Annotated in this window: 220 protein-coding genes, 2 tRNA genes, 1 other RNA gene and 3 pseudogenes (2 of these 226 only partly in view); 112 read left to right on the forward strand and 114 right to left on the reverse strand. The window is 68.4% G+C overall.

Annotated features, from left to right (window positions below; genetic code table 11):
- Together G6N19_RS15505 and G6N19_RS15510 are read right to left on the reverse strand one after the other, a co-directional pair.
- Positions 1–514, reverse strand: partial view of an acyl-CoA dehydrogenase family protein gene (locus G6N19_RS15505; RefSeq protein WP_013829872.1) — the 5' end (the start) only. 671 nt of this gene lie to the left of the window's left edge; the window shows 514 of its 1,185 coding nt (coding positions 1–514); it begins with the start codon at positions 512–514; its stop codon lies off the left edge, out of view.
- A 4-nt stretch (positions 515–518) separates the two neighbouring features.
- Positions 519–1,254: pseudogene (locus G6N19_RS15510) on the reverse strand (SDR family NAD(P)-dependent oxidoreductase).
- Positions 1,255–1,540: 286 nt separating this feature from the next.
- On the opposite strand from G6N19_RS15510, the gene G6N19_RS15515 reads away from it, so the two are divergent.
- The 6 genes from G6N19_RS15515 (at position 1,541) to rsrA (ending at position 4,724) form a co-directional block, all read left to right on the forward strand.
- Positions 1,541–2,284 carry a TetR/AcrR family transcriptional regulator gene (locus G6N19_RS15515; RefSeq protein ID WP_013829870.1) on the forward strand — a complete coding sequence of 248 codons (744 nt, stop codon included), beginning with the start codon at positions 1,541–1,543 and terminating at the stop codon, positions 2,282–2,284.
- Positions 2,285–2,374: 90 nt separating this feature from the next.
- Positions 2,375–2,548, forward strand: a complete 174-nt coding sequence (locus G6N19_RS15520) for a CsbD family protein (protein ID WP_013829869.1) — start codon at positions 2,375–2,377, stop codon at positions 2,546–2,548.
- Between the two features lie 107 nt (positions 2,549–2,655).
- Positions 2,656–2,973 carry an aminopeptidase gene (locus G6N19_RS15525; protein WP_193465258.1) on the forward strand — a complete coding sequence of 106 codons (318 nt, stop codon included), beginning with the start codon at positions 2,656–2,658 and terminating at the stop codon, positions 2,971–2,973.
- Between the two features lie 24 nt (positions 2,974–2,997).
- Positions 2,998–3,546, forward strand: a complete 549-nt coding sequence (locus G6N19_RS15530) for an anti-sigma factor antagonist (protein ID WP_232062409.1) — start codon at positions 2,998–3,000, stop codon at positions 3,544–3,546.
- Positions 3,547–3,783: 237 nt separating this feature from the next.
- Positions 3,784–4,431, forward strand: a complete 648-nt coding sequence (locus G6N19_RS15535) for a sigma-70 family RNA polymerase sigma factor (protein ID WP_193466414.1) — start codon at positions 3,784–3,786, stop codon at positions 4,429–4,431.
- Positions 4,428–4,724, forward strand: coding sequence for a mycothiol system anti-sigma-R factor (gene rsrA, locus G6N19_RS15540; RefSeq protein ID WP_013829865.1), 297 nt, complete (start codon positions 4,428–4,430; stop codon positions 4,722–4,724). Before G6N19_RS15535 ends, rsrA begins: the two co-directional genes overlap by 4 nt.
- Before the next feature lie 30 nt (positions 4,725–4,754).
- Here rsrA and G6N19_RS21835 read toward each other — a convergent pair whose 3' ends face one another.
- A complete protein-coding gene (locus tag G6N19_RS21835) occupies positions 4,755–4,829 on the reverse strand; it encodes a 50S ribosomal protein bL37 (protein WP_011728008.1) in 75 nt (24 codons plus the stop codon).
- A 122-nt stretch (positions 4,830–4,951) separates the two neighbouring features.
- Positions 4,952–5,353 carry a hypothetical protein gene (locus G6N19_RS15545; RefSeq protein WP_133054395.1) on the reverse strand — a complete coding sequence of 134 codons (402 nt, stop codon included), beginning with the start codon at positions 5,351–5,353 and terminating at the stop codon, positions 4,952–4,954.
- A 265-nt stretch (positions 5,354–5,618) separates the two neighbouring features.
- Between G6N19_RS15545 and G6N19_RS15550 the strand changes: the two genes are divergently transcribed.
- Together G6N19_RS15550 and G6N19_RS15555 are read left to right on the forward strand one after the other, a co-directional pair.
- Complete coding sequence (locus tag G6N19_RS15550; protein WP_085081772.1) at positions 5,619–5,834, forward strand: biotin/lipoyl-binding carrier protein; 216 nt, start codon at positions 5,619–5,621, stop codon at positions 5,832–5,834.
- 29 nt (positions 5,835–5,863) lie between these two features.
- Positions 5,864–7,345, forward strand: coding sequence for a sensor histidine kinase (locus G6N19_RS15555; protein WP_193465259.1), 1,482 nt, complete (start codon positions 5,864–5,866; stop codon positions 7,343–7,345).
- A 74-nt stretch (positions 7,346–7,419) separates the two neighbouring features.
- On the opposite strand, the gene G6N19_RS15560 is transcribed toward G6N19_RS15555, so the two are convergent.
- Positions 7,420–7,674 (reverse strand): WhiB family transcriptional regulator, encoded by a 255-nt coding sequence (locus G6N19_RS15560; RefSeq protein WP_013829861.1) that lies wholly within the window; start codon positions 7,672–7,674, stop codon positions 7,420–7,422.
- A 245-nt stretch (positions 7,675–7,919) separates the two neighbouring features.
- Positions 7,920–8,897 carry a diacylglycerol/lipid kinase family protein gene (locus G6N19_RS15565; protein WP_193465260.1) on the reverse strand — a complete coding sequence of 326 codons (978 nt, stop codon included), beginning with the start codon at positions 8,895–8,897 and terminating at the stop codon, positions 7,920–7,922.
- Between the two features lie 55 nt (positions 8,898–8,952).
- On the opposite strand from G6N19_RS15565, the gene G6N19_RS15570 reads away from it, so the two are divergent.
- Positions 8,953–9,357, forward strand: coding sequence for a hypothetical protein (locus tag G6N19_RS15570; RefSeq protein ID WP_049792910.1), 405 nt, complete (start codon positions 8,953–8,955; stop codon positions 9,355–9,357).
- On the opposite strand, the gene G6N19_RS15575 is transcribed toward G6N19_RS15570, so the two are convergent.
- Together G6N19_RS15575 and G6N19_RS15580 are read right to left on the reverse strand one after the other, a co-directional pair.
- Complete coding sequence (locus tag G6N19_RS15575) at positions 9,305–10,363, reverse strand: isochorismate synthase (protein ID WP_193466415.1); 1,059 nt, start codon at positions 10,361–10,363, stop codon at positions 9,305–9,307. The two genes, G6N19_RS15570 and G6N19_RS15575, sit on opposite strands and share 53 nt — an antisense overlap.
- A 53-nt stretch (positions 10,364–10,416) precedes the next feature.
- A complete protein-coding gene (locus G6N19_RS15580; protein ID WP_083035859.1) occupies positions 10,417–11,022 on the reverse strand; it encodes an acid phosphatase in 606 nt (201 codons plus the stop codon).
- Between the two features lie 79 nt (positions 11,023–11,101).
- Between G6N19_RS15580 and G6N19_RS15585 the strand changes: the two genes are divergently transcribed.
- Complete coding sequence (locus G6N19_RS15585) at positions 11,102–11,902, forward strand: ParA family protein (RefSeq protein ID WP_041320055.1); 801 nt, start codon at positions 11,102–11,104, stop codon at positions 11,900–11,902.
- A gap of 39 nt (positions 11,903–11,941) precedes the next feature.
- On the opposite strand, the gene G6N19_RS15590 is transcribed toward G6N19_RS15585, so the two are convergent.
- Both G6N19_RS15590 and G6N19_RS15595 read right to left on the reverse strand, forming a co-directional pair.
- On the reverse strand, positions 11,942–13,177 hold the full coding sequence (locus tag G6N19_RS15590; protein ID WP_193465261.1) for an Rv3212 family protein: 1,236 nt from the start codon (positions 13,175–13,177) through the stop codon (positions 11,942–11,944).
- A 15-nt stretch (positions 13,178–13,192) separates the two neighbouring features.
- On the reverse strand, positions 13,193–14,707 hold the full coding sequence (locus G6N19_RS15595; RefSeq protein ID WP_041320053.1) for a DEAD/DEAH box helicase: 1,515 nt from the start codon (positions 14,705–14,707) through the stop codon (positions 13,193–13,195).
- Positions 14,708–14,963: 256 nt separating this feature from the next.
- Here G6N19_RS15595 and G6N19_RS15600 point away from each other — a divergent pair, with 256 nt between their 5' ends.
- Together G6N19_RS15600 and G6N19_RS15605 are read left to right on the forward strand one after the other, a co-directional pair.
- Entirely contained in the window at positions 14,964–15,659 is a 696-nt protein-coding gene (locus G6N19_RS15600) for a ferritin-like fold-containing protein (RefSeq protein ID WP_041320051.1), read from the forward strand.
- A gap of 100 nt (positions 15,660–15,759) precedes the next feature.
- Positions 15,760–16,017 (forward strand): DUF3107 domain-containing protein, encoded by a 258-nt coding sequence (locus tag G6N19_RS15605; RefSeq protein ID WP_013829853.1) that lies wholly within the window; start codon positions 15,760–15,762, stop codon positions 16,015–16,017.
- A 15-nt stretch (positions 16,018–16,032) separates the two neighbouring features.
- On the opposite strand, the gene G6N19_RS15610 is transcribed toward G6N19_RS15605, so the two are convergent.
- Positions 16,033–16,719, reverse strand: a complete 687-nt coding sequence (locus G6N19_RS15610) for a TetR/AcrR family transcriptional regulator (protein WP_013829852.1) — start codon at positions 16,717–16,719, stop codon at positions 16,033–16,035.
- Between the two features lie 203 nt (positions 16,720–16,922).
- Here G6N19_RS15610 and G6N19_RS15615 point away from each other — a divergent pair, with 203 nt between their 5' ends.
- The 3 genes from G6N19_RS15615 to G6N19_RS15625 all read left to right on the forward strand — a co-directional run bounded on the left by G6N19_RS15615 (position 16,923) and on the right by G6N19_RS15625 (position 20,209).
- Positions 16,923–17,957 carry a DUF3152 domain-containing protein gene (locus G6N19_RS15615; RefSeq protein ID WP_013829851.1) on the forward strand — a complete coding sequence of 345 codons (1,035 nt, stop codon included), beginning with the start codon at positions 16,923–16,925 and terminating at the stop codon, positions 17,955–17,957.
- 110 nt (positions 17,958–18,067) lie between these two features.
- A complete protein-coding gene (gene moeZ, locus G6N19_RS15620; RefSeq protein WP_013829850.1) occupies positions 18,068–19,246 on the forward strand; it encodes an adenylyltransferase/sulfurtransferase MoeZ in 1,179 nt (392 codons plus the stop codon).
- A 108-nt stretch (positions 19,247–19,354) separates the two neighbouring features.
- Positions 19,355–20,209 carry a TIGR02569 family protein gene (locus G6N19_RS15625; RefSeq protein WP_013829849.1) on the forward strand — a complete coding sequence of 285 codons (855 nt, stop codon included), beginning with the start codon at positions 19,355–19,357 and terminating at the stop codon, positions 20,207–20,209.
- A gap of 14 nt (positions 20,210–20,223) precedes the next feature.
- Here G6N19_RS15625 and G6N19_RS15630 read toward each other — a convergent pair whose 3' ends face one another.
- Positions 20,224–20,520: an MGMT family protein gene (locus tag G6N19_RS15630; RefSeq protein WP_013829848.1), complete on the reverse strand. Its 297-nt coding sequence runs from the start codon at positions 20,518–20,520 to the stop codon at positions 20,224–20,226.
- A 10-nt stretch (positions 20,521–20,530) separates the two neighbouring features.
- Entirely contained in the window at positions 20,531–21,319 is a 789-nt protein-coding gene (locus tag G6N19_RS15635) for an alpha/beta fold hydrolase (protein ID WP_193465262.1), read from the reverse strand.
- Positions 21,320–21,376: 57 nt separating this feature from the next.
- Between G6N19_RS15635 and G6N19_RS15640 the strand changes: the two genes are divergently transcribed.
- Genes G6N19_RS15640 through nudC form a run of 4 tightly spaced genes read left to right on the forward strand, consistent with a single transcriptional unit; the run spans position 21,377 to position 29,936 of the window.
- Positions 21,377–24,511, forward strand: a complete 3,135-nt coding sequence (locus G6N19_RS15640; protein ID WP_013829846.1) for an ATP-dependent helicase — start codon at positions 21,377–21,379, stop codon at positions 24,509–24,511.
- Complete coding sequence (locus G6N19_RS15645; RefSeq protein WP_013829845.1) at positions 24,508–27,939, forward strand: ATP-dependent helicase; 3,432 nt, start codon at positions 24,508–24,510, stop codon at positions 27,937–27,939. Before G6N19_RS15640 ends, G6N19_RS15645 begins: the two co-directional genes overlap by 4 nt.
- Positions 27,940–27,948: 9 nt before the next feature.
- Positions 27,949–29,025 carry a potassium channel family protein gene (locus G6N19_RS15650; protein WP_013829844.1) on the forward strand — a complete coding sequence of 359 codons (1,077 nt, stop codon included), beginning with the start codon at positions 27,949–27,951 and terminating at the stop codon, positions 29,023–29,025.
- Positions 29,022–29,936 (forward strand): NAD(+) diphosphatase, encoded by a 915-nt coding sequence (gene nudC, locus G6N19_RS15655; RefSeq protein WP_013829843.1) that lies wholly within the window; start codon positions 29,022–29,024, stop codon positions 29,934–29,936. The genes G6N19_RS15650 and nudC overlap by 4 nt, the downstream gene beginning before the upstream one ends.
- Before the next feature lie 74 nt (positions 29,937–30,010).
- On the opposite strand, the gene G6N19_RS15660 is transcribed toward nudC, so the two are convergent.
- Positions 30,011–30,271: a mycoredoxin gene (locus G6N19_RS15660; protein ID WP_041318427.1), complete on the reverse strand. Its 261-nt coding sequence runs from the start codon at positions 30,269–30,271 to the stop codon at positions 30,011–30,013.
- Between the two features lie 75 nt (positions 30,272–30,346).
- Between G6N19_RS15660 and G6N19_RS15665 the strand changes: the two genes are divergently transcribed.
- The 3 genes from G6N19_RS15665 to G6N19_RS15670 all read left to right on the forward strand — a co-directional run bounded on the left by G6N19_RS15665 (position 30,347) and on the right by G6N19_RS15670 (position 33,058).
- On the forward strand, positions 30,347–32,479 hold the full coding sequence (locus tag G6N19_RS15665) for an ATP-dependent DNA helicase UvrD2 (protein ID WP_158019490.1): 2,133 nt from the start codon (positions 30,347–30,349) through the stop codon (positions 32,477–32,479).
- Between the two features lie 61 nt (positions 32,480–32,540).
- Positions 32,541–32,669 (forward strand): hypothetical protein, encoded by a 129-nt coding sequence (locus G6N19_RS21645; RefSeq protein ID WP_269473680.1) that lies wholly within the window; start codon positions 32,541–32,543, stop codon positions 32,667–32,669.
- Between the two features lie 122 nt (positions 32,670–32,791).
- The gene (locus G6N19_RS15670; protein WP_041318425.1) at positions 32,792–33,058 is read left to right on the forward strand and encodes a WhiB family transcriptional regulator; all 267 of its coding nucleotides are present in this window, start codon (positions 32,792–32,794) and stop codon (positions 33,056–33,058) included.
- A gap of 16 nt (positions 33,059–33,074) precedes the next feature.
- On the opposite strand, the gene G6N19_RS15675 is transcribed toward G6N19_RS15670, so the two are convergent.
- The 3 genes from G6N19_RS15675 to G6N19_RS15685 are packed head-to-tail and all read right to left on the reverse strand — an operon-like array spanning position 33,075 to position 35,662.
- Positions 33,075–34,436, reverse strand: a complete 1,362-nt coding sequence (locus G6N19_RS15675) for a macrolide-binding ATPase MABP-1 (RefSeq protein ID WP_041318422.1) — start codon at positions 34,434–34,436, stop codon at positions 33,075–33,077.
- Positions 34,437–34,493: 57 nt separating this feature from the next.
- On the reverse strand, positions 34,494–35,363 hold the full coding sequence (locus G6N19_RS15680) for a cyclodehydratase (protein ID WP_013829838.1): 870 nt from the start codon (positions 35,361–35,363) through the stop codon (positions 34,494–34,496).
- Positions 35,360–35,662: a hypothetical protein gene (locus G6N19_RS15685; protein WP_232062410.1), complete on the reverse strand. Its 303-nt coding sequence runs from the start codon at positions 35,660–35,662 to the stop codon at positions 35,360–35,362. Before G6N19_RS15685 ends, G6N19_RS15680 begins: the two co-directional genes overlap by 4 nt.
- Here G6N19_RS15685 and G6N19_RS15690 point away from each other — a divergent pair.
- Positions 35,661–36,521, forward strand: a complete 861-nt coding sequence (locus tag G6N19_RS15690; protein WP_013829837.1) for a lysophospholipid acyltransferase family protein — start codon at positions 35,661–35,663, stop codon at positions 36,519–36,521. The genes G6N19_RS15685 and G6N19_RS15690 overlap by 2 nt on opposite strands.
- Positions 36,522–36,530: 9 nt before the next feature.
- On the opposite strand, the gene G6N19_RS15695 is transcribed toward G6N19_RS15690, so the two are convergent.
- Positions 36,531–37,874 carry a zinc-dependent metalloprotease gene (locus tag G6N19_RS15695; protein ID WP_041318419.1) on the reverse strand — a complete coding sequence of 448 codons (1,344 nt, stop codon included), beginning with the start codon at positions 37,872–37,874 and terminating at the stop codon, positions 36,531–36,533.
- Between the two features lie 101 nt (positions 37,875–37,975).
- Between G6N19_RS15695 and G6N19_RS15700 the strand changes: the two genes are divergently transcribed.
- Positions 37,976–38,995 (forward strand): YlbL family protein, encoded by a 1,020-nt coding sequence (locus G6N19_RS15700; RefSeq protein ID WP_193465263.1) that lies wholly within the window; start codon positions 37,976–37,978, stop codon positions 38,993–38,995.
- A 55-nt stretch (positions 38,996–39,050) separates the two neighbouring features.
- The gene (locus tag G6N19_RS15705; protein ID WP_041318415.1) at positions 39,051–42,017 is read left to right on the forward strand and encodes a UPF0182 family protein; all 2,967 of its coding nucleotides are present in this window, start codon (positions 39,051–39,053) and stop codon (positions 42,015–42,017) included.
- A gap of 90 nt (positions 42,018–42,107) precedes the next feature.
- Here the strand turns inward: G6N19_RS15705 and G6N19_RS15710 are convergent, their stop codons facing one another.
- The 15 genes from G6N19_RS15710 to G6N19_RS15780 form a co-directional block, all read right to left on the reverse strand.
- Entirely contained in the window at positions 42,108–43,358 is a 1,251-nt protein-coding gene (locus G6N19_RS15710) for a TetR/AcrR family transcriptional regulator (RefSeq protein ID WP_232062411.1), read from the reverse strand.
- A gap of 13 nt (positions 43,359–43,371) precedes the next feature.
- Positions 43,372–44,181, reverse strand: a complete 810-nt coding sequence (locus tag G6N19_RS15715; protein ID WP_041318412.1) for an oxygenase MpaB family protein — start codon at positions 44,179–44,181, stop codon at positions 43,372–43,374.
- 2 nt (positions 44,182–44,183) lie between these two features.
- Complete coding sequence (locus G6N19_RS15720) at positions 44,184–45,101, reverse strand: oxygenase MpaB family protein (RefSeq protein WP_232062412.1); 918 nt, start codon at positions 45,099–45,101, stop codon at positions 44,184–44,186.
- A gap of 21 nt (positions 45,102–45,122) precedes the next feature.
- Positions 45,123–45,302 carry a hypothetical protein gene (locus G6N19_RS15725; protein ID WP_193465265.1) on the reverse strand — a complete coding sequence of 60 codons (180 nt, stop codon included), beginning with the start codon at positions 45,300–45,302 and terminating at the stop codon, positions 45,123–45,125.
- A gap of 72 nt (positions 45,303–45,374) precedes the next feature.
- On the reverse strand, positions 45,375–46,181 hold the full coding sequence (locus tag G6N19_RS15730; RefSeq protein ID WP_193465266.1) for a hypothetical protein: 807 nt from the start codon (positions 46,179–46,181) through the stop codon (positions 45,375–45,377).
- 16 nt (positions 46,182–46,197) lie between these two features.
- The gene (locus tag G6N19_RS15735) at positions 46,198–46,794 is read right to left on the reverse strand and encodes an Mce protein (RefSeq protein ID WP_193465267.1); all 597 of its coding nucleotides are present in this window, start codon (positions 46,792–46,794) and stop codon (positions 46,198–46,200) included.
- Between the two features lie 9 nt (positions 46,795–46,803).
- On the reverse strand, positions 46,804–48,075 hold the full coding sequence (locus G6N19_RS15740) for an MlaD family protein (protein WP_193465268.1): 1,272 nt from the start codon (positions 48,073–48,075) through the stop codon (positions 46,804–46,806).
- Positions 48,072–49,187: an MCE family protein gene (locus G6N19_RS15745; protein ID WP_013829826.1), complete on the reverse strand. Its 1,116-nt coding sequence runs from the start codon at positions 49,185–49,187 to the stop codon at positions 48,072–48,074. Before G6N19_RS15745 ends, G6N19_RS15740 begins: the two co-directional genes overlap by 4 nt.
- A complete protein-coding gene (locus tag G6N19_RS15750; RefSeq protein WP_193465269.1) occupies positions 49,184–50,320 on the reverse strand; it encodes an MCE family protein in 1,137 nt (378 codons plus the stop codon). The genes G6N19_RS15745 and G6N19_RS15750 overlap by 4 nt, the downstream gene beginning before the upstream one ends.
- Positions 50,317–51,351, reverse strand: a complete 1,035-nt coding sequence (locus tag G6N19_RS15755) for an MlaD family protein (protein WP_193465270.1) — start codon at positions 51,349–51,351, stop codon at positions 50,317–50,319. Before G6N19_RS15755 ends, G6N19_RS15750 begins: the two co-directional genes overlap by 4 nt.
- The gene (locus G6N19_RS15760) at positions 51,348–52,397 is read right to left on the reverse strand and encodes an MlaD family protein (RefSeq protein ID WP_232062413.1); all 1,050 of its coding nucleotides are present in this window, start codon (positions 52,395–52,397) and stop codon (positions 51,348–51,350) included. The genes G6N19_RS15755 and G6N19_RS15760 overlap by 4 nt, the downstream gene beginning before the upstream one ends.
- The gene (locus G6N19_RS15765) at positions 52,394–53,839 is read right to left on the reverse strand and encodes an MlaD family protein (RefSeq protein WP_193465271.1); all 1,446 of its coding nucleotides are present in this window, start codon (positions 53,837–53,839) and stop codon (positions 52,394–52,396) included. Before G6N19_RS15765 ends, G6N19_RS15760 begins: the two co-directional genes overlap by 4 nt.
- A 3-nt stretch (positions 53,840–53,842) precedes the next feature.
- Positions 53,843–54,703, reverse strand: coding sequence for an ABC transporter permease (locus G6N19_RS15770; protein WP_408632442.1), 861 nt, complete (start codon positions 54,701–54,703; stop codon positions 53,843–53,845).
- A gap of 3 nt (positions 54,704–54,706) precedes the next feature.
- The gene (locus G6N19_RS15775) at positions 54,707–55,594 is read right to left on the reverse strand and encodes an MlaE family ABC transporter permease (protein ID WP_408632443.1); all 888 of its coding nucleotides are present in this window, start codon (positions 55,592–55,594) and stop codon (positions 54,707–54,709) included.
- Between the two features lie 5 nt (positions 55,595–55,599).
- Positions 55,600–55,833 (reverse strand): hypothetical protein, encoded by a 234-nt coding sequence (locus G6N19_RS15780; RefSeq protein WP_408632444.1) that lies wholly within the window; start codon positions 55,831–55,833, stop codon positions 55,600–55,602.
- A gap of 429 nt (positions 55,834–56,262) precedes the next feature.
- Here G6N19_RS15780 and G6N19_RS15785 point away from each other — a divergent pair.
- Positions 56,263–56,339, forward strand: a tRNA-Met gene (locus tag G6N19_RS15785).
- Between the two features lie 220 nt (positions 56,340–56,559).
- Here G6N19_RS15785 and G6N19_RS15790 read toward each other — a convergent pair.
- The gene (locus tag G6N19_RS15790) at positions 56,560–56,724 is read right to left on the reverse strand and encodes a hypothetical protein (RefSeq protein ID WP_193465272.1); all 165 of its coding nucleotides are present in this window, start codon (positions 56,722–56,724) and stop codon (positions 56,560–56,562) included.
- 109 nt (positions 56,725–56,833) lie between these two features.
- Positions 56,834–58,018, reverse strand: coding sequence for a PucR family transcriptional regulator (locus G6N19_RS15795; RefSeq protein ID WP_193465273.1), 1,185 nt, complete (start codon positions 58,016–58,018; stop codon positions 56,834–56,836).
- Between the two features lie 236 nt (positions 58,019–58,254).
- Here G6N19_RS15795 and G6N19_RS15800 point away from each other — a divergent pair, with 236 nt between their 5' ends.
- The 3 genes from G6N19_RS15800 (at position 58,255) to G6N19_RS15810 (ending at position 59,603) form a co-directional block, all read left to right on the forward strand.
- Positions 58,255–58,821 (forward strand): HdeD family acid-resistance protein, encoded by a 567-nt coding sequence (locus G6N19_RS15800; RefSeq protein WP_193466421.1) that lies wholly within the window; start codon positions 58,255–58,257, stop codon positions 58,819–58,821.
- 122 nt (positions 58,822–58,943) lie between these two features.
- On the forward strand, positions 58,944–59,090 hold the full coding sequence (locus G6N19_RS15805; protein WP_193465274.1) for a hypothetical protein: 147 nt from the start codon (positions 58,944–58,946) through the stop codon (positions 59,088–59,090).
- Positions 59,091–59,159: 69 nt separating this feature from the next.
- Positions 59,160–59,603, forward strand: coding sequence for a hypothetical protein (locus G6N19_RS15810; RefSeq protein ID WP_193465275.1), 444 nt, complete (start codon positions 59,160–59,162; stop codon positions 59,601–59,603).
- A 119-nt stretch (positions 59,604–59,722) separates the two neighbouring features.
- On the opposite strand, the gene G6N19_RS15815 is transcribed toward G6N19_RS15810, so the two are convergent.
- The 5 genes from G6N19_RS15815 to G6N19_RS15835 all read right to left on the reverse strand — a co-directional run bounded on the left by G6N19_RS15815 (position 59,723) and on the right by G6N19_RS15835 (position 65,492).
- A complete protein-coding gene (locus G6N19_RS15815) occupies positions 59,723–61,129 on the reverse strand; it encodes a TIGR00366 family protein (RefSeq protein WP_193465276.1) in 1,407 nt (468 codons plus the stop codon).
- On the reverse strand, positions 61,126–61,728 hold the full coding sequence (locus G6N19_RS15820) for a TetR/AcrR family transcriptional regulator (protein WP_013829815.1): 603 nt from the start codon (positions 61,726–61,728) through the stop codon (positions 61,126–61,128). Before G6N19_RS15820 ends, G6N19_RS15815 begins: the two co-directional genes overlap by 4 nt.
- Positions 61,725–63,551 carry a flavin-containing monooxygenase gene (locus tag G6N19_RS15825; RefSeq protein ID WP_193465277.1) on the reverse strand — a complete coding sequence of 609 codons (1,827 nt, stop codon included), beginning with the start codon at positions 63,549–63,551 and terminating at the stop codon, positions 61,725–61,727. The genes G6N19_RS15820 and G6N19_RS15825 overlap by 4 nt, the downstream gene beginning before the upstream one ends.
- Positions 63,552–63,685: 134 nt before the next feature.
- Positions 63,686–64,417: a cutinase family protein gene (locus tag G6N19_RS15830; RefSeq protein ID WP_408632445.1), complete on the reverse strand. Its 732-nt coding sequence runs from the start codon at positions 64,415–64,417 to the stop codon at positions 63,686–63,688.
- A 100-nt stretch (positions 64,418–64,517) separates the two neighbouring features.
- On the reverse strand, positions 64,518–65,492 hold the full coding sequence (locus G6N19_RS15835; RefSeq protein ID WP_193465278.1) for an NADPH:quinone oxidoreductase family protein: 975 nt from the start codon (positions 65,490–65,492) through the stop codon (positions 64,518–64,520).
- Between the two features lie 177 nt (positions 65,493–65,669).
- On the opposite strand from G6N19_RS15835, the gene G6N19_RS15840 reads away from it, so the two are divergent.
- Together G6N19_RS15840 and G6N19_RS15845 are read left to right on the forward strand one after the other, a co-directional pair.
- Complete coding sequence (locus G6N19_RS15840) at positions 65,670–66,584, forward strand: alpha/beta fold hydrolase (protein ID WP_013829811.1); 915 nt, start codon at positions 65,670–65,672, stop codon at positions 66,582–66,584.
- 5 nt (positions 66,585–66,589) lie between these two features.
- Positions 66,590–67,588 carry a TIGR03617 family F420-dependent LLM class oxidoreductase gene (locus G6N19_RS15845; protein WP_193465279.1) on the forward strand — a complete coding sequence of 333 codons (999 nt, stop codon included), beginning with the start codon at positions 66,590–66,592 and terminating at the stop codon, positions 67,586–67,588.
- Here G6N19_RS15845 and G6N19_RS15850 read toward each other — a convergent pair.
- Together G6N19_RS15850 and G6N19_RS15855 are read right to left on the reverse strand one after the other, a co-directional pair.
- On the reverse strand, positions 67,585–68,703 hold the full coding sequence (locus tag G6N19_RS15850) for a hypothetical protein (RefSeq protein ID WP_193465280.1): 1,119 nt from the start codon (positions 68,701–68,703) through the stop codon (positions 67,585–67,587). The two genes, G6N19_RS15845 and G6N19_RS15850, sit on opposite strands and share 4 nt — an antisense overlap.
- Positions 68,703–69,842 (reverse strand): phosphotransferase family protein, encoded by a 1,140-nt coding sequence (locus G6N19_RS15855; protein ID WP_083035816.1) that lies wholly within the window; start codon positions 69,840–69,842, stop codon positions 68,703–68,705. Before G6N19_RS15855 ends, G6N19_RS15850 begins: the two co-directional genes overlap by 1 nt.
- A 52-nt stretch (positions 69,843–69,894) precedes the next feature.
- Here G6N19_RS15855 and G6N19_RS15860 point away from each other — a divergent pair, with 52 nt between their 5' ends.
- From G6N19_RS15860 to G6N19_RS15870, 3 genes are read left to right on the forward strand one after another with little or no spacing between them, the layout of a single operon-like run.
- A complete protein-coding gene (locus G6N19_RS15860) occupies positions 69,895–70,497 on the forward strand; it encodes a TetR/AcrR family transcriptional regulator (RefSeq protein ID WP_193465281.1) in 603 nt (200 codons plus the stop codon).
- A gap of 4 nt (positions 70,498–70,501) precedes the next feature.
- Complete coding sequence (locus G6N19_RS15865; RefSeq protein ID WP_109559343.1) at positions 70,502–71,197, forward strand: PIG-L deacetylase family protein; 696 nt, start codon at positions 70,502–70,504, stop codon at positions 71,195–71,197.
- Positions 71,194–72,186 (forward strand): Gfo/Idh/MocA family protein, encoded by a 993-nt coding sequence (locus G6N19_RS15870; protein ID WP_193465282.1) that lies wholly within the window; start codon positions 71,194–71,196, stop codon positions 72,184–72,186. Before G6N19_RS15865 ends, G6N19_RS15870 begins: the two co-directional genes overlap by 4 nt.
- 29 nt (positions 72,187–72,215) lie before the next feature.
- Here the strand turns inward: G6N19_RS15870 and G6N19_RS15875 are convergent, their stop codons facing one another.
- From G6N19_RS15875 to hisN, 28 genes are all read right to left on the reverse strand, one after another.
- A complete protein-coding gene (locus G6N19_RS15875; protein ID WP_193465283.1) occupies positions 72,216–72,704 on the reverse strand; it encodes a flavin reductase family protein in 489 nt (162 codons plus the stop codon).
- A 75-nt stretch (positions 72,705–72,779) separates the two neighbouring features.
- Positions 72,780–73,832: a fatty acid desaturase family protein gene (locus G6N19_RS15880; RefSeq protein WP_193465284.1), complete on the reverse strand. Its 1,053-nt coding sequence runs from the start codon at positions 73,830–73,832 to the stop codon at positions 72,780–72,782.
- A gap of 18 nt (positions 73,833–73,850) precedes the next feature.
- Positions 73,851–74,924 (reverse strand): ferredoxin reductase, encoded by a 1,074-nt coding sequence (locus G6N19_RS15885; RefSeq protein WP_193465285.1) that lies wholly within the window; start codon positions 74,922–74,924, stop codon positions 73,851–73,853.
- Positions 74,925–75,049: 125 nt separating this feature from the next.
- Positions 75,050–76,663, reverse strand: coding sequence for an NADH-quinone oxidoreductase subunit NuoN (gene nuoN, locus G6N19_RS15890; protein ID WP_193465286.1), 1,614 nt, complete (start codon positions 76,661–76,663; stop codon positions 75,050–75,052).
- Between the two features lie 2 nt (positions 76,664–76,665).
- Positions 76,666–78,288, reverse strand: a complete 1,623-nt coding sequence (locus tag G6N19_RS15895; protein WP_083035803.1) for an NADH-quinone oxidoreductase subunit M — start codon at positions 78,286–78,288, stop codon at positions 76,666–76,668.
- A gap of 2 nt (positions 78,289–78,290) precedes the next feature.
- Positions 78,291–80,228, reverse strand: a complete 1,938-nt coding sequence (gene nuoL, locus G6N19_RS15900; protein ID WP_193465287.1) for an NADH-quinone oxidoreductase subunit L — start codon at positions 80,226–80,228, stop codon at positions 78,291–78,293.
- Positions 80,229–80,243: 15 nt separating this feature from the next.
- Positions 80,244–80,543: an NADH-quinone oxidoreductase subunit NuoK gene (gene nuoK / locus G6N19_RS15905; RefSeq protein WP_013829798.1), complete on the reverse strand. Its 300-nt coding sequence runs from the start codon at positions 80,541–80,543 to the stop codon at positions 80,244–80,246.
- Complete coding sequence (locus G6N19_RS15910) at positions 80,540–81,385, reverse strand: NADH-quinone oxidoreductase subunit J (protein ID WP_193465288.1); 846 nt, start codon at positions 81,383–81,385, stop codon at positions 80,540–80,542. The genes nuoK and G6N19_RS15910 overlap by 4 nt, the downstream gene beginning before the upstream one ends.
- Positions 81,385–81,960, reverse strand: coding sequence for an NADH-quinone oxidoreductase subunit NuoI (gene nuoI, locus G6N19_RS15915; protein ID WP_408632446.1), 576 nt, complete (start codon positions 81,958–81,960; stop codon positions 81,385–81,387). The genes G6N19_RS15910 and nuoI overlap by 1 nt, the downstream gene beginning before the upstream one ends.
- Positions 81,947–83,173, reverse strand: a complete 1,227-nt coding sequence (gene nuoH / locus G6N19_RS15920; protein ID WP_013829795.1) for an NADH-quinone oxidoreductase subunit NuoH — start codon at positions 83,171–83,173, stop codon at positions 81,947–81,949. The genes nuoI and nuoH overlap by 14 nt, the downstream gene beginning before the upstream one ends.
- A complete protein-coding gene (locus G6N19_RS15925) occupies positions 83,170–85,581 on the reverse strand; it encodes an NADH-quinone oxidoreductase subunit G (protein WP_193465289.1) in 2,412 nt (803 codons plus the stop codon). Before G6N19_RS15925 ends, nuoH begins: the two co-directional genes overlap by 4 nt.
- On the reverse strand, positions 85,578–86,930 hold the full coding sequence (gene nuoF / locus G6N19_RS15930) for an NADH-quinone oxidoreductase subunit NuoF (RefSeq protein WP_013829793.1): 1,353 nt from the start codon (positions 86,928–86,930) through the stop codon (positions 85,578–85,580). The genes G6N19_RS15925 and nuoF overlap by 4 nt, the downstream gene beginning before the upstream one ends.
- Complete coding sequence (gene nuoE, locus G6N19_RS15935) at positions 86,927–87,700, reverse strand: NADH-quinone oxidoreductase subunit NuoE (RefSeq protein ID WP_083036097.1); 774 nt, start codon at positions 87,698–87,700, stop codon at positions 86,927–86,929. The genes nuoF and nuoE overlap by 4 nt, the downstream gene beginning before the upstream one ends.
- A gap of 56 nt (positions 87,701–87,756) precedes the next feature.
- Complete coding sequence (nuoD, locus tag G6N19_RS15940) at positions 87,757–89,070, reverse strand: NADH dehydrogenase (quinone) subunit D (protein WP_013829791.1); 1,314 nt, start codon at positions 89,068–89,070, stop codon at positions 87,757–87,759.
- A complete protein-coding gene (locus tag G6N19_RS15945) occupies positions 89,070–89,771 on the reverse strand; it encodes an NADH-quinone oxidoreductase subunit C (protein WP_083035788.1) in 702 nt (233 codons plus the stop codon). Before G6N19_RS15945 ends, nuoD begins: the two co-directional genes overlap by 1 nt.
- Positions 89,768–90,322 (reverse strand): NuoB/complex I 20 kDa subunit family protein, encoded by a 555-nt coding sequence (locus tag G6N19_RS15950; protein WP_013829789.1) that lies wholly within the window; start codon positions 90,320–90,322, stop codon positions 89,768–89,770. The genes G6N19_RS15945 and G6N19_RS15950 overlap by 4 nt, the downstream gene beginning before the upstream one ends.
- Before the next feature lie 22 nt (positions 90,323–90,344).
- Positions 90,345–90,722, reverse strand: coding sequence for an NADH-quinone oxidoreductase subunit A (locus G6N19_RS15955; RefSeq protein ID WP_013829788.1), 378 nt, complete (start codon positions 90,720–90,722; stop codon positions 90,345–90,347).
- Positions 90,723–91,090: 368 nt separating this feature from the next.
- Entirely contained in the window at positions 91,091–91,504 is a 414-nt protein-coding gene (locus G6N19_RS15960; RefSeq protein ID WP_083035786.1) for an Rv3143 family two-component system response regulator, read from the reverse strand.
- A gap of 88 nt (positions 91,505–91,592) precedes the next feature.
- Positions 91,593–92,957, reverse strand: a complete 1,365-nt coding sequence (locus tag G6N19_RS15965; RefSeq protein WP_193465290.1) for a phosphotransferase family protein — start codon at positions 92,955–92,957, stop codon at positions 91,593–91,595.
- Positions 92,954–94,195, reverse strand: a complete 1,242-nt coding sequence (locus G6N19_RS15970) for an acyl-CoA dehydrogenase family protein (protein WP_193465291.1) — start codon at positions 94,193–94,195, stop codon at positions 92,954–92,956. The genes G6N19_RS15965 and G6N19_RS15970 overlap by 4 nt, the downstream gene beginning before the upstream one ends.
- Before the next feature lie 16 nt (positions 94,196–94,211).
- Positions 94,212–94,826, reverse strand: coding sequence for a TetR/AcrR family transcriptional regulator (locus tag G6N19_RS15975; RefSeq protein ID WP_013829784.1), 615 nt, complete (start codon positions 94,824–94,826; stop codon positions 94,212–94,214).
- Between the two features lie 8 nt (positions 94,827–94,834).
- A complete protein-coding gene (locus tag G6N19_RS15980; protein ID WP_193465292.1) occupies positions 94,835–95,734 on the reverse strand; it encodes a hydroxymethylglutaryl-CoA lyase in 900 nt (299 codons plus the stop codon).
- Entirely contained in the window at positions 95,731–96,939 is a 1,209-nt protein-coding gene (locus G6N19_RS15985) for a CaiB/BaiF CoA transferase family protein (protein WP_013829782.1), read from the reverse strand. Before G6N19_RS15985 ends, G6N19_RS15980 begins: the two co-directional genes overlap by 4 nt.
- Positions 96,936–98,120 carry an alpha/beta hydrolase gene (locus tag G6N19_RS15990; RefSeq protein ID WP_013829781.1) on the reverse strand — a complete coding sequence of 395 codons (1,185 nt, stop codon included), beginning with the start codon at positions 98,118–98,120 and terminating at the stop codon, positions 96,936–96,938. The genes G6N19_RS15985 and G6N19_RS15990 overlap by 4 nt, the downstream gene beginning before the upstream one ends.
- On the reverse strand, positions 98,117–99,223 hold the full coding sequence (locus tag G6N19_RS15995) for a homogentisate 1,2-dioxygenase (RefSeq protein ID WP_041318393.1): 1,107 nt from the start codon (positions 99,221–99,223) through the stop codon (positions 98,117–98,119). Before G6N19_RS15995 ends, G6N19_RS15990 begins: the two co-directional genes overlap by 4 nt.
- A gap of 163 nt (positions 99,224–99,386) precedes the next feature.
- The gene (locus tag G6N19_RS16000) at positions 99,387–100,598 is read right to left on the reverse strand and encodes an acyl-CoA dehydrogenase family protein (protein WP_193465293.1); all 1,212 of its coding nucleotides are present in this window, start codon (positions 100,596–100,598) and stop codon (positions 99,387–99,389) included.
- Between the two features lie 38 nt (positions 100,599–100,636).
- Entirely contained in the window at positions 100,637–102,028 is a 1,392-nt protein-coding gene (locus G6N19_RS16005; RefSeq protein ID WP_013829778.1) for an acyl-CoA dehydrogenase family protein, read from the reverse strand.
- A 110-nt stretch (positions 102,029–102,138) separates the two neighbouring features.
- The gene (hisN, locus tag G6N19_RS16010; RefSeq protein WP_193465294.1) at positions 102,139–102,951 is read right to left on the reverse strand and encodes a histidinol-phosphatase; all 813 of its coding nucleotides are present in this window, start codon (positions 102,949–102,951) and stop codon (positions 102,139–102,141) included.
- 23 nt (positions 102,952–102,974) lie between these two features.
- On the opposite strand from hisN, the gene G6N19_RS16015 reads away from it, so the two are divergent.
- Positions 102,975–103,295: a hypothetical protein gene (locus G6N19_RS16015; protein ID WP_013829776.1), complete on the forward strand. Its 321-nt coding sequence runs from the start codon at positions 102,975–102,977 to the stop codon at positions 103,293–103,295.
- Between the two features lie 24 nt (positions 103,296–103,319).
- Here G6N19_RS16015 and G6N19_RS16020 read toward each other — a convergent pair whose 3' ends face one another.
- Positions 103,320–104,687 (reverse strand): FAD-dependent oxidoreductase, encoded by a 1,368-nt coding sequence (locus G6N19_RS16020; protein ID WP_193465295.1) that lies wholly within the window; start codon positions 104,685–104,687, stop codon positions 103,320–103,322.
- Between the two features lie 97 nt (positions 104,688–104,784).
- Here G6N19_RS16020 and prfB point away from each other — a divergent pair, with 97 nt between their 5' ends.
- The 8 genes from prfB to ssrA all read left to right on the forward strand — a co-directional run bounded on the left by prfB (position 104,785) and on the right by ssrA (position 110,793).
- Positions 104,785–105,900 carry a peptide chain release factor 2 gene (gene prfB, locus G6N19_RS16025; RefSeq protein WP_013829774.1) on the forward strand — a complete coding sequence of 372 codons (1,116 nt, stop codon included), beginning with the start codon at positions 104,785–104,787 and terminating at the stop codon, positions 105,898–105,900.
- Entirely contained in the window at positions 105,890–106,807 is a 918-nt protein-coding gene (locus G6N19_RS16030; protein ID WP_049792906.1) for a mechanosensitive ion channel family protein, read from the forward strand. Before prfB ends, G6N19_RS16030 begins: the two co-directional genes overlap by 11 nt.
- Positions 106,804–107,313, forward strand: a complete 510-nt coding sequence (locus G6N19_RS16035; protein WP_013829772.1) for a hypothetical protein — start codon at positions 106,804–106,806, stop codon at positions 107,311–107,313. The genes G6N19_RS16030 and G6N19_RS16035 overlap by 4 nt, the downstream gene beginning before the upstream one ends.
- A 51-nt stretch (positions 107,314–107,364) precedes the next feature.
- On the forward strand, positions 107,365–108,054 hold the full coding sequence (gene ftsE, locus G6N19_RS16040; protein WP_041318390.1) for a cell division ATP-binding protein FtsE: 690 nt from the start codon (positions 107,365–107,367) through the stop codon (positions 108,052–108,054).
- Between the two features lies 1 nt (position 108,055).
- On the forward strand, positions 108,056–108,949 hold the full coding sequence (gene ftsX, locus G6N19_RS16045) for a permease-like cell division protein FtsX (protein ID WP_013829770.1): 894 nt from the start codon (positions 108,056–108,058) through the stop codon (positions 108,947–108,949).
- Positions 108,950–108,952: 3 nt separating this feature from the next.
- A complete protein-coding gene (smpB, locus tag G6N19_RS16050; RefSeq protein ID WP_083035754.1) occupies positions 108,953–109,456 on the forward strand; it encodes an SsrA-binding protein SmpB in 504 nt (167 codons plus the stop codon).
- Between the two features lie 41 nt (positions 109,457–109,497).
- On the forward strand, positions 109,498–110,298 hold the full coding sequence (locus tag G6N19_RS16055) for a DMT family transporter (RefSeq protein WP_013829768.1): 801 nt from the start codon (positions 109,498–109,500) through the stop codon (positions 110,296–110,298).
- Between the two features lie 103 nt (positions 110,299–110,401).
- Positions 110,402–110,793: a transfer-messenger RNA gene (gene ssrA / locus G6N19_RS16060) on the forward strand.
- Positions 110,794–110,855: 62 nt separating this feature from the next.
- On the opposite strand, the gene G6N19_RS16065 is transcribed toward ssrA, so the two are convergent.
- Entirely contained in the window at positions 110,856–112,205 is a 1,350-nt protein-coding gene (locus tag G6N19_RS16065) for a PPE family protein (RefSeq protein WP_193465296.1), read from the reverse strand.
- A gap of 231 nt (positions 112,206–112,436) precedes the next feature.
- Here G6N19_RS16065 and G6N19_RS16070 point away from each other — a divergent pair, with 231 nt between their 5' ends.
- The gene (locus tag G6N19_RS16070; RefSeq protein ID WP_013829744.1) at positions 112,437–112,805 is read left to right on the forward strand and encodes a DUF488 domain-containing protein; all 369 of its coding nucleotides are present in this window, start codon (positions 112,437–112,439) and stop codon (positions 112,803–112,805) included.
- Positions 112,806–112,826: 21 nt separating this feature from the next.
- Here the strand turns inward: G6N19_RS16070 and G6N19_RS16075 are convergent, their stop codons facing one another.
- On the reverse strand, positions 112,827–113,360 hold the full coding sequence (locus tag G6N19_RS16075) for a hypothetical protein (RefSeq protein ID WP_193465297.1): 534 nt from the start codon (positions 113,358–113,360) through the stop codon (positions 112,827–112,829).
- Positions 113,361–113,503: 143 nt separating this feature from the next.
- Between G6N19_RS16075 and G6N19_RS16080 the strand changes: the two genes are divergently transcribed.
- From G6N19_RS16080 to G6N19_RS16105, 6 genes are all read left to right on the forward strand, one after another.
- Entirely contained in the window at positions 113,504–114,856 is a 1,353-nt protein-coding gene (locus G6N19_RS16080) for an MFS transporter (RefSeq protein ID WP_133054393.1), read from the forward strand.
- The gene (locus G6N19_RS16085) at positions 114,738–116,288 is read left to right on the forward strand and encodes a PucR family transcriptional regulator (protein ID WP_041318366.1); all 1,551 of its coding nucleotides are present in this window, start codon (positions 114,738–114,740) and stop codon (positions 116,286–116,288) included. Before G6N19_RS16080 ends, G6N19_RS16085 begins: the two co-directional genes overlap by 119 nt.
- 59 nt (positions 116,289–116,347) lie before the next feature.
- The gene (locus G6N19_RS16090; protein WP_083035741.1) at positions 116,348–117,604 is read left to right on the forward strand and encodes an NAD(P)/FAD-dependent oxidoreductase; all 1,257 of its coding nucleotides are present in this window, start codon (positions 116,348–116,350) and stop codon (positions 117,602–117,604) included.
- A gap of 46 nt (positions 117,605–117,650) precedes the next feature.
- On the forward strand, positions 117,651–118,100 hold the full coding sequence (locus G6N19_RS16095; RefSeq protein ID WP_013829739.1) for a GreA/GreB family elongation factor: 450 nt from the start codon (positions 117,651–117,653) through the stop codon (positions 118,098–118,100).
- A 73-nt stretch (positions 118,101–118,173) separates the two neighbouring features.
- Positions 118,174–118,246, forward strand: a tRNA-Ala gene (locus G6N19_RS16100).
- Positions 118,247–118,561: 315 nt separating this feature from the next.
- Entirely contained in the window at positions 118,562–118,915 is a 354-nt protein-coding gene (locus G6N19_RS16105) for a hypothetical protein (protein ID WP_049792902.1), read from the forward strand.
- A 160-nt stretch (positions 118,916–119,075) separates the two neighbouring features.
- Here the strand turns inward: G6N19_RS16105 and G6N19_RS16110 are convergent, their stop codons facing one another.
- Genes G6N19_RS16110 through G6N19_RS16125 form a run of 4 tightly spaced genes read right to left on the reverse strand, consistent with a single transcriptional unit; the run spans position 119,076 to position 122,972 of the window.
- Positions 119,076–120,044, reverse strand: coding sequence for a D-2-hydroxyacid dehydrogenase family protein (locus G6N19_RS16110; RefSeq protein WP_013829737.1), 969 nt, complete (start codon positions 120,042–120,044; stop codon positions 119,076–119,078).
- Complete coding sequence (locus tag G6N19_RS16115) at positions 120,044–121,312, reverse strand: amidohydrolase family protein (protein ID WP_013829736.1); 1,269 nt, start codon at positions 121,310–121,312, stop codon at positions 120,044–120,046. The genes G6N19_RS16110 and G6N19_RS16115 overlap by 1 nt, the downstream gene beginning before the upstream one ends.
- 37 nt (positions 121,313–121,349) lie before the next feature.
- A complete protein-coding gene (locus G6N19_RS16120; RefSeq protein WP_013829735.1) occupies positions 121,350–122,132 on the reverse strand; it encodes a class II aldolase/adducin family protein in 783 nt (260 codons plus the stop codon).
- 51 nt (positions 122,133–122,183) lie between these two features.
- Entirely contained in the window at positions 122,184–122,972 is a 789-nt protein-coding gene (locus G6N19_RS16125) for a FadR/GntR family transcriptional regulator (RefSeq protein ID WP_193465298.1), read from the reverse strand.
- Positions 122,973–123,076: 104 nt separating this feature from the next.
- Here G6N19_RS16125 and G6N19_RS16130 point away from each other — a divergent pair, with 104 nt between their 5' ends.
- Together G6N19_RS16130 and G6N19_RS16135 are read left to right on the forward strand one after the other, a co-directional pair.
- Complete coding sequence (locus G6N19_RS16130) at positions 123,077–123,979, forward strand: MBL fold metallo-hydrolase (protein WP_193465299.1); 903 nt, start codon at positions 123,077–123,079, stop codon at positions 123,977–123,979.
- Positions 123,976–125,244: a cytochrome P450 gene (locus G6N19_RS16135; protein WP_193465300.1), complete on the forward strand. Its 1,269-nt coding sequence runs from the start codon at positions 123,976–123,978 to the stop codon at positions 125,242–125,244. Before G6N19_RS16130 ends, G6N19_RS16135 begins: the two co-directional genes overlap by 4 nt.
- A gap of 9 nt (positions 125,245–125,253) precedes the next feature.
- Here the strand turns inward: G6N19_RS16135 and G6N19_RS16140 are convergent, their stop codons facing one another.
- From G6N19_RS16140 to G6N19_RS16155, 4 genes are all read right to left on the reverse strand, one after another.
- Positions 125,254–126,045 carry a L,D-transpeptidase gene (locus tag G6N19_RS16140; protein ID WP_041318360.1) on the reverse strand — a complete coding sequence of 264 codons (792 nt, stop codon included), beginning with the start codon at positions 126,043–126,045 and terminating at the stop codon, positions 125,254–125,256.
- 145 nt (positions 126,046–126,190) lie between these two features.
- Entirely contained in the window at positions 126,191–127,501 is a 1,311-nt protein-coding gene (locus tag G6N19_RS16145; protein WP_013829730.1) for a macrolide-binding ATPase MABP-1, read from the reverse strand.
- Between the two features lie 26 nt (positions 127,502–127,527).
- Positions 127,528–127,722 carry a YbdD/YjiX family protein gene (locus tag G6N19_RS16150; protein ID WP_013829729.1) on the reverse strand — a complete coding sequence of 65 codons (195 nt, stop codon included), beginning with the start codon at positions 127,720–127,722 and terminating at the stop codon, positions 127,528–127,530.
- Positions 127,698–129,965: a carbon starvation CstA family protein gene (locus tag G6N19_RS16155; protein WP_013829728.1), complete on the reverse strand. Its 2,268-nt coding sequence runs from the start codon at positions 129,963–129,965 to the stop codon at positions 127,698–127,700. The genes G6N19_RS16150 and G6N19_RS16155 overlap by 25 nt, the downstream gene beginning before the upstream one ends.
- 102 nt (positions 129,966–130,067) lie before the next feature.
- On the opposite strand from G6N19_RS16155, the gene G6N19_RS16160 reads away from it, so the two are divergent.
- The 4 genes from G6N19_RS16160 (at position 130,068) to G6N19_RS16175 (ending at position 135,495) form a co-directional block, all read left to right on the forward strand.
- Positions 130,068–130,826 carry an SDR family NAD(P)-dependent oxidoreductase gene (locus tag G6N19_RS16160; protein ID WP_013829727.1) on the forward strand — a complete coding sequence of 253 codons (759 nt, stop codon included), beginning with the start codon at positions 130,068–130,070 and terminating at the stop codon, positions 130,824–130,826.
- A 21-nt stretch (positions 130,827–130,847) separates the two neighbouring features.
- The gene (locus tag G6N19_RS16165) at positions 130,848–133,013 is read left to right on the forward strand and encodes an acyl-CoA dehydrogenase (RefSeq protein ID WP_193465301.1); all 2,166 of its coding nucleotides are present in this window, start codon (positions 130,848–130,850) and stop codon (positions 133,011–133,013) included.
- Positions 133,014–133,117: 104 nt separating this feature from the next.
- The gene (gene poxB / locus G6N19_RS16170; protein ID WP_193465302.1) at positions 133,118–134,854 is read left to right on the forward strand and encodes a ubiquinone-dependent pyruvate dehydrogenase; all 1,737 of its coding nucleotides are present in this window, start codon (positions 133,118–133,120) and stop codon (positions 134,852–134,854) included.
- Positions 134,855–135,024: 170 nt separating this feature from the next.
- Complete coding sequence (locus tag G6N19_RS16175) at positions 135,025–135,495, forward strand: 2-isopropylmalate synthase (protein ID WP_013829724.1); 471 nt, start codon at positions 135,025–135,027, stop codon at positions 135,493–135,495.
- 83 nt (positions 135,496–135,578) lie between these two features.
- Here the strand turns inward: G6N19_RS16175 and G6N19_RS16180 are convergent, their stop codons facing one another.
- Entirely contained in the window at positions 135,579–137,057 is a 1,479-nt protein-coding gene (locus tag G6N19_RS16180) for a cytochrome P450 (RefSeq protein WP_013829723.1), read from the reverse strand.
- Between the two features lie 131 nt (positions 137,058–137,188).
- Positions 137,189–138,664, reverse strand: a complete 1,476-nt coding sequence (locus G6N19_RS16185; RefSeq protein ID WP_013829722.1) for a cytochrome P450 — start codon at positions 138,662–138,664, stop codon at positions 137,189–137,191.
- 141 nt (positions 138,665–138,805) lie between these two features.
- Between G6N19_RS16185 and G6N19_RS16190 the strand changes: the two genes are divergently transcribed.
- The 6 genes from G6N19_RS16190 to nrdE all read left to right on the forward strand — a co-directional run bounded on the left by G6N19_RS16190 (position 138,806) and on the right by nrdE (position 144,225).
- A complete protein-coding gene (locus tag G6N19_RS16190; RefSeq protein WP_013829721.1) occupies positions 138,806–139,462 on the forward strand; it encodes a TetR/AcrR family transcriptional regulator in 657 nt (218 codons plus the stop codon).
- Positions 139,463–139,508: 46 nt separating this feature from the next.
- Entirely contained in the window at positions 139,509–140,381 is an 873-nt protein-coding gene (locus G6N19_RS16195; RefSeq protein ID WP_193465303.1) for an SDR family oxidoreductase, read from the forward strand.
- Positions 140,378–140,926 (forward strand): NAD(P)H-dependent oxidoreductase, encoded by a 549-nt coding sequence (locus G6N19_RS16200; RefSeq protein ID WP_013829719.1) that lies wholly within the window; start codon positions 140,378–140,380, stop codon positions 140,924–140,926. The genes G6N19_RS16195 and G6N19_RS16200 overlap by 4 nt, the downstream gene beginning before the upstream one ends.
- 398 nt (positions 140,927–141,324) lie before the next feature.
- Positions 141,325–141,564 (forward strand): redoxin NrdH, encoded by a 240-nt coding sequence (locus tag G6N19_RS16205; protein ID WP_013829718.1) that lies wholly within the window; start codon positions 141,325–141,327, stop codon positions 141,562–141,564.
- A 55-nt stretch (positions 141,565–141,619) separates the two neighbouring features.
- Entirely contained in the window at positions 141,620–142,087 is a 468-nt protein-coding gene (gene nrdI, locus G6N19_RS16210; RefSeq protein ID WP_013829717.1) for a class Ib ribonucleoside-diphosphate reductase assembly flavoprotein NrdI, read from the forward strand.
- Entirely contained in the window at positions 142,054–144,225 is a 2,172-nt protein-coding gene (gene nrdE / locus G6N19_RS16215; protein ID WP_041318353.1) for a class 1b ribonucleoside-diphosphate reductase subunit alpha, read from the forward strand. Before nrdI ends, nrdE begins: the two co-directional genes overlap by 34 nt.
- A gap of 28 nt (positions 144,226–144,253) precedes the next feature.
- On the opposite strand, the gene G6N19_RS16220 is transcribed toward nrdE, so the two are convergent.
- Complete coding sequence (locus G6N19_RS16220) at positions 144,254–144,754, reverse strand: hypothetical protein (protein WP_158019482.1); 501 nt, start codon at positions 144,752–144,754, stop codon at positions 144,254–144,256.
- A gap of 55 nt (positions 144,755–144,809) precedes the next feature.
- Entirely contained in the window at positions 144,810–145,196 is a 387-nt protein-coding gene (locus G6N19_RS16225) for a DUF5997 family protein (RefSeq protein ID WP_041318350.1), read from the reverse strand.
- A 29-nt stretch (positions 145,197–145,225) separates the two neighbouring features.
- On the opposite strand from G6N19_RS16225, the gene G6N19_RS16230 reads away from it, so the two are divergent.
- Positions 145,226–145,939 (forward strand): LysR substrate-binding domain-containing protein, encoded by a 714-nt coding sequence (locus tag G6N19_RS16230; protein WP_041318347.1) that lies wholly within the window; start codon positions 145,226–145,228, stop codon positions 145,937–145,939.
- A gap of 92 nt (positions 145,940–146,031) precedes the next feature.
- Here the strand turns inward: G6N19_RS16230 and G6N19_RS16235 are convergent, their stop codons facing one another.
- Positions 146,032–147,216, reverse strand: coding sequence for an NAD(P)/FAD-dependent oxidoreductase (locus G6N19_RS16235; RefSeq protein ID WP_013829712.1), 1,185 nt, complete (start codon positions 147,214–147,216; stop codon positions 146,032–146,034).
- A 119-nt stretch (positions 147,217–147,335) separates the two neighbouring features.
- Between G6N19_RS16235 and G6N19_RS16240 the strand changes: the two genes are divergently transcribed.
- From G6N19_RS16240 to G6N19_RS16260, 5 genes and pseudogenes are all read left to right on the forward strand, one after another.
- A complete protein-coding gene (locus G6N19_RS16240; protein ID WP_013829711.1) occupies positions 147,336–148,073 on the forward strand; it encodes a TetR/AcrR family transcriptional regulator in 738 nt (245 codons plus the stop codon).
- Positions 148,074–148,161: 88 nt separating this feature from the next.
- Complete coding sequence (locus G6N19_RS16245; RefSeq protein WP_193465304.1) at positions 148,162–149,691, forward strand: flavin-containing monooxygenase; 1,530 nt, start codon at positions 148,162–148,164, stop codon at positions 149,689–149,691.
- Between the two features lie 107 nt (positions 149,692–149,798).
- Positions 149,799–150,773, forward strand: coding sequence for a class 1b ribonucleoside-diphosphate reductase subunit beta (gene nrdF / locus G6N19_RS16250; protein ID WP_193465305.1), 975 nt, complete (start codon positions 149,799–149,801; stop codon positions 150,771–150,773).
- Between the two features lie 7 nt (positions 150,774–150,780).
- A pseudogene (locus G6N19_RS16255) lies at positions 150,781–151,976 on the forward strand (MFS transporter).
- A gap of 37 nt (positions 151,977–152,013) precedes the next feature.
- On the forward strand, positions 152,014–152,421 hold the full coding sequence (locus tag G6N19_RS16260; RefSeq protein WP_041318341.1) for a DoxX family protein: 408 nt from the start codon (positions 152,014–152,016) through the stop codon (positions 152,419–152,421).
- Between the two features lie 18 nt (positions 152,422–152,439).
- On the opposite strand, the gene G6N19_RS16265 is transcribed toward G6N19_RS16260, so the two are convergent.
- Positions 152,440–153,492 carry an NAD(P)-dependent alcohol dehydrogenase gene (locus G6N19_RS16265; RefSeq protein ID WP_013829706.1) on the reverse strand — a complete coding sequence of 351 codons (1,053 nt, stop codon included), beginning with the start codon at positions 153,490–153,492 and terminating at the stop codon, positions 152,440–152,442.
- Between the two features lie 152 nt (positions 153,493–153,644).
- Complete coding sequence (locus G6N19_RS16270) at positions 153,645–155,189, reverse strand: adenylate/guanylate cyclase domain-containing protein (RefSeq protein WP_193465306.1); 1,545 nt, start codon at positions 155,187–155,189, stop codon at positions 153,645–153,647.
- Between the two features lie 305 nt (positions 155,190–155,494).
- On the opposite strand from G6N19_RS16270, the gene G6N19_RS16275 reads away from it, so the two are divergent.
- Entirely contained in the window at positions 155,495–157,372 is a 1,878-nt protein-coding gene (locus G6N19_RS16275; RefSeq protein ID WP_193465307.1) for a hypothetical protein, read from the forward strand.
- On the opposite strand, the gene G6N19_RS16280 is transcribed toward G6N19_RS16275, so the two are convergent.
- A complete protein-coding gene (locus tag G6N19_RS16280) occupies positions 157,365–158,438 on the reverse strand; it encodes an iron-siderophore ABC transporter substrate-binding protein (protein WP_193466423.1) in 1,074 nt (357 codons plus the stop codon). The genes G6N19_RS16275 and G6N19_RS16280 overlap by 8 nt on opposite strands.
- Positions 158,439–158,579: 141 nt before the next feature.
- Here G6N19_RS16280 and ctaD point away from each other — a divergent pair, with 141 nt between their 5' ends.
- Both ctaD and serB read left to right on the forward strand, forming a co-directional pair.
- Positions 158,580–160,304 (forward strand): aa3-type cytochrome oxidase subunit I, encoded by a 1,725-nt coding sequence (gene ctaD, locus G6N19_RS16285; protein ID WP_041320019.1) that lies wholly within the window; start codon positions 158,580–158,582, stop codon positions 160,302–160,304.
- Positions 160,305–160,362: 58 nt separating this feature from the next.
- Positions 160,363–161,589, forward strand: a complete 1,227-nt coding sequence (gene serB, locus G6N19_RS16290; protein ID WP_013829699.1) for a phosphoserine phosphatase SerB — start codon at positions 160,363–160,365, stop codon at positions 161,587–161,589.
- Between the two features lie 9 nt (positions 161,590–161,598).
- Here serB and G6N19_RS16295 read toward each other — a convergent pair whose 3' ends face one another.
- Positions 161,599–162,981 carry a PE-PPE domain-containing protein gene (locus G6N19_RS16295; protein WP_083035691.1) on the reverse strand — a complete coding sequence of 461 codons (1,383 nt, stop codon included), beginning with the start codon at positions 162,979–162,981 and terminating at the stop codon, positions 161,599–161,601.
- 161 nt (positions 162,982–163,142) lie between these two features.
- Between G6N19_RS16295 and G6N19_RS16300 the strand changes: the two genes are divergently transcribed.
- The 9 genes from G6N19_RS16300 (at position 163,143) to G6N19_RS16340 (ending at position 172,252) form a co-directional block, all read left to right on the forward strand.
- A complete protein-coding gene (locus G6N19_RS16300; protein WP_013829697.1) occupies positions 163,143–163,997 on the forward strand; it encodes an ABC transporter ATP-binding protein in 855 nt (284 codons plus the stop codon).
- Positions 163,994–164,812: an NUDIX hydrolase gene (locus G6N19_RS16305; RefSeq protein WP_013829696.1), complete on the forward strand. Its 819-nt coding sequence runs from the start codon at positions 163,994–163,996 to the stop codon at positions 164,810–164,812. The genes G6N19_RS16300 and G6N19_RS16305 overlap by 4 nt, the downstream gene beginning before the upstream one ends.
- Positions 164,809–165,474 (forward strand): enoyl-CoA hydratase, encoded by a 666-nt coding sequence (locus G6N19_RS16310; protein ID WP_193465308.1) that lies wholly within the window; start codon positions 164,809–164,811, stop codon positions 165,472–165,474. Before G6N19_RS16305 ends, G6N19_RS16310 begins: the two co-directional genes overlap by 4 nt.
- 206 nt (positions 165,475–165,680) lie before the next feature.
- On the forward strand, positions 165,681–166,703 hold the full coding sequence (locus G6N19_RS16315; protein ID WP_083035689.1) for a histidine phosphatase family protein: 1,023 nt from the start codon (positions 165,681–165,683) through the stop codon (positions 166,701–166,703).
- Between the two features lie 105 nt (positions 166,704–166,808).
- Positions 166,809–167,921: a histidine phosphatase family protein gene (locus tag G6N19_RS16320; RefSeq protein ID WP_308214898.1), complete on the forward strand. Its 1,113-nt coding sequence runs from the start codon at positions 166,809–166,811 to the stop codon at positions 167,919–167,921.
- Between the two features lie 167 nt (positions 167,922–168,088).
- Complete coding sequence (locus G6N19_RS16325; RefSeq protein ID WP_165757160.1) at positions 168,089–169,156, forward strand: histidine phosphatase family protein; 1,068 nt, start codon at positions 168,089–168,091, stop codon at positions 169,154–169,156.
- 86 nt (positions 169,157–169,242) lie between these two features.
- Positions 169,243–170,214, forward strand: a complete 972-nt coding sequence (locus tag G6N19_RS16330) for a class I SAM-dependent methyltransferase (RefSeq protein WP_013829691.1) — start codon at positions 169,243–169,245, stop codon at positions 170,212–170,214.
- A 65-nt stretch (positions 170,215–170,279) separates the two neighbouring features.
- Positions 170,280–171,473 carry a THUMP-like domain-containing protein gene (locus G6N19_RS16335; protein WP_332101815.1) on the forward strand — a complete coding sequence of 398 codons (1,194 nt, stop codon included), beginning with the start codon at positions 170,280–170,282 and terminating at the stop codon, positions 171,471–171,473.
- Between the two features lie 77 nt (positions 171,474–171,550).
- A complete protein-coding gene (locus G6N19_RS16340) occupies positions 171,551–172,252 on the forward strand; it encodes an esterase (RefSeq protein ID WP_013829689.1) in 702 nt (233 codons plus the stop codon).
- Positions 172,253–172,259: 7 nt separating this feature from the next.
- Here G6N19_RS16340 and G6N19_RS16345 read toward each other — a convergent pair whose 3' ends face one another.
- Positions 172,260–173,534 carry a PQQ-binding-like beta-propeller repeat protein gene (locus tag G6N19_RS16345; RefSeq protein ID WP_013829688.1) on the reverse strand — a complete coding sequence of 425 codons (1,275 nt, stop codon included), beginning with the start codon at positions 173,532–173,534 and terminating at the stop codon, positions 172,260–172,262.
- A gap of 112 nt (positions 173,535–173,646) precedes the next feature.
- On the opposite strand from G6N19_RS16345, the gene G6N19_RS16350 reads away from it, so the two are divergent.
- The 3 genes from G6N19_RS16350 to G6N19_RS16360 all read left to right on the forward strand — a co-directional run bounded on the left by G6N19_RS16350 (position 173,647) and on the right by G6N19_RS16360 (position 177,870).
- A complete protein-coding gene (locus G6N19_RS16350; protein ID WP_013829687.1) occupies positions 173,647–174,384 on the forward strand; it encodes an acyltransferase in 738 nt (245 codons plus the stop codon).
- A gap of 400 nt (positions 174,385–174,784) precedes the next feature.
- Positions 174,785–175,825 (forward strand): ATP-grasp domain-containing protein, encoded by a 1,041-nt coding sequence (locus G6N19_RS16355; protein ID WP_232062710.1) that lies wholly within the window; start codon positions 174,785–174,787, stop codon positions 175,823–175,825.
- A 29-nt stretch (positions 175,826–175,854) separates the two neighbouring features.
- The gene (locus G6N19_RS16360; protein WP_041318329.1) at positions 175,855–177,870 is read left to right on the forward strand and encodes a hypothetical protein; all 2,016 of its coding nucleotides are present in this window, start codon (positions 175,855–175,857) and stop codon (positions 177,868–177,870) included.
- A gap of 17 nt (positions 177,871–177,887) precedes the next feature.
- Here G6N19_RS16360 and G6N19_RS16365 read toward each other — a convergent pair whose 3' ends face one another.
- The gene (locus G6N19_RS16365) at positions 177,888–178,865 is read right to left on the reverse strand and encodes an LLM class flavin-dependent oxidoreductase (protein ID WP_083035686.1); all 978 of its coding nucleotides are present in this window, start codon (positions 178,863–178,865) and stop codon (positions 177,888–177,890) included.
- Positions 178,866–178,919: 54 nt separating this feature from the next.
- On the opposite strand from G6N19_RS16365, the gene G6N19_RS16370 reads away from it, so the two are divergent.
- A complete protein-coding gene (locus tag G6N19_RS16370) occupies positions 178,920–179,918 on the forward strand; it encodes an alpha/beta hydrolase (protein ID WP_013829683.1) in 999 nt (332 codons plus the stop codon).
- Here G6N19_RS16370 and G6N19_RS16375 read toward each other — a convergent pair.
- The 4 genes from G6N19_RS16375 to G6N19_RS16390 all read right to left on the reverse strand — a co-directional run bounded on the left by G6N19_RS16375 (position 179,881) and on the right by G6N19_RS16390 (position 185,636).
- On the reverse strand, positions 179,881–181,959 hold the full coding sequence (locus G6N19_RS16375) for an MMPL family transporter (RefSeq protein ID WP_193465309.1): 2,079 nt from the start codon (positions 181,957–181,959) through the stop codon (positions 179,881–179,883). The two genes, G6N19_RS16370 and G6N19_RS16375, sit on opposite strands and share 38 nt — an antisense overlap.
- An 8-nt stretch (positions 181,960–181,967) precedes the next feature.
- Positions 181,968–183,212 carry a glycosyltransferase family 4 protein gene (locus G6N19_RS16380; protein ID WP_193465310.1) on the reverse strand — a complete coding sequence of 415 codons (1,245 nt, stop codon included), beginning with the start codon at positions 183,210–183,212 and terminating at the stop codon, positions 181,968–181,970.
- 100 nt (positions 183,213–183,312) lie between these two features.
- Entirely contained in the window at positions 183,313–184,842 is a 1,530-nt protein-coding gene (locus G6N19_RS16385; protein WP_013829680.1) for a 1,4-alpha-glucan branching protein domain-containing protein, read from the reverse strand.
- Positions 184,839–185,636, reverse strand: a complete 798-nt coding sequence (locus tag G6N19_RS16390; protein WP_049792901.1) for a class I SAM-dependent methyltransferase — start codon at positions 185,634–185,636, stop codon at positions 184,839–184,841. Before G6N19_RS16390 ends, G6N19_RS16385 begins: the two co-directional genes overlap by 4 nt.
- 197 nt (positions 185,637–185,833) lie before the next feature.
- Here G6N19_RS16390 and G6N19_RS16395 point away from each other — a divergent pair, with 197 nt between their 5' ends.
- The 10 genes and pseudogenes from G6N19_RS16395 to G6N19_RS16440 all read left to right on the forward strand — a co-directional run.
- A complete protein-coding gene (locus tag G6N19_RS16395) occupies positions 185,834–186,625 on the forward strand; it encodes an electron transfer flavoprotein subunit beta/FixA family protein (protein WP_013829678.1) in 792 nt (263 codons plus the stop codon).
- A 30-nt stretch (positions 186,626–186,655) separates the two neighbouring features.
- On the forward strand, positions 186,656–187,612 hold the full coding sequence (locus tag G6N19_RS16400; protein WP_013829677.1) for an electron transfer flavoprotein subunit alpha/FixB family protein: 957 nt from the start codon (positions 186,656–186,658) through the stop codon (positions 187,610–187,612).
- Between the two features lie 46 nt (positions 187,613–187,658).
- Entirely contained in the window at positions 187,659–190,433 is a 2,775-nt protein-coding gene (locus tag G6N19_RS16405; protein WP_193466425.1) for an AAA family ATPase, read from the forward strand.
- Positions 190,434–190,517: 84 nt separating this feature from the next.
- The gene (locus tag G6N19_RS16410; protein ID WP_193465311.1) at positions 190,518–191,261 is read left to right on the forward strand and encodes an SDR family oxidoreductase; all 744 of its coding nucleotides are present in this window, start codon (positions 190,518–190,520) and stop codon (positions 191,259–191,261) included.
- Positions 191,258–191,983, forward strand: coding sequence for an SDR family NAD(P)-dependent oxidoreductase (locus tag G6N19_RS16415; protein WP_193465312.1), 726 nt, complete (start codon positions 191,258–191,260; stop codon positions 191,981–191,983). The genes G6N19_RS16410 and G6N19_RS16415 overlap by 4 nt, the downstream gene beginning before the upstream one ends.
- A 76-nt stretch (positions 191,984–192,059) precedes the next feature.
- Positions 192,060–192,893, forward strand: coding sequence for a GNAT family N-acetyltransferase (locus G6N19_RS16420; RefSeq protein ID WP_193465313.1), 834 nt, complete (start codon positions 192,060–192,062; stop codon positions 192,891–192,893).
- Complete coding sequence (locus G6N19_RS16425) at positions 192,890–193,708, forward strand: lysophospholipid acyltransferase family protein (protein WP_193465314.1); 819 nt, start codon at positions 192,890–192,892, stop codon at positions 193,706–193,708. Before G6N19_RS16420 ends, G6N19_RS16425 begins: the two co-directional genes overlap by 4 nt.
- Before the next feature lie 59 nt (positions 193,709–193,767).
- Positions 193,768–194,967, forward strand: coding sequence for a cysteine desulfurase family protein (locus G6N19_RS16430; RefSeq protein WP_193465315.1), 1,200 nt, complete (start codon positions 193,768–193,770; stop codon positions 194,965–194,967).
- Positions 194,964–196,040, forward strand: a complete 1,077-nt coding sequence (gene mnmA / locus G6N19_RS16435; RefSeq protein WP_013829670.1) for a tRNA 2-thiouridine(34) synthase MnmA — start codon at positions 194,964–194,966, stop codon at positions 196,038–196,040. The genes G6N19_RS16430 and mnmA overlap by 4 nt, the downstream gene beginning before the upstream one ends.
- Positions 196,041–196,154: 114 nt before the next feature.
- A pseudogene (locus G6N19_RS16440) lies at positions 196,155–196,427 on the forward strand (type II toxin-antitoxin system RelE family toxin); the annotation flags it as partial.
- 8 nt (positions 196,428–196,435) lie between these two features.
- Here the strand turns inward: G6N19_RS16440 and G6N19_RS16445 are convergent.
- Complete coding sequence (locus tag G6N19_RS16445) at positions 196,436–197,065, reverse strand: sensor domain-containing protein (protein ID WP_049792900.1); 630 nt, start codon at positions 197,063–197,065, stop codon at positions 196,436–196,438.
- A 31-nt stretch (positions 197,066–197,096) separates the two neighbouring features.
- On the opposite strand from G6N19_RS16445, the gene G6N19_RS16450 reads away from it, so the two are divergent.
- Positions 197,097–198,101 carry a uroporphyrinogen decarboxylase/cobalamine-independent methonine synthase family protein gene (locus G6N19_RS16450; RefSeq protein WP_193465317.1) on the forward strand — a complete coding sequence of 335 codons (1,005 nt, stop codon included), beginning with the start codon at positions 197,097–197,099 and terminating at the stop codon, positions 198,099–198,101.
- Between the two features lie 30 nt (positions 198,102–198,131).
- Here the strand turns inward: G6N19_RS16450 and G6N19_RS16455 are convergent, their stop codons facing one another.
- Positions 198,132–198,527, reverse strand: coding sequence for an MmcQ/YjbR family DNA-binding protein (locus tag G6N19_RS16455; RefSeq protein WP_013829667.1), 396 nt, complete (start codon positions 198,525–198,527; stop codon positions 198,132–198,134).
- A gap of 33 nt (positions 198,528–198,560) precedes the next feature.
- On the opposite strand from G6N19_RS16455, the gene ligA reads away from it, so the two are divergent.
- Positions 198,561–200,642, forward strand: a complete 2,082-nt coding sequence (gene ligA / locus G6N19_RS16460; RefSeq protein ID WP_193465318.1) for an NAD-dependent DNA ligase LigA — start codon at positions 198,561–198,563, stop codon at positions 200,640–200,642.
- A gap of 49 nt (positions 200,643–200,691) precedes the next feature.
- On the opposite strand, the gene G6N19_RS16465 is transcribed toward ligA, so the two are convergent.
- A complete protein-coding gene (locus G6N19_RS16465; RefSeq protein WP_085975721.1) occupies positions 200,692–201,357 on the reverse strand; it encodes an ACT domain-containing protein in 666 nt (221 codons plus the stop codon).
- Positions 201,358–201,414: 57 nt separating this feature from the next.
- Here G6N19_RS16465 and gatC point away from each other — a divergent pair, with 57 nt between their 5' ends.
- The 5 genes from gatC to G6N19_RS16490 all read left to right on the forward strand — a co-directional run bounded on the left by gatC (position 201,415) and on the right by G6N19_RS16490 (position 205,005).
- Positions 201,415–201,714 (forward strand): Asp-tRNA(Asn)/Glu-tRNA(Gln) amidotransferase subunit GatC, encoded by a 300-nt coding sequence (gatC, locus tag G6N19_RS16470; RefSeq protein ID WP_013829664.1) that lies wholly within the window; start codon positions 201,415–201,417, stop codon positions 201,712–201,714.
- Positions 201,711–203,201 (forward strand): Asp-tRNA(Asn)/Glu-tRNA(Gln) amidotransferase subunit GatA, encoded by a 1,491-nt coding sequence (gatA, locus tag G6N19_RS16475; RefSeq protein WP_193465319.1) that lies wholly within the window; start codon positions 201,711–201,713, stop codon positions 203,199–203,201. The genes gatC and gatA overlap by 4 nt, the downstream gene beginning before the upstream one ends.
- A gap of 28 nt (positions 203,202–203,229) precedes the next feature.
- Positions 203,230–203,466, forward strand: coding sequence for an amphi-Trp domain-containing protein (locus tag G6N19_RS16480; RefSeq protein ID WP_049792899.1), 237 nt, complete (start codon positions 203,230–203,232; stop codon positions 203,464–203,466).
- 48 nt (positions 203,467–203,514) lie between these two features.
- Positions 203,515–204,546, forward strand: a complete 1,032-nt coding sequence (locus G6N19_RS16485) for an ATP-dependent 6-phosphofructokinase (RefSeq protein ID WP_013829661.1) — start codon at positions 203,515–203,517, stop codon at positions 204,544–204,546.
- A 105-nt stretch (positions 204,547–204,651) separates the two neighbouring features.
- On the forward strand, positions 204,652–205,005 hold the full coding sequence (locus G6N19_RS16490; RefSeq protein WP_013829660.1) for a hypothetical protein: 354 nt from the start codon (positions 204,652–204,654) through the stop codon (positions 205,003–205,005).
- A gap of 4 nt (positions 205,006–205,009) precedes the next feature.
- On the opposite strand, the gene G6N19_RS16495 is transcribed toward G6N19_RS16490, so the two are convergent.
- Complete coding sequence (locus tag G6N19_RS16495; protein ID WP_013829659.1) at positions 205,010–205,396, reverse strand: DUF2237 family protein; 387 nt, start codon at positions 205,394–205,396, stop codon at positions 205,010–205,012.
- A gap of 32 nt (positions 205,397–205,428) precedes the next feature.
- Between G6N19_RS16495 and tenA the strand changes: the two genes are divergently transcribed.
- Together tenA and gatB are read left to right on the forward strand one after the other, a co-directional pair.
- Positions 205,429–206,097 (forward strand): thiaminase II, encoded by a 669-nt coding sequence (gene tenA, locus G6N19_RS16500; RefSeq protein WP_013829658.1) that lies wholly within the window; start codon positions 205,429–205,431, stop codon positions 206,095–206,097.
- Positions 206,098–206,121: 24 nt separating this feature from the next.
- Complete coding sequence (gatB, locus tag G6N19_RS16505; RefSeq protein WP_013829657.1) at positions 206,122–207,624, forward strand: Asp-tRNA(Asn)/Glu-tRNA(Gln) amidotransferase subunit GatB; 1,503 nt, start codon at positions 206,122–206,124, stop codon at positions 207,622–207,624.
- Positions 207,625–207,875: 251 nt separating this feature from the next.
- Here gatB and G6N19_RS16510 read toward each other — a convergent pair whose 3' ends face one another.
- Positions 207,876–208,997: a PQQ-dependent sugar dehydrogenase gene (locus tag G6N19_RS16510; RefSeq protein ID WP_081465543.1), complete on the reverse strand. Its 1,122-nt coding sequence runs from the start codon at positions 208,995–208,997 to the stop codon at positions 207,876–207,878.
- A 147-nt stretch (positions 208,998–209,144) separates the two neighbouring features.
- On the opposite strand from G6N19_RS16510, the gene G6N19_RS16515 reads away from it, so the two are divergent.
- Positions 209,145–209,960: a DoxX family membrane protein gene (locus G6N19_RS16515; protein WP_041318320.1), complete on the forward strand. Its 816-nt coding sequence runs from the start codon at positions 209,145–209,147 to the stop codon at positions 209,958–209,960.
- A gap of 33 nt (positions 209,961–209,993) precedes the next feature.
- Here the strand turns inward: G6N19_RS16515 and G6N19_RS16520 are convergent, their stop codons facing one another.
- Positions 209,994–210,332, reverse strand: a complete 339-nt coding sequence (locus tag G6N19_RS16520; RefSeq protein ID WP_049793035.1) for a PH domain-containing protein — start codon at positions 210,330–210,332, stop codon at positions 209,994–209,996.
- Positions 210,333–210,496: 164 nt separating this feature from the next.
- Here G6N19_RS16520 and G6N19_RS16525 point away from each other — a divergent pair, with 164 nt between their 5' ends.
- From G6N19_RS16525 to ilvC, 5 genes are all read left to right on the forward strand, one after another.
- Positions 210,497–211,135, forward strand: a complete 639-nt coding sequence (locus tag G6N19_RS16525) for a TetR/AcrR family transcriptional regulator (protein ID WP_013829653.1) — start codon at positions 210,497–210,499, stop codon at positions 211,133–211,135.
- Positions 211,132–212,004 (forward strand): metal-dependent hydrolase, encoded by an 873-nt coding sequence (locus G6N19_RS16530; protein WP_049792898.1) that lies wholly within the window; start codon positions 211,132–211,134, stop codon positions 212,002–212,004. The genes G6N19_RS16525 and G6N19_RS16530 overlap by 4 nt, the downstream gene beginning before the upstream one ends.
- Positions 212,005–212,205: 201 nt before the next feature.
- Complete coding sequence (locus G6N19_RS16535; RefSeq protein ID WP_041318317.1) at positions 212,206–214,068, forward strand: acetolactate synthase large subunit; 1,863 nt, start codon at positions 212,206–212,208, stop codon at positions 214,066–214,068.
- On the forward strand, positions 214,068–214,580 hold the full coding sequence (gene ilvN / locus G6N19_RS16540; RefSeq protein WP_013829650.1) for an acetolactate synthase small subunit: 513 nt from the start codon (positions 214,068–214,070) through the stop codon (positions 214,578–214,580). Before G6N19_RS16535 ends, ilvN begins: the two co-directional genes overlap by 1 nt.
- Positions 214,581–214,643: 63 nt before the next feature.
- Complete coding sequence (ilvC, locus tag G6N19_RS16545; RefSeq protein WP_193374471.1) at positions 214,644–215,645, forward strand: ketol-acid reductoisomerase; 1,002 nt, start codon at positions 214,644–214,646, stop codon at positions 215,643–215,645.
- A 129-nt stretch (positions 215,646–215,774) separates the two neighbouring features.
- On the opposite strand, the gene G6N19_RS16550 is transcribed toward ilvC, so the two are convergent.
- On the reverse strand, positions 215,775–216,398 hold the full coding sequence (locus tag G6N19_RS16550) for a hypothetical protein (RefSeq protein ID WP_013829648.1): 624 nt from the start codon (positions 216,396–216,398) through the stop codon (positions 215,775–215,777).
- A gap of 334 nt (positions 216,399–216,732) precedes the next feature.
- Here G6N19_RS16550 and serA point away from each other — a divergent pair, with 334 nt between their 5' ends.
- Together serA and G6N19_RS16560 are read left to right on the forward strand one after the other, a co-directional pair.
- Entirely contained in the window at positions 216,733–218,319 is a 1,587-nt protein-coding gene (serA, locus tag G6N19_RS16555) for a phosphoglycerate dehydrogenase (protein WP_041318314.1), read from the forward strand.
- On the forward strand, positions 218,316–219,332 hold the full coding sequence (locus G6N19_RS16560) for a 3-isopropylmalate dehydrogenase (protein ID WP_013829646.1): 1,017 nt from the start codon (positions 218,316–218,318) through the stop codon (positions 219,330–219,332). Before serA ends, G6N19_RS16560 begins: the two co-directional genes overlap by 4 nt.
- A 45-nt stretch (positions 219,333–219,377) precedes the next feature.
- On the opposite strand, the gene pcaDC is transcribed toward G6N19_RS16560, so the two are convergent.
- The 9 genes from pcaDC to G6N19_RS16605 are packed head-to-tail and all read right to left on the reverse strand — an operon-like array spanning position 219,378 to position 226,912.
- On the reverse strand, positions 219,378–220,538 hold the full coding sequence (gene pcaDC, locus G6N19_RS16565) for a bifunctional 3-oxoadipate enol-lactonase/4-carboxymuconolactone decarboxylase PcaDC (RefSeq protein ID WP_013829645.1): 1,161 nt from the start codon (positions 220,536–220,538) through the stop codon (positions 219,378–219,380).
- On the reverse strand, positions 220,535–221,734 hold the full coding sequence (gene pcaB, locus G6N19_RS16570; RefSeq protein WP_041318311.1) for a 3-carboxy-cis,cis-muconate cycloisomerase: 1,200 nt from the start codon (positions 221,732–221,734) through the stop codon (positions 220,535–220,537). Before pcaB ends, pcaDC begins: the two co-directional genes overlap by 4 nt.
- Complete coding sequence (pcaG, locus tag G6N19_RS16575; protein ID WP_013829643.1) at positions 221,731–222,282, reverse strand: protocatechuate 3,4-dioxygenase subunit alpha; 552 nt, start codon at positions 222,280–222,282, stop codon at positions 221,731–221,733. The genes pcaB and pcaG overlap by 4 nt, the downstream gene beginning before the upstream one ends.
- A complete protein-coding gene (gene pcaH, locus G6N19_RS16580; RefSeq protein WP_041318308.1) occupies positions 222,279–223,025 on the reverse strand; it encodes a protocatechuate 3,4-dioxygenase subunit beta in 747 nt (248 codons plus the stop codon). The genes pcaG and pcaH overlap by 4 nt, the downstream gene beginning before the upstream one ends.
- A gap of 30 nt (positions 223,026–223,055) precedes the next feature.
- Positions 223,056–223,784 (reverse strand): class II aldolase/adducin family protein, encoded by a 729-nt coding sequence (locus G6N19_RS16585; RefSeq protein WP_049792897.1) that lies wholly within the window; start codon positions 223,782–223,784, stop codon positions 223,056–223,058.
- Positions 223,781–224,596, reverse strand: coding sequence for a 3-(cis-5,6-dihydroxycyclohexa-1,3-dien-1-yl)propanoate dehydrogenase (gene hcaB, locus G6N19_RS16590; protein ID WP_041318306.1), 816 nt, complete (start codon positions 224,594–224,596; stop codon positions 223,781–223,783). The genes G6N19_RS16585 and hcaB overlap by 4 nt, the downstream gene beginning before the upstream one ends.
- Complete coding sequence (locus G6N19_RS16595; protein WP_013829639.1) at positions 224,593–224,853, reverse strand: hypothetical protein; 261 nt, start codon at positions 224,851–224,853, stop codon at positions 224,593–224,595. The genes hcaB and G6N19_RS16595 overlap by 4 nt, the downstream gene beginning before the upstream one ends.
- Entirely contained in the window at positions 224,850–225,476 is a 627-nt protein-coding gene (locus tag G6N19_RS16600; protein WP_013829638.1) for a 3-phenylpropionate/cinnamic acid dioxygenase subunit beta, read from the reverse strand. Before G6N19_RS16600 ends, G6N19_RS16595 begins: the two co-directional genes overlap by 4 nt.
- A complete protein-coding gene (locus tag G6N19_RS16605; RefSeq protein ID WP_041318303.1) occupies positions 225,473–226,912 on the reverse strand; it encodes an aromatic ring-hydroxylating dioxygenase subunit alpha in 1,440 nt (479 codons plus the stop codon). The genes G6N19_RS16600 and G6N19_RS16605 overlap by 4 nt, the downstream gene beginning before the upstream one ends.
- A 123-nt stretch (positions 226,913–227,035) precedes the next feature.
- On the opposite strand from G6N19_RS16605, the gene G6N19_RS16610 reads away from it, so the two are divergent.
- Entirely contained in the window at positions 227,036–227,848 is an 813-nt protein-coding gene (locus G6N19_RS16610) for an IclR family transcriptional regulator (protein ID WP_041318300.1), read from the forward strand.
- 7 nt (positions 227,849–227,855) lie between these two features.
- On the opposite strand, the gene G6N19_RS16615 is transcribed toward G6N19_RS16610, so the two are convergent.
- Complete coding sequence (locus G6N19_RS16615) at positions 227,856–228,539, reverse strand: GntR family transcriptional regulator (protein WP_013829635.1); 684 nt, start codon at positions 228,537–228,539, stop codon at positions 227,856–227,858.
- On the reverse strand, positions 228,536–228,644 hold the 3' portion of the coding sequence (locus G6N19_RS16620) for a maleate cis-trans isomerase family protein (protein ID WP_013829634.1). It continues 611 nt past the right edge of the window; 109 of the gene's 720 nt are visible here — the last part of the coding sequence; its start codon lies off the right edge, out of view; the stop codon is at positions 228,536–228,538. Before G6N19_RS16620 ends, G6N19_RS16615 begins: the two co-directional genes overlap by 4 nt.

Genomic DNA, 228,644 nt, shown 5'->3' on the forward strand with positions numbered 1-228,644 from the left:
ACATCTTGCGGCCATTGAGTATCCAGTCGGAGCCGTCGCGCCTGGCGCGGGTCTTCATGGCGGCCGGATCGGAGCCGACGTCGGGTTCGGTCAGGCCGAAGCAGCCGATGAGCTCCCCGGTGGCCATGCCCGGCAGCCACCGCTGCTTCTGCTCCTCGGAACCGTTGTGGTGGATGGCGAACATCGCCAGCGAGCCCTGCACACTGACCAGCGAGCGGATACCGGAGTCGGCGGCCTCGAGTTCGACGCAGGCCAGCCCGTAATGCACCGCGGACGCGCCGCCGCAGCCGTAGCCGTGCAGGTGCATCCCGAGCAGGCCCAGCTTGCCGAACTCGCGGGCGAGTTCGCGGGCAGGCAGGTCGCCGATCTCGAACCATTCGCCGACGTGGGGCAGCACGTGCTCGGCGCAGAACTTCGCGACGGTGTCGCGCACCGCGATCTCGTCATCGGACAGCAGTGAATCCAGGCTCAGCGGGTCGAGCGCATCGAAGGCGGGGCTGCTGTCGGTCGCCATCAGCTCATCCTGCCATCGTCAGCCCCCCGGCTGACGCTGATCACCTGTCCGGTGATGAACGAGGCGGCATCCGAGGCGAAGAACAGCACCGGCGCGGCGACCTCCTCGGGGCGGGCCAGCCGCCGGAACGGGACCGCTTTGATCAGCGCCTCTTTCAGCTTCTCCGGTTGGGCATCGAAGAGCGGGGTGTCGGTGGGGCCGGGGCAGACGCAGTTGACGGTGATCTCGTGCCGCGCCATCTCGCGGGCCAGTGAGTTGGTCAGCGCGATGACGCCGCCCTTGGCGCCGGCATAGATCGTCTCCCCGGCGCTGCCGACCCGGCCGGCGTCGCTGGCCAGGTTCACGATGCGGCCACCGCCGCCGGCCTCGATCATCCCGGGCAGGAAAGCGCTGCACACGTGCACCGGGCCGAGGTAGTTGATCGCCACCACCTTTTCGGCGAATTCCGTGGTGGCGTTGAGGAACTGGTCGGTGCGATCCCAGCCGGCCGCGTTGACCACGACGGTGGGAACACCGACCTCGGCGTGGGTGCGATCGCGCAGTTCGTCCACCCGGGCGCGGTCGGCGATATCCACCGGCAGTGCCGTCATGAGGTCCGGATACGCCCTGGCGGTGGCCTCGGCGGCTGGCTGGTCGAGATCGGCGGCCACCACCCGGTCACCGTGGCCCGCGAACGCCAGAGCGATGGCCTTGCCGATGCCCGACCCGGCGCCGGTCACCAGCGCGATGGGGGTGCTCATGCGCGGGCTCCCGGCCTACGCATCGGGCGGTCAACGCCTCCATGTGAGGTTGCGTTCAGGCCGAATGAATAAGAATTCATTGGCGGTGAATGTATATTCGGATCGCGGGCGGTGTCAAGCGCGGACATCGACGAGCTATCACTCGCACGAGGAGCCTGCCGGCGAGGCCGATGCTTCCGGTGTCCCCGGCGCGCTTACGACGTAAACTAACGGTTGGTGCGCCACGTGGCTCCCCGACGATCGGCGCCGGAGTCGTTGCCGTTGTCGAGTGAAATGGGTGGTCTGAGTGGATGCCGACGACAGCGCTGCGCAGCGGCCCGGGGACGCTGCGGGAGCCGACATCGTCGATGGGATCCGGCCGCTGTCGCAGTTGAGCCGTGACGCGATTCTGGAGACGGCCATCGAGTTCATCGATCGTCAGGGCCTGTCGAAGTTGACCATGCGCCGGCTGGGGACGGCCTGCGGAGTCGAGGCGATGGCGCTCTACCGCTACGTCCACAGCAGGGGCGACCTGCTGACCGGCGTCGTCGACCACATCGTCGACCGGCTCTACGCCGACCAACTCGCCGCCCGGCGACAAGAGGACGGCTGGCAGGACTATCTGATGCGGCTCGCGCACGGCGTGCGCCAGATCGCCCTCGACCACCCGGAGGTTTTCCCCCTGGTGGCCACCCAGGCCCCGGAGGCGCCGTGGGTTCGTCCGCCGCTGCGCAGCCTGCGCTGGATGGAAAGCTTCCTCGACACGCTGATCTCCTACGGATTCGACGACGGCGCCGCCGTGGATGCCTACCGCTCCTACACCACGTTCCTGATCGGACACCTGTTGTTGGAGGTGTCTGCGCGCGGCGCGGAGCTGCACCCTGACGAGGCCCTCCTCGACGAGGGTGAACGTCCTGCGCGCGACCTGACGAGCTACCCGAACCTGCAGCGATTGCAGCCGATGTTGTCCGAAGATCACAGCGGCATCGAGTTCGAAGAGGCGCTGGAAGCCATGCTCGACCGGCTCGAACTGCTGCACTCCCGGGTCTGAGGCGCCCGCCCCAGCTACGGGTTTACGTTGTAAACACCGTGGGTATGTTGCGTGTCGCAATGTCGGCACGAGTGTGGGAGGAGCTTCACGATGGGACTGGCGGACAAGGCGAAGAACGCAGCGGAGGACGTCGCGGGCAAGGCCAAGGAGGCTGTCGGCAACGTCACCGGCAGTGACGACCTCCGGAACGAGGGCAAAGCCGACCAGGGCAAGTCCAGCCTGAAGAAGGCCGGCGAGAACATCAAGGACGCCTTCAAGGATTGAGCCGGAGAGAATGCGCGCCCCGCCCGACGGTGAATCCGGGCGGGGCGCGTCTCCCTCACGGTGGCGGCAGTGCCCTCATGGTGGCGGCAGAAGGCAGGGGAGCGGGGATGACGGCGGTGCGACGATTGCTCTGGCCGGTGGCGCTGATGGTCTTGCTCGCGGGCGCGATTGTGCTGTTGGCGCCGGTGTCGGTCGCCGATGGTGACGGCGGCTCGATCGGCTGCGGCAATGCCGTCGCCGCGGATTTCTCCGTCGCGCTGGACGCCAACGCCGAAAGCGTGGCCACCGCCGTGATCGCCGGCCAGGGTGGCCCGCACACCAACTACGTGGCCGGATGCCGGTCCTCGCTGTCGGCCCGGCGCGCCTGGGCCCTGGCGCTGGTGTCGATCGGGGCCATCGCCGCCGCGGTCGGGTTTACAACGTAAACAAACTGGCGTAACTTCATCCGCATGCTGTTCGGTTTACGCCGTAAACTCGGTCGCTGTTCGGCATGGCTCGGCTCGGTGGTCACACCGGGCGGGACGGCGAGTGACGGGGCCGGTGCGATCGCCACCGACACCGGTCTTCCCGTTCGGCTCGGCGAGGCGTTGACCTCGGTGGCGGCCCGTCCGGACATGGAACTTCGTGTCGTCCTGGAGCGCAGCGGTCCAGCGCTGGTGGTCGCCGCCAGTGGCAGCGTCGACGCCTCCAATGTGGAGGTCTGGCGGCGACTGGTTAACGAGGCCGCCGCCGTCACGCACGGCCCCGGGCCACTGGTCATCGACAGCAGCGGACTCGAGTTCATGGGCATCTGCGCGTTCGCCGTGCTGGTCGAGGAAGCGGCCCGGTGTCGCCGACGGGGTGTCAGCCTCCGGTTGGTGAGCAGCCAACCCCTCGTCGGCCGGGTCGTGAACGCAGCGGGGCTGCACAGCGAGTTGGCGTTCTGCGTGACCATCGACGAGGCGCTAGGCGACACACCGCGGGAAGATCCGGGACCGGTCCGCGGATCCAGCGCCTAGCGCCGGGTCGACCGGGGTCGTTCGCCGCGCGACTCACCGGGCCAGGTTACCGCCGGAAATAGCGTCGTGACCGACGCTGTTGAGCAAGGCAGCGTGCGGTCACTGCGCGTAGGCGTCGATCACAGTCCTAGGATCACAGAAGGAGTCCGGGTGGCAATGGCGATCGGTCTGCTGGAAATCGAGTCATCGGCTGGTCCGGTTGTGGGCACCGCGACAGAAGGGACTGCAGCGATCGAGATGGCTGACGGCGAAAGTGCGACCGAAACCGAGACGAAGGGTCCCGTTCGTTCCGACGAGACCGACGAGCAACTGACGGCGCGCTTCGAACGTGACGCGATCCCGATGCTCGATCAGCTCTACGGCGGTGCGCTGCGGATGACACGCAATCCGGCCGACGCCGAGGATCTGTTGCAGGAGACGATGGTCAAGGCCTACGCCGGGTTCCGGTCCTTCAGGGCCGGCACCAACCTCAAGGCCTGGCTGTACCGGATCCTGACCAACACCTACATCAACAGCTATCGCAAGAAGCAGCGCAAGCCGGCCGAGTACCCGACCGACGAGATCACCGACTGGCAACTGGCGGCGACCGCCGAGCACTCGTCGACGGGTCTACGCTCGGCTGAGGTCGAGGCATTGGAGTCGCTGCCGGACACCGAGATCAAGGACGCGCTGCAGCAGCTTCCCGAAGAATTCCGGATGGCGGTGTACTACGCCGACGTCGAAGGGTTCCCCTACAAGGAGATCGCCGAGATCATGGATACGCCGATCGGCACGGTGATGTCGCGGCTGCACCGCGGCAGGCGCCAGTTGCGCAGTCTGTTGGCCGACGTCGCACGCGACCGGGGGTTCATCCGTGGCGGCCAATCGGAGGAGGTGTCGTCGTGACCGAGCAAACCAGCGGATGCACCACGCCGGGACCCGACGGGCCGGCTGCCGACTGTTCCGAGGTCATCGCCGAGGTATGGACGTTGCTCGACGGCGAATGCACCGCCGAGACCAGGGCCAAGCTGCGCCGGCACCTCGAGGAATGCCCCGGCTGCCTGCGGCACTACGGGGTCGAGGAACGGATCAAGGCGCTAATCGCCCGCAAATGCAGTGGCGACCGGGCGCCGCGGCAACTCTACGAACGGGTCCGGCTGGAGATCAGCCGCACCACGATCATCCACCGCGAGGGCTGAGGGAGGGGCCGCGCCCGTCAGGACGACGTTTTAAGCGTTGGGGCGCTTGCCGTGGTTGGCCTTGCTGTGCTTGCGATCGCGCTTCTTGCGGCCACGCTTTGCCATGATCCACCCTCCTAGCAGGTATTCCGGCTGGAAAGTCTCTCACACGACCGGGTGTGACGCGGTGGCGGGGCTTGCACCCCGCCACCGCATCGGCCCGTCGGGCGCCCAACCGCGCCAGCGCCTCAGTGGAAGGTCCGCGCCCCCGCCAGGGTTTGTGGTACGGGTGCGACCGGCGCCGGCGGCGTCTCGAGTGCGGGCGCGCCGGGCACGGTGGCGCCGGGCGGGGTCAGCGAACTGACGTCGCTCGGCATGATCGAGCCGACCCCGGGCACCACGCGGTTCAACATGCCGTTGAGCGCCTGCAGGAAGGAGTTGGCGGCGTTCACGCCCGCCGATGAGCCTCCTACGGCCGGCCCGGGCAGCGCCGGGGCGCCGATCGGGGCCGGAATCGGCATCGGGTCATCGACCAGCGCCGGGGCGGCTTTGGCCGAAGCGACGCCGAATCCGAGCGTGGCCAGCGTCATCGCGCCGGCGCAGATCAGCGGCAAGCGGATCCGGGGGTTGGCAAATCGGTTCACAATCACAGGCGCTACTCCTCAAGTTCGACTTCGACTGTTGCCGCGTCACGGCGAATACGTCACGCGTTCGAAACACTCGAGTAACGGTGCTATGCAATTGTCACAGGAGAAACACGACACGATCACGGATCGAACTCTCTACGTCCTCTTAATTGTCTTGGAGTTCGCTTACCCGTGCGCCCCGGTCAGGTCAGGCCGGGGGTTGTGGTTCCATAAGACGAAGGATTTCGGGGACCAGGGAATCGTTGACTGGATGATGAACGAGGTGAAGATGGCCGAGGACGTTCGCGCGGAGATCGTGGCCAGCGTGCTCGAAGTCGTGGTCCACGAGGGCGAACAGATCAACGAGGGCGACACCGTGGTGTTGCTGGAGTCGATGAAGATGGAGATCCCGGTGCTGGCCGAGACCGCGGGCACCGTCAGCAAGGTCGCCGTGAAGGTCGGCGACGTCATCCAGGCCGGCGATCTCATCGCCGTGATCGGCTGATCGCAGCGTCCCGCGGCGCGTCGTGACCGATGTCCACTCTCGGTGACCTGCTTGCCGAACACACCGTCTTGCCGGGCAATGCGGTGGATCACCTGCACGCCGTGGTCGGGGAGTGGCAACTGCTGGCGGACCTGTCGTTCGCCGACTACTTGATGTGGGTGCGCCGCGACGCCGACGCCGCGCTGGTGTGTGTGGCGCAGTGCCGGCCCAACACCGCTCCCACGGTGCTGCTCAGCGACGCCGTCGGCACCGTGGCCGCCGCGGACTGGATGCCACTGGTGGCCGGGGCATTCGAGTCAGGCGCGATCGCGAGGGAAAGCATTGCGGGCCAACGCAATACGGAAGCCGTTCCGGTTCGGCACGACGACCGGGTGGTGGCGGTGCTGACCCACCAGACCGCGTTGCGGGCCGGGCGCGAATTCAGCCGGCTGGAGGCGGCCTACCTCGACTGCGCGGCTGATCTGGTGCACATGCTCTCCGAAGGCACCTTCCCCGACGTCGGTGACATCGCGGTGTCCCGCTCCAGCCCGCGCGTCGGTGACGGCTTCATCCGCCTCGGGGTCGACGGCACGGTCAGCTACGCCAGCCCGAACGCGGTGTCGGCGTATCACCGGATGGGCCTGGCCGCCGAGCTGGCCGGACACGACCTGGTGGCCGTCACCCGGCCGCTGATCTCGGACACGTTCGAGGCGCACGAGCTCGCCGAGCACATCGCCGACTCCCTGGCCGGCGGATCGAGCATGCGGTTCGAGGTCGACGCGGCCGGCGCGGTGGTGCTGCTGCGCACCCTGCCGTTGATCGTGCACGGCCGGCCGGCCGGGGCCGCCGTGCTGGTTCGCGACGTCACCGAGGTCAAGCGCCGGGACCGCGCACTGCTGTCCAAGGACGCCACGATCCGCGAGATACATCACCGGGTGAAGAACAACCTGCAGACCGTGGCGGCGCTGCTGCGGCTGCAGGCGCGCCGCACAATCAGCATCGAGGGGCGCGAGGCGCTACTGGAATCGGTGCGGCGGGTGTCGTCGATCGCGGTGGTGCACGAGGCGCTGTCGATGTCGGTCGACGAGGTGGTGAATCTCGACGAGGTGATCGACCGGATCCTGCCGATGATGAACGACGTCGCCAGTGTCGAGATCCCGATCCATGTCGCCCGGACCGGAACGCTCGGGGCGCTCGACGCCGACCGGGCGACCGCGCTGACCATGGTGATCACCGAACTGGTGCAGAACGCCATCGAGCACGCCTTCGACGCCGACGCCGATCGGCACGATGTGACGATCCGCGCCGAACGGTCGGCGCGCTGGCTGGACGTGGTGGTGCACGACGACGGCCACGGCCTGCCGGCCGGGTTCAGCCTGGAGACCGCCGACCGGCTCGGCCTGCAGATCGTCAACACCCTGGTCTCGGCGGAGCTCGATGGTTCACTGACCGCACGCGATGCTCCGGGGGGCGGGACCGAGATGGTGCTCCGCATTCCCGTCGGAAGCCGGCGGACCCGCCAAGCGCTGTGAGGCGCCGGGCGCGCCCGGCGCAAAACGACGCGGCCCCGACCAGGTCGGAGCCGCGTCGACGTTGTCTGCTCGGGTCAGACCCCGCTGCGCGCCCGGGTCCGAGCGTTGCGGCGCTTGAGCGCCCGCCGCTCGTCCTCGCTCATGCCGCCCCACACGCCGGCGTCCTGGCCGGTCTCCAGCGCCCAGGTAAGGCACTCGGTGACCACCGGACACCGGGTGCAGACCTGCTTAGCGGAAGCGATCTGAGCGAGCGCCGGCCCGCTGTTTCCCACCGGGAAGAACAGCTCCGGGTCCTCGTCGCGACAGACCGCCTTGTGGCGCCAATCCATAGCTCTCCAACTCCTCACTCTGGGCGCAGCACGGCGCGCAACGTTTGCTTCTCGACTGTTATAAGCGGCGGCAAGAAATGATTACGGCTTGCATCCGATCGCTCGATCGTTTCACAGCCTGGACAGATGTCAAGAGTTTGCGTTATCACGTGGCCAACGTCACGCTTGCGCGGGGCTGCTGACTGTCGGGCCGCCGACGTGTACTACAGTGGGTTCAACTGTGTGCTCATCGGCTGATGAACCTGCTATCTGCGCAGGTCAACAGCTCTTTTTAGCGGCGGCGCGACGACGTTGAGGGCGTCGGGCACCGCGCGGAACGTCATCTCACTTCGCAATCCGAGGTATTCGCCGTCGATCTGAGTGGCGATCGGTGTGTCGCCGGCGTCGACGCGCAGCGCGGTCACATCGTCGTCGCGGATGAGTTGTTTGGCGCGCAGCTTCGGCCGCTTCGACAACATCTGACGGACCAGTCGCAGGGTGGGCAGCACCTTCATGCTGGTGGTCGCGAACACCCCCATCCCGCCCTCGAACGTGGTGTCGGGATTGGTCCACACACACCGCTCGTCGGCGTAGGTCCACGGAGCGCAGTTCGAGATGAACACCAGGTGCACACCCGCGACCGGTGCAGCCCCGTCCAGTTGCAGCGTCAACGTCGGCGCGCGGCGGGTGGTGGCCAGCACGGCGGGCACCGCGGCGCGGACATAGCGCAGCGCGGTGACGGCGTGGCCCTTCTCACGTTCGGCTTCGACGGCGGCCACCACCTCACCGTCGACGCCCATGCCGGCGTTGAGCACCGACCACCGCTCGCCGCAGTCGATCAGTCCGATCCGACGCCAACTCGGTTGGCCGCCGGGGCCGTTGAGCAACCCGATCAGCTGGTTGGTGGCGACGGTCGGGTCGGCGGCGATCCCCAGCGAGCGGGCGAAGACGTTCGCCGAGCCGCCGGGCACCACCGCCACCGCGGGCAGGTGTTTCGGCGGCGCCGAACCGGGCGTCCCGAGTAGGCCGTTGACGACGCCGTGCACGGTGCCGTCGCCGCCGTGTGCGATGACCAGGTCGATCCCGTCGCGGGCGGCGGCCTGGCTGATCTCGATGGCGTGACCGCGGTAATCGGTGTGCACCACGCTCAGCTCGAGCCGGCTCTTGAGAGCGTGGGCCAACAGGTCACGGCCCGCCGGAGTCGTCGAGGTGGCATTGGGATTGACGATCAGCACGGCGCGCACGGGATATCAGTCTATGGGCATCCGGGGAGTGCGACCGGGTGGCTAGGCTGGCGACGTGAATGCCGTCGTCGACCCACCCCGCGCAGTGCTCGCTGCGGGCCTGATCGTTGCGGTGCAGGGCGTGGCCTCGCTGGTGGTCGCGGTGGTGCTGGTGTGGCGGGCGGTGGCCGGTGCCGATCAGCGGATGGCCAGCGGTTACGGCACCGCGGCGTGGTTCGCGCTGATGGGTGCCGCGGTGCTGGCCGCCGGTTGGGCGCTGCTGCGGGGCCGGCGGATCGGACGCGGCGTCGCGGTGTTCGCCAACCTGTCGCTGCTTCCGGTGGCCTGGTACATGGGGGTCGGCTCGCACCGGTGGGCTTACGGCGCGGTAGTCGGCATCGCCGCGGCGGCGGTGCTGGTGGCGCTGTTCAGCCCCGCGGCGCTGCGCTGGGCGGCGCAACGCCCAGCGCCGACAGGATAGTGCTGAACTTCGCCACGGTTTCGGCCAGTTCGTCATCGGGATCCGATCCGGCGACGATCCCGCCACCGGCGTGGGCCAATGCGGATCGTCGGTCGGCGGACAGTTGCGCGCAGCGGATCGACACCACCCACCGGCCGTCGCCGTTCGCGTCGCACCAGCCGGCCGCGCCGGCGTAGAAGCCGCGGTCGCCCTCCAGGTTTGCGATGAGATCGATCGCGGCCCCCGTCGGAACCCCGCCGACCGCCGCCGTGGGATGCAGTGCCAACGCCAAATCCAGCGCAGTGGTGGCGGTGTCGCGGAGCCGGCCGGTGATCGGGGTGTTCAGGTGCCAGACCGCGGCGGTGCCGGTCAGCCGTGGCTCCGGTGCGATGTCGAGTTCGCTGCACAGCGGCCCGAGTGCGGTACGCAACTGGTCGACGACCAGTTGATGCTCATGGCGGTTCTTGCCGGATTCGGCCAATGCGGCCCCGTTGGCGGCGTCGACGGCCGGGTCGGGGGAGCGCGGGGCCGAGCCCGCGAACGGCCGGCAGGTGATCCGGTCGCCGTCGCGGGCCACCAGCAACTCCGGGCTGGCACCCACGAGGACAGCCCCGGCATATGTGTCCCCGGCGGCGCTCAGGTCGACCAGATAGCCGTAGCCGCTCGGATCGGCGGCGGCCAACCGGCGCAGCACCGTGGCCGGGTGCAACGGCGCGTCGGCGGCCAGCCGCAGGCTGCGCGCCAACACCACTTTGCGCAGGACGCCGTCTGCTGCGTTCAACTCACCTAAGGCCCGGCGGATCCGGTCGCGGTGCTCGTCGGGCTCGGGCAGCTGCGCGGCGATACGCACCGCCGGCAGTGTCGCCGCGGGCCCGGCCGGCAGCGCCTTTGCGCGGCGCACCCGGCCCGGCACGAACAGCGCGGTGGCGGCATCCGGATGGAAGGGCAACGCGCCCACCACGATCGGCGCCTGGCCGGTGACCAGCGCGGTCCGTGCGGCGCCCAGATCGCAGAAGCCGGCGGCCATCCCGTCGGCCACCAGCGTCCCGGCCGGCCCGGACAGCACGAACGTCGGTGCCGTCAAAGCCCCGCGGCCTTCGGCCCGGTCAGCCCGAGGGCGGTGAGCTGGCGCACCCCGTGCTCGAATCCGCACACCGCGAGCGACGCCGCGGTCATGCCGAACCGCGCACCGTCGGCCAACGGCAGCTCGAGCCAGCGGGCGATCACCGCCCGGGAGAAGTGGCCGTGTCCGACGAACACCACATCGCGTGAGACCAGCAGTCGCAATGCCGCTGCGACCGCCCGGTCGGCGCGATCGCTGACCTGTGCCACCGACTCGCCTCCCGCGCTGCCGTGCGTCCAGACCAGCCAGTCCGATTCCGATTCCCTGATCTGCGCGGTGGTCAGCCCCTCATAGCGACCGTAGTCCCATTCGGCGAGGTCGTCGGAGACTTCGTCGACGTGCAGCCCGGCGAGCTCGGCGGTCAGTTGGGCGCGGCGGCGCGGGCTGCAGACCACGAACGGGTTGTCCAACCGCAGTTTCGCCAGCGTTGCGCGGGCGGCGACCGCCTCGCGCCGGCCGGTCTCGGTCAGCTCCAATTCGGTGCGCCCGGTGTGCCGTCCACTTTTCGACCACTCGGTTTCGCCGTGGCGCAACAGCAGCAGTCGGTGCTCCTCGATGCCCACGTCCGTCGATTCTGCCCGACGACGGACACCGACCAGCGTTTGGTGCTGCGGGGCCGCAAGCCGTGCCAGTATGGCCTGTGTGACGGGCATGCGAATCTTGGCGGTTGCCAACCAGAAGGGCGGCGTGGCCAAGACCACGACGGTGGCGTCGCTGGGCGCGGCGATGACAGAACTGGGCCGGCGGGTGCTGCTGGTCGACCTCGATCCGCAGGGCTGCCTGACCTTCTCCCTGGGGCACGATCCCGACAAGCTGCCGGTGTCGGTGCATGAGGTGCTGCTCGGTGAGGTGGAGCCCAACACGGCGCTGGTATCGACCGACGAGGGTATGACGTTGCTTCCGGCCAACATCGACCTGGCCGGCGCCGAGGCGATGCTGTTGATGCGGGCCGGCCGCGAGTACGCCCTGCAGCGGGCACTGGCCAAGCTGGACGGCGAGTTCGATGTGGCGGTCATCGACTGCCCGCCGTCGCTGGGGGTGCTCACTCTCAACGGGCTCACCGCGGCCGGCGAGGTGATTGTGCCGTTGCAGTGCGAGACGCTGGCCCATCGCGGTGTCGGCCAGTTCCTGCGTACCGTCGCCGACGTCCAGCAGATCACCAACCCGAAACTGCGTCTGCTCGGTGCGTTGCCCACGCTGTACGACTCGCGCACCACCCACAGCCGCGACGTGCTGCTCGACATCGCCGACCGGTACGGTCTGGCGGTCCTGGGTCCGCCGATCCCGCGCACCGTGCGTTTCGCCGAGGCCAGCGCGTCGGGCGCATCGGTTATCGCGGCCCGCAAGAACAAAGGGGCCCAGGCTTATCGGGAGCTGGCCGAAGCGCTGCTCAAGTACTGGAAGAACGGCAAGGCGCTGCCCACCTTCACTCCGGAGATCTAGCGCGTGCCAGCCTGCGTCCCTCGCGCGAGGCTGCGCCAATCAGCCCAGCGCGACCACGGTGTCGCCGCGCTGCTCCAGGACCATCGGGCCCGACACTGCCGGGAACACCGCCCTCACCCCGGCGGGGCGGCTGACCGGGATGACACGTTCGGCGGCGCCGGTGCGCTGGTTGAAGACGCCGACGCCACCGGTCACCGGGATCAGCAGACGGTCGGCCATCATCGCCGCCGGCCCCAATGGAACCGCGGCCCCCGCCGCCGGGATGGTGTAGCGATACGTGAGGGTTCCCGAGTCGAACACCATCACCGCATCGCCGGTCCACCAGCAGACCAACCCGGTGGGCCGCGACACCTGCAGCGCGGCGCTGGCGGGGCTGGGCTTTGCCGGCAGCATCGTCGTGGCGATCGTGGTGCCGGTCTGGTCGACCACTTCCACCCGCGGCTGCGGAGTGGGCAGATAGACCGCGGTGTTGGTGCCGGAGTCAGCGTCGGTCACCGTCAGCACCCGGGCCCCGGAATCGGCGGCCACCCCCGGTTGCGGGACATGCTGGGTCTCCGGTTCGTCTTCTTCCTTGCCGGCGCGCAGCAGCGTCAGCTGCAGATCGTCCTGCCCGGGGCAGGCCTCGAGCACCGAGACCGCCGACGAGGCCGCCGCCGCCGACACCAGCGTGCAGCCCTGGCCGCGGCCGCGTGCCGTCGGCTTCACGCGGGCGTCGATCTCGCCGTAGGACAGCACCCGGACCATGTCCGAGCGCCACAGTTCCAGCCGGGTGCTGCCGGCCGAGAGCACCGAGCTGCCCTCGGAGGTGACGTTCACGCTCCGGTCGGCGTAACTGGTCCGGGCCGGTCCTCGCCGGCCGGTCGCGGCGGTGACCGTGCTGACCTGGCCGCAGCCGCGGGAGTCGGGATACACCGCGACGGCATACCGGTAGATCCAGGACACGCCGCACAGGTCGACGTCGCGGGCATAGCTCCAGCGTTCTTCGCCGGTGGCCGGGTCACGCCCGGTCAGCTGCGGCCCCTCGCCGGTGATCACCGTGCCGGACACCATCACCGGAGCCCGGGTGACCGGGCTGGCCGCCGTCCACAGTTGGTTCAGGGCAGCCGGCACCATGGCGGCCGACTGCGGGGTGGTCGCTTCATCCAGCGCAGGCCGGCTGACGGTCGCGCGGGCGTCACTGGTCCACCAGATGATGACCCCGGCGACGACGACCACGACCGCGATCACCGCTGCGGCCAGCACATCGCCGGCGGTGCGGCGCTCCGGTCGCACCATCTCAGCTGATCCGGCTCAGTTGCCGTTCACCGCGGCGGCGGTCTTGCTCGGCCGCCGGCGACGGCGGCGGCGCGGCGCGCTCTGACCGTTGTCGTCCGAGGGTCCGGCTGTCCTGGCCTCACCGGGCTCACCGGTGCGGGCGGCCGGAGCCGAGGTGTCACCGCCGGCCGCCCGGCCGCCGCGGGTACGCCGCCGGGAGCGGGTGGTGTTGCGGGGCGCCCGCTGCCGGTCGGCCGAGCTCTCGCGGCGCTCGCCATCGCCGCCCTCGGACCGCTTGGCCGGCGACCGGCCCGCGTTGCCGATGGCGCCGGTGGCCTCGGTCGGGATGTTCAGCTCGGTGAACAGGTGCGGTGAGCTGGAGTAGGTCTCCGCCGGGTCCGGGCACTGCAGGTTCAGCGCCTTGTCGATCATCGACCAGCGGGCCAGTTCGTCCCAGTCGACCAGCGTGACCGCGACACCGGTCTTGCCGGCGCGGCCGGTGCGGCCGATGCGGTGCACGTAGGTCTTCTCGTCGTCGGGGCACTGGTAGTTGACGACGTGGGTGACGTCGTCGATGTCGATGCCGCGGGCGGCCACGTCGGTGGCAACCAGCACGTCGATGTCCCCGGTGCGGAACGCCTTCAGGGCCTTCTCGCGGGCCACCTGGTTGAGGTCGCCGTGCACCGCACCCACCTTGAACCCGCGCTCGCCGAGGTCGTCGGCCACCTTCTGCGCCGTCCGCTTGGTGCGGGTGAAGATCATTGTGGCGCCCCGGCCGCGGGCCTGCAGCACCCGGGCGACCAGCTCCGCCTTGTCCAGCGCGTGGGCCCGGTAGACGAACTGTTCGGTGGCGTCGTGGACCGCCGAGGAGTGTGGCGCCTCGGCGCGGATGTGGGTGGGCTGGTTCATGAAGCTGCGGGCCAGCGTGATGATGGGGCCGGGCATGGTCGCCGAGAACAGCATCGACTGCCGGTCATCGGGGATGCGGGCCAGGATGCGCTCGATGTCGGGCAGAAAGCCCAGGTCCAGCATCTCGTCGGCCTCGTCGAGCACCAGCACGGTCAGCCCGCCCAGCTGCAGATGGCCCTGCTGGGCCAGGTCGAGCAGCCGGCCCGGGGTGCCCACGACGACGTCCGCGCCGGCCTGCAGCGCCTCGATCTGCGGCTCGTAGGGCCGGCCCCCGTAGATGGCCTGCACCGACAGCGGACGGTCTCCGGCGGTCAGGTATTTCGCCGCGTCGGCCAGGTCGCCGGAGACCTGGATGCACAGCTCGCGGGTGGGCACCACGACCAGCGCCCGCGGGATGCCGGTCAGCGGCCGGTCGGTGCTGGTGCTGACCCGCTGCAGCAGCGGGACGCCGAAACCGTAGGTCTTGCCCATACCGGTGCGGGCCTGGCCGATCAGGTCGTCGCCGGCCAGGGCCAGCGGGAGCGTCAGCTCCTGGATCGCGAAAGCGCGTTCGATGCCGTCCTCGGCGAGGGCGCGGACGATCTCGTCGCGGACGCCCAGTTCGGCGAAGGTCGGTGGAGAGGTGGGTCGAGTGGTGGCGATAAGGGGGGTCATGCGCTGGCAGGTGCCTTTCGGAGTTGGCGCGGTATGAAAGTCGATCGCGGTGTGGTCGGGGCGCACACGCTGTGACGGTCGATACCTGACTTGCCAATCCGGGGGGCCCTGCACTCGCCGAGGAGGCGGGCCAACCGCGTGTACGCACATTGCGCGACAGCGCCGAATCGGCACTGCCTGCCGGTCATACTACCTGTTCGGGCCGGGCACCGGTCCAGTCCGGCGCAACGCCTACAGTGTGGTGATGAATTCGGTTCCCTCGACCGACGCCGAAGCCCAGTCTTCCCCGCCCCGACTGTCCGCCGATCATCCCGGTGTCAACGAGCTTTTCGCGGTACTGGCCTACGGCGAGGTGGCGGCGTTCTACCGGCTCACCGACGAGGCCCGCATGGCACCCGATCTGCGTGGCCGGATCTCGATGGCGGCGATGGCCGCCGCGGAGATGGGCCACTTCGAATTGCTGCGTCAAGCCCTCGACGCCCGCGGTGTCGACGTGGTGGAGGCGATGTCGAAATACGCCACCGCCCTGGACAATTACCACCGGCTGACCATGCCCAGCACCTGGCTGGAGGCACTGGTCAAGACCTATGTCGGTGACGCGATGGCCGCCGACTTCTATCTGCAGATCGCCAACGGCCTCCCCGACGAGGTGGCCGACGTGGTGCGCGCGGTGCTGGCCGAGACCAAGCACTCCCAGTTCGTCGTCGACGAGGTGCGGGGCGCGGTGACCGCCAGCGCCAAGCAGCGCAGCCGGCTGGCGCTGTGGTCGCGCCGGCTGCTCGGGGAGGCGATCACCCAGGCCCAGTACGTGTTGGCCGACCACGACGAACTCGTCGACCTGGTGGTCGCCGGTGCGGCCGGGCTGGCACACCTGGCCGGGTTCTTCGACCGCATCCAGCACACCCATGACGAGCGGATGCGCGAACTGGGCCTGGCGTAGCGGCCGGCGTATCGCCGAGGGCGAACGGCCGGTGCGCACCAACCGGGGGCCCGTCCACTAGCCTGCTTGACAACGCCCGACGCAAACGAAAGGGGCCGGCGTGGAGGTCAAGATCGGGGTCACCGACAGCTCGCGCGAACTGGTCATCAACAGCGCGCAGACGCCCGATGAAGTCGAGGAACTGGTGGTCGCCGCGTTGGGCAAGGGCACGGAATTGCTGGCCCTCACCGACGACAAGGGGCGCCGCTTTCTGGTGCAGGCCGCCAAGATCGCCTATGTGGAGATCGGGGCCGCCGACAGCCGGCGGGTCGGGTTCGGGATCGGCTCCGAAACCATTGCCCGGGCCAATTCCTCGTGACGAAGTCCGTTCTTCTCAACGAGTGAGCGGCACGTGTGACAGCCCACCCCAGGCGAACGCGACCGTCCCCTCGACCGCGTCTTCCTTGGAGATCGGACGGTCGCTGTCGAGCCAGTAGCGGGCGCAGTCCACACTGATCGCGACCAGCCCGACGGCGACCATGCGGGCGCGGTGCGGGTCGAGGCCGGAGTCGTGGCTGACCAGATCGAAGATCGCATCGATGCACGATTCGGTCGCGACCCGCACCTGGACCGCGACCTGCGGCTCGGCGACGTTGTCGTTCTCGAAGATCAGCCGGTAGCCCTGGCCGTCATGCTCGATGAAGTCGAAGAACGCCTGCACCGCCGACCGCAACCGCTGGCGGTTGTCGGTGGTGGTCCGCAGGGCCTGCCGCACACCGGAGACCAGGTTCTCCACGTGGCGGGCCAGCACCGCCAGGTACAGCTCCAGTTTCGAAGCGAAGTGCTGGTAGAGGATCGGTTTGCTGACGCCCGCCCGATCGGCGATCTCGTCCATACCGGCTGCGTGGTAGCCGCGGTCGACGAACACCTCACTGGCTGCGATCAGCAGCTGTCCGCGTCGCTCGTCGCGGGGCAGCCGGCTGCCCCGACGGCTGGTGGCCGCCGGCGCCTTGGCGGCCCCTGAGCCGCGGCCGGCCGACTTGCCGCCACCGCGCTCGGCCGTGTCGATCGGTTTGCTCATCGACTCCTCAATCCGGGTTCGGCCGGCCGGCAGGAATGAGCGCCCGACGGCCGGTGCGTGAGAGCGAGACTACGCGCTGCCCCCGTCAGATCTGCCAGCGACATCCACCAAGGCGGCGCCGGCCCGTTGCGGCACGGTTCGCGGCACCCCGACATGGCGCGGCGAAGAGTCCCAGCTCGCAGTGGTTGTGTCATTCTGGGACGGTGACCTACGACCCGGGGCAACGCGGCGGCGGTCGAGCCCCGGTACTTCGGGATCGTTTCCGCGAACCCCTGCGCGCGCAGCGCGATCCACTCGCCGCCGGCACCGGTCGGCTGCGGTCTGACCGCGACGTCCATCGGCAGTGGCGCAAGCAGACCTGGCTGGGCAGTTTCGTGTCCACCTACGGCTGGCGGGCCTACGCGCTGCCGGTCCTGATGGTGCTCACCGTGGTGGTGGTCTATCAGACCGTGACCGGCACCGGGGTACGCGCCCAGGACTCCGACGAGCCGGTGCAGGGCCCGCCGACGATCGGATCGGCCGGCACCTCGATCATCGGCGCGCCGCCGCGGGGGCTCACCGAATTCGACGTCAACCTGCCGACCGGGGTGTTGCCCGACGGTGGCCCGTTCACCGAGGCCGGCGCCATGACCTGGCATGTCGTTCCGGGCACCCAGCCGGTATTCGGCCGGGGCACCGAGAAGGTGTTCGCCTACACCATCGAGGTGGAGAACGGCATCGACACGACCGCGTTCGGCGGCGACGAGGCGTTCGCCCGGATGGTCGACCAGACGTTGCGCAACCCCAAGGGGTGGACGCACACCCCGCAGATCGGGTTCGTGCGGGTCGACGCGACCAGCGGCGTCGAACCCGACTTCCGGATCTCGCTGACCTCGCCGCTGACCGTCCGGGAAGGCTGCGGGTACGAGATTCCGCTGGAAGCGTCGTGCTACAACCCGTCCTACGGTGCGCGGTCGGAACCGCGGGTGTTCATCAACGAGGCCCGCTGGGTTCGCGGCGCGGTGCCGTTCCAGGGCGACATCGGCTCCTACCGGCAGTACCTGATCAACCACGAGGTCGGCCACGCCCTGGGCTATCAGCATCACGAGCCGTGCGAGCGGCAGGACGGCCTGGCGCCGGTGATGATGCAGCAGACGTTCGGCACCTCCAATGACGACGCGGCGAAGTTCGACCCGGACTGGGTCAAGCCCGACGGGAAGACCTGCCGGTTCAACCCGTGGCCGGCCCCCATCGCCTGAGCCGATCGGGTGATCGGGCCGCCGGACCCGGGAAGCTTCGTCGTGGGTTTGTCGTTGCCCCCACCAGCTGCTGTGATGGATGACGAAGACGACTTCGAGGAGATTGTGCGGTGTCGAGATCACTGCCGCCGCTGGTGGAGCCCGCCGGCGAGCTGACGCGCGATGAGGTGGAGCGCTACAGCCGGCACCTCATCATCCCGGACGTCGGCGTGCAGGGACAGAAACGGCTCAAGAACGCCCGCGTGCTGGTGATCGGTGCCGGGGGGCTGGGCGCACCGACGTTGCTGTATCTGGCGGCCGCCGGTGTCGGAACCATCGGGATCATCGACTTCGACGTCGTCGACGAATCCAACCTGCAGCGCCAGGTCATCCACGGGGTCGCCGACGTCGGCCGCGCCAAGGCCGAGAGCGCCCGCGACTCGATCAACGCGATCAACCCGCTGGTCGACGTCCGGTTGCACCAATTCCGGCTGGACGCGTCGAACGCCGTGCAGCTGTTCGAATCCTACGACCTGATCTTGGACGGCACCGACAACTTCGCCACCCGCTATCTGGTCAACGATGCCGCGGCGCTGGCGCACCGGCCCTATGTGTGGGGCTCGATCTTCCGCTTCGAGGGCCAGGTCTCGGTGTTCTGGGAGGACGCACCGGACGGTCGGGGACTCAATTACCGCGACCTGTACCCCGAGCCTCCGCCGCCGGGAATGGTGCCGTCCTGCGCCGAGGGCGGCGTGCTGGGGGTGCTGTGCGCGTCGGTCGGGTCCGTGATGGGCACCGAGGCGATCAAGTTGATCACCGGCATCGGGGAGTCGTTGCTGGGCCGGCTGCTGATCTATGACGCGCTGGAGATGAGCTACCGCACCATTCGGGTGCGCAAGGATCCGTCCACGCCCAAGATCACCGAGTTGATCGACTACGAGGCGTTCTGCGGGGTGGTCTCCGCGGATGCGGCCGAGGCGGCCGCCGGGTCCACCATCACCCCGGCCGAGCTGCGTGAGCTGCTGGACTCCGGGCAGCAACTGGAGCTGATCGACGTGCGTGAGCCGGCGGAGTGGGAGATCAACCACATCGAGGGCGCCCGGCTGGTACCGCAGTCGATGCTCAACACCGGCGAGGGGCTGGCGACGCTGCCGCAGGACCGGATTCCGGTGCTGTACTGCAAGACCGGCGTGCGTTCGGCGGCGGCCCTGGCCACCCTGAAGAAGGCCGGTTTCGCCAACGCGGTCCATCTGCAGGGTGGAATTGTGGCGTGGGCCAAGGCGATGCAGCCCGACATGGTGATGTACTGACCGGCGGTTCAGCGAGGCTCGACGCAGGAGAGGTGAAGCTGGGACCGCCGCATGGGCACAGCGGCGAGGCTCCCCGACGCCCTGACGCTGACAGCATAGAGTTGTCGCGTGACTGTCGAGCCGCCGCCCGAGCACGTGCTGGCGACTTTCGGCCTCCGCAGCATGGAGCCCACCCCGCTGGGTGCCGGGTGGGAGGACGGCTGGAAGTGCGGGGAAGTGGTGGTGTCGATGGTCGCCGACCATGCCAGGGCCGCCTGGTCGGCAAAGGTGCGCGAAACGCTGTTCGCCGACGGCATCCGACTGGCCCGGCCGGTGCGCTCCACCGACGGACGCTATGTGGTGTCTGGATGGCGGGCCGACACCTTCGTGGCGGGCAGTCCCGAGCCCCGTCACGACGAAGTGGTCTCGGCGGCGGTTCGGTTGCACGAGGCCACCGCCAAGTTGGAACGGCCGCGCTTCCTCACCCAGGCGCCGGTGGCGCCGTGGGCCGACGTCGATGTGTTCATCGCCGCCGATCGGGCGGCGTGGGAGGAGAAGCCGTTCGCCTCACTGCAGGCCGGCGCCCGGTTGGCTCCGGGTTCGGTGGACGGGCAGCGGTCCATCGACCTGATCAATCAGCTCGCCACGCTGCGCAAGCCCACCAAGGGGTCCAGTCAGTTGGTGCACGGCGACCTGTACGGCACGGTGCTGTTCTCCGGTGCCGCGGCGCCCGGCATCACCGACATCACGCCGTACTGGCGGCCGCCGTCCTGGGCCGCCGGAGTGGTGGTGGTAGACGCCCTGTCGTGGGGTGACGCCGATGACGGGCTGATCGAACGCTGGGATTCACTGCCCGAGTGGCCGCAGATGCTGTTGCGCGCGTTGATGTTCCGACTCGCCGTACATGCGCTGCACCCGCGCTCGACGGCCGAGGCGTTCCCGGGGCTGGCCCGCACTGCGGCACTGGTGCGCTTGGCGCTCTGACCCCGCAGGCGCCGTCAGAATCGGTGACGTGCGGCGCGCAGATCCACTCGTCCGTCGACGGCGGTCACCCCTTCGGCGCGAAGCCGTGCGAGTTGTTCGGTGCGCAGCTGGGTTGCCGGCCGCCCGGACGCCCTGATCACCCGATGCCACGGCAGGTCGGCGCCGTCGACCCGCAGGATCCAGCCGACGATGCGAGGGCTGGAAAGCCCTGCTGCGGAGGCGATGTCGCCGTAGGTGGCGACCCGGCCGGCCGGGATGCCGAGGATCAGCGCGCGCACCCGCTCGACCTGCTCGTCGGTCACGGTCGCCACCGGGGAACTCCTAGTTCCGGACCAACCGGTCGTGGATGACCGCTGCCACCTCGGCGGGCCGGGCCTGATCCACCATGTGGTTGCAATCAAGGTCCACGAGTTGGAATTTCGTGCAGAGCCGCGTCTGCAGGGCCTCGATGAGGCGCGCGTCCACATACGGTGGTGAGGTGCGGGTGGCGCGCAGCAGCGTCGTCGGCGTCGATCGGGGCAGCACGAGGGGGCGGGCCAGCTCGCTCCAGTACGACATCATCGCCGGCACGCTGATCCGCCAGCCGAACCGCCCGCCGGGCAGTGCCACCAGGTGCTCGGCGAGTTCGGCGTCGAGCAGCACCGGATCCACGTCCGACCACCCCCCGTTGGCCTTCTCGGCGCGGGCCTCGGCGGCGTCGGGATAGTCCGGGGACGCCAGCATCGCTGCGGCGATCTCGGCCATCCAGTGGCCGTCCAGGCCGATCGCCGGGTCGAGCAGCACCACCGAATGGACCAGGTCGGGGCGCGCCGCGGCCAGATGCAGCGCTATCGCTCCGCCGAAGGAATGCCCGACGACCACGACGGGGCCGCCGGCGCCGTCCTCGAGCAACCCGATCAGCGCCGCCACGTTGGCGTCGATAGTCCACGGGGCCGCCCACGACGAGTGCCCGTGGCCGATGAGATCCGGTGCGGCGACAGTGGTTTCAGGCAGTTGCCCGGCGACGTGTCGCCAGCGGGCCCCATGGCCGGTCAAGCCGTGCACGGCCAACAGCTGTATCGGGCCGGCCGGACCATAGCGGTGCACGTGCAGCCGATGATCGGAATTCACCCGTCGATGGTGCCAGCCCTCACCGGGATTGTCAGAGGGTAGTGGTGTCATGGCGTCATGACGCAGCACTGGGAGCCGTATGCCGGCGAGGTCGCCGCGGCGTTGGATCCGCTGCGGCGGGGAGTGCTGCAGGTGCGGGGCGGCCCGGGGACCGGGAAGACCAGCCTGCTGCTCGAGGTGGCTGCGGCTCATGTCGCCGCCGGCGCCGATGCGGATTCGCTGTTGTTGTTGACCGGATCGGGACGGCTTCCGGCGGCGGCCCGGGGTGCACTGACTGCGACGCTGCTGGCCGCGGGCGGCCCGGCGGCCACCCGGGCGATCAGGGAGCCACTAGTGCGCACCGTGCACGGCTACGCGTTCGCGGTGCTGCAGCGCGCCGCGCGACGGGCCGAGGCCGCCCCACCGCGGCTGGTCACCGGGGCCGAGCAGGACAGCGTCATCCGGGAACTGCTTGCCGGCGACGGCGCCCGCGCCTGGCCGTCGTCGTTGCACGCGGCGCTGGGCACCGACGGCTTCGCCACCGAACTGCGGGATCTGATGGCACGCTGCGCCGAACGCGGCGTCGACCCGGCCGAGCTGGTCCGGCTGGGCAAGCGGTACCGGCGCCCGGAGTGGACGGCCGCGGGCCGGTTCGCCCGACAGTACGAACAGGTGATGCTGCTTCGTGCCGCGGTGGGCACCGCGGCACCGCAGGCCACCACACCGGCGCTGGGCGCCGCGGAATTGGTGGGGGCCGCCCTGGAGGCCTTCGCCGCCGACCCCGGCCTGCTGGTCGAGGAACGCAGCCGGTTGCGGCTGCTGCTGGTCGACGACGCCCAGCTACTCGACCCGCAGGCCGCCCGGCTGGTGCGGGTACTCGCTGCCGGGGTGCAGCGCACCGTGATCGCCGGCGACCCCGACCAGGCGGTGTTCGGGTTCCGCGGCGCCGAACCGGCCGCGCTGCTCTCCGACGACCCAACGCCCGGTGGCGCACCCACCGTGCACTTGACGGCATCACACCGATGCGCCCCGGCGGTGATCCGCGCCGTCAACACCATCGCCGCGCGACTGCCCGGCCGCAGCGCCACCCGGCGCCTCGAGGCCGTGGGTCCCGACGCCGGGTCGGTCACTGTGCGCACCGCGGTCTCGGGCCATGCCGAGGCCGCTCTGATCGCCGACACGCTGCGGCGCGCCCACCTGGTCGACGGCGTGCCCTGGTCCCAGATGGCGGTGATCGTCCGGTCGGTGCCGCGCGCGGCGGCCCGACTGCCTCGCACGCTGACCGCCGCCGGTGTTCCGGTGGCCCTTCCCATCGCCGGCGGTCTGCTGGCCCAGCAGCCCGCGGTGGCAGCGCTGCTGACGGTGCTGCAATGCGCGGCCGAGGGTGTGGACGGTCCCCGCGCGCTGGCCCTGCTCACCGGCCCGATCGGGCGCGTGGACCCGATCTCGTTGCGGCAGCTGCAGCGGGTGCTGCGCCGCGGCGCCGCGGCCGACCCGGAATCCGATCCCGGTGACCGGTTGGTGGCGGTGCTGCGCGGTGAGGCCGGCCAGCTGCCGGTCGCCCACGCCCGCGCACTGCGCAGGGTGCGCGCGGTGTTGCAGGCCGCGGCGCGCAGCCACGCGGACGGCCGGGATCCGCACCACACGCTGTGGCAGGCCTGGAATCGGTCCGGGCTGCAACAACGTTGGCTGTCGGCCACACAGCGCGGCGGACCGGCCGGCGCCCAAGCAGGCCGGGATCTGGACGCGGTGACCGCGCTGTTCGATCTGACCGAGCACTATGTCGCACGCACGGCCGGCGCCACCCTGACCGGCCTCATCGAGCATGTCACCGCCATGCAGCTGGTGATGCCCCGCACCGAGGCCGCGGCGGGCGTCGAGGCGGTCGAGGTGCTGAGCGCGCATGCCGCACTCGGGCGCGAGTGGGATCTGGTGGTTATCGCCGGTGTCCAGGAAGGGCTGTGGCCCAACACCGTTCCGCGCGGTGGCGTGCTGGGGACCCAGCGCCTACTGGACAGCCTGCACGGTCTCGGTGACGAGGTCTCGGCCCGGGCGCCGCTGCTCGCCGAGGAGCGGCGGCTGCTGGTGGCGGCGATGGGCCGGGCACGGCATCGGTTGATGATCACCGCCGTCGACGGTGAGGGGGACGGCGGCGCGACCGAGGAACAGCTCCCCTCGGAGTTTCACGCCGAACTCGCGGCCTGCGCCACCCCCGACGGCGTGCCGGCACCGGCACCGCCGGTCGCGGCCCCGCCGGTGCTGTCGGCGGCCGGGGTGGTCGGGCGGCTTCGGGCGGCGGTCTGCGCTCCCGACGGTGTTGTCACTGACTCCGAACGTGCCGATGCCGCAACGCAATTGGCGCGGCTGGTACGTGCCGGGGTACCGGGTGCCGACCCGGCCGACTGGCACGGGACGGCGCCGGTGAGCACCGAGGAACCGCTGTGGCGTACCGAGGGTGGGCAGGTCGTCACGCTGTCGCCGTCGGCGCTGCAGAGCCTGCTGGACTGCCCGCTGCGCTGGCTGGCCGAACGGCACGGTGGAACCGACGGCCGTGACCTGCGCTCGACAATCGGGTCGCTGATGCACGCCTTGGTCGCCGAGTCCGCTGTGAGCCGAGAAGAGCTGCTGGCCGAGTTGGACCGGGCCTGGCGGCAACTGCCGTTCGAATCGCCGTGGCACTCGGCCAATGAGCAGGACCGGCACCGCGCCATGATCGAGACTTTCCTTGCCTGGCGGGCGCAGACCCGCGACGAACTCACCGAGGTCGGCACCGAGATCGCCTTCGACGGTGTGATCGACGCCGGTGAGGGGGTGCGGTTGCGCGGCCGGATCGACCGGATCGAACGCGATGCGGCCGGACGGCTGGTGGTCGTCGACGTCAAAACCGCCAAGACGCCGGTCAGCAAGGACGACGCGCAACAGCACGCACAGCTGGCCGTCTACCAGCTGGCAGTGGAAGCCGGCCTCGTCGGGCCCGACGAGCAGCCCGGTGGCGCGCGGCTGGTCTACCCGGCCAAGACCGCGGCCGGCGGCGCCACCGAGCGTGAGCAGGACCCGCTCACCCCCGAGTCCGGTCGCGACTGGCGGGAGCGCATCGCTGCGGCGGCCGCGGCGACCGCCGGTCCGCAGTTCACCGCCCGGGTCAACGACGGTTGCCGGCACTGCCCGATCCGGCCGATCTGTCCGGCCCACACCGGCGGGAGTGGCGCATGAAGGCCCGCTACGACCCCGCCGAGCTGGCAGCAGCGCTCGGGTTGCACCAGCCCACCGAGGAGCAGGCGGCGGTCATCGCCGCACCGCCGGGTCCGCTGGTGGTCATCGCCGGGGCCGGCGCCGGCAAGACCGAGACGATGGCCGCCCGGGTGGTGTGGCTGGTCGCCAACGGCTACGCCGATCCGGGCCAGGTGCTGGGGTTGACGTTCACCCGCAAGGCCGCCGGCCAACTGCTGCGCCGCGTCCGTTCCCGGCTGGCCCGGCTGGCCGGCACCGGCTTGTTGATCCCCGAGCCGGGCTTCGCCGGATCGGCCGGTGGTTCGGCAACGCCGACGGTGAGCACCTACCACGCGTTCGCCGGTGCGCTGCTGCGCGAGCACGGGCTGCTGCTCGGGATCGAACCCGATACCCGGCTGCTCACCGAGACCGGGCTGTGGCAGCTCGCGTTCGACGTGGTCAGTGGCTACCCGGGCGAGCTGCGCACCGACCGGGACCCGGCCGCGATCACCGCGATGGTGTTGCGCCTGGCCGGGCAGTTGGCCGAACACCTGGTGGACACCGATGCGCTGCGCGACACCCACCTGGAGTTGGAGCGGCTGGTCCACACCCTGCCGCCCGGACCGCGTCAGCGCGCCGACCCCAACCAGTCGCTGCTCAAGATGCTGGACACCCAGACCGAACGCGCCTCGCTGGTACCGCTGATCGACGCACTGCACCAGCGGATGCGGGCGGAGCGGGTGATGGACTTCGGTGCGCAGATGGCCACCGCCGCCAGGCTGGCGCGGGCCGGCGAGTCCGTCGGCGCGCAACTGCGCGCCACCTACCGGGTGGTGTTGCTCGACGAGTATCAGGACACCGGCCACGCTCAGCGCATCGCGCTGTCATCACTGTTCGGCGGCGGCGTCGATGACGGGCTGGCCCTGACGGCGGTGGGCGACCCGATTCAGTCGATCTACGGCTGGCGCGGCGCCTCGGCGACCAACCTGCCCCGATTCGCCACCGACTTCCCGCTCTCCGACGGCACCCCCGCCCCGACGTTGGAACTGCGGACCAGCTGGCGCAACCCGCCGGAGGTGCTGCACGTCGCCAATGAGATCTCCGCGGAGGCCCGGCGGCGTTCCGTCACCGTGCACACGTTGCGGCCGCGGCCGGACGCGCCCCCGGGCGGGGTGCGGCTGGCGCTGCTGGCCGACGTGGCCGCCGAACACCGGTGGGTGGCCGAGGCGCTGCAACAGCGCTACCGGCAAGCAGCGGCCGACGGCGTCGCTCCCCCCACCGCCGCGGTGCTGGTACGGCGGAACTCCGACGCCGCGCCGTTCGCCGAGGCGATCCGGGCCTGCGGCATCCCGGTCGAGGTGGTCGGGCTGGCCGGGCTGCTGTCGGTGCCGGAGGTCGCCGACGTGGTGGCGATGCTGCGGCTGGTGTCCGAGCCGACCGCCGGCGCCGCGGCGATGCGGGTGCTGACCGGTGCGCGGTGGCGGTTCGGTGCCGCCGACCTGGCCGCACTGTGGCGGCGGGCGGCCGAGCTGGCCCGCACCGATCGGGTGGCCGGGCCGTTCTCGGCCGCCGAGATCGCCGCGCAGGCCGGGCCCGATTCCGACACCGCGTGCCTGGCTGATGCTCTCGCCGACCCGGGCCCGGCGGAGCGCTATTCGGCCACCGGATACCGGCGCGTCACCGCGCTGGCCGAGGAGCTGACCGTGCTGCGCGGCCACCTGTGCCATCCGCTGCCCGACCTGGTCGCCGAAGTGCGCCGGGTGATGGGCCTGGATTGCGAGGTGCTCGCCGCGCCGCCGGTGACCGGAGTGTCGGGTACCGAACAGCTCGATGCGTTCGCCGACGTGGTGGCCGGCTACGTGGAAGGACGCGTGGGTCAGGCATCGCTGCCGGGCCTGCTGGCCTACCTGGATGCGGCCGCCGTGGTGGAGAACGGGTTGGCGCCGGCCGCACCCGCGGTGGCCGCCGACCGGGTCCAGATCCTGACGGTGCACGCCGCGAAGGGACTGGAATGGCAGGTGGTGGCGGTGCCGCACCTGGTGGCGCGGGTGTTTCCGTCGACCGCGTCGCGCCGCAGCTGGCTCTCGGATGCCGCCGAACTGCCGCCGCTGCTGCGCGGCGACCGCGCCGAGCCCGGCGGTTCAGCGAGGCTCGACGGAGGAGAGGTGAAGCTGGGACCGCCGCATCAACACCGCGGTTCAGCGAGGCTCGACGAAGGAGAGCCGAAGCTGGGACCGCCGCATGGGCCCGGCGATCACGGCGTCCCGGTGCTCGACACGGGCGCGGTCACGAATCGAAAGCAGCTGTCCGACACCATCTCCGAGCATCTGCGCCGGCTGGATCAGCGCCGTGTCGACGAAGAGCGTCGGCTGCTCTACGTCGCGGTCACCCGCGCCGAGGACACCCTGCTGGTCTCCGGTCACCACTGGGGCGCCGGTGAGACCAAGCCGCGCGGCCCGTCGGAGTTCCTGACCGAACTCAAGGCGGTGATCGACGATTCGGCGGCCGCCGGGACGCCTTGCGGGTCGATTGAGCAGTGGGCGGACGCGCCGGCCGGCGGCGAGCGAAACCCGCTGGGCGACAACGTCAGCGAAGGGAACTGGCCGGTCGATCCGCTGGCCGGCCGGCGGAGCGACGTCGAACGTGGCGCGGCGCTGGTCAGCGCGGCGCTCAGAGCCGACCCGGCGCCGGACGCTGAGCCCGTGAACGGATCGCGGGCCGGCTCGTGGTCTGCCGACGTCGATGCGCTGCTGGCCGAGCGGGCCCGCGTGGCTGCGCAACCGGCCCGGACGCTGCCCAGCCAGGTCTCGGTGAGCGGTCTGGTCGAGTTGAGCCGCGACCCCATCGGCGCAGCCCAGCGGCTGACCCGCCGGCTTCCCGCACGCCCGGACCCGCATGCATTGCTGGGCACCGCATTTCACGATTGGGTACAGCGGTTCTACGGTGCCGAGCGGCTCTTCGAGCTCGACGACCTGCCCGGTGCGGCCGACGCCGACACCGCCCGGGCCGACGCCGAAGAGCTGGCGGACCTGCAGGCGGCATTCCTGGATTCGCCGTGGGCGGCCCGCTCACCCGCCGCCGTCGAGGTGCCCTTCGAGATGACCTTCGGGCAGACCGTGGTGCGGGGCCGCATCGACGCGGTGTTCGCCGAGCCGGACGGCGGCGTCACCGTGGTGGACTGGAAGACCGGTGCGGTCCCCGACGGCCCCGAGGCGCGCCGTCACGCCGCCGTCCAGCTCGCCGTCTACCGGCTGGCCTGGGCCGCGCTGACCGACTGCCCGGAATCGCGGGTGCGGGCCGCCTTCCACTACGTGCGCACCGGGACCACCGTCGTCCCCGATGAGCTGCCCGACGCCGCCGAGCTGGCCGCACTGCTCACCGGTGCCGACCCGGATGGCTACAGTGGGTCCGTGCGTCAGGCTGACCGGTGACCGTTCGTCGTGGCGAGCGCTAGATGGCGTCGGCTGCGCGGCCTCGATGAACCGCTGACCGCCCAGCCCAGTTACGCGCTCGTCGGCCGCATGCACATGCCGCAGCGGCAATCCAGTCCGGGACGCACCGTCTACCGGCGCACCGCGATCGCGTTCGCGGCGCTGCTGGTGTCGACGCTGTTGGTCTACCTCGACCGCGACGGCTACCAGGATGTGCAGGGCGACCGGCTGAGTTTCCTGGACTGCCTCTACTACTCGGCGGTGACGTTGTCGACCACCGGGTACGGCGACATCACGCCCGTCACCGAATTCTCCCGGATGATCAACGTCCTGGTCATCACCCCGTTGCGGATCGCGTTCCTGATCCTGCTGGTCGGAACGACCGTGGAGGCGTTCACCGAGAATTCCCGGCAGGCATTCCGTATTCAGCGTTGGAGGAGAAGGGTGAAAGACCACACCATCGTCATCGGGTACGGCACCAAGGGCAAGACCGCCATCGCCGCGATGCGCGGCGACGACGAGTCGCCGCCCAAGGACATCGTCGTGGTGGACAACGACCAGGCCGTCCTCGACCAGGCCGAGGGCAAGGGGCTGGTGACGGTACGCGGCGACGGCACCAAGTCCGATGTGCTGCGCCTGGCCAGTGCCCAACGCGCGGCCGCGATCGTGGTGGCCACCGGCCGCGACGACACCGCGGCGCTGGTCACCTTGACCGCCCGCGAGATCGCCCCGGAGGCCACCATCGTGGCGGCCATCCGGGAAGCCGAGAACCAGCATCTGCTGGAACAGTCGGGTGCCAACTCGGTGGTGGTGTCCTCGGAGACGGCCGGCCGACTGCTCGGCATCGCCACCACCACGCCCAGCGTGGTGGAGATCATCGAGGATCTGCTCACCCCCGACGCCGGCTACGCCATCGCCGAGCGAGAAGTGGAGCAGCAGGAGGTCGGTGGCTCGGCGAAACATCTCAACGACATCGTGCTCGCCGTGGTCCGTGACGGGCAGCTGCTGCGGTTGGACGCACCGGAACTGGATGCGGTCGAGGCCGGCGACCGGCTGCTCTACGTGCGAACGGTGAACAACCCGTGAGCTTCCGGCTGCGCCAGATACCGCTGCTGTCGCGGGTCGGGGCCGACCGGGCCGACCAGTTGCGCACCGACACCGACGCCGCCGTCGCCGGTTGGCCGCACGCGGCGCTGCTGCGGGTCGATGCCCGCAACCAGGTGCTGGTCGCCGGCGGGCGCGTGGTGCTGCACGACACCACCGAACTGGGTCAGACCCCGCCGACGGACGCGGTGTTTCTGGGCCGTATCGAGGACGGCCGGCATGTCTGGGCGATCCGTGGCGCACTGCAGGCGCCGCCCGACGGCGACGTCTCGGTGCTCGACCTGCGGGTGACCGGCGACGTCTTCGACGACACCAGCGCCCAGCTGGTCTCCTCGGCGATCGCCCTGCTGAATTGGCATGAGAACGCCCGGTTCTCCGCTGTCGACGGCACACCGACCAAGCCGGTGCGCAGCGGGTGGGCGCGGGCCAACCCGATCACCGGCGCCGAGGAGTTCCCGCGCATCGACCCGGCGGTGATCTGTTTGGTGCACGACGGCGCCGACCGGGTGGTGCTCGCGCGGCAGCACAACTGGCCCGTGCGGATGTTCTCGCTGCTGGCCGGTTTCGTCGAAGCCGGCGAGTCGTTCGAGGCCTGTGTGGTCCGCGAGGTCCACGAGGAGGTCGGGCTGGCGGTGCGCGACGTGAGCTATCTGGGCAGCCAGCCCTGGCCGTTCCCGCGTTCGCTGATGGTCGGCTTCCACGCCGTCGCCGACCCGGGCCAGGAGTTCGTCTTCAGCGACGGCGAGATCACCGAGGCCGCGTGGTTCACCCGCGACGAGGTGCGCGCCGCGCTGTCGGCCGGGGCCTGGACGGGTGGCGCCGCGGACGCGAAACTGCTGCTGCCCGGCTCGATCTCGATCGCCCGGACCATCATCGAGTCCTGGGTCGACTGATCCCGCGCGAGCAGACACCAAAGCGCCCTGAAACGGTGCGATTAGGGGGCTTTGGTGTCTGCTCGCGCAATTAATCAGCTGCTGAGCCGATCCAGCTTCGCCTTGACCTCACGCCCGGTCGGATTCGTCATCGTCGAACCGTCGGCGAAGCGCAGCGTCGGAACCGTGCGGTTGCCGCCGTTGACCGACTCGACGAACTTGGCTGCCGTGGGGTCCTGCTCGATGTTGATCTCGTCGTAGCCGATCTCGAACTTCTCCAGGGCCTTCTTGAGCTGGCGGCAGTAACCGCACCATTGCGTCGTGTACATGATGAGCGGTGGATCGCTAACAGTCATAGCTCTTAAAGCTAGCGGCTGGCGATGCGGGCCGCTCGCGGCCCGGCGTCGGAGGCCCCTGTCAAGATGGACGCCATGGCTGACCCGAACGGAGTTCCGGCGGACGGGCTCATCGCCGGCCTGGACGACGAGCAGCGCGCCGCCGTGTTGGCTCCCCGCGGGCCGGTGTGCGTGCTGGCCGGTGCCGGAACCGGCAAGACCCGCACCATCACCCACCGGATCGCGCACCTGGTCGCGGCCGGTCACGTCGCACCGGGGCAGGTGCTGGCGGTGACGTTCACCCAGCGCGCCGCCGGGGAGATGCGGTCGCGGCTGCGCGCGCTGGGCTCGGCCGCGGGCGGTGAGGGCGGCGTTGGCAACGGCGTGGGGGCGGTTCAGGCGCTGACATTCCACGCCGCCGCGCGGCGCCAGCTGCGCTACTTCTGGCCGCGGGTGGTCGGCGAGACCGGTTGGGAACTGCTGGACCGCAAATTCGGGGTGGTCGCCCGGGCCGCCGGACATGCCGGACTGCGGCTGTCCAACGACGATGTCCGCGACATCGCGGGCGAGATCGAGTGGGCCAAGGCGTCGCTGATCGGGCCGGAGCAATACCCGGAGGCGGTGGCCGCCGCCGGCCGCGACACCCCGATCGACGCCGCGAAACTGGCCGATGTCTACGCCGGCTATGAAGCATTGAAAGCCCGCGGCGAAGTGGCGATGCTCGACTTCGACGACCTGCTGCTGCACACCGCCGCCGCCATCGAGAACGATGCGGCGGTGGCCGCCGAATTCCGGGACCGTTACCGCTGCTTCGTCGTCGACGAATACCAGGACGTCACCCCGCTGCAGCAACGGGTGCTCTCGGCCTGGCTGGGCGAGCGCGACGATCTGACCGTGGTCGGCGACGCCAATCAGACCATCTACTCGTTCACCGGCGCCTCGCCGCGCTACCTGCTCGACTTCACCCGCCGCTTCCCGGATGCCGCCCTGGTGCGCCTGGAGCGCGACTACCGGTCCACACCGGAGGTGGTGTCGCTGGCCAACCGGGTGATCGCCGCGGCCCGCGGGCGCGTTGCGGGCAGCAAACTCAAGCTGGTCGGCCAGCGCGAGCCCGGCCCGCTGCCGACGTTTCGGGAGCATCCCGACGAGGTCGCCGAGGCGACCGCGGTGGCCAAGTCGATCGCGAGGCTGATCGACGGCGGTGTCGCGCCGGCGGAGATCGCCGTGCTGTATCGGGTCAACGCGCAGTCCGAGGTGTATGAGGAGGCGCTGACCGAGGCCGGCATCGCCTACCAGGTTCGCGGGGGAGAGGGCTTCTTCCACCGGCAGGAGATCCGGCAGGCGCTGGTGGCCTTGCGGCGGACCGCCGAGCGCGGCGACGATACCGGCTCCGCGCTCCCGGAGACCGTGCGCCGGGTGCTCGAACCGCTGGGGTTGACGGCCGAGCCACCCAGTGGCGTCAGGGCGCGGGAGCGCTGGGAGGCCCTCGGTGCGCTGGCCGAACTGGTCGACGACGAAGTGGCGCAGCGCCCCGACCTGGATCTGCCCGGTCTGCTGGCCGAACTGCGGGTGCGTGCCGACTCGCGTCACCCGCCGACGGTGCAGGGCGTCACGCTGGCGTCGCTGCACGCCGCCAAGGGGCTGGAATGGGATGCGGTGTTCTTGGTGGGGCTCGTCGACGGCACCCTGCCGATCTCGCACGCCCTTGCCCACGGCCCCGACAGTGAGGCCGTCGAGGAGGAACGCCGGCTGCTCTACGTCGGCGTCACCCGCGCCCGGGTGCACCTGGCGTTGAGCTGGGCGCTGGCCCGCGCCCCCGGCGGGCGGGCCGGCCGCAAGCCGTCGCGGTTTCTGCACGGTATCGACGGCGCGGTGCCCCAACCCGATCCGCGGGCACCCGCGCGCCGCCGCGCCCGCGGGGCGCCGAAACATTGCCGGGTCTGCAACAAGGCGCTGGGCACCCCGGCGGCCATCATGCTGAGCCGGTGCGAGACGTGCGCGGCCGATGTCGACACCGAGTTGCTGGTGGCGCTCAAGGATTGGCGGCTGCGCACCGCCACCGAGCTCAAAGTGCCCGCCTACATCGTCTTCTCCGACAACACGCTCACCGCCATCGCCGAGATGCTGCCCGCCGACGAGGCCGCTCTGGTCGCGATCCCGGGCATCGGCGCGCGCAAGCTGGAGCAGTTCGGTTCCGACGTGCTCGAGCTGGTCCGCAACCGGAGCTGAGCCCCGCACCGGAGGTAATTCGGTTGTGAGTCTCGGCCCCGACCCGCTAACCTCGGACACCATGACCACGATCAGGGGCATGCGGGTACGCGCGGCCGGCGCGCGCCATGCCGCTGCCGAGGCGGCGGCACCGCGTATTCGCCATGCCGTCGCCGTAGTCGACGCGTCCGTGCCCCGGGGTACGCCCTAAGCGCCAGCCCCGCCCACCGCAGGCCACGGACCCGACCAGGATCCGTGGCCGTTGTCTTTTCCCGGCACACCGCCACCAGGCCCGGATCACGCCAGACGTACCGGAAAGCAGGTGACCAGCCGATGTCCACCACCACAGCACGCACTCGGAGACTGCCCGAGTTGCCCTGCAACCGCGACCCCGATCTGTGGTTCGCCGACAACCCGGCCGATCTGGAACGGGCCAAGGTGCTCTGCGGCGACTGCCCGATCCGGCGGCAGTGCCTGGCGCTGGCGTTGCAGCGCGGCGAACCGTGGGGGGTCTGGGGCGGCGAGATCCTCGACCGTGGGACCGTCATCGGCCGCAAACGCCCTCGCGGCCGGCCCCGCAAACAGCCCCTGGCGGCGTGAGGGGGCGGTGTGAGGGTCAGGCCGAGGGGCCGACCGTTGCGCCGCTGTCGGGGTCGGTGACGAAGCCCGGGACCAATTCCTCCGAGATCCGCTTGACCGGCACATGGGCGTCGAGCTGGCACATGATCGCCGTGGTCGACCCGAGCACCCGCATCGGCATCGCCAGCTTCGGCGGCAGGTCCAGCTGCCGGGCCGTCTTGAGTTGCTCGACGGGGCGTTCCAGCTGTTTGCCCGCCATCCGCATCAGCCACTTGCGGGTGTAATGGAAGACCTCGACCTCGACCGGCTCGACGTACTGGCGCAGCATCTCGTCGATCTCGCGCACCGAGACGTTCTGGCCCTTCTGGATGAAGCCGCCCTGGCGCATCACCGCGATGACCTGCTCGTAGTCATTGTCGCGGGCGTAGCGCACGGCCGCGCCCAGCTCCGGGGGGAAGCCGCCGGGCATCGGCGCCACCGCGCCGAAGTCGATCACGCCCATCCGGCCGTCCGGCAGCAGCATGAAGTTGCCGGGGTGGGCATCACCGTGGATCAGCTCGAGACGGCGCGCCGCGTCCCAGGTGAACTCCGCCAGCCGGGTGCCCATCAGGTCCCGCTGCTCGACGGTGCCGTTGCGGATGATCTCGGCCATGCCGATGCCGTCGATCCACTCCTGGATGACCGTCTTGGGGGCGCTGGCCACCACGTTGGGGATCAGGAAGTGGGGATGACCCGCGTAGGCCTTGGCGAAGACCCGCTGGTTGTCGGCCTCCAGCCGGTAGTCCAGCTCCATCTCGGTGCGTTCGATCAGTTCATCGATCACACCCTTGACATCCACCCCGGGAGCCAGCTGTTTGAAGATGCCGGTCAGCCGGCGGATGGTCTTCAGGTCGGCACGCAACGCCTCGTCGGCGCCGGGGTACTGGATCTTGACCGCCACCCGGCGGCCGTCGGCCCATACGCCACGATGCACCTGGCCGATGCTGGCCGAGGCGACCGGGGTGTCGTCGAAATCGCTGAACCGTTCCCGCCACTTGGTGCCTAGCTGGGCGTCGAGCACCCGGTGGACCTTGTCCGCCGGTAGCGGTGGCGCGTCCTTCTGCAGTTTGGTCAGCGCCTCCCGGTAGGGCTCGCCGAACTCCTCGGGGATGGCCGCCTCCATCACCGACAGTGCCTGGCCGACCTTCATGGCGCCGCCCTTGAGCTCACCCAGGACGGTGAACAACTGGTTGGCCGCCTTCTCCATGAGTTCGGCGGTGACCTCGTCCTTCGACTTGCCGGTCAGCCGCTTCCCGAACCCGAGTGCTGCCCGGCCGGCGAAGCCGACGGGCAGGCTGGCCAGCTTCGCATTGCGCGCCGCGCTCCCACGCTTGATTTCTGACACGTGTCCATCATCCATGATGTCGTTGTGGCGCTGGTCACCGCGTGTGAAATTGCCGCTGGGGGGCCACCACCGTCAACAACCGCACAGCGGGTGACGAGCCCAGCGCCGCGTCATGATCGACCCGGTCGCCAGGTCCATTTCCAGGGTGGCGTTGAGCGTCGGCGGGGGACCGAGGTCGCTGCCGGCCGCCGGCCCGCGCACCGCCGCGATCACCCGATCGACTTGGCTGAGCGCCAGCGCCACTGTCGCCAGCACCGTCGCGCGGTCGCTGTGCGCGACCGTGTCGCGCAACTGGGCGGCCACCGCCGGCCAGGAGGCGTCCCGGTCCCGCCGGTGCAGGTCTGCGCATCCCAGGCAGCTGGTCATGCCGGGAAGCACGAGCGGGCCGACCACGCCGGTGCCGTCGCGCACCCGCACCGCAAGGTGCGCCACCCGCTCGGCGTGCAGTTCACGCACCAGCCGAGGGTCGGCGACCAGATAGTCCGACAGCACCACCAGATCCGTACCGGCGGTGCTCACCGCGGCGTGCGGCTGGCTGCTGCGCCGAACCACGGCGCCCGAGCAGCGCAGCGACTCGACCAGCAGGTCCGAGAGCGGCCCGCGGCCGTGCACCCGCAGCGACGCCGTGCGGCGCGGTCGGCGCGGAGCGCTGTCTCGCACCGCGACACCGGCGCCGACCAGCGCGCTGAGCAGGTTGTCGAGCTCCGCGGTGTCCACCGTGCCGTGGCGGGCGGCCTCGAGCCGTAGCTCGGCCGCGGTGGCCGGGGTCTGCATCGTGCGCAGCACGGCGGCCAGCCCGGTCGCGGTCAGCCCGCGCGGTGGCTGCACGAGTACGGCCCGCCCGGGATCCCAGCCCACCTGCACCGCCCCGTCCGGTCGCAGCAGCACCGGCCGTGCCGGGTCGAGGGTGTAGGCGTGCGTCTGGGATTCGACCCTGGTCACGCCTCGAAGCCTGTCACGCCGGGCGGCGTCACCGCCTCCGGTTGTCCACAGCGGCGGAGACGATGCGTCGTGCGTGAGTCCAGGCAAGGCCGATGCCGAATAGTAGAGCCAGCAGCGTGCTCGAAGCGCGCCTGCCCGTCGGCGCGGGGTTCGTCGAGAGTCAATCGCTCCAACCGCGCCCAGGTGACCATGCGCAGGTGCTCGGGGCTGTTTCGATCCAAATCGTAGATATCGCCGGTGAATTCGGGCACCGCTTCGGGGCGGAGGGTGACCGAGTTCGTTCGGTAATGTGAGGACATGCACGTCCTTCGCGACATCGACGCGATCGTCAACCAGCCGCCCCGGGTGCAGGCCCTGCGGCGGGTGATGGCGGCGGTCGCCGATGCCGTCACACCCGCCGTCGAGGCGTATCGGCCCTACGTCGACGGTCTCGACAATCTTCCGCCGGACGGCCGATTTCTGTTGGTGGGCAACCACACCCAGGTCAGTGCGGAAGCCCTGCTGATTCCCTTCCATGTTCGGCGTGCGATCGGCAAACGGGTGCGTCCACTGACGGACCGGCAGTTCGGGCGGATGCGCGGGCCGGCCCGCGACCTGCTCGCCGCCGCCGGGGCGCTGGTCGGCGCACCCGAACCCGTTCGCGAGCTGATGCGGCGCAACGAGCCCATTCTGGTGTTCCCCGGTGGCGGTCGGGAGATCCCCAAGTTCAAGGGTGAGGAGTACACCCTGCGCTGGCAGGGGCGCGCCGGATTCGCCCGCCTCGCAGTCGAATCCCGCTATCCGATCGTGCCCGTCGGACTGGTCGGTGGCGACGACGTCTACCGCAGCCTGAGCAGTCGCGGCGGCACTTGGGAGCGCATCAGCACGGCGGTCTCTCGACGGCTATCCGGGCCCCCGGACATGGCCATACCGCTGCAGCACGGCATCGGCCCGACGCTCATCCCGCGACCGCAGCGGATGTACCTGCGTTTCGGTGCCCCCATCGACACCACCAAACCGGCCCGCATCTCGGTCGACAACTGGGTCGCCACCGTTCGGGAGAAATCGCAGCAGTCGCTGGAAGAGATCTTGGAAGACCTGCTCGCCGTCCGAGCCGACGACCCCTTCCGTCACCTCAATCCGTTGGCGTGGCGTGACGCAACCGCGCCACCGGCCTGACCCCGGGGGTCAGTCGTCGGTGTCGCCGCTCGCGTCGGCGTCGCGCTGGAACTCGGCGATGGCCTGGTCGATCGCGGAGTCGATGCCGCTGGTGTCTCCCCCGATGATCCGGTCGATGAACGCGGCCGGGTCGTCGAGATCGGCGGCCTCGGGCAGCAGATCGGGGTGCTGCCACACCTGGTCGCGGGCGTCGACCCCGACAGCCACGGTCAACCGCTCCCAGAGCACCGCGGCCTCGCTCAGCTTGCGGGGGCGCAATTCCAGGCCGACCAGGGTCGCGAAGGTCTGTTCGGCCGGACCGCCGGTGGCACGGCGGCGGCGCAGCATCTCCGACAGCGCCGCGGTGCCCGGAATCCGTTCGCCCAGCGCCGCCGTCACCACCGTGCGCACCCAACCCTCGATCAGGGCCAGCAGCGTCTCCAACCGCTCCAGGGCCGCCAGTTGCTCCGGTGTCGACTTGGGCTCGAACACCCCCTGGTTGAGCAGGTCGGCCATCGCCGACGGGTCGGACATCGCCGCCGGGTCGAATCCCTGCGCCAGCTCCTCGATTCCCCGGATGTCGATCTTCATGCCGCGGGCGTAGGCCTCCACCGCGCTGAGCAGCTGGTTGGCCAGCCACGGGACGTGGGTGAACAACCGGTGGTGGGCTGCCTCACGGGCGGCCAAAAACGTGACGATTTCACTGCGCGGCTGCTCGAGTCCGCCGGCCAGTTCCTCGATCGCCCCGGGCAGCAGCGCAGCCACGCCTTTGGGGCCCAACGGCAATCCGATATCAGTCGAGGTCAGCACCTCTCCGGACAACCGGCCCAGTGCCTGGCCCAACTGTGACCCGAACGCCAGCCCGCCCATCTGCGACATCACCGACAGCAGCGGGCCGGCCATGCTCTTGGCCTCCTCGGGCAGCGCCGAGGCCCACACCGATGAGACCTGCTCGGCCATCGGGTCACACAGTCGCTGCCAGGTCGCCATGGTGTGCTCCACCCAGTCCACGGGCGTCCAGGCGGCCGAGCCGGTGGTGCCGGCCGGCAACGACGTCGCGCCGTTGAGCCAGGTCTCGGCCAGGTGCACCGCGTCACCGATCGCGGTGGTGGTCGAGGCCGTCACGGGCGCGACCGAACCGATCGAGCGGGCGGCGACTTGGCGGGCCAGGTCGTAATTGACCGGTCCGGACGGCCGACCGCTGGTGGACACGGCGCCGCTGAACATCTGGCCGAGCTGGGTGAAGATCTGCCCCAGATCGGCGATGTTGAAACCGGCGCCCATTCCCCAGTCGCTCGGACCGGGATCTCGTCCCCCGGGCCGCTCGCGGTCGGGGTCGTCCCCGGAAGAGAAACCGAAGGGCAGATCAGCCATAGACACAACCGTACCGACCGGCGTCCGGCCACGGTGCGACACGCGGCACTCCGATGTGCGGCCCGAGGTCAGCTGGATCCGGGCCGTTTACCATACCCGGGGTGAACAGGCGGATTCTGACGCTGCTGGCGGCCCTGCTGCCGGTGGTCGTGTTCGGCGCACTGCTGACGGCGGTGACCGTGCCCTTCGTGTCGCTGGGGCCGGGCCCCACCTTCGACACCCTCGGGATGGTCGACGGCAAGCAGGTGGTCGACATCCAGGGCACCCCGACGCGGACCACGTCGGGGCATCTGAACATGACCACGGTGTCCCAGCGCGACGGGCTGACGCTGGGTGAGGCGCTGGCTCTGTGGCTGTCCGGGCGTGAACAGCTCATGCCGCGTGACCTGGTCTATCCGCCCGGCAAGTCCCGCGAGGAGGTCGACGAGGACAACGACGCCGAGTTCCGTACCTCCGAGCAGAGCGCCGAGTACGCCGCCCTCGGCTACCTGCGCTACCCGAGCGCGGTCACCCTTGCCGAGGTCCACGACCCCGGGCCGTCGGCCGGCGCGCTGCAGCGTGGTGACGCGGTGGACGCCGTCGACGGCGAACCCGTCTACACCGTCGAGCAGTTCACCAAGCGGTTGTCTGCCACCAAGCCGGGCGACACGGTGGCCATCGACTACCGGCGCAAGAACGCCGCCCCCGGCACGGCGCGGATTACGCTCGGAGAGAACAAAGACCGGCCCAACGGATTCCTCGGTGTGTCAGTGCTCGACGCGCCATGGGCCCCGTTCACCGTCGAGTTCAACCTCGCCAATATCGGCGGCCCGTCGGCGGGTCTGATGTTCTCGCTGGCCGTCGTCGACAAGCTCAGCACCGGCACGCTGGCCGGACAGAATTTCATCGCCGGCACCGGGGTCATCAAGCCCAACGGTCAGGTCGACTCGATCGGGGGGATCACCCACAAGATGATCGCGGCCCGCGAGGCCGGCGCGACGGTGTTTCTGGTCCCGGCCGAGAACTGCTACGAGGCCCGCTCGGACCCCAACGGGTTGCAGCTGATCAAGGTCGACAGCCTCGCCCAGGCCGTGGACGCGTTGCGCACTCTCACCGGTGGAGGTCAGCCGCCGTCTTGCTGAGGCCAGGTTGGCTACAGTGGGGCCGTCAGGACAACCGAGCTAGGGAGCGTGGCACGTGGGGATGCGGCCCACCGCGAGAATGCCGAAGTTGACCCCGCGCAGCCGGATCATGATCGGGAGTGCGCTCGCCGTCATCGTGTTGCTGCTGGTCGGGCCGCGGCTGATCGACGGCTACGTCGACTGGCTCTGGTTCGGGGAACTGGGCTACCGGTCCGTTTTCGTCACCACCTTGCTGACCCGGCTGATCGCCTTCGTGGTGGTCGGCCTTGTCGTCGGCGGGATCGTGTTCGCCGCCCTGGCGATGGCCTTCCGGGTCCGGCCGGTGTTCGTGCCCAGCAACGGCGCCAACGACCCGGTGGCGCGTTATCGCACCGCGGTGTTGTCGCGGCTGCGACTGGTCGCGTTCGGCATACCGACGGGGATCGGTCTGCTGGCCGGGATCGTCGCCCAGAGTTACTGGGTGCGTATCCAGTTGTTCCTGCATGGCGGTGACTTCGGGATCGCCGATCCGCAGTTCGGCAAGGACCTCGGCTTCTACGCTTTCGACCTGCCGTTCTACCGGCTGATCATCGGGCTGCTGCTGGTGACGTTCTTCCTCGCCGCCATCGCGAACCTGACGACGCACTACATCTTCGGTGGCATCAGGTTGTCCGGTCGTGCCGGGGCGCTGAGCCGGCCGGCGCGCATTCAGGTCGTCAGCCTGATCGGCACCCTGGTGTTGCTCAAGGCCGCCGCCTACTGGCTGGACCGCTACGAGTTGCTCAGCCATACCCGTACCGGCAAGCCGTTCACCGGCGCCGGCTACACCGACATCAATGCGGTGCTGCCCGCCAAGATGATCCTGCTGGCGATCGCGCTGATCTGTGCGATCGCGGTGTTCTCGGCGATCGTGCTGCGCGACTTGCAGATTCCGGCGATCGGTCTGGTGCTGCTGCTGCTGTCGTCGGTGGTCATCGGTGCGGGCTGGCCGTTGCTCGTGGAACAGTTCAGCGTCAAGCCCAACGCGGCGCAGAAGGAGAGCGAGTACATCTCCCGGTCGATCGCCGCTACCCGGCACGCCTACGGGCTGACCGAAGATGTGGTCACCTACCGCAACTACAGCGGCGACGCGCGTGCGACGGCCGCGCAGGTCGGCGCCGATGCCGCCACCACCTCCAACATCCGGTTGCTGGACCCGACCATCGTCAGTCCCGCCTTCACCCAGTTCCAGCAGGGCAAGAACTTCTACTTCTTCCCCGACCAGCTCACTATCGACCGCTATCGCGACAGCGAGGGCCAACTACGCGACTACGTCGTCGCCGCCCGGGAGCTCAACCCGGACCGGCTGATCGACAACCAGCGAGACTGGATCAACCGCCACACCGTCTATACCCACGGCAACGGGTTCATCGCCTCGCCGGCCAACACCGTGCGTGGGATCGCCAACGACCCCAATCAGAACGGCGGCTACCCGGAGTTCCTGGCCAACGTCGTCGGCGCCAACGGCACGGTGGTCTCGGCCGGTCCGGCCCGGCTCGACCAACCGCGCGTCTACTACGGCCCGGTGATCGCCGACACCGTCGCCGACTACGCGATCGTCGGGCGCAACGGTCCCGACCGCGAATACGACTACGAGACCAACACCGAGACCAAGAACTACACCTACACCGGTGAGGGCGGCGTCAACATCGGAAACTGGTTGGCGCGCAGCGTGTTCGCCGCCAAGTTCGCCGAGCGCAATTTCTTGTTCTCGTCGGTGATCGGCGCGGAGAGCAAGATCTTGTTCAACCGCGACCCGGCCGGCCGGGTGCAGGCGGTGGCACCGTGGCTGACCACCGATTCGACGGTGTACCCGGCGATCGTCAACAAGCGGCTGGTGTGGATCATCGACGGCTACACCACGTTGGACAACTATCCCTACTCGGAGCTGACGTCGCTGTCGTCGGCGACCATGGACTCCAAAGAGGTGGAGTTCAACCGGCTGCTGCCCGACCGGCGGGTGTCCTACATCCGCAACTCGGTGAAGGCGACCGTCGACGCCTATGACGGAACGGTGAACCTGTACGCCCAGGATGAGCAGGACCCGGTGCTGCAGGCCTGGATGAAGGTATTCCCCGGGACGGTCAAGCCCAAGGCGGAGATCTCGGCCGAACTCGCCGAACATCTGCGCTACCCCGAAGACCTGTTCAAGGTGCAGCGGATGCTGCTGGCCAAATACCACGTCAACGACCCGATCACGTTCTTCTCGACGTCGGACTTCTGGGACGTGCCGCTGGACCCCAACCCGACCGCCAGCAGTTTCCAGCCGCCGTACTACATCGTTGCGAAAAACCTTGTCAAGGAAGACGGTTCGGCGTCCTATCAGCTCACCAGCGCGATGAACCGGTTCAAGCGCGACTACCTGGCCGCCTACATCTCCGCCAGCTCCGACCCGGACACCTACGGCCAGATCACGGTGCTGACCATCCCCGGTCAGGTGAACGGGCCCAAGCTGGCCAACAACGCGATCACCACCGACACCGCGGTCAGTCAGGACCTCGGAGTGATCGGGCGCGACAACCAGAACCGCATCCGGTGGGGCAACCTGCTGACACTTCCGGTGGCCCAGGGCGGGCTGCTCTACGTCGAACCGGTCTACGCCTCGCCGGGCTCCAGCGACGCCGCGTCGTCGTACCCGCGGCTGATCCGGGTGGCGATGATGTACAACGACAAGATCGGCTATGGGCCGACGGTCTCCGACGCGCTGACGGGGCTATTCGGGCCCGGAGCCAGCGCGGCCGCGACCGACATCGCGCCCACCGACGGCGGCGCGCCGGCCGCCAAGCCGGAGGCGCCCAGCCCGCCCGCTGCCGCGGCGGTACCGACACCGCCACCGCCAGCCGGCAGCGTCGAGCTGTCGGCGGCGAAGGCCGCTGCGCTGCGTGAAATCGACGCCGCCATCGCGGCGCTACGCGACACCCAGCACAAGGGCGACTTCGCCGCCTACGGTGCGGCGCTGCAGCGCCTCGACGACGCCGTGGCCAAGTTCAACAGCACCAAGTAGCGCCTGCCTTTTGCGCGAGCGTGCGTGTCCCCGCTCCCACACGCGCGTGTCGGACCGTTTCCGCGCACGCTCGCAGCAGCCCTGACTCGCTCAGGCATCGAAGAGCACGGCGTGCATCAGGGTGCGCACGCACGCCTGCGGATAGGCGCGGTTGGCGCCCGGTGAGCCCGCCGAATCCGTTTCGGGCCGGTCATAGCGCACCAACCGGCCGATGTCGACGACCAGGCCCATCGCGGCGTGAACCAAAAACCGCGCGTGGGTGGCGGTCAGTTCGGGGCGCACGGCGGCGAGCAACCGGACCCAGGAGTCGATCGTCGACCGCTGCACGTTGCGCAGCGCCTGCTGATCGGCCGGGGTGAGATTGACCCGCTCGCTGTAGTAGATCGAGGCCAGCTCCGGGTTGGCGAACGAGGTGGCGACATAGGCGTCGACCAGTTGTGTCAGCGCGTCCCGGGGTTCGGGCCGGTCACTGTTGACCCGGGACAGTTCCGCGGAAAGCCGGTCCGAGGAGCGCCGCAGCGCCGTGCTGAGGATGTCGGCCTTGCCGGGGAAGTAGCGGTAGATCCCGGCGACGCGCACGCCGGCCACCGCTGCGATCTGCGCCATGGAGGTCTCGGCGTAGCCGTGCTGGTGGAACAGCATCATCGCGGCGTGCAGCAGCGCTTCGTAGGTCCCGGCGTCGGGGGTGAAGATCCGCCATGCGGGCGCGCCCGGCACGAAGTCGTCGGCCGTGGGCAACTCGGCGTTGAGCAAGGCCGACGATGCCCCGCTCAGCATGTCCTTGATGTCCTCTGCCGGGGCGCGCACGCGATGGTCGGCGATCCCGCCGGCGACGCTGAGCAGCCCGGCCGACAACATCCGCAGCTGCAACGACGTCGACGTGGGACGCCGCGCGGCCAGCGGCGCCTGCAGGCGGCGATTGACGAGCCGCAGCTGATCGACCAGCCGGGTCTCGTCCGCCTCGCGCAGGTAGCGTGACTGCCACCGGTAGAGGCCACCGGATTCCCGATTGCGCAAAGCGACGTCGATGAGGGCTTCTACCAGCTGATCCAGCGTCGCCTCGTCGGTGGCTTCGGCCGTCTGGTCGGTGGCCAGATCCGTGGCGTCGACCAACTGTTGGCTCAACGCCAGTACGGCGTCGCGGAACAGGTCGTACTTGCTTGCGTAGTGCCGGTACAGCGCCGGAGCCGAGATGCCCACCTCGCCGGCGATGGCCTCCAACCGGACCGAGTGATAACCGAGAGCGCTGAAGGCCTCGGCGGCGACTCGGGCGATCTGATCCTTGCGGTCCTTGGGACGCCGCCGGCCGGGGGACGCTACCGCAGAAAGATGTTGAGCCAACGGAAATGTCGTCTCACATCGACCGGGACGATGCGGAGCGCGGGGAGCGCGTGCCGTCCTCGCGGTCGCTGCGCAGCGCAGCGCGCGCCCGCGCATTCCAGTGGTGCCTGGGTGCCAGCGCCGACAGTCGAGCCACCTGGATGAACCGCCACAGCGACCGCCGGTCGGCGGCCGTTACGGTGACCCCGGTCAGCTCCCGGGCATGCGGATGTTGCAACGCGCGAATGGCGCGGTGGGGGACAGCCCGCATCCACCAGTCGGCGGGAGCGAAAATCTGTTCGCGGTACGGCTCGAAATGCGCACCGGCGAATAGTTCTGTCCGGCAGTGGTTCTCGAAGTACTCTACGAACTCCGGCCAGTTCGGCGGCATCGACCGGCTTGATATGCCGTACCTGCGGTACCAGACGCAGCACTCGCGATAGAGCTGCTCGTGTTCGTCCCGATCCAGCGGCCGGATGAATGTGTTGACCATGACAAACAGCGACTCTACGTAAGCGGCGTGCTGAAAATGGAAGGTATCGGGGTTCAGCGCATGATATTTCCGGCCGACGCTGTCAACGCCCTTGACGTGCTCGTGGGAGAACCGCATCTGGGGGCTCAGATCCACCCCGGTGTAGACGTAGTTGACCGCCTGGGTGACGGTGCGCTTCTTGTGCAGCCAGATGCGGTCACGCATCAGCGCGTGCTCGGTGATGCCTGCGGCGATGCCCGGATGCAGCATCAACAGGCAGACCGCCCTGGGCAACACGAACAGGTAACGCCGGTCGGCCAGGACATGCCAGAGCATGCTGCCCCGGTCCAGGTCTCCTACCCCAGGCGCCATGATCAGATCAGCGCCTTGCGTCGCCGGATCCGATAGCGGACGTCGCTCATCAGCACGGTGTAGTTGAACGTCCGGATGAATCGCGGTAGGAAACGGTTGACGAACGACACGAACAAGAACAGATTCTCGAACTGCCGTTGCTCGGTGGCCGACCACTCGACGCCGAGCAGTTCACGAAATCTCGGCGCCAGAAATCCCACCGTCAAGAACCGCAGCAGCGGTCCGAAGAGCGCCCGCAGCACCGGGTTGATCATCTTCAGGTTGATCAGCCGCATCAGGAATTCGCGGACGGTGTCGTCGAGTACCAGGGTCTGACATGTCGCGTTCCAGTAGGCGTCGAAGTCGGCGCGAGTGGCCGGCCACTGGTCTTCGGTGACCTGCAGCGTGGTGCCCAGTGGCCGTGCCTGCTGGTAGAAGTTCTCCGCCTCTTCCGGCGTCATCTTGCCGCGGAGCAGCTGGAAGGTGTCCTCGTAGAAGACGAACAGGCAGGCGGCGACCCACAGTTGCAGGTCGCGGTCGAAGGCGTTGTATTTGACCGGGCTGCTGTCGGTCGAGCGGACCTGCCGGTGTGCGACGTTGACGGCGTCGCGGTAGGCGGCGCGCTCGGAGTCGGTGCCCAGCAGCGCGACGGCCATGTACTGCGCGGTGGTACGCAGCCGCTTCCACGGATGCTCCATCAACGCCCCGGACTCCACCCGGCTCTCCACCACCCCGTAGCCCACACCCGGCATGCTCAACTGCATGACGACGTTCGCCGCGGATGCGGCCGCCGTCCAGAAGTCCAGGGCATCAGTGATATCGACGAGTTCTACGTCCCAGCGCGGCGTGTAGGTGTCGACGTGAATCCGGGTCTCGGCGGTGGCCGATTGCCGGTGTCGGGCCCGGTCTAGTTCGCGGTCGTCTTCGTGACAGGTCGACATGTCAGCGGTCCTTTCAAGCGGCTAGGGATGGGCGAAGTACTGCGGTAGTTGAGCGAGCAGCCAGATCAGGCCGACCGCCCCGACGAGTGCACCGCAGGCCAGCACCGTGAGTACGCCGGCGCGCAGCAGCCGGGCCTCCGGAGACGCCAGGATGCGTAGCATGCTGACGACCAGATCGATGAGCCGCACCAGAATCATCATGGCAGCGACCTCCGGTCCTGCGGCGACGGTGATCGTCGGATCATCGGTGTCCCTCTCCTATCACGTGTGACATCAGCTTCCACCGTATTCCGGCCGCAGTGAGGCCGACAGTGCGGCGAGCGGCACCCGAGCGACCACCGCGCCGCCGTCCATGGACCACACCAGTCGGTCCGCCGGACGCGGGTTCTCGCGGAGCATCGGGGCATCGGGCAGGTACAGGATCAGGTCCTCGGGTGAGAGCGCGAAGGCGCGGTAGTTGCCGGTATAGCCGGGCCGGCCGGGGCCGGGCTGGAACTCCTCGACGGTGAACGGGTAGGTGTTCGGGGCGTGCGGGGGTGCCGCGGCGTCCAGCGCTGCGGGCAGTACCGGCGCGGCAGCCGCTGAGATGACGGCCATCGGATCGATCCCCGGCTTGAACAGATCTGCCAGGGAAAGCCGGTGGCCCTTGTCCATATCGAAGACGAAGGTTCGATAGGCGTTGTTGGCTTGCATTCCAAACGGTTCCAGGCATTCGTGTACGACGAGCGACTGCACGGCACCGGGACCGGAGAAACTGTCGAAGTAGGCGATTGCGCTGCTGTCTCGCGCCGCCTGGGCACCCGAGTCCCGCCAGCCGGCCATCAGCCGGTGGTAGAACTCGCGCAGGACCGGTCCGGTCACGGATGCGTTCAGCTGCGGCTCGGGTAGGTCAAAGGCAATGTAGCGCTCAGCCTTTCGCGCCGACACAACCATGGTCGTGCAACGCTGGCCGTCCCAGGTCGCCTGCAGCTCGTCGCAGAAACTCGCTGCCGAACCGGCAGCAACCGGTGCGGAACCCACCACCGCGGCCACCGCGCCCGCCGCTATGGCCACGGTGGTGGCCCGGCTGGCGGTGGTCATATTGCCCTTCCGGTGATCACACGAGATCGACTTCACTGGCCAGCCAACGGCCGTCGACGAGTTCCATGGTCATCTGGATGCGGTTCCGGTCGATCCGCGGTTCGGAACGCACCGCGTTCGTGATGGATTGGTCCACGAACAGCAACACCTCGACCCGGGTTGCGGTGGCGGATTTGACCGCCGCGTCGATGACGATCCCCTTTCCGGAGGCCTTGTTGTCGATCAGGATCTGGCGCAACTGTTTGGCGCCCAGGCTGTAGGCCTCCTTGAATCCTCCGGTTGCTCCGTCGATCGCCCTGGCGTAATTGCCGTCGATGTCGGCGGTGTCCAGGGTGGTCAAGGTGACCGCGTAGTCCCTGGCCGCCCCCAGGGCGGCCTCGCCGGCGGCGGCGCGGGCATGCACCTGGTACAGCTGCCAACTCGTGTATCCCGAGTACGCCAGGGCCGCGATCAGCAGTGCGACGGTCAGCATCGCTGCCCTGCCATGCCGTCGCGCTGGTGCGGGCGTGGCGGGCTGATCATCGGCGGCGTCGTCGTTCGCCTCGGCGTGGGTGTCATCGTCGGCCTGCTCAGCGAGTTGGTCGAAGACGTCGGGATCGGCTGCGTTGGGCATCGGGCGTCCTCAGTTGGGAATCCAGGCGGGCAGCGCTGGTCCGCCGTCGGGGGTGGGCAAGGTGTAGGGCGGGTAGACCGGCGGCGGTTCCAGGGTCGCCAGTGGGTCGTGGCCGGGGGGCGGCCCGGCGGTGTCGTCCCCGGGTGGGCGTGGCGCGTTGCGGGCACCGCGAATCAGCAGCGACGGGTCATCATCGGGGCAGTAGGTGTAGCGGTACGGCGCGGGGAAATTCACCGCCGACGGCGGCTTGCGGGGTAGGCCGTAGTCGCAACGGTGCCGGGGATACAGGTCGGCGATCACCCAGATGCCGTCGTCGTGCACGGTGCCGGCCAGGCGATCCACCAGCGAGCCGTGATCGGGGCGCCACAGATTCTGCAGGGCCGGCGTCCGCAGGTAGAGGATCTGCGACAGGGTGGTCAAGTTGCCCAGCAGGGCGTAGACGTTCTCCCGGTTGTCGCCGATGAAACTGTCGACCTGGGCAAGTTCGGTGCTGCCGAGATCGACCAGGGTGCGGAAGCCGCCGTCCATCTTGTTGACGCCGCCGAGGATCTGTTGCAGGTCGTTGCTGGTGCCGCTCAGGCCCGGGGTGACATCACCGAAGGTGGTGAACGTGATTCGGGTGTTGCGCAGCATGCTGACGGTCTCGGGCAGGACGCCGGCCAGGGTCGAGGCCAACAGCACGGTGCCGTCCAGCAGCGCGGACAGTTTCTTGGCGCCGTCCGGGCCGACGCGGAGTTCGTCGAAGACGGCCGTCAGCTTGTCGGCGTCGACCTGGCCGAGGGCGCCGCGGCTGTCGTCGATGATCTGCGGCAGCGACACCGGCACGCTGGTCTGTTCCTGGCCGATCAGCGATCCGTTGCTCAGATAGGGTCCGTTGTCGTGCTCGGGGCGGAAGTCGAGGTATTGCTCACCGGCGACCGACAGCCCCGATACCCGCACCCGGGCGTCACGCGGAATGGGGCGGTCGGCGCGAATCGCGACGACGGCCTCGGCCCCCGCCGCGGTCAGCTGTACATCGGTGACTCGGCCGATCGGGATACCGCGCAAGGTGACGTCCTGGTTGACCAGCAGCCCGCCGGACTGGCCGAGCAGCACCCGCACCGAGATCGTCTGCTGCGCCGGGTTGATCCCGACGCCGAAGATGGTCACGTAGGCGGCCGCTACCACCGTGGTCAGCGCCAATCCGATGCCGGACAGCAGGATACGTCGCCGATAGCCGAACTGGACCAGCCAGACGGCGAGTCTGGCGATCAGGTCGAGGAGGTCGAGGAAGGGCCTCATCGCTGCGGTCCGTAGATCCGGGACAGCAGCATGTTCCATTCGTAGCGCAGGTCCCCGATCATCAGGTGCCAGTCGGTGCCGTCGGTCCAGTGGAATTCGGGGTCGCCCGGGTAGTTCTTGTCGGGCCAGGGCGCCAGCGTGATCTTGTTGATCTCTCCTTTGACGTGGGCGGCGGGGCCGTTGAAGGTCTTCATCAGGATGCCCAGGAATCGGTTGAACGACATCAGCGACAGCTCGGGATCGACCGCGATGTCGTTGAACACCCGCGCCAGCTTGTTGATATCGGCGCTCACGCTGCGGGTGTCGGTGCCTTGCAGCGACGGGAAGCGGGACAGCTGACGGGTGATCCGCGCACCGGTGTCGACCAGCTCGATCAAGTCGGAAGTGTTGTCGGAGATGACATTGAGGGCCGGGGCCAGCTGGGTCAGGGCGGCGTCGAAGGTGTCCTGGCGGGCCGACATCGCCGCTGCGAGCTCCGAGGATCTGCGCAGCGCCAGGTCCAACTGCTGCGACCGGGTGCTCATCCGGGAGAGCAGGGTCGCGGTCTGGTCCAACAACAGACCGAGCTTTTCACCGCGCCCGCCGACCGCCTTGCCCGCGCCGTTGAGCATGGACACCAGGTGGCGCACGGTTCCGCCGTTGACCAGCATCGCCATCGAGCTGATCAGCTCCTCGATGGTCGGCGCGTTGGCGGTCGACTCCAGCGGCAGGACGGCGCCGTTGTGCAGCAGGGGTGCGTCGTCGGGCCGGTCCTTGTCGGGCCAGATCTGGACGAAGATGTCACCCAGCGGGGTGGCCGAACGCAGTTCGGCGGTGCTGCCGGCGTACAACGGCACGGCCGATTTGATCCGCATCGTGATGTAGGCGCTGAAGTCTTGTGCCCGAATCGATTCGACCTCACCGATTTGCGCCCCGTACAACCGCACCTTCGCCTTCTCGGGAAGATTCAGTGCGTCGGAGAAGACCGCGGTGATGGTGTAGTAGGGCCCTCCGCCGCCGGGTGCCGGCAGCGCCACGCTCTGCAGGTCCAGGCCGCACCCGACCGTCAGCAGTGCGGTCGCGATCGCCAGCGCCGCGCGGGCGCCGCGTCTCCACCACGTCGGCCGCCTCACGGCTGCTCACCGATCCCGTCCTGCATCAGGTCGAGCATGCTGCCCAGACCGAAGTCCGGTCCGTAATCCTGCAGCGTCCCGGTCGCGCACGCCAGCTGCTTCAGGCCCATCAGGTTGCAGATCTCTTTACCGAACTGACTGTTGAACAGCGTCTTACCGAGTAGCAGGTGGGATCGCAGACTGCCCGCGTTGTCATCGATGACGTTGTAGAAGTTGTCGATGAACAACGGTCCGACATCGAGGATCTCGCGCAGGTCGCGTTCGTTGTCGGTCAGTGTCGTGGCGACCGTGCGGACCCCGGTGAACGCATCCCGCAGCCGTTGCTGGTTGCTTTCCAACAGCCGCGAGGTCTCGGCGAGCAGCCGATTGATCTTGGCTCCGGTGTTGCCGGCACCGAGGTTCTCCGCAGCCAGGATGTCGCTGAGCTGATGAATGTAGGAGCCGAATTCGCGTAGGGCGGCGTCGTTTCGCGACGCTGCCTCACTGAGTTCGGCGACGCCTGTGATGATCGCCTGGATGGCCTTCTTGCTGTGTGCGCCCTTGTCCGCCCCGACTTGCAGGGCCTGCGAGAGCCGGCCCAGCGTCGCCTTGAGATCCGGGCCGTTCCCGACGGTGATCTTGGACCCGAGCGCCACGAACTCGCCCAATGGGCCCTGGTTGTTCTCGTCGCCGCGCAACGCGCTGCCCAGCTTGTGCATCATCGCCAGCGTCCGTTCGAATTCCACCGGCGTGCGGGTGCGTTCCAGGCTCAGCACATCCCCGTTGCGCAGCTTGGGCCCGCCGGTGTAGGCGGGGGTGAGCTCGACGTGGCGGTCGGTGAGCACCGAGGACGAGACGGTGACGGCTTCGACGTCGGCGGGAATATCGACGCTCGCGTCGATCGCGAGTTTGACCTCGACGTAGCCGCCCTTGGGGGTGATGCTGGTGACCTTGCCGACGTCCATTCCGAGCACCGACACCCCGTTACCGGTGTAAAGGCCGACGGCGTCTTCGAATTGGGCGGTCACCCGGATTTTGTGCAGCGCTATTCGCGGCAGGTCCGGGACGAGTTGCGGGGCGACCGCGGCGCCGGTGACGGCCAGCACCAGCGCCGCGGCACCGGCGAGTAGGTACAGCTTGACGGCGCGGCTCATTGGCAGTCCTTGAAGTACTCGACCAGGTTGAACTGGCGGGCACGTCCGCTCAGCGCGCACATCCAGGAGTCGACGAAGATGCCGGCCGGCAAGAAGACATCGGCTGCGTTGCCGCTGCCGGTGGCGTTGGCGAAGTTGCGCAAGGCCACCGGGGTGGACTGCAGGAAGCTGCGCAGCAACGCGTCGTGGTCGGCGGTCATCTGCATGAATTCACTGAAGTCGCGGATCATCTGGTTGACGGCCGTCTCGTCGCCCAGGATCCCGTGGGCGCGATCGACCAGCAGGGTGGCGCTGGCGAACAGCTGTTGCACGGCCGCGCGCCGGGTGGCGATCTCGCGCAGCACATCGCGGCCCTGCAGGACCAGGGCGCCGAGGTTGGCCCGCTGATCGCGCAGCATGGTGGTCAGTGTTTCGGTGTTGGTCAGCAGCGTGCCGAGTTGCTCGCGGCGGTCGGCGATGATGTCGGCCATCGCCTGCAGGTTGGTCAGCGCCTGGGGCAGTTCCTCGGCGACCCCACCGAGGTTGGCGTTGAGCATGTTCAGTGAGTCGACGAACCGGTTGGCGTCCACCGGACCCAGGGTGCGTGTCGCCCCGGCGAGGGTGCGCTGCAGATCGTAGGGAACCTCGGTGTGCGCCAGGGAGATCGTGCGGTTCTCCAGCTGCCCGGTGCCCGCCGGTGACAGTTCCAGGTAGCGCGATCCCAGGATGGTGGTCAACTTGATCGCGGCGCGGGTGTCGGCGCCCAGTGGGATGCCGCGCTCGACGTTGAATCCGACGACGACGTGGTCACCGGCGAGCTTGACGCGTTCAACGGTGCCGACCTTGATGCCGGCGATGGTCACCACGGCGCCCGGGCGGATCTGGGCGGCCTGGGCGAATTCGCCGTCATAGCGGGTCTTCCCGATGCCCAGGCCGGAGTAGACGACGGTGGCCATCAGTACGGCGGCGATGACGACGATCGCGAACACGCCCATCCAGGGCCGGCTGAAGGACTCGATGGGGCGCTTGAGCGCGACGGGAATCAGGCTCATCGGCACGCCGCCGTGTGTTGGTGGGCGAGACCTTCGCCGGCGGTGGCGGCGCCGACGAACGACCGGAACCAGTGGAACAGACCGCGCCATAAGCCGAAGTCCAATTCGCAGGCGTAGACGTCGCTGTAAGTGCCGCTCTGGGTGACCCGGGCCAGCCCCTGCAGGACGTACGGCAGGTTCGCCGCCATGTAGGCGAACCGTTCGCGGCCGTCATTGACGCCGTAGTTGAGCAGACCGGGCTCACGCCCGACGAACTCTTCGAGATCCGGGGCGATGTTGTCGACGATGACCGACAACCGCGCCATGGTGGCATTGATCGAGCCCACCGAGTCGACCAGCGGTTCGCGGTGGTTCGCCAGCCGCACCATGGTGTCGCGCGACTGACGGATCATCTTCTCCATGTTGGTGCTCTGGTTGGCCAAATCGGTCATCAGCTGATCGAGGTTGGTGATGAGCGTGCTGAGCACTTCGTCGGGGCCGGCGAAGGTCTCGGCCAATTGCGAGGCTTGGGTGATCAGCGTCAGTATCGATGTCCGATTACCTTGCAGGGCAAGCACCGTCGCATTGCTGATGTTGTCGACCTGTTCGGGATCCAGCTCGGCGAACAGCGGCTCGAAGCCGTTGAGCATGTAGGAGACATCCAGCGACGGGTTGGTGCGTTCGAGCGGTATCTGGCCATGATCGGGCAGGATGTCGCGGTTGTCGCCGGGGCCTTGGGCCAGGCCGAGGTAGCGCTGCCCGATAATGCTCTGATAGGTGACCGAGGCAATCGTGTTCTGGTAGAGCTGCTGGCTGCGTTGCACCCGGAACGCCACCTTGGCGGCGGTGCCGGCCAGCTGCACCCGATCGACCCGCCCGACTCGTACGCCGGCGACGCGTACGTCGTCGCCCGGGGTCATTCCGGAGGCGTCGCTGAAGATCGCCGTGTAGGTGTAGGTCGGCCCGGCGATGTCGCGGCGCAAGGTGTTGTAGACCATCCAGGTGACGGTCAGCGCGAAAGTGGTGAAGATGGCCATGCCGATCACCGACTTGCGACGATTCCTCATCGGCCACCTTCCGTGGTCTGGGACAGCTGCACCGTGCTGCCGCGTAACAACGGGGCCAGCAGCAGCACCGTGGGGGTATCGGCGCGTCCGGTGATGCGGCTGATCTGTTGCTTCTCTTCGGGGCTGCCGACCAGTCCGACGTTGCCGCCGATGACCGCGCCCCGGGGGGCGGCGGGAACGTCGGCGGGTGCAGGGGTCGGTGGTCCCGGTGGCGGGGGGATGGGCGGCCCTTGTGGGTCGCCGGGCATCGAGTGCCGGGGCGGCGTGATGTTCGGGCGGTTCTCGGTCATCCCCGGGGTGGGGGAGACGCCCTGGGATTCCAGCGCGGGAAACAGGTCCGGTGCGGTGGGCGCCTCCGGGGCGGTGGCGCAGCTCGGCCCGGCCAGCTCGCCGTAGCGGGGGCAGTCGGCGCGGACGTAGGTGCGGCTGGGTGTCAGCGCGATCGCCGCCTTGACTCGCAGCAGGTTGTCTTCCGGGTCCCAGATGACGTCGTAGACCCGGTTGGCCAGGTTCTGCAGTTTCGTTGAGACACCGTGGAATTCGTCGGCGTGATCTGCGATGACCCCAAGCGGGGGAGTCAGCTGCGTGGTGATGGTGATCATCCGTTCGGCCTGGTTTTCCAGCGCGGCGGCCAGGGTGGTCGCGGTGTCATGCCCGCCGGTGAGCAGGCTGGACAGCTGCGGTCCCTTTTCGGCGATGGTCGTCATGGGTCGGATCGATCGGTCCAGCGCGTCGAACAACTCAGGTGAGACGCGGTGCAGGCCTTCGGCTGCGGCGGCCAGGGCCGACAGTGTGGTCGGGTCGGTGTCGTCGGTGGCGACCACGGAATTCAGTTGCGCGAGGATCTCGTTGAGATTGTGGCCGGTGTCGGTCAACTCCTGGCCCCGCCCGTGGGTGGCCGTGCCCAGGGCGGCGATCACGCCGACGGTGGTGTCGTCGGGTTTGCGGCCCAGCGGACTGACCAGTTGCCGCAGTTTGTTCAACACGTTTTGGAATAGCACGGTGGGCAGTGACTCGTCTTCGAACACGACCGAGCCGGAACGCAGGTGGTCTGTGCCGGTGCCGTTGTCGACCAACTGGATTGCCGACACCGCGAATAGGTTGGCCGGCACGACGCGCGCGGTCACGGTGTTGGGGATCTTGGCGGCATGTTCGGGTTTGAGCACCACGTGGACTTCGTTGGGCAGGCCGTGCGTGGAGGGGGTGATGTCGGCGACCGAACCGACCAGCAGTTCGTGATACTTCACATCGGAGCGGGGCGGCAGGCCGTCGCCGATGTTGGACAGCCGCACGTCGATCCGGACCAGGTTGTCCAGCCGGCCTTGGGATTTGGCGACCATCAACGTCGCGGTTGCGACGGCGACGATGATGAACACCACGCCGAGTGCGAACACCCGCAGGTTGGAGGGTCCGCGGGGGTCGGTGTCGAACGAGTTCGGCATGGGCTAACCCCCGAACCTGGCGCCGGTCTCGACGCCCCACAGCGCCATGGTCATGAACATGTTCACCACGACGACCGCGGTGACACTGGTGCGCATGGCGCGTCCGGCGGCGACACCGACGCCGGCCGGGCCGCCCGAGGCGACGAACCCGTAGTAGCTCTGGATGGTCGACGAGACGAACACGAAGACGGTGGCCTTGAACGTCGCGTACAGCACGTCGCGCCCGTTGACGAACAGCGAGAAGTAGTGCAGGTAAGAGCCGTTGGACTGGCCGGAGATCAGGATGACGGAGAACTGGCAGGACAGGTAGGCGATCCCCAGCGCCACCAGGAACAGCGGAACGACCGCGATGACCGAGGCGACCGCCCGGGTGGTGACCAGGAACGGAATGGGGTTGATCGCCATGGCTTCCAGCGAGTCGATCTCCTCGTTGATGCGCATCGCGCCGAGCTGGGCGGTGAACCGGCAGCCGGCCTGGGCGATGAACGCCATTCCGACCATGATCGGGGCGAGTTCGCGGGTGGTGGCGAACGAGGAGATCAGCCCGGTGGCCGGTCCCAGTCCGAGCAGGTCCAACACGTTGTAGCCCTCGACGGCGACCAGTGCGCCGGCGATCGCACCCAGCGCCAGCGCGACGGCGATGGTGCCGCCGCCCACCACGATCGACCCGTTGCCCCAGGCGATGTCCGAGAGCAACCGCAGCATCTCGCGCCGGTAGTGACGCAGCATCGCCGGTATGGAGGTCAGGGTGCGCCCGAAGAAGTGCACCAGGTGGCCGGCGCGGGCCACCGATAGGTAGGCGCCGGCCACCGACTCGGCGACCGGGCGCAAGCCTGGGAGCTGAAAGGCGCTGGGAATGACCATCTTCTACAGCGCCTGCCTCGGAAACAGGATCACGTAGAGCTGGCTCATCAAGACGTTGACGAACATCAGCAGCAGGATCGACTCGACGACCGCGGCATTCACGGAGTTGGCGACCCCGGCCGGGCCGCCGCGGCTGGCCAGGCCCTTCTGGCAGCTCACGATCGCCACGATGATCCCGAAGACGATGGATTTGGCGAACGCCAGCCACATGTCACCGACATCGGAGAATGACGAGAAGGTGGCGATGAACGAGCCCGCGGTCCCGTTCTGCAGGAACACGTTGAAGATGTAGCCGGCGACGTAGCCGACGAAAAACGTGATGCCGGTGAGCAGTACGCCGACCGTCATCAGGGCGGCCAGCCGCGGCACCACCAGGCGCCGCACCGGCGATACTCCCATGACCTCCATCGCCTGGATCTCCTCGCGCATGGTCCGCGACCCCAGGTCGGCGCAGACCGCGGATCCGACGGCCACGGCCAACAGCATCGCGGCGACCAGGGGGGCGGCTTGGCGGATGATGACCAGGCCGGTGGCCGCGCCGGCGAGCGAGGATGCCCCGACCTGCCCGGCCAGCACACTGAACTGGATCGAGAGCGTCACACCCACCGGGATGGTGACGAAAACGGTTGGCAGGAAGGCGGCGCCGGCCACAAACACGGTTTGGTCGATGAATTCACCGACGAGGAAGCGTCCGCGGAACAGGTCGACGAACAGGTACTGGATGGCTCGAACGCCCAGCACCACCTGGCTGCCGCCGGTGCCCAGTGACTCGATCGGATGGTTCTTCACGTACTGCAGGAGCCAGTCGACCACGGCCCGCAGACCGGGCCGGCCGGCCAGTTGTGCATCGGCGATTCGGATCAACCGACGCGTGGCGTCTGATGCGGTCATCGGGATCACTGCATGCAGACGTCGGAGAACAACAGCACCGGCCACGACACGATCGACCCGAGGAAGGACACCACCAGGGCCACACCTTGCATCTCGTGCAGGTGCGCGGTGTGGGTCAACGACCAGATCAGGCCGACGATCAGGTAGGGCGTGCCGACGATCAGGCCCAGGCCGATGAGTTCCCCGACACTCATCCGGTAGCTGAGCAGTCGACCTATGCCGTCGACGATTCCAGGCATCCGTCTCTCCCGACTCTTCGATGTCCCGTCCGTGCAGGGGGTGTGATGCAGGACGCACACGGCGCTGCGGGTGCAGCATGACACAGCAGGCGAGCGACGGGCAAGGAAAAAGTTAATTTTGGTTCCATCTTGTGCGGCATCAAGGCGATCTGCTGCTGCGGCGCGTGGGTTGAGCGGCTGGGTAGTCGCGGGGCGGGCCGGCAGCCGTGATAGCGCTGTTACCAGTGGTTATCGTCCGTTGCCGCCGTCAGGTCGGGGGAGTCGAAGAGGCTCCGGGGCAACCGCACCGGGCCGGCGCGGAGCCGGTAGTTGTTAATTTCGATTACGCACTATCTTCGGCTCGCCCCCGTCCTGGGCGCGGGCCGGCGGCCGACGGACGACGCCGATTTGGCGCCCGGCCCACTCGTTCGGTAACCTCGTAGACACCGACGCGGGGTGGAGCAGCTCGGTAGCTCGCTGGGCTCATAACCCAGAGGTCGCAGGTTCGAATCCTGTCCCCGCTACCAATGTTCGAAAGTTCGAACTTGGGTCCTGATAAGCAGGGCGCAAGTTCGAACTTTTCGACGTTATGGGGTTGGGAGATATCCTGAGCGCGGGCTTACTTTGCCGTTCTCAATGAGGTATTCCACCGACAGCAGGCCGGCGACTTGCCGGCCGGCGGGATCTGGATACCGGCCGGGGAAGCGGGCCCGGGGTCTGGCCGAATTGCTGCGATTGCTTCCGCAACTACCCGCCGAGATGGCGCCCGGCGATGCGTACTTCGTCGAAGCCCTGCGGACGCTGCTCGAAGGGTCGGTACAGGCCGGGAATCCCGATCATCTGCCATAAAAACGGCTTGGGCCACGGCGCGTGGTGACGGCGTTCGGCAGGCGCGGTTGCTGGTGGCTTCACTGATTTTGATCTTCATTGCGGGGCTGTGGGGTAGCAAGTGGCCGCTGGCCTGCCAGCTCCGTTTGGGTTCTCCGGACCCCAGCTACCGGCACCGCGCGGTAAGGGGCCTTCAAGTGCCCGCGCGTTTGACGACCTCGAAGGCCAGACACAGCTCGGCGAGATCGCGCGGCGTGCTCAAGGAACGGCCGGTGTGCTCCTCGATGCGACGCAACCGGTTTCGCACGGTGTTGGGGTGACAGATCAGGGCGTCCGCGGTCTCCGAGAGCGAGCCGTTGTGGTCGAGCCAGGCCACGAACGTCTCGCTCAAGGCGATTCGCTCCTCGTTGGGTAGCGCATTGAATGGGCCCAGGGTGATTTCGGCGAGCTTGCGGGTCACCTCCGGCGCGCTGACCGCAGCGATGCCGAGCACCGAATCGTCGAACACACAGACCCTGCGATCATGTTCGCCCGGCGCTTCCAGGGCCAGCCGGGCATAGCGCAGCGATCCCGCGGTGTCGGCGATGTCACTGAAGATCGGGCTGACACCGATATTCGTGGTTGCCAGGCGTTCCAACAGATCCACGATGCGGGACAGCGACGCGGTGGACGGCAGCTGGGCGATACCGATCTGGAGGTCGGGGAGCAGTCGCCACGCGGAGTAGACGTCCAGGCTGCGCAACTTCGCCGCGGGGCTGCGCAGCGCCTGCTGACCGATCTTTGGCAATCGCGCCGCGATAACGATGTAGGGGCCGCGCGCGGGCAGTCGCAGCAGCTGGGCGACTTCCCACACGCTGTACTGGCCGAGCGGCCGGCCTTGAAGCAGCGCTTCGGTCAGCGCGGATTGTTCGGTCGCATCGTCGATTGCGAGGTGCGTCGCGGTCTCGTGGTAGGCGGTGGTCATCGCCTCGGTGTAGCGGTCTTGTGCGTCCCAGAACCGTCCGGTCGCCGACAACAGGGTCGCTCGACTGATCTCCGGGCTGTCGGTGGCAAACAGCATCATCTGGTCCCAGACGGTGTGGCTGGCCACCCGGAAGGCGTCCATCACCGCGGGCCGGGGCACACCGGCTCCTGCCCGCTGCCGGCCGACCTCGGCGGCCGGTGACGTATCGAACGATGTGCGGTTCGCCAGCGCCAGGAACACGAAACGCATGTTGTCGATCGCCGCCTGGAATAGTTGCGCGTCGGAGACCACGTCGTTGTCCCGGTAGAAGGCGACCTCCCCGCGGACCCGGTCCACGACCTCGTGGCCAAGTTCGTCGATGCGGGATTCCAGCAGCGTCCCGAGCTTGTCGAGCGCGATATTGCCGTCGGCCATGCGGGCAGTGTAGGGCGCTGACCGCGGCGTTGTGCCGGCAGACAACCAACGTGCCCGCTGCGTGTTCTCGTATCCATGGCATCGCGACGGACCGGTTGGTAAAGTCGAATTGTGTCCGAATCTCTACGTCAATTGTCCGCATAACCGGACGATTCGGCCGGTAAAGAACACCATCATTTCATGAAAGGACTGCGGCTTTGAATGCAACCGCGTCGCCACTGGCGACACCCGGCACCATGGTGGCGACTCTCTGGCGAACAGCCCTCGCGTGGGGGGTGCTCGCGGTAGGCCTTGGCGCGGCGATGTTGATGTGGCCGACGATCACGGTGGTGACCGCTGCAGTCCTGTTCGGCGTCTACCTGTTGGTGTCCGGTGTCGCCCAGGTGATCTCCGCCTTCGGCCTCGACGTTTCGGTCGGGAGCCGAATCCTGCTCTTCGTCAGTGGCGTGCTGTCGGTGATCCTGGCGATTATGGCGTTCCGCCACTTCGGCGAAGGCCTTGGCGTCTGGCTACTGGCCACCTATATCGGCATCGGCTTCATCTTCCAGGGAACCGCGGAGATCGTGCTGGCCCTCAGCTACCGCGAGCTGCCCGGTACCGGTTGGCAGATCCTTTCCGGGGTGGTGGCCGTGGCGGCCGGTGTTGTCATGCTCGCCTGGCCGATCGACTCGATTGTCACGCTGGCCGTGGTCACCGGTGCGCTCCTGATTGTCATTGGCGTCATGCAGATCGTGAAGGCCCTTCAGTTCCGCGCCGACGCCAACGCGGTTGGGCGTGATCTGGGTATCGAATCGGCGCGTTGATACCTGTCGACTCCAGCACTGGAACAAGAGGAGGGACTGCCGGAATGGCAAATTATGACAAGGCTTTGCGAGTGGGACTGCTCTTGGGTGGGGCCGCTTTAATCGCGTTCGGCATACGGAGGGTGGGCGAGAAGACGCTGCTTGCCGAGGCCACGACCGGGCAGATCGAGGCCACCATCGCTGCGTTGGATCCGGCCACCCGCGCGGCGGTCATCGCACGACTGACCGCCGATGCCGCAGAGCTGGTCAAGGATCGCCTCGGGCACTGAGTCCTGGCGGTGTTCCAGCACCACCCACCGATACCCCCGAGATCCCAACGAAGAAAGAAGGAGATAGCAATGGCACTGTCTGACCAGCTCGCCAAGCTGAGCGCCCAAGCCAAGAGGCTGGAGGACTCTGCGGCTGCAGCCTCGTCCAAGAACAAGGAATGGCTGGCCCAGCGGGAGAGCGAAGTACGGGCGGCGTTGGACGAGACGAAGGCCGCGACCAAGGCCTCGGTCCAGGAGACCAAGGATGATGTTGCCGCGGGCTGGCACGACCTGCAGCAGTCGGTGTCCGACAGCGTCGCGTCACTCAAGGCCAAGGCGGACAAGCGCCGTGTTGAGCGCAAGGCCAAGCGGGCTGACCGGGCCGCCGACCATGCCGAGATCGACGCCGAGGACGCGGTCGCATTCGCCATCTACGCGCTCGAGGAGGCCGAATACTACGTTCTGGCCGCCGCGCAGGCGCGCCTCGACGCCGATGAGGCCGACGTCGAAGCGGCGGTCAAGTCGGCCGAGTAGCTAACCGGCAACATCGGGTATCACCTGCCGCGGGCCACCTTTCGATGATGGGCGGCCCGCGGCAGCTGTACCGAGTTCACGGCAGCGCGATCGTCATGATCAGCGGTGCGACCTTCAGCTCACACCACCCACGGCGCGACCAACGTCATCGCCCCCATCACCGCCAGCCCGATCACGAACGCCACCACCGTGAACCCCATCACCTGACGCACATTGAGCTTGGCGATGGCCAGCAGCGGCAGCAGCCAGAACGGCTGGATCATGTTCGCCACGCCCTCGCCGACGGCGACGGCCATGGAGATCAGCCCGAGATAGCCGGGTGAGTGCTGGCCGATCGCCAGTGCGGAGTCGACCGCGATCGGGCCCTGCACCGCCCAGTGGCCGCCGCCGGAGGGCACGAACAGGCTGATGATCACCGAACCCAGGAACGTCAGGAACGGCAGCGTGTACTGGGTGGCACCGTTGACCAGCAGCTGGGCCAGCACGGTCTGCAGCGGCGTGGCGCCCTCGGCGCCTTGGTATGCCAGCAGGCCGATCAGGCCACCGTAGAGCGGGTATTGCAGCAGCAGCGGGCCGGAGACCTTCGCCGCAGCGGTGAAGGCCCGGATGAAGCGGATCGGCGTGCCGTGCAGCAGGGCGGCGGTGATGGTGAACAGCATGATCATCGAGGCGATATTGAGCGCGAAGCCACTCATCACGAAATACGTCATGCCCGCGGCGAATACGAGCACGTTGAGGATCCACTGGTTTTCCAGCCATTCGGCGAACGTCCTGCTGGCCGGCGACTCCACGAGCGGATCGTCGTCGTCGAACACCGCGGCGTCCGGTGCCAGTCCCACGGACGGCTCCATCCGCCACACCGCGAGCGCGAGTACCGCCAGCACGATCAGCACCGACAGCCAGCTGTAGGGCTGGAAGATGGTGTGGCGCAATGGCACGCTGAATCCGACGGTCTTGTGGATCACGTTGATCGGGCTGCCGGGATCGGTGTTGGCCAGCGCGATCGACGATGACAGCCCCTGGGTCCAGACGATGAAGCCCATGAACGCCGCGGCGATCAGGTACCCGAAATGCGAGTCGGGGAACCGCCGTGCGACCTGGCGGGCGACCAGTGCACCGGCGACCAGCCCGAGTCCCCAGTTCAGCAGGGACAGCACGGCACTCACGGTGAAGCACAGCAGCGCGCCCTGCGTCTGGTTGCGCGGTGTCGCCGCGATGCGGACGGTGGCCCGTTTGAGCACCGGCGCCTCGGCCAGCGTGTAGCCGGTCACCAGGATCAGCACCATCTGGAAGGCGAACGTGAAGATGTTCTCCGGGCCCCATACCCCGCTGTACCAGGCGGTCACCATGCCGTCGGCCGATGCTCCGCGTACCAGCACGGCGACCAGGCCGGCGACGATGAGCGTGAGGATCACCGCGAACAGATACGGGTCGGGCATCAGGCGCTCGACGTAGCGCACACTCAGCCCGGTCAGCGACTGCACGACGCCCCGACGGTTGGCCTGCTGCGCCGAGCTCGTCGTCATCGCATGGTGGCGTGCAGGGCGTCGGTCATCGCCTCGATGGCGGCCTCGCGCTGCAGCGGCCAACCGTCGACCAACCACAGATGCATGAAGGAGTCGACCATGGTGTACATCATCGCGATGGCCAGCCGCAGCTGGTCCTCGGTGGCACCGGGCATGGCGTCGGCATCGATCCACTCGGTGACGTTGGCCTCCATGGTGGCCCGGTGCGCCGCGGCGAACTCCGGATCGGCTGCTCGCGCCTGGTGCAGTGCCGTGTAGAGCTGGGGCGCCGAGGTGTAGAAGTCGACCACCTTCTCGAAGAAGGCCCTGATCGAGGGCCGCCCCGATCGTCCGCCGCGCGGCGCGTCCTGCTGGGACCAGACGGTCATGCGGGTGTTGCGCAGCTCCCGCAGCACCGCCGCCTTGGAGTCGAAGTGCAGGTAGAACGTCGCCCGCCCGATGCCGGCGCGGCGCACGATGTCGTCGATGGTCACCGCGACGTAGCCGCGTTCGGCGAACGCCTCCAGCGCGGCGGTCATGATGTGCTCGCGGGTCATGATGCGGTGCCGGTCACGCATCGTGAGCTTGGTTGCGGCGTCGCCGGTCTCGATAGCAGTCATTCCAGCACCACCCCCTCCAACTGCCCTGTGGCGCGCCACTTCTCGAGCATGTCGAAGAAGTCGACGGGCTTGCCGCCGAAGTTGGTCGACAGCATGCCGTGCGGATTCTCCTTGTCGCCTTCGGAGCTGAGGTAACTCGGTGTGCACTCGGCGTAGAATGCCTTGGGCTTCTCCGAGGCTGCCTCCATCGCGGCCAGCCACTGGTCCTCGGCGGCCCGGGTGGCCTCGATGGTGTTCGCGCCGCGCTGCACGAACGTATCGACCAGATAGGCGAAATGCCGGGCCCGTTCCTCGGCGGTATGGGTGTAGTTGGGGGAGACCCCGGACTGGGTGTAGCCGAGGAAGAAGCAGTTCGGGAAGCCGTGGGTCTGCAGGCCGTGCAGCGTCCGCATACCCTTGGCCCACTTGTCGCTCAGCCGCACCTCGTCACGACCCACGATCTCGAAGCCGAGCCGGCGGGTGAACTCGGTGCCCACCTCGAAGCCGGTCGCGAACACCAGCGCGTCGAGCTCGTATTCGATCCCGTCGACGACGACGGCGGTCTCGGTGAATCGCTCGACGCCACGCCCGTCGGTGTCGACCAGGGTGACGTTGTCCCGGTTGAACGTATCGAGGTACTGGTCGTGGTAGCCGGGGCGTTTGCAGTTCAGCCGGTACCACGGCTTGAGCGCCTCGGCGGTCGTGCGGTCGTGGACGGTGTCGTCGATCCGCTTGCGCAGCCGTTCCATCGCCTCGTAGTCGGCGCGGAACAGGAAGTCGGCGATCTCCTGCGGCGTCATCTCCCGGCCGAGGCGCTGCGTTTCGCGGACCACCGCGGACTCGCTCAGCTCGAGCGCCTTCTGGGTCCAGCCGTCGTCGGTCAGGTCCAGGTCCATCTCCACACCGCAGGTGACGCGGGTGAAGTTCTCCATGCGTTCCCGCTGCCATCCGGGCTTCAGGCCGGCGGCCCACTGCGGATCGGTGGGCCGGTTGCCCCGCACCGAAACGGTGCTCGGGGTCCGCTGGAACACATAGAGCTGCTGGACCCACTCGCCCAGGTGCGGGATGCACTGCAACCCCGTCGAACCGGTGCCGATGACGCCGACACGCTTGTCGGTCAGTTTGGTGAGTCCACCGGATTCGTCGCCACCGGTGTAGCCGAAGTCCCAGCGGCTGGTGTGGAAGGTGTGTCCGCGGAACTCGTTGATGCCGGCAATGCCCGGCAGCTTCGGGCGGGTGAGCGACCCGGGCGAGACGGCGACCAGCGTCGCTGTGAAGGCGTCGCCGCGATCGGTGGTGATCTGCCAGTTCCTGGCGGTCTCGTTCCAGCGCAGGCCGGTGACCGTGGTGCCCAGCAGGGCGTTCTCGTACAGGCCGTAGTGCTTGGCGATGTTCTGCAGGTGCCCGCGGATCTCCGGGCCGTGCGCGTAGCGCTCGGTGGGAACGTAGTTCAGCTCTTCGAGCAACGGCAGATAGATGTAGGACTCGACGTCGCACTGCACGCCCGGATAACGGTTCCAGTACCAGGTACCGCCGAAATCGCCGGCGGTGTCGACCATCCGGATCTCGTCGATGCCGGCTTCCTGTAGCCGCGCTGCGGCGATCAGGCTTCCCAGGCCGGCGCCGATGATCGCCACCTGGACGTGATCGCGCACCGGGTCGCGTTCGACACGTTCGGTCCATGGGTCGTCGGCGTAGTGCGAGAAATCGGCTGTCACCTCGATGAACTGGTTGACCGCGTCGGGACGCATCCGCTTGTCGCGTTCGAGCGCGTACTTCGCGCGCACCCACTCCGGGTCGAAGTGTGCCGGCTTGGGTCCAGGGTGAGCAGCCGTAGCTGGCATGGTGTGTCGCACTCCTCGCCTCGAACATCTCGCTGGACTACATCTTGCTAGACGCAGTGTCCAGTCAGCAGACTAAGCGATATCTTGCCAGACGCGACGTATACAGTCTCGGCTCCCCGGCAGCCGGCGTCAGGTCAGAGTCGCTGCGCGGCGAACCGCGCCGCCTGGCCGACCATGCCGTTCGCCGGGTACATGGCATGGGCGATGTTCGGCGGCCCGCCGGGTGCGCCATTGCAGATGGTGTCGTCGGGAGCGCACAGTTCGATGGTCTTGGGCGCATACAGTGGGCCGATCGTGACCGGCGGTGCGCCGTAGCCGCGGAGAAAGTCTTCAGACGGCAGGCCGAGCAGGGCCACCGCGGCGACGTGATCGGCTACCTCCGGCGGCATCGGCGAGGGCACATAGCCCAGGAACTCCGTGGGGACCTCCTTGGGAACCGACGGCGAGGTGACGAAACCGGTGACGACGGCGCCCTGCGAGAAGCCGCCGAGCACCATCTTGGTGTGGGGGCAGCGCGCCGCGGTCGCCTGAATGTGGTCGGCCTCGTCGCGGATCCCGTCGACGACGGTCCGGGCGAAGTCGATACCGGCACCGAAATCGCCGCTGGCGGCGTAGTTGACCGGGTAGACCTCGACCGACCTGCCGCCGGCTTCGGCGCGTAACGCGTCGACGAACGCCTGCCCGACGCCGCCGACCCCGGGCGGCTCACCGGTTCCGCGGGCGAACACCACCTCCACGTCCGGGCACGGCTGCGCCGACGCCGCCGCAGCCGGGTGCAGCAGCATCGCCCCGATGGTCAGCAGCACCGCGCCGAGGCAGCGTGCCGCAGTACGTGGCCACTCGGCCTGATTACGAATGGTGTCCATCACTGTCCCCGCTGGCTTCTGTCGTCTGGGATCCCTGCCCGATGCGGGTACCCAGCTTCAGGCTGCGGGAAGCAGCGAATCATCCGGTCGGCGCGGCGCGTTACCCCCGCAGCCGCAACACGACCTTGCCGGCGGCGGTGCGATGCTCCAACGCTGCCAGCGCGTCAGCGGCATCCTCCAGGGCAAACACCTCCGGTTGTGGCGCCGACACCGTCCCCGAGGCCAACAGCTGCTCCAGGGTGTCCCATTGCCGCAGCAGCTCGCCGGGATGCGACATCACCCACGCCCCCCACCCGACGCCGACCACGTCGATGTTGTTCAGCAGCAGCCGGTTCACCTTCACCGTGGGAATCTCACCGCCGGTGAACCCCACCACCAGCAGTTTTCCGCCGGGCGCCAACGACCGCAGCGAGTCGGTGAACCGGTCACCGCCGACCGGGTCGAGTATCAGATCCACACCCTTGCCGCCGGTCAACTCGGCGACCGCGCCGCGGAATCCGTCGGCCAACACCGTGTCGGTGGCGCCGGCGGCCCGGGCCACCTCGGCCTTGGCCTCGGTGGAGACCACGGCGATCACCCGCGACGCCCCCAGCGGCCCCGCCAGCCGCAGCGTCGAGGTGCCGATGCCGCCGGCGGCGCCGTGCACCAGCACCGTGGCGCCCTGCGACAGCTTGCCGCGGGTGGTCAGCGCGAACAGCACCGTGAGGTCGTTGAACAGCAGTCCGGCGCCGGCCTCGAACGACACCACGTCAGGCAGCTTGAACACCTGCTCGGCGGGCAGGGCGATCACCTGCGCCATCGCGCCGTTGAGCATGGTCAGCGCGGCCACCCGGTCCCCGGCGCGCACATGCGCGCCCGCGGGGGCGCTGCGAACCACCCCGGCGGCCTCCCCGCCCGGCACGAACGGCAGCTCGGGTTTGTGCTGGTAGAGCCCGCGGGACTGCAGCACATCGGGGAAGGCCACTCCGGCGGCGTGCACGTCGATGATGACCATGTCGTCGCCGGACGGCTCGTCGAGATCGACCACCCGGGCGGCTGCCGGTCCGTCGAGCTGGGATATCTGTACCGCGCGCATGGGCGACCTCCGTATGTAGTGGCTGAGGAAAAACCTAAACCACCTCGGCGTAGACTCGCGATGCGGCAGCGTTGCCGCACTTTCGATGAGGTGGCGATGAGTGCTCTGAGTTCTTCGGGGTCCAGCAGGCGCCGAGGCGCCCGCACAATCCCGGCGGCGTTACCGCCCGCTCGCACCATGGCGGTCCGGGCCGCCGACGGAACCAAGCTCCACACCCAGGTGTTCGGCCCGGCAGACGGGTACCCGATCGTGCTGGCACACGGCATCACCTGCGCCATTCGGGTCTGGGGAAACCAGATCGCCGAGCTGGCCAAGGACTACCGGGTGATCGCCTATGACCATCGCGGCCACGGCAGCAGCGGGGTGCCCAAACGCGGTGGATACACCCTGACCCACCTGGCATCCGACCTGGACTCGGTGCTGGAGGCCACCCTGGCGCCCGGTGAGCGCGCCGTCATCGCCGGGCATTCGATGGGCGGCATCGCGATCAGTGCCTGGTCGGACCGCTATCGCCACCGGGTCGAGGAGCGCGCCGACGCGGTGGCATTGATCAACACCACCACCGGCAACCTGCTGGCCGAGGTCGACCTGTTTGCGGTGGCGCCGCCGCTGCAGCGGGCGCGCGTGCAGGCGGCGCGGCGGGCGCTGCTGACGTTCGGCAGTGTCCCGATCGTCGGTCCGGCGAACTTGGCGGTCCGGCGATTCGTGCACATGCTCGCCGTCGGCGGTGAAGCCGATCCTGCTGTCACGTCATTGATCTGCGACCTGTTCGCCCGCACCCCGCCGGTCGGCCGCGGCCACTGGGTGCGGACTCTCGTCGACTCACTCGGCTACTCGTCCTACCTCAGCCTGGACGGGCTGACCGTGCCCACCCTGGTTGTCGGCAGCACCCGTGACCGGCTGCTGCCGATGGTGGCGTCGCGGCGCATCGCCGACCTGGCGCCCAACCTCACGAAGTTCGTCGAGGTCGGCGGGGGACACTGCTCGATCCTCGAACACCCCACCGTGGTGAATCGCGAGCTTCGCGACCTGGCCGAGCTGGTCAGCGGATCGGCGGGCGGCATGACAACCGACCGCGGAATCATCTCCTGACGGCGTTGAAGGTCCTCACGGCGCTGAGCGGACTGACCGGCGTCGCCGACCAGGCCCGCGAGTTGCGCGACGCCGGGGTGAGCGGCGTCTTCACCTTCGAGGGCCCGCACGACGTGTTCGCGCCGCTGACGCTGGCGGCCGGTGTCGGCGGCCTGGACCTGATGACCAACGTCGCGATCGCGTTCCCGCGCAACCCGATCCACCTCGCGCACCAGGCCAATGACCACCAGCTACTCAGCGGCGGACGGTTCATCCTGGGGCTGGGCACCCAGGTGCGCGCGCAGATCGAGAAGCGGTTCGGTGCGGCCTTCGACCGTCCGGTGGACCGCATGGTCGAGCTGGTCGGCGCCCTTCGGGCGATCTTCGAATCCTGGAACACCGGCGCCCGCTTGGACTTTCGCGGTCACTACTACCGGCACACGTTGATGACGCCGACGTTCAGCCCGGGGCCGAACCCGTACGGCGCCCCGCCGATCTACGTCGGTGCCCTGGGACCGCGGCTGACCCGGGCGGCCGCCGAACATGCCGATGGACTGCTGGTGATGCCGTTCTCCACCAAGCGATTCCTGCACCAGAACACCATGGCCGCGGTCCGCGACGGGCTGGCACACGCGGGGCGCGCACGAGAAGACTTCGCGGTGGTGCCCGAAATCATCGTGGCCACCGGCGCCACCGACGCCGAGCGAGAGACCGCCGAAGCCGCCACCCGGATGCTGCTCGGTTTCTACGCGTCCACACCCGCGTACGCCCCGGTGCTGGCCGCCCACGGCTGGGAAGCGCTGCAACCCGAACTCAACGCGTTGTCGAAACAGGGGCAGTGGGCGCAGCTGGGGGCAGCGATCACCGACGAGATCCTGCACACCATCGCCGCATGCGGCACCCCGGCGCAGGTGGCCGCGCGCATCCGCGACCGAGTCGACGGCATCGCCCAGACGGTCTGCGTCTACCAGGCCGCGCCGATCGCCCCGGCGGTCGTCGGGGCGATCGTCAGCGAACTGAGCTAGGGCGCCATGGTGACCCAGTCGGGGAATCCCGTCGGGTCGTGGCGGCCCAGCACGCCGTGCTCGAAGAGTCCCCAGCCCTCCACCGGGGCGTTGGCGTCGCCCTCGCGGCACACCGCACGCCCGACATGGTCGATCATCCCGAAACTGGTGCGCGCGATGACCGCCGGATCGGTCATGTCGTAGGTCAGCCGCTCGCTGAACTTCTCACCCTTCCATTCCCCGTGCAGCCAGTCGCTGTCGCCGCCGTATCCGCCGCCGACGTGAATCGGCACCGGCAGTTTGGATTCCACCTCGAAGATCACCGGGGTGCCGTCCGGCCGGGTCGCCTCGATGGTGGCACCGGTCGCGATGCGGGTGCCGGAACGGTAGCGGGTGGTCACCCGCGGCCAGCCCAGCTGCTCGACGCGGCCATCACGCCAGATCCTGGTGCAGTCGTTGAGTGAGCGGAAACCGTCGGGCTCCTCCTGGATGATCATCACCACCGCGAAATCGTCGAACGCAATCGGCACATACAGCCACCACATGCCGTCGAACGGCGGGTCGGCGGGCCGGCCTGCCGGTTCGCGCTCGCCGACCGGGCGGATACCCCAGGACCGGTCGCGCGACCCGATCCACACCGACGGGTCGACGGTGATCTGCTCGCCGTCGATCACGATCTGCCCACTCCAGGAACCCAGCTGGGCGAAGCGCTGCGCATCCAGGGTCACCCGGTTACCGGACCGCAGGATGTGCGGCTGTTCCTGCACGGCGTCGAACAGGCCCTGCCAGCGCAGGTCGAGCGCGATGCCCTCGGTCTCCTCAAGGATCACTCGCAGCGAGCGCAGCGGATCGGTGACCTCGATGCGGTAGGCCCCGACGTGCTGGTTGAGCCGATCCTGATCGATGGCATCCGACAGGTGCACCGCGGTCTGGGTGTCGCCGCGCCGTACCAAGACGAACGCGTCCTTGACACCGAGGTTGGGGTAGTAGCCGCAGCCGGTGATCACGAAGATGTCCCCGGTGCGGTCATGGGCGTTCAGGTAGCAGCGATCGTAGAAGTTGCGATCCGAGGAACCCGGCCAGGCGATCGGTTGCGGCAGTTGGTGAACCGGGTATTCGTCGAGTGGTCCCAGCATCAGTTCTGTTCTCCGATCAGCTTTTTCAGCAACCCTGCGTGGTAGAAGAGGGATTCGGGGTCGTCGGGCCGTTCCATCTCGCCGAAGTGCACCCGGCGGGCTCCGGTGCGCATGAACACGATCGCCCACATCAAGCCGGCGTAGACGTAGAACCAGTGCAGGTCCCCCAGTTCGACGCCGGTGAGCCGCTGGTAGCTGGCCCGCACGTCGTCTTCGCGCAGCACCTGCGGCAGCCCCGGCAACCCGGCCAGCCCGGCGAGTTCCTCGAAGACCCGGTGAGCGAAGATCACCCACGACACATCCAGTTCGCGCGGCCCCAGCGCCACCATCTCCCAGTCCAGCACGGCGACCGGGCGGAAGTCGCGGTAGAGCACGTTGCCGATCCGGGAGTCGCCCCAGCACAGCACCGTCTCGCCGGCGGCGACGTCGGCCGGCCAGTGCGCCTCCAGCCAGGTGATGGTGCGCTCCAGCAGCGGAGAGCGCCCGATGTCGGGCACCGCGAACTCATACCAGTCGCGGATGTGGGTGAAGTGCCGTTGCAGCGCGGACTCGCCGGCGCGGTGCTCGTCGAGGAAGTCGAACGTCGTTGCCGCGTCCGGAATCGCGTGCAGCTGGGCCAGCACCTCGACGGTGGAGTCCTGCAGGGTCCGTTGCTGTTCGGCGGTCGCGTCGGCGAACCAGTTGCCGCCGAAGGTGTACGGCATGACGTCGGGTGGCACCTCGCCATCGACGCGGTCCATCAGAAAAAACGGCCGGCCCAGCACCTCGCCGGTGGTTTCGATCCAGCGGACCTTCGGCACCGGGACGCCGGTGAGCTCACCGACCCGACGCATGACCTCGAACTGGTGGTCCAGCCGGTAGGCCGGAAACACCGGGACGTCTTCGTCGGTGGGCGCCACCCGCATCACCCAGCGCTGCTCGAGCGGTGCACCCTTCGAGATCCAGCGGCCGGTGAGCATGATCGTCTCCGACGACATGCCGTTGGTGTCGACCCCGCTTTCGACGGTGATCTCCGGCGTGGCACCGCCGGGCAACTGGGTGGCGAGCCAGCGAGACATTACCGTGGGCAGGGTGGTGACATCACGGCTGGAACGTTGGATCCGGCCGACGTCGGTTTCCACAGTCGGTTGGTCGACCACGGCTTCGCCCCTCCGTTAAGCTTGAGCTAATTACGATACGACAGGTAGCGTTATGAAAGCAGAACCTTCAGCGGTTGACAAGGGGTCCGGCGCCGGACGGCCTCGCGATCCCCGTATTGACGCTGCCATATTGCAGGCTGCCGCGGAACTGGTTGTCGAAGTCGGATATTCGAATCTGAGCCTGGCGGCCGTCGCGGAGCGAGCCGGCACGACCAAGACCGCGCTGTACCGCCGGTGGCCCAGCAAGGCCGAACTGGTGCACGAGGCCGCGTTTTCGGTGCCACCGAGTGCGGTGACCACGCCGCCCGGCGACGTGTCAGGGGACCTCCGGGCGATGATGGCCGGTGCGCGCGACGCGTTCACCAACCCGGTGGTGCGGGCCGCGCTGCCCGGCCTGATCGGCGACATGGCCGGCAACGCGGAGTTGACCGCGCGCATCCTCGAACGCTTCACGGGCCTTTTCGAGGTGATGCGTCACTGGGTGGCCGATTCGGTGAGCCGCGGCGACGCCCGAGCCGACGTCGACCCCGACCGGCTGGTCGAATTGATCGGCGGTGCAACGCTGCTGGGCATGATGCTGCGGCCCGATGAGGATCTCGGTGACGACTGGGTGGAACGAACCGCCGCCATCGTCGCCCACGGCGTGATGGCATAAGACGATGTCGGCGTCGATGCAACCGCAGCCCTTTCCGGCCGAGTGGGCATCGCTGCTGGTGCTGGTGCCCCATCCCGACGATCCCGAGTACGGGATGGCCGCCGCCGTGGCCAAGTGGACCGCGGCGGGCAAGACCGTCCGCTACGCGCTGGCCTGCCGTGGCGAGGCCGGTATCGAGGGAATGCCACCGCAGCAGGCCGGGCCGCTCCGGGAGGCCGAGCAGCGGCGGGCGGCGGCTATCGTGGGTGTGCATCCGGAAGAGGGGGTCGACTTCTGGGACTTCCCCGACGGCGATATCCGTAACACGCCGGAGTTGCGCGCCAAGATCGCCGCGGTGATCACCGAGGTCCGCCCCGAGGTGGTGGTGAGCATCTACGGCGGCGCGCAGTTCGGCCCCAACGCCCCCAACCAACGCGACCACATCGAGTTCGCCGCCGCGGTCACCGACGTCTGGGACACCCTGGAGAAGCCGCCGCGCTGGCTGTTCCAGAACGGGCCTGACCCCACCCACCTCGAGGCCGTGGACGGCTACCTGGATGCTGCGGTAGACGCCCTGGCCGCGCACGAGGTGTATCTAGCTGTGCTCGATCCCGACACCCCGGTGCGCGAGCAGGCGCGCGCGGTGATCGACATGACGACACCGGCGCAGCATGGCGCGCGGGTGGCCGGGTTCAGTCTGCAACGGACCACGGCCCGATGAGCCGGCCGGTACTGCGGATCGGCGTGCTCGGCGCCGCGCGGATCACCCCGGTGGCGTTGCTGAAACCCGCTGCCGACAACCCCGAGGTGGTGGTGAGCGCGGTCGCGGCGCGTGACGCCGGGCGGGCGCGGGCGTTCGCCGCCAAGCACGGCATCGGTCGGGTCCACGACAGCTATGACGCGCTGATCGCCGACCCGGAGGTCGATGCGGTCTACAACCCGCTGCCCAACAACCTGCACGGGCGGTGGACGCGGGCGGCGCTGGCCGGCGGAAAGCACGTGCTGTGCGAAAAGCCGTTCACCGCCAATGCCGACGAGGCCCGCGAGATCGCGGCGGTCACGGCCAAGACCGACCGGGTCGTGATGGAGGCGTTCCACTACCGCTATCACCCGATGACATTGCGCATCGAGGAGATCATCGACTCGGGGGAGTTGGGAACGCTGCAGCGGGTGGAGGCCGCCCTGAGCTTCCCGCTGCCCCGGTTCTCCGACATCCGCTACGACCTCTCGCTGGCCGGCGGGGCGCTGATGGACGCCGGCTGTTACCCGGTGCACATGGTCCGCACCTTTGGCGGGGCGACGCCCGAAGTCGTCTCCGCGCAGGCGAAACTGCGCGACCGCCAGATCGACCGGGCCATGACCGCGCAGTTGCGGTTCCCGGCCGGGCATACCGGGGCGATTCGCTGCTCGCTGTGGTCGTCGAACCTGCTGCAGGTCAGCGCCCGCGTGATCGGTGATCGTGGCGAGCTGCGGGCGCTCAACCCGCTGATGCCGCAGTACTTTCACCGGTTGCGGGTCCGCTCGGAGCAGGGCGGGCGCGTCGAGCGGTTCGGCCACCGGGCGTCGTATGCCTATCAGCTCGATGCGTTCGCCGACGCCGTGCTGCGCGGCGTGCCGGTGCGGACCACGCCGGAGGACGCGATCGAGAACATGACCGTCATCGACGCGATCTACACCGCTGCCGGCCTTGCGGTGCGGCAACCCGGCTGAGCACGGAGCGACTTCCGGCTCGGGCTTCTTCAGGCGTCGTGGCCCGCTTCGATGTCGCCGACGTCGCAGAACGCCAGTAGGCCGCCGGTGCGCGGGGGTGCGTACCCGGCGATCGGTTCCAGCAGATAACCCAGGTGGTCGCCGAGTTCGATACGGCTCAGCGTCTTGCCGACGAACCATGCCGGCGCGTCGTCCAGGATCGGCATGCCGGCGGGGCCGCTGTGCCAGGAGCAGTGCTCGAATTTGTCGATGTCGTCCCCGGTTCGGCCGCCGAAAAGCCGGGCGAGCTCCATGTCACGGCGCGACAGGACATGAACGGCCAAATGGTCGGATCGGGCTGCGACCCTGAAGGTGTGGTTGCGTTCGGACATCCCGACCAGAAACCTCGGTGGCTGCAGGCTGGTTTGGGTGGCGAACCCGACCAGACAGCCCGAGGCATGACCGTCGGCCGCAGTGGTCACCACGAACATGGTGTAGTCCAGCATCGCGACCAGTCGCTGAAACGATTCGTCGTCCACCCGTCCATGATGTACCCGCTGGCGCCGGCGTGCCCGCGAACTGCCGCTCGGGCGCGCCTCGGTGGTGGATCGCGGCTAGGGAAACGCCAGCCGGAAGATGTTGAGCAGCACGGTGCCGAGTTGCCTGGGCAGCGAGCCGGTGTTGTACGGGATACCGTAACGCCGGCAGATGTCGCGCACTTCCGGCGCGAGCTCGGCGTAGCGGTGCGCGGGCAGGTCCGGGAACAGGTGGTGCTCGATCTGGTGGGACAAGTTGCCGGACAGGATGTGAAACAGCTTCCCGCCGTTCATGTTCGCGGTACCGAGGATCTGGCGGTAGTACCACATGCCGCGGGATTCGTCGCGGGCCTCCTCGATCGTGAAGACCCGGGCTCCGTCCGGGAAATGCCCACAGAACGTGATGGCGAAAGTCCACATGTTGCGGATCAGGTTCGCCGCCAGGTTGCCGGTCAACACGAACCGCCTCGATCGGCCGGCCAACAGCGGGAATGCGACGTAGTCCTTCAACACCTGACGGAAGACCTTGCGCACGATCACGCCCAGGGCTTCGCGTTTGTCGGTCATGGTGATCTCGTGGGGCATCCGCTCGATCTCCAGCTCGTAGCCCGCCAAACTGTATTGGAACAGCACGAAACCCAATAGCGCGTTGATCGGGTTGAGCAGTTTCAACCGATCCCAGGGCTGGTCTTTCTTCACCCGCAATACGGCGTAACCGATGTCGCGATCCAGGCCGATGATGTTGGTGTAGGTGTGGTGCAGGTAGTTGTGGGCGTAACGCCAGTGGTCGGACGGGCAGGCACTGTCCCACTCGAAGGTGGGGCCGTGCAGTGCCGGATCGCCCATCCAGTCGTACTGGCCGTGCATGACGTTGTGGCCGATCTCCCAGTTGTCGAGGATCTTCGACGCCGCGAGCATCGCGACGCCGCCCAGCCAGGCGGGTCGCCGGACGCCGGCGAACATCAGCACGCGACCGCCGACCTCCAGGGTGCGCTGTACCCGGACGATCCGGCGGATATAGGCGGCGTCCCGCTTGCCGAGGTCCGCCAGCTCCCGTGTCCTGATGGCGTCGAGTTCACGGCCCAGTGCATCGGCCTGGGCAGGGGTAAGCGTCAGCTCGGGTTGCGACATGGCTGCTCCTGCGGTGCTTTACAAGGCGAGTTCTACGTCGCCGACCGGAATCGACACGCAGATCTGGATGTCCTCGTCTGCAGCGTCCGAAAGCATCCCGGTGATCCGATTCTTCACCGTGCCAACGGTTTTTCGGCAGGTGCACGTCTTGCACAGACCCATCCGGCATCCGCTCGCCGGCTGCAGACCGGCGGATTCGGCCTGCAACAGCAGCGGCCGCCCGTCGTCGACCACCGTGACGTTGCTGCCGAGGAAGGTCACGCGGCCACCGGCCGGATCGGCGGCCGGCGCAAACCGCGGCGGCACGAAGTTCTCGGCGATCGCGTCGGCGCAGTGTTCTCGGACCGCCGCAACCAGCGCCGGCGGCCCGCAGACACACACCAGGTCGGGAGCCGGCATCGCCGCATTCAGGTGATCGGCCCCGAAGTGGCCTGTCAGATCGCCCGGCGCATTCGGCTCATGCGCGCGGGTGAACCCGTGCAGCACCCGCACGCCGGGCATGGCGGCAAGCTCATCGCGGTAGCAGGCCTCAGCGCAAGTGCGGGCATAGTGAACGAAGCTGATCTCGCCACCCGCGGCGACATGGCCTTCGGCCAGCAACGTGCGCAGCATCGACATCACCGGGGTGATGCCACTACCGCCGGAGATCAGCAGGATCCGCTGCGGCCGGACGGCCGGCAGCACGAAATCGCCACTGCCGCCGGTGAGCCCGACCACCAGACCCGGGCGGGCGTGATCGCGCAGGTAGCTCGAGACCAGTCCACCGTCGTGGAGGCCGACGGTCAGCTCGATGAGTCGCTGCCCCTCGGCATTGGCAGGCGAGTAACACCGAGTGTGGCGCCGCCCGTCGATGTCCACGGTGAGATTGAGGTGCTGCCCGGCTCGGAAGCCGGGAAACGCGGTGTTGGGCTGCAACGTCATGGTGACGCTGCGCGGCGTACTGCGATGCACCGCGATGACCTTCGCTCGCGCCTCGCCCGGCGACCAGGTCGGCGTTACCAGCTCGGTGTACCGGTCGATGCGGTGCGGCCAGGTCAGCACCTCGGCCAGGCTCGAGACCAGCGCACGGCGCTTGGAGACTTGTCTGGACATGGGGGAGGTCGATGCGCCTTTGACTGGAGATCAGCGGTCCATTTGCGTGGAGTATACGACGCGATGACCCACAGTCGGACGCCAGGGCTCGCGATGCTGGTTAGTTCAGTCCTGGTTGGTGAACGTCAGAATGCGAACTGGGTAGCGGCGTTCACCAGGTCGAGTAGCGGTTGCGGAAACACGCCCAGCACCACGGTGACCGCGGCACACAACGCGATCGCCGTCTTACTCCACACGCTGGGCTGCACCAGTTGCGGCGGGTTGTCGGGGGAGTCGGTGAAGAACATCAGCACGATCACCCGCACATAGAAGTAGGCGGCGACACCGCTGGCGATCACACCGATCACCACCAGCGGGACGGCGCCACTCTCGGCGGCCGCGGCGAACACAGCGAACTTGCTGATGAACCCACTGGTCAACGGGATGCCCGCAAACGCCAGCAGGAACATCGAAAACAGCAGTCCCACAATGGGATAACGCTGTCCTAATCCGGCCCATCGCGACATGTCGAGCTCTTCTTCACCGCCGGGCCCGCGGATCAGGTTCACGACGGCGAACGCGCCGACGGTGGAGAAGCTGTAGGCGGCCAGGTAGAACAGCGTCGATGAGACACCCGCCGGGATCGCCGCCAGCACACCGGTGAGCACGAAACCGACATGGGCGATCGAGGAGTAGGCCAGCATCCGCTTGATCTCGGTCTGGGTGATCGCCGCAATGGTGGCGACCACCATGGTCAGCACCGAGATCAGCCACAGCAGCGGGCGCCACTGGTCGTGCAGCGCCGGCAGTGCGACATAGACGATCCGCAGCATCGCCCCGAACGCGGCGACCTTGGTCGCGGCCGCCATGAAACCGGTGATCGGCGTCGGTGCGCCGACGTAGACGTCGGGGACCCAGGAGTGGAACGGCACCGCGCCGACCTTGAAGAACAGCCCCACCAACAGCAGTCCGGCGCCGATCAGCGCCAGCGGATCGTTGCTGTGCGAGAACAGCTGCTCGCCGATCTCGGACAACGTCAACGAGGCGGTGGTGCCGTAGAGCAGGGCGGCCCCGAACAAGAACAGCGCCGAGGAGAACGCGCCCAGCAGGAAGTACTTGAGTGCCGCCTCCTGCGACAGCAGCCGACGGTACCGGGCCAGCCCGCACAACAGATACAGCGGCAGCGAGAGCACCTCGAGGGCCACGAACATCGTCACCAGATCGTTGGCCGCCGGGAACACCATCATCCCGCCGATCGCCAGCATCGTCAGCGGGAACACCTCGGTCTGGATCATCCCGCTGCGGGCCGCGTCGAGTTCGGCGACGCTGCCCGGCACCGCCGAGGCCTGCGGGGTGAAGGAGTCCAGGCCTGCCTGCCCGCGGACGGCGAGCGACGCAGTGGGTGCGGTCGCGGCGCCGGGCCCCTCGGGAGCTCCCGCGCCGGTGTTGCGTTCGGCGATGAAGACGACGGCCATGATCCCGACCAGCAGCACGATGCCCTGCAGCACCAGCGCCGGCCGGTCGACGGCGACCGCGCCGAGCACCGTGATGTGGCCGTCGGCCGGCAGATCACGTCCCACGGCGACAAGGCTGATGAACGCTGCGGCCAATCCGCCGATGGCGAGCAGAACCTGCATCAGATAGCGCGCCCGTCGCGCCGCGAACGCCTCGAACAGCACGCCGGTGACCGCGGTGCCGAAGACGATCAGCAGCGGCAACAACAGGTCGTACTCGATGTGGGGTGTTGGCATGCCCGACATGGTCAGTGCGCCCCCTCAGCGGTCAGCGGTGCCGGGTCGGTCTCACCGATCGTGGTCAAGGTGTGCGCGACGCCCGGATTGATGATGTCGAGCACCGGTTTCGGGTAGAAGCCCAAGAACACCAGCAACGCGATCAACGGCGCGACGACGACGAGCTCGCGGGGTACCAGATCTCGGATGCGTTCGTTGCCCTCGGTGACCGGACCGGTCATCACCCGCTGATACAGCCACAACATGTAGATCGACGACAGCACCAGCGCGGTGCTGCCGACGGCCGCCGCCAGCCAGTACCGGTTGAAGGTGCCCACCAATACCAGGAATTCGCTGATGAACGGGGCCAGCCCGGGCAGCGACAGGGTCGCCATCGCCGCGACCATGAAGGTACCGGCCATCACCGGGGCCACCTTCTGCACGCCGCCGTAGTCGGCGATCGCCCGGGTGCCACCGCGCCGAGAGATCAGGAACCCGGCGATCAGGAACAGTGCCGCGGTCGACAACCCGTGGTTGAGCATGTACAGCGTGGAACCGCTCTGGCCCTGGCTGGTCATCACGAAGATGCCCAGGATGATGAAGCCGAAGTGCGAGATCGACGTGTAGGCGATCAGCCGCATGATGTCGCGCTGGCCGATCGCCACCATCGCCCCGTAGACCACCCCGATCACCGCCAACACGATGATCGCCGGACGGAAATACGTTGAGGCGTCGGGGAACAGCTGCAGACAGTAGCGCAGCATGCCGAAGGTCCCCACCTTGTCCATGACCGCCATCATCAGCACCGCGGTGGCTGGGGTGGATTCCACCGCGGCGTCGGGCAGCCACCGGTGCAGCGGCCACAGTGGCGCCTTGACCGCGAACGCGAACATGAACCCGGCGAACAGAAGTTTGAGCACGCCCGGATCCACCGTGGTGGTGGCGGACGAGAACAACGAGACCAGTTCGCGGAAATCGAAGGTGCCGCCCGACGTGCCCTCCCGGGCGCTCACCATGTACACGCCGATCACCGCGGCCAGCATGATCAGGCCGCCGAACAGGTTGTACAGCAGGAACTTCAATGCCGCTTGGGAACGCTTGGCGCCGTTGCCGAAGCCGCCGATCATGAAGTACATCGGGATCAGCATCGCCTCGAAGAAGACGTAGAACAGCAGTACGTCCAGCGAGACCAGCGAGATCAGCACCATCGCCTCGACGGCTAGGGTGAGTGCGGCGAAGGCGTGCGGCCCGCGGCCTGACGATCGCAAGCGCGGCGGAGCCTGCGGAGTCGGGCGCTGCGGGTCGTCAGCATCGGCACCGCGCTTACCCTCGCCGTCGTTCCAGCCGGCAAGCATCAGCAGCGGCACCAGCCCGGCAGTCAGCAACGCCAGCACCACCGCGATACCGTCGACACCGAGCGTGTAGCGCGCCCCGAAAGCCGGTATCCAGGCATGGGATTCGACGAACTGATACGGGGCGGCGACCGGGGTGGTGTCGAACTCGACGGTGATCACCACCGCTATCGCCAGCGTCACCAGGCTCACCAGCAGGCCGGTCAGCTTCGCCAGTCGCGCCGCTCCGGCCGGCAGCGCGATCACGGCGCCGGCACCGACCAGGGGCACCAACCAGAGCAGGCTCAGCCAGGGCAGGTTCATGTTCACAGTTGCACCGCCAGGACTACCGCGACGACCAGCACCGCGCCGGCCAGCATGGTCAGCGCATAGGAGCGCACGAACCCGGTCTGCAAGCGCCGCATCAAAAGCGATGCGAGCGCGACCAACCCGGCTCCGGTGTTGACCGAGCCGTCCACCACCCGGTCGTCGACGTCGACCAGGGCTTGCGCCAGTCGGTTACCCGGACGCATGAACACCTCCTCGTTGAAGGCATCGCCGTAGAGATACTGGCGGGCGGCCACCGTCAGGGGCGACACGTCGGTGGGCTCGGTGATGGGTATCGGCTTACGGCCGTACCTGCGGTAGGCCACCGCCACCCCGAGCAGCACGACCCCCAGCGTGATGGCACCGGTGAGCCAGGCCGGGATGAGATGCGCCGCTTCGTGGCCGGCCGCCGCGGCCCCGGTCACCACCGGTTCCAGCCAGTGCTCGAGGCGACCGCCGATGGCCAGCGCGGCTCCGGAGAACACGGCGCCGACGGCCAGCACGATCATCGGCCAGGTCATCACCCGCGGGGACTCGTGCGGATGTTGCAGCGCCCGTTCGTGGCTCACCTCGCTCTCGTCCGCCGCCCAGCGACGCTCACCGCCGAATGTCATCAGCATCACCCGGGTCATGTAGAACGCGGTGATCCCGGCACCCAGGATGGTCACCGCGCCCAAGATCCAGCCTCGCGTCCCGCCGGTTGCCAGCGCGGCCTCGATGATCGCGTCCTTTGACCAATAGCCGGCGAACGGCGGCACCCCGATGATCGCCAGATAGCACAGGCCGAACGTCACGAACGTCACCGGCATGAAGGCACGCAGCGCGCCGTAGCGGCGCATGTCCTGTTCGTCGTTCATCCCGTGCATCACCGACCCCGAGCCCAGGAACAGTCCGGCCTTGAAGAAACCGTGGGTGAGCAGGTGCATGATCGCGACGGCGTAGCCGGCCGGGCCGAGGCCCGCGGCCAGCACCATGTAGCCGATCTGGCTGACGGTGGAGGCGGCCAGCGCCCGCTTGATGTCGTCTTTGGCGCAGCCGATGATCGCACCGAACAGCAGCGTGATCGCACCGACCACCACGACCGCGAGGCGCGCGTCGGCGGACAGGTCGAACACCGGGCCGGACCGCACGATCAGGTACACCCCGGCGGTCACCATGGTGGCGGCGTGGATCAGCGCCGACACCGGGGTGGGGCCCTCCATCGCGTCGAACAACCAGGCCTGCAGCGGAACCTGCGCGGACTTGGCGCACGCGCCCAGCAACAGCAGCAACCCGATGGCGGTGGTCCACCCGCTGGACCCGGCCTCTTCGACCGCGCCGAACAGCCCGTCGAACGACAGCGTGCCGAAGCCGGCGAACATCACGAACATGGCCAGCGACAGCCCGATGTCGCCGACCCGGTTGGACACGAATGCCTTCTTGCCGGCCGCCGCCGCGACCGGCCGCGCGTACCAGAACCCGATCAGCAGGTAGGACGCCAGGCCGACACCTTCCCAGCCGACGTAGAGGCCCAAATAGTTGTCGGCGACGACCAGCAGCAGCATCGCGGCGACGAACAGGTTCAGGTAGGCGAAAAAGCGTCGCCGGTCGGGGTCGTGCTTCATGTAGCCGATCGAGTAGATGTGGATCAGCGCGCCGACCCCACTGATCAGCAACACGAAGCAGATCGACAGTTGATCGATCAGGATCCCGAAGTCGACCTGCAGCGCACCGACCGGCACCCAGCTGAACAGGTGGCTGTGAATCGCCCGGTCCTCGCCGCTGCGGCCCAGCATCTCGGCCAGCAACGCGAGCCCGATCCCGAACGTGGAGAGCACCGCGGCACAGGCCAGCAGGTGTCCCCAGCGGTCGGTCCGTCGCCCGCCGAGCAGCAGGATCAACGCGCCGGCCGCCGGCAGGGCCACCAGCAGCCAGCTCAGCTGGCTCAGATTCGTCATAGAGCTTCCCAACTCCTAGCCGCGCAGTAAGTTCGCGTCGTCGACCGACACGGATCGCCGGGCCCGGAAGATCGTCATGATGATGGCCAGGCCGATAACGACCTCGCAGGCGGCGACGACCATCGTGAAGAAGGCCACCATCTGGCCGTCGAGCGCCGAGTGCAGTCGGGCGAAGGTGACGAACGCCAGATTGGCGGCGTTGAGCATCAGCTCGACGCACATGAACATCACCAACGCGTTGCGCCGCAACATCACTCCGGTGGCGCCGAGGGTGAACAGCATCGCCGACAGGTAGAGATAGTTCTCCGGGTTCACTGGCCTGATTCCTCCCCGTTGCTCGCCGGAGCCATACGCCGCTCCGCAGCATCGTCGTCGGCGTGGGCCGCGTTGCCGGTGGCGCCGACCCAGCGGTGCTGCAAGGTGTCCGACACCGACAGCTCCGAGTAGGAGCCGTCGGGCAGTCGCGCGGCGATGTCCACGGCGTTGTGGCGGGCGTAGACGCCCGGCGTCGGCAGCGGGGTGGGGCGGTTGCCGGACCGGAAGCGCAGGATGGACAGCTCCCGCTGCGTCAGCCGCGGTTGCAGCCGCTCCCGATGCGTCAACACCATGGCCGCGACCACCGCGGTGATCAGCAGCGCACTGGTGAGTTCGAAGGCCCACAGGTAACGGGTGAAGATCAGCGCCGCCAGCCCCTCGACGTTGCCCTGGCCCACCATGCCGGAGTCGGCCGAGCCGCCGGTGGCCGGGGCGCCGATTCCGCGCAGGTGCATCGTCGCGCCGCCGATCCCGGCGATCAGCAGCACCCCGAAACCGATCCCGGCGAGGGTCGAGGCGATCCGCTGGCCGCGCAGCGTCTCCACCAGTGACTCGGCGGAGTCGACCCCGATCAGCATCATCACGAACAGGAACAGCATCATCACCGCGCCGGTGTAGACCACGATCTGCACCACGCCGAGGAACATCGCGTCCTGGACGAAGTAGAAAACGGCCAGCGAGAGCATCGTCATCGCCAGGAACAGTGCCGAATACACCGCTTTGGCGGCGGTGACGACCCCGACGGCGCCGACCAGGGCCAGGGCGCCGAGGACCCAGAAGGTCACCGCCTCCCCGGTGGAGGTGCGGACGACGATGTCGGAGGCAAGCAGTGCGGCGTCCATCAGGCTTTGCCCTGTTTCTTCCGGTCCAGCATGACGAACAGGTCCGGGTTCTCGTCGAGCCCATCCGGGCCGACCCTGCCCAGGTAGTAGTCCTTCTCGGTGGCGCCGGGCGGCATCGGGTGCGGCGGTGCGGTCATGTCGGGCTCCAGCGGCGCCAGCAGCTGGTGACGTTCCAAGATCAGGTCGGCTCGGTTGTCCGCGGCCATCTCGTAGTCGTTGGTCATGGTCAGCGCGCGCGTCGGGCAGGCTTCGATGCACAGTCCGCAGCCGATGCAGCGCAGATAGTTGATCTGGTAGACCCGGCCGTAGCGTTCGCCGGGCGAGAAGCGTTCGTCGTCGGTGTTGTCGGCGGCCTCCACGTAGATGGCATCGGCCGGGCATGCCCACGCGCACAGTTCGCAGCCGATGCACTTCTCCAACCCGTCCGGATGCCGGTTGAGCTGGTGGCGGCCGTGATAGCGCCGCGCCGTCGGCTTCTTCTGCTCCGGGTAGCCGTCATTGATCGGCCGCCTGAACATCGTTCGCCAGGTGACGCCGAACCCGGCGAGCGCGTCTCTGAGCTTAGCCATTGACATCCTCCTTGACCCGCGGTGAATTTCGCTGCGGCAGCGGTGGTGTCGGAAAAGAACCTTCGGATGCGACGACCGGCTCAGACGCGGGCTCGTCCGGCACGGTGTTCACCGCGCTGAAGCGGCGGTGCAACACCGCCAGCACCAGCAGCGTGGTGAGTGTGCTGATAGCGATCAGCACCGCCTCCCAGTGCTGGTAGCCCTCGTTGCCCAGGCTGCGCATCACCGCCGCGAGCAGCACCCACAGCAGCGCCACCGGGATCAGGATCTTCCAGCCCAGCGCCATGAACTGGTCGTATCGCAGCCGGGGCAGGGTGGCGCGCAGCCAGATGTACATGAAGATGAATCCCCACACCTTGGCGGTGAACCACAGCAGCGGCCACCATCCCTGGTTGGCGCCGGCCCACAGGTTCAGCGGGAACGGCGCGTGCCAGCCGCCGAAGAACAACGTGACGGCCAACGCCGAAACCGTGGTGATGTTGATGTATTCGGCCAGGAAGAACAGCGCGAACTTCAACGACGAGTACTCGGTGTGGAATCCGCCGACGAGCTCGCCCTCGGCTTCGGGCAGATCGAACGGCGCCCGGTTGGTCTCACCGACCATCGCGGTCAGATAGACCATGAACGACGGCAGCAGCAGGAACGCGAACCAGATCCGGTCCTGGGCGGCCACGATGCTCGAGGTGGACATCGTCCCGGCGTAGAGGAACACCGACGCGAACGACAATCCCATCGCGACTTCGTAGGAGATCACCTGCGCGGTGGAGCGGATGCCGCCCAACAGCGGGTACGGCGACCCGGACGACCAGCCGGCCAGGATGATGCCGTACACCCCGATCGAGGACATCGCCAAGATGAACAACACCGCGATCGGCAGGTCGGCCAGTTGCAGATCGGTGCGATGGCCCAAGATGCTGACCTCCGGGCCGAACGGGATCACCGCGAACGCGGTGATCGCCGGCACCGTCGAGATGACCGGAGCCATCACGTAGATCGCCCGGTCGACGCCGGCGGGGACGATGTCCTCCTTGAGGGCCAGCTTGATGCCGTCGGCAAGGCTCTGCAGCCAGCCCTTCGGTCCGACCCGGTTGGGGCCGGGCCGCATCTGCATGCGCGCCAGCACCTTTCGTTCGATGACGATGGCGAACAGCACTGTCAGTACCAGGAATGCGAAGACGGCCAGCACTTTGGCCAGCACCAGCCACCAGGGAGTGCTCATGATCTGCGTCCAATCCGTACCACCGCCCCGGGGCCGACCCCGAGATTGCGGTGCACCGCTGAGCCAGAGGAATTCATCGGCAGCCACACCACCCGGTCCGGCATCTCGGTGATGACCAGCGGCAGGGCGACCTCTCCGTGCTCGGTGCCGACCGTGATCTGATCGCCGGCCGCGACACCGATCTCGGTGGCGGTCGGCGCCGAGAGCCGCGCCACCGGTTTGCGGGCGGTACCGGCAAGGTTCGGCTCGCCGGCCTGCATCAGCCCGTTGTCGAGCAGCATGCGCCAGCTGGCCAGCACGGCTTCACCGGAGCCCGGCTGCCCGGGCCGGCCCGCCGCCACGTCGGGGGAGGCCACCCGTTCGCCGTTCCAGGCGCCCAACCGGGTCAGCTCCTCGCGCGCCGCCGCCACAGTGGGAAGCCCGAGGTCGACGCCCATCTCCTCGGCGAGCGCGTCGAGCACCCGCACGTCGGACAGGGTGCCGCGCTCATCCAGGGCGGCGCCGAACCGACGGGGCCGGCCCTCCCAGTTGAGGTAGGTGCCGGTCTTCTCGACCGCCGCCGCGATCGGCAGCACCACGTCGGCGCGTTCGGTGACCTCGCTGCGCCGCAACTCGATGCTCACCAGGAATCCGACCGAGTCCAGGGCGGCCACCGCCGCGGCCGGGTCGGCCAGGTCACCGGGTTCGATCCCGCCGACCAGCAGCGCCCCCAGTGTCCCGTCGGCGGCAGCCGCCAGGATGGCGTCGGTGTCACGCCCGGGCTGGGACGGCAGCTCGTCGGGGCCGTCGAGGCCCCAGGCCCGTGCCACCTCGGCCCGTGCGGATGCATCGCCGAGTGGGCGTCCGCCCGGCAGCAGGCCGGCCAGGGCGCCGCTGTCGAGCGCGCCGCGCTCCCCGGCGCGCCGCGGCACCCATGCCAGCCGCGCCCCGGTCGCCTCGGCCAGCCGAACCGCTGCGGACAGCGCGCCGGGCGAGCCCGCCAGCCGCTCGCCGACCAGCACCACCGCACCGGGTTGGCGCAGCTTTTCGTTGAGCTCGGCATGGCTGGAGCCGTCGAGGATGCCGTCCAGCGCCGCCGCCTCACCGCCCGGAGCGGTCGGCAGCAGGGTGCCGAACATCTTGGTCAGCGCGCGGTCGGCGAACGGCGCGACGGCGAACACGCCGGCGCCCTTCTTGCGGGCGGCCTTGCGCAACCGCAGGAAGATGATCGGCGACTCTTCCTCGGGCTCCAGGCCGACCAGCAGCACCGTGGCAGCGGTTTCCAGGTCGGCGTAGCTCACGCCGATTCCGCTGCCGGCCACCCGGGCGGCCAGGAACGCGGCTTCCTCGGCGGACAGGGTACGCGCCCGGAAGTCGATGTCGTCGCCGCGCAGCGCCACCCGGGTGAACTTGGCGTAACCGTAGGCGTCCTCGGCGGTCACCCGGCCGCCCACCAGTACGCCGGTGCGTTCGCGCGCCGCGGCCAGGCCGCGCGCCGCTACCGCCAGCGCATGCGGCCACGAGGTGGGGACTAGCTCGCCCCTGTCGTCGCGCACCAGCGGGGTGCTGATCCGGTCGGGCTGGACGGCGTAGGTGAACGCCCAGCGCCCTTTGTCGCAGTTCCACTCTTCGTTGACGTCCGGGTCGTCGCCGGCCATCCGCCGCATCACCTTGCCGCGGCGGTGGTCGGTGCGCTGGGCGCACCCGGACGCGCAGTGCTCGCAGACGCTGGGGGACGACACCAGGTCGAACGGGCGGGCCCGGAACCGGTATGAGGCACCCGTCAGTGCGCCCACCGGGCAGATCTGCACGGTATTGCCGGAGAAGTAGGAGTCGAACGGCGTCTCGGTGTAGATGGCGACCTGCTGCAGGGCGCCGCGGTCCATCATCTCGATGAACTTGTCCCCGGCGATCTCGTCGGCGAACCGGGTGCAGCGCGCACACAGGATGCAGCGATCGCGGTCCAGCAGCACCTGCGAGGAGATGTTGATCGGCTTGGGGTAGGTGCGTTTGGCCTCTTCGAAGCGGGTCTCGGTGCGGCCATGGGTCATCGCCTGGTTCTGCAGCGGGCATTCACCGCCCTTGTCGCAGGTCGGGCAGTCCAGCGGGTGGTTGATCAGCAGCAGTTCCATCACCAGGTGCTGGGCTCGATCGGCTTCGGCGGAGGTGTGTTGGGTGCGCACCACCATGCCCTCGGCCGCGGCAACCGCGCAGGAGGGCTGCGGCTTGCGCTGGCCCTCCACCTCGACCATGCACTGCCGGCACCAGGCGACCGGGTCCAGCAGCGGGTGATCGCAGAACCGTGGGATCTCGATGCCCAGTTGCTCGGCGGCCCGGATGATCAGGGTGCCCTTGGGCACGGTGACCTGCTGGTCGTCGATGGTGAAAGTCACCGACTCCGGGTTCGCCTGACGGTCTGGCCCGGTCATGCCGCACCGCCGTCGGATCCGTTAGGCACGAACATGCTCGCTTTCGGGTCGAACGGACAGCCCCCGTCAAGGTGGGCGATGTATTCGTCACGGAAGTACTCGATCGATGACTTCACCGGCATCGCAGCGCCATCCCCCAAGGCGCAGAAGGATTTTCCGAACAGCACGTCAGCGATATCCAGCAAGGTGTCGAGGTCTTCGGGTGTGCCGCGGCCGGTCTCCAGCCGCTCGTAGATCGGCACCAGCCAATAGGTGCCCTCCCGGCAGGGCGTGCACTTGCCGCAGGACTCGTGCTTGTAGAACTCCGACCAGCGCCGGGCCGCGCGCACCACGCAGGTGGTCTCATCAAAGATCTGTAATGCTTTGGTGCCCAACATCGAACCGGCTGACACCATACCCTCGTAGTCCAGCGGTATATCGAGATGTTGATCGGTCAGCAGCGGGGTCGACGACCCGCCGGGCGTCCAGAACTTCAGCCGGTTACCGTCGCGAATCCCGCCGGCGTACTCCAGCAGTTCGCGCAGCGTGATGCCGAGCGGAGCCTCGTACTGGCCGGGCCGATTCACGTGCCCGGACAGCGAATACAGCGTATAGCCGCGGGACTTCTCGGTGCCCATCGACCGGAACCAGTCCGCCCCGTTACGCAGAATCGACGGCACACTGGCAATGGATTCGACGTTGTTGACCACCGTGGGGGAGGCGTAGAGCCCGGCGACCGCCGGGAAGGGCGGGCGCAGCCGCGGCTGGCCCCGGTAGCCCTCCAGCGAGTCGATCAGTGCGGTCTCCTCGCCGCAGATGTAGGCGCCCGCCCCGGCGTGCACGGTGATGTCGAGGTCGAAGCCGGTGCCGCCGATGTCCGTCCCCAGCAGCCCCGCCGCGTACGCCTCGGCCACCGCGTTGTGCAGTCGGCGCAGGATCGGCAGTACCTCGCCGCGCACATAGATGAAGGCGTGGCGGGCGCGGATCGCGTGGCTGCAGATGATCATGCCCTCGATGAGCACGTGCGGCGTCGCCAGCAGCAGCGGGATGTCCTTGCAGGTACCGGGCTCGGATTCATCGGCGTTGACCAACAGATAGTGCGGTTTGGCGCCCGCGCCCTCGGTGCCCTGCGGCACGAACGACCACTTGGTCCCGGTGGAGAACCCGGCACCGCCGCGGCCGCGCAGCCCGGAATCCTTGACCAGCTCGATGACATCGTCGGGAGCCATGGCCAGCGCCCGCTGCATGCCCTGGTAGCCGCCGTGGCGACGATAGGTTTCCAGCGTCCAGGATTCGGGGTCGTCCCAGTAGCTGCTCAACACCGGGGTCAGCGGCGTCGCCGCGGTGGCGGAGCTGGATGGGGAAGTCACTGTCCGCTCCTGTCGGTGTCGGATTCCGGAGCGGCCATGCCGTGCTCGTGGGCGAATCGCAGCCCGGCCAGCGTCGGCCCGGCCGGGCCCCCCTGGCCGTCGTCGGGACGATCGTCAGCGAATCCGGCCAGCACCCGGGCGGTTTCGCGGAAACTGGTCAGCGGCAGCCCGCGGCTGGGCCGCACCTCGCCACCGGAGCGCAGCGCATCGGTCAGATCGCGCGCCGACTCCGGGGTCTGCTGGTCGAAGAACTCCCAGTTGACCATCACCACCGGGGCGCAGTCGCAGGCGGCGTTGCACTCGATGCGCTCCAGCGTGACCTTGCCGTCGGCGGTGGTCTGCGTGTCGTTGACGTCCAGATGCTCCTTGAGGGCGTCGAAAATGGCGTCGCCGCCCATCACCGCGCACAGCGTGTTGGTGCACACGCCCACCAGGTACTCGCCGGTCGGTTTGCGCCGGTACATCGAGTAGAACGAGGCGACGCCGGCGACGTCGGCGCCGGTCAGGCCGAGCACGTCGGCCACGAATGACAGGCCGGCCGGGGTGATGTAGGAGTCCTCGGCTTGGACCAGATGCAGCAGCGGCAGGATCGCCGAGCGTGGCTGCGGGTAGCGACCGATGATCTCCTTGGCGTCGGCCTCCAGACGCGCACGCACCTCATCGGAGTAGCTGCGCGGCGCATCGGGGTGGTTGAACTGGTTCGGTTCCTCCGGTGGCCGGCCCAGTTGCAGAAACACCCGGTTGCCGTCGGTGCCGGCGGTCGCCGGCATCAGCCGCCCGCGTCCGGTCTTGTTGACTTCTTTTCTTTCCAGGCCGCCCGTTTCGCTCACCGGTCCACCCCGCCCATCACCGGGTCGATGCTGGCGACCGCGGCAATCACGTCGGCGATGAGCGCACCTTCGCTCATCGCGGCGACCGCCTGCAGGTTGGTGAACGACGGGTCTCGGTAGTGCACCCGGTAGGGCCGGGTGCCGCCGTCGCTGACCATGTGCACCCCCAGCTCGCCGCGCGGCGACTCGACCGAGACGAACACCTGCCCGGGCGGCACCCACAGATCCTCGGTGACCCGCTTGAAGTGGTGGATCAGCCCTTCCATCGAGTGGCCCATGATCCAGCCGATGTGCTCGCGCGAGTTACCCTGCCCGTCCGGGCCTATCGTCAGGTCGCCCGGCCAGGCGATCTTGCGGTCTTCGATCATGACGGGATCGCCGTGCGACTTGACCAACTTTTCTACACACTGCTCGACGATTTTCAGCGACTCCTTGATCTCCGCGATACGGATCAGGTAGCGGCCGTAGGCATCACAGCCGTCATCGGTGATCACATCGAACTCGTAGTCCTGGTAGCCGCAGTAGGGTTCTTCGCGGCGGACGTCGTACGGCAGGCCGGTGGACCTCAGCACGGGGCCGGTGATGCCCAGCGCCATGCATCCGGTCAGATCCAGGTAGCCCACGCCTTTGGTGCGGGCCTTCCAGATGTAGTTATCGGTGAGCAGGTCCTCGATGTCCTTGAGCCGCTTGGGCATCAGCTTGAGGAAGTCGCGGATCTGCCCGATCGCCTCGTCGGGCAGGTCCACCGAGACCCCGCCGGGCCGGATGTACTGGTGGTTCATCCGCAGTCCGGTGATGGTCTCGAAGATGTCGAGCACCAGTTCGCGTTCCCGGAAGCCGAACAGCATCACCGACAGCGCGCCGAGTTCCATGCCGCCGGTCGCCAGCGCAACCAGATGCGAGGAGATCCGGTTGAGCTCCATCATCAGTACTCGGATCTGGCTGACACGCGGTGGGATCTCGTCGGTGACGTCGAGCAGCTTCTCCACGCCGAGGCAGTAGGCGACCTCGTTGAAGAACGGCGACAGATAGTCCATCCGGGTCACGAACGTGACGCCCTGGGTCCAGTAACGGCTCTCCAGGTTCTTCTCGATGCCGGTGTGCAGATAGCCGATGCCGCAACGGGCTTCGGTCACCGTCTCGCCGTCGAGTTCGAGGATCAGGCGCAGCACACCGTGCGTCGACGGATGCTGGGGGCCCATGTTGACGACGATGCGTTCGCCGGGGTCGGCGGCCCTGGCCGCTTCGACCACCTGGTCCCATTCCTGGCCGCCGACGTTCAGGACGGTCCGGGGTGTTTCGGTGCTCATCAGTTGTAAGCCCTCCGCTGGTCCGGCGGCGGTATATGCGCGCCCTTGTACTCGACCGGGATGCCGCCCAGCGGGTAGTCCTTGCGTTGCGGGTGGCCGTGCCAGTCGTCGGGCATCTCGATCCGGGTCAGCGCGGGGTGCCCGTCGAAGATGATCCCGAAGAAGTCATAGGTCTCGCGCTCGTGCCAGTCGGTGGTGGGATAGATCCCATACAGCGACGGGATGTGCGGATCCGCGTCCGGCGCAGCGACTTCCAGCCGGATCCGCCGTCCGTGGGTGATGGACCGCAGCGGGTAGACGGCGTGCAGCTCACGGTCGGTGTCGGCGGGGTAGTGCACGCCGGAGACCCCGAGGCTCAGTTCGAAGCGCAGGTCTGGCTCGTCGCGCAGCAGCTGGGCGACGGCCGGCAGCTGTGCCCGATGGACATACAGCGTCAGCTCGCCGCGGTAGACCACCACTTTCTCGACGGCATCGGCGAATTCGATCCCTTCGCGCTGCAGCACCGCGGTGAGGGTGTCCACGACTTCGTCGAAGTAGCCGCCGTAGGGACGCGGCGTCTCTCCCGGTAGCGCCGCCTCATTCACCAGACGTCCGTACCCGGACGTGTCGCCGGTGCCGGCCGCGCCGAACAGGCCGCGACGGACCTTGATCACATCCTCGGAGTCGGCCGGGCCTTCACCGTCGGCAGTGCCCTGGCTCACCGCAGCAACCCCCTCATCTGCCAGGTGGATGGGGCCGACAGGGCCGCCTCTTCGGTGGCAGTGATCACCTGCTCCCGGTTAGCGCCCAACGGCATATCGCGAATCTTCTCGTGCAGCTTGAGGATTGCGTACATCAGCATCTCCGGCCGCGGCGGGCAGCCGGGCAGGTAGATGTCGACCGGGACGACATGGTCCACCCCCTGCACGATCGCGTAGTTGTTGAACATCCCGCCCGACGATGCGCACACGCCCATCGACAGCACCCATTTCGGCTCGACCATCTGGTCGTAGATCTGCCGCAGCACCGGTGCCATCTTCTGGCTGACGCGGCCGGCCACGATCATCAGATCGGCCTGTCGCGGCGAGGCCCGGAACACCTCCATGCCGAACCGGGAGATGTCGTAGTCGGGCGCCATCGACGACATCATCTCGATCGCGCAACACGCCAGGCCGAAGGTGGCCGGCCACAGCGAGCCTTTGCGGAAATAACCGGCGAGGTCCTCCACGGTGGACAACAGGAGACCGCTCGGTAGTTGCTCTTCTAATCCCATCGATAAGCCCGCCTACTCCAAATCAATCCCAATTGAGGCCGCCGCGCCGCCAGACGTAGGCATACGCGACGAAGACGACGGCGGCGAAGAGCAACATTTCGATCAGGGCGAACACCCCGAGGCCGTCGAAGGCGACCGCCCAGGGATAGAGAAAAACGATCTCGATGTCGAAGACGATGAACAGCATCGCGGTCAGGTAGTACTTCACCGGGAAGCGCTGCCCGGGCGGGGCATGCGGTCCGCTGACCGGCTGGTCGGTGGGTTCGATGCCGCACTCGTAGGCCTCCAGCTTCGACCGGTTGTAGCGCGACGGGCCGGCCAGCGCCCCGGCGACCACGGAGAACACGGCAAAACCGGCGGCGAGCGCGGCGAGCGCGAGGATCGGCAGATACTGGTTCATGCTCAGTGACGTGGTTCCCTTCCGGGCGTCGTTTGTGAGTTCAGGCACAGCCTAGCCCGCGGCAACCGGGAGGTCGCGGAGAATCTGAAATTGTCGGCAACTGTGACCGGCGTCACCATCAGCGACCAACGGCCACAGGGCAATTCGCTTCTGAGGCTGCCCTAACCCGGCGGTTCAGCGAGGCTCGACGCAGGAGAGTCGAAGCTGGGACCGCCGTATGGGCCGGGCGGTTCAGCGAGGCTCGACGCAGGAGAGTCGAAGCTGGGACCGCCGTATGGGCCGGGCGGTTCAGCGAGGCTCGACGCAGGAGAGTCGAAGCTGGGACCGCCGTATGGGCCGGGCGGTTCAGCGAGGCTGGGACTGCCGTCTCAGCCCGGCGTCGGGGTACGCAGCAGCCCCAGCACCGCACGGCTCAGCGCCATCGGGTCCACCGGGTGCGGCAGCGCGCCGTCGGCGTGGGACCATCTCGCCAGCCATACGTCGTCTGCGCGGCCGGTCAGCACCACGATCGGCGGGCAGGGCGTGAGCTCATCCTTGAGCTGTTTGCAGATGCCCATCCCGCCGGCCGGGGTGGCCTCGCCGTCCAGGATGGCGAGGTCGATGCCGCCGGCGTCCATCTGCCGGATCACCACCGGTTCCGTCGCGACTTCGACATAGTTCAGCTCCGGTAGATCCGGGTGCAGGTGCTTGCCCAACGCGGTCATGACCCGCGCGCGGGTAGCGGCATCGTCGCTGTAGACCAGGATCCGCAGCGCTTGGGAGGAAGGCGTGGAGTCAGACACGTTGGGAATGCTACTGCTCGTATGGCGCCGATAGAGCGGGTTTGCGCGACGACCACCGAAGTGACTGTCGCGCAGTGACTCTAACGCTTCAACGATCGTAGCCGGGGTGGTCGATCGAGAGCCGGTGGCGCACCAGGGTATAGAGGCAGGCTTCGACCGCGTCGAATCTGTCGTCGAGGTCACCGGCCCGGATGGCGGCGGCCAGGCCGGCCTCGTCGGTGAAACCCAGTCCGGACAGGGCGTGCGTCGCGGCGCCGGCGGCGGTGTCGCGCAACTCCCGTTCGACGATGCGCAGCGCGTTGGCGGCGACCCTGGCGTGGAAGTTGACCTGGCCGTCGGTGGGCCCGCGGCCGCCGCGGTTCAGAAACGCCGCGTCGAGGAACTCGGCGACCGCGGTGACGAGCTCGGCGGCGGTCGGCCGCCGGCCGGTCGCGCCCGGTGTCAGCGGCCCGGCTTGTTCTTCCGGCGCCGAGGGGCGGGTATCGGCGGGCGCGCGAGCCAGCAGCCGCAGCAGATCCCATTCGGTTTCGGAGACCCGCCGGCCGATGGTCGCCAGCTCCACCGAGCGGGTCTGCCCGCTCAGGTGCCGTTCGGCCTGGTAGCGGCAGATGATTCCCCAGCGCAGCGTGCCCAGCACCAGCCACCAGTCGAACCGCCGGCGGTCGACCACCGTGCCGGAGGCGTGCTGGTAGGCGGTTAAAAACTCCTCGATGCCGCCCAGCCCGCCGGCGGCACGCTCGGGCGGGGCGCCGAAACGCCAGGCGCGTTGGCAGAACCAGGCCAGGTCCTCGCAGCCGTCGCCGAGATGCACCAGCTCCCAGTCCAGCACCGCCGCCAGGTCGGCACCATCGACGATCAGGTTGCCCATCCGGAAGTCGCCGTGCACCAGCTGGGGCTGCGCCGGCGGTGGACGGTGGGCGGCCAGCCACCGAAACGCCCACTCGAAGACGGCGGTGGTGTCGTGCATGGCGTCCAGCTGGGCGCGGCAGGCGGCGAGTTGGTCCTCGTCGCTCAGCGCCATATCGCCCGGATCGGCGCGATGGATGGCGGCCAGCGCCTGCGCGCATTGCCGCAACAGGGCGTCACGCCCGGGGTCATCGAGCTGACGTTCGATGCGTCGGACCACCGTCTCGCCCGCGATCTCATCGCAGATCAGGAACGGATTACCCAGTGCCGCTGGAGAATTATCGGCGATAAGGACGGTCGGTACCGGAGCTCCGGCGGTGCGCGCGGCGCGCTGGGCGTGGGCTTCCAGCTCCATGCTGGCGTGGACCTCATCGGGGGGGCCGGTACGCAGGATCAGCGCGCGGCGGCCCGAGCCGCCGACGGCGTCGAACGCCCAGGTGACCCGGCTGGCCCCGCCGGTCAGCGCGCGCAGGCCCTCGACGGTCACCGGGCCCAGTACCGGGGCCAGCACCGCCGAAAGCCGGTCGGCCAGTTGGTCGGCGGTCATCGGCGACGGTCGAATCCGAACAGTCGCTGCGCGACTCGTCGGATCTGGATCTCCTCGGCGCCTTCGGTGATCCGGTAGCGGCGGTGATGCCGGTAGATGTGCTCGAATGGTTCGTGGCGGGTGTATCCGATCCCGCCGAAGGTCTGGATGGCACGGTCGGCGGCCTCGCACACCAGTCGGTTGGCACGGTAGTTGGCCATCGACACCTTGTCGGAGACCTCCAGGTGGTGGTCGCGGTCGAGGTGCCAGGCCGCGTAGTTCACCAGCAGCCGAACCATCTGCGCCTCGGTCTGCAACTCGGCCAGCGGCCACTGGACAGCCTGGTTGACCGAGAGCGGCTTGCCGAACACCACGCGTTTGGTGGCGTATTCGGCAGCCCGGTCGATGCAGTACTGGGCGGCACCCAGACTGGAGGCCGCCTGGCGGATCCGGTTCTCGTGCAGGAAAGTCTGGGCGACCTCCAGGCCGCGGTCCACCTCGCCGAGCACCGCATCGGCGGGCACCCGCACGTCGGTGAGTTCGACCTCGCCGTGGTCGCTGGGCATGTTGAACGTCCACCAGTAGAACGGGATGCGGAATCCCGGCGTATCGGTGGGAACCAGGAAAGCGGTGATGCCACGCGCCGAGCCGGCCTCGCCCGAGGTGCGTGCGAAGATCAGGTCGTGGGTAGCGCGATGCACCCCGGTGTTGAACCGTTTGGCGCCGTTGATCACCCAACCGCCGTCGGCGGGTTCGGCGCGGGTCTCCAGCCAGGTCGCATCCGAGCCGTGGTCCGGTTCGGTCAGCCCGAACGCCATCGACCGCTCACCGGTGATCAGGGCCTCCGACCAATCGCGGCGCTGCTCATCGGTGCCGAACCGCTCCATCATGATGACCTGCGGAAAGTTGCCGACGATCGAGGACTCATCCTGCAGGTCGTTGTGCAAACCGAGCCCTTTGTGCGCCAAGTGCTCCCGGATCACCGCCATATCGACGTTGCTGCCGCCCCGGCCGCCCAACGACGACGGCAGCCCATAGCGCAGCCAGCCGGCGGCGTCGGCGCGGCGGCGCATCTCGGCCAGTAGGTCCTCCCAGTCCCGGTTCGGGATGCCGCCGTTCTCCACGTCGGTGCGGGCGAACTCCCGGCGGTGGTCGAAGTACTGCATGTTCGCGGCCTGCAGCGGCGCGATCTCGCGCTCGATGAAGTCGTCCATTTCGGCGAGCAGCGCCGGAAGGTGGTCGGGCAATGTGAAATCCATGGCAAGTCCTCCGTGTTCAGCGGCCGTACAGGGTCTTCCTCCAGATCGTCGACAGCGTCGCGATGGCATCGCTGTCGCTGATTCGCCAGCCCGGTCCGGAGGGGCCGACGAAGACGACGGTGAAGTTCTCGAACAGCAGCGCGATCGCCGCCGCGATGTGGTCGGGATCGAGGTCGAGGCCGTGTCCCTGTTGCTGGGCGCGCCGAACCGAGGCGGCGACGATCTCCATGCCGAACCGGCGGAATTCGTTCTGCAGCACCGCGAATCGTTGGCTGGTGGCCGCGAGCTGGGCGACGGCGATCATGATGCCGATGTTCTGCTTGAACATGGACCAGTAGGCGCCGACCACCGACGTGAAGAACTCGGTGTCCTGCGGGGAGTCGGGCAACCGCATCTTCAGCCGGGAAGGCTCGACGACGTCGGACAGGAATGACTCCGCCAGCGCGGCCAGCAGATCCTCTTTGTCCTGGAAGTAACGGTAGAGCACCGCTGTGGACTTGCCGGCCGCCGACGTGATGTCGGCAAGCGTGGTGCCGTGAAAGCCGCGCTCTGCGAACAGCTCCCGGGCGGCCTGCTCGATGGCCTGGCGCGTCTGGCGGCCCTTGGAGCTGAGCTCACGCTGGCTGGACATCGTGGTGGTCAGTTCCGTTTCCGGTCTCCGGCGGCCAGCAGCGCGCTGGGCAGGCCATGGCCGACGACCGAGCTGGCCACGCCTGCGGCGGCGATGGCGGCCTCGAGGTCGATGCCGGTGTCGATCCCGCAGTCGCCCAGCAGGTAGACCAGATCTTCGGTGGCGATGTTGCCGGTGGCGCCGGGCGCGAACGGGCAGCCCCCCAGGCCGCCGGCCGACGCGTCGAGCCGGGTGATGCCCGCCTGAACCGCAGCGTAGGCGCACGCCAGACCGGCGCCACGGGTGTTGTGGAAGTGCGCCCCCAGCGGTGTGGCGCCGACGATCGGCCGCACCGCGGCGAGCAGGTCGGTGACCCGACGCGGGGTGGCGGTGCCTATGGTGTCGGCGATCGCCAGCCGGTCGATGCCGACCGCGACCGCCGATTCGGCGATGTCGGTTACGCGCCGCGCCGGCGTCGGTCCGTCGAACGGGCAGTCCCACGCGGTGGCGATGATGACCTCGATGGACCCGCCGGCGTCATGGGCGATGCCGGCGATGTCGCCGATCGCCGCCGCGGCGTCGGCGGTCGGGCGGCCCACGTTGGCCGAACTGAACGAATCCGAGGCGCACACCACGTACTCGATCGAGGTCAGGCCCGCGGCGACTGCGCGGGCGGCGCCGCCCGGGCTGGCGACCAGTGCGGAGAACTCCAGGTCGGGGTAGCGCCACAGCTCGGCGGCGAGTTCGGCGGCATCAGCCAGTGCGGGGACCTTGGTGGGGGACACGAACGAGGTCACCTCTACCTCGCGCACTCCGGTCGCCGCGACCGCGGTGAGCAGTTCGAGCTTGGCGCGCAATGGGATCGGCTGCTCGATCTGCAGCCCGTCGCGCAGCGCCACCTCGCGAATCTCGACCTTGTCGGGTATCACAACACCCCCTCGGCGCGTAGGGCATCCAGTTCGGCGGCGGTCTTGCCCAACAGTTCGCCGTAGACCTCGTCGTTGTGTTGCCCCGGCCGAGCCGACCCGGCAGTACGGATCCGGCCCGGGGTGTCCGAGAGCACCGGAACGATGCCGGGGCCCAGCACCGTGCGCTCGGCGCCTTCGTCCCAGTGCTCGGCGAGCATGCCGCGGGCCCGCAGTTGCGGGTCGTTGACCACCTCGGCGACGGTGTTGATCGGCCCGGAGATCACCCCGGCGTCGCTCAGCGTCGCGATGATGTCGTCGGGCTTACGCTGTGCGGCCCATTCGCCGATGATCGCGTCCAGCTCGTCCTGATTGCGGCCGCGGGCCACGTGGTCGGCGAACCGCGGGTCGGTCGCCAGTTCGGACCGGCCCATCGCCTGACACAGCCGGGCGAACACACTGTCCTGGTTGGCGGCGATCACCACCCAGCTGCCGTCGGCCGACTGATAGATGTTCGACGGCGCTATGCCTTCCAGGCGGGTGCCGGACGGCCCGCGCACCACGCCGCCGACGTCGTAGTCGGGGATGGTGGATTCCTGGATGGCCAAGCAGGATTCGGTCAGGGCCACATCGACCACCTGGCCTTCGCCGGTGACCGTGCGCCGGTAGAGGGCGGCGAGTGCGCCTTGGGCGGCGAACATGCCGGCCAGGCTGTCGCCCAGTGAGAGCGCCAGCCGCGGCGGGGGACCACCCGGGAAGCCGTTCATGTGCCGCAGCCCGCTGGCTGCCTCGGCGACCGAGGCGTACCCGGCCTTGTGGGCGTCCGGCCCGGTCTGTCCGTAGCCGGAGACCCGCACCAGGATGATGCCGTTGTTGCGCTGACGCAGCACGTCGAATCCCAGCCCCCAGCGTTCCAGCGTGCCGGGCCGGAAGTTCTCCACGACGATGTCGGCGTTGTCGATCAGCTCCAGGAACAGCTCGCGCCCGCGGTCGGTGCGCAGGTCCAGCGTGACGGCCTTCTTGTTGCGGGCGTGCACGGTCCAGAAGAAGTGGCGCCCGTCGAGTTCGGCCTGCCCCCAGGTGCGCAGCGGGTCGGGCTTGCCGGGCAGCTCGACCTTGATGACCTCGGCGCCCATGTCGCCGAGCAGGCGCCCGGCGAACGGCCCGGAGATCAGCGTGCCGAGCTCGATGACCCGGATGCCGTCAAGTGCGCCTGCGGGTGTGGTCATGCCGACGAGCCTACGAAGTCATGCCGGCTCAGCCAATCGGTGACGATGTCCACCGCCCGGCGCAGCGCGTCGCGCTGGTCCGGGCCGGCGTAGTAGTGGTTGGCACCGGCGATTTCGTGGATCTCCTTGTCCGGGTGCCCGATGGCCTCGAACAGCCGGCGGGTGTGGCTGGGGGTGCAGGCGTCATCGGCGGAGTTCCCGATTACCAGCGCGGGCACCGCGATGTCACGGCCGCAGTCCAGGCCGTCACCGTTGGCGTCGTCGTAGCTCCACTGCGACAGCCAGCTGCGCAGCGTACAGAACCGCGCCAGACCGACCGGGCTCATGTTCACCACCTGCGGATCGCCCAGATAGCAGCTGCCCGGGGTGCGGTCGTTGGGGTCGACCGCCGGATCCAGCCAGCGCGGGTCGGCCATGGTGCCGTGCACCACGAACGCGAACTCGTCGTCGGGGCGGCCGCTGCTTTGAAGTTCGGCCAGCTTCGCCTTGACCCAGGCGGTGATCCGGCGGTTCCGCTCGATCTGGGCCTGGCGGTAGCGGTCCAGGAACTCCTCGGTGTACGGCGGCTGGTTGGGATTGTCCGGGTTGTAAAGATCCAGCTCCGGATCACGATTGGTGGGGTCGGATTCGTCGAGGATGGAGGCGTCGAGCCATTCGGTCATGGTGCCGTGCCGGCTGATGTGGGCGGCCAGCAGCATGATCCCGTCGGCGGGGGTCAAGCCGAGCTTGGTCAGGTCGGGGCCGTCGCCGGACGGGCTGGCGGTCACCGTCGGATGCTGTGCCTGCTGCTGGTAGAACAGCGACAGTGAGCCGCCGCCGCTCCAGCCGGCCAGCACCACCTTGGAATAGCCGAGCCGGTTCTTCGCGTCTTTGAGGCATTCGCCGAGATCCTCGACGACTTTCTCCATCAGCAGCGCCGAGTCGGTGCCGCGGAATCGGCTGTTGCAGTAAATGACGTGGTGGCCGGCGCGCGCCAGTGCGTTGACCATCGGCAGGTAGGCGCCACCGCCGATGGGGTGCATGAACACCAGCACGGTGTCGCTCGGGCTTTCTTTGGGGCGCAGCAGGTAACTCTCCAGCACCACCAGTTCGGCTACGCCGCCGTAAACGTCGCGGACGCCGGAATTATTCTGGTAGGCAATGAGATACGGGATGCGTTCGTAGTCGTGCTTGGCGGTCATGCGTGTTGTCCTAGGTCGGCGGCGAGAACTTGCGGTGACGGGGTCAGGCGGCGTCGGGTGTCGATGGCAATGACCTGCCAGTCGACACGCTGGTAGTCGTCGAATTTGCGCCGAGCGCGTTCGCGGGCCTTCTCCGGAGCGCCGTGGTGCACGCCCTGCGGTGCATGGCTGATCAGGCCCGGCGGCATCGGAATCCCGTAGAGCGACCCGCCGTGGAAGAAGGCGATCTCGTCGTAGTCGACGTTGCGGTGATACCAGGGGGTGCGTTCGGTGCCCGGTACACCCTCGGCGGGCTTGGGCAGGAAGTTCATCACGTACACCCCGGTGGCCTGCATGAACAGGTGCACCGTCGGGGGCAGGTGGAGGCTGTCGGAGGTGACGACGTTGTAATCGGCGATGTTGAAGGTGAACGCGAAATTGTCGCCGCGCCAGCCTTCCACATCGATCGGATTGTGTTGGTAGTACAGCGTTGTCGGGCCACCCTCATGGATCAGCCGGACTTCGTACTCGTCGCGTCCATCTCGGAAGGGGTCGGGGTCGATGGGGGCCGGCTCGGGGATGATCGCCTGCGACGGGTCGAACGGGAAGTGCCGGCCCAGCGGACCCGGCGGCGGCACCCGGAACTCGTCGGTGGCCTGAATCATCAGCAGCGTGGTCTCGGCGGCGGGCACCTGCCGCCAGGTGGTCGCCTTGGGCAGATAGACCCAGTCGCCGTCGCGGTAGTCCAGCGGTCCGAACTCGGTCTCCAGCCGTCCGGAGCCGGCGTGCACGAAGCACAGCAGGTCGCCGTCGACGTAGCGGACATGAAACGGCATCTCGGCGGGGCGCCGCGACAGCGAGATGGCGCAGTCGTCATTGTGGAACAACCGAAGCGGATGCCCCGCCGGGTCGGTGGCGTCGGCCGGTTCGAGCTGGGGGGCCAGCACGTCGACGGGCCGCAGCGGGCCCTCGGCGCGATAGGCGGTCGGATCATGGCGCCGGTACATGTTGGCGGTGCGGCCGGTGAAGCCGCCGCGGCCCAGTTCGTCGTCCTTCAGCCCGTCCAGATCAGCGTGGACCCGCTTGGGCGTGACGCCTTTGCGCAGGTGAACAAAGGATTCCATCGGCAGCCCCCGCATCGGTCACACAAAAGTAAAAGTGACATTACTTTTTATTCAGTGACCGAGCAAGGGCGGATCCACCTCCGTGAGGGTGCGTGTTCGTACGGCCCGACACGGTGTGTCGCTGTACAAACCCGCACCCTCGCGGGAGAAGGTGATCGGTGGGCTACTTCAGCTCAGACGATGACAGGCCCAGCAGGCGGCGGGCCACCACCAGCAGCTGGATCTGCTGGGTGCCCTCGAAGATGTCGAGGATCTTCGAGTCGCGGCTCCACTTCTCCAGCAGGGTCTGCTCGGAGTAGCCCACCGTGCCGGCCAGCTCGACGACCTTCAGCGTGATCTCGGTGGCCATCCGGCCGGCCTTTGCCTTGGCCATCGACGCCTCTTTGGAGTTCGGGATCGAGTTGTCGGCCTGCCAGGCTGCCCGCAGCGTCAGCAGGTTCGCCGATTCCCAGTCGGCCTCCATGCGCAAGAACTCCGCAGCGGCGGCGTGCTGGACGTGGGCGGGCTTGTCGTAGTCGATCTCCACCCCGGCCTTGATCAGGATGTTGCGCAGTTCCTCCAGCGCGGCACGGGCCACCCCGACGGCCATCGCCGCCACCACCGGTCGGGTGTTGTCGAAGGTCTCCATGACCCCCGAGAAGCTCTTCTCGGTGTTGATCTCCGGGCTGCCGAGCAGGTTTCTGACCGGAATTCGGGCATTGTCGAACCGGATCACCGCGGTGTCGGAACCCTTGATGCCGAGCTTGTGCTCGAGGCGCTCGACGATGACGCCGGGGTGCTCACGCGGCACGATGAACGACTTGATCGCCGCGCGGCCCTGGCTTTTGTCCAGCGTCGCCCAGACCACGATGTGGCTGGCCCGGGATCCGGCGGTCACGAAGATCTTCTCGCCGTTGAGCACGTACTCGTCACCATCCAGCTTGGCCGTGGTCGTCACCGCCGCCGAGTCCGAGCCGAAGCTGGGTTCGGTGATCGCCATCGCCGCCCACACCTTGCCGAGCCGCTTGAGCTGCTCGTCGGTGGCCACTCCGGAGATCGCCGCATTGCCCAGGCCCTGGTAGGGGATGGACAGCATCAACGCGACATCGCCCCAGCTCATCTCCAGCACCTGCAGCAGCGCCGCCATGTTGGCGCCGTTGCGGTTGCCGGCCGCCTCATCGCCGCTGCGGAAAGCCTCGGTGGCACTGGCCATCCCGGAGTTGTCCACCGAGGAGACGCCGTCGAACAGCGTCTCCAGGGTGTCCAGCTCCACCGGGTAGGCGTGCTCGGCCAAGTCGTATTTGCGCGAGATCGGGCGCAGCATTTCTGCGGCGCCGGCGTGCGTCATCTCGACGATCGCCTGCAACTTCTTGGGGAGTTCCAAATTGATTGCCATGACCAGTCTTTCGGATCGGTAGTCGACGAATGGGTGGGCTAGATGACCAGGACGCCTTCGGCGACACCGAGTGCGCGCAGGTCGCGGTACCACCGTTCGACCGGGTGCTCCTTGGTGTAACCGTGGCCGCCGAGCAGCTGCACGCCGTCGGAGCCGATCTGCATGCCCTTGTCGGCGGCGATCCGCTTGGCCAGCGCGGCCTCCCGGATGAACGGCAGCCCCTGTTCGGCACGGGCAGCGCCGCGCCAGGTGATCAGCCGCAGCCCGTCGAGTTCGATGGCGATGTTGGCGCACATGAACGCCACCGACTGACGGCGGGCGATCGGCTCGCCGAACGCCTCGCGCTCCTTGATGTAGGGCATCACGTAGTCGAGCACCGCGTGGCTGGTGCCGACCGCCAGCGCCGCCCAGCCCAACCGCGACAGCGCGATCGCCTCTGAATAGTCCTGGTCGCTGGCCTCGTCCTCGCCCAGCCGGGCGCTCAGCGGCACCGACACGTTCTTCAGCTCGATCTGGCCCAGCGCGGCGGCCCGCACACCCATGCTCGGGTCGGGCTTGACGCTCAGGCCGTTGGCGGACGACTCCACCAGGAACAGCGCCGGCTTGCCGTTGAGCTGGGCGCCGATGATGAACAGTTCGGCGTTGGCGGCCGCCGGCACCAGCGACTTGACGCCGTCGAGCCGGTAGCCGCTGGGGGTGCGCACCGCCGTCGTCTTCAGCGCGGTGGGGTCGAACAGCGGCTGTGGCTCGGCGATCGCCACGCAGGCCTGCGGCACGTTCTCACCGGCGAACTCCGGCAGGTAGGTGGCCTGCTGGCTCGCGCTGCCCCAATGGGTCAATGCCGCGGCCACGCCGCCCGGCGCCAGGATCGGCAGCGCCAAACCCATGTCGCCGTAGGCCAGCGCCTCGGCGACCAGCACATTGGTGACCGCAGAACGGTGCGCGGCGATGCCGTCGAAGTCCTCCGGGATGTTGATCGCGGTGATGCCCAACTCGGCGGCCTTGCCGATCAGCTCACGCGGGTAGTCGACGGCCTCGTCGGCGTCGTGGGCGGCCGGGCGCAGGATCTCCGCGGCGAACTCGCCGACCGTGTCGACGATCATCTGCTGCTCGTCGTCGGGAGTCAGATCGAAGTAGTCGGCGCCGCTGGCCTTGAGCCGCACCGGCGATTTGCCCAGGTTCTGCACCGCCTTGAACTGGCGGGTGGCCGCGCCGGCCGTCGAGAACACCGCCTTGACGCCGTAGTTCAGGCTGCGGTTGAGCGGGTCGCGCAGGTTGTGCCGGTCCAGGAAAGACTGGCTGACCAGCGGGGTGACCAGGGCCAGGGCGGCGGCGATCGGGGTGCGCTTCGGCTTGTCCAGTCCGATGGCACTCGATCGTCCGGACCGCTTGCTCTTCGAGCCGGGCGCGGCGGATGCAGTGTCAGTCATGTCAGAGCCTCACTGAAAAGGGAAGAATCGATAACACCACCTTACTCCGAAGTAAGATGACTCGACAGTAAGGTGTGACGAAGTCCTCAGTGGCCCCGGCGGGGCGCGGGCTATCCGGGGGTCAAGGCGGCCAGCACCTGCGCGTGCAGGGCAGGGTTGGCCGCCACGGCGCAGTTGCCGTGCGGTCCCGGGTTGCCCGACAGATCGGTGAACACCCCACCCGCCTCGCGCACCAGGATGTCGACGGCGGCCAGATCCCACACCGACACCGCGGGCTCGACGGCGACGTCCACAGCCCCCTCGGCGACCAGGCAGTACGCCCAGAAATCGCCGTAGGAGCGCGCCCGCCACACCGACTCGGTAAGACCCAGGAACTGCTCCCGCAGGCCGCGCGCCGCCCACAGGTTCAGCCCGGCGAACGTCAGGCTCGCCGAGTCCACATCGGTTACCGAGGACACCGATAGCCGTCGCTGCGGGCCGCCGGCCACCGACCCGAATGCGCCCTGGCCGCTCGTCGCCCACCACCGCCGTTGCAGCGCCGGAGCGCTGACGACGCCCAGGACCGGCACGCCGTCGGTGAGCAACGCGATCAGGGTGGCCCATATCGGCACCCCGCGCACGAAGTTCTTGGTGCCGTCGATCGGGTCGATGATCCATTGACGTCCCGCGAACGAAGCGCTGCCGCCGAACTCCTCGCCGAGGATCTCGTCGTCGGGGCGCTCGGCGGCGAGCACCTCGCGCAGCGCCGTCTCGGCCGCCTGATCGGCATCGGTCACCGGGGTGAGGTCCGGCTTGGTGTCGACGCGAAGGTCGAGCGCACCGAACCGCGCCAGGGTGATCGCATCCGCCCGGTCTGCCAGGGTCAGTGCCAGAGTCAGGTCGTCGTGGAGACGGGAGTCGAGATTGTCGTTGATCTGCGCCATGGCGAAAGTCCTACCATGAGCTGATGTGGGAGATCTGGGCGCTGCTGTTGCTGCTGGCGATCTTGGCGGTTTTCGTGGCGCCGCGGTTCTTCCGGCCGGGCCCCGGCAGCGAAGCGCAACAGGGGACCTTGCTGATCACCGGCGTCAGCCCCCGGCCTGACGCCGTCGGGATGCAGTACGTCACGATCACCGGCGTCATCACCGGACCCACGGTGGCCGAGCACGAGGTCTACCAGCGCCGCGCCGTCGACGTCGACAACTGGCCGACGGTGGGCGAGCTGCTGCCGGTGGTGTACTCGCCACGCAATCCCGACAACTGGAATCTGACCGAACCGGCCAGCTGATTCCGGCGAGGCGCCGCGGTCGGCTCAGCGGTGGCCGACCCGCAGCATCTCGGCGACGTCGACCAGCTTGATGCGGGGCCGGCCGTGCGGCTCACCGGTGGACCGCTCGTGGGCGTCGATCAGTTGCCAGTGCTCGTCGGTGACCAGCGCGGGCTGGCGCGACAGCAACCACTGCTGAAGCTGCACGTCGTAGTCGGCATCGACCTCGGGAAGCTCGGCGGCCGCGACCCGGGCGGCCAGGTCCGCGGCGAGGGTGTCGACGGTGGCCTGCGAGTCGCTCTTGTTCGAACCGATCACCCCCGACGGCCCGCGTTTGATCCACCCCACCACGTACTGATTGCGGGTGCCCTCGATACGGCCGTCGGTGTGCGGAATGGTGCAGCTGCGCTCGTCGAACGGCAGGCCCGCCGTGGGCACCCCGCGGTAGCCGACCGCCCGCACCACCAGGTCCACCGGCAGCACCTCGCGCTCCCCGGTGTCGCGGGCACTGACTCTGCCCGTCTCGTCGGTGACGAGCTCATTGCGGCCCAATACGATCTCCTGGACCCGGCCCTCGCCGCGAATCTCGATCGGCGACGTGCAGAACCGGAATACGATGCGGCGATTACCCGCATGCTGCTCGCGGCCGACGTAGCCACTGAGCACCTTGAAATTCGCCCTGGGATGCTTGGCTGCCGCTTCGACGTCGGCATCGGTGATCCCGGCCAGCTCTTCGGGAGCGATCACCACATCGACGTTCGTCAGACTCTTCATCTCGCCCAGTTCACGTAGTTCCGGACTGGTGAAGGTGGCCTGCAGTACGCCGCGCCGGCCGATGATCACCACCTCCTCGACACCGCGCGGGTCGAGCAACTCCAGCGCATGATCGGCGATGTCGGTGCCGCGCAGTTCTGCCGGATCACTGACCAGGATCCGGGCCACGTCCAGCGCCACATTGCCGTTGCCGATGACCACCGCGCGCTTACCGGTCAGGTCCGGCGTCACGTCCTTGAAGTGCGGGTGGCAGTTGTACCAGCCGACGAAGTCGACGGCCGCGACGCTGCCGGGCAGGTCTTCGCCCGGAATGCCCAGGTGCCGATCGGACTGGGCGCCCACGGCGTAGATCACCGCGTCGTAGCGTTCGGCGAGTTCCGCGGGCTGTACGTGCTCGCCGACGGTGATGTTGCCGAAGAACCGGAAGCGCGGATCGGCCGCCGTCTTCTCGAACTGCGCGCTGATCGATTTGATCTTCGGATGATCCGGCGCGACACCGGAGCGCACCAGACCCCATGGCGTGGGCAGCATGTCGATGCGGACGTCGACCTCACCGCCCGACGCCAGTTTGAGCAGGGATGCCGCGGCGAAATACCCGGATGGCCCAGAGCCGACGATCGCGACGTGGTAGGGCCGCATCCTCGAACCTTCTTTCCTGTCGGGAAAACATGCACGCAGGCGCGTATCCCCGATGCTAGAGGTCGACTCGCAACGGGCGCCGGTAACCTCGATAAACGTGGAACCCGACCGCCAGCCCGACATCGCCGCCCTGGAAGCCACCTTGACCACGGTGGAGCGGGTGCTAGACGTCGATGGCCTGCGCAGCCGCATCGACAAACTCGAACACGAGGCGTCCGACCCCAATCTCTGGGACGACCAGACCCGCGCCCAGCGGGTGACCAGTGAGCTGTCGCATGCTCAGGGCGAGTTGCGGCGGGTGGAGGGGCTGCGCAGCCGTCTCGATGATCTGCCGGTGCTCTACGAGCTGGCGGCCGAGGAGGAGGGCCAGGCCGCCGCGGACGCGCAGGCCGAGGCCGACGCCGAGCTGGTGTCGCTGCGGGCGGACATCGAGGCGATGGAGGTCCGCACACTGCTGTCCGGCGAGTACGACGAACGCGAGGCGTTGGTCACCATCCGCTCCGGAGCGGGCGGGGTGGATGCTGCCGACTGGGCCGAGATGCTGATGCGGATGTACATCCGGTGGGCCGAGCAGCACAACTACGGCGTCGAGGTGTTCGACACCTCCTACGCCGAAGAGGCCGGGATCAAGAGTGCGACCTTCGCCGTGCACGCCCCGTTCGCCTACGGCACGCTGTCGGTGGAGCAGGGTACCCACCGGCTGGTGCGGATCAGCCCGTTCGACAATCAGAGCCGCCGGCAGACGTCGTTCGCCGAGGTCGAGGTGCTGCCGGTGGTGGAGACCACCGACCACATCGACATTCCCGAAGGTGATGTCCGCGTCGACGTGTATCGCTCCAGCGGGCCGGGCGGGCAGTCGGTCAACACCACCGACTCCGCGGTCCGCCTGACCCACGTGCCCACCGGCATCGTCGTCACCTGCCAGAACGAGAAGTCGCAGCTGCAGAACAAGGTGGCTGCGATGCGGGTGCTGCAGGCAAAGCTGTTGGAACGCAAGCGTTCCGAGGAGCGCGCCGAGATGGATGCGCTCAAGGGCGACGGCGGCAGTTCGTGGGGCAACCAGATGCGGTCCTACGTGCTGCACCCCTACCAGATGGTCAAGGACCTGCGCACCGAATATGAGGTCGGCAACCCGGCCGCGGTGCTCGACGGCGACATCGATGGGTTCCTGGAGGCCGGAATCCGGTGGCGCAACTCCCCGGATGGCGACTGAACCGATGGTTTTGGCCTTCTCCCCGGGACAGCGCTGGCACGACGCGTGGAGCGGTGAGATCGGCCAGTGGGTCATCGACAAGGGGTTGCGGATCGTCCTGCTGCTGATCGGGGCGGTGCTGGCCTCGCGGTTCATCACCTGGGCGGCGCGCCGGGTCACCCGACGGCTGGAACTGGGCTTCCAGACCAGTGACGCGCTGGTGCGCTCGGAGGCATCCAAGCATCGCCAGGCGGTGGCCTCGGTGATCTCCTGGGTGTCGGTGGTGATGCTGTGCGTGGTGGTGGCCGTACAGATCACCGGGATACTCGACATCCCAATCGGATCGCTGGTGGGGCCGGCCGCGGTGATCGGCGGCGCGATCGGTTTCGGCGCCCAGAAACTGGTGCAGGACCTGCTCAGCGGATTTTTCATCATCACCGAGCGGCAGTACGGGTTCGGTGACCTGGTGCAGCTGAGCATGATCGGGGCGTCGGTGGAGGCGCTGGGCACCGTCGAGGACGTGACGCTGCGAGTGACCAAACTGCGCACCGCCGACGGCGAGGTGTTCACGGTGCCCAACGGCAATATCGTCCGGTCGCTGAACCTGTCCAAGGACTGGGCGCGCGCCGTCGTCGACATTCCGGTGCCCACCAGCGCCGACCTGAACCGGGTCAACGAGGTGCTGCACCAAGTCTGCGAGAACGCCATGGAGGCCGACGCGCCGCTGCGAGACCTGCTGTTGGACACGCCGTCGATCATGGGGGTGGAGAGCATCGAACTCGGTGTCGTCAATCTGCGGATGGTGGCTCGCACGCTGCCCGGCAAACAGTTCGAGGTGGGACGCCGGCTGCGCATCCAGGTGGTGCGGGCGCTCGCCTCGGCCGGTGTCGTCACGGCCGGTGAGGTGCAGCCGGTGGAGACGCCGTGACGGCCCGCCAGTCCGAACCGCAGGCCGCCCAGCCCGACGGCCGGCGATGGCGCTGGCCGGCGCAGCTGTTCAACGGCCGGGTCCGCACCTCCACCGTGCTGTTGATCATCGCGTTCGTGGCGGTGTGGTGGGTATACGACACCTACCGCCCGCAGCCGACGCCGCCGGCCGCCCCCCAGGTGGTGCCGCCCGGCTTCATCCCCGACCCGGCCTACACCTGGGTGCCGCGCACCAGGGTGCAGCAACCGACGACGACCGTCAGCGAGACCCCGGCGCCGACCACCGAGACGCCCAATCCGACCGAACCGCCCGGCGAACCGCCCACCCCGACGCCGGAACCCGGGTTCCCGTTCTGCCCGCCGCTGTGTCCGCCGCCGGCGCCGACCCCGCCGGAGCCACCCGGTCAGAGTCCGCCACCGGGATCACCGCCGGCTCCGGTGACGCCTGGCGTGCCCACGCCCTCGGCTTCGCCCGGGCCGGCGACCTCGCAGCCGGCGGCGCCCTAGCACGTGGCCTGACCGGGGACACCGCACCGCACGGCTACACTGCGTGCCGTGATGATCACGCTCGACCATGTCACCAAGCAGTACAAATCGTCGGCCCGTCCGGCACTGGACAATGTCAGCGTCAAGATCGACAAGGGTGAGTTCGTCTTCCTGATCGGACCGTCCGGTTCGGGCAAGTCGACGTTCATGCGGCTGCTGCTGGCCGAGGAGACCCCCACCAAGGGCGACATTCAGGTGTCGAAGTTCCACGTCAACAAACTGCCCGGGCGTCACATCCCGAGCCTGCGGCAGGTGCTCGGCTGTGTGTTCCAGGATTTCCGGCTGCTGCAACAGAAGACGGTGTTCGAGAATGTCGCGTTCGCGCTCGAGGTGATCGGCAAGAAGCCGGAGATGATCAACCGGGTGGTTCCCGAGGTGCTGGAGATGGTCGGGCTGTCCGGCAAGGCCAACCGACTGCCCGGCGAGCTGTCCGGCGGTGAGCAGCAGCGGGTGGCGATCGCCCGGGCGTTCGTCAACCGGCCGCTGGTGCTGCTGGCCGACGAGCCGACCGGCAACCTCGACCCGGAGACCAGTGAGGACATCATGGATCTGCTGGAGCGCATCAACCGAACCGGGACGACGGTGCTGATGGCGACCCACGACCACCACATCGTCGACTCGATGCGCCAGCGCGTCGTCGAGCTGTCACTGGGCCGGCTGGTCCGCGACGAACAGCGCGGTGTCTACGGGATGGATCGCTGACGTGCGCTTTGGGTTTCTCTTCAACGAGGTCCTGACCGGGCTGCGCCGCAACGTCACCATGACGGTCGCGATGATCCTGACCACGGCGATCTCGATCGGGCTGTTCGGCGGCGGCCTGCTGGTGGTGCGGTTGGCCGACCAGTCCCGCAACATCTACCTGGACCGGGTCGAATCGCAGGTGTTCTTGAACGCCGACGTCGCTGCCGACGACCCGAACTGCGAAGCGCAGGCCTGCAAGGCGCTGCGGGAGCGGATCGAGAACCGCGACGACGTGAAGTCGGTGCGCTATCTGAACTCCGACGACGCCTACGCCGACGCGATCCGCAAGTTCCCGGAGTTCAAGGATGTGGCGAGCAAGGACTCCTTCCCGGCGTCGTTCATCGTCAAGCTGGAAAACCCCGAGCAGAGCACGGATTTCGACGCCGCGATGACCGATCAGCCGGGTGTGCTCAGCGTGCTCAACCAGAAGAAGCTGATCGACCGGTTGTTCGCCGTTCTGGACGGGCTGTCCAGCGTGGCGTTCGCCATCGCCCTGGTGCAGGCGGTGGGGGCGGTGCTGCTGATCGCGAACATGGTTCAGGTCGCCGCCTACACCCGGCGTACCGAGGTGTCGATCATGCGTCTGGTGGGGGCCAGTCGCTGGTACACGCAGTTGCCGTTCCTGCTGGAGGCGGTGCTGGCTGCCACCGTGGGTGTGATCATCGCGGTAGTCGGATTGATCGTGGTCCGGGCGCTATTTCTCGACAACGCGCTCAGCCAGTTCTATCAAGCGCATCTGATCGCCCGTATCGACTACGCCGACATCCTCTACATCTCACCGATCCTGCTGTTGCTGGGAGCGGCGATGGCCGGGGCGACCGCGTACGTGACGCTGCGCCTGTACGTCCGGCGGTAGCCCGTGGCCAAGAAGCCGGGGGGCAAGGACGCCAAGAAGCAGGCCGCTAAACAGATCGTTGCCTCAAACCGCAAAGCGCGGCACAACTATTCGATTCTCGACGTGTACGAGGCCGGGGTGGTGTTGCTGGGAACCGAGGTGAAGAGTCTGCGGGCCGGCCAGGCTTCGCTGGTCGACGCGTTCGCCACCGTCGACGACGGTGAGGTGTGGCTGCGCAACATGCACATCCCGGAGTATCGGCACGGCAGCTGGACCAACCACGACCCGCGCCGCACCCGCAAACTGCTGTTGCACCGACGCCAGATCGACATGCTGATCGGCAAGATCCGTGACGGAAACCTCACGCTGGTGCCGCTGTCGGTGTACTTCTCCGAAGGCAAGGTGAAAGTCGAACTGGCGCTGGCGCGCGGTAAGCAGGCCCACGACAAGCGGCAGGACCTGGCCCGCCGCGACGCCCAGCGCGAGGTGACCCGGGCGCTGGGACGCCGCGCCAAGGGCATGACCTGATCGGCTCGGCGCTGGCGCTGGTAGCGGCGGCCGGCTTCGGGATGGGCGACTTCGTCGGCGGCCTCGCGTCGCGGCGGGTCTCACCGCTACGGGTGCTGCTGGTCTCCACCCCGCTGGCGTTGGTGGGACTGACGGCGACCGCGGTTGTGACCGGCGGACCGATCCATCCGGGCGCTGTCGGCTGGGGTGCGGCCTGCGGTCTGGCGCTGGGGGTGGCCAGTTGGTGGTTCTACGCGGCACTGAGATCCGGCCCCATCTCGGTGGTTTCGCCGCTGTCCGCTGTCGTGACAGCCGGGGTGCCGGTCACGGCCGGCCTGATCCGGGGTGAGCGACCCGGACTGGTCGCGAGCGTCGGCATCGTGCTGGCGCTGGTGGCGGTGGTCCTGGTGAGCCGGGAAGTCACCGACGAGGACGTAAGACCGCACCGGTTCACCCCGAAGGTGGCGTGGCTGACCATCGGCGCCGGAGTGGGATTCGGGCTGAACTTCGTGTTCATCGAGAAGGCGCCGGTGGAGTCCGTGTTGTGGCCGCTGATGTTTGCCCGGTTGGCAGCTACGGTGGTGGTCATCATCATCGCGGCCGCCGCCGGGGACCTGCGGCTACCGTCCGGAACGCCGATGAAGCTGTCGCTGACCGCCGGGATGATGGATGTCGGTGCGAACGTCGCCATGTTGCTGGCACTGCGGAATTCGTCGCTGTCGCTGGGTGGCATGCTGATTTCGCTGTTCCCGGTGGTCACCGTGCTGCTGGCCATCGCGGTGCTGCGCGAGCGGGTGCATCCTTGGCAGGTGGTCGGCATGGTGGCGGCTGTCGTCTCGGTGGCGATGATCACCGCCGGGTAGCGGGTCCCGGGACCTGGGAAGAAACTGTCGCGGCCTGTCGTTGTAGACCGGTACCATGGGTTATCTCGTCCAACCGGCGAGGTACCGCAGAGATCAAGGACAGGGGGCTGAAAGGTTTCGACTTCGCGCGTCGAATCAAGGGAAGCGTGCCGGTGCAGGCAGGAGACCACCGTAAGCGTCGCTGTAACCAAGTAAGCGCCAAGGTTGCACTTACTCCGGCTAAGGTCGCTCTCCAGAGCGACTTCGCCCTCGCTGCCTAAGCGACGGCGGGCCTGTCAGACCGGGACCTCCCTCGGCCCGGACCCTGGCATCGACTAGAGGGATCCACCGATACGTCCGGTCGCGGGATTTATCGGGACACCAACAGCGACTGGGATCGTCATCTCGGCTAGTTCGCGTGACCGGGAGATCCGAGTAGAGGCATAGCGAACTGCGCACGGAGAAGCCTTGAGGGAATGCCGTAGGACCCGGGTTCGATTCCCGGCAGCTCCACTTTTGAGGTAGCCGGCCAGAGTGACAAGCTCTGGCCGGCTTTCCTTCTCCGGGCCGAGCAGCGCTCAGTCCTGAACCTTCTCCTCGACACGATCCCAGGTCTCGGGCAGCAGCGGCAGCACCGGGCCGTCGCCGAACCCGTCGTCGCGCAACCGGACCAGTCCGATCGACCGGGCAGCGGCGCGCTCGGCGGTTCCGGTGAAGCCCAGGGGACCGGCGCCGGTTTCGGAGCTGCCGGTGGCCGGATCGACGGGCGGCGCTGCGAAGTCGGGGTCCATCACCATGGTGGCGTCGGCGTACTCCTTCATCGCCGCGCGCCGGCGCCTCCGCGACCGCAACGGCGCCCGCGCCGACGGCGCCTTGGCCGCGCTGACGGCCGAAAGGCCGGCGGCCGGTGCGGTGGCCTGGTCCCGGTCGATCAGGGTGGGGCCGAAATCCTCGGAGTAGTTGCCGCCTACCAGATAGCCGAGCAGCTCGGCGCCGCTCACCGGCATCGCCGGTGCGGTGGTGGCCGGGGCCGGCGCACCGGCCGACGTCCCCGCGGATCCGGCGATGCCGGGACCGATACCGACCGCGACCGCCACCGGGTGGTCGGTCGGGCGGGTTGCGACGATGTGCTGCGGGACGGGGGCGGGGGCGGGCTCCGGTGCGGGCTCCTCGACCACCGGTTCGGGCTCCACCTGCATGGCCGCGATGAAGTCGTTGATCGCCATGATCATCAGCGGCAGCACGATCGGTATCCGAACCGGGATCGTCACGATGAACAGAAACGTCGACCAGAAGACGATGTTCCAAAAGATGAACCAGAACCAGCGGTTGGCCTCTTCGACCGGATCCGTCGGCTCCTCGCCACCGCCGGGGTCGGTGGTACCGGTGTCGGAGGTCAGTATCGGCGGTGCCGGGTCGGTAGCCGGCATTGCTGCCAGCGCAGCGCCCGACACCGCGTCATAGGTCGCCATCACGGTGGCGGCCTGGACCCACATACGCACATAGTCGGCCTCGTTGACTGCGATCGGGATGGTGTTGATGCCGAAGAAATTCGTTGCGGTCAGGACGCCGTGGATGGTGTGGTTGAGGGCCAACTCCGCCAGCGTGGGCATGGTGGCCAGGGCGGTGCTGTAGGCGGCCGCGGCGACCTCGTGCTGGGCGGCGGCGCGGGCGCTGTCGGCGCTGGCCCGGGCCAGCCAGTTCAGGTACGGCGCGTGCGCCGCGACGTAGCTGTCGGCGCTCAGACCCTGCCAAGCCGCCGACCGGGCGGCGCCGAGCACGGTGACGAGCTCCGTTGCCACGGCAGAGTATTCGGCACTCAGCGCCGACCAGGCGCCCGCAGCGGTCAACAGCACGCCCGGGCCGGGCCCGTTGGCCAGCAGCGCGGAATGCACCTCCGGTGGCGCTGCGATCCAGATCGAGGGCATTGGCGGCTAACGTCGCGGCGCGACCAGCGAACCCATCCGGTCGCTGTCCGCGGGACGGCACCGCAGTCCGCGAACCGGGACTTGACACATGTTCTCAAGGTAGCATTGCCTAATCTAACTTTGGAACCCTGCGCCGAGCTTGGTGACCGACCGCACAGCTGCCCGAAAGTCTCCTCCGACGCAGGCCAGAGGCGCGTGGTTAAGAGCCGCTGACTGGCGATAACCTGGGGTATGGCCGCGAAAACCACCATCCGCGTGGCCCGCGTCTACGACGAACCCCGGGCCGAAGACGGGCAGCGGATACTCGTCGACCGAGTCTGGCCACGCGGATTCCGCAAGAATGACCCCCGCGTCGGGCGCTGGTTCAAAGACGCTGCGCCCTCTCGGGAACTGCGCAGCTGGTACGACCACCGGCCGGAGCGCTTCGATGAATTCGTCGCCCGCTACAAAGACGAACTGGCTTCCCCGCAGGGCGCGGCCGCACTCGAAGAATTGCGCGAGCTGACCCGCGGCGCGAAGACCGTCACGCTGGTGACCGCGACCCGCGATGTGGACGGCAGTCAAGCGGCGGTACTGGCCGAGCTGCTCGCGTCGCGGTGACGCCGGGCCCGAACCGGGGAGCTAGCCCCGGCCTGCGGTGGTGATCAGCATCCCGATCGGGATACTTACGATCAGCGCTGCGATGAACAGCCGGTAGGCGAGCAACACCCAGCCGCGTCGTGCGGGGCGTCGCACACCGTAGAGCAGCCACGCCAGCACGGCCAACAGCAGCGCGGAGCCGAGGTCGAACACCACGATGTGGTCGGTGACGACACCGAGCACGATCGCGGCTCCGGAGACGTTGAACGCCACCGCCGTGGCCACCGCCGCGGTCGGTGTCAGCGGTTCGGCCGCCAACACGGCCCGACCCGCCCCCAGCACCAATTGGCCGACGCCGAGCACCAGCACCAGGTAGGCGACCGCCCAGACGCCATGGCGGGTCGGGGAGGGCGCTGCGATCGCGGCGGCCAGCACGCCGCCGCCCACCACCGCAGCGGCGCCGGCCACGGCGAACGGTGTGAACGCGGCCCGCTGTTCCCACAGCTGCAGCAGCCCCGGCTGTTGCGAGGGGTGGTTCGGGCTCGTGGTACGGGCCGTGCCGGCGACGTCGTTCATCGCCAGTCCCCGTCACCGTCGCGGTAATTCGTCATGATCAGGCCTCCGGGCCTGAGATTACCGGGGCGGTGGCCATGGCCCGGCCCACAGCGCTCCCTCACGTGGCGTGCAGGCCTGGTTGGGCCGATGACTAAAGTTATCGGGTGCCTTCCGACTCTTCAGCTGCCCGGACGCGGCTGCCGCGAGAGGTCGGGGTATTGCTCGGCGCGAACTTCCTGATCGCGCTCGGCTACGGCGTGGTGTCGCCGGTATTGCCGGTTTATGCCCGGCATTTCGGCGTGAGCATCTCCGCGACGACCTTCCTCATCACCGCGTTCGCGCTGATGCGATTGTGCTTCGCGCCGGTGAGCGGGCTGCTGGTCCAGCGGATCGGGGAGCGCCGGGTCTATGTGACCGGGCTGTTGATCGTCTCGGTGTCCACCACCGCGTGTGCGTTCGTCCAGACTTACTGGCAGCTCTTGTTTTTCCGAGCGCTCGGCGGCGTCGGGTCGACGATGTTCTTCATCGCCGCCGTGGGCCTGATGATCCGGGTCAGTCCGGCGGATGCTCGGGGGCGGGTGGCCGGGATGTTCGCGACGGCGTTTCTGCTGGGCACCGTCGGCGGGCCGGTACTGGGCAGTCTGACAGCGGGTTTCGGTCTGAGTGCGCCGTTTTTGTTCTACGGTTCGGTGCTGTTGGTAGCGGCCACCGGCGTGTTCGTCAGCCTGCGCAATTCGCATCTGGCCGAACCGGCCGGCTCGACGGGGCCGACGGTGTCGGTACGGGCGGCGCTGGGCCATCGTGCCTACCGGTCGGCGCTGCTGTCGAACTTCGCCACCGGCTGGTCGGTGTTCGGTCTGCGAGTGGCGTTGGTGCCGCTGTTCATCACCGAAGTCCTGGAGCGCGGGCCCGCGGTCGCCGGTCTGGCGCTGGCCACGATCGGCATCGGCAACGTGTGCGCGGTGCTGCCCAGCGGCCACATGTCCGACCGGATCGGCCGACGCGGCCCGCTGATCATCGGGCTCGCGGTGGCCGGGGTCGCCACGATCTTGCTCGGCGCGAGCGGGTCGCTGGCGGTGTTCCTGATCGCCGCGTACCTGGCCGGGTTGGCCTCGGGCATGTACGGGGCGCCGCAGCAGGCAGTCATCGCCGACCTGGTCGGCAACCAGGCCCGGGCCGGGACCGCGGTGGCCGCCTACCAGATGATGGCCGATTTCGGGTCGATCGTGGGATCACTGGCGGTCGGGCAGATCGCCCAACGGCTGTCGTTCGAGTGGGGCTTCGCGATCAGCGGCGGCGTGCTGCTGGTCGCGGCCGTCGCCTGGGTGCTGGCGCCGGAGACGCGCGCGCGGGCCCCGATCGGCGAGATCACCGGTGCGACGTGGCTAGGCTCGGTTGATGGTGACGCTGGACCGGCTGGTCAACGTAGTGGGGAGCTACGGGGTTCGCCTGCGGTTCTGTTCCGTCCCGCGGACGACGACGCTGAGCAGCGTCGTGATGCACGAGGTGACCGGTGAGCGCACCGCCGTCGGCGATGTCCTGCTGGCTGTCGGCGCCCGCTCGGTAAAGGAGGCGGTGCGCTGGGCGGTGGCCGTCAAGGCCGTCGCCGTACTGGTGCGCGACGCCGAGGACAAGACCGCGTTCGCCGGCGAGGGCGAGTCGCTGGCGGTGCTGGTGGTGGATCCCGCGGTGTCCTGGAGCGAGCTGGCCGCGGTGGTCTACGGGTTGGTGCTCGAAGGCCGGGAAACCGAATCGGGTCGCGGCCCCACCGATCTGTTCGCGGTGGCCGACAGCCTCGCCGATGCCGTCGGCGGGGCGGTCACCGTCGAGGATCAGCTGGGTCGCGTGCTGGCCTACTCGCGCGGTCAGCGGCACGCCGATCCGGCGCGTTCGGCGACGATTCTGAACCGGCAGGAAGCCGAGCCGCTGCGGGAGTTGTTCGAGAAGCGGGGCGTCCTGGCGCATCTGGAAGGCCACGATGAACCGCTGTTCGTCGCCGCCGCCCCCGAGCACGGACTGACCGGCCGGATGGTGGCGGCGGTGCGGGTCGGCCGAGAGCTGCTGGGGGCGGTGTGGGTGGCCTGCCCCGCCCCGTTGAACGGCACCCGGCTGACGGCACTGGCCGACGGCGCCCGCACGGTGGCGCTGCACGTGTTGCGGTCGCGGGCCAGTGCGGATCTGGAACGCCAGGTCGAATCCGACTGGGTGAACCGGTTGCTGGACGGCCGGACCGACGCGGCCGAGGCCGCCGCCCTGGTCGCCAGGCTGGGTCTGCCGCAGGCGCCGCTGCGGGTGGTCGCCGTGCACACCCGGATCGCCACCCAACCGCACGCGGGCCTGTTGCTGGCGTTCGAGGCCGTCACCACCGGTTTCGGCTGGTCGCGGCCGGGCCGCAGTGCGCTGGCGGCCAACACCGTGTACACGGTGCTGCCCGCGCAGGATGCGGCGCAGGCCCGGCAATGGGTGCACGGACTGCGCTCGGTCCTGCCGCAACAGGCCAGCGTGCTGGCAGGGATCAGCGCCGTGGCAGGCGTGGCCGAGCTGCCCACGGCCCGCCGGGAGGCCGAGGAGTGCCTGGCGCTGCACGAAGCCGGGCCGCACGACATCGCGCCGCCGGCCTACGACGAGGCCTGGGACGAGATCGTGTTGCGACGGCTCTACACCGCGGCACGGTCCGGCCGGATACCGGCCCGCGGCCCCGTCGCCGAACTGCGTAACCACGACGCGGTGCACGGCACGCCCTACGTGGCCACGCTGCGGGCCTGGCTCGACGCCCAGGGCGATCTGGCGCGAGCCGCCGAGCGGCTGAGCGTGCATGAGAACACCATGCGGTACCGGCTGCGCAAGATGGCCGAGGTGACTCCGCTGGGTCTCGACGATGCCCGCGCCCGGCTCGCGGCGATGATCGAGCTGGCAGCCGGTGACCTGTCGGCTTTCGACAAACCCTGACGTCGTCGTTGTGCGAACCGGTTAAACCGCAGGTCGGGTGAGCGCCGCATCATGGACTAATGGGTGCCGACAACCGGATCGACGGCGCGCCACGGTCGGTGATCGTGGTGGGCGCCGGCATTGTCGGGTTGTCGACCGCGTGGTTCCTGCAGGAGCGCGGTGTCGAGGTCACGGTCGTCGACCGTGTCGGCGTCGCGGCCGGTTCCTCGTGGGCCAATGCCGGCTGGATTTCCCCGGCGCTGGCCATACCGCTCAACGAGCCCGCCAATCTGCGCTTCGGGCTGCGGTCGCTGTTCAGCCGGGCCGCGCCGCTGCAGGTTCCGCTCAACGCCGGGCCGGCGCTCTGGTCGTTTCTGGCGCGTTTCGCCGCCAACAGCCGGCCGTCGGCGTGGCGCCGCGCGGTGCGGGCCAACGCGCCGCTGAGCGCCGAGTGCATCGAGGCCTACGACGTACTGGTGGCCAACGGCGTCGACGCCCCGGTCACCGATGCCCCGATCACCGCGATCTTCCGCACCTCCGCCGACGCCGAGCGTCTGCTCGATGAGCTGCGGCGATTTTCTGAAGCAGGCCGGCCGGTGTTCTGCACCGAACTGACCGGTGCGGCGCTGCGCGAGCGCGTGCCGCTGGCGTCCTCGGCCGTCGCCGCTGCGGTGCAGATCGACGGCCAGCGGTTCCTCGACCCCGGCCGGTTCGTCACCGCGCTGGGTCGCGCGGTGGTCGAGCGCGGTGCCGCGCTGCACACCATGGACGTGACCGATGTGGCGCCGACGGGAGACGGCGCGGTGGTGACGGGCCGCGACGGTACGACGCTGACGGCGGCGGCCGCGGTGATCGCCAGCGGCGCCTGGCTGTCGCAGCTGACAACGCGCTGGATTCGGGTCCCGGTGCGGGCCGGCCGCGGCTACTCCTTCACGGTGCCGGTCGACGGGCCGGTCACCGGTCCGATCTACCTGCCGGATGCCCGGGTGGCCTGCACTCCGTTGAACGCCAAGCTGCGGGTCGCCGGGACCATGGAGTTCGGCGATCCGGACGCCCCGATAGTCCCTGCCCGCGTCGAGGCCATCGTCGCGGCAACACGCCCGCTGCTCGACGGCGTGCGCTGGGCGGAGCGCACCGATGTCTGGGTGGGCCCGCGTCCGGTCAGCCCGGACGGGCGCCCCTTGGTGGGGGAGGTGAGCCCGCGTACCGTCTACGTGGCGGGTGGCCACGGTATGTGGGGCCTGACGCACGGCCCGGTGACGGGCCGGCTGCTGGCGGAGCAGATCACCACCGGCAAGCAGTCCGCGGTATTGCGTGAACTCGATCCGTTGCGCTGAGCCCGGTAGTACTCCAAGCTGATTCCGTTCGTAAAGGAGATCGTCGATGACCGATTCGCAAGGTGTCTGGATGACACAGGAGACCAAGGACCGGCTGTTGGCCGAGTTGGCCGAGTTGTCCGAGCCACACATCGGTTCGGGCACCGCCGACATCAGCGAGCAACAGTCGCGCCAGGCGCGGATCCACCAGATCCACGACCTGTTGGCGGTCGCGGTCGTCGGCGAGGATCCGCCGGACGACGGGGTGGCCGAGCCGGGCATGGTGCTCACGGTCCGCTACGACGACGGCGACACCGAGACCTTCCTGCTGGGGGTTCGTGACGACGACCAGAGTGGGCTGGAGGTCTATTCCCCGCAGTCACCGCTCGGTAAGGCCATCACCGGCGCACGGCGCGGTGAGGAGCGCAGCTACCAGGTGCCCAGCGGTGCCAGCGTGACGGTCACCCTGCTCGACGCGGTGCCCTTCGGGCTGCATAAGACGCAGCACCCGGCCTGACCGGGTGGGTGATCGGCCAGGTGTTTTGAGCCTGGGCATGGCGGTGGTGTAGCTTCGATGAGCACGACATCGCGGGGCTATGGCGCAGCTGGTAGCGCACCACACTGGCAGTGTGGGGGTCAGGGGTTCGAGTCCCCTTAGCTCCACTCATTTGTTGAGTATTCTCTCCCGTCCGCGGTGACCGCACCAAAATGCGAAGCAGTTATCTGGGCCGACACCCAGCCAATGCGGCCGATCCGCATCGGTACGGTAACGGATTAAATTGGGCGGCCGGGCAACTTACACCGTTGTGATACGGTTCGTTTGCAGTCATCAGATTGCGTGTCCGGGGGGCTGGATACTAACAATCGGAGTTCACGTTGAAGAGCCTCGGGAGACCCGGTATCGCGTTATTCGCCGGTATTGGCTTGTGTGCAAGTGCACTTATCTTCAGTGCCAGTGCGGCGGCTGCGCCATCGTCAGTGGCGCCGTTGCCGGTGGGTGGTCCGGTGTGTGCGGGCGGCGTGGTCGCTCTCACCTCCGGCGAGGCGGCGCCGGTTGCCGGTGCGGCCGATGCGGCGGTGCTGGCCGGCGCGGGGGTGCCCTGTGGTCCTGCTGCGGCTGACCTGACGACTCTCGCGGGGCCCGTGCCGATGGGGCTTCCCGGTCCGGTGCCTCCGGTGCCGATCGCCCCGATCCCGGTGCTGCCGGGAGCGCCCCCGCCGGTGCCCTTCGTCGCACCGGGGCCGGCCGGCGCCGCCGCGGCGAGCCCTATCGCGGCCGCGGCGACCGAAGCTATCGGTGCCCCCATCGGACTGGCCGGCGGCACTAAATAGACGCATTTCGGTAAAGGGGCCTGCGACCGCCTGGTCGTAGGCCCCTTTCTGCCTACAAATATCGCGAATACCACCCGCGGAATATTTTGTCGAATTGTTATTACGAAGCGACTCATCTGTTACAGAATTATGTTGACCGTAGCTGAATAAAGAGTGTCTTTCAAATGGCCACAAGCCGTCGCGGAGTGCCCGCGCAGTAACCCGCGATGTCATCAACAATATCGCGGTAGAACAGGTCCATGCATTTCTCTGTGACATAACCCAGGTGCGGGGTGAGCACGGTGTTCTCCAGCGTCGTCAGGGGGTGTCCGGCCGGTAGCGGCTCCTGGGCGTAGACGTCGAGCCCTGCACCGCGAATCCGGTTCCCGCGTAGTGCCTCGATCAACGCCGCCTCGTCGATCAGCCCGCCGCGTGAGGTGTTGACCAGGATCGCGCTGGATTTCATCGCGGCGAGCTCGTCGCGGCCGATGACACCGCGGGTGGTCGCGGAGAGCACCAGGTGAATCGACACGACGTCGGCGGTCTCGAACAGGCTGCGCCGATCGAGCAGTTCGGCCTGCGCTTCGGCGGCGCGCTCCGCGGTCAGGTTCGGACTCCAGGCCACCACCCGCATACCGAAAGCGTGGCCCACCGCGGCGACCAGCCGGCCGATGCGGCCCAGCCCGACAAGTCCCAGCGTCGCCCCCGCGAGATCGGCGCCGACGGTCTGTTGCCAGTGGCCGGCACGCAGTGCCCGATCTTCCACGACCAGGTGGCGCTGCAGGGCGTGGATCAGCGCCCAGGTGAGTTCGACCGTCGGGGTGATGATGCCGCCGGTGCCACACACGGTGATCCCCAGCCGGTGGGCTGCCACGGTGTCGATAGCGGCGTTGAACGGCCCGGTGGTGACCAGCAGCCTCAGTGACGGCAGTCGGGCCAGCAGGTCGGCGCCGATGACGGTGCGCTCGCGCATCGCCACCACCACCTCGCGGTCGGCCAGCCGCGCGACGAGTTCGTCGCCGGGGGCGATGTGTTCGCGCAGTGCCAGCAGGTCGACGGGTCGCGGGATGGCCGACCAGTCCACGGTTTCGGCGATGCCCTGGTAGTCGTCGAGCACCGCGATTCGCAGCGGGGACGTGGTGGCGGCCATCAGAACGCGTCCGGGTCGCGCTGGACCGCTTCGGGAACCGGATGCTGATACAACCGAGAGGCGTTCTCCCAGGTCAACTTCCGGATCACGTCCGGGGCAAGATCGCCGATCTGCTCGTGGATGACCCGCTGGGTGTGCGGCCACGTCGAGTCGCAGTGCGGGTAGTCGGCTTCGAGCATGATGTGGTCGGTGCCGATGCGCTCATGCTGGCAGAACGACGACTGGTCTTCGACGGCACAGAACCAGAAGTTGCGCTGAAGCACTTCGGCGGGCGTCAGGGTCTCGCCGAGCGTCTTCCAGGTTCCGTACATCTCGTGATAGCTCAGCATGTGGTCGAGCCGGTCCAGCAGTCCGGCAACCCAGCCGATCCCGCCCTCGGACAGACAGATCTTCAGCTCGGGGAACCGGCTGGGCAGCCCGGAGTAGAGCCAATCGACCGCGGCGGAGATGGCGTAGGCGAAGAACAGCACGCCGGCGACATCGGGCGGTGCGTCGTCGGTGGTGGACGGCGCCGATCCGGACGATCCGATGTGCAGGTTGACCACGGTGCCGGTCTCGGCGCACGCGGCGATCATCGGATCCCAATGTCCGGAGTGGATGGTCGGCAACCCCAGCATGGCCGGGTTCTCGCTGAAAGTGACCGCGCGAAAACCTCTTCCGGCGTTCTCGTAGATCATGGCCGCCCCGAGCTCCGGGTCCAGCAGCCAGGGCAACTGGCAACCGATGATCCGGTCGGGGTACGAGCCGGCCCACACCTCGTGGTGCCAGTCGTTCCATGCCCGCACCGAGGCCAGCGCCAGCTCACCGTCATCGGTGGTCAGTTGTAGCCGCTGCCCGGCGAAACCGGGCAGGAATGACGGGAAGTTCAGTGAGGCGTAGACGCCGTTGAGGTCCATGTCCTTGACGCGTTCGTGGATGTCCCACGCGCCGCGGCGCATCTCGTCGAATCGGGCGGGCTCGAAACCGTACTCCGACACCGGCCGGCCGACGACGGCGTTGAATCCCACGTTGGGTAGTGACTGGCCGTCGTAGATCCAGGTCTGGCCGCCGTTCTCGGTCTCAACCACCTTGGGCGCCCGGTCGGCCAGTTTGCGCGGGACGCGGCCTTCGAAGGTGTCGGGCGGTTCGACGATGTGATCGTCGACCGAGATCACCGTGTAACGCCGTTGTGCGCGTGGCGGTTCCGGGAGGAAGGTCACGATGCGCTCGGCGCCGGCCTTGGCGGTGGTGAAGTTCGGGTCGGAGCTCAGTTCATCGATCGATTTCACTGACGGCCCTCTCGATTCCTTCTCAGTCCAGCACGTGTCAGTCCAGCACCTGGCGGTCGGCCTTGATGGTCATGCGCGCCGCTCCGGCCCAGTACACATCGGCGGCGCGCTCGATCAGCGATGCCCGCATGCCGGCCATGTCCGAACGCCTCATCGGTGAGGGCGTTCGGCCGGTCAGCATGACGTGGTAGGCCAGCTTGCAGACCCGTTCGATGGTCGCGGACCGATAGACCGCCTCGGCCAGGGTGCGTCCGGTGGCTACCACCCCGTGCGAAGCCAGGATCGCCAGATTCGCGCCGCCGATGCGCTCGACCAGCTCCGCAGCCCGGGCGGCGGAGTCGATTTCGCCGTCGTAGCTGTCGACGAAGCACAGGTCGTCGAGGAACAGCGACCCGGTCTGGTGGACGAGTTCGGGCGATGTCTGCAGCGAAGCCAGCAGGCTGACGTAGTACGGGTGGTTGTGGATCACCACGCGGGCGTCGGGACGGGCTCGGTGCAGTTCGGTGTGGATATGGATTGCCGGGGTGACATCCCAGCGGCCCGCGACGACACGAGCGTCCTCGTCCACGGTGCAGATATCGGACGCGGTCAGTTCGGCCCACCACAGGCCCCACGGGTTGACCAGCATCTCGGTCCGGCCGTCGGGCTGCCAGGTGATGTGGCCGGCCATGTTCTCCGCGAAGCCGATCTCGGCGAGGTGCCGGAACGCCACGGCCAGCGCCTGGGCATCGGTCAGCTCGACACCGATCGGCGGGACCACCGAGGGCGACCAGATCGCAGCGCCGCCGGGCCGGTGCTGCACGTCGACGGACTCCGTCATGAACAAATCATATGGAAATAAGGGCGGGGGTCAATGTGGCCGGCGGGCGGGTCAGGCGTCGTCGTCACGGATCGGGGACAGCCCGCGCGGACGGATCATGGCGGGATCGACCACACCCGACCGGCCCGGGTAGTGCTGGACATGCATCAGGTGCGCCGCGGCCAGGTCGCGGGCCCGCTGGGCATCGCCGACGTCGATCGCGTCGATCACCTGCCGATGGTCCTCCAGGACCGCGCGCCGTTCGGGCACCGGCACCGTCGAGTGATCGGTGACTTGGCTCGACCAGCTTTGCTCGTGGGCCGACCACAAGGTTTCGAGTGCACCCGCCATCACGAGCATGGTGGTGTTGCCGCAGTGCGTGACGAGCGCCTCGTGGTAGCGGCGACTGGCCGAGGTTGCCTGCGGCAAGTCGTCGACCGCGGCTACCGATTCCTCGTGCAATCGCCGCAGAATGGGCACCACCGTACTCTTGCGGTCCGGCCGCCCCGCGCACAGCGCGGCGCAGGCCGGTTCAACCTGTAGTAGTGCGGTCGCGACGTCGGCGAGGCTGACCTGCCGCGAGCCCAGCACCAGGCCCATGGTGTAGGCGACGTTTGCTGGCGTGGGGCGATGGATGACCGCGCCACCGCGTTTGCCGCGGCGCACGGTCAGCAGCCCCTCGGCCTCCAGGATGCGCATGGCCTCACGCAGCGACGGCTTGCTGATGGCGAATTCGACCAGGAGTTCGTCCTCTTTGGGGAGCACGCTGTCATCGGTGAGCTCCCCGGCGAGAATGCGTCGGCGGAGCTCCTCGGCGACCTGTTCGGCGAGCCGGCGAAAACGGACGGTAGGTGCTGCCACGGATCGAGTGTGCCAGACCGATCCGCATTCACCCGGTTCGACGAATCAGTGAATTCCAAATGATTTGTGGCATACGATCCCCCTGCGAGAAGGGGACCACGGGCGTGCAGCACTGGACTGTCGGCGACGTTGACATCCATGCGGTCCTGCAGGCGATCATCCCGATCCCGGCATCGCGACTGTTCGCAGCGGCACCCGAACGCTTCGCGGACGACTCGCTGACGGACTATTGCGACGCCTCGGGCAACATCCTGATGGCGATCCAGTCCTTCCTGATCGTGTCCGGGCAGGACCGCGTTCTCGTCGACACCTGCTTCGGTGACAGCTTCCTGCGGTCCCGGCAGATACCGGACCGCTTTGCCGAGTCCCTGGCCGCCACCGGATTTCGCCCCGACGACATCACCGCGGTGGTATGCACCCACCTGCACCGCGACCACGCCGGGGGCAACACGGTGCAGCGGGCAGGGCAGTGGGTGCCCGCGTTCGCAGGTGCCGACTACCTGGTGACCGCGGCCGAGCACGAGCACTGGTGTGACTTCACCGGGGAGGACCGGGTGGCACCGGAATGCGTTGCGCCGCTGCAACAATACGGCAGACTGCGGCTGATCGAGCCGGATCACCGGGTGACCGGCGACATCCGGCTGGTGCCGACCGCCGGACACACCCCGGGGCACGTGTCGGTGCGCATTGAGTCCGGCGGTTCAGCGAGGCTCGACGGAGGAGAGGTGAAGCTGGGACCGCCGCATGAGCGGGCCGGCGCTGTCGCCTACATCAGCGGCGACGTCATACATCACCCGGCGCAGATCGGCGATCCCGGAATCTGCGCGTTGCCCGACGCCGACCCGACCGCGGCTCGCGCCAGCCGACTCCAACTGCTGCGCCGTGTCGCCGACGAGCGGGCGCTGCTGCTCGGATCGCATTTCGCCGCCCCGTCCGGCGGCTACGTCAACAGCGCCGATGACCGACTGGCGTGGCAACCGCTGGTAGAGCGAGAGGGAGCACGATGACCGAGACACCGCACCTGCTGCCGGAGGGGTTCGACTTCACCGACCCCGCACTCATCGGGGAGCGGATCCCGCACGAGGAGTTCGCACTGCTGCGCAAAACCGAGCCGATCTGGTGGAACGCCCAGCCGTTCGGCGTCTCCGGCTACCCCGACGAGGGCTACTGGGTGGTGACCAAACACGCCGACGTACGGGCCGTGTCGCTGCAGGACGACGTGTTCTCCTCACACGAGAACACCTCGCTGATCCGGACGAACACCACCAGCAACCAAGACCTCCACGAGGCCAGCCGCGACAACATCATGCTGTTCCTCGACGGACCCAAGCACGCCAAGCTGCGCCGGATCGTCTCACGCGGATTCACCCCCCGTGTCGTTGCCGGCATGCGGGACTCACTCGACCGCCAGGCCCGCGAGATCGTCGCGGCCGCCGCCGAACACGACACCGGCGACTTCGTCACCGAGGTCGCCTCCCGCCTGCCGCTGGCGACCATCTGCGAGCTGATCGGTGTGCCGGCAGCTGAGCGCCAGCAGGTCTTCGACTGGAGCAATCGATTGGTGGGCGGCGGCAACGGCGATCCGCAGGCCGCCGCCGACGGGATGCAGGCCTCCGCTGAGCTGTTGGGCTACGCCTATCAGATGGCCGAAGACCGCAAGGCCCGCCCGCGCGACGACATCGCAACGGCCCTGGTCACCGCGACGATCGATGGAGAAGCGCTGACCGCGCTGGAGTTCGGCTACTACGTGATGATGCTGATGGTCGCCGGCAACGAGACCACCCGCAACGCCACCTCGCAGGGGATGGTGGCCTTCTTCGACCACCCCGACCAATGGCGGTTGTTCGTGGCAGAACGCCCGGCGACCATGGTCGACGAGGTGGTCCGGTGGGCCACGCCGGTGATCTCGTTTCAGCGCACCGCGTTGCGCGACGTCGAACTCGGTGGGGTGCACATCGCCAAGGGGCAGCGGGTCGGGATGTTCTACGGTTCGGCCAACTACGACGAAGAGGTGTTCGACGAGCCGTTCACTTTCGATATCCGGCGAAGCCCCAACCCGCATCTGGGATTCGGGGCGCCCGGCGCGCACTACTGCATCGGGGCGAATCTCGCCCGTATGCAGATCAACCTGATCTTCGGGGCGCTGGCGGACATCATGCCCGATATTCGCCGGCTGGACCGCGCCTCGCGATCCGTGCTGCCCTGGATCAACGGGATCGACGCGATGCCGGTGGAATTCGGTGGCGCTGCGATGTCTACGGGGTCGCGCTGACGCGCGGCGTCACTCCTTGATGATCACCGGGTCACCGATATTGACCCGGTCGAAGTACCATTCTGCGTCCGTCGGGCTCAGACCGATACAGCCGTGGCTGACGTTCTCCAGGCCCAGGGAGTGAAGCGCCCACGGCGCCGAGTGGACGTAGAGGCCCCGCCGGCTGATACGCACGGCCTGTTCGACGTCGAAGCGGTAACCTTCGGGGTCGTCGACCGGGATCCCGACGCTGCTGGAGTCCATCAGGACCTTCTTCTCCTTGGCCAGAACGGTGTAATGGCCTGTCGGCGTGGGGAATGCGGACTTGCCCATGGTGGCGGGCATCACCCCGTTCTCGCCCCAGTGCGGGCGGTGGTGCGGTGCCGGCAGCGGGTCGGCTTCTACGTCGTCGACGCTCACGGTGAAGGTGTGCGCCGCTACGCTGGCGACCCCGACCACCTTCGCTCCGGTGCTGAAGTCGGCGGAGAGCTTGCCCACCGACAGCGCCACGGTGCTGTGCGACGGCCAGTAACGGTCGGGGACCCAGTGGACTTCGGTGTCGTCGAACCACTCATAGGTGCCGGTCATGGGCGGGTCCGTCCGCACCGGGATGGCGCGTTCGGCGGCCCGGCGGTCGAGCACCGGCGCGGCGAATCTCACCACCACGGGGTGCGCCACGCCGACGACGGCACCCGACGTCGGTTGGATCGACGCGATGCCCGAGGGTTGGCTGGCGGCAGCCGAACTCGTCCCCGGTGGCATCACCACCGTTGTCAGAGCCACTCCCACCACCACGACTGCAGTGCGTACCGATGTCCACATCTCCGGCGTACCTTCCCGACCAAAACTACCGGTGTTTACGAGGTTGATCGTAGGTAGACCGCACCCCCGATCCCGGTCGCACATGCGCACGAACGGGTCAAGGCTTCATCAAGTTTTGGCCACGGCCGGGTGCGGGCGCGCGAGCCTAGCCGGCGAAACCGGGCAGCAGTTCCAGCGCGAGCGCCCGAACCGGTACGTGTGCGTCCAACTGGGCCAGGATGCCGGCCGTCGTACCGATGACCCGCCCCAGCATCGCCAGGTTGGGCGGCAGGTCCAGTTGGCGGGCGGTCTTGATCTGGTGAATCGACTGGTCCAGTTGCGCGGCGGCCAGCGTCTGCAGCCAGTCGCGGCTGAAGTGGAAGACCTCGGGCGCCATCGGCTCGACGTAGCGGCGCAGCATGTCGTCGACGTCCTCGATCGAGATCTGTTCGCCGGGCTGGATGAAGCCGGCCTTCTCCAACGTGGGCAGCAGCAGATCGTAGTTGGCCTGGCCGGCGAACCGCAGCGCCATGCCCAGCTCCACCGGGAGGCCGTCGGGCAGCGGCGCCACCGCGCCGAAGTCGATGACGCCCATCCGGCCGTCGGCCAGCAGCATGAAATTACCGGGGTGGGCGTCACCGTGCAGCATGCCGACCCGGGCCGGCGCGTCGCCGATCAACTCGACCAGCCGGGTGCCCAGCAGGTCGCGCTGCGCGGCGGTGCCGTCGGCGATGATCTGCGACATCGCGATGCCGTCGAGCCACTCCTGGATCACCACCTTGGGGGCGCTGGCCACCACGTGCGGCACCGCGAAATGCGGGTGCCCGGTGTAGGCCTTGGCGAATGCGCGCTGGTTGTCGGCCTCGCGCCGGTAGTCCAGTTCCATATCGGCGCGCTCGATGAGCTCGTCCACGATGCCCTGCACATCGGCCCCGGGCGCCAGCGGCTTGAGCACCCCGGTCAGCCGCCGCAGCGTCTTCAGGTCGGCGCGCAGCGCCTCGTCGGCGCCGGGATACTGGATCTTGACGGCCACCGGGCGGCCGTCGGCCCACACCGCCTGGTGCACCTGGCCGATGCTGGCCGCAGCGACCGGATCGTCGTCAAAGGAGCTGAACCGCTCCCGCCACCGCGTGCCCAGCTGGGCGTCGAGCACCCGGTGCACCCTGGCCGCAGGCAGCGGCGGGGCGTCCTTCTGCAACTTGGTCAGTGCCTCGCGGTAGGGCTCGCCGAACTCCGCGGGCACCGCCGCCTCCAGGACCGAGAGCACCTGGCCGACCTTCATGGCGCCACCCTTGAGCTCGCCGAGGACGGTGAACATCTGCTCGGCCGCCTGCTCCATGAGCTCGGCGGTCACCTCGTCCTTGGACCTGCCGGCCAGCCGTTTGCCCAACCCGAGCGCGGCCCGGCCGGCGAAGCTCAGCGGCAGGCCCACCAGCTTGGCATTGCGCGCCGCCCCCCTGCGGGTGATGTCAGCCACCTGTCGATCATGCCCGATGAATGGCCTCAGCAGCACCGTCCGCCGGGATCGGCGTCGTAACGCCGCCGCCAGTAGTCCCGCTCGGAGAGCACCGGTTCGCCCGGATGAGCCCGGCGGCGGTATTCCAGATAACGGCGGTAGTGGTTGTCACCGAGCAGGGTCGCCCAGTACCAGCCGAACCGGCGAGCCGCCCGGGCTAGCCGGCTTGCCGAGCGTCCCACTGCGCCTGTACCTTTCGCTCGACCGCCGACGGGACCAGTCCGGCCGGTGCGAACCGGCGCGACAGCACCGGCGGCGGCTCGGTGGTCGACACGGCACCGCGAATCGCCGTGAACGACACCAGCACCCCGGTCACGAACACCACCGCGACCAGGGTGGCGAACACGATCGACAGGCTGCCCTGGATGAAGGTGTTGCGAACGACATCGTGCAACTGCGCCGCGTCGACCGCCGATCCGAACGAGGTCGCACCGGCCCGCTCGGCGGCCCGGTAGGCGAAGTGCTGCGTCCAGTAGCCCACTCGCGGATCGGACGAGAAGATCTTCTGCCACGACGCCGTCATGGTGACCGTCAGGTCCCACAGCAGCGGAATGCCCGGTACCAGTGCCCATTTCAAGTCGGATCGGCGCCGGCTGCGCTTGATCACGATCACGGTCACCACGGTCAACGCGATCGCGGCCAGCAACTGGTTGGCGATGCCGAACAGCGGGTAGAGGGTGTTGATCCCGCCGAGCGGATCGGTCACCCCCATCAACAGAATCGAACCCCATCCGGCGACCACCGCCACGCTGCACGCCCACGCTCCGATTCGCCACCCCGGGTTGGCCAGCCGGTGCAACGGCCCGCCCAGGTTGCTCAACGCGTCGGAGAGCATGAAGCGGGCCACCCGGGTGCCGGCGTCGACGGTGGTCAAGATGAACAGCGCCTCGAACATGATCGCGAAGTGATACCAGAACGCCTTCAGGGCCGGCCCACCGAACACCTGTCCCAGCACCTCGGCCATGCCGAATGCCAGCGTGGGCGCCCCACCGGTGCGCGACACAATCGACTGTTCGCCGACGGCGGCGGCGGCCTCGGTGATCTGCTCACCGGTTACCGGTGACCCGCCCAGCCCGAGCCCGTTGACGTAGGCGGCGGCGGTTTCGGCGGTGCCGCCGGTCGCGGCGACCGGCGCGTTGAGGGCGAAGAACAGGTGCTGGTCCAGAATCGATGCGGTGATCAGCGCCATCACCGCCACGAACGACTCAGTGAGCATGCCGCCGTAGCCGATCAGCCGCATCTGGCTCTCTTTTTCCAGCAGCTTCGGGGTGGTGCCCGAGGCGATCAGCGAATGGAATCCCGACAGCGCCCCGCAGGCGATCGTGATGAACAGGAAGGGGAACAGCGACCCGGCGAACACCGGCCCGTCGCCGGTGTGGGCGAAGGTCGAGACGGCGGGAGCCGCCATCAGCGGCTGGGCGATCACGATACCGACGGCCAGCAGGGCGATGGTGCCGACCTTCATGAACGTCGACAGATAGTCGCGCGGCGCCAGCAGCAGCCACACCGGCAGCACCGAGGCGGCGAAACCGTAGCCGATGACACACCACGACAGCGCCAGCGGCGAGAGCGTGAACCAGGACGCTCCCCAGGATGTCTCGGCGACCCACCGGCCCGAGGCGACGGCTGCCAGCAGCGCGACCACGCCGATCAGGGAGACCTCCGAAACCCGGCCCGGACGCAGATAACGCAGATAGACGCCCATGAACAGCGCGATCGGGATCGTCATCGCGATGGAGAACACCCCCCACGGGCTGACCGCCAGCGCCCGCACCACGATCAGCGCCAGCACCGCGATCAGGATGACCATGATCACCAGCACCCCGATGATCGCGGCGGCGCCGCCGACCGCGCCGAGTTCCTCGCGGGCCATCTGCCCCAAGGAGCGGCCCCGTCGCCGCACCGAACACCACAGCACCAGGTAGTCCTGCACGCAGCCGGCGAACACCGCGCCGATCACGATCCAGATGGTGCCCGGCAGATAACCCATCTGGGTGGCCAACACCGGTCCGACCAGCGGACCCGCGCCGGCGATCGCGGCGAAGTGGTGGCCGAACAGCACCCGGCGATCGGTCGGCAGGTAGTCGGTGCCGTCTTCGAAGATCTCCGCGGGAGTGGCGTGCTCGTCGCGGGGCTTGACGACCTTGAGCTCGATAAGCCTTGCATAGCAACGGAACCCGATGATGTAGGTGCACAGCGCGGCGACCACGAACCACACCGCGTTCACCGACTCGCCGCGGACGAAGGCGATCAGTGCCCACGCCACCGCACCGGCGACGGCGAGCGCACCGAGCACCAGTTTCTGGCGCACCGAGATGGGGGAGCGGTCCACGACGGCGACCGGGGGCAGCGCGGCGTCGGTGTGCAGGTAGGTCACCGGACCGTCGCGTCGCTCGATCAGCTGCGGCGCGGTCGGTGCGGCCACGGGGTACCTCCTTGGGGCCTGCCGGATGCCCGAGTGGTAGCGGTTTCCGAGCGGAACGATAACTTGTTCCTGATACTCAAGTACTTGCTTAAGGGAGTTCGCATGGAGATCAGTGGCAAGAAGGTCGTCGTCGTCGGTGGCGCCTCGGGGATGGGTCGGGCAACCGCGGAGCTGCTCGCCGAAGGTGGCGCAGCAGTGGCGGTGCTCGACCGGGAGGGGTCGGAGGGCAAGGAGGTGGCGGCCGGTTTCGGGGGCGCCTTCCACCCGGTGGACATCACCGACTTCGCCGCCGCCGAGAAGACCCTGGCCGCAGCGGTCGAGGGCCTCGGTGGTCTGCACGTCATCGTCACCACCGCGGGCGGCGGCATCGCCAAGCGCACTTTGAGCAAGTCCGGGCCGCATGACCTGGAGTCGTTCCGCTCGGTGATCGACCTGAACCTGATCGCCACCTTCAACCTCAACCGGCTGGCCGCGGCGCAGATGAGCACCAACGAGCCCGAGGACGAGGAGCGCGGGGTCATCATCAACACCGCCTCGATCGCGGCGTTCGAGGGCCAGATCGGCCAGGTGGCCTACACCGCCGCCAAGGCCGGTGTCGCCGGCATGTGCCTGACCATGGCACGCGACCTCGGCTCGGTGGGCATCCGGGTGCTGGCGATCGCGCCGAGCCTGTTCGCCACCGGCCTGACCAAGGGCATCCCGGAGGAGTTCGCCAGTGCCCTGACCAAGGATGCCGCGTTCCCCAAGCGCCTCGGCCGGCCCGAGGAGTTCGCCAAGCTGGTCGCCGCCGTGGTCGACAACCCGATGCTCAACGGGCAGTGCCTGCGGTTGGACGCCGGGCAGCGGTTCGCCCCCAAGTAGTTACCGAACAGGAGACCTGCCATGGGCATCGCAGTAACCGACGACCACCGCGAACTGGCCGAGGTGGCCCGCGGATTCTTGACCGCGCAGCAGGCCCGCGCGGCGTCCCGTGCGCTGCTGGACGCCACCGAGGAGGGCCGGCCGCCGTTCTGGGGTGAGCTGGCATCGCTGGGCTGGCTGGGGCTGCATATCGCCGAGGAGCACGGCGGCTCGGGCTTCGGGCTGCCCGAATTGGTGGTGGTGGTCGAGGAACTGGGCCGTGCGGTGGCGCCGGGACCTTTCCTGCCGACGGTCATCGCCTCGGCGGTGATCGCCGCCGCCGGGACCCCCGAACAGCAGGCCCGGCTACTGCCCGGCCTGATCGACGGTTCGGTGACCGCCGGGGTGGGGATGGCCGGCGGCGTGGCCCTCGACGGCGGCGTGGCCTCCGGCGACGCCGGGATCGTGCTGGGCGCCGGGCTGGCCGATCTGCTGCTGCTGGCCGCCGGCGAGGACGTGCTGGTGCTCGAGCGAGATCGCGCCGGGGTCAACGTCGACGTACCCGGCAACCTCGACCCGACCCGGCGCTCCGGGCGGGTCACGCTGACCGGCGTCGGGATCAGCGCGGACGACACGCTGGCCGGTGGGCGTGAGTCGGCGCTGGCGCGGGCTCGGGTGCTGCTGGCCGCCGAAGCCGTCGGTGGGGCGGCCGACTGCACCGACTCGGCTGTCGAGTATGCCAAGGTGCGCGAACAGTTCGGCCGGACCATCGCGACCTTCCAGGCCATCAAGCACCACTGCGCCAACATGCTCGTCGGCGCGGAGTCGGCCACCGCGGCGGTGTGGGACGCCGCGCGCGCCGACGGTGAGGACGAGTACGCCTTCCGGCTGGCTGCCGCGGTCGCCGCCACCCTGGCGTTCCCCGCCTACGTGCGTAACGCAGAGCTGAACATCCAGGTGCACGGCGGCATCGGCTACACCTGGGAACACGACGCTCACCTGCAGTTGCGCCGGGCCCTGACGGTGCAGGCGCTGTTCGGCGGCGACGCACCGGCGCTGGCCGTGTTCGAGAGTGCCGCGGCCGGCATCACCAGGACCAACAGTCTGGATCTGCCGCCCGAAGCCGAGGAGCTGCGCACCCAGATCCACGCCGACGCGCTCGAGATCGCCGCGTTGAGCGGCGAGGAGCAGCTGGACCGGCTGATCGCGACCGGCTATGTGATGCCGCACTGGCCCAAGCCGTGGGGCCGAGCCGCCGACGCTGTCGAGCAACTGGTGATCGAGCAGGAGTTCAGCGCCGCCGGGGTGCAGCGACCCGACTACTCGATCACCGGCTGGGTGATCCTGACGCTGATCCAGCAGGGCACCGACTGGCAGATCGAGCGGTTCGTGGAGAAGGCGTTGCGCCAGGAGGAGATCTGGTGCCAGCTGTTCTCCGAGCCGGCTGCCGGCTCGGATGCGGCCGCGGTCAAGACCAAGGCGACCCGGGTCGATGGCGGCTGGAAGATCAACGGCCAGAAGGTGTGGACGTCCGGTGCGCACCTGTGCCGGCGTGGGCTGGCCACCGTTCGCACCGACTTCGACGTTCCCAAGCACGCCGGCATCACCATGGTGATCGTCGACATGGAGGCACCCGGTGTCGAGGTCCGGCCGCTGCGTCAGATCACCGGCGGTTCGGAGTTCAACGAGGTGTTCTTCAACGATGTCTTCGTGCCGGACGAGGACATCGTCGGCGAGGTCAACGAAGGCTGGAAGGTCGCCCGCGCGACGCTGGGCAACGAGCGGGTCAGCATCGGCGGTGGTGGTTCCTTCACCGCCGGCATCGACCAGAAGCTGATCGCGCTGACCCAGCAGCACCGGCAGTCGGTGGCCGACGCCGCGGTGCGGGTGGGCCGCTTCATCGCCGACGAGCACGCGTTGCGGCTGCTGAACCTGCGCCGGGTGGCGCGCAGCATCGCCGGCGCCGGGCCCGGACCGGAGGGCAACGTCACCAAGCTCAAGCTCGCCGAGCACATGGGCGACGGCGCGGCCATCGGGGCGGCGCTGCTGGGCCCGGACGTCGCACTCGACGACGGGCCGGGCGCGATGGCCGGCCGGATGGTGATGGGTGCGCGCGGCATCGCGATCGCCGGCGGCACCTCGGAGGTGACCCGTAACCAGATCGCCGAGCGCATTCTGGGGATGCCCCGCGACCCGCTGATCAAGTAGCGTCTCCTTCACCGCACTTTTTGCGCGAGCGTGCGCGTCCCCGGTCGACACGCCGAGGTCGGAACCGTTTTTGCGCACGCTCGCGCCGGGAAGGGGAGCGCGAAATGGCAACCGTCGCCGACCATGTCATCGCGACCCTCAAGCGCAGCGGCGTACAGCGGGTCTACGGGATACCCGGCGACAGCCTCAACGGCTTCACCGACGCGATCCGCCGGGCCGGCGACTTCGGCTGGGAACAGGTGCGTCACGAGGAGACCGCGGCCTTCGCCGCCGCCGCCGAGGCCGCGATGACCGGCCGCCTGGCGGTGTGCGCCGGCAGTTGCGGGCCCGGCAACCTGCACCTGATCAACGGCCTGTTCGACGCGCACCGCAGCCGGGTGCCGGTGTTGGCGATCGCCGCCCACATCCCGCTGGCCGAGATCGGCTCCGACTACTTCCAGGAAACCCACCCGCAGAACCTGTTTCGCGAGTGCAGTGTCTACTGCGAACTGGTCAGCACCCCCGAACAGGCGCCCCGCATCCTGGAGATGGCGATGCGCACCGCGGTCGAGGAGAACGGTGTCGCCGTCGTCGTCGTGCCGGGTGAGATCTTGTCCGACCGCGTCGACGCCACCGACTGGGGATCGCGACCGGTGACAGCCGCCGGGGTGGTGTGCCGCCCCGATGAACACGGTCTGGCCGCGGCGGCGGGCATGCTCAACGATGCCTCCCGGGTCACCATCCTGGCCGGGGCGGGTGTGGCCGGCGCCCACGGTCAGGTCATCGAACTCGCGGGCACACTGGCGGCCCCGATCGTGCATGCGTTGCGCGGCAAGGAGTACATCGAGTACGACAACCCCCACGACGTCGGTATGACGGGGCTGCTCGGCTTCGCATCCGGTTACAAGGCGATCGCCGAAGCCGATGTGCTGCTGATGCTCGGCACCGATTTCCCCTACCAGCAGTTCTATCCCGAGCGCGCGCGGATCATCCAGGTCGACATCCGGGGCCGAAATCTGGGCCGGCGCGCCCCAATCGATCTCGGACTCGTGGGCACGGTGGCCGACACCCTCGCCGCGTTGCGCCCGATGTTGACGGCCAAGGACGACCGCACCCATCTGGAGCGGTCGCTGAAGCACTATCGCAAGACCCGCAAGCGGCTGGACTCGTTGGCCTCCAATGATCGCGACCGGACTCCGATTCGCCCCGAATACGTTGCCGCGGTAGCGAATCAGCTAGCCACCGATGATGCCGTGTTCACCGTCGACGTCGGATCCCCGGTGGTGTGGGCGGCGCGCTACCTGACGATGAACGGGCGGCGACGGCTGATCGGGTCGTTCAACCACGGCACGATGGCGTGCGCGCTGCCGCACGCGATCGGCGCCCAGACCGTCGACCGGGAGCGTCAAGTCGTCGCCTTCGCCGGCGACGGCGGGCTGGCAATGCTGTTCGGCGAGTTGTTGACGCTGACGCAGAATCGGTTGCCGGTCAAGGTGATCGTGTTCAACAATTCGTCGCTGAACTTCGTCGAACTGGAGATGAAGGCCGCCGGGATCGTCAACTTCGGTACCGAGTTGCAGAACCCGGACTTCGGCGCCGTCGCGGCCGCGCTGGGCATGTTCGGGCGGCGGGTGGAGCGGCCCGGTGACCTGGAACCGGCCCTGAGCGCGGCGCTCGACCATGACGGGCCGGCCGTGATCGACGTCGTCACCGCCCGCCAGGAACTGTCGATCCCGCCGGCGATCACCGCCGAACAGGCCAAGGGGTTCTCGCTCTACGCGATCAGGACCATCCTCGCCGGTCGCGCCGACGAACTGCTCGACCTGGTGACCACCAACGTGGCCCGGCGCATCCTGGATTGACGCAAATAATCGCTTGCACACCGACCGGAGCGGGATTAACCTGGCTGAATCATGCGTCATCTACTTGTAGTAGCGGTCACCCGCAGCGGGGTCTGATCCAGACCGACCCCCGCTGTGGGTCGGAAGCTACTACCCGTCGGTCGCTCCCCTCGAGCAGAAGAGACCGAGACATGACCAACACCTCGTTTCAAGACCGATTCGACACCACCCGGTTGCCGCGTGAGCTGCGTGACGTGGCCGCACAGTTGACCTGGGACCACTTCGTGGCCACCTACGGGCGAGCCGCCGGACCGCTGCGGGTCGGTCGGTGGCGTTGTCTGGACCCCGACCGGCCCGCGGCACGGCTGGGGCCGCAGGGCCGGAGGTATCAGGCGACGATCGCCGTCGGCGAGCGGACTGGCACCTGCACCGCGGCGGCGCACGGGCCGCTGGCCGCGCTGACCACCATGCTCCACGACTGCGGAATCACCTTGGAAATTCTGGGTTTCCACCAGCTTCGGTGCGGCGACGAGACCGCCACGTTCATCCACGGCTCCAACGGCCGCACCACGGCGTGGGCGGTCGGCTTTTCCGTCGACGCCGGACGGTCCGCGGTGCAGGCGGTCACCACCTGCGCCAACCGGCTGCTGATGGCAGAGTGACCTGCGGGCGCGAGCGTGCCCGAAAACGGTGCGTCCCCCGGCGTGTTGGCCGGCGACGCGCACGCTCGCGGGAGAAGCACGGGCTAGAGCGGGCGCAGCACGATCGGCATGCCGTCCATCGGAATCGGCATGCCGCCGTAGTCCCAGCGCGTCCGGTAGCCGGGGTGGGGCAACTCCAACCGGTACCGGCGTAGCAACCGGTGCAGAATTGCCTTGACTTCGAGGCGGCCGAACGTCATCCCGATGCACTTGTGCGCCCCGCCGCCGAACGGATTGAACGCATACCGGTGCCGCTTGTGCTCATTACGCGGTTCGGTGAACCGTTCTGGGTCGAATTTCATTGGGTCCGTCCATAATTCGGGAAGACGGTGATTCACCCCGGGGTAGGCGATGACATTGGTGCCCTTGGGGATGTAGTAGCCCAGCAGGTCGGTGTCGCGGACCGTCTGGCGCATCGCCCACTGTACCGGCGTCACCAGGCGGATCGATTCGTCCATGACCAGATCGAGCGATTCCAGCTTCTCCAGCGATTCGATATCGAGCGGTCCGTCGCCCAAGCGATCCGATTCGTCGCGGCAGCGCTGCTGCCATTCCGGATTGCCCGCGAGGTTGTAGGCCATCGATGTGGCCGTCGACGTCGACGTGTCGTGGGCGGCCATCATCAAAAAGATCATGTGGTTGACGATGTCAGCGTCGGTGAACCGGTTGCCGTCCTCGTCCTCGGCGTAGCACAGCGCCGTGAGCAGGTCGTTGCCCTCCTTGCCGCGGTGCTCCCGGACCCGGGCGGTGAAGTAGCTCTCCAGCAGCTCACGCGCCTTGAGGCCACGCCACCAGGTGAAGGGCGGCACGCTGGTGCGGATCACTGCGTTGCCGGCGCGGGTCGTCGTGGTGAACGCCTTATTGACCTTTGTGACCAGCTCGCGATCGGTGCCGGGTTCGTGCCCCATGAACACCAGCGCGGCGATGTCGAGGGTGAGTTCCTTCATCGCGGGGTAGAGCAAAAAGCGCGGGTCGTTGCTGACCCAGTCGTTGGCGATCACCTGGGACGCGACCAAGTCGATCTGCTCGACGTAGCCGACGAGGCGGGGCCGTACGAACGCCTGCTGCATGATCCTGCGGTGGAACATGTGTTCCTCGAAATCCAGCAGCATCAAGCCGCGTTTGAAGAACGGCCCGATCACCGGGACCCAGCCCTGCTGCGAGTAGTCCTTGTCGCGGTTGGCGTAGATGACCTGCGTCGCATCGGGGCCCAGCGCCGCGACGGCGGGCAGCACGGGCGAATCCCCGAATAGCATCGGGCCGTGGGTGTGGTACATGCGCATCAGATAGTCCGGCCCGCCGCGCAGCATCTCGATCATGTGCCCGAGGATCGGTAGCCCGGCGTCGCCGAGGACCGGCTTGAGTCCACTGCCCGGGGGTGGCTCGGCGAGTTGCTTCTCGGGGAACTCCATGGTCAGCAGTCGCCTTTCCAGGGCCGCCATGCCCGGAAAGTTGTTGAACGACGGGGTGAACCGGCGTTTGGCCTGGTCGATCAGGTAGCGCGGGGTGCTGATCGTGGTCACGGACGCTCCTTTGGCAGGCCGGGTAAGCAGTGACGGACGTCACTTGATCCCTAATACTTGGGCCAAGTTTGACGCCTGTCAACCAGGCCTGGCGCAGGGTTCCGCGGTGCGCGCCGAGGGCGGTGAGTGAATCAGATCGGGCGCAACACGATCGGCATGCCGTCCATCGGCAGCGGCATGCCGGCGTAGTCCCACTTCGGTCGGTAGCCGGGCCGCGACAGCTCCAGCCGGTAGCGGCGCAGCAGCCGGTGCATGACGGTCTTGACTTCCAGCCGCCCATAAACCATCCCGATGCACTTGTGCGCTCCGCCGCCGAACGGTGCGAACGCATAGCGGTGCTTCTTGTGCTCCGAACGCGGCTCCAGGAACCGTTCGGGGTCGAACTGGCGCGGGTTGGTGTACAACTCGGGAAGCCAGTGGTTCATCCCCGGCCACAGCGTGACGTTCGTCCCGGCCGGAACGTAGTGCCCGAGCAACTCGGTGTCGCGCACGGCTTGGCGCATGTTGAACGGCAGCGGGGTGACCAGCCGCAGCGACTCGTCCATCACCAGGTCGAGGGTCTCCAGCTTTTCCAGCGCCTCGATGTCCAGCGGGCTGTCGCCGAGCCGCGCCGACTCTTCGCGCGCCCGTTCCTGCCATTCCGGGTTGGCCGCCAGGTGGTAGGCCATGGTGGTCAGGGTCGAGGTCGTGGTGTCGTGGGCGGCCATCATCAAGAAGATCATGTGGTTGACGATGTCGGCGTCGCTGAAGGTGTTGCCATCCTCGTCGGCGGTGTGGCACAACACCGTCAGCATGTCGGTGCCCTCGACGTTGCGGCGCTCGCGCACCCGCTGGGTGAAGTAGTCCTCGAGTACCTTGCGGCCCTGCAGACCGCGCCACCACTTGAACGGTGGCACCGACGTGCGGATGATCGCGCCGCCGGCCCGGGTGGTCTGCTCGAATGCGTGGTTGACCTTCGCCACGGTCTTCTGGTCGTCACGCAGGTCCATGCCCATGAACACCACCGAGGCCACATCCAGCGTCAATTCCTTGACCGCCGGGTAGAACAGGAATCGGGGGTCGTTGGTGGGCCATTTCGCCACCAGCGCGCTGGCGACCCGGTCCATGTCCTCGACGTAGCTGGCCAGCCGCGGGCGGGTGAACGCACCCTGCATGATCCGCTTGTGCGCCAAGTGCTCCTCGAAGTCCAGCAGCATCAGCCCGCGGTTGAAGAACGGGCCGATCACCGGGATCCACCCGGTGGTGGAGTAGTCCTTCTTGCGGTTGGCGAAGACGGTCTCGGTGGCGTCGGGACCCAGCGCGACGACCGAGGACAGGATCGGCGATTCGGCGAAGTACACCGGACCGTGCTTACGGTAGATGTGCATCGCAAAGTCCGGGCCGCCCCGGAACATCTCGACGATGTGGCCCAACACCGGCAGCCCGGAGTCGCCGACGATCGGCTTGAGCCCGCTACCGGCCGGGGGCTCCGCCAGCGTCTTTTGCTTCCAGTCCACGGTGAGCAGCCGCTTCTCGATGGCGCCCATCCCGGGGATGGTGTTCAGCGTCGGGGTGAACCGGCGCCGGGCCTGGTCGAGGAGATACTGCGGGGTGGTCATGGTGGTCATCGGATGACTACCTCTCGTTCGCGGACGTCAGGTGCGCAGCGGCTATGACGGTCTGTGGCGACCGTCACGTAACCACATCTTCAGATCAAAATTGACGGGTGTCAAGTTTGAATACGGCGCGGCGTGGTGCAAGGTGCAAGGGTGAGCACCCAGCACGACCCGGCCGGCCCGACTCCCGACGATCTGCCGCTGCGGCGGGGGGACAAGCAACGCCAGGCGATCGTGCAGGCAGTGCGGGAGTTACTGGAGGAAAAACCGTTCGCGGAGCTGTCCGTCAGCACCATCAGCGACCGGGCCGGGGTGGCACGGTCGGGCTTCTATTTCTACTTCGATTCCAAATACGCCGTACTGGCGCACATCCTCGCCGAGGCGAGCCAGGAGCTCGAAGAACTGACCCAGTACTTCGCGCCGCGCGGCGCCGAGGAATCGCCGGCGGCATTCGCCGAACGCATGGTGGGCAGCGCGGCGGCGGTCTTTGCCCACAACGATCCGGTGATGTCGGCGTGCAACATGGCACGCAACAGCGACGCCGAGATCCGGGAACTGCTCGACGCCCAGATCGACGCGGTGATCCACCAGATCGTCGGCGTGGTCAACGACGAGATCGCCGCGGGCACTGCGGATCCGATCAGCGAAGACATCCCCGCCCTGGTGCGGACACTGGCTGCCACCACGGGCTACATGCTGTCCGGGGACACCGCATTCCTGGGGACCGACGGTGACGTGGGGCGCGGGGTACGGGTGCTCGAGGCGCTGTGGCTCACCGCGCTGTGGGGCGGGGACGCAGCGCGGGGTTGAATCATCGGCCGCCGGTGCCGCGACCCGGACGGTAGGGTCTGCACCCATGACACGCGTGGCGCAGTACTACCGGGGCAAGCGGTGCTTCATCACCGGAGCGGCGAGCGGCATCGGCCGGGCCACCGCGTTACGGCTCGCCGAGGCCGGCGCCGAGCTGTATCTGACCGACCGCAACGCCGAAGGACTGGCCGAAACCGTCGCCGACGCGCGCGCCCTGGGAGCCCAGGTCCCCGAACACCGGGTGATCGACATCGCCGACTACGACGACGTCGCCGCGTTCGCCGCCGACATCCATTCCCGGCACGAGCCGATGGACGTCGTGATGAACATCGCGGGCGTGTCGGCCTGGGGGACCGTCGACCGGTTGACCCACGAGCAGTGGCGCAAGATGGTCGACATCAACCTGATGGGCCCCATCCACGTCATCGAGACGTTCCTGCCGCCGATGGTCGCCGCGGGCCGCGGCGGGCACCTGGTCAACGTTTCCTCGGCCGCCGGGCTGGTCGCGCTGCCCTGGCATGCCGCCTACAGCGCCAGCAAGTACGGGCTGCGCGGGGTATCGGAAGTGCTGCGCTTCGACCTGGCCCGACACCGCATCGGGGTGTCGGTGGTGGTGCCCGGTGCGGTCAAGACCGGGCTGGTCAACACCGTCGAGATCGCCGGCGTCGACCGCGAGGACCCGCAGGTGGAGAAATGGGTGGGCCGGTTCGCCGGCCACGCCGTGTCGCCGGAGAAGGCCGCGGAGAAGATCCTGGCCGGGGTGGCCCGCAACCGCTACCTGGTCTACACCTCCGGTGACATCCGGGCGCTGTATGCGTTCAAGCGGCTGGCCTGGCTGCCCTACAGCGCGGCGATGCGCCAGGCCAACCGGGTATTCAGCCGGGCCCTGCTGCCCTCGCAAAAATCCGTGACGAGGTGAGCCGCGAGATCACGGTATTGGCGTTGGTCGGCAGCCTGCGCACGGCATCGGTCAACCGCCAGATCGCGCAGTTGGCGGCCGAGGCCGCCCCGGCAGGTGTCCGCGTGGCGGTCTGCGAGGGACTTGGCGAGCTGCCGTTCTACAACGAGGACCTCGACACGCCAGCGACCGTGCCGGCGGGGGTGACCGCCCTCCGGGCGGCGGCCGCCGCCGCCGACGCGGCCCTGGTGGTCACCCCGGAGTACAACGGCACCATCCCCGGCGTGCTCAAGAACGCCATCGACTGGCTGTCGCGCCCGTTCGGCGACAGTGCGCTCAAGGGAAAGCCGCTGGCGGTGATCGGTGCGGCGCTGGGCCGGTATGGCGGAGTGTGGGCCCACGACGAGACCCGCAAGTCCTTCGGCCTCGCCGGGCCGCGAGTGGTCGATGAGATCAAGCTGTCGGTGCCGATAGGCATGCTGGAGGGAAAGCATCCCCGCGAGCACGCGCAGCTGGTGTCCGCCGTGCGTGATGTCGTAGCCAAACTGGCGGTCCAGGCGGGCTGAGCGCCACCGGCGAAGTCTTTGCTGAAACCGGACGCGGGTCCGGTGTCGGGGCGTGGTCGTCGGTGATCGGTGGTAGACCTGTCGCCATGGGGCAGCGCGGGAATTTTTGTGACGTGCGACACGCCGAGGCGGCAACGGCGACAGGCTTACAACCTGCGAATTTCAAGAATGTTGTTCGGAACATCTTGTATGGCTTCTCAAGGCGACCCACTAGGTGTAGTGTTTCAAGCACCGCCAGACCCCGGATCATCGGGCTGGCCGAACTGCGGCGAAGGGCATCGAATCACTGCCCGGAGCTGCGGTGGAGGCCGGAGATCCAAGGCCTTGGCGGCCCGCTGAAAGTAGTACCTGATCCGTCATCTGTTCGTTGCCGACGATTCGCTGAGGAGTCTGCGCCCATGAGCATCACCGTCTACACCAAGCCCGCATGCGTGCAGTGCAACGCCACCTACAAGGCGCTGGACAATCAAGGCATCGCCTACGAGGTCGTGGACATCAGCCTCGACTCCGATGCGCGGGACTACGTGATGGCGCTGGGTTACCTGCAGGCCCCGGTCGTCGTCGCCGGCGACGAGCACTGGTCGGGTTTCCGTCCGGACCGCATCAAGGCGCTGGCGCAGACCGCGCTGAGCGCGTAAGCGGCCGCCGCATCGGGTACGGGTGGAGTCTGACTGAGAGCTGAAGGGGGTCGCCGTGTCTGCGGATGTCGAGTGCAGCCTGGTGTATTTCTCCTCGGTGTCGGAGAACACCCACCGCTTCGTGCAGAAGCTGCAGCTGCCGGCCATCCGGATTCCGCTGCACGGGCGCATCGAGGTGGACCACCCCTACGTGCTGGTGCTGCCGACCTACGGCGGGGGCCGCGGCACACCCAACATCACCGATGACACCGCGGGTGGCTACGTACCCAAGCAGGTCATCGCCTTTTTGAACAACGAACACAATCGGAACCTGCTGCGCGGCGTGATCGCCGCCGGCAACACCAACTTCGGTGCGGAGTTCTGCTACGCGGGCGACGTGGTCGCCCGCAAGTGCGGGGTGCCGTACCTATACCGATTCGAATTGATGGGAACCGACGAGGACGTGAAAGCCGTCCGCGCGGGCTTAGCCGATTTCTGGAAGGACGAGGCATGCCACCTACCGCTGCAACTGCAGAGCAGGTAACAGCAACCACCCGCAGCGCTCCGGTGGGCGAGCTGGACTTCCACGCGCTCAACGCGATGCTCAACCTGTACGACAGCGACGGAAAGATCCAGTTCGACAAGGATGTGCTGGCGGCCCGTCAGTACTTCTTGGAGCACGTCAACCAGAACACGGTGTTCTTCCACAATCAGGACGAGAAGCTCGACTACCTGATCCAGAAGGACTACTACGAGCGCGAGGTGCTCGACCAGTACTCGCGCAACTTCGTCAAGTCGCTGCTGGATCGCGCCTACGCCAAGAAGTTCCGGTTCCCGACATTTTTGGGCGCGTTCAAGTACTACACCTCCTACACGCTGAAGACCTTCGACGGCAAGCGCTATCTGGAACGCTTCGAGGACCGGGTGTGCATGGTCGCGCTGACGCTGGCCGCCGGCGACACCAAGCTGGCGGAGCAACTGGTCGACGAGATCATCGACGGCCGTTTTCAACCCGCCACCCCGACGTTCCTGAACTCCGGTAAGAAGCAGCGCGGCGAGGCGGTCAGCTGCTTTTTGCTGCGCATCGAGGACAACATGGAGTCGATCGGCCGCTCGATCAACTCCGCGCTGCAGCTGTCCAAGCGTGGCGGCGGAGTGGCGTTGCTGCTGACCAACATTCGTGAACACGGCGCCCCGATCAAGAACATCGAGAATCAGTCCTCCGGGGTCATCCCGATCATGAAGCTGCTGGAGGACTCGTTCTCCTACGCCAACCAGCTCGGCGCCCGCCAGGGAGCCGGCGCGGTCTACCTGCACGCCCACCACCCCGACATCTACCGGTTCCTGGACACCAAGCGGGAGAACGCCGACGAGAAGATCCGGATCAAGACGCTGAGCCTGGGCGTGGTGATTCCCGACATCACCTTCGAGCTGGCCAAGAAGAACGAGGACATGTACCTGTTCTCGCCGTATGACGTCGAACGGGTCTACGGCGTCCCGTTCGCCGACATCTCGGTCAGCGAGAAGTACTACGAGATGGTCGACAACTCGGCCATCCGCAAGACCAAGATCAAGGCACGCGAGTTCTTCCAGACCGTGGCCGAGCTGCAGTTCGAGTCCGGTTACCCGTACGTGATGTTCGAAGATACGGTCAATCGAGCTAATCCCATTGCCGGCAAGATCACCCACTCGAACCTGTGCTCGGAGATCCTGCAGGTCTCTACTCCGTCGGAGTACAACGACGACTTGAGCTACGCCAAGGTGGGCAAGGACATCTCCTGCAACCTGGGCTCGCTCAACATCGCCAAGGCGATGGACTCCCCGGACTTCGGCCAGACCATCGAGGTCGCCATCCGGGCGCTGACCGCGGTGTCGGACCAGACCCACATCAACTCAGTGCCCTCGATCGAGCACGGCAACAACGAGTCGCACGCCATCGGGCTGGGCCAGATGAACCTGCACGGCTACCTGGCCCGAGAGAGCATCCACTACGGCTCCGAAGAGGGCATCGACTTCACCAACATCTACTTCTATACCGTGCTGTATCACGCGCTGCGGGCATCGAATCGTCTTGCGCTGGAACGAGGTAGGTCCTTCGTAGGTTTCGAGAAGTCCAAGTACGCGTCCGGGGAGTTCTTCGACAAGTACATCAACCAGGTGTGGGAGCCCAAGACCGTCAGGGTGCGGCAGCTCTTCGCCGACGCCGGTATCCGGATCCCGGAACAGAGCGACTGGCAGCGGCTGAAGGAATCGGTGGCCGCCCACGGGATCTACAACCAGAACCTGCAGGCGGTTCCGCCGACCGGGTCGATCTCCTACATCAACCACTCGACGTCGTCGATCCACCCGATCGTGTCGAAGATCGAGATCCGCAAGGAAGGCAAGATCGGCCGGGTCTACTACCCGGCGCCGTACATGACCAACGACAACCTGGAGTACTACTCCGACGCCTACGAGATCGGCTACGAGAAGATCATCGACACCTACGCCGCGGCCACCCAGCACGTGGACCAGGGGCTGAGCCTGACGCTGTTCTTCAAGGACACCGCCACCACCCGCGACGTGAACCGCGCGCAGATCTACGCCTGGCGCAAGGGAATCAAGACGCTGTACTACATCCGGCTACGGCAGATGGCACTGGAGGGCACTGAGGTGGAGGGCTGCGTCAGCTGCATGTTGTAGCGCCGCGGACGCGCGCCCTGACCCGACGTCAGCTGGCGTTGGCTGCGGATCCGGTGATCAGGTCCGTGTCGGGCAGCAGGATCGACGGCACCGCGATCGATCCTGCCGCCGGGGTGCGGAGCACGGTGAGCGTGCCCGTGCGTCGAATCGACCGGAGTCCCGAACGCGAGATCAGCATCGTCACCGCCGGTGTGTCGATCCGGATCGCGTGATCGTTGATGCCGGACGCCCACTGTGCCCCCGCCGCGAGTACCCGCCGGTTGGTCAGGTGCACCACGGCCAGCATGATTCCGATCGCCAGCGCCGTGTAGCCGATCAGCAGGATCCCGAACATCGTCAGGGCGGCCACCCAGTAATCGCCCTTGGCCTGAACCACGGTGACAACCGCCGCCGTGACCAACGCGATGGCCGTAACGCCGAGCCACACCTTCGTCGACTTCAAGCTCGACAGCGTTGCTCGGCGGGCATCACCCCGCTGTGCGGTCCATTCGATGGTCGTCTCGGGGATCGGGTGTACGTCTCGACTCAACTTGGCTCCTGGCTGCTGGCGGGGCGTCGCCCGCCGATCGGATGGGATCGCGCGGTCAGCTCTCGCCGGCGCGCTCCGCGCGCAACGCTTTCAAGCGCCGCTCTTCGCGAAGCACCGCCTGGTAGCTCTCCCGTTCGGCGACCAGCCACGGCGGGTTCTCCACGAGAAGCTGTTGGATCTGCTCGGTGGTGAGCGCGTTCTCGACGCCGCCCCGCGCCAGCGCCGCGATTGAGACGCCCAGCTTGGCCGCCACCAGATTCTTCGGGTGCGGTCCGTTCTTGCGAAGGTCCTTGAGCCACTGCGGCGGATCGGCCTGCAAGGCGGTGATCTCGTCGCGGGTGATCGGGTTCTGCTGGAACTCCGCCGGCGTGGCGGGCAGGTACACATCCAGCTTCTTCGCCGCGGTGGCGGGTTTCATGGACTGCGCGTTCGGCCTGCTCATTCCCATGACCTTATCGGTAGCCTGATGCGGTGACCCGGCCTTCCCTGACCCTCGGGTACGTCCCTGGTGGGACCCCGGCGAAGTGGGCTCGGATCTGGGCGCAGCGCCATCCCGACGTCCCGCTGCAGCTGCGCAGCGTGGCCGCGGCAGACGCGGTCGCAGCGGTGCGGGCCGGCGCCGTCGACGTGGCGTTGCTGCGGCCGCCGACCGACACCTCCGGGTTGGCCGTCATTCCGCTCTACGACGAGACGACCGTGGCCGTGGTGCCGACGGACCACGTGCTGTGCGCCGCCGACGAGATCACCGCCGCCGATCTGCGCGGCGAGCCGATCCTGCTCCCACTCGACGACGTGGTCGCCTGGGCGGAAGCACCCGGCGCCCCGCTCGATCACCGGCCCGAAACCACCAAGGATGCAATAGAACTCGTCGCCGCAGGACTGGGCGTGCTGATCGTTCCTCAATCCTTGGCTCGGCTCTATCACCGCAAGGACCTCACCTACCGCCCGATCACCGATGCGCCCACCTGCCCGGTGGCACTCGGCCTCCCCGAAGGCCGGCAGCCGCAGCTGACCGAAGAGTTCGTCGGTATCGTGCGGGGCCGCAAGCCCGGTTCCTCACGCGGCCAAGCGGAACCGCCGCCGAAACGTACCGCGCGGGAGAAGACCCTGGCCAAGCAGGCTGCGCGGGCCGCCGCGGGCAAAGTCGCCCGCAAACCGCGCCGCGCCGAGCGCGGTCGACGCTGACACGAGCCGGCTCCAGAGCCGCGAGAGTGAATCGGGCGACGCGGCAGCGGCGTGGCGCGTCGTGAGATTCCCACTCGGCACCGCAGAACGGCTCAGTGCTTGTGGTCCGGGCGACCCTCGGATTTGGCGTACAACCGGTTGAGCATCACCTCGCGGAAGCGCGCGTTGTCGAGCAGTTTGAGGCCGGCATTGGCCAGCGCGGGCCGACCTGCCAATTTGTGAAAGAACCGGCCGCGCTTGTACTCCCGGCCCCAGGCCGCTTGCATCCGCTGGGCGTAGTTGGTGAAGTCATCGGGCCCACCGTTGGTCAGCGCCGCGACGGCGCACTCACCGGCGGCCAACCCCGATTCCAGCGCCTTGGAGATCCCGGCGCCGGAGGTCGGCCGGCCCGCACCCAGCGAGTCGCCGACGAACAACACACCGGGACGCCACGGCGGCCACGCGGTGAAGCCCATCGGCAGCCGCCAGGCCCGCACCGTCTTGGACTTCTTCAGCTCGGTGATCGACGGCAGCTCCCACTCGCGCGGGAGGGTCTCCAGGAACTCGCCGAGGAAGTGCGTGGCGTTGATGGCCTGCCAGTTCTTATAACTGTTGACATAGCCCAGGCCGATGTTGACCCGCCCGTCGCCCAGTGGGAATACCCAGCCGTAGCCGGGCAGCTGGTCGCCTTCGAACACCAGCTTCATGTAGATGTCGAGTGAATCGACGTCGGGACGCACCGCCGGCATCTCGGCGCGGATCGCGATCGCGGAGTAGCCGTTGTAATCCGAGTCCAGTTTCAGTGCGCGTTTGATCGGTGAGTAGGCGCCGTCGGCGGCGATCACCGCGTCGGCCAGCACCTGCTCGCCGCTCTTGAGTAACACCCCGGTGACCCGGCCGGAATCGTCGAGAATCGGCGCGCTGGCCTCGGCCGATTGGCGGACTTCGGCGCCGGCGGACTCGGCGTGCTTGAGCAGCAGGGTGTCCAGCTCGGGCCGGCGCGCGACGTAGCCGTGGTCGGGCATTCCGGGGCGGCGCGGAAATGACAGTTCCCACTCGCTGGGGCTGAACACCTTCACCCGGTTGACCTGGTGGAACCTGTCGACCTGTTCGGCCAGCCCCATCTTCTGCAGATAGCTGACCGCGCGCGCGGTCAGCCCATCGCCGCAGGGCTTGTCACGGGGGAAATCGGCCTTGTCCACGATGACGACGCTCGCGCCGGCCTGACGGGCCTGCCAGGCCGCTGCCGATCCCGCCGGGCCGCCGCCGACGATGGCCAGGTCGAATCGTTGGGTCACTACATCTCGTCTCAAATATGCGCGTCATCGCGCCGCGGGAACTGTCTATCGATGCTAACGGACCAGGTCACCGCGCGGTCTCCCCAGGTCAGCCGCGGCAACGCGGTAAGGTGCTTGACGTGCGCGGAACGAGCAGGTCCAAGCCGGCCGACAACGGCGGGCAGAAGGTCGATGCGCGCAGTGAGCGGTGGCGCGAACACCGCAAGAAGGTCCGCGGCGAGATCGTCGAGGCCGCCTTCCGCGCGATCGACCGGCTCGGGCCCGATCTGAGCGTGCGGCAGATCGCCGAGGAAGCCGGCACGGCCAAGCCCAAGATCTACCGGCACTTCACCGACAAGGACGACCTGTTCGAGGCGGTCGGGACCCGGTTGCGCGACGATCTGTGGGCGGCGATCTTCGCCTCCATCGACGTCGCCACCAATTCGCTGCGCGAGATCGTGCAGCGCAGTGTCGACGAGTACGTCGCCCTGGTCGACGAGCACCCCAATGTGTTGCGGTTCTTCATCCAGGGACGGGTGCGCGCACAGTCCGAGTCGACGATGCGGACGCTCAACGAAGGCCGGACGATCACGCTCGCCATGGCCGAGATGTTTCGCAACGAACTGCGGGATCTCGACCTCAACGGCGGCACGCTGGAACTGGCGGCCTTCGCGGCGTTCGGTACGGCGACGTCGGCCACCGACTGGTGGCTGGGGCCGGAATTGGACAGCCCGCGGCGGATGCCCCGCGACACCTTCGTGGGCTACCTGACGACCATCATGATCAGCGTCGTCGAAGGCACCGCGGAGAGCCTCGGGATCGCGATGGACCCCGATCAGCCCATCCATGACGCTGTGCGACGCCGGCCGGTCGCCTGACCGTCGACCCGGGTGCGTTGACACCTACCCCTACCGTGGCGACACTGGAAAATACCCAGTACCGGCGTTCCCGGAAAAGTGGTGTGACATGTCCGTTGTCAAGCAGGAAGCCGATCGTCGGGCGCGTGAAGCCATCGGCGACAAGCCCGTGGAGACCCGTGCGCTGATCATCGGAACCGGATTCTCGGGCCTGGGCATGGCCATCGCGCTCCAGAAGCAGGGCGTGGGGTTCCTGATGCTGGAGAAAGCCGACGACATCGGCGGAACCTGGCGCGACAACACCTACCCCGGCTGCGCCTGCGACGTCCCGTCGCACCTGTACTCCTTCTCCTTCGAGCCGAAGGCGACCTGGAGCAAACTGTTCTCGCCGCAGCCCGAGATCCTGGATTACCTGCGGGGCGTCGCTGACAAGCACGGACTGCTCCGCCACATCCGGTTCGGTTCGCAGGTCGACCGGGCGCACTGGGACGACGACGAGTTCCGCTGGCATGTGTTCACCACCGCCGGCCAGGAGTTCGTCGCCCAGTTCTTGATCTCCGGGGCCGGAGCCCTGCATATCCCGCGGTTGCCCGACATCGACGGTATGGACGAATTCGCCGGGGCGGCTTTCCATTCCGCGCAGTGGGATCACGGCGTCGACCTGACCGGCAAGCGAGTCGCGGTGATCGGCACCGGTGCCAGCGCCATCCAGATCGTGCCCGAGCTGGTTCGCGATGACGCGAAAGTGGCCCAGGTGCAGCTGTACCAGCGCACCCCGCCGTGGGTGGTGCCGCGGCCCAACAGCCCGTTTCCCAAGGCGCTGCTGACCGCGTTCGCGACCGTCCCGGGCCTGCGGCGTGCGGTGCGCGCCGGGATCTACTGCTGGCTGGAGGGGCTGGGCTATGCCATGACCAGGCGGCCCGGCCTGTTGCGGGCGGTCGAGCTGGTCGGCCGCTGGAACATCCGCCGCAACGTCGGCGACGAGGAACTGCGCCGCAAGCTCACCCCGAGCTATCGGGCAGGCTGTAAACGAATCCTCTATGCGCCCAACTATTACCAGGCGGTCGCCAACCCGAAGGCGAAGCTGATCACCGAGCGCATCGAGAAGATCACCGCCGACGGCCTCGTCACCGCCGACGGCGTCGAGCACCCCTGTGACGTCATCGTCTACGCCACCGGCTTCCACGTCACCGACTCCTACACCTACGTCGACATCAAGGGACCGGGCGGCGAGGATCTGGTGGACCGCTGGAACACCGAAGGGGTGGTGGCGCATCGGGGCGTCGCGGTCGCCGACATGCCCAACCTGTTCTTCCTGCTGGGCCCCAACACCGGCCTGGGGCACACCTCGGTGGTGATCATGATCGAGTCGCAGATCCACTATGTCGCCGAAGCGATCGCGGCGGTGGACGCCGTCGGGGCGCAGGCGCTGGCGCCGACCCGCGCCGCCCAGGGACGTTTCAACGACGAGCTGCAGCAGCAGTTGGGCGGGTCGGTGTGGAACACCGGCGGCTGCCGCAGCTGGTACCTCGACGAGCACGGCGTCAACCGGACGCTGTGGAGCGGCATGACATGGCAATATCGCCGGGCCACCCGCAAGCTGCGCCCGGATGAGTACCGCTTCTCCGGGGCCGGCTGACGCGACACGCAGACACAACTTCTTGTGTTGCCACGGGTTGTCGGCCCCCAGGGGTAGTGTCAGTGGCCTATAGCGGCCTAGCTTTCCGAGGGTGAAATGGGGTTCTGGTGAGCGAAAAACTGAAGCTGATCGACCGGGTGTCAGCGATCAACTGGAACCGGGTGCAAGACGACAAGGACATCGAGGTCTGGGATCGCTTGACCGGAAACTTCTGGCTTCCTGAAAAGGTGCCGGTCTCCAACGACCTGCCCTCCTGGGGGACGCTCACCGACGAGGAGAAGCAGCTCACCATGCGGGTCTTCACCGGCCTGACGCTGCTGGACACCATCCAGGGCACCGTCGGTGCCGTCAGCCTGATCCCCGACGCGCTGACCCCGCACGAGGAAGCGGTCTACACCAACATCGCGTTCATGGAATCGGTGCACGCCAAGAGCTACAGCCAGATCTTCTCCACGCTGTGCTCGACCAATGAGATCGACGAGGCGTTCCGCTGGTCGGAGGAGAACGGCAACCTGCAGCGCAAGGCCGCCATCGTCATGCAGTACTACCGCGGCGACGAGCCGCTGAAACGCAAGGTGGCCTCCACGCTGCTGGAAAGCTTCCTGTTCTACTCCGGCTTCTACCTGCCGATGTACTGGTCGAGCCGGGGCAAGCTGACCAACACCGCCGACGTGATCCGGCTGATCATCCGCGACGAGGCGGTACACGGCTACTACATCGGCTACAAGTTCCAGCGGGGGCTGGCCATGCAGGACGAGGCCAAGCGCGCCGAGCTCAAGGACTACACCTACGAGCTGCTCTTCGAGCTCTACGACAACGAGGTCGAATACACCCAGGATCTCTACGACGGGGTGGGTTTGACCGAGGACGTCAAGAAGTTCTTGCGCTACAACGCCAACAAGGCGCTGATGAACCTCGGCTACGAGGCGCTGTTCCCGCGCGACGAGACCGACGTCAACCCGGCGATCCTGTCGGCGCTGAGCCCCAACGGCGACGAGAACCACGACTTCTTCTCCGGGTCGGGCTCGTCGTACGTGATCGGCAAGGCGGTCATCACCGAAGACGAGGACTGGGAGTTCTAGTCCGCTGGTGGCGAGGCGAAGGCAGTTCGTCAACCTGCTCCTGGCGACCTGGGTGTCGGTGATCTGCTTCTGGGCGTGGAACCTGGTCGGACCGCTCTCGACGCAGTACGCCACCCGGATGTCGTTGAGCTCCAACCAGCAGGCGCTGCTGGTGGCGACACCGATCCTGATCGGGGCGCTGGGCCGGATCGTCACCGGGCCGATGACCGACCGCTTCGGGGGCCGCACCATGTTCGTCGCGGTGTCGCTGACCTCGATCCCGCCGGTGCTCGTGGTCGGCTATGCGGCACACATCGGCTCGTATCCGCTGATGCTTGCCGCCGCGTTCTTCCTCGGAGTGGCCGGAACGGTGTTCGCCATCGGAATCCCGTTCGCCAACAACTGGTTTGCTCCGCAGCGCCGCGGCTTCGCCACCGGAGTGTTCGGCATGGGGATGGTCGGAACCGCGGTGTCGGCGTTCGTCACCCCGCGGTTGGTGGCGTCGGTCGGCCTGTTCGCCACCCACCTGATCGTCGCTGCGGCCCTGGCGATCTCGGTGCTGCTGTGCGTGGTGCTGATGCGCAACGGTCCGCGTTTCGTGCCCAACACCACCGCGGTGCTGCCGAAGCTCAAAGCGGCGGCCCGGTTGCGGATGACCTGGGAGATGTCGCTGCTCTACGGCCTGGTGTTCGGCGGGTTCGTGGCGTTCTCCAGCTACCTGCCCATCTACATCAAGGCGGTCTACCAGTTCTCGCAGGTCGGAGCGGGGGAGCGCACCGCGGCGTTCGCGCTGGCCGCCGTGCTGGCCCGGTTGCTCGGCGGGACACTGGCCGACCGCATCGCACCCAAGTATGTGGTGCTGGCCTCGCTGGCCGGTATCGCGGTGCAGACCCTGATCTCGGTGTTCAAGCCGCCGGCCGACATCTGGTCGGGCCTGACGTTCCTGCCGTTGGCGGTGGCGCTGGGCATCGGCACCGGCGGGGTGTTCGCCTGGGTGTCCCGCCGGGCCCCGGCCGGCTCGGTCGGTTCGGTGACCGGGATCGTCGCGGCGTTCGGGGGCTGGGCGGCTATTTCCCGCCGCTGGTGATGGGCGCGACCTACGACCCGGTTCGAAACAGTTACGCGGTGGGGTTGATGCTGCTGGTCGCCACCGCGGTGCTGCTGTTCATCTACACCGCGGTGTTCCTGCGCGCCCGCGAACCCACCGCCGCGACAACCGCTTAGCCTCACGGTAGTCACCTTCAACGTCAGGGGTTTCACGATGACGACAGACATCGATGGCACTACACGTCCCCGCACCTGGATGGCCGGAGCCGTGCTCACGGCGTTGCTCGGGTTGTTCTTCGCCTTCGACGCCATTCCCAAGATCCTCGGCGTGCCCTTCGCCCGCGAAGGCACTGAAGCGCTCGGTTTCTCCCCGGACAAGACCGCGGTCATCGGCTGGGTGCTGCTGGTGTGCCTGGCCGTCTTCTTGCTCCCTCGCACCGCGGTGCTGGGCGCCCTGGGCTTGACCGCCTACCTGGGTGGGGCCGTGACCATGAACCTGCACGCCGACAAGCCCCTGGCCGGTTTCGTGCTGTCCGGCGTGTACGTCGGCGTGCTGGTCTGGATCGCTCTCATCCTGCGCCGGCCGGAACTGCTACGGGTGCTGGGAGTTCGGCGCCGTTGACCGGTTCGGTCCTCGCGGCTAATTGTCGCGCAGCGACGCGGTGTCGATGACGAAGCGGTAGCGCACGTCCGAGGCCAACACCCGCTCGTAGGCGGTGTTGACGTACTCGGGTTCGATCACCTCGATCTCGGGCCGCACGCCGTGTTCGGCGCAGAAGTCCAGCATCTCCTGGGTCTCGGCGATCCCGCCGATCAGCGACCCGGACACACTGCGCCGCATCCGGACCAGCGGACCCGGCGGCACCGCCAGGGACTTCTCGGGCATGCCCAACTCGACCAGGGTGCCGTCGAGGGCGAGCAGGCCCAGGTAGGCGCCCAGGTCCAGGCTCGCCGAGACGGTGTTGAGGATGACGTCGAAGTTGCCGCGCAGTTTCTTGAACGTCTCCGGGTCGCTGGTGGCGTAATAGTGTTCGGCGCCCAACCGCAGCCCGTCCTCCATCTTCTTCAGGGATTGGGACAACACGGTCACCTCGGCGCCCATCGCGGTCCCCAGCTTCACGGCCATATGACCCAGGCCGCCCAGCCCGACGACCGCAATCCGGTTGCCCGGACCGACCTTCCAGTGGCGCAGCGGTGAGTAGGTGGTGACCCCGGCGCACAACAGCGGGGCAGCGGCGTCCAGCGGGATCTCATCGGGGATGCGCAGCACGTAGTTCTCGTCGACGACGATCGCGCCGCTGTAGCCGCCCTGGGTGGGCTGGCCGTCGCGGCCGACACCGGCATACGTGCCCACCATGCCGCCGCCGGTGCAGTACTGCTCGTGGCCGGCCTGACAGCTGGGGCATTCGCGGCAGGAGTCGACGAAGCAGCCGACGCCGACGCGGTCACCGACGGTGAACTTGGTCACCTGCGCGCCGACCGCGGTGACCACGCCGGCGATCTCATGACCCGGCACCAGGGGGTACTGCGGGCGGCCCCACTCGGCCTTGACGGTGTGGATGTCGGAGTGGCAGATGCCGGCAAACGCGATGTCGAAGGCGACGTCGTGCGGGCCGGGCTCGCGGCGGGTGATGGTGGTCTTGGTCAGCGGATCGGTCGGCGACGTGGCGGCGTAAGCGGAAACGGTGCTCATCGGGGATATCTCTCTTCGCAACTCGGCTTTTTTACATAGTCTAGCGAAGTAAATTGTGCGGTGGTCGTCCGCTTCTCGGTCCAAGTGCGATAGCGCCGCTTGTTTGCCCAGCGTGACGGCAGCGCCGGGGTCGTTACGTAATCCTCGACACATCAGGTGCGGCGGGTGGTCAGCGCGATGCGAGCGGCCGCGCGAAGGAGCCACGGTGTCTGCCGTGCCATCACGGCGACGGCACGGTCCGAGCGGCGCATCGAGGCCTGCGGGCCGGGGGTCGGCGTCGACGCGAGCTCAGCCTCGGCCGATCCGGCCGGCGGGCCGTTGCGATTGACCGCCAAAAGTTGCCAGTGGCCGGGAACGCCGCGGAGCTCGACGCTGCCGCGGTCCTCGAAGCCGGTGCCCGAACCGACGACCAGGTCGCGCACCGTGCGCGAGACCAGGATTTCGCCGGGGCCGGCCTGACCGACGATCCGCGCCGCGATGTGCACGGCCATGCCGGCGATGTCGTTGTCGATCAGTTCGCACTCACCGGTGTGGATGCCCGCCCGGATCTCGATGCCCAGCGTGTCGGCGTCGGACTGCAACGCCTCGGCGCAGCGGATCGCCTGCGTCGGGCCGTCGAACGTGGCGAGGTGACCGTCGCCGGTGCTCTTCACCACTGCGCCGCTGAATCGATCCGTGAGTTCGGCGGTGATTTCACCGAAGCGCTGCAACACCGCTCGCCACCGCTCGTCGCCGGTCACCGCGGCATGCTGCGTGGACGCGACGATGTCGGTGAACAAGACGGTGCGCAGGGCGCGATGAGACTGCGCCGGCGCCGCATGGCTGCCGGTGAGGAACTCCTCGACCTCCGTCAGGATCTTGTCCGGCTCGGTCAAAAAGGGGGCGTGGTCGATGCCCTCGACCTCCAAGTACCGCGCCCCGGGGATGTGGTCGGCGATATACCGGCCGCCCTGCACCGGAACCGCGTGGTCTTCGCGGGCATGGATGACCAGCGTCGGCACGGTGAGCGTCGGCAAGATCGGCCGCACGTCGATCAGATACGCCGCTTCAAAGGATGCCCGCGCCATTCCCGGGCTCGCACTCATGCGTTCGCACATCGCGAGCTGGCGTAGCGACCGGACCGACGGCGCACTGATGCTGGCGGTCTCACCGCTGCCCCACCCGGACCGCACCGTGCGGCCGGCTTGCTGGAAGCGGGCGAGTTGCTCGACCGACGGCGTGTAGTCCTCACCGAGGTCGGTAAGGAAGCGCGCCCGCAGCTCGGCCGGGTCGCGATCCAGGTCGTCCCACCCCTCGAAGCTCCAATACGCAACGGTGCCGGAAAGGATCAGCGCCCTCGTTCGCGTCGGCCATGTTGCCGCGAACATGATGGCGACCGGTCCACCGTCACTCAGACCGCACACCACGGCCTGTTCGAAGCCGACCGCATCCATGACCGCTTCGATCTCGGTCGCTCGTTCCTCCAGCGTGCGAACTTTCGGCACCGGGTCCGACAGCCCGACACCGGCCTTGTCGAACCAGGCGACGCGACAGAACGTTCCGAGCTGCTCCATGAACGCCTTGAATTGGGGGAGGGTCCAGGCCAACTCGATGTGGCTGACGAACGGCCCCACGACGACCAGCTCGATCGGCCCGTCACCGAATAGCTGATAGGCCAGGCTGAGGTCGCCACACTTGGCGTATGACGTTTCCGGCACGGAATGAGCGTACTGCCGCCGGGGTTTGCCGTCGCCGAAAACGGAGTGGCCCGATGCCAGCCGATGACACCGGCAACCACCGGGCCCCTGCCGGGAAACGTCAGCCGAAGGAAAGGCTTGCGATGCAGCAGGTTTCCGTGCCGCGAACCCGAGAAGACGGGTGCGTCAGCGGATGCGTGCGACTAATCGCTGTGAAGTTGAGCGGAAAGGCTGAGAGTTCGCTGCAATGTTGACGATGGCGCAATTTCCGATTGTCCGCTTGCAACTTGCAAAGCGATGTCGGTGCCACGCGTTACGGTGCGCCAATGGTTACTCGCCCCAAAGTTGATCGCCTCGTCCTCTACAAGCACGGGGTGGCCTTCGTCAGTCGCAGCGGCCCGGTCGACGGCGACTTCGAACTGACATTTCGTCGCGACGACATGAAGGACGTACTGAAGTCGCTGACTGTCCACGCCGCCGCGGGCGGTGCATCGGCGGGGGCCGTGTGCTTCGACACCCCGGCCGATCCACGCAACGAGTTGGCCGACCGCAACCTGCTGCTGGACCCCGGCGAGGCACTGGTCGACCTGCTCGACGCGCTGCGCGGCCGCGCCGTCGAGGTGCTCGCCGGCGAACAGACGCACCGCGGTGAGGTGATCGGCGTGGACGACCTCGCCGGTGAGCCGGCCCGGCGGCTGTTGGTGCTTCGGGCCGACGCCGGTGCGGTCAGCCTGGTCGACCTGACCGACGCCCGTCGCATCGAACTGCTGGAGACAACGTCCAAAGACGACCTGGAATACCTCATCGACCGGTCCCGCACCGCCACCGCCGGGCGCAACTGCGACGTCACGGTGCAGATCCGTGGCGCCGCCGAGGACGTGCGGGTGTCCTACATCGTCGCTGCGCCGATGTGGCGGGTGTCCTATCGGGCGATCCGCGACGGCGACGCGGTGACGCTGATCGCGACCGGCATCATCCACAACCCGATCGACGAGGATCTGACCGACGTCGCAGTGACTTTGACCACCGGCCAGCCGATCTCGTTCGACATCGATCTCTACCACGGCCGCCAGGTGCAGCGGGTGGTGGTGGAGGAGAGCGAGCGCATCGCGGCGCCCCGGCGCGCCCAGAGCGCCGTGGCCGCAGCGCCGCCCCTGGGTGCGGACGCCATGCTCACGGCCGGCGCCTACGACGCAGCCGCCGCTGACGTCGAAACCGCCGACCGCGGTGAGCATTTCGAGTACCGGCTGGGCGCGCCGCTGTCGCTGAAACGGGGCGGGGCGGCGATGGTGCCGTTGGCGGCGGCACCCGTCGATGCGGTGCGCCGAGAGTTGGTGTGGCGCGAGGACCGCGGACCCGCCCCCGACATCGTGCTGGCGTTCACCAACACCACCGGCCTGGTGCTCGAAGAGGGCCCGGCCGTCGTCTACGAGCAGGACGGCTACGCCGGGGAAGCCATGCTGGACTTCACCGCTCGCGGCGCCGACGTGCGCCTTGCCTTCGCCAAAGATCTCGCGGTGCGCTGCCGCAGCGAAACGGCCGTCCAGAACGTCACCACCCGGATCCGGCTGACGGCCGACGCCGTTGTCGAGGAGCAGCGCTGCGAGCGGTGGCATACCTTGAGCGCCGAGAACGACCACGACGACCCGGTCGACGTCGTCTTCGAGTTGGGGGCGTCCCCGGACCACACCGTGACCGCGCAGAATGGTGCCACCGAAGTCGGCCGAGATGGCTGGTGGCGCCGGTTCAGCGTCACGGTTGGCGGGCACCAGACAGCCGAGGCGACGGTGCTGGAGACCTGGCCGATCTGGTCGGAGATCGACTACGAGGACCTGGAACCGGGCCGGCTGGAGGACTGGCTGGCGAGCCGTTCCCTGGCCGGCGAGACGGTCGAGGCGCTCGGGCAGGTCTTGGCGCATCAGAACACCGCTCGCCGACTCGACGAGCAGTGCGACGAGTCCGAAGAGCAGCGCGACGCGCTCTACACCGCGCAGAGCCGCATCGCCGAACAGCTGCAGGTGCTCGGAACCGAGGGGGCCGAAGGGGAACTACGGGCCCGGCAGGTGCGCGAACTGAACGCCCTGCAGGACCGGATCAGCGGCCTGGACTCCGAGCTGCGCCGGCTCCGCGAGGACGCCGCCGCGGCCCGGCAACAGGCATCGGCCGAACTGCGGCGGCTGATCGGGGAGTGGCCGCTCAGTTGATGGGTGCATTCAACCAGCGCAGGTCGTCGACCACGCCGAGGGCGGCGATCGGTCCCTGCCCGGTCTGCCACACCTCGTTGTTGACCACGAACACCCGGCTGTCACGGTTGGCCGCCAGCCGGCGCCAGGACACGCTGTCGAACACCGCGGCGGCCCGGGCCTTGGCCGCCGGCGAGGCGAACGAGACGTAGACGATGTCACCGTCGGCCGCCGACAAGTCCGCCCGGCCGGCCAGGTCGGCGTCGCTCGCCGCGATCTCGACGTAGGGCTGGTCGGTGAACCGCTGTGACGGCGGCCGGTCCACACCGACGGCCTTGAGCACACTGGCAGCGAAGTTGGCCGCCCCGTACACCCGTACACCGGCGTCGGTGAGCGCAACGACCGAAGCCTGGAAGTGGGTGGCGTCGGCGGCCTCGCCGGTTTCAGCGGCGGCCCGGCCGAACTTGTCGAGCACCACGTCAGTCGCGCCGCTGCGCGCGGTGGCGGCGCCGACGCCACGCAGGTTGTCCTCCCACGCTGCGCCCGGTGCCCCGGTGAACACGGTCGGGGCGATCGACGCCAGCTCCGAATAGCCGGGCGTCAGGCCCTGGGCACCCAAGATCAGGTCTGGGTGCAGCGCGGCGATCGCGTCGATGTCCGGCGTGCTGCGGCTGCCCACTGCCGGCAGGCCGTGCATCACGGCGCCCAGGTATGACGGCTGGTTCTCCGAGTCATCCGGCAGCGCGGCGCCGACGACGCGGGACTGCAGTCCCAGGGCGCACAGCGCATCGAGCTGATCACCGGAGAGCACCACGATGCGTTCCGGCTCCTCGGGGACCTCGACGCCGGGTGGTTCCACGCCGGGCGCGTTATGAACGGAGCGCATCGCTGGTCCCGGATCCGCGCGGGCCGGCTCCGGCGCGCACGACTCATCGGGCCGGCGGTCGTTGCCGAGCACGCCGGCACCGGCGACCATGGTCGTGGTGGTGGACGTCGGGGCCGTCTCGGCGCTCTTGCCGGCGCACCCTGAGGCCGCGACCAGCAGCATGGCCAGTGCTGCCGCCGCCGCCCGCCGGTCCGCCCTCATCACGCGGTGACGGTAACACCGACCGGCGCCGCCCCGTCGGTGAGACGAATACGACGTTTTGTAGGAGGCCTATACCGGCGGGGTGACGCTCGGGGTTAGGATTCGACCCAAGTCCCCGGGATGCCCATGTTTGGAGGAATCTTGACCGCAGAAGCACCCCCGCGCGCAGAACTCGAGCCCAGTCGGCCGTTCCCGCCGCGGCTGGGCCCCAAGGGCAGCCTGCTGTACAAGATGGTCACGACCACCGATCACAAGCTGATCGGCATCATGTACTGCGTCGCCTGCATGGTCTTCTTCTTCATCGGCGGCCTGCTGGCGCTGCTGATGCGCACCGAGCTGGTGGCGCCGGGCCTGCAGTTCCTGTCCAACGAGCAGTTCAACCAGCTGTTCACCATGCACGGCACGATCATGCTGCTGTTCTATGCCACCCCGATCGTGTTCGGCTTCGCCAATCTGGTGCTGCCGTTGCAGATCGGGGCGCCGGATGTGGCCTTCCCGCGGCTCAACGCGTTCTCGTTCTGGCTGTTCGTGTTCGGCGCGACGATCGCGCTGGCCGGTTTCATCACCCCGGGCGGTGCGGCTGACTTCGGCTGGACCGGCTACACCCCGTTGAGCAACGCGGTGCACTCGCCGGGTGCCGGAGCCGACCTGTGGATCATGGGCCTGGCCGTCGCCGGTCTGGGCACCATCCTGGGCGGGGTCAACATGATCACCACCGTGGCCTGCATGCGGGCCCCCGGGATGACGATGTTCCGGATGCCGATCTTCACCTGGAACATCCTGGTCACCTCGATCATGGTGCTGATCGTCTTCCCGCTGCTGACCGCGGCGCTGCTGGGCCTGGCCGTCGACCGGCACCTGGGTGGGCATATCTATGACTCCGCCAACGGCGGCGAGTTGCTGTGGCAACACCTGTTCTGGTTCTTCGGCCATCCGGAGGTCTATATCATCGCGCTGCCGTTCTTCGGCATCGTCAGCGAAGTCATCCCGGTGTTCGCCCGCAAGCCGATCTTCGGGTACGTCACCCTGGTGTACGCGACGATGAGCATCGCCGGGCTGTCGACGGCGGTGTGGGCGCACCACATGTACGCCACCGGGGCCGTGCTGCTGCCGTTCTTCGCGCTGCTGACCCTGATGATCGCCATCCCGACCGGACTGAAGTTCTTCAACTGGATCGGCACTATGTGGCGGGGTCAGATGACGTTCGAGACGCCGATGCTGTTCTCGCTCGGCTTCATCGTCACCTTCCTGGCCGGTGGCCTGACCGGTGTGATGCTGGCCAGCCCGCCGATCGACTTCCACGTCAGCGACAGCTACTTCTTGATCGCGCACTTCCACTACGTGCTGTTCGGCACCATCGTGTTCGCCACGTTCGCCGGCATCTACTTCTGGTTCCCGAAGATGACCGGCCGGCTGCTCGACGAGCGGCTGGGCAGGCTGCACTTCTGGCTGACGTTCATCGGCTTCCACACCACGTTCTTGATCCAGCACTGGCTGGGCAACATGGGGATGCCGCGCCGCTACGCCGACTACCTGCCCACCGACGGGTTCCAGCCGTTCAACATCGTCTCCACCGTCGGGGCGTTCATCCTGGGTGCCTCGATGCTCGCCTTCACCTGGAACGTGTTCAAGAGCTGGCGTTACGGCGAGGTCGTCACCGTCGATGACCCGTGGGGCTACGGCAACTCGCTGGAGTGGGCGACCAGCTGCCCGCCGCCGCGGCACAACTTCACCGAACTGCCCCGAATCCGTTCGGAGCGGCCGGCATTCGAACTGCACTACCCGCACATGATCGATCGGCTCCGCGCCGAGGCGCACGTCGGCCGTCACCCGGGCGACGAGCTGTACGAGCCCACGCCGGTCTGATGCGCCCGCTGGGGGTGAGGCGGCGCCGGGTCCGGTCGGCCAGCCGCCGCGGGTGAGCGTGCCCAAGGTGCCGGTGTTGATCACCGTCACCGGCGTGGATCAGCCGGGCGTGACGTCAGCGCTCTTCGAGGTGCTCTCGCAGTACCCGGTCGAGCTGCTCAATGTCGAACAGGTCGTGGTCCGCGGCCGGCTGACGCTGGGTGTGCTGGTGTCGGCGCCATCGGAGGTGGCTGACGGAACGAGGTTGGCCGCCGAGGTCACCGCGGCCATCCACGGCGTCGGCCTGGATGTCACGATCCAACGCGGCGACGACGCCCCGATCATCGCCGTGCCGTCCACGCACCGGATCGTGGTGCTGGGACGGCCGGTAGGGCCCGCTGCGCTGGGAGCACTCGCCCGTGAGATCGCCGAGATCGATGCCAATATCGACATGATCCGGGGCGTCTCGGACTACCCGGTGACCGGCCTGGAACTGCGGGTATCGGTGCCGGTCGGCGCCGCGGGCCGGTTGCAGTCGGCGCTGAGCCAGGTCGCCGCGCAGCAGCGGGTCGACGTGGCATTCCAAGATGCCAGCCTGTCGCGCCGGACCAAACGGCTGATCGTCTTCGACGTCGACTCCACCCTGATCCAGGGCGAGGTCATCGAAATGCTCGCCGCCCGCGCCGGCGCCGGCGATGCGGTCGCGGCGATCACCGAGGCCGCGATGCGCGGCGAACTCGATTTCGCCGAGTCGCTGCATCACCGGGTGGCCACCCTGGCGGGCCTGCCCGCCGATGTCATCGACGAGGTGTCCGAGCAGATCGAGCTCACCCCGGGCGCACGCACCACGTTGCGCACGCTGCGCCGGCTCGGTTTCAAATGTGGGGTCGTCTCCGGTGGCTTCCGGCAGGTGATCGCACCCCTGGCCGACGAACTGAAGCTGGACTTCGTGGCCGCCAACGAGTTGGAGATCGTCGACGGCACACTCACCGGCCGGGTGATCGGGCCGGTGGTGGATCGGGCCGGCAAGGCCGATGCGCTGCGGGAGTTCGCCGAGAAGGCCGGCGTGCCGCTGGAGCAGACCGTCGCGGTCGGCGACGGCGCCAACGACATCGACATGCTGGCCGCCGCCGGGTTGGGTGTGGCGTTCAACGCCAAACCGGCGTTGCGCGAGGTCGCCGATGCCTCGTTGAGCTACCCGTATCTGGACACCGTGCTGTTCCTGTTGGGCGTCACCCGCGCCGAGATCGAGGCGGCCGACGCGCACGACGGCGTGTTGCGCCGCGTTGAGATCCCGCCCGCGTAGCCGACCGGCTCAGAACAACGCGCCGACGATGATCAGCGGCAGCAGCCCGAGGTCGGCGGCCAGCGGAATGCCGATGGCGTCGAGCAGGTTGCCGTCGGCGAGTTCGGCGGCGAAGATCTCGTAGTTGTACTCGGGCAGGGTGAACAACACTGCGCTGAGCATGTCCAGCGGCGGAATGCCGGTGTGCGGCGGGAAGGTCTCGAAGAGATCCTGCCAGGTGGTGGGAACCATGGACAGCACCGAGAATTGGCTGCCCGCAATGAACTCCGCCTCGTTGAGCAGTTGCTGGGCCCAAGCCGGCAGCGAGTAGACATAGTTGTCCGGGTCGGCCAACCGGGCGAAGAAGTCGGTGATCCCCTGTTGCACACCGTCGGCGAGCGCTTGCGGAACCTGTTGCAGCACATGTGCGTCCGGCAGGAAACCCAGTCCGGTGGGGACATCGGCAAAGCCTGGACTCCAGCCGTTCTCGATGTTGCCGTAGCCCAGGTTCACCAGCACCCGCAGTGCCGGCTGCAGCAGGTCCACCAGCGGGTCGCCGATGAACGGCAACAGCTGTAGCGGGGCCAGCAGGGGAAGTGTCTCCGCCGGGATCATGTAGTAGTCGGTCAGCACGTCCGGGCCCGAGACCGGCAGCAACACCGCGTCGGCGATCTGCTCGGGGGTGAGCCCCAGGTAGGTGCTGTGCTGGAAGAGGATCCCCATCACGGCGTTGAGCACCGACAGGAAGTTGATCGGGTACTGCGGGAAGGAGGCGAACCCGTCGTACTCGTGGGTGTAGACGTCGGCCGGGAACAGCGTCGTCGGTTGGGCGCCGCTGAACGTCAGGCCCAGGCTGGGGATGGTCGGATTCGTCCCGAGCGGCAGATCGAAGCGGGCCAGCATGCCGCCGTTGGGAACGGTCTCATCACCGAGCAGCACGAAGTGGACGTAGTCGCTCGGTACACCCTGGTCGGCCAGTTGCTGCATGAGCTGTGCGGACATCACCGCGCTTTGCGACCACCCGAACACCACCACCGGGTTGTCGGCATCGACGTGGCCACCGGCGATCTGTTCGAGGATCGCCGCTTCGAGGACCTCGTTGCCCTGTACCAGTGATCGGTCCAGGGTCTCGCCGAACGGGCCCAGGAACGGGTACAGCCCCTGGGGTGTGGTCAGGATCTCGGTGGTGCCGGTGAAGCCGTGCGGTGCCAGATACAACTCGTTGACGAGATCGGCGTAGGCCTGGCTCGGCGTCGAGATGCCGCTGGGCCCCAGGATCAGCGCCGTACCGCCGCCCAGCGAGGAGGCGAGCCGAACCGGCTGCAGCTCGGCGGCGGTCGCCGGCGGGGCGGGGGAGCTGAGCAGGCAGGCGCCGGTGAGGACGACCGCGACCGCGCCGGAACCACGAACCATGGGGGCCCCCTGAACGATAGCCGAGACATGAATATGTGCTTACTGTGATGCAAGTTACAACATCTCACGCCGCTTCCTGCCAAGCCGGCCTTTTGCGTGCTCCCGGGCCCATCGGCACCCCGGTCGGTCGCCGAGGGAGCCGGGTACGGCACCATAGGGCCGTGCCCGACACCGGACGCCCCGGCCCCCGCGCAGCGGCCGATCAAGACCTGTTGATCCACTTCGAGGGGATTTCGCTGCGCCGTGACGGCCGAACCATGGTGGGTCCGCTGGACTGGTCGGTCGAACTCGACGAACGCTGGGTGGTCATCGGGCCGAACGGGGCCGGCAAGACGTCGCTGCTGCGGATCGCCGCTGCCACCGAACATCCGTCCTCCGGCGTCGCCTTCGTGCTCGGTGAACAGCTCGGGCGGGTCGACACCACCGAGCTGCGCGCCCGGGTCGGGTTGAGCTCCGCGGCGCTGGCCCAGCGGATACCGGACAATGAAACGGTCCTCGACCTGGTCATCTCGGCGGGCTACGCGGTGCTGGGGCGGTGGCGGGAGCGTTACGACGCCGTCGACCACGACCGCGCGATCGACCTGCTGGAAAGTCTCGGCGCCGAGCACTTGGCCGACCGCACCTACGGCACGTTGAGCGAAGGTGAGCGCAAGCGGGTGCTGATCGCCCGCGCGCTGATGACCGATCCGGAGCTGCTGCTGCTCGACGAACCGGCGGCGGGCCTCGACCTGGGCGGTCGCGAGGAACTGGTCGCCCGGCTGGCGGATCTGGCCGCGGACCCCGACGCCCCGGCGATCGTGCTGGTCACCCATCACGTCGAGGAGATCCCGATCGGATTCAGCCACTGCCTGCTGCTGGCCGAAGGCCGCACCGTCGCCGCCGGCCTGCTCAGCGATGTGCTGACCGCCGAGAATCTGTCGGCCGCGTTCGGCCAGTCGATCTCCCTGGACGTCATCGACGGGCGGTACTTCGCCCGCCGGACCCGCAGCCGGGCGGCGCATCGGAGGCGCGCATGAGCGCTCCGCAGCCGCCGCCGCTGCCGACGCGACCAGCCGCCACGGTGATGTTGGTGCGCAACGGGGAGAGCGGGCGCGGACCCCTGGACGTGTTCTTGATGCGCCGCCATGCCGCGATGGAGTTCGCCGCGGGCGTGATGGTGTTTCCCGGCGGCGGGGTCGACGAGCGGGATCGCAGTGCCGAGGTCGCCTGGTTCGGGCCGGAGCCGGCCTGGTGGGCGCAGCGCTTCGGCGTCGAGATCGATTTGGCCGCGGCGCTGGTGTGCGCGGCGGTGCGGGAGACGTTCGAGGAATCCGGTGTGCTGTTCGCCGGACCCGCCGACGACTCGCGGCGCGTGGTCGCCGATGCGTCGGTGTACGCCGACGCCCGTCGCGCACTGTCCGTCGGCGAGTTGTCGTTCGCCGACTTCCTGCGCACCGAGAACCTGGTGCTGCACGCCGAGTTGTTGCGGCCGTGGGCGAACTGGGTGACACCGGAGGCCGAGCGCACCCGGCGCTACGACACCTACTTCTTCGTGGCAGCACTGCCGGTCGGGCAGCGCGCCGACGGTGAGAACACCGAGTCCGACCGAGCCGGCTGGCTCACCCCGGAAGCCGCGATCGAAGATTTCGCGGCCGGTCGCAGCTTCCTGCTGCCGCCGACCTGGACTCAACTCGATTCGCTGGCGGGCCGCAGCGTCGAGGATGTGCTGGCGCTGGAACGCGAGATCGTGGTGACGCAGCCGGGGCTGGCTCGTGTCGGCGACAACTGGCAGATCGAATTCTTCAACTCGGAGCGATACAACGCGGCGCGCGGCAAACGGTGGCCCGGATGAGCGAATTCGTTTCCGTCCACACCGCATCGGATGCCCCCGGGATTGCCACCCTGGTGCTGTCGCGGCCGCCGACCAACGCCTTGACCCGGCAGGTCTACCGGGAGATCACCGAGGCCGCCGTGGAGGTGTCGACCCGTGACGATATCGCCGCGGTGGTGTTGTTCGGCGGGCACGAGATCTTCTGTGCCGGCGACGACGTGCCCGAGCTGCGCACCCTGATCGCCGCCGAGACCGAGCAGTTCGGCCGCGTCCGCCATGAGGCCGTACAGGCCGTGGCGGCCATCGGCAAGCCGACGGTCGCGGCGGTCACCGGCTACGCGCTGGGCAGCGGCTTGGCGCTGGCACTGGCCGCGGACTGGCGGATCAGCGGCGACAACGCCAAGTTCGGCGCGACCGAGATTCTGGCCGGCCTCGTCCCCGAGGTGGCCGGGCTGGACCGGCTGGCCCACACCATCGGCGCGAGCCGCGCCAAGGAACTGGCGTACAGCGGACGGTTCTTCGATGCCGAAGAGGCGCTGGCGCTGGGCGTGGTCGAGGACATGGTGGCCCCCGATGGCGTCTATGACGCGGCGGTCAAATGGGCCGGACGCTTCGTCGACACCCCGTCGCAGGCATTGGCCGCGATCAAATCCGCGATCGACGGCCGCATCGGTCCGTCCTAGCCGCCGGAGCACCCGATGTGAGCTGGCTCACATCTAGTACGGGGCTGGGCGGCTGTGTGGCTCAAATTCCGGACCGGTTCGCCGGGCTCTTCACGCTTCGACGCTCACTGTGCGCCTTCGCGGAAAATGGTCTGCTTTCATGTTACTATCAGCCAACGTTTAAGTTGCGCGGACCCGTCCGCGGTGTCGCCGATAGGAAGACGTCAATGCAGCAAGGTGTCACCCGTCCCTGGATCGCCGGCGCCGTCGCGCTCGTCAGCGCGAGCGCCGTCGCGGCGGGTCCGGTGGTCAACCCGGTCGCGGTGCCGCTGACCATCCCCACCGCGGCCGAGATCCTGCTCGCCGCCCAGGACATCACGCTCGATCTGGTGCGCCACGGTGAGTCGGTGGACAACGCCGAGGACGTCCTGGGCACCATCCCGCCCGGCGCAGCACTGACGGCGCTCGGGCAGCAGCAGGCGGTCGACGTCGCACCCGGGATTCAGGCGGCGTTCCCGGACGGGATCGACGGCATCTACGCCTCGGAGTTTCTCCGTGCCCAGGACACCGCACAGCCGCTGGCGGACCTGCTGAACATGGACATCACCACGTTGGCCGGGCTCAACGAACTTCACGGCGGCTTTCTGGAAGGCGAGCCGCTCAACATCCTCACCCAGATCGGCTACATCTTCGCTCCGGTCATGTGGATCATGGGGCAGTACTGGATGCCGCAACTGGGGTCGACGATCGATGTCAACGGCGTGGTGTTCAACGACCGCGTCAGTGACGCGATCGAGGCCATCTACGGCAACACCATCGCCGACCCGGAGAGCCCGACGACGAGCGTGGCGTTCGCGCACGCCGGGACCATTGCGATCTGGACGCTGATGAACGTCAAGAACCCGGATCTGTGGCTGGTCATCAACGAGGGGATCAAGACCCTCAGTCCGTTGGCCAACGCCGCCCAGGTGGTCATCGAGGGCAACCCGACTGACGGCTGGACGCTGGTCAGCTGGGATGGCCACGAGGTGTCGGCGACCCCGGACCTGCTCACCGGCTTGTTCGTCGACTGGCGGGATCTGACCACGGCGCCGCAGATCGCTACCTGGCACATCCTGGAGGCGATCCAAGGCGGCGATCAAGCCGAGATCGCCGCCGCGCTGGAGACCGGGTTCGAACAGGTCGTCGCTGCTATCAGCGCGTTCCCGCAGGCAGTGGTCGACACCTTCACCGACGCCTTCGGCGGCTAGCTGCACCGTGCGGAAATTTCGAACCTCTTAAGCATTGACATAGGTAAATCGACGGGTTAACTTCAGCAACAGCATTGCGCTACGCGCCGGAGCGTAACGGATCTGATGGACTCGCTGAAGGAGAAGATCATCATGCGCCAAACCCGCCCGTGGATCACCGCCGGAGTCGCGCTCGTCGGCGCCGGCATGGTGGCCGCCGCCCCGGTCGTCCCGATCGCTGGACCGCTGCCGGACATCGCCGTGACCGACATCGAGCTGACCGCCGTCGACATGGTGCTCGACCTGGTGCGGCACGGCCAGTCCGAAGACAATGTGGAAGGCATCATCGGGACACTGCCCCCGGGGGCGCCGATCACGGCCGAAGGCGCCGAGCAGGCCGCCTTCCTCGCCGACCCCGACAACCCGCAGCACCTGGCCGACCCGGGCTTCTACGACGGGGTCTACGCCTCGGAGTTCATCCGAACCCAGCAGACCGCCGCCGACTGGCTGGCGGCAGCCGGTGCGCCGGACCACCCGCTGTCGATCCTGTCGGGGCTCAACGAACTCAACGCCGGGATCCTCGAGGGCACCTCGCAGGACAATCAGCTGATGGCGCTGCTGTACCTGGTGGGCCCGCTGTCGTGGATGTTCGGCCAGTACTGGGTGCCGCAGCTGGGCTCGACGATCGACCCCAACGGCATGGCGTTCCAGGACCGGTTCGGTGACGCCGTCGAGCAGATCTACAACAACGGCGCCACCGACGCCGACGGCGGCTTCAGCAGCGTGGCGTTCTCGCATGCCGCGTCGATCTCCACCTGGGTCATGATGAACGTCAAGAATCCGGACTTCGAGCTCTACTTCCAGTCGCTGCTGCAAGGCATTCTGCCCAACACCGGCCAGGTCGTGATCGAGGGCAACCCGACCGACGGCTGGACGCTGGTCAGCTGGAACGGAACCGAGGTGGCGGAGAACCCGGGCCTGCTCACCGGGCTGTTCGTGGACTTCCGCGACCTGATGGTCGCGCCGCAGATGGCCGGCTGGCACATCTGGGAGGCCATCCTGGGCGGCGACCCCGCCGACATCACCGCCGCGCTGCAGACCGGCTTCAACGATGTGTTAGCCGCGGTCACGGCGTTCCCGCAGGCGGTGATCGACACCATCACCGGAGCCATGGACGACACCGCCGGTAGCAGCGCAGCCGACGCGCTGGGCGACGCGCTGGCAGCCTTGGCGGGCTGAGGCACCCGAGAGTCCGGGCGCAGCGGTAACCCCGCTGCGCCCGGCTTCGTATCAGGACGGGCTGAACCGGAGCTGTCGAATTCGCCGAGAACAGGCATTGCTCAGCTGATCGCAACGTGAGTACCGTGAGAGCGGTCACATCGCTTCACTCCGGGGGGAGGCTGAGCATGCAGCGACTTATCAGCTATCGGTGGATCGGTGTGGGCATCGCATTGGCTGGTGCCGGGATCGTCACCGCGATACCGGTGGCGCCGCCGCCGTCCGCACGCGCCTTCGACATCGCGCTGGCCGCCGAGGACATCACGCTGGATCTGGTGCGGCACGGGCAATCGACCGACGATCTCAACAACATTCTCGGCACGCTGCCGCCCGGTGCTCACCTCACCGCGCTGGGCGAGCAGCAGGCGCACGACGTCGCCGCCGCCATCCAAAACGAGTTCCCCGGCGGTATCGCCGGCATCTACGCCTCAGAACTCGTCCGGACCCAGGAGTCCGCAGCCGCGCTGGCCCTGTTGCCGGGGATGCCGGATGTGCAGGTGCTCTCGGACCTCAACGAGATCCCCGCCGGGCTGTTCGAGGACCAGCCCCGCAATCTGATCACCGAAGCCTCCTTTTTCTTGCCGATGGCGTCGTGGATTCTGGGCAACCTCTTCGTCTCGGAGCCCGGCACCGCATACAACGGGGTGGTGTTCCAGGATCAGATCTCCAGCGCCGTCGACACGATCTACAACAACACCATTGCCGGCGATGGGCCGATGACCGACGTGGCATATTCCAGTGGCGGTGTTATCGCCATCTGGATTCTGATGAACGTCAAGAACCCGGATGTCTGGCCGATCATTCAGACGGTGCTCGAAAACGGCGGGCCGCCGCCCAACGGTGGCCAGGCCGTCCTCGAGGGCAACCCCACCGACGGTTGGACGCTGGTCAGCTGGGACGGCATAGCGGTGTCTGCGACCCCGGACCTGTTCACCGGGTTGTTCGTCGACTTCCGCGACCTGATCACCGCGCCGCAGATCGCGCTGTGGCACCTGTGGGAGGCCATCCAGGGCGGCGACTCGGCCGACATCACCGCCGCACTGCAGACCGGCTTCACCGACGTGGTCGCGGCGTTCACCGGGTTCCCACAGGCGGTGATCGACACCGTCACCGCAGCCATGGGCGACGCCACCGGCGGCAGCGCCGCGGACACCGGTGACGTCATCGGCGACGCGCTGGCGACCCTGGCGGGCTGAACCGCAGGCGGCGGGCCCCGGCGTGGCGGTGACCTCGCTGCGCCCGACTTCGCCGGTCCGGCAATCAGGCTTTAGGCTGACCGATCATGAGTACGGAACCGACGCCGAACCCGCACGCGACCGCCGAAGAGGTGGAGGCCGCCCGGCACGACAGCAAGCTCGCCCAGGTGCTCTACCACGACTGGGAAGCCGAGCAGTACGACGATAAGTGGTCGATCTCCTACGACGAGCGTTGCATCGACTACGCGCGCGGCCGCTTCGACGTGATCGTGCCCGCATCCGAGCGGTCGCGGCCGGAGCCGCTGTACGACCGGGCGCTGGAATTGGGTTGTGGCACCGGGTTCTTCCTGCTCAACCTGATGCAGTCCGGTGTGGCGCGGCGCGGATCGGTGACCGACCTGTCGCCGGGCATGGTCAAGGTCGCCACCCGCAACGGCAAGAACCTCGGCCTGGACGTCGACGGCCGAGTCGCCGACGCCGAGGGTATTCCCTACGAGGACAACACCTTCGACCTGGTGGTCGGCCACGCGGTGCTGCACCACATTCCCGACGTGGAGCTGTCGCTGCGCGAGGTGGTCCGGGTGCTCAAGCCCGGCGGCCGATTCGTCTTCGCCGGCGAGCCCACCACGGTCGGCAACTTCTACGCGCGCCGGCTGGCCGACCTGACCTGGAAGACCACGGTCGCCGCGATGAAGCTGCCCGGGATGGGCTCCTGGCGCCGGCCGCAGGAAGAACTCGACGAGAACTCGCGCGCGGCGGCCCTGGAATGGATCGTGGACCTGCACACCTTCGAACCGCGGGATTTGGAGCGGATGGCGGCCAATGCCGGAGCGGTGCAGGTGAGCACCGCCAGCGAAGAGTTCACCGCCGCCATGCTGGGCTGGCCGGTTCGAACCTTCGAGTCGACCGTCCCCCCGGGCAAGCTCGGCTGGGGCTGGGCGAGGTTCGCGTTCCGCAGCTGGACGACGCTGAGCTGGGTGGACGCCAACCTGCTGCGCCGGGTGGTGCCGAAGGGCTGGTTCTACAACGTGATGGTCACCGGGGTCAAACCGTCCTGAGTGCCGGCTTCTGCTTCGAAGCCGACGACGTCGGTTACCTCAGCTCGGCGGCCGGCAACGCCGACCTGGCCGAGGTCGCCGGGTTCGCGCTGACCGACGCCACCCGCGTCGCCGACACGGCCGCGCTGCGGTCCCGGTTCGGCGACCGCACCCCCGCCCTGGTCGAGACCACCCTGCTGCGCCGCCGGGCGGCGGCCAAGCTGGCCGAGCTGCCGGCGACGTCGCAGTGGCTGTTCAGTGACGAGGCGCTGCAGCAGGCCAGCGCCGCAGCGGTGGCGCGGCACCGGGCGCACCGGATCAACACCGCGGCGCCGGATGCCGTCGTGCACGACGTGACCTGCTCGATCGGCACCGAACTGGCAGCGCTGACCGAGCTGACCGATCGGGTGCTGGGCGGCGATCTCGATCCGGTGCGGCTGGCGATGGCGCGGCACAACCTCGGCGGTTCAGCGAGGCTCGACGGAGGAGGGGCGAAGCTGGGACCGCCGCATGGACTCGGCGGGATAGCCCTGGTTCGCGCCGACGCGCTGACGCCGGTCACCCGCGACGCGGTGGTGCTGGCCGACCCGGGCCGTCGCGGCGGCGGGCGCCGCCGCTTCGACCCGGCCGACTATCAGCCCGCCCTGGATCGATTGCTGGAGGTCTACGCCGGCCGGGACCTGGTTGTAAAGACTGCTCCCGGAATCGATTTCGACAAAATCAGGATGCTCGGGTTTCAGGGCGAAATCGAAGTCACCTCGTGGCGGGACTCGGTACGCGAGGCCTGCCTGTGGTCGCCCGGGCTGGCCGCGCCCGGCGTTCGTCGCCGCGCCACGATCCTGGACCGCGGCGAGCAGCTCACCGACGCCGACCCGGACGACTGCGACGTGCGGCCGGCGGGCCGCTGGATCATCGACCCGGACGGCGCGGTGGTGCGGGCCGGGCTGGTCCGCCAGTACGCAACCCGCCACGGGCTGTGGCAGCTCGATCCCGACATCGCCTACCTGTCCGGCGACCTGTTGCCGGATGGGATACGCGGATTCGAGGTGCTCGAGGAACTGCCCTACAGCGAGAAACGTCTTCGTCAGGCGCTGGTCGCACACGGCTGCGGCGCACTGGAGATCCTGGTGCGCGGCGTCCGTGACGTGCAAGCCGATCCCGATGGGCTACGGCGCCGGCTGCGGTTGCGCGGCCGGCTGCGGCTATCGGTCGTGATCACCCGGATCGGGTCGGGGACTGCGGCTCGGCCGATTGCGTTCGTCTGCCAGCCGTCCCGCTGACTGGCCCGGTAGGCTATCGACTTCGGGCCATTCCTGCTTGCCGCGGCAAGTCGACACAAAGCGAGACGAACCGAACAATGCGCATTCTGGTGGCCGCCCTATTGGCGGGCGGGGCGGTGGGCGGTTGGCTGGGCATGGCGAATATGCCGTCGGCGCTGGCGACCTCGTCCTGTGCCGAACTGGGCGGGTCGGTGGAGTCCGGGCAGCTGTGCCACGTCCACGCCTCGACCGCCAACTACACGCTGGACATGAAGTTTCCGATCGACTACCCCGATCAGCAGACGCTGACCGACTACCTGGTGCAGAACCGCGACGGGTTCCTGACGGTGGCCAAGTCGCCCGGCGGGCGCGACATGCCGTACGAGATGGACGCCATCTCCGAACAGCACCGTTCCGGCCAGCCGCCCAAGGGCACGCAGAGCGTCGTGCTGAAGATCTTCCAGGATCTCGGCGGCCCACAGCCTTCCACCTGGTATCAGTCCTTCAACTACGACCTGGCGGCGCGCAAGCCGATCACCTTCGACACGCTGTTCGCGCCGGGCAGCAAGCCGCTGGACACGATTTTTCCGGTGGTGCAACGAGACCTCGAGCGCCAGACCGGGGTGCCGGCGATCCTGATCTCCTCGGGTTCGGGGATGGACCCCGCGCACTACCAGAACTTCGCCATCACCAACGACGAGGTGATCTTCTACTTCGCGCCCGGCGAACTGCTGCCGATGAGCGCCGGCGCCACCTCGGTGAAGGTGCCGCGCACCGCGTTACCGGCGCTGGCGATCTGAGCGGCCGCTACACCGGGGCGAAGCTGAAGACCTGACCGGCACTGGTGGTAACCACCACCCGTTGGTCGCGGCCCACCGACACCCCGAGCGGGAAGCCGCGCGATTCGGGCAGCGGATAGCTGTTGACGCTGTGGCCGTCGTCGGGATCGAACACCAGCAGTGACAAGCCGGCCGGGCCGACGCTGGTGCCGGCGGCAACGGTGTACCCGACCTTTCCGGCCAGGCTCGACGACGACAGCGGCGTGACATCGTCACGGCGCCACACCTGCTCGGCGTAGTCACCGCGATCGGCGAAGGCGACCAGTTCGGTCTCCGGCCCGCCGCCCGCCACGATCAGCCCACCGGGGGTCACCGCCGGCGGTGTCTGGGCCAGGAACTTCAGCGGCACCGACCATTTCGCCTTGCCGTCGGCCGCGTTGATCGCCCACAGCCGCTGGTCGCGTCCGTTGATGTAGGCGGTGGCACCGTCGGCGGACAGCACCGGGCTGGCCAGCACCCCGGCGGCGACCGCATCGCTGGTCCACTCCTGGGTGAGCAATGGGGTGCCGCCCGGGTGGTACTTGATGCCCACCAGTCCGGACTCGTCGGCGCCCGGCTGCCACAGGCTCACCACCACGGTGTTGCTCGCCGCCGAGAAGGCGGGTGCGGCCGCGACCGGGCAGTCCGGCCGGGCGGCGTCGCAGTCCGACAGACCCCGGCGGAAGTCGGTGGGGTCAACGCCGTCCACCAGGTCCAGTGGCGTGCCGACGACGGCTCCGCGGTGGGCGTCGAACACCAACACCTGACCCAGGTGGGTCACCACCAGCAACAGACCGTCGCCGAGAATCCGCGGCGTCGAGGGCATCCCGATCACCGGGGCACGCCAGCGAATCCACTGGGTCGGCGGAAACGACAACATCGCCCCCGGCTGGCCGACGTAGACGTTGTCGAAGCCGTCGATGAGCGGACCGAAGAATCCGCCGCCCTGATGCAGCCGGGTGCACCAGCGCTGCCTGCCGTGCTCGGCGTTCTCCCACTGCATCAGCGAACAACCGTCCTCGGTCTGCGCGTTGAGCACCAGCCAGCCGTGAGCACCCACCGCGGGCCCGGCGCCCAACTCGCCCTTGACCGAGCGGGTCCAGTCCAGTTGCAGGTCGGTCGCCCCCGCGGTGGCGGTGTTGCTGCTGTTGGCGGCGTCGGCGTACTGGGCGGGCCAGCCCGCTGCCGGAGCAGCCTCCACCCACGAGTCGGTATTGGCGCAACCACCCAGCGCCGGTGTTGCCGCCGTCACCGCTGCCAGCATGGTCGCCAGGACACCACGTCGCCGCAACACAGTGGCAATCCCCAATCCCTGGTGAACGAGTCCAGGTGAGGGTAGCGCGTGAGCGGAACCACCTCGCGTAGGCTTTCCGGCCATGACGACCATGTGGGGTGCTCCGATCCACAAACGCTGGCGCGGTTCGCGCCTGCGGGATCCGCGTCAGGCCAAGTTCCTGACGCTGGCCTCGCTGCGCTGGGTGCTGGCCAACCGGGCCTACACGCCGTGGTATCTGGTGCGCTACTGGCGGTTGCTGAAGTTCAAGCTCGCCAACCCGCACATCATCACCCGCGGCATGGTCTTCCTCGGCAAGGGCGTGGAGATCCAGGCCACCCCGGAGATGTCGTACATGGAGATCGGCCGCTGGGTGCACATCGGCGACAAGAACACCATCCGCGCCCACGAAGGCTCGCTGCGCTTCGGTGACAAGGTGGTGCTGGGCCGCGACAACGTCATCAACACCTATCTGGACATCGAGCTCGGGGACTCGGTGCTGATGGCCGACTGGTGCTACGTCTGCGACTTCGACCACAAGATGGACGACATCAACGTGCCGATCAAGGACCAGGGCATCGTCAAGAGCCCGGTGCGGATCGGGCCGGACACCTGGATCGCCGCCAAGGTCACCATCCTGCGCGAGACCAGCATCGGCCGCGGCTGCGTGCTCGGTGCCCACGCGGTGGTCAAGGGTGTCATCCCGGACTACTCGATCGCGGTGGGAGCGCCGGCCAAGGTGGTCAAGAACCGCAAGCTGGCGTGGGAGACGTCGGCCGCCGAGCGGGCCGAGCTGGCCGCCGCGCTGGCCGACATCGAACGCAAGAAGGCGGCGCGCTGACGCTCGGCTGATCCGGCGGGATCGCCGGGATCGCCACCGTTTGGCGGCCGTCGGAGCTCGCCCGTGGTCGGCCGCGGAGCTCCGGGGCCCGCTGCCGGGGCGGGTGCGTACCCTCGCCCGGCAGGTACCGTGGATGCGAAAGCGCACGCAGCAAACCCGAAGTAATGGAGGGATTTTGCAGACTTCCGCGACGATCTCAGCTGAGCGGACCTCGGAAAAGCGCCGGAATCCGGACAAGGGCTATATCGCGTTACTCGGTTGGAGTTTGAACGCCATCGACGCGGTGGACCGTTTTGACCGGCGATACGTGGTCGTGGCGCCGGATTGGGCCGAAGAATACTGCCGACAACACGAGATTCCATATATCGCCTGGAATTTCGAGCGGCTCAATGAGCGATCGATGGAGATCGCCGAAACGCTCAAGGAGCGCGGCGTCGACGTGGCGATCCCGCTCTTCGAGGAGACCGTCGAATGGGCGGGGGCCATCAACTCCGTCCTGCTGGACAATCCGCGACTGCTCGGCCAAGCCATGCTGTTGCGAGATAAATCGCTGATGAAGCGCCGTGCTCAACTGGGCGGGATCCGGGTCGGCATCTTCGAGGAGGCCCACGACCGCGATGACGTCATCCGGTTCCTCAAGCGGGTCAACCAGACGTTGCTCAAACTCGACGGCGACCCCAATGATCCCATCCATTTCAAGGCCTTCGACAAGGCCGGCTGCCTCGGGCACCGGGTGATTCGCGCCCCCGACGACATCGACTCGATTCCGGACGAGGAGTTCCCGGCGCTGATGGAATCGCATCTCGACGGCTGGGAATTCGCCGTCGAAGCGTGGGTGCACAATGGAAAGATCCGCTTTCTCAACATTTCGGAATATGTCACGCTCGGCTATTCGGTGTTTGTGCCGGCATCGCCGGAATTGGAACGCTACCGTCCCCAGATCACCGCTCAGATCGAGAAATTGATCAAGACGTTCGACATCGATTTCGGCTTCGTCCACCCCGAGTACTTCGTGACCAGTGACGGGGAGATGTACTTCGGTGAGGTCGCCTACCGGCCGCCGGGCTTCAAGGTCTTCGAACTGTTGGAGCGCGTCTACGGGTTCAACGGCTACCAGGCCCTGGTGCTGACGTTCGACCCGAAGACCACCGAGGACGAACTCGAGCAGTTCTTCCCGCGCGAAATCGTCGACGCCGACGGGCACGCGGGCTGTTTCGGGGTGTATCCGCGCCGCCGCGTGGTCAGCACGCTCGCGATCCCCGAGGAGACCGAGGATCACCAATACTTCGAATCGCACGAACTCACCGCACCGCTCGAAGAGACTGTCACCAAGCGCACCGCATTCGGCACCCACTGGGGTCTGGTCTACTTCTTCGGTGAGGATCCGTATGAGATGCGGCGGTTGCTCAAGCGACAAGAAGAGCTCGACTTCTACGTCTGACGCGGCGGCACGCACGTGAGGAACCCGTTGTGACTGGGAATTCACCCGAGGGCCGGACGAACGGCGAGGCAGCGACCCTGCAAAGCCGCCTGAGCAGGCTCGACGACGCGACCAGGGCGCTGGCGGAGGCCGGCACGGTGGGCAAGCCCGAGCGACTGCGCCGCGTCCTGGATGGGCTTCGGCTGGTGCTGTTGCAACCGGGCGGTTACGCCGCGGTACGGGCCCGTAGCGCGGCCCTGGAGGAGGCCGGGGTGTTCCTCGGCACGGACTGGGCGTCGCCGCGCACCCTGCTGCCGGTGCTGACCACCGGTTCGTTGCGTAGTACCAACCCGGACACCGTGGTGCTGGAGGCGGTCAACGAACTGCGCCTGCTGGCGGTCGCCAACGACGAATACGTTCATCCGCTGATCACCGCGGAACAGGCGCGCCATCATCTCGCGCAGGTGTTGGCGATCAACCTGTCGCTGCTGCTGACCCCGCCGACCGAAGCGGAGCGCGAACTGCAGGGCCGGATGGCGGGGCTGACCCGGGGACTGTTCGGTTATCTGGTCGACGAGATCGGTTATGAGGGCGTGCTCGACCGGCTGGTCGACGAGATCTGGCGGATCCTGCGGCAGCGGCCCATCCAGGTCGACCAGATCAAGGCGATGATCACCCAGATCTCGATCGTGCGCGCCGATCCGGGCATCGACCTCGGCAGCGGTGCGGTGGGAACCGACCGGCTGATCACCAGCTTGTACGGCACCACCGACGGCTGCCGCGAGGACCCCGGGGTGCAGGTGTATCGCAGCCGGCTGGAATCGATGGACGAACCGACCCTGCAGTACGAGGCCGCCGGCTTCGCGCGGTCGATGCACGACACCGGGTTGGTGTCGCCCTACCACGCGGTGCTGCTGCGTTTCCTGCTGGAGAAGAGCGACTACCTGATCGCCGAGGCGCTGGGCCTGTCCAGCACCGGCCGCGACAGCCTGCTGTGCTTCCACGACCTGGTGCACAGCCTGATCTCGGGCGCCGTGCATGTCGAGACCGCGCAGTGCATCTACGGGCTGGCACTGCTGCTGGAACGCGGCATCCTCTACCAGCCGCCGGTCGCACCGTCGCTGTGGCGCCAACTGGCGCTGCCGATCTCCAAACAGTCCCGGCAGCGGCTCACCCAGGTGTTCGGGCCGGCGCAGGATCCGCACACCTGGCTGCTGGCCGGGACGTTGTCGATGCTCGGGCTGCCGCTGGGCGTCGGGCAGGGCGACAACCCGACCTGCCAAGCGGCGCGTGCCCTGTCGATGTGGTCCTACAACGATCCCGATTATCTGCTGCAGACCATCGCATGGGCGGCGCGCGACGACGAGATCGTCATGCACTTCGAGGGACAGTCGATCTCGTCGAGCGACAGCGGTGAGGGAGTGGCCCCGCATCTTCCCGTCGACCTCGACCCGGTGTCGTTGCTGGTGGTGCCGCACCTGGACCGCATCTATGCGGAGATGTTCCGGCGCTGCGTCGGTCGCGACGGCGACCCGCACCGGTGGGTCAACCCGGAGTTCCACGGCTGGTGGTCGGGGCGGGGCTTTCGCATCAACGTCGATGTCGAGACCGGCAATCTGGTTGACCTGGACGGGTTTCTGCGGCACTTCTACGCCGCTTACCACCCGTTCTACAACGGCAACCAACCGCTGATCCACCCGCAGCCGGCCGGCATCGCCGTGACCGACAGCTCCGCACGCTTCGTGGGATGGCATGCGATCACCGTGCTGCGGGTGAGCCTGGACCCCGAGGGCACCATGCGCGTCTACTTCTACAACCCCAACAACGACAGCGGACAGGACTGGGGCGACGGCGTGGTGGTGAGCACCGCCGGACATGGTGAACGCTTCGGCGAGGCGTCGCTGCCGTTCGACCAGTTCGCGTCGCGGCTCTACATCTTCCACTTCGATCCGCTGGAACCCGGCGAGCGGGCCGCCGTCACCCAGACCGAATTGGATCGGGTACTGGGATATATCCAGCGCAGCTGGGGTGCTGACCGGCTCGGGGTGGCTGCACCCCAGGCCTGAGGCTCAGGACTCAGATATCAGCGTTGCAGCTCGGGCAGCACCTGCTCGACCAGCAGCCGCAGGCTCTCCCATCCCTCCTCGAGCGGCAGGCCGCCGATCAGCGGATGCAGGGTCACCCCGGGGCGTCCGTCGCGGCACTGCGCGATGAGTTCCTCCGGTGTCAACACCTCCACCGTGCCGGCCGCGCGCAACTCGGCGACGGTACCCGCCGGACTTTCGTTGGGGCGCGGCACTTCCGGCACGGCCCAGGAGCTGTATTCACGTGCTTCGTAGAGGAAGAAGTCACCGCAGCGGGCCCACGTCCGGTCCGGATCGGTGCTCAGATGCGTGACGGTGTTGCCGTTCTGGGGGCTGAAGACGAACCCCTGCTTGCCGTTTCGCGCCAACTCGGCCTGATAGACCGCGTCGAGCTCGGGCATCGGCATCGGCGGTGAGAACGGCAATCCGAACCGGGCCGCGCGCCGGGCAGCCGCGACGCTCATGCCGCCGACGAACAACACCGGGTGCGGCCGGGTGTACGGCTTGGGTGTCACATCGATCAGTCGGCCGTTGAACGGGAACGGATCGTCGCCCCACGCTTGTAACAGCACCGCCAAGCACTCGTCCATCAGCCGTCCGCGTCGCCGGAAATCCTTTCCGACGGCATGGTATTCGGCTGGGCGATAGCCGACGCCGGTCACGTAACTGACGCGTCCGGTGGACAGCTGGTCGAGGACCGCGATGTCCTCGGCGAGGCGGACCGGGTCGTACAGCGGCACCAGCAGTGCTCCGACGCTGATCCGGATCCGCTGTGTGCAACCGGCGACGGCGGCGGCCATCAGCAGCGGGGAGGGCAACCAGCCGGTTGCCGCGAGGTGATGCTCTTCGCAGCCGACCGCGGTCACCCCGTGGGCATCGGCGTAGGACGCCATCTCCAGTGCCGCCCGGTAGCGCTGGGCGTGCCCGGCGCCGGGGATATTGGTCATGTTCAGGCGCAGGGCGCTCAATAGCGGCATGGGACGGACCGGTCACCTCCTCGGCGTTACGGTAGCGCACGACATGATCACTCAATGGATTGCGCCGCTGCCGACTTCGATCGCCGTTCGCCGGGCGGTGCGCTGATGGGCGGGCCCCCCGACCCGCAGGTGCTCGCGGCGTTGCTGGCCCTGCGCGAAGACGCGCCCGATGTGCCGCCGCCGGCGGTCGGCGACGTCATGACCCGCCGGCGCAACGCGGGCCACATGTTCAACCAGGTGCTGGCGTCGCGGCCGCCGATCACCGGCGTCGTGACGCAAGAGTTCTCGGTGGATCACGATGGCACCGCGATCGGGCTGCGCTGGTATCGGCGGACCGGCGCCGACCAGCCGGGCAGTGCGGCGCTTTACCTGCATGGCGGCGGGATGATCCTGGACTGGGAGCGCCTCGGTGGGCTCTATGACGCGGTGGTGCGTGGCTACGTCGCCGCCTCCGGAGTACCGATGCTGGTCGTCGATTACCGGGTCGCCCCGGAATTCCCGCATCCGGTGCCGTTACAGGACTGCTATGCGGCACTGCGTTGGCTGACCGGCCACGCCGACGAACTGGGCGTCGATGCGTCCCGGTTGGCCGTGATGGGCGACAGTGCCGGTGGGGGGCTGGCGACGGGGGTGTGCCTGCTGGCGCGCGACCGCGGCGGGCCGTCGATCGCCGCCCAGCTGCTGATCTACCCGATGCTCGACGACCGGACCGGTGATGGCGGCTCGGCCGACGGCGCGCTGCTGACATGGAGCTACGACGACAACGCGACCGGCTGGAGTGCACTGCTGGCCGGTGGGGCCGCGGACGGCTATGCCGCGCCGGCTCGCGCCGATGATCTGACCGGTCTGCCGCCGGCCTACCTCGACGTCGGCGGGCTGGACATCTTCGCGCGGGAGGACGTCAGATACGCACAGCGGTTGCTGGCCGCAGGAGTGCCCGTCGAGTTGCACGTGTACCCGGGCTGCCCGCACGCGTTCGATCTGCTGGCACCCGATACCGATGTGTCGCAACGGGTTATCGCGGACCGGGTGCGGTATCTGGCGTCTTTGTAGACGCTGCGGGCATCGACGGCCACCAGATGCGGTCGCCGATCAGGCTGAACAGCGCCGGGATGACCAGGGTGCGGACCACGAAGGTGTCCAGCAGGATGCCGACGCCCACGATGATGCCCAACTGGGTCAGCACGATCAGCGGCAGCACACCGAGCACGCAGAACACCGCGGCCAGCACGATTCCCGCGCTGGTGATCACCCCACCGGTGGCGGCGACCGCGGCCACCATGCCCTCGCGGGTGCCCTGTCCGGCGGTCTCCTCCCGGGCGCGGGTCACCAGGAAGATGGTGTAGTCGACACCGAGTGCGACCAGGAACAGAAACGCGAACAGCGGGGTGCCGTTGTCGAGCGCGGGGAAGCCGAACAGGTGAATACTGGCCCAGCCGCCCAGGCCCAGTGCGGCCAGCGCGCTGAGCACGGTCGCGGCGACCAGGACCGGTGGGGCGAGCGCGGCCCGCAGCAGTACGTAGAGCACCACCAGCACCACCGTCAGGATCGCCGGGATCAGCACCCGACGGTCGCGGTCGGCGGCGTCGCGGATGTCGAGCGCCTGGGCGTCGGCGCCGCCGACCAGTGCCCCGGGGTCGGCGGCGCGGACCGAATCCCGCAGCGCCGTAACGGTGTCGAATGCCCGGGCGGTGGACGGTGCGGCGTCGATCACCACCGACCACCGGGTCAAACCGGCCGGCGACAGCCCGGTGGGAGCCGCCGACGTCACCCCGGCCACCCTGGTGATGGCCTCTCGCAGCGGTGCGGTGCGGGCGGTGGAACCGATGACGACCGTGGGGTCCGAGGCGCCGCCGGGGAAATGCTCCGCCAGCGTCTGAAAGCCGGTCACCGAGTCGGCGCGAACCCGGAACTGCTCGGTCTGCGACAGGCCGATTCGGGTACCGAGCAGCCCGGTGGTCAAGACCGCCAGCGCCACCACCGCGACCGCGCAGACCGGGACCGGCCGGCGGCCCACCGCCTCGGCGATCCGCCGCCAGCTGGTGGTGGCCGGGCCGTCGCCGATGCGGGGAATGAACGGCCAGAAGACGTTGCGCCCGCACAACGCCAGCAGCGGGGGAAGCACGAGCAGCACGAACACCGCCGCCACCACCAGCCCGCAGGCCGCGCAGATCCCCAGGCTGCGGGTGCTGGGAATGCTCGCCGCGATCAGGGTCAGCAGCGCCAGTACCACGGTGGCGTTGCTGGCAACGATCGCCGGGCCGGCGGCACGCACCGCGGCGCGCAGCGCAACACGGTGATCGGGTGCCAGCCGCAGCTCTTCGCGATACCGGGAGATCAGCAACAGCGCGTAGTTGGTACCGGCGCCGAACACCAGCACGCTGGTGATCCCGGACGTCGAGCCGTCGAAGCTCACCCCCGCCGCCTCGGCGATCACCCCGCCCGCTACGGTGGCGACCCGATCGGCGAGCGCGACGGCCAGCAGCGGCAACAGCCACAGCACCGGTGAGCGGTAGGTGACGATCAACAGCACGGCGACCACCAGGGCGGTCACCGCCAGCAGTGTGACGTTGGCGCCGGAGAAGGCGTCGGCGATATCGGCGCCGAAGGCCGGACCACCGGTGACGTGGGCGGTGAGCTGACCGGGCAGTCCGTCGCTCACCGCCGACCGCAGCGCCTGCACCGCGTCGCGTAGCTCGAAGCCCGACAGCGAGCTGCTGAGTTGCACGGTGGCGATCGCGGCGTGGCCGTCGGCGGAGACCGGCACCGGGGCGGGCCCGCCGGGCAGCGCCTGCGGGACCCGCTGCATCCGGTCGCGGGCCTGTCCGACGGCCGCCAGGTCGGCCGGTGTCAGGGCTGAACCGTCTTGGCGGGTGGCAACAAGGATCGCGGCGGCCTGCTCGCCCTGCGGGAAGTCGTGCTGCGCCGCGGCGACGGCGGCGGACTCCGAGGAGCCGGGCAGCAGTTCCGGCGACGCGGTGGCGTCGGCGCTGTGACCGCCCACCGCCATCAGCGCGGCCGATGCCGTGAGGATGACCAGCGTCAGCAGCCACGAACCACGGTGCGTGACTCCGGCCGAGATGCGGTCCCACACGCCGAGGGTTACCTGTCGGGGAGCGCGTGCTCGATGATCGGTCGGCGCGGCTGCGGCTCGCGCTCGCGGCGTTTGGCGGCCAGGTACACCTGTGCGGTCTCGTCGGCGACGGTGTGCCAGTCGAAGTCGGCGCTGAGGCGGTCGCGGGCGGCCATGGCGCGCTGCTGGGCCGCGGCCGGGTCATCGAGCACCGCGCACACCGCCGCCGCCAGCGCGGGCACGTCGCGCGGCGGGCACGACATCCCGGTGTCGCCGTCGATGACGGCCTCACCCAGCCCGCCGACGTTCGATGCGACCAGCGGGGTCCCGGCGGCCGCGGCCTCGAGTGCGGCCAGGCCGAACGGCTCGTAGTGGCTGGGCAGCACGGCTGCGTCTGCCCGGTGCAGCATGGCCAGCAATTCGTCGTGGTCCAACCGCCCCACGAACCGGGTTGCCTTGAGTACCCGATGTTTCCGGGCGCACTCGGTCAGCCAGTCCTGCTGGGTGCCGTCACCGGCGACGGTCAGCGTGGTGCCCGGGTGGGCCCGGCGGATCCGCGGCAGCGCCTGGATCGCGTCGTGTACGCCCTTCTCGTATTCGAGCCGCCCGACGAACAGCAGTTCCGGTGGTCCGGTGCGCGGCTCGCGGCGGGCGAACGGCCACCGCGCGGCGTCGATCCCGTTGCGGATCACGGTGGTTTCGGCCAGCCCGGGTCCGAACAGGTCGGTGATCTCGTCGCGCATCGAGGCCGAACAGGTGATCAGCGAGTCGGATTCACGGACCAGCCACGATTCCACCGCGTGCACCTGACGGCTCAGCGGACCGGACACCCAGCCGGAGTGGCGCCCGGCCTCCGTAGCGTGGATCGTGGAAACCAATGGCACATCATAGAATTCCGCCAGCGCGATCGCGGGGTGGGCCACCAGCCAGTCGTGGGCATGCACCAGATCGGGTCGCCACAATGTCTGGCCGCCGTCGACCTTCAACGACAACCCGGCACGCACCATCGAGTGCCCCATTGCCAGGGTCCAGGCCATCATGTCGTCGCCGAAGGAGAACTCGTGCGGGTCCTGGGCCGCGGCGACGACCCGTACGCCCTCGCTGATCTCGTCCGACGAGGGGTGGGTGCTCGGGTCGGTGTCCGACGGGCGCCTGGCCAGCACGACGACGTCGTGCCCGGCGGCGGCCAGCGCGGTGGACAGGTGGTGGACGTGCCGGCCCAGCCCGCCGATCACGACCGGCGGGTATTCCCACGACACCATCAGGATCTTCACGTGGCTTGTCCTCGTCGTTGAGGTCGGCGCGAGCGTGCGCAAAACCGGTCGTCTCGCGGCGTGTCGGGCCGGGGACACGCACGCGCGCGCGGGAGGGGGGTCACCGTGGCAGCCTACGGGCATCCAGCGCGCCGAACAGACCGTCGGCCCGATTCCAGCCCTCGGCCAGCCGTTCGGCCGCGTCGCGGTGCCCGGATGCCAGCGCGTCGGCGATCTCCCGGGTGGCGTGGGCGTGCAACTGCGCGCGGTAGCGGGCGTACTCGGCGGCGGAGTCCTTGCTCACCATGAACGGCCAGTCGCTGGACACCGTCAGCAACGCCTCCCGCAGAATCTGGTCGGCGACGCGGTCGCGCGGACTCGGCCCCGACGGCGTGGCGGCAGCCGCCATGGCCTTGTCGACGGCGCCCAGCGCGGTCTCGACCACCTCGCTGTTGAGCTGCACCAGGTCGGCGACCTTCTCCCCGGACCACACCTGCCAGTCCTTGCCCGAGCCCCACGAGCTCGGCGGCAGCTCGACCGAGTCCCCGACGAACCCGGCGTCGATCGCGTCCGACAGTGTGCCGACGCGAATCCCGGCCTCCGGCAGCGCCCGCAACACCCGGGCCAGCCACTGCGGTCCCTCGTGCCACCAGTGGCCGAACAGCTCGGTGTCGAAGGCGGCGATCACATGGGCGGGCCGGCCGATTCGTTCCGATTCGTCCTGCAGCCGGGTGCGGACCACCTTGACGAAATCGGCGACGTGGGTGTCGACGGCGGCCTCGGCGCGCTGCGGGTCGTAGGGCGCCTTGTGTTCCGGTTCGACGTTGCGGCCGGTGACCCGTGACGGCTTCAGCCCGGTGCGATGGTCGTAGGTGTGGAAATCCCGGTAGGCGCCGTGGCCCGGATAGCCCGACTTGGGCGACCAGACCCGGTAGCTGACCTGCAGGTCGCGACCGAACGCGATCACTCCCGAGTCACCGACCGGTCGGCCCAGCGCGGTGTCGCCGTGCAGCGACGGCCCGTCGACCATGAAGTGCGTCACTCCGGCCGCCGCGTAACCGGCCTCCATGCCGGGGGCATAGGCGCACTCCGGCGCCCAGATCCCGGTGGGGCGCTGCGCCAGCCGCGCCCGGGTGTCGGCCAAGCCCTCCCGCAGCGCGAACTCCCGCAACCGCGGCGCCAGCAGCGGCTGGAACGGGTGGGCCAGCGGGCCGCCCAGCATCTCGACGGTGCCGGCCTGGGTCAGCTCGCGCAGCAAGGGGCTGGCGCCGTGGCGCCACAGCAGCGCGAAATCGTCGAGCGCCTGCTCGGCCTTGGCGCACTCGTGCCGGCCGAAGTCACGCAGATCCGGCAGCGTCGTGGCCTGGGTGGCGCGCAGCTGCCAGTTCGCCAGCCAATGGTGCATGCCGTCGAGGCAGTACGGGTCGTCGAGCTGGGCCGCGACCACCGGCGTCACCCCGAGGGTGAGCAGGTTGCGGCGGCCTTCGGCGGCCAGCGTCCGCAGCACCCGCATCAGCGGCAGGTAGGCCGCCGACCAGGACTGGTAGAGCCACTCCTCGCCGACCGGCCAGCGGCCGTGGTGGGCCAGCCAGGGTAGATGGGTGTGCAGAACCAGGGTGAACAGACCCGGCACCGAAGGCTTTTCGGTCACGGCCTCACCGCGATCGCGACCAGATCCAGGCTGTCATCGATCTCGCGTTCGGTGGCGCTGAGGATGTCGAAGTCTGCGCTGGTGACGCTGGCGACATCGGCCAGCAGCCCGGCCGGCCAGGGCGCGGCTGCGACGGCGCGCTCGATCTGGGCGTCGATGATCGAGCCGCCGTGCCGGGCGTCCATCTGCTGCAGCGCCGGCCCGTGAAACACACCGAACATCCCGTCCATCACGAACCCGCCGTCGACCAGCAGTTCGGTCAGCTCGGCGGCGTTGAGCTCGCGGGTGTGGAACGGATTAATCGGGGTGTCGCGACCGGGGGAGAAGGTGATCCGGTTGGGCGTCGAGATCATCAACAGCCCGCCGGGCCGCAGCACCCGCGCACATTCGGCGATGAACTGCGCCTGGTCCCACAGGTGCTCGATGACCTGAAAGTTGACGACGACGTCCACGGCGGCGTCGGGCAACGGCAACTCGGCGAGGTTGCCCTGCACCGCTTCCACCCGCGGGTACCGGGCGGTTACGTGCGCCACCGCCGCGTCGTCGTAGTCCAGTCCGATCACCCGCTTGGCCAGCCGCGCGATCAGGTCGGCGCCGTAGCCCTCGCCGCACCCGGCCTCGAGCACCTCGCGGCGGGTGCAACGCGGCGCCAGCTGCTCATAGACCACCTCGTGGCGGCGAAACCAGTAGTTCTCGATGTCGAGCCCGGGGATGGTGCGTTCGCCGGTCAACATCAACGTGGCGTCGCCGGACGGGGTGCCGGCAGGGTCCCCGGCGGGTTTCGTGGATTTCATCGCACAGGCAGGCTAACGCGAACGCCACGGTCCGCGAACCGGCTACCCCGCAGTGGCCCTATCACGACCCGCTACTCTGTACAGGCGAACCGCATTAAGTTACCCATGAGTAACTCATCTGTGCGGCTGCGTGAATCGTGACCCAAGTCTTGTGGCCCGCCGCCGCAGGACCCCTTCGAGGAGGACGAACCACACTCATGACGAACATCGTGGTCCTGATCAAACAGGTCCCAGACACCTGGTCGGAGCGCAAGCTCAGCGACGGTGACTTCACGCTGGACCGTGACGCCGCCGACGCCGTGCTGGACGAGATCAACGAGCGGGCCGTCGAAGAGGCGCTGCTGCTCCGCGAGAAGGAAGGCGCCGAAGGCACCGTGACCGTGCTGACCGCCGGCCCCGAGCGGGCCACCGAGGCGATCCGCAAGGCGCTGTCGATGGGGGCCGACAAGGCCGTGCACATCCTCGACGACGGCATGAAGGGCTCCGACGTCTTGCAGACCGCCTGGGCGCTGGCCCGGGCACTGGGTCAGATCGAAGGCACCGAGCTGGTCATCGCCGGCAACGAGTCCACCGATGGTGTCGGCGGCGCGGTTCCGGCGATCATCGCCGAGTACCTGGGACTGCCGCAGCTGACCCACCTGCGCAAGCTGACCGTCGCCGACGGCAAGGTCACCGGCGAGCGCGAGACCGACGACGGCGTGTTCACCCTGGAGGCCTCGCTGCCGGCGGTGGTGAGCGTCAACGAGAAGATCAACGAGCCGCGCTTCCCGTCCTTCAAGGGCATCATGGCCGCCAAGAAGAAGGAAGTCACCGTTTACACGCTGGCCGAGATCGGGGTAGAGCCCGACGAGGTCGGTGTCGCCAACGCCGGTTCCAAGGTCACCGCGACGACGCCGAAGCCGCCGAAGACCGCCGGTGAGAAGGTGACCGACGAGGGCGACGGCGGCACCAAGATCGCCGAGTACCTGGTTGCCCAGAAGCTGATCTAGCGACATCGAAGACTTAGAGGGAAGACAAACATGGCTGAAGTACTGGTGCTCGTTGAGCACGCCGACGGAGCGCTGAAGAAGGTCAGCTCCGAATTGATCACCGCCGCGCGGGTGCTCGGCGAACCGTCCGCGGTCGTGGTGGGCGCCCCCGGCGCCGCCGCGCCGCTGGTCGACGGACTGAAGGAAGCCGGCGCCGCCAAGATCTACGTCGCCGAATCCGACGTGGTGGAGGGCTACCTGGTCACCCCGACGGTCGACGTGCTGGCCGCGCTGACCGAGTCGGCCGCCCCGGCGGCGGTGCTGATCGCCGCCAACGCCGACGGCAAAGAGGTGGCCGGCCGGCTGGCCGCCCGGATCGGGTCCGGTCTGCTGGTCGACGTGGTCGAGGTCAAAGAAGGCGCCAAGGTGGTGCACTCCATCTTCGGTGGCGCCTACACTGTCGACGCCGAGCCCACCGGCGACACCCCGGTGATCACCGTGCGGGCGGGTGCCGTGGAGCCGGCGCCGGCCGCCGGAGCGGGCGAGCAGGTCACCGTGGAGGTGCCCGCCGCCGAGGAGAACGCCACCAAGGTCACCTCGCGGGAGCCCGCGGTGGCCGGCGACCGTCCGGAGCTCACCGAGGCGCCCATCGTGGTGGCCGGCGGTCGTGGCGTCGGCAGCGCGGAGAGCTTCTCGGTGGTCGAAGAGCTGGCCGACTCGCTCGGTGCCGCCGTGGGCGCCTCGCGTGCCGCGGTGGACTCGGGCTACTACCCGGGCCAGTTCCAGATCGGCCAGACCGGTAAGACCGTCTCGCCGCAGCTGTACATCGCGCTGGGCATCTCCGGCGCGATCCAGCACCGCGCCGGGATGCAGACCTCCAAGACCATCGTTGTGGTCAACAAGGACGAGGAAGCGCCGATCTTCGAGATCGCCGATTACGGCATCGTCGGGGACCTGTTCAAGGTCGCCCCGCAGTTGACCGAGGCGGTCAAGGCCCGCAAGGGTTAATTTCTACTGCGTGAGCAGACGCCAAAGCCCCCATTTCGAGGCCGGAATGGGGGCTTTCGCGTCTGCTCGGCGGGAGAACGGACTCACCGGCCGGGACGGCGAGCAGACGCAGCTTCGGGATCTGCTGGGCCGGGCCCGCGCCGGCGACAGCCAGGTGCTGGTGCTGCGGGGCGAGGCCGGTATCGGCAAGACCGCGATGCTGGACTATCTCGCCGAGAGCGCGACCGGGTTCGAGGTGATCGGCACCGCCGGCGTGGAGTCCGATATGGAGCTGGCCTTCGCCGGCCTGCAGCAGCTGTGTGCCCCGCTGATGCCGTGCGCCGGTGCGCTTCCCGAGCCGCAACGTGAGGCGCTGCAGATCGCCTTCGGGCTCAGTTCGGGTCCCGCCCCGGACCGCTTTCTGGTCGGACTCGCCGTGCTGGGTCTGCTGGCAGCCGCCGCAGGCGAGCGCCCGATACTGTGCCTGGTCGACGACGCCCAATGGCTGGACCGGGTGACGGCGCAGACACTGGGTTTCGTGGCCCGCCGCCTGGTCGCCGAACCGGTCGCGCTGGTGTTCGCGCTGCGTGAGCCGGTCGACGGGCTGACCGGGCTGCCAAAACTGGTGCTGCGGGGGCTCGGCGACGCCGACGCCCGCGAACTGCTGGCCTCCGCGGTCACCGGGCGCATCGATACGCAGGTGCGCGACCGCATTGTCGCCGAGACGCACGGTAACCCGCTGGCGCTGCTGGAGTTGCCCCGGGGGCTCTCCGCCGCCGAGTTGGCCGGCGGCTACCACCGGCCCGATGTCCAGCCGGTTGCCGGCCAGCTTGAACGGCACTTTCTGGCCCGGGTCCGGTCGCTGCCCGACGACACCCAGCGGTTGTTGCTGCTGGCCGCGGCCGAACCGGTGGGGGACCCGACCTTGCTGTTGGCCGCGGCGCGGCTGCTCGGTCTGCCGGCCGAGGCGTTGGCGCCGGCCGAGGCGGCCGGCCTTGCCGAGACCGGTCAGCGGGTGCGGTTCCGGCATCCGCTGGTGCGTTCGGCGGTCTACCGCGCCGCGGACCCGGCGCAGCGCCGGCAGGCCCATCGCGCGCTGGCCGACGCCACCGACGCGGCGCATGATCCCGACCGCCGTGCCTGGCACTGCGCGCACGCCGCGGCGGCCCCGGACGAATCGGTCGCGGCCGAACTGGAGCATTCCGCCGGGCGGGCCCAGCTTCGCGGTGGGACCGCCGCGGCGGCAGCGTTTCTGGCGCGGGCCACCGAGCTGACTCCCGACGCTGCCCGCCGCGGCGGCCGCGCCCTGGACGCGGCCGAGGCGATGCGGGCCGCCGCCGAGTTCGACGCGGCGGACGCCCTGCTCGACACCGCCGAGCTGGCGCCGCTGGACGCCTTGCAGCGTGCCAGGGCGGCGCGGACCCGCGCGATGTTGGAGTTCACCCGGGGCCGGGGCAGCGGAGATGCCCCCACCCTGAACCTGTCGGTACGGCAATTATTCGACGCCGCAGCGACTTTGGAGCGCCACGATACCGACATGGGCCAGGACGCGCTGCTGGAGGCGGTCAGCGCGGCGATGTACACCGGACGGCTGTTCGGTCAGGATGCGCGCCTTGCCACCGCGGTGTCGCTCGCGGATCGGGTGCGGGCGGATCCGGGCCGGGCGGCCGGTCTGCTGCTGCACGGCCTAATCATCCGAGTGCTGGACGGGTGCGCCGCCGCCGCGGCCCCGCTGCGCGCCGCGATCGCGGCGATCTCTCCGGAAGACTGGACGTGGCAAGCCTTTCCGATCGCCCACGAAGCGGTGCTGCACGAAATGTGGGACGACGAGTCCTGGCACCGGATCGCCACCGACGCGGTGCGGGTCGCCACCGATACCGGCGCGCTGGCGGTGCTGCCGATGGCGTTGACGACGTTGGCCGGGGTGCACGTGCAGGCCGGTGAATTCGCCTCGGCCCGGGCGTTGATCGCCGACGCCGGCACCCTGTCGGCCGCCGCCGGCCAGACCCCCGTGCGCTATCACGAACTGGCGCTGGCCGCCTGGATCGGCGACGAAGCCGAGGCGACCGGGCTGCTCGACGCGGCGGTGCGCTACGGGACGGCGCGCGGCGAGGGACGGGTGACCGCGCTGGCCGGCTATGCCGGCGCGGTGCTCAACAACGCGCTGGGGCGCTACCAGGCGGCGTACGAGATGCTCGCCCGGGCCGGCGAATACGAGGATCTGGGGCTCTACGGCTGGAATCTGGCCGAATTGGTGGAGGCCGCCGCGCGAACCGACCGGCACACCGTGGCCGCCGACGCGCTGCAGCAACTCGACGACCGGACCCGGGCCGCCGGAACCGACTGGGCGCTGGGGGTGCGGGCCCGGTCGGCGGCGCTGCTGCGTGACGGCGACGCCGCGGAAAGCCTTTACACCGAGGCGATCGAACGATTGGCGAGAACCCGGATCACCGTGCAGCTGGCGCGCACCCATCTGCTCTACGGGGAGTGGCTGCGCCGGGAGAACCGCCGCGGTGACGCCCGGACCCAACTGCGGCTCGCCCACGGCATGTTCAGCGGCTTCGGGGCCCGGGCGTTCGCGGCGCGCAGCTATCGCGAGCTGCAGGCGACCGGGGAGAAGGCCCGCAAGCAGCCGGTCGCCACCGGCGATGCGTTGACCGCGCAGGAAGAGCAGATCGCGGAGCTGGCCGGGGCGGGCCTGACCAACGCCGAGATCGGTGTGCAGCTGTTCATCAGCGCGCACACCGTGGAATGGCACCTGCGCAAGGTCTTCGCCAAGCTGGGCATCCGGTCGCGCCGGGAACTGCGCGACGCCCCGTGGCGGCGATCCGCGCCGGGGTGAGACTACGGACTTTCCAGGGTGCGGCCAGGCTCGGCGCGGTGCCAGTGTGGAAGGACCACAAGTCGGCCAAGGAGGTCTAGCGACATGAAAATCACCGTGACGGGCGCCAGCGGACAAATCGGCTCGAAGGTGGTCGCGCTGCTGGCCGCCGCCGGGCACGAGCCGGTGGCCGCCTCCCGCGACACCGGCGCCGACGTGCTCACCGGTCAGGGCCTGGCCGAGGCGCTCTCCGGCGCCGACGTGCTCGTCGACGTGGTCAACTCACCGGACTTCGACGACTACCCGGTCATGGACTTCTTCACCCGCTCAACGACCAACCAGGTCGCAGCGGCCCGCAAAGCCGATGTCAGCCACTACGTGGCGCTGTCCATCGTGGGCTGCGACGGGTTGCCCGACAGCGGCTACATGCGGGCCAAGGTCGCCCAGGAACGGATCATCACCGAATCCGGGCTGCCCTACACCATCGTGCGGGCCACCCAGTTCCACGAGTTCGCCGACGCGATCACCACATCACTGACCGTCGACGGTGTGGTGCGGGCCCCCGAGGGACTCATCCAGCCGATCGCCGGGGCTGAGGTGGCCGCCGCGGTGGCCAAAGCCGCGCAGGCGGCGCCGGTCGACGGGATCATCGACGTCGGCGGCCCGGAGAAGATGACCTTCGCCGAGCTGGCCGCCGCGGCGCTGACGCATCGCGGCGAAACCCTGCCGGTCGTCGTCGACCCGGCGGCCGTCTACTTCGGCACCAAGGTCGGCGACACCGGACTGGTCACCGGAGCGAACGCGACGCTGGCCCAGACCCGCCTCACGGATTGGCTGGCGACCCAGTGAACGAGCTGTCCGGCCAGACCGCGCTGGTGACCGGCGGGACCGCCGGCATCGGCCTGGAGTCCGCGCGGCTGCTGGCCCGCCACGGTGCCACGGTGATCATCACCGGCCGGTCCGCTGACCGCGGCGCCGCCGCCGTTGCCGAGATCGGGGCCGGTGTCCGGTTCGTGGCCGCCGACCTGTCCGACCTCGAATCGGTGAAAGCCCTTGCCCGGCAATGCGGCGAAGTCGACATCGTGGTCAACAACGCCGCCAGCTTCCCGGGTGCGCTCACCGTCGACCAGGACGTGTCGTCGTTCGAGTCGACATTCGACACCAACGTGCGCGGCGCCTACTTCCTGGTCGCGGCACTGGCGCCCGGCATGCTGCGGCGTGGTCACGGCAGCATCGTGAACGTCACCAGTATGGTCGCCTTCAAGGGTGTTCCGGGCGCGTCGAGCTACAGCGCCTCCAAGGCTGCGCTGGAATCGCTGACCCGCACCTGGGCAGCCGAATTCTCGCCGCACGGCGTGCGGGTGAACAGCGTCGCGCCCGGCCCCACCGCCACCGCCGGGGTGGCCGCCGAATGGGGTGACGTCAACGACGAACTGGGCAAGGCGCTTCCGCTGGGCCGCACGGCGCAGGCGGCCGAGATCGCCGAGGCCGTACTGTTCCTGGCCTCACCGAGGTCCAGCTTCATCACCGGGTCGACCTTGCACGCCGACGGCGGCGGTGCCGCCGCCTGATTTCGTCACCGAGCGTGCATCGACATGTCATGCGGTGATTGCCTGGGCGTCGCATCGCTGCGCGACTGTGCTCAGCGTGAGCACTGGTGCTGTACTCATCGCCCCCGAACCCACCACCACGACCGACACCCCGCGATACTCGCTGCTGGTCTCCACCGACCCCGCCCTGATCGAAGCCGCGCAGCGGCTGCGCTACGAGGTGTTCAGCACCGAGCCGGGATTCACCCTGCCCGCTGCCGCCGACGGCCTCGATGCCGACCGGTTCGACGAATACTGCGATCACCTGCTGGTGCGCGACGACAACTCCGGTGCGCTGGTCGGCTGCTATCGGATGCTGCCGCCGACCGGTGCCATCGCCGCCGGAGGACTTTACAGCGCAAGCGAATTCGATGTCTCCGCGCTGGACCCGCTGCGGCCGTCGCTGGTCGAGATGGGCCGGGCGGTGGTACGACCGGGGCATCGCAACGGCGCCGTCGTGCTGTTGATGTGGGCCGGAATCCTGGCCTACCTGGACCGCTACCAGTACGACTACGTCACCGGGTGCGTATCGGTGCCCGTCCACGGCGAGGGGGCGCCCGGCAGCCAGATCCGCGGTGTCCGCGACTTCGTGCGGCGCCGCCACGTCTCACCGCACCGGGTGAGGCCGTACCGGCCGGTGGTGATCGACGGCAAGAGCCTGGATGAGATCGCGCCGCCGGCCCGCCCGGCCATGCCCCCGTTGCTGCGCGGCTATCTTCGGCTGGGCGCGCGAATCTGCGGCGAACCGGCCCACGACCCCGACTTCGGTGTCGGGGACTTCCCGGCGCTGCTGTGCCGCAGCGAGGCCGATACCCGCTATCTGCACCGGCTGCGGTCGGTGTCTGCGGTGTCGTCAGTGCCTTCGATGGCCGACGGCACCGCGCAAGCGTGACCCCGGCCGTCGTGCACCCCTGGGCGCCCCGGGGATTTTGTACGCCGGCGTGTGTACGCGGCGGTGCGGCGCGGGTGTCCCCGGTGGTGGTGGCGCTGCGGCTGGCCCTGCTGGTGCTGCTGGTACCGCTGTTGCCGCTGTTTGCGGTGCCGCTGCCGGGCCGGGCGCGGTTCCAGCGCGGCTGCTGCCGGTTGGTGTTGCGCTGCTTTGGGGTGCGGGTGGTGACGACGGGCGGGCCGGTGCGCAATCTGCGCGGCATGCTGGTGGTCAGCACGCATGCATCCTGGCTGGACGTGTTCGTCGTCGGCGCGGTGTCGCCGGGAACGTTCGTGGCGCGCGCCGACCTGATCAGCTGGCCCGGGATCGGGGCGCTGGCCCGGCTGATGCGGGTCATTCCGATCGATCGGGACAGCCTGCTCGGGCTGCCGTCGGTGGTCGAGGCGGTCGCGGCCCGGCTGCGGGCCGGGCGCACCGTGGTGGCCTTCCCGGAGGGCACCACCTGGTGCGGCCGGGCCCACGGCCGGTTCTACCCGGCGATGTTCCAGGCCGCCGTCGACGCGTCGCGGCCGGTGCAGCCGCTGCGGGTCGGCTATCGCCATCCCGATGGGTCGCGCTCGACGTTGCCGGCCTTCGTCGGCGACGACACCCTGGTGGCCTCGATGGGGCGCCTGATCACCGCGCGGCGCACCGTCGCGCAGGTGCACGTCGCGTCGCTGCAGCTGCCGGGAAGCGATCGGCGCGAACTGGCCGCGCGTTGTCAGGCCGCGGTGGGGTGCCGGGCGCTGCCGAGCCGACCAGCCTGCATCTTCTGTTGAACCCGGCTGCTCGCCGTACCGCCGGGCCGGCCCGAGCTGCCCGGTATCCTGGGCGGGTCATGGTCTATCTGGATCACGCCGCCACCACCCCGATGCACCCCGAGGCCATCGAGGCGATGACGGCCGTGATGGGCACCGTCGGCAACGCCTCGTCGCTGCATTCCGCCGGCCGCGCTGCCAGACGCCGGATGGAGGAGTCCCGGGAGTCGATCGCCGCACGGCTGGGCGCACGACCGTCCGAGGTGGTATTCACCGCCGGTGGCACCGACGGCGACAACCTGGCGGTCAAGGGCATCTACTGGGCCCGCCGCGACGTCGACCCGCGCCGGCGCCGGATCATCACCACCGAGATCGAGCACCACGCGGTGCTCGATTCGGTCAGCTGGCTCGCCGACCACGAAGGCGCCGAGATCACCTGGCTGCCCACCGAGCCCGACGGTTCGGTGTCGCCGGCGGCGCTGCGTGAGGAACTGGATGCCGGCCACGCTGACGATGTGGCGCTGGTATCGGTGATGTGGGCCAACAACGAAGTCGGCACCGTGCTGCCGATCGCCGAACTGGCCGCGGTCGCCGCGGAGTTCGAGGTGCCGATGCACTCCGATGCGGTGCAGGCCGTCGGGCAGTTGCCGGTCGACTTCGCCGCCAGCGGACTGTCGGCGCTGAGCCTGACCGCCCACAAGTTCGGTGGACCATGCGGTGTCGGCGCGCTGCTGGTGCGCCGCGACGTGACGTGTGTTCCGCTGACACACGGCGGGGGACAGGAGCGCGATATTCGCTCCGGCACCCTCGATGTCGCGGGCGCGGTCGGCATGGCCACCGCGCTGCAGATCGCCGTCGGGTCACTGCAGGCCACCTCGGGCCGGGTCGCGGCGCTGCGCGACCGGCTCATCGACGGCGTGCTCGCCGCGATCGAGGACAGTTGCGTCAACGGCTCACGCACCGACCGGCTGCCGGGCAACGCGCACTTCACATTCGCCGACTGCGAAGGCGATTCCTTGCTGATGTTGTTGGACGCCAACGGCATCGAATGCTCCACCGGTTCGGCCTGCACCGCGGGGGTGGCACGGCCTTCGCATGTGCTGACCGCGATGGGCGCCGACCCGGTCGCCGCTCGTGGTTCGTTGCGACTGTCGTTGGGGCACACCAGCGTCGACGACGACGTCGATGCGGTGCTGGCGGTGCTTCCCGGCGCGGTGGAGCGGGCGCGCCACGCCATGCTGGCCGCCGCCGGGGCCGGCGCGATGAAGGTGGCCCGGTGAAGGTCGTAGCGGCCATGAGCGGCGGGGTGGACTCGTCGGTCGCGGCGGCCCGCATGGTCGACGCCGGACACGACGTGGTCGGCGTGCATCTGGCGCTGTCGCGCAATCCGGGCACGCTGCGCACCGGTTCGCGGGGGTGCTGCTCGCGGGAGGACTCCGACGACGCGCGACGGGTCGCCGACGTGCTGGGCATCCCGTTTTATGTGTGGGACTTCTCCGAGCAGTTCCAAGAAGAGGTGATCGACGACTTCGTCGAGTCCTACGCGCGCGGCGAGACCCCGAACCCGTGCGTGCGCTGCAACGAGAAGATCAAGTTCTCCGCGGTGGCCGCCCGGGCCCTGGCGCTCGGCTTCGACATGGTGGCCACCGGCCACTACGCCCGACTGGCCGACGGCCGGCTACGGCGGGCGGTCGACGCCGACAAGGACCAGTCCTACGTGCTGGCGGTGCTGACCGCCGAACAGCTGAGCCATGCGGCGTTCCCGGTCGGTGACACCCCCAAGCCGGCGATCCGCGCCGAAGCCGCCGAACGCGGGCTGGCGGTGGCGAGCAAACCCGACAGCCACGACATCTGCTTCATTCCGACCGGCGACACCCGCACCTTCCTGGGCAGCCACATCGGCGTCCGGCCCGGCGCCGTCGTCGACGCCGGTGGAGAGGTGCTGGCCGAACACGACGGCGTGCACGGCTTCACCATCGGCCAGCGCAAGGGCCTGGGCATCGCCGGCCCCGGCCCGGACGGCCGACCCCGCTACGTGACCGGCATCGACGCCGCCACCGCCACCGTCACCGTGGGAACCGTCGCCGACCTGGACGTGCTGGAGTTGACCGGCCGGGCGCCGGTGTTCACCTCGGGTGGGGCGTGGCACGGGCCCGTCGAGTGCGAGGTCCAGGTACGGGCCCACGGCGAGACCGTCGGCGCGGTCGCCGAACTGGTCGGCGAGGAACTACAGGTGCGGTTGCGTGAACCGCTGCGCGGTGTGGCCCGCGGCCAGACCCTGGCCTGCTACCGCCCGGACCCCGCCGGCGACGAGGTGATCGCCAGCGCCACGATCGCCGGCACCGGGGTGTAGCGGCGGCCCGCAGCGCCGAACGTGGGAGCGCCGGTAACCAGAAGTACCACGCGAGGCCGAAGGTTCCACCGTCAGCGGCGAGGCACTTCGGGAACAGTTCGGGCTGCCACCGCGGTGACCAGATCCGTCGGCCCATATCGCGTCGAAGTCGACGGACCCGCCCAGCATGACCTGCGGCGGCTCCCGCACAAGACTGCCGCCGCAATTGTGGAGTTCATCACCGGTGCGCTGGCTGATAACCCTGCTCGGCTCAGCAAGCCATTGCGTGCAGAACTGGCGAGATACCGAAGCGCTCGTCGTGGCGACTACCGAGTTTTGCTACGCATCGACGAAGACCGGCGGGTGGTCCCCGTTGTCAGGATCAAACACCGCGCCCACGCGTATCGCCCTCAGCCTCAACCGGGTATCCCGGCGGCCAGATTCGTCAGCACCAGATCGGCGATCGACTCCGAGAAGCCGCAGTGGGTGACCTCCAACAGCACCACCGACTTCAGCTGGTAGCCGCGACCGCAATCGCCGGCACGGGTGTGCAGGAACTGCTCGTCGGCCGTCTGATCGCCGACCAAACCCGGTCCGGCGGGGCTGTCGGCGCATTCGGCGACGGCCGCCACCACCGCGTCGAAGGCCCGCCGGGCCGACTCCGGGTCCGGGTAGGCCGCGGCAGCCTCGGAGATCAAGGCGCCCCGGGGCGGGTACTGGTAGGTGGTCTTGTGGAACTGCGTGTGCTCGGTGCCGAACACCGTGGTCTCGGCATAGATGAAGCGGCACGGTGGTGGCACGGTTGCGGCGAGCCCGTCGATGTCCACCGGGCCGGTGGAGTCCATGGTGGGAATGATCGTCAGCTCCTCGCCGGTGCCGGTGATGGCGCGCATCCGGGGGGTGTCGAGCATGAGCCTGCCGACGTGCACGGCGCCGTCGGGGACCAGCGGCGCGAGCGGCGGCAGAGCCGAACCGTCGATCAGCCGGGTGCAGCCCAGCACGACCGCGGCCGGGCCACAGATCAGGGCCCGCCGCCATGTTTTCACCGCTGAAAGGCTATCCCGATACGGTTGCCGGGTGAATGCCTTCGCCACCGCTATCGGCTCCTGGCCGGGCAGCTCCGCGCGGCAGGCGGCCGAGGTGGTCGTCGGCGAGCTGGGCGCAAGCCTGGCCCATCTGGTGGAGTTGCCGGCCCGCGGGGTGGGCGCCGACCTGATCGGCCGCTCCGGCGCGCTGCTGGTCGACATCGCCATCGACACCGCCCCGCGCGGCTACCGGCTGGCCGCGCGCCCCGGCGCGGTGACCCGGCGCGCGATCAGTCTGCTCGGCGAGGACACCGACGCCCTCGAAGAGGCCTGGGAGATCGGCGGCCTGCGCGGCAGCGGGCACCCGGTCAAGGTGCAGGCGCCCGGCCCACTCACGCTGGCCGCACAGCTGGAGTTGGGCAACGGGCACCGCGCCATCACCGACCCGGGGGCACTGCGGGATCTGGCCGGCTCACTGGGCGAGGGGCTGCGGGCGCACCGTGCTGAGCTGTGCCGCCGGCTCGACACCCAGGTGGTCGTGCAGCTCGACGAGCCGGCGCTGACCGCCGCGGTGACCGGACGTCTGGCCGGGGTCACCTCGCTGAGCCCGGTACCGGCGATCGATGAAGCGGTGGCCACCGCGCTGCTCGACGGCTGCGCCGATACGGTGGGCGGCGAGGTGATCGTGCACAGCTGTGCTGCAGAGCTGCCGTGGAATGTGCTGCAGTCCAGCAGGATTGTCGCGGTATCGCTGGACTGCACCACGACGCCGGTCGACTATGACGGGATCGGCGCGTTCATCGAATCCGGTCGCACCGTGGTGTTCGGGCTGATTCCCGCAGTGCAGCCGACACGACGCCCCGCCGTCGAAGAACTTGCGGCCGCCGCTGCCGCGATCACCGACCGGATCGGATTCGCCCGCTCGGTGCTGGCCGAACGGGTCGGCATCAGCCCGGTCTGCGGGCTGGCGGGCGCCAGCGCGCAGTGGGCGCGCACCGCGATCGGGCTGGTTCGGCAGGTGGGCGAGGCACTGGCGGGTGACCCCGAGGCGATATGACGTCCCTGCGACGGCGGGGAGTGTCGGAGGTCAGCCACCGTCCAGGAGTCGAATCAGCCGCGGCGCGGCGGTGAGCCGAAAGGACGCATCGACCAGCTCGCCGACTTCATCCCAATCCACCTGGGCCGCAGTGAAATCCAGACCAAGCCAACCGAACGGTCCCAGGTACATCGGATAGAAGAAGCGGCTGTCCTGCTCCAGCGCCCGACGCTCGGACTCGTCGACCTTGACCAGCAACGCGTGCGGGTAGGCCACCATCGCGCCGGTCGCCTTGGAGTTGCCGCCGTAGATCGTGAACATCTTCGGAGCGCAGAACACCGGGCGGCCGTGGGAGATCTTCTCGAACGCCTCGGGAAAGCCCAGCGCGATGCGGCGCAGCTCCGTCAGGCCGGGGTCGTCGTCGCGGTACATGATCGGGTGCGGCATGCCGCCAGGGTAGTCAGCCGATAGCCTGCCAGGGTGAGTCCAGAGGCCGACAGCGTGAGCCCCGATATCCGGCGGCAGTGGCATGACCTGGCTGAAGAGGTGCGCGAACACCAGTTCCGCTACTACATCAAGGACGCGCCGATCATCACCGACGGTGAGTTCGACGACCTGTTCAACCGGCTGCTCGCGCTGGAAGACCGGTACCCGGAACTGCGCACCGCCGACTCGCCCACCCAGCTGGTGGGCGGTGCGGGGTTCACCACCGATTTCACACCCGCTGAGCACCTGGAGCGGATGCTGTCGCTGGAAGACGTGTTCTCACCCGATGAGCTGACGGCCTGGGCGGGCCGGGTCGCCGGTGAGATCGGCGGTGACACCACCTATCTGTGCGAGCTCAAGGTGGACGGAGTGGCGCTGGGTCTGGTGTATCGCGGCGGCCGGTTGGTCAGCGGGGCCACCCGCGGCGACGGCCGGGTCGGTGAAGATGTGACGCTGAACGCGCGCACCATCGCCGACATTCCCGAGTTCCTCACCCCCGACGGCGAATTCCCGATCCCGGCGGTGCTGGAGGTGCGCGGTGAGGTGTACTTCCGGCTGGAGGACTTCGAAGCCCTCAACGCCGGACTGGTCGCCGAGGGGAAGCCACCGTTCGCCAACCCCCGCAACAGCGCGGCTGGCTCGCTGCGGCAGAAGAACCCGGCCGTCACCGCACGGCGCAACCTGCGGATGGTCTGCCACGGCCTCGGCTACAGCGAGGGATTCAACCCCGACACGCTGCACGAGGCCTACACCGCGATGAAGGCCTGGGGGCTGCCGGTCTCGGCGCACACCGCGCGGGTCGAAGGCATGGCCGCGGTGGCCGAACGCATCACCTACTGGGGCGAGCACCGCCACGACGTCGAACACGAAATCGACGGGGTGGTCGTCAAAGTCGACGACCGGGCGCTGCAGCGCCGGCTCGGCGCCACCTCCCGGGTGCCGCGCTGGGCGGTGGCCTACAAATACCCGCCCGAGGAGGCGCAGACCACGCTGGTCGACATCCGGGTCAGCGTCGGCCGCACCGGCCGCGTCACCCCGTTCGCCTACATGACCCCGGTCAAAGTCGCCGGCTCCACGGTGGGGTTGGCCACCTTGCACAACGCCTCGGAGGTCAAACGCAAAGGGGTGCTGATCGGCGACACGGTGATCATCCGCAAGGCCGGTGACGTGATCCCCGAGGTGCTCGGGCCGGTCGTCGATCTGCGCGATGGCAGCGAGCGTGAGTTCGTCATGCCGACCCAGTGCCCGGAGTGCGGAACCCTGCTGGCGCCGGCCAAAGAGGCCGACGTCGACATCCGGTGCCCCAACGCCCGATCCTGCCCGGCACAGCTGCGCGAGCGGGTCTTCCACGTCGCCGGCCGCGGCGCCTTCGATATCGAGGCGCTGGGCTACGAGGCGGCCACCGCGCTGCTGGGCGCCGGCGTCATCACCGACGAAGGCGACCTGTTCACCCTCACCGAAGACGACCTGCTGCGCACCGAGCTGTTCACCACCCAGAAGGGCGTGCTGTCCAAGAACGGCCGCCAACTGTTGACCAACCTCGACAAGGCCAAGTCCCAGCCGCTGTGGCGGGTGCTGGTGGCGTTGTCGATCCGCCACGTGGGCCCCACCGCGGCCCGGGCCCTGGCGACCGAATTCGGCAGCCTGGACGCGATCACCACGGCTTCCACCGAGCAGCTGGCGGCTGTCGAAGGTGTCGGGCCCACCATTGCCACCGCGGTCACCGAATGGTTCGACGTCGACTGGCACCGCGCGATCGTCGACAAGTGGCGGGCTGCCGGGGTGCGGATGGCCGATGAACGCGACGCGAGCATCCAGCGCACGCTGGAGGGCCTGAGCATCGTCGTGACCGGTTCGCTGGCCGGCTTCTCCCGCGATGAGGCCAAAGAGGCGATCATCGCGCGCGGCGGCCGGGCGGCCGGATCGGTGTCGAAGAAGACGGCCTACGTCGTCGCCGGTGACGCGCCGGGGTCGAAGTACGACAAGGCCGTCGAACTCGGCGTGCCGATCCTCGACGAGGCGGGATTCGTCAAGCTGCTGGCCGAAGGACCGGCGGACGACGAGCCGACGGATTAGCGGCGGCGGTCGCGAGCGCGGCGGAGCCGGGCGAAGTGGGCCGGCGCCATCAGCGCAGCAGCGTGGCCACGATCCCGGCGAGATAACCCAACCGCGCCACCTCGGCCGGCAGGAACGGCGGGCCGCCGGTGCGGCCCAGCACGATCGCGGTCTGCGGGTCCCCCAGCGGGGCGGCCAGTAGCGCGGTGTCCATCTCCCGCCACACCGCGGGCACCCAGTCGGCGGTGTTGTCCAAGACGGCGGCGCGCTCGAGCGGCAACCACGGCACCGCGCCGACTTCGGTCTCGGGAGTGCCGGGACTGCCCGCGAGCCGGCGGAACCCCGCGGCGGACCCGTCGCCGCGCAACACCGCGCACCAGCTGACCCGCAGCACCCGAGGTGCTGCGTCGGCCAGCTTCTGCAGCTTGGCCTGACGGTCACCGGCCACCGCGACGCGGTCGATGAGTTCGAGCTCGCGGTGCGCCTCCAGCAGCCCGGTGTGCGGGCGAACGCTGTGCACCCGGATGCCCTCCAGCCGCTCCGCGGCAGTGATCAGCACGTCGGGCATGGCTCCGGGTGGCAGCTCGACCACCAAGTCATCGATCGCCGATCCGGAACCCCGCTCGATGACGTCCAGCGACAAGATGTCGGCTCCCACCGAGCCCAGCGCGACGGCCAGCGAGCCGAGGCTGCCGGGGCGGTCGTCGAGTTCGACGCGCAGCAGATAGGAAGACACCGCAAAACTGTCCCACAGTGGCCGCACCGAAACTGACGCCGACTAGTCTTGCCAGTCGTGCCCCAGATCTCCCGTGACGACGTCGCCCATCTGGCCCGGTTGGCCCGGCTGGCGCTGACCGACGCCGAGTTGGACGGTTTTGCCGGCCAGCTCGACGCGATCCTGACCCATGTCAGCACGATTGCGGCCGTAGACGTCACCGGCGTCGAGGCCACCGACAACCCGCTCAAGGCTGTCAACGTGACCCGGCCCGACGAGATGGTGACCAGCCTGACCCAGCAACAGGCGCTCGCGGCCGCCCCGCGTGCGGAAGACGGCCGCTTCGCGGTCCCGCAGATCCTCGGGGAGAGCCAGTGAGTGAAGCGTTCCGCCTCATAAGGTCAGACGCGGCCACCCTGGCGGCGCGGATCGCCGCCGGTGAGGTGTCCTCGGTAGAGGTGACCCAGGCCCATCTGGACCAGATCGCGGCCACCGACGAGCGTTACGGTGCCTTCCTGCACGTCGGCGCCGAGGAAGCGCTGGCCGCCGCCGCAGCCGCCGACAAGGCCATCGCCGCCGGCGAGGCACCGTCGCCGCTGGCGGGGGTGCCGCTGGCCCTCAAGGACGTGTTCACCACCGTGGACGCGCCCACCACGTGCGGATCGAAGATCCTGGAAGGCTGGCGGCCGCCCTACGACGCGACCGTCACCGCTCGGCTGCGCGCGGCCGGTATCCCGATCCTGGGCAAGACCAACATGGACGAGTTCGCGATGGGCTCCTCCACGGAGAACTCCGCCTACGGCCCCACCCGCAACCCGTGGGACGTCGAGCGGGTGCCCGGCGGGTCCGGCGGCGGCAGCGCCGCGGCACTGGCGGCATTTCAGGCACCGCTGGCCATCGGCACCGACACCGGCGGCTCGATCCGCCAGCCGGCCGCGCTGACCGCCACCGTCGGTGTCAAACCCACCTACGGCACCGTGAGCCGCTACGGGCTGGTGGCGTGCGCGTCGTCGCTCGACCAGGGCGGGCCGTGCGCGCGCACCGTGGCCGACACCGCGCTGCTGCATGCCGTGATCGCCGGACACGACCCGCGCGATTCCACCTCGCTGGACGCAGCAGTGCCCGATGTCGTCGCCGCCGCGAACGCCGGCGCCGCCGGGGATCTGTCGGGCGTGCGGATCGGGGTGGTGCGCCAGCTGCACAGCGGGGAGGGCTACCAGCCCGGCGTGCTGGCGTCGTTCAACACCGCCGTCGAACAGTTGACCGCGCTGGGAGCCCAGATCTCCGAGGTGGACTGTCCGCACTTCGATTACGCACTGTCCGCCTACTACCTGATCCTGCCCTCGGAGGTGTCGTCCAACCTGGCGCGCTTCGATGCGATGCGCTTCGGGCTGCGGGTCGGCGACGACGGCACCCACAGCGCCGAGGAGGTGATGGCGCTGACCCGCGCCGCCGGCTTCGGTCCCGAGGTCAAGCGCCGCATCATGCTCGGCACCTACGCGCTGTCGGCGGGCTACTACGACGCCTACTACAACCAGGCGCAGAAGGTGCGCACCCTGATCGCCCGCGACCTTGACACGGCCTATGAGTCCGTCGACGTGCTGATCTCGCCCACCACCCCCAGCACGGCGTTCCGGCTCGGCGAGAAGGTCGACGACCCGTTGGCGATGTACCTGTTCGACCTGTGCACCCTGCCGCTGAACCTGGCCGGGCACTGCGGTATGTCGGTGCCGTCGGGGCTGTCCGGCGACGACGGGATGCCAGTGGGTCTGCAGATCATGGCGCCGGCGCTGGCCGATGACCGGCTCTACCGGGTGGGCGCGGCCTACGAGGCCGCTCGCGGCGTACTGCCGACGCCGATCTGAGGGCGACTTTCTTCCGTATCCTGGGAATATGGCTGAAGAAACGATTCACGAGGAAGAACGGATGATGACCCGGGCGGAGGCCGCGGCGGACCTGCGGCGCCTGGCCGATGAACTGGAAGCCGGGAAGATCTCCTACGGGGCCGACCGCAGCCTCGAGGTGCCCGAGGCACTGGAGCGCGAGATCGAGATCGAGCGCGAGGACAAGGGCACGAACATCAAATACCAGGTCGAATTCGAGTTGGAGTGGTCTGTTCCCAAGGTCTGATCCGGGCAATGGGAAAACCGGTGGCCGCCCACCGGGCAAGATGGGGGCATGCGGATCGGAGTCCTCACCGGTGGCGGTGACTGTCCCGGGCTGAACGCGGTGATCAGGGCGGTGGTACGCACCTGCGATTCGCGCTACGGCTCGTCGGTGGTCGGCTTTCAGGACGGCTGGCGCGGCCTGCTGGAGAACCGGCGCATCCAGCTGGCCAACGACGACCGCAACGATCGGCTGCTGGCCAAGGGCGGCACCATGCTTGGCACCGCCCGGGTAAACCCGGACAAGTTGCGTGCCGGCCTGGACCAGGTCAAGGCGACCCTCGACGACAACGGCATCGACGTGCTCATCCCGATCGGTGGGGAGGGCACCCTGACCGCGGCGCACTGGCTGTCGCAGGAGAACGTCCCGGTGGTCGGGGTACCCAAGACCATCGACAACGACATCGACTGCACCGACGTCACTTTCGGGCACGACACCGCGCTGGAGGTCGCCACCGAGGCCATCGACCGGTTGCATTCGACCGCCGAATCCCACCAGCGGGTCATGCTGGTCGAGGTGATGGGACGCCACGCCGGCTGGATCGCCTTGAACGCCGGCCTGGCCAGCGGCGCGCACATGACGCTGATCCCCGAGCAGCCGTTCGATGTCGAAGAGGTGTGCCGGCTGGTCAAGCAGCGCTTCCAGCACGGCTCGTCGCACTTCATCTGCGTCGTCGCCGAAGGGGCCAAACCCGCGGCCGGGTCGATGGAGCTGCGCTCCGGCGGGATCGACGAGTTCGGCCACGAGCGGTTCACCGGGGTTGCCGCCCAGCTGGCCGTCGAGATCGAGCGGCGCGTCAAAAAGGAAGTGCGCACCACCGTGCTGGGCCACGTGCAGCGGGGCGGCACCCCGACCGCTTACGACCGGGTGCTGGCAACCCGGTTCGGCGTCAACGCCGCCGACGCCGCCCACGCCGGCGAGTACGGGATGATGGTGTCGCTTCGCGGCCAGGAGATCGGGCGGGTGGCGCTGGCCGACGCGGTGCGCCAGCTCAAGGTGGTGCCGCAGAGCCGCTACGACGACGCGGCGGCGTTCTTCGGATAGCCGGTGTTTGTACACGACATATTGGGGCAATAGTCGCCTAGTGGTCGCCGGGTGTTCGGCGGACTACTGTTCGCTTGCCGGGTGGACGAAGGTTGGGGGGCCGGTATGGGAAAGCTGTCGCGGACGGCCACCGCGCTGGGGGCGCTGCCGATCGGGCTTGTCCTCGCCGCCCCGGCTCACGGTATCGGCGACGCGGTAAGCGATTACGTCGCCGATCACGGTGGGGAGGTCTGTGCGTTCATGGATGACCAGCCCAACCTGGCCGGGGTCAAAGGAGCGGTCAACCACATCCTGGCGACCAGCGGGTTGGCCGAGAACCAGACCGGACGGCTGCTGGCCGGCTCGGTGACCGCGGACTGTCCCGAATACGGCGGCCTGGTCGACGAATTCGTCCGGTATGTCCATCGCCGCCAGCAGCAGCAGCAGAACGGCGGTATCGGCGCCGTGCTCGGCAACTAACGGTTCACAGCTCGCCCAGGTCATCTGGCACGTCAACGGCGTAGCCGCGCAACACATCCAGCGGAACCACGTCGAGGGTGCGTTCATGGGTGGCGGCCAGCACCACCGGGGCCGCACAGCTGTCTCGGTGTGCCCGCAGCCAGTTCAGCGCGGTGACACACCAGCGGTCACCGGGGGTCAGTCCAGGGAATCGGTAGGCGGGCATCGGCGTGGACAGGTCGTTGCCGATCGAGCGCTGGTGCTCGAGGAACTCTGCTGTGACCACCGCGCAGATGGTGTGCAGTCCGATGTCCTCCGGCCCCGACGAGCAGCAGCCGTCGCGGTAGAAGCCGGTCACGGGGTCGCTGCCGCACGGCTCCAGCGGGCCGCCCAGTACGTTGCGCTCAGCCATGGCCAAACGGTACCGCCCGGTTAGCCTGAGGCATGGCAGACCGTATGCGCGACGTGCTCTGGGCCGATATCGCCGGGATCTACCGGCGAATCTGCGAACACCCCTTCATCACCGGGCTGACCGACGGGTCGCTGGGCCACGACCGATTCCGTTACTACATCGCCCAGGATGCCCACTACCTGCGGGCCTACGCCCGGGCACTCGCCGGTTGCGCGGCCAAGGCACCGGTCGAAGCGGAGCTGACGATGTTCGCCGAACATGCCGGTGTCGCGCTCGGCGCCGAGCGTGAGCTGCACACCGGGCTGCTCGCCGAACTGGGGATGGACACCGCCCAGGCCGCCGCACTGCCGATCACCCCGACGACGCAGGCCTACGCGAGCCACCTCGTTGCCGTCACCGCATCGGGTTCCTACGCCGAAGCCGTCGCCGCAGTGCTGCCCTGCTACTGGATCTACGCCCGGGTCGGCGAACATCTGCAGCGCCACGGATCACCGGTGCCACTGTTCCAGCGCTGGATCGACACCTATGCCGGCGAGGATTTCCAGGCCGTGGTCGACGCGGTGCTCGCCGTCACCGACGGTATCGGCGCGCAGGCGTCGCCGGCCACCGGGGAACTGATGCGGCGGCATTTCCACACCAGCGCGCGCTACGAGTGGATGTTCTTCGACGCCGCCTACCGGACGGAGGACTGGCCGGTGTGACCCGGTCACCTAGACTTTCCTCCCATGACCGCTGCTGTCGCCGACCTGCTCGACTACGACGACGTCATCGCCCGCTTCGACCCGGTGCTGGGCCTGGAGGTGCACGTCGAGTTGTCCACGGCCACCAAGATGTTCTGCGGCTGCTCGACGGCGTTCGGCGCCGAACCCAACACCCAGGTGTGTCCGGTCTGCCTCGGGCTGCCCGGATCGCTGCCGGTGCTCAACGCCGCCGGTGTGGAGTCGGCCATCCGGATCGGGCTGGCACTGGGCTGCGAGATCGCCTCCTGGTGCCGCTTCGCCCGCAAGAACTACTTCTATCCCGACCAGCCGAAGAACTACCAGATCTCACAGTACGACGAGCCGATCGCGTTCAACGGCTACCTGGATGTGCCGCTCGACGACGGCACGACCTGGCGGGTGGACATCGAGCGCGCCCACATGGAGGAGGACACCGGCAAGCTCACCCACGTGGGCAGTGACACCGGCCGCATCGAGGGTGCCAGCGAATCCCTGGTCGACTACAACCGGGCCGGTGTCCCACTGATCGAGATCGTCACCAAGCCGATCACCGGAGCCGGCGAGCGTGCCCCGCAGATCGCCCGGGCATACGTGACCGCGCTGCGGGATCTGCTGCGCTCGCTGGATGTCTCCGATGTGCGGATGGATCAGGGGTCGATGCGCTGCGACGCCAACGTCTCGTTGATGCCGCGCGGCGCAACCGAATTCGGAACGCGCACCGAGACCAAGAACGTCAACTCACTGAAGAGCGTCGAGGTGGCCGTCAGCTACGAGATGCGCCGACAGGGTGCGGTGCTCACCGGTGGCGGCACCGTCATCCAGGAGACCCGGCACTTCCATGAGGCCGGCTACACCAGCCCCGGACGGACCAAGGAGACCGCCGAGGACTACCGCTATTTCCCCGAGCCCGACCTGGAACCGGTGGCGCCGAGCGCCGACTGGGTTGAACGGCTGCGCAGCACCATTCCCGAGCTGCCGTGGCTGGCTCGCAAGAAGATTCAAGACGAATGGGGCATCTCCGATGAGGTGATGCGCGATCTGGTCAACGCCGGCGCGGTCGAACTGGTTGCCGCCACCGTGGCAGCCGGGGCATCCAGCGAGGCGGCTCGGGCCTGGTGGGGAAACTTCCTGGTGCAGAAGGCCAACGAGGCCGGCGTCGAACTCGACGCGCTGGCGATCAGCCCGAAGCAGGTCGCCGAGGTGGTGGCGCTGGTGGATTCGGGCAAGCTGTCCAACAAGCTGGCCCGCCAGGTGGTCGACGGGGTGCTGGCCGGTGAGGGCGAACCCGAGCAGGTGATGACCGACCGTGGCCTGGTCGTGGTGCGCGACGATTCGGTGATCCAAGCGGCGATCGACGAGGCGCTGGCTGCCAATCCCGATGTGGCCGACAAGATTCGGGGCGGGAAGGTGCAGGCGGCCGGTGCGATCGTGGGCGCGGTGATGAAAGCCACCAAGGGTCAGGCCGACGCCGCCCGGGTCCGGGAACTGGTGCTGGCGGCCTGCGGGTAAACGCCAGGTCTCAGCCGGAGGCGCCGCCGTTGATCTGCTGCGGCCGGCGGGCCGGCGGGTGGTTCCAGTGCTCGAAGATGAACTGCAGCCACCGAACGTCGATCAACATTGTGTCGTCATCCTTTTCCCTAGATGACTCCCAAGGTAAGCCGGATATTTAAGGCGGTCGGGCGGGGTCGGTAAAGCTTTTGTGAGAACCGGTCCGGCGGCGTCGACGACACTGATGGCCGTTCAGGTCAACGAATCGTTGCTCAGTCTTTGTCGTCGTTGGCGCGCGGGAAGCCGCCGCCCGACGGGAACAGCGGGAACACCACATCGTCGAGTTTCTCCGCGTCGCCGGCGGTCTTGTTCACCGTTGCGCCCCAGACGTTGCCGTCGGGCGACATCTCGACGGCCCAGACGTGGCCGTGGGTGTCTTGGCGCATGACCTCGGGTTCGCTGGTGACCGAACCGGTACCGGAGGCCAGGCGTACTGCGACGGTCTGCTTGGTGTTGATGAGGTTGACCAGCACGATCCCGTCCATCGCGGCGCAGCCGGCGACGCCGGGTTTGTCCGGCCACGTCCACACCGTCGAGACATGGGAGTCCTTGGTGATGCGCTGCAGGCGGTCGCCGCTGGGGCTGCGGTCGGTGACGTAGAGCGAGCCGTCGACATGGTCGATGCACAGCCCGCCGCCGGCGCCCAGCCCGCTCAGCGCGGTGGTGGGGGCGGCCTGCCCGATCGTGGTCGGCTGCTCGATGCGCAGCACCTTGCCCGCCGTCGAGCCCGGGTCGGCGGCCGCCGCCGGGTTCCCCGCATCCCCGGTCAGCACCACCAGCGTGGTGGGGCTGGTGAAGATCAGCGCGCCGGTGTTGCCGGTCGCGCCTTTGGGGATTCCGGTGAGGAGGTCCTTCGGCACGTCACCGTCGGCGATCCGGATCACCCGGTTGTCGGTGGGGGTACTGATGTAGGCGTACATCAGCCGGTCCTGCCGGTAGGTCGGCGACAGCACGATGTCCATCAGTCCGCCGTCACCGGCCGGGTCGACGCCGATGACGGTCTTCACCTTGGGCTCGGCGGTCAGCGAGACCTCCTTGACCGCGCCGGTCGTCCGCTCGGCGACCAGCGCCGACTTGCTGTCGGCGTGCATGATCAGGCCGCTGGTGCTCTCCAGGCAGCCCTGCATCACCCCGGGGGCCGGGCACTGCTTGGGAAACGGGTTGGCGGGCAGCGGCGGGGGCGGCGGAGGCGTCGTGGTGGGTGCCATGCCGCGGCGCGGCACCGTGGTGAACGGCTGCGATTGAGCGTCATCGAAGTGCGCGCAACCGGTCAGCACCAGCAATGCCACGCCCAGCACGACAGACACCCGGAGAACCGTCCTGCGTATCCGCATGCCCGACAGGGTACGGACACCGGGTCCCGTTTCGCCACGATGCCCGCCGCAGCGGCGCCTCGCCCCGGCTGCACCGGGCCGGAATCGATTCGCTAACGAAGCCGTTCAAATCCCCAATCGCGCCGGGGTTGCCCTTACCCTTGCAGGGTGAAGAGTCAAGGTGAGGGCTCACACTGGCGTCGGCCGGGTGATGCTGGCGACGCAGGCAAAGGACGTCCCAAGTCGGCGCGTCTGGTAGATCCGGAGGACGACATGCCATCGCCGACCTATACCGGTGATTTCGAGACTGCTGCGATCCCGCCCTACGACCCGACCGGTTCGCGCCCGCTCGGTGGTGACTACAACCCGCTGCCGTACGCCGAGCCGCAGGCCACCGCCGGGCGAGTGGTGGGTTCCGGCGGCGCTGACGCGGACACCGACGACCCGTTCCGGGTGGTGGACCGGCGCGGGACCCAGGATCTGGGCCTGCTGTTCCTGCGGCTGGGCCTGGGTGTGTCGTTGGTCGCCCACGGGCTGCGTCAGCTGTTCGGCTGGTGGGGCGGCCAGGGTCTGACCGGATTGAAGAGCTCGATCGCCGAGGCCGGCTACCAGCACGCCGACATCTTGACCTACGCCGCCGGGGGCGGCCAGATCGCCGCCGGCCTACTGCTGGTGCTCGGATTGTTCACCCCGCTGGCCGCTGCCGGCGCACTGGCCTACCTGATCAACGGTGTGCTCGCCGGTGTCTCGTCGCAGAGCCAGGGGCGCTTCGACTACTTCCTGCCGGACGGCCACGAGTACCACATCATGCTGATCGTGGTGGCGGTGGCGATCGTGCTGGTCGGACCGGGCCGCTACGGGCTCGACGGTGACCGCGGCTGGGCCCGGCGGCCCTTCATCGGGTCGGTTGCGGCATTGCTGCTCGGGATCGCCGGCGGCGTGGCGATGTGGGTGTTCCTCAACGGGGCGAACCCGCTCGCCTAGCTTTGCCGGCAGTAAGCCCCGGGCGGGCCGGCCTCACCGATACGGGTTGGGCACCCGCCCGCCGCTGGCCTCGGTGAGCAGTGGCAGCGTCGCGAAGCTGACCGCCGGCAGGCGCAGTCGCTCGCCGTTGCGCAGGTGAGCCCGCGCCCACGAGCCCCGGCTGAACCCGAGGCCGGCGATGTCATCCCAGCTCACCGAACGGCTTCCCCGCAGGGTTCGCACCGTGACCTGTTGGGCGTCGGCAACGGTCCGCCACCGCACGATCAGCGCCGAGAACAGTACCGGTAGCAGCAGAAGCGGCGCGGTCAACGGCCAGGTCATCACCGGGATCAGCAGGCCCAGGGTCAAGAAGCCGACCGCGAAGTGGGCCATCGGGGAGATGCGGATCACCAGCGGTGCGGGATCGTGTGATGCGGAGGGCACCCCCGCATGATGTCACCGTCGTTCCGCTCGGGTGCGGACGGGCGGACGAGGGGAGACGCCCAAGCCGTTAAAAAAATATTGACTACTTATTTTAAGTGGGTCATGATGGCTGCATGCCATCGACCAGACCCCGCCGGACGCAGGCGGAGCGCACCGCCGGGACCCGGCGTGCACTGCTGGACGCGACACTGGACGCGCTGGTGGAAGTGGGTTTCAAAGGGACCACCACCACCGAGGTGGCTCGTCGTGCCGGGGTGTCGGTAGGGGCGCTGCAGGGACATTTCCCCACCAAGGTCGGCCTGCTGACCGCCGCCATCGAGTTTTCCCTGAACCGCCGTATCGAGGAGTTCGAGGTGTTGATGGCGGGCCTGGATCCCGCTGCGGACAAGCTGGACGAGGCCTTTGACCTGTTGTGGTCGATGTATTCGGGCCCGACATTCGCCGCAACGCACGAACTGTGGGTGGCGGCTCGCACCGATCCGGACCTGGCGCCGGCGGTCATCGAAACCGATCGGCAGTTCGCCGAGGCGGTTGATCGGGTCTCCGCTCAACTGCTCGACCCGGGCGGCACCGCCGATGTCGCCACCTCGCACTCGCGAATCGGCCTGCAGATGGCGTTCGCGTTGATGAACGGCCTGGCGATGTCACGGTCGATCGACGGCTACGAACCGTTGGCGACCAACGACATCCTTGACACTTTCAAGGCGCTGGCCCGGCCGCTGGTGGACCCACAATCAGAGGAGACGCGATGACCACCAGAGGGAACGGGGAGAACGGCCGAGTCGCGCATCCAGCGGTGCAGCCGCGCCGCATCCGGTTCAACTATCCGGTGGCGGCGTTGCAGCGTCACTTCGTGCAGGGCGACCTGGTGATGAGCCACATGATCGCGCACCTGTCGGCGGTGTTCCCCGAGGGCGAGGACTTCTTCATTCGTTCGGTGCGTCACTATGCCGGCCAGATCACCGATCCGGTATTGAAGGATCAGGTCAAGGGGTTCATCGGCCAGGAGGTCACCCACGGCCGCGAGCACCGAGCACTCAATGAGCGGCTGCAGCAGATGGGCTACCCCACCCGCAGGATCGACCGACTCGTGCACCGCCGCCTGAAGGCGGCCGAGCGACGTTTCTCGCCGCTGACCTGCCTTTCCATCACCGCCGCACTCGAACACTTCACCGCGGTGTTCGCCGAGACCCTGCTCGCCGACGAGCAGGCCCAGGAGTTGCTCGGCACGACGGAGGTGCGGTCCATGCTGCTGTGGCATGCCGTCGAGGAATCCGAGCACCGCTCGGTGGCGTTCGATGTCTACCGCGCGGTCGGCGGTGATGAGACCCGGCGGATCCGGACGATGCGGGTCATCCGATTCAGCTTCCCCATCGCCGTCACGATGAACACCATCATCTCGCTGTTCTCCGACCGGGCGGCCTACCACCCGGTGCGTCTGGTCCGCAGCTTTGCCGCGCTGCGGCACTCACCGTTTTTGACCCGCGCGGTTTTTCGGCGGCTCGGCGACTACCTCCGGCCGGGATTCCACCCCGATGACCACGACAACACCGTGCTGCTGCAGCGCTGGGAGGCGGAGTTGTTCGGCGAACGCGGATCGCTGGTCGGTCACCTGCACTGAACCGTGGACCGGCCATTTGACCCTGGTCGGTCCAGCGACTACCGTCATCCGCTATGGACAACGGCATGCTCGTAGTAGCCCCCTGCGCGTTGGTTGTTGCCTGAGCTTTCAACCACCAACGCGCAACCCTCGTGCAGCAGCTGAGCTGGCGGGGGTTTTTTGTTGCCACCAGTCCAGAGCACCAGAGACAAAGAGGAAACCGTGAGCGCACCCACCACGCGACCGCCGGAGCGGCCGGCCGCAACTGACAGGCCGCAGCCGGCCAACGGGACCGCCGCCGGCCAAGCCAAACCGTCGGCCAAGAGTGTCCCCCCCGAGCAGATGACCGGTGCCCAGTCGGTGATCCGCTCCCTGGAAGAACTCGACGTCGACGTCATCTTCGGTATCCCCGGCGGCGCGGTGCTGCCGGTTTACGATCCGCTGTTCGACTCGAAGAAGCTACGCCACGTGCTGGTCCGCCATGAGCAGGGCGCCGGACACGCCGCCAGCGGTTACGCGCACGCCACCGGCCGGGTCGGAGTGTGCATGGCCACCTCCGGGCCCGGCGCCACCAACCTGGTCACGCCGCTGGCCGACGCGCAGATGGACTCCATCCCGGTGGTCGCCATCACGGGGCAGGTGGGTCGGCAGTTGATCGGCACCGACGCCTTCCAGGAGGCCGACATCTCCGGGATCACCATGCCGATCACCAAGCACAACTTTCTGGTTCGCAACGGCGACGACATCCCCCGGGTGATCGCCGAGGCGTTCCACATCGCGGCAAGCGGACGGCCCGGGGCAGTTCTCGTTGATATCCCTAAGGACGTGCTGCAGGGCCAGTGCACCTTCGCCTGGCCGCCGAAGCTGGACTTGCCGGGCTACAAACCCAACACCAAACCGCACAACCGACAGATCCGTGAGGCGGCCAAGCTGATCGCCGCGGCGCGCCGGCCGGTGCTCTACGTCGGCGGCGGCGTGATCCGCGGCGAAGCGTGTGAGGAGCTGGCCGAGCTGGCCGAGCTGACCGGTATCCCGGTGGTGACCACCCTGATGGCTCGCGGCGCCTTCCCGGACAGCCACCGCCAGCACTTGGGCATGCCCGGCATGCACGGCACCGTCGCGGCGGTTGCCGGACTGCAGCACTCGGATCTGCTGATCACCCTCGGTGCGCGGTTCGACGACCGGGTCACCGGCCAGCTGGACTCGTTCGCCCCCGAGGCCAAGGTGATCCACGCCGACATCGACCCGGCCGAGATCGGCAAGAACCGGCACGCAGACGTGCCTATCGTCGGCGATGTCAAGGCCGTCATCACCGAGCTGAGCGGTGCGCTGCGCCACGACGAGCTGTCGCTGGATCTCTCGGAATGGTGGGCCTATCTCGACGACCTGCGCTCGAGGTATCCGCTGAGCTACGGGCCGCAGAGCGACGGCAGTCTGTCCCCGGAGTACGTGATCGAGGCCCTGGGTCGTATCGCCGGACCCGACGCGGTGTATGTCGCCGGGGTCGGCCAGCACCAGATGTGGGCGGCGCAGTTCGTCCATTATGAGAAGCCGCGGACCTGGCTGAACTCCGGGGGACTGGGCACGATGGGTTTCGCCATCCCGGCGGCGATGGGCGCCAAGATGGGCCGCCCGGAGGCCGAGGTGTGGGCGATCGACGGCGACGGCTGTTTCCAGATGACCAACCAGGAACTGGCCACCTGCGCCATCGAGGGTGTGCCGATCAAGGTCGCGCTGATCAACAACGGCAACCTGGGCATGGTCCGCCAGTGGCAGACCCTGTTCTACGGGGAGCGGTACAGCCAGACCGACCTGGCAACCCACTCGCGTCGCATCCCCGATTTCGTGATGCTTGCCGAGGCGCTGGGCTGTGTCGGATTGCGTTGCGAGCGTGAAGAAGACGTTGAAGACGTGATCAATCAGGCGAGGGCGGTCACCGACCGGCCGGTGGTGATCGACTTCATCGTCGGCGCCGACGCACAAGTGTGGCCGATGGTGGCCGCCGGCACCAGTAACGACGAGATCCAGGCGGCGCGCGGTATTCGGCCGCTGTTCGACAACGAGGACAACGAGGGACACGTCTGATGAGCACCGACTGGAAGACGCACACGCTGTCGGTGCTGGTCGAGGACAAACCCGGTGTGCTCGCCCGGGTTGCGGCACTGTTCTCCCGGCGCGGCTTCAACATCAAGTCGCTGGCGGTCGGTGCCACCGAGACAAAGAACATGTCCCGGATGACGATCGTTGTCTCGGTGGAGGACACCCCGCTGGAGCAGATCACCAAGCAGTTGAACAAACTGGTCAACGTCATCAAGATCGTCGAGCAGGAGGACGACAACTCGGTCTCCCGCGAGATCGCGCTGATCAAAGTCCGCGCCGACGCCGGCACCCGGGGACAGATCGTCGAGGCGGTGAACCTGTTCCGCGCCAGGGTGATCGATGTTTCTCCGGAATCGTTGATCGTTGAGGCCACCGGCACCCCGGCCAAGTTCGAGGCGTTGCTGCGAGTGCTGGAACCCTATGGCATCCGTGAGATCGTCCAATCGGGTCTCGTATCGTTGTCGCGCGGTCCGCGCGGCATCGTCACGGCCAAATAGTCCCCAATCCAATTACTTCACCGAAGAACGAACAGAAAGAAGTGACACAAAGTGGCAGTTGAGATGTTCTACGACGACGACGCCGACCTGTCGATCATCCAGGGCCGCAAGGTCGGCGTGATCGGTTACGGCAGCCAGGGTCACGCGCACTCGCTGAGCCTGCGCGACTCCGGCGTGCAGGTGAAGGTGGGCCTCAAAGAGGGCTCGAAGTCGCGCCCCAAGGTCGCCGAGCAGGGCCTCGAGGTCGACACCCCCGCCGAGGTCGCCAAGTGGGCCGACGTAATCATGCTGCTGGCGCCCGACACCGCGCAGGCCGAGATCTTCACAACCGACATCGAGCCCAACTTGGTGGCGGGCGACGCGCTGTTCTTCGGCCACGGCCTGAACATCCACTTCGGTCTGATCAAGCCGGCCGCCGACATCATCGTCGGGATGGTCGCTCCCAAGGGGCCGGGCCACCTGGTGCGGCGCCAGTTCGTCGACGGCAAGGGTGTGCCCTCCTTGATCGCGGTCGCCCAGGATCCGCGCGGCGACGGCGAGGCGCTGGCACTGTCGTATGCCAAGGGCATCGGCGGCACCCGGGCCGGGGTCATCAAGACCACCTTCAAGGAAGAGACCGAGACCGACCTGTTCGGTGAGCAGGCTGTGCTGTGCGGCGGCACCGAGGAACTGGTCAAGGCCGGCTTCGAGGTGATGGTCGAGGCCGGCTACGCCCCGGAAATGGCCTACTTCGAGGTGCTGCACGAACTCAAGCTGATCGTGGACCTGATGTACGAGGGCGGTATCGCCCGGATGAACTACTCGGTTTCCGACACCGCGGAGTTCGGCGGGTACCTGTCCGGGCCGCGGGTGATCGACGCCGACACCAAGCAGCGGATGCGCGACATCCTCTCCGACATCCAGGACGGCACCTTTGTCAAGCGCCTGGTGGCCAACGTCGAGGGCGGCAACAAGGAGCTCGAGGGGCTGCGCAAGGCCAACGCCGAGCACCCGATCGAGGTCACCGGCAAGAAGCTGCGGGACCTGATGAGCTGGGTGGACCGTCCCATCACCGAGACCGCCTGACGAGCTGATATCGGCCCGAACGCTGTCCAACAAGCGGGTGGCCCGTGCCATGGCAGGGGCCACCCGCTTGTTGTCACGGGCTCGGCTGGACCTGAGGCCGCCCGCGTCGGGCTCTGCCGGCGCCGCCCTTTACAGACCGCCGAACAGGTCGTCGAGCAAGCCGGACAGATCCAGGCCGCCCAGGAGCTCCGACAGGTCGAAGTCGGCGAAGAAGTCGCCGAGGCCGGTGAAGATGCCCGACAGGTCGAAGTCGGCGAAGAAGTCGGTGATGCCGGTGAAGATGCCCGACAGGTCGAAGTCGGCGAAGAAGTCGGTGATGCCGGTGAAGATGCCCGACAGGTCGAAGTTGGCGAAGAAGTCGGTGATGCCGGTGAAGATGCCCGACAGGTCGAAGTTGGCGAAGAAGTCGGTGATGCCGGTGAAGATGCCCGACAGGTCGAAGTTGGCGAAGAAGTCGCCGAACATTTCGGACAGATTCAGGTTGGCGAAGAAGTCGCCGAAGATCTCCGACAGATTCAGGTTGCTGAAGAGGTCGCCCAGGATCTCCGACAGATCCAGGCTGCTCAGCAGGTTGCCCAAACTGTCGCCGAGCGAGCCGAGCGCACCCTCGAACGCGCCGCCGGCGTCGGCAGTGAGCTCGATGACCGGTGTCGGCACGCTCACGGGTACGACCACCACGGGTGTGGCGGCGATTGCGGTGGCGCCGATGATCGCGGCGCCCGCCAGGGCAAACGGACGAAGGGTGGCGTTCATGGCTGCTCCTCGGGACTGTGACCTGCATCATGGCTAGGACTGTTTGTTATGTTCACCACAGAGGAACTGAGATTACATTAAAGTGCAAACAAGTCCATACTTAATTGGAAATTAGCGGTGTCGCACGTTCGATGCCCGATACGTCCGCCAGCACGGAATTCGGTCGCCGGCGGAGTCGCTCCGGTCCAGGTGCGGTGCAGCCGCGGTCGATACGGCGTGGCGCCGGCCTCGGTGCAATCCCGGGGATCGACGGCAACAGCCCTTCCGCACAAAGCGGGAGGTGCCCGCCAGCGCCCGGCTACGCCGCTCCGGCGGCCATCGTTAGGCTGTTCGGGTGACTCTGCCCGTGGTACTGATCGCTGACAAGCTCGCCCAATCCACCGTCGCCGCACTCGGGGATCAGGTCGAGGTTCGCTGGGTCGATGGCCCCGACCGGGAGAAGCTGCTGGCCGCTGTACCGGAGGCGGACGCACTGCTGGTGCGCTCGGCGACCACAGTCGACGCCGAGGTGCTCGCGGCCGGCACCAAGCTCAAGATCGTGGCCCGCGCCGGGGTCGGCCTGGACAATGTCGACGTCGACGCCGCCACCGCACGCGGTGTGCTGGTCGTCAACGCCCCGACCTCGAATATCCACAGCGCCGCCGAGCATGCCATTGCGCTGATGCTCGCCGCCGCGCGGCAGATCCCGGCCGCCGACGCCTCGCTGCACGGCAGGGAATGGAAGCGCTCGTCGTTCTCTGGCACTGAGATCTTCGACCACACCGTCGGCGTGGTCGGCCTGGGCCGGATCGGCCAGCTGGTCGCTGCGCGCCTCGCCGCGTTCGGCGCCCACATCGTCGCCTACGACCCCTATGTGTCGGCCGCGCGCGCCGCCCAGTTGGGCATCGAGTTGCTGTCCCTGGACGAGTTGCTCGGTCGCGCCGATTTCATCTCGGTCCACCTGCCCAAGACCCCCGAGACCGCGGGCCTGATCGGCAAGGAGGCGCTGGCCAAGACCAAGCCGGGGGTGATCATCGTCAACGCTGCCCGCGGTGGGCTGATCGATGAGGCGGCGTTGGCCGATGCGATCACCAGTGGTCATGTGCGGGCCGCCGGGCTGGACGTGTTCGCCACCGAACCGTGCACCGACTCCCCGCTATTCGACCTGCCGCAGGTGGTGGTGACACCGCACCTGGGCGCCTCCACATCCCAGGCGCAAGACCGGGCTGGCACCGATGTCGCCAAGAGTGTGAAGCTGGCGCTGGCCGGCGAATTCGTGCCCGACGCGGTCAATGTGGGAGGCGGCGCTGTCAACGAGGAGGTCGCGCCCTGGCTGGACCTGGTGCGCAAGCTCGGGCTGCTGGCGGGTGCGCTCTCCGACGGCCTCCCGGTCTCGCTGAGTGTGCAGGTGCGCGGCGAGCTGGCATCCGAAGACGTTGGAATACTTAAACTTTCGGCGCTACGCGGGCTGTTCTCGGCGATCATCGAAGATCCGGTGACGTTCGTCAACGCGCCGGCGCTGGCCGCCGAGCGCGGAGTCGACGCCGAGATCGGCACGGCCACCGAAAGTCCCAACCACCGCAGCGTCGTCGAGCTCAAGGCAGTCACCGCCGACGGTGCGGCCGTGACGGTGGCCGGCACCCTCTCCGGCCCGCAGCTGGTGGAGAAGATCGTCCAGATCAACGGACGGCACTTCGACCTGCGCGCCGAGGGTGTCAACCTGATCATCAACTACTCCGACCAGCCCGGCGCGCTCGGCAAGATCGGCACCCTGCTGGGCTCCGCCGACATCAACATCCACGCCGCGCAACTGTCCGAAGACGCCGAAGGGCCGGCGGCGACGATCCTGCTGCGGGTGGACCGCCCGGTGCCGGCGGACGTGCAGTCGGCGATCACCGCCGCGGTGGGCGCCAACAAGTTCGAGGAGGTCGACCTGGCATGAGTGTCAAACTCGCGGTCATCCCGGGCGACGGCATCGGCCCGGAGGTCATCGCCGAAGCCGTCAAGGTGCTCGACGCGGTGCTGCCCGGCACCGAGAAGACGACCTACGATCTCGGGGCCAAGCGCTATCACGCCACCGGTGAGGTCTTGCCCGACTCGGTGCTCGAGGAGCTCGGCGCACACGATGTGATCCTGCTCGGCGCGATCGGCGACCCCTCGGTGCCCTCCGGGGTGCTGGAGCGCGGCCTGCTGCTCAAAGCACGTTTCGCGCTGGATCACCACGTCAATCTGCGTCCGGCCCGGCTCTATCCCGGGGTCAGCGGCCCGCTCGTCGGCAATCCGGAGATCGACCTGGTGGTGGTGCGCGAGGGCACCGAGGGGCCCTACGCCGGCACCGGTGGTTTCCTGCGGCGCGGCACCGAGCACGAGATCGCTTCCGAGGTCAGCGTCAACACCGCATATGGCGTGCGCCGCGTGGTGCACGATGCGTTCGGCCGGGCCCAGCGCCGACGCAAGCACCTGACGTTGTTGCACAAGACCAACGTGCTCAACTTCGCCGGGGACCTGTGGTGGCGCACGGTGCAGGAGATCGCTGCTGAATATCCCGATGTCGAGATCGCCTACTGCCACACCGACGCCGCGACCATCTATCTGGTCACCGATCCCGGCCGGTTCGATGTGATCGTCACCGACAACCTGTTCGGTGACATCGTCACCGACCTGGCGGCCGCGGTGTGCGGCGGTATCGGACTGGCGGCCAGCGGCAACATCGACGCCACCCGCACCAACCCGTCGATGTTCGAACCGGTGCATGGCAGCGCGCCGGACATCGCCGGTCAGGGCATCGCCGATCCGACCGCGGCGATCATGTCGGTGGCGTTGCTGCTGGCACACGTCGGCGAGGACACCGCAGCCGAGCGGGTCGACCAGGCCGTCGCCGAGCACCTGGCCACCCGAGGTGAGGCGAAGTTGTCCACGGCCGCGACCGGCGATCGGATCCTGGGCCTGCTCTGAGGCTGCGGCAGCGGCCCAGCCGCGATGGGACCGCCGCTCATCGGATCAGGGTGCGTCGCCGTCCGAACTCTCGTGGTCGGCGAGCACCCGCGCTGCGATGCGGAACGCCGCATTGGCATCGGGCACACCGCAATAGACGGCGGTCTGCAATAGCACCTCCTTGATCTCGTCGTCACTGAGACCGTTGCGGCGCGCTGCGCGCAGATGCATTGCCAACTCCTCATGGTGGCCGCGGGCCACCAGCGCGGTCAGCGTGACGATCGACCGGCTGCGTCGGTCGAGGCCGTCCCGGGTCCAGATGCTGCCCCACGCGTAGCGGGTGATCAGGTCCTGAAAGTCGGCGGTGAAGTCGGTGGTGCGCGCGATCGCCCGATCGACGTGGGCATCGCCGAGAACCTGTCGTCGCACGGCCATGCCCGAGGTGTAGACCGGGTCGCGCACCATCAGCTGGTCGAGAATCAGGTTGGCGGTGGCCTCGGGCGCCTCGAGTGGTGCTAGGTGACCAACGCCGTCGAGTGTCACCAGCCGGCCGTGCCGGGCGCCGGAAGCGATACGCCGCAGCGATTCCGGGGGAGTGGCGACATCTTCCGAGCCCGCAACGGCCAACACGGGCACCGTGATCTGAGCAAGTCGCGCGGTGACATCGAAATCGGCCAGGGCCTCGCACGCTTGCGCATACGATTCAGTGTCGGTGAGGCTCAGCGCCTCCGACAGCGCCGCGACCGCATCGGGCCGGCCGGCGGCGAAACCAGGGGCGAACCAGCGTTGCAGGGAAGACTCGATGACCGCGCCGGTGCCCGATGTGCGCACGGTGTCGGCGCGGTTGGCCCAATCCTCGGCCCGTCCGATGCTGGCGCCGGTGCACAGCAGCGTGGCGCTCGACAACCGCTCGGGGGCATCGAGCAGCAATTGCAGGCCGACTGCACCCGCGATGGAGACTCCGGCGTAGTGGAACGCAGTGTGCGGGCCGATCTCGTCGGCCAACGCAAGCACGCCGGTTGCCAGATCCGGTATCCCGAATCGCCCTGCCGGGCTATGGCCGTGGCCGGGAAGATCCCACGCGACGACGCGCACGTGCTCGGCGAGTCGTTCAGCGGCCGCGCCCCACAGCGCGCTTGCCGATGTGCCCAGTGATGGCCCCAGCAGCAGCAGATCCGCGTCCGGCGGTCCGCCGAAGTCGGTCCCGACCAGCCCTGGCACGCTCATGTCACTCCCGTCGTGTGGCGCGCGCGTTGCAGCACGACATCGATGAGATGGCCTGCCGCGCCGGTGTAGTCGCGCCGAGCCGTACGACCGGTCAACTCGGTCATGGACCGCTGCTCTGCGAGCAGATCACCGGCGGCGGCCAGATTCGCCGCGGCACGGTCGGTGTCGATCACCAGGCCGGCGAGCAGTTCGGCGGTCTGGGCTGCGGCCACGACGGTGTGACGGCTCAATGTTCGGAGAGTGGCCCATTCGGCATGCCAGCCGCCGTCGGAGCGCTCATCGACGCTGGCTGCCGACGCGACGTGCACGGCGGCACTCAGCGACGGCGCAACCAACGCGGCGCGCCGGATCAGGATGGACAACACCGGATTGCTCTTGTGCGGCATGGTAGATGAGCCGCCACCTCGGCCCTCCGCCAGTTCGCCGACCTCGGCCCTGCTGCCGATCGCGACATCGCCGGCGATGTGGCCCCAGGCGTCGCAACACGTCGCCAACGCGTCGCCCACACGGGTCAGAACGGACCGGGTGGTGTGCCACGGTGGGGTGTCGGTGAGATCAAGCGCGGCGGCCAGTCGCCCTGACAGTGTGACGGCGTCACCGGGGGAGTCGGCCAGCTCGGTGGCGGCCGCCAGCGTCCCCGCGGCGCCACCGGCCTGAACCGGAAGTGCCGGCAGTGCGGCTAACGAGTCGGCCGCGTCGAGAACCCCGCCAAGCCAATGTGCGACCTTCATGCCGATCGTCGTGGGCAACGCGGGCTGGGTCAGGGTGCGGGCGAGCATGGGGCTGTCGCGGTAGGTTTCGGCCAGCTCGGCCAACCTGCGCACCTGCGCGACGGTTTCGTCGTGGATTCGCTCCAGGGCATCGCGAAGACACAGCATCAGCGCGGTATCGACGACGTCCTGGCTGGTCAGGCCTCGGTGCAGCCAGCGTGCCGGTTCACCGCCGGTGCGGTCACGAAGCAGGGTCACCAGCCCGGGCACCGGGTTGCCGGTGGTCTCGGCCGCTACGGCCACCTCCTCGACGTCGGTTGCCGCGATCGTCGCGGTCAGATCGGCTCGTGCCGAGTCCGGCGCGATACCGGCGTCGACGAGCACACTGAGCCAAGCGTTTTCGACCCGTGCCATTGCGGTCAGAAACGCTGCGTCGCTGAAGATGTGCCCCGCCCGGTGGTCGCCGGGCCACAACAAGTCCGTCACGGTTGCCCCCGATAACGTAGGAACACCGTCTCGTCGGCGCCCTGCAGCCTGATGTCGAAACGGAAACCTTGCTCGTCGGGCACCGCGATGAGGGTATGGCGTCGATCGTCGGGCAGCGAGCTGAGCAGGCGGTCGGTCTGGAGTCGCTCGTCGGGCAGGTAGGCGCGGGTGAACAACCGGTTCAGCAGACCGCGTGCGAACACGGTGACCGCGATGAATGGTGTCAACCGTTGCCGTGCACCGGGTTTGATCGTCGTGAAGCTGTAATGACCGTGCGCGTCGGTCTCAGCGCGTCCCCAGCCGGTGAAGGCCCGGCCGTCCCGGCGAAGGGATCCGGTGGCCGTTGACACCGAGCCGTCGGTATCGGGCTGCCAGATCTCCAGCAGCGCATCGGGAACCGGCGCTCCGGCGCCGTCGGTGACGGTGCCGTGCAGGCGGATGGCATCGGGTGCGTCGGGGGAGACGAGTTCGTTGCCACGGTCGAACGGCAACGCGAACCCGAAGAACGGGCCGACGGTCTGTCCCGGAGTGGCGGTCAACCTGGTCACCGCGGCTCCTCGCACGGCGTTGCGGCCGGACCGGTGAGCACCACGTCCCACCGGTAGCCGGTGGCCCATTCGTGGCTGGTGATGTCGTGGTCGTAGCTTGCGACGAGCCGGTCGCGGGCCCGCTGATCGGTGATCGACTGGTAGATCGGGTCCAACGAGAACAGCGGGTCGCCCGGGAAGTACATCTGAGTGATCATCCGCTGGGTGAAATCACTGCCGAACACCGAGAAATGGATATGCGCGGGGCGCCACGCGTTGTGGTGGTTACGCCACGGGTAGGGGCCCGGTTTGATCGTCGTGAACCGGTAGCAGCCGTCGTCGTCGGTGAGGCAACGTCCCGCGCCGGTGAAATTGGGGTCCAACGGCGCCGGGTGCTGATCCCGCTGGTGAATGTAGCGGCCGCTGGCGTTGGCCTGCCAGATCTCGACGAGTTGCCGGCGCACCGGCCTGCCGTCGCCGTCAAGGATGCGACCGGTCACCACGATGCGCTCGCCGATCGGTTCGCCGGGATGCTGGGCCGTCAGATCGGCGTCGGCCGCATCGACATCGGAGTCGCCGAAGCAGGGCCCCCGCACCTCGACAGTCTCCGGATCGGTGAGGTGTAGGGGCCTGTTGGGGTGGCGAAGCCTGCTACTGCGATACGGCGGATAGTCCAGCCTCGGTTGGCTCTCCTGGGTACCTGCGGTCCGGTACTCGGCCTGGATCGCCGCGATCTCTGCGCTGATCTCCGCCTGGCCGGTCATAGCGTCACGGTATCGGTAGGCGCCATCGGTTCAGCCGGTTTCCACTCGGGCGATCTCATGGCGCCAGGCCGCGTCTGCGGTGAACGACGGGCCCAAATCGGGCAGGTCTGCCCAATCCGACTCGTCGATCGGTGTCAACGTGCCGCCCGCGGCGCGGATGCGCAGCGACATGGCCGCCAACTGGTCGAGGCTGATCGCTTGCAGGACGGCCTGGGGGACCGTGGCGGCGGCACTGGTGATGCCGTGGCCACGACAGATCACCACCGGCTTTCCCCGCATGGCGGCGACCATCTCCTTGCCCAGTTCCGCGCTGCGGATCAGCACGGCCCTCGGGTAGACCGGAACACCGTCACGGGCCAGCCATGCGCCCGGGATATCGAAGGCGCCGTAGATCGGTTCGATTGTGATACCGGCTAGATCAGCCGCCACGACGGCCGGCGGATGCAGGTGGGCCACCGCGCGGTGCTCGGGATGTGCCAGCAGCGTCTCGACGTGGATCGGCAACTCGTTGGGTACCCGGTAGCCGTCCAGTTCGCCTGTGGCCCCGGGTGTTCCGTCGAAGCGGATGAGGCGGATGTCGTCGGGCCGGGTGAATGCCACACCGTCGTCGGAGTGGCTGCGACACCGGATGAGCAGGTGATCTTCGTCGATTCGGGCACTGATGTGTCCGAGAATGCCGTCGACGAGGCCGCGTGATGCAGCCACTCGGCACGCTTGTGCGATCTCGGCCCGTAGCACCGTCAGGTCGGCTGCTGTCACGCGTTGTCCCCGGTGGGCGCTGCGGCTTTACCCATCCCGAACCCGCCGTCGGGGTGGATGCTTCCTGCGGTGATGCCGCGGGAGCGGTCCGATGCCAGGAACACAAAGCTCCAGGAGTGATCCTGCGGTGTGAGGGCGACATTGAGTGGGGTGCGTGCTGCCAGATCGCGGGCACGGTCGGGGGTGTCATCCAGCCGGATGTGGTCCAGCGACAGGTTGCGCAGGCCGCGCAGGTCGGTGTGCAGCGTTCCGCCCGGTGCAACGCCGTTGACGCGGATGTGCGGGGCGAGTTCGTGGGCGAGCGTGGTGACCAGGCCGCGGACCGCGAACTTCGAGGCGACGTAGAGCACGCCGCCGCGGCCCGGATAGAACGAGGACGTGGACTCGGTGAGAACGATCGAGGACCGCTCCTGGGCTCGCAGCGCCGGAAGGGCCGCCTTCACCGACTGCAGATGGCTCAACACGTTGGTCGTGAACATCTCGTCGAAGGCCGGCGCAAGCTCATCGGTCGATATCTCGGTGATTCCCTGGTAGAAGTCGAAGATCCCGACGCAGTTGACCAACGTGTCCAGCCCGCCGAAGGACGCGACGGCGGCGGCGACGGCACGCGCGTTGGCCTCGGCCGTTGTCGCATCTCCCTGTGTCACCGGCAGCCCCGGCAACTGCTCCTGCAGGGCAGCGCATTTGGCGGTATCGCGCTCCAGGACGGCGACCTGCGCTCCCTCTTCGAGATATGCGTCCACGACCGCTCGACCGATACCGGACCCAGCGCCGACGACCAGTGCCCGTTTGCCCTCGAGCCATCGTGTCACGGCAGTTCGGCTTCGTCGCACAGCAGCGGTTCGTGCATCTTTCCGACCATCGCCGCCAGGGTGTATTCGTTCTGCCACGTCAGTGCTTCGATCTCCAAGGCGTCGAGACTGATCCACTGCCCCGACTTCGGTGAGGCGACGAGCAGCCGCGAACCGTTGCGGGTGTCGACTCGGCGCAAGGTCACCTCGGTGAATTCATTGGCGATGGTGATGGTTTCGCCCACCGAGCAGTCGATGAGATCTTCGAGTTCACTCACAGGAACACCGCCAGATTCTGCATGCGAAGGACCGACTCGTCGAGATAGATCGTGCGGCGCGCCAGCTTCCACCCCTGACCGGTGAGACGCAGCAGATCCTCTCGACCGCAGGAGATCAGCGCGGCCTCGTTCACATCACCACGGCTGCGGAAGAGCAACTCGGCCGACTCCACGATCAGATGCGCGTCATCGTCGCAGGCGAAGGTGCGCACGTTGGTGATGTGATGGCGCAGCCGTGACGGCGGATCCTCGGTCCAGGCGTGTTCGGTCGCAAAGCGCGCGACGCGCCGGTTCAGCGAGTACTTGTTCTCGTCGAAGTGGGCCATGCCGGGCGAGGTGTCGAATCCGGCGCCCGAGGCCGTGGTCACCCGGACCGGTGCGAAGTAGTGGATGTCCTCGGTGAGGGTGTCGAGCCATTCGCCGTAGCGCTGTGCATCCAGCAGATAGGCCTCATCGACCAGGAACTGATGCGCTTGCAGATGCCGGATGTCGTTGAACGGCAACGGCTTGCCGGTGCGGACCTGCCGGGGCGCATGACCGCCTAGCACGGCGAGCTCCCACGGTCGCGCGGCGTCGCCCGGCCGGGGGAACCCGGCGCGCTCGTCTCGTTCGGTCGACGTCATGCCGGGGCCTCCTGGTAGGCGGTCCGGCATGCCGACGTGCCGTTGGTCTGCACCAGCGGGGTGATCCCATCGGGCTGTCCGCCGATAGCCGCCGGCTCCAGCGGCACCGGAGGCAGCTGCAGGTGATCTGCCCACATTTGCAGGATGGCGCGCTGGTTGTTCTCGTTGTAGCCGACTTGGGCGACACCCGGTCCATGGAACTGTTCCGGCGGCAACGCATTCACCACCGGTGTTCCGTCGGCGAGCAGCCCCATCCGGCCGTTGAGCAGTAGTTGGCGGGCCATGGCTCCGGCAGCGGTATTGGTCAGCGAGACCCAGTTCTCCACGTCGTCCTGTTCGAACATGCCGCTGGAACCGAAGCACATCAGGTAGGCCTTGTAGGAGTCCTTTTTGAACTGCTCGGGCGCCGCTGCGTCGACCGCGAACCACGAATACACCTCGGTTTCGTTCTCGCTGATCGGCTGCCAGGTGCGAATCGATATGAACGGCAACACATCGTCGCTGTCTTGGATCTTCGGCCAATTGTGCACCAGGCTCAGGTTGGGAAAGCACGATGCCGCCGAGATCATGAAGCCGTCGTCGCCGACGACGCGCTGATGGTCCTGGGACCACACTTGTTTGATTCGCCCCACCATGTCGTCGGGGTAGCCGACGTAGCGCATCCGTTCCTCGAAGGTGCCCGGCGGCAGCTTGTACGTCGTGCCACCGCCACAGCTGGCCCAATACGTGGCGCCGTCTTTGCGTTTCTGCGCCTTGGGTTCGCGGAACAAGCCGATGTCGACGACCGAGGCGTGGGTATGGGGCGTGTGATACATGTCGCCGGCGAAGTTCTCGACGCCGATCTTCCAGTTCGCCTTGATGCGCCACCGCTGCGGGCCGCGCACCTCCAAACCGCTTCGGCTTTGCCTGGTGTAGAAGTCGAGGTAGAACCTGAAGTCGCCGAGAAACTCCTCCAGTGGCGGGGCTTGCGCGTCGAGACTGATGAAGATCATGCCGTTGTAGCTGGCCAGGTTCGGTGCCGGCAACAGCGTCTGGCCCCGTTTCTGGAAGCCTGCCTCGCCGCCGTAGGCCTCCTGGTGAAAGGGCAGGCCGGTGAGTCGCCCGTCGTTGCGGTACGACCAGCCGTGGTACGGGCACCGGAAATTCGAGGCATTGCCCATCTCCGCGCGGCACACTTGCATGCCGCGATGCAGGCACATGTTGAACATGGCCCGCACGTCGCCCTTCGAGTCGCGGGCGATGATGAACGAGTCGTTGAGTAGTCGCCGTACGACGTAGTCGCCGTCTTGCGGGATCTCCGACTCGTGCGCCACGAACATCCAGGCCCGGCGGAAGAGTCGCTCGCGTTCGAGTTCGAAGATCTCGGCGTCGTTGTAGATGTGCGCGGGGACCATCCCCCGTCGGACCTCGTCGAGGACTTGCCGGTGATCACTCATTGGTGCGACTCCAGTCTCTGAGCCCGCCAGGATGTCTGCTGAGCAGAGAAAGCTCCTGGTACATAATGAAAACTCTGCCAGGAATGTGTTTTGAAGGTCAATTGGCCAGGTAATCTCTCTGCTATGCAGAGACAACGGCCTGCCCGGTCCGCGGCCGTCGGCCCCGCGGTTCCGAACCACGGGGTGCCGCAGTATCCGATCGGATCGGTGGACAGGGCGCTGAAGCTCATCCTGTTGCTGGGAGAACAACCGCGGCTCCGTTTGACGGATGCGGCCGAACATCTGGCCGTCGCGTCATCGACGGCCCATCGGCTGTTGGCGATGCTGCAATACCGCGGCTTCGTTCGCCAGGACCCGGTGTCCAAGGCGTACTACCCCGGACCCGCGTTGATGAGCGTGGCCTCGTCGGTGTTCAACCGCCTCGACATCGAAGACGCGGCGACCCCGGTGCTGCGCCGGCTCAGCGAGCACCTCAGGGAATCGGTTCATATCGGGATGATCGAGGGCGCCCACGTCCGGTTCATCGCAGCCGCCGAGGGGCCGACGGCGGTTCGGGTCGCATCACGGCTCGGACGCACGATGCCCGCGCACTGCACCTCGACCGGAAAGGCGCTGCTGGCACGCCTGTCCGAGGCTGAGGTCGCCCGCCTCTACCCGGACGAGGAACTTGAGCGTGTCACGGCGCATTCGGTCGGCACCAGAACCGAACTGCAACGGGAGCTCAGCCGGATACGACAACAGGGGTACGCGGTGAACCGGGAGGGGAGCGAGGACGGTGTCGCCTCCGTCGCGGTTCCCATTCCAACGCGGGCGTCCGGTGTGCTGCTGGCGCTCAATGCCGCCGCGCCGGTCCACCGCCTGAGCCCGTCGCGGCACCGGGCGGTGGCAGCTCTGCTGGTCGAGGCCGCCAAAGAGATCGGCGACCGGATCGGATAACCGGCGGCTACAACGCCAACTGCGCTCTGCGCGCCAGCAACCGGCGGACCGCATCGTCCATGTGCTCGTCGATCAGCCGGACCGCGGCTGCCTCGTCACCGGCCGCGATCGCCTTGCGCAGTACGACATGTTCGGTGACCTGCTCGCGCAGATCGGGATAGGCCTCTTCGAGCTCGCCGAGCAGGATCCGGGTCTCCGAGAGCAGGGTCCGCATGGCCCGGTGCAAGCGGGGACTGCCCGCGCAGTCGACCAGGACCTCATGGAACGCCTGGTCGGCGTCGGCCACCGCGGAGCCGTCGCCCGCGGCGGCCGCGGCGCGCAGCGCCTCGACCGGGCCGCGCAACCGGGCGGCGGCCGCCGCCGGGTCGCCGCCCAGCACCTCGATCACGGCGGCACGCTCGATTGCCTTGCGTGCTTGATACACGTCGCGGACGTCGTCGTCGCTGAGTTCCACAACGAAGATGCCCCGGTTGCGCTCGCTGCGCAGCAGGCCTTCGGCCACCAGCCGCTGCATGGCCTCGCGCAGTGGGCCGCGAGACACCTCGAACTGCGCGGCGAGACTGGCTTCACCGAGCTGCTGTCCGGGCGTCAGCCGGCCGCGGGTGATCGCCTCCCGGAGCCGCTCGGCGATCAGCTCGGGCGTCGACGGCCTGCTCAACGGCTCGAACCCGGCCTCGTGCGAGAGCGTCATCGGTTGTCCTCGAACAATATGCCGAGTCCGGCTGTGCGCCGGGTTATCCCGGCGATGCGCAGGCCTTCCCAGACTGTCACGGCATTGGCGGTCAGCACCGGCTTG

It is taken from the genome of Mycobacterium novum (assembly GCF_010726505.1).
GTDB lineage: Bacteria > Actinomycetota > Actinomycetes > Mycobacteriales > Mycobacteriaceae > Mycobacterium > Mycobacterium algericum.

Bases quoted from the DNA above. Each gene is read 5' to 3' on its own strand.
- G6N19_RS15520 (WP_013829869.1), top strand. From the start codon at position 2,375: ATGGGACTGGCGGACAAGGCGAAGAACGCAGCGGAGGACGTCGCGGGC.
- G6N19_RS15525 (WP_193465258.1), top strand. From the start codon at position 2,656: ATGACGGCGGTGCGACGATTGCTCTGGCCGGTGGCGCTGATGGTCTTG.
- G6N19_RS15530 (WP_232062409.1), top strand. From the start codon at position 2,998: ATGCTGTTCGGTTTACGCCGTAAACTCGGTCGCTGTTCGGCATGGCTC.
- G6N19_RS15535 (WP_193466414.1), top strand. From the start codon at position 3,784: ATGGCTGACGGCGAAAGTGCGACCGAAACCGAGACGAAGGGTCCCGTT.
- G6N19_RS15550 (WP_085081772.1), top strand. From the start codon at position 5,619: ATGGCCGAGGACGTTCGCGCGGAGATCGTGGCCAGCGTGCTCGAAGTC.
- G6N19_RS15555 (WP_193465259.1), top strand. From the start codon at position 5,864: ATGTCCACTCTCGGTGACCTGCTTGCCGAACACACCGTCTTGCCGGGC.
- G6N19_RS15560 (WP_013829861.1), bottom strand. From the start codon at position 7,674: ATGGATTGGCGCCACAAGGCGGTCTGTCGCGACGAGGACCCGGAGCTG.
- G6N19_RS15575 (WP_193466415.1), bottom strand. From the start codon at position 10,363: ATGGCCGCCGGCTTCTGCGATCTGGGCGCCGCACGGACCGCGCTGGTC.
- G6N19_RS15590 (WP_193465261.1), bottom strand. From the start codon at position 13,177: ATGGTGCGACCGGAGCGCCGCACCGCCGGCGATGTGCTGGCCGCAGCG.
- G6N19_RS15600 (WP_041320051.1), top strand. From the start codon at position 14,964: ATGAATTCGGTTCCCTCGACCGACGCCGAAGCCCAGTCTTCCCCGCCC.
- G6N19_RS15610 (WP_013829852.1), bottom strand. From the start codon at position 16,719: ATGAGCAAACCGATCGACACGGCCGAGCGCGGTGGCGGCAAGTCGGCC.
- G6N19_RS15640 (WP_013829846.1), top strand. From the start codon at position 21,377: ATGACGCAGCACTGGGAGCCGTATGCCGGCGAGGTCGCCGCGGCGTTG.
- G6N19_RS15645 (WP_013829845.1), top strand. From the start codon at position 24,508: ATGAAGGCCCGCTACGACCCCGCCGAGCTGGCAGCAGCGCTCGGGTTG.
- G6N19_RS15660 (WP_041318427.1), bottom strand. From the start codon at position 30,271: ATGACTGTTAGCGATCCACCGCTCATCATGTACACGACGCAATGGTGC.
- G6N19_RS15665 (WP_158019490.1), top strand. From the start codon at position 30,347: ATGGCTGACCCGAACGGAGTTCCGGCGGACGGGCTCATCGCCGGCCTG.
- G6N19_RS21645 (WP_269473680.1), top strand. From the start codon at position 32,541: ATGACCACGATCAGGGGCATGCGGGTACGCGCGGCCGGCGCGCGCCAT.
- G6N19_RS15670 (WP_041318425.1), top strand. From the start codon at position 32,792: ATGTCCACCACCACAGCACGCACTCGGAGACTGCCCGAGTTGCCCTGC.
- G6N19_RS15675 (WP_041318422.1), bottom strand. From the start codon at position 34,436: ATGGATGATGGACACGTGTCAGAAATCAAGCGTGGGAGCGCGGCGCGC.
- G6N19_RS15690 (WP_013829837.1), top strand. From the start codon at position 35,661: ATGCACGTCCTTCGCGACATCGACGCGATCGTCAACCAGCCGCCCCGG.
- G6N19_RS15685 (WP_232062410.1), bottom strand. From the start codon at position 35,662: ATGTCCTCACATTACCGAACGAACTCGGTCACCCTCCGCCCCGAAGCG.
- G6N19_RS15695 (WP_041318419.1), bottom strand. From the start codon at position 37,874: ATGGCTGATCTGCCCTTCGGTTTCTCTTCCGGGGACGACCCCGACCGC.
- G6N19_RS15715 (WP_041318412.1), bottom strand. From the start codon at position 44,181: ATGGCGCCTGGGGTAGGAGACCTGGACCGGGGCAGCATGCTCTGGCAT.
- G6N19_RS15720 (WP_232062412.1), bottom strand. From the start codon at position 45,101: ATGTCGACCTGTCACGAAGACGACCGCGAACTAGACCGGGCCCGACAC.
- G6N19_RS15725 (WP_193465265.1), bottom strand. From the start codon at position 45,302: ATGATGATTCTGGTGCGGCTCATCGATCTGGTCGTCAGCATGCTACGC.
- G6N19_RS15730 (WP_193465266.1), bottom strand. From the start codon at position 46,181: ATGACCACCGCCAGCCGGGCCACCACCGTGGCCATAGCGGCGGGCGCG.
- G6N19_RS15735 (WP_193465267.1), bottom strand. From the start codon at position 46,794: ATGCCCAACGCAGCCGATCCCGACGTCTTCGACCAACTCGCTGAGCAG.
- G6N19_RS15740 (WP_193465268.1), bottom strand. From the start codon at position 48,075: ATGAGGCCCTTCCTCGACCTCCTCGACCTGATCGCCAGACTCGCCGTC.
- G6N19_RS15750 (WP_193465269.1), bottom strand. From the start codon at position 50,320: ATGAGCCGCGCCGTCAAGCTGTACCTACTCGCCGGTGCCGCGGCGCTG.
- G6N19_RS15755 (WP_193465270.1), bottom strand. From the start codon at position 51,351: ATGAGCCTGATTCCCGTCGCGCTCAAGCGCCCCATCGAGTCCTTCAGC.
- G6N19_RS15760 (WP_232062413.1), bottom strand. From the start codon at position 52,397: ATGAGGAATCGTCGCAAGTCGGTGATCGGCATGGCCATCTTCACCACT.
- G6N19_RS15765 (WP_193465271.1), bottom strand. From the start codon at position 53,839: ATGCCGAACTCGTTCGACACCGACCCCCGCGGACCCTCCAACCTGCGG.
- G6N19_RS15770 (WP_408632442.1), bottom strand. From the start codon at position 54,703: ATGGTCATTCCCAGCGCCTTTCAGCTCCCAGGCTTGCGCCCGGTCGCC.
- G6N19_RS15775 (WP_408632443.1), bottom strand. From the start codon at position 55,594: ATGACCGCATCAGACGCCACGCGTCGGTTGATCCGAATCGCCGATGCA.
- G6N19_RS15780 (WP_408632444.1), bottom strand. From the start codon at position 55,833: ATGCCTGGAATCGTCGACGGCATAGGTCGACTGCTCAGCTACCGGATG.
- G6N19_RS15795 (WP_193465273.1), bottom strand. From the start codon at position 58,018: ATGGCCGACGGCAATATCGCGCTCGACAAGCTCGGGACGCTGCTGGAA.
- G6N19_RS15800 (WP_193466421.1), top strand. From the start codon at position 58,255: ATGGTGGCGACTCTCTGGCGAACAGCCCTCGCGTGGGGGGTGCTCGCG.
- G6N19_RS15810 (WP_193465275.1), top strand. From the start codon at position 59,160: ATGGCACTGTCTGACCAGCTCGCCAAGCTGAGCGCCCAAGCCAAGAGG.
- G6N19_RS15815 (WP_193465276.1), bottom strand. From the start codon at position 61,129: ATGACGACGAGCTCGGCGCAGCAGGCCAACCGTCGGGGCGTCGTGCAG.
- G6N19_RS15820 (WP_013829815.1), bottom strand. From the start codon at position 61,728: ATGACTGCTATCGAGACCGGCGACGCCGCAACCAAGCTCACGATGCGT.
- G6N19_RS15825 (WP_193465277.1), bottom strand. From the start codon at position 63,551: ATGCCAGCTACGGCTGCTCACCCTGGACCCAAGCCGGCACACTTCGAC.
- G6N19_RS15830 (WP_408632445.1), bottom strand. From the start codon at position 64,417: ATGGACACCATTCGTAATCAGGCCGAGTGGCCACGTACTGCGGCACGC.
- G6N19_RS15835 (WP_193465278.1), bottom strand. From the start codon at position 65,492: ATGCGCGCGGTACAGATATCCCAGCTCGACGGACCGGCAGCCGCCCGG.
- G6N19_RS15840 (WP_013829811.1), top strand. From the start codon at position 65,670: ATGGCGGTCCGGGCCGCCGACGGAACCAAGCTCCACACCCAGGTGTTC.
- G6N19_RS15850 (WP_193465280.1), bottom strand. From the start codon at position 68,703: ATGCTGGGACCACTCGACGAATACCCGGTTCACCAACTGCCGCAACCG.
- G6N19_RS15860 (WP_193465281.1), top strand. From the start codon at position 69,895: ATGAAAGCAGAACCTTCAGCGGTTGACAAGGGGTCCGGCGCCGGACGG.
- G6N19_RS15865 (WP_109559343.1), top strand. From the start codon at position 70,502: ATGTCGGCGTCGATGCAACCGCAGCCCTTTCCGGCCGAGTGGGCATCG.
- G6N19_RS15870 (WP_193465282.1), top strand. From the start codon at position 71,194: ATGAGCCGGCCGGTACTGCGGATCGGCGTGCTCGGCGCCGCGCGGATC.
- G6N19_RS15880 (WP_193465284.1), bottom strand. From the start codon at position 73,832: ATGTCGCAACCCGAGCTGACGCTTACCCCTGCCCAGGCCGATGCACTG.
- G6N19_RS15885 (WP_193465285.1), bottom strand. From the start codon at position 74,924: ATGTCCAGACAAGTCTCCAAGCGCCGTGCGCTGGTCTCGAGCCTGGCC.
- nuoN (WP_193465286.1), bottom strand. From the start codon at position 76,663: ATGTCGGGCATGCCAACACCCCACATCGAGTACGACCTGTTGTTGCCG.
- G6N19_RS15895 (WP_083035803.1), bottom strand. From the start codon at position 78,288: ATGAACCTGCCCTGGCTGAGCCTGCTCTGGTTGGTGCCCCTGGTCGGT.
- nuoL (WP_193465287.1), bottom strand. From the start codon at position 80,228: ATGACGAATCTGAGCCAGCTGAGCTGGCTGCTGGTGGCCCTGCCGGCG.
- G6N19_RS15910 (WP_193465288.1), bottom strand. From the start codon at position 81,385: ATGGACGCCGCACTGCTTGCCTCCGACATCGTCGTCCGCACCTCCACC.
- nuoI (WP_408632446.1), bottom strand. From the start codon at position 81,960: ATGTCAATGGCTAAGCTCAGAGACGCGCTCGCCGGGTTCGGCGTCACC.
- nuoH (WP_013829795.1), bottom strand. From the start codon at position 83,173: ATGAGCACTCCCTGGTGGCTGGTGCTGGCCAAAGTGCTGGCCGTCTTC.
- G6N19_RS15925 (WP_193465289.1), bottom strand. From the start codon at position 85,581: ATGACCGGGCCAGACCGTCAGGCGAACCCGGAGTCGGTGACTTTCACC.
- nuoE (WP_083036097.1), bottom strand. From the start codon at position 87,700: ATGCCGGCGACCGCCGGCACCGACGGCAACCGGGTGTTTCTGCAACTG.
- nuoD (WP_013829791.1), bottom strand. From the start codon at position 89,070: ATGAGCACCGAAACACCCCGGACCGTCCTGAACGTCGGCGGCCAGGAA.
- G6N19_RS15950 (WP_013829789.1), bottom strand. From the start codon at position 90,322: ATGGGATTAGAAGAGCAACTACCGAGCGGTCTCCTGTTGTCCACCGTG.
- G6N19_RS15955 (WP_013829788.1), bottom strand. From the start codon at position 90,722: ATGAACCAGTATCTGCCGATCCTCGCGCTCGCCGCGCTCGCCGCCGGT.
- G6N19_RS15965 (WP_193465290.1), bottom strand. From the start codon at position 92,957: ATGACCGCCGACCAACTGGCCGACCGGCTTTCGGCGGTGCTGGCCCCG.
- G6N19_RS15970 (WP_193465291.1), bottom strand. From the start codon at position 94,195: ATGGATTTCACATTGCCCGACCACCTTCCGGCGCTGCTCGCCGAAATG.
- G6N19_RS15975 (WP_013829784.1), bottom strand. From the start codon at position 94,826: ATGTCCAGCCAGCGTGAGCTCAGCTCCAAGGGCCGCCAGACGCGCCAG.
- G6N19_RS15985 (WP_013829782.1), bottom strand. From the start codon at position 96,939: ATGACCACACCCGCAGGCGCACTTGACGGCATCCGGGTCATCGAGCTC.
- G6N19_RS15990 (WP_013829781.1), bottom strand. From the start codon at position 98,120: ATGACCGCCAAGCACGACTACGAACGCATCCCGTATCTCATTGCCTAC.
- G6N19_RS15995 (WP_041318393.1), bottom strand. From the start codon at position 99,223: ATGGAATCCTTTGTTCACCTGCGCAAAGGCGTCACGCCCAAGCGGGTC.
- G6N19_RS16000 (WP_193465293.1), bottom strand. From the start codon at position 100,598: ATGGCAATCAATTTGGAACTCCCCAAGAAGTTGCAGGCGATCGTCGAG.
- G6N19_RS16005 (WP_013829778.1), bottom strand. From the start codon at position 102,028: ATGACTGACACTGCATCCGCCGCGCCCGGCTCGAAGAGCAAGCGGTCC.
- hisN (WP_193465294.1), bottom strand. From the start codon at position 102,951: ATGGCGCAGATCAACGACAATCTCGACTCCCGTCTCCACGACGACCTG.
- G6N19_RS16015 (WP_013829776.1), top strand. From the start codon at position 102,975: ATGTGGGAGATCTGGGCGCTGCTGTTGCTGCTGGCGATCTTGGCGGTT.
- G6N19_RS16020 (WP_193465295.1), bottom strand. From the start codon at position 104,687: ATGCGGCCCTACCACGTCGCGATCGTCGGCTCTGGGCCATCCGGGTAT.
- G6N19_RS16030 (WP_049792906.1), top strand. From the start codon at position 105,890: ATGGCGACTGAACCGATGGTTTTGGCCTTCTCCCCGGGACAGCGCTGG.
- ftsE (WP_041318390.1), top strand. From the start codon at position 107,365: ATGATCACGCTCGACCATGTCACCAAGCAGTACAAATCGTCGGCCCGT.
- G6N19_RS16055 (WP_013829768.1), top strand. From the start codon at position 109,498: ATGGGCGACTTCGTCGGCGGCCTCGCGTCGCGGCGGGTCTCACCGCTA.
- G6N19_RS16065 (WP_193465296.1), bottom strand. From the start codon at position 112,205: ATGCCCTCGATCTGGATCGCAGCGCCACCGGAGGTGCATTCCGCGCTG.
- G6N19_RS16070 (WP_013829744.1), top strand. From the start codon at position 112,437: ATGGCCGCGAAAACCACCATCCGCGTGGCCCGCGTCTACGACGAACCC.
- G6N19_RS16075 (WP_193465297.1), bottom strand. From the start codon at position 113,360: ATGAACGACGTCGCCGGCACGGCCCGTACCACGAGCCCGAACCACCCC.
- G6N19_RS16085 (WP_041318366.1), top strand. From the start codon at position 114,738: ATGGTGACGCTGGACCGGCTGGTCAACGTAGTGGGGAGCTACGGGGTT.
- G6N19_RS16090 (WP_083035741.1), top strand. From the start codon at position 116,348: ATGGGTGCCGACAACCGGATCGACGGCGCGCCACGGTCGGTGATCGTG.
- G6N19_RS16095 (WP_013829739.1), top strand. From the start codon at position 117,651: ATGACCGATTCGCAAGGTGTCTGGATGACACAGGAGACCAAGGACCGG.
- G6N19_RS16110 (WP_013829737.1), bottom strand. From the start codon at position 120,044: ATGGCCGCCACCACGTCCCCGCTGCGAATCGCGGTGCTCGACGACTAC.
- G6N19_RS16120 (WP_013829735.1), bottom strand. From the start codon at position 122,132: ATGACGGAGTCCGTCGACGTGCAGCACCGGCCCGGCGGCGCTGCGATC.
- G6N19_RS16135 (WP_193465300.1), top strand. From the start codon at position 123,976: ATGACCGAGACACCGCACCTGCTGCCGGAGGGGTTCGACTTCACCGAC.
- G6N19_RS16140 (WP_041318360.1), bottom strand. From the start codon at position 126,045: ATGTGGACATCGGTACGCACTGCAGTCGTGGTGGTGGGAGTGGCTCTG.
- G6N19_RS16160 (WP_013829727.1), top strand. From the start codon at position 130,068: ATGGAGATCAGTGGCAAGAAGGTCGTCGTCGTCGGTGGCGCCTCGGGG.
- G6N19_RS16165 (WP_193465301.1), top strand. From the start codon at position 130,848: ATGGGCATCGCAGTAACCGACGACCACCGCGAACTGGCCGAGGTGGCC.
- poxB (WP_193465302.1), top strand. From the start codon at position 133,118: ATGGCAACCGTCGCCGACCATGTCATCGCGACCCTCAAGCGCAGCGGC.
- G6N19_RS16175 (WP_013829724.1), top strand. From the start codon at position 135,025: ATGACCAACACCTCGTTTCAAGACCGATTCGACACCACCCGGTTGCCG.
- G6N19_RS16185 (WP_013829722.1), bottom strand. From the start codon at position 138,664: ATGACCACCATGACCACCCCGCAGTATCTCCTCGACCAGGCCCGGCGC.
- G6N19_RS16195 (WP_193465303.1), top strand. From the start codon at position 139,509: ATGACACGCGTGGCGCAGTACTACCGGGGCAAGCGGTGCTTCATCACC.
- G6N19_RS16205 (WP_013829718.1), top strand. From the start codon at position 141,325: ATGAGCATCACCGTCTACACCAAGCCCGCATGCGTGCAGTGCAACGCC.
- nrdE (WP_041318353.1), top strand. From the start codon at position 142,054: ATGCCACCTACCGCTGCAACTGCAGAGCAGGTAACAGCAACCACCCGC.
- G6N19_RS16225 (WP_041318350.1), bottom strand. From the start codon at position 145,196: ATGAGCAGGCCGAACGCGCAGTCCATGAAACCCGCCACCGCGGCGAAG.
- G6N19_RS16245 (WP_193465304.1), top strand. From the start codon at position 148,162: ATGTCCGTTGTCAAGCAGGAAGCCGATCGTCGGGCGCGTGAAGCCATC.
- G6N19_RS16260 (WP_041318341.1), top strand. From the start codon at position 152,014: ATGACGACAGACATCGATGGCACTACACGTCCCCGCACCTGGATGGCC.
- G6N19_RS16265 (WP_013829706.1), bottom strand. From the start codon at position 153,492: ATGAGCACCGTTTCCGCTTACGCCGCCACGTCGCCGACCGATCCGCTG.
- G6N19_RS16275 (WP_193465307.1), top strand. From the start codon at position 155,495: ATGGTTACTCGCCCCAAAGTTGATCGCCTCGTCCTCTACAAGCACGGG.
- G6N19_RS16280 (WP_193466423.1), bottom strand. From the start codon at position 158,438: ATGAGGGCGGACCGGCGGGCGGCGGCGGCAGCACTGGCCATGCTGCTG.
- G6N19_RS16295 (WP_083035691.1), bottom strand. From the start codon at position 162,981: ATGGTTCGTGGTTCCGGCGCGGTCGCGGTCGTCCTCACCGGCGCCTGC.
- G6N19_RS16305 (WP_013829696.1), top strand. From the start codon at position 163,994: ATGAGCGCTCCGCAGCCGCCGCCGCTGCCGACGCGACCAGCCGCCACG.
- G6N19_RS16310 (WP_193465308.1), top strand. From the start codon at position 164,809: ATGAGCGAATTCGTTTCCGTCCACACCGCATCGGATGCCCCCGGGATT.
- G6N19_RS16315 (WP_083035689.1), top strand. From the start codon at position 165,681: ATGCAGCAAGGTGTCACCCGTCCCTGGATCGCCGGCGCCGTCGCGCTC.
- G6N19_RS16320 (WP_308214898.1), top strand. From the start codon at position 166,809: ATGGACTCGCTGAAGGAGAAGATCATCATGCGCCAAACCCGCCCGTGG.
- G6N19_RS16325 (WP_165757160.1), top strand. From the start codon at position 168,089: ATGCAGCGACTTATCAGCTATCGGTGGATCGGTGTGGGCATCGCATTG.
- G6N19_RS16330 (WP_013829691.1), top strand. From the start codon at position 169,243: ATGAGTACGGAACCGACGCCGAACCCGCACGCGACCGCCGAAGAGGTG.
- G6N19_RS16340 (WP_013829689.1), top strand. From the start codon at position 171,551: ATGCGCATTCTGGTGGCCGCCCTATTGGCGGGCGGGGCGGTGGGCGGT.
- G6N19_RS16345 (WP_013829688.1), bottom strand. From the start codon at position 173,534: ATGCTGGCAGCGGTGACGGCGGCAACACCGGCGCTGGGTGGTTGCGCC.
- G6N19_RS16350 (WP_013829687.1), top strand. From the start codon at position 173,647: ATGACGACCATGTGGGGTGCTCCGATCCACAAACGCTGGCGCGGTTCG.
- G6N19_RS16355 (WP_232062710.1), top strand. From the start codon at position 174,785: ATGGAGATCGCCGAAACGCTCAAGGAGCGCGGCGTCGACGTGGCGATC.
- G6N19_RS16365 (WP_083035686.1), bottom strand. From the start codon at position 178,865: ATGCCGCTATTGAGCGCCCTGCGCCTGAACATGACCAATATCCCCGGC.
- G6N19_RS16370 (WP_013829683.1), top strand. From the start codon at position 178,920: ATGGATTGCGCCGCTGCCGACTTCGATCGCCGTTCGCCGGGCGGTGCG.
- G6N19_RS16390 (WP_049792901.1), bottom strand. From the start codon at position 185,636: ATGAAATCCACGAAACCCGCCGGGGACCCTGCCGGCACCCCGTCCGGC.
- G6N19_RS16395 (WP_013829678.1), top strand. From the start codon at position 185,834: ATGACGAACATCGTGGTCCTGATCAAACAGGTCCCAGACACCTGGTCG.
- G6N19_RS16400 (WP_013829677.1), top strand. From the start codon at position 186,656: ATGGCTGAAGTACTGGTGCTCGTTGAGCACGCCGACGGAGCGCTGAAG.
- G6N19_RS16405 (WP_193466425.1), top strand. From the start codon at position 187,659: ATGGGGGCTTTCGCGTCTGCTCGGCGGGAGAACGGACTCACCGGCCGG.
- G6N19_RS16410 (WP_193465311.1), top strand. From the start codon at position 190,518: ATGAAAATCACCGTGACGGGCGCCAGCGGACAAATCGGCTCGAAGGTG.
- G6N19_RS16430 (WP_193465315.1), top strand. From the start codon at position 193,768: ATGGTCTATCTGGATCACGCCGCCACCACCCCGATGCACCCCGAGGCC.
- G6N19_RS16455 (WP_013829667.1), bottom strand. From the start codon at position 198,527: ATGCCGCACCCGATCATGTACCGCGACGACGACCCCGGCCTGACGGAG.
- G6N19_RS16480 (WP_049792899.1), top strand. From the start codon at position 203,230: ATGGCTGAAGAAACGATTCACGAGGAAGAACGGATGATGACCCGGGCG.
- G6N19_RS16485 (WP_013829661.1), top strand. From the start codon at position 203,515: ATGCGGATCGGAGTCCTCACCGGTGGCGGTGACTGTCCCGGGCTGAAC.
- G6N19_RS16490 (WP_013829660.1), top strand. From the start codon at position 204,652: ATGGGAAAGCTGTCGCGGACGGCCACCGCGCTGGGGGCGCTGCCGATC.
- G6N19_RS16495 (WP_013829659.1), bottom strand. From the start codon at position 205,396: ATGGCTGAGCGCAACGTACTGGGCGGCCCGCTGGAGCCGTGCGGCAGC.
- tenA (WP_013829658.1), top strand. From the start codon at position 205,429: ATGGCAGACCGTATGCGCGACGTGCTCTGGGCCGATATCGCCGGGATC.
- gatB (WP_013829657.1), top strand. From the start codon at position 206,122: ATGACCGCTGCTGTCGCCGACCTGCTCGACTACGACGACGTCATCGCC.
- G6N19_RS16510 (WP_081465543.1), bottom strand. From the start codon at position 208,997: ATGCGGATACGCAGGACGGTTCTCCGGGTGTCTGTCGTGCTGGGCGTG.
- G6N19_RS16520 (WP_049793035.1), bottom strand. From the start codon at position 210,332: ATGGCCCACTTCGCGGTCGGCTTCTTGACCCTGGGCCTGCTGATCCCG.
- G6N19_RS16525 (WP_013829653.1), top strand. From the start codon at position 210,497: ATGCCATCGACCAGACCCCGCCGGACGCAGGCGGAGCGCACCGCCGGG.
- G6N19_RS16530 (WP_049792898.1), top strand. From the start codon at position 211,132: ATGACCACCAGAGGGAACGGGGAGAACGGCCGAGTCGCGCATCCAGCG.
- ilvN (WP_013829650.1), top strand. From the start codon at position 214,068: ATGAGCACCGACTGGAAGACGCACACGCTGTCGGTGCTGGTCGAGGAC.
- ilvC (WP_193374471.1), top strand. From the start codon at position 214,644: ATGTTCTACGACGACGACGCCGACCTGTCGATCATCCAGGGCCGCAAG.
- G6N19_RS16550 (WP_013829648.1), bottom strand. From the start codon at position 216,398: ATGAACGCCACCCTTCGTCCGTTTGCCCTGGCGGGCGCCGCGATCATC.
- G6N19_RS16560 (WP_013829646.1), top strand. From the start codon at position 218,316: ATGAGTGTCAAACTCGCGGTCATCCCGGGCGACGGCATCGGCCCGGAG.
- pcaDC (WP_013829645.1), bottom strand. From the start codon at position 220,538: ATGAGCGTGCCAGGGCTGGTCGGGACCGACTTCGGCGGACCGCCGGAC.
- pcaH (WP_041318308.1), bottom strand. From the start codon at position 223,025: ATGACCGGCCAGGCGGAGATCAGCGCAGAGATCGCGGCGATCCAGGCC.
- G6N19_RS16600 (WP_013829638.1), bottom strand. From the start codon at position 225,476: ATGACGTCGACCGAACGAGACGAGCGCGCCGGGTTCCCCCGGCCGGGC.
- G6N19_RS16605 (WP_041318303.1), bottom strand. From the start codon at position 226,912: ATGAGTGATCACCGGCAAGTCCTCGACGAGGTCCGACGGGGGATGGTC.
- G6N19_RS16610 (WP_041318300.1), top strand. From the start codon at position 227,036: ATGCAGAGACAACGGCCTGCCCGGTCCGCGGCCGTCGGCCCCGCGGTT.
- G6N19_RS16615 (WP_013829635.1), bottom strand. From the start codon at position 228,539: ATGACGCTCTCGCACGAGGCCGGGTTCGAGCCGTTGAGCAGGCCGTCG.